This window comes from Kineosporia succinea (assembly GCF_030811555.1).
In the GTDB taxonomy this organism is placed as follows: domain Bacteria; phylum Actinomycetota; class Actinomycetes; order Actinomycetales; family Kineosporiaceae; genus Kineosporia; species Kineosporia succinea.
This window is the reverse complement of record NZ_JAUSQZ010000001.1, coordinates 3,674,154-3,904,839: the sequence shown is the minus strand read 5'-3', so window position 1 is coordinate 3,904,839 and position 230,686 is coordinate 3,674,154. Positions and strand designations below refer to the sequence as shown.

The 230,686-nt window shown below is 70.5% G+C and carries 202 protein-coding genes, 1 tRNA gene and 3 pseudogenes (2 of these 206 only partly in view); 96 read left to right on the top strand and 110 right to left on the bottom strand.

What is annotated here, in order from left to right; all coding sequences use genetic code 11:
• Together J2S57_RS17170 and J2S57_RS17165 are read right to left on the bottom strand one after the other, a co-directional pair.
• Window positions 1–360, bottom strand: the 5' portion of a protein-coding gene (locus J2S57_RS17170; protein WP_307244039.1) for a VOC family protein. 39 nt of this gene lie to the left of the window's left edge; 360 of the gene's 399 nt are visible here — the first part of the coding sequence; its start codon is at window positions 358–360; its stop codon lies beyond the left edge, outside the window.
• 62 nt (window positions 361–422) lie between these two features.
• A complete protein-coding gene (locus tag J2S57_RS17165; protein WP_307244037.1) occupies window positions 423–572 on the bottom strand; it encodes a hypothetical protein in 150 nt (49 codons plus the stop codon).
• Between J2S57_RS17165 and J2S57_RS17160 the strand changes: the two genes are divergently transcribed.
• Entirely contained in the window at window positions 571–1,026 is a 456-nt protein-coding gene (locus J2S57_RS17160) for a globin (protein WP_307244036.1), read from the top strand. The two genes, J2S57_RS17165 and J2S57_RS17160, sit on opposite strands and share 2 nt — an antisense overlap.
• Before the next feature lie 3 nt (window positions 1,027–1,029).
• Here the strand turns inward: J2S57_RS17160 and J2S57_RS17155 are convergent, their stop codons facing one another.
• The 4 genes from J2S57_RS17155 to J2S57_RS17140 form a co-directional block, all read right to left on the bottom strand.
• The gene (locus tag J2S57_RS17155; protein ID WP_307244034.1) at window positions 1,030–1,731 is read right to left on the bottom strand and encodes a DUF8185 domain-containing protein; all 702 of its coding nucleotides are present in this window, start codon (window positions 1,729–1,731) and stop codon (window positions 1,030–1,032) included.
• On the bottom strand, window positions 1,728–2,171 hold the full coding sequence (locus tag J2S57_RS17150) for an acyl-CoA thioesterase (RefSeq protein ID WP_307244031.1): 444 nt from the start codon (window positions 2,169–2,171) through the stop codon (window positions 1,728–1,730). The genes J2S57_RS17155 and J2S57_RS17150 overlap by 4 nt, the downstream gene beginning before the upstream one ends.
• 218 nt (window positions 2,172–2,389) lie before the next feature.
• Window positions 2,390–3,445 carry a zinc-binding dehydrogenase gene (locus tag J2S57_RS17145; RefSeq protein ID WP_307244029.1) on the bottom strand — a complete coding sequence of 352 codons (1,056 nt, stop codon included), beginning with the start codon at window positions 3,443–3,445 and terminating at the stop codon, window positions 2,390–2,392.
• A 150-nt stretch (window positions 3,446–3,595) separates the two neighbouring features.
• Complete coding sequence (locus J2S57_RS17140) at window positions 3,596–4,402, bottom strand: SDR family oxidoreductase (protein WP_307244027.1); 807 nt, start codon at window positions 4,400–4,402, stop codon at window positions 3,596–3,598.
• A 192-nt stretch (window positions 4,403–4,594) separates the two neighbouring features.
• Between J2S57_RS17140 and J2S57_RS17135 the strand changes: the two genes are divergently transcribed.
• From J2S57_RS17135 to J2S57_RS17120, 4 genes are all read left to right on the top strand, one after another.
• Window positions 4,595–5,230: a TetR/AcrR family transcriptional regulator gene (locus J2S57_RS17135; protein WP_307244025.1), complete on the top strand. Its 636-nt coding sequence runs from the start codon at window positions 4,595–4,597 to the stop codon at window positions 5,228–5,230.
• A 79-nt stretch (window positions 5,231–5,309) separates the two neighbouring features.
• Window positions 5,310–6,245 carry an acyl-CoA thioesterase gene (locus J2S57_RS17130; protein WP_307244023.1) on the top strand — a complete coding sequence of 312 codons (936 nt, stop codon included), beginning with the start codon at window positions 5,310–5,312 and terminating at the stop codon, window positions 6,243–6,245.
• A gap of 103 nt (window positions 6,246–6,348) precedes the next feature.
• A complete protein-coding gene (locus tag J2S57_RS17125) occupies window positions 6,349–6,948 on the top strand; it encodes a hypothetical protein (protein ID WP_307244021.1) in 600 nt (199 codons plus the stop codon).
• A gap of 204 nt (window positions 6,949–7,152) precedes the next feature.
• Entirely contained in the window at window positions 7,153–8,172 is a 1,020-nt protein-coding gene (locus J2S57_RS17120; protein ID WP_307244019.1) for a lysylphosphatidylglycerol synthase transmembrane domain-containing protein, read from the top strand.
• Between the two features lie 62 nt (window positions 8,173–8,234).
• Here the strand turns inward: J2S57_RS17120 and ettA are convergent, their stop codons facing one another.
• Window positions 8,235–9,917 carry an energy-dependent translational throttle protein EttA gene (gene ettA, locus J2S57_RS17115; RefSeq protein ID WP_307244017.1) on the bottom strand — a complete coding sequence of 561 codons (1,683 nt, stop codon included), beginning with the start codon at window positions 9,915–9,917 and terminating at the stop codon, window positions 8,235–8,237.
• 144 nt (window positions 9,918–10,061) lie between these two features.
• Here ettA and J2S57_RS17110 point away from each other — a divergent pair, with 144 nt between their 5' ends.
• The 15 genes from J2S57_RS17110 (at window position 10,062) to J2S57_RS17040 (ending at window position 28,611) form a co-directional block, all read left to right on the top strand.
• On the top strand, window positions 10,062–10,574 hold the full coding sequence (locus J2S57_RS17110; protein ID WP_307244014.1) for a DUF2505 family protein: 513 nt from the start codon (window positions 10,062–10,064) through the stop codon (window positions 10,572–10,574).
• A gap of 2,272 nt (window positions 10,575–12,846) precedes the next feature.
• The gene (locus J2S57_RS17105) at window positions 12,847–13,857 is read left to right on the top strand and encodes a LacI family DNA-binding transcriptional regulator (RefSeq protein WP_370882667.1); all 1,011 of its coding nucleotides are present in this window, start codon (window positions 12,847–12,849) and stop codon (window positions 13,855–13,857) included.
• A 293-nt stretch (window positions 13,858–14,150) separates the two neighbouring features.
• Window positions 14,151–15,473, top strand: coding sequence for an alpha-L-fucosidase (locus J2S57_RS17100; RefSeq protein ID WP_307244010.1), 1,323 nt, complete (start codon window positions 14,151–14,153; stop codon window positions 15,471–15,473).
• A complete protein-coding gene (locus J2S57_RS17095; protein WP_307244008.1) occupies window positions 15,470–16,393 on the top strand; it encodes a hypothetical protein in 924 nt (307 codons plus the stop codon). Before J2S57_RS17100 ends, J2S57_RS17095 begins: the two co-directional genes overlap by 4 nt.
• An 8-nt stretch (window positions 16,394–16,401) precedes the next feature.
• A complete protein-coding gene (locus tag J2S57_RS17090; protein WP_307244006.1) occupies window positions 16,402–18,642 on the top strand; it encodes a galactose-binding domain-containing protein in 2,241 nt (746 codons plus the stop codon).
• Window positions 18,643–18,807: 165 nt separating this feature from the next.
• Window positions 18,808–20,091: a precorrin-6y C5,15-methyltransferase (decarboxylating) subunit CbiE gene (gene cbiE, locus J2S57_RS17085; protein WP_307244004.1), complete on the top strand. Its 1,284-nt coding sequence runs from the start codon at window positions 18,808–18,810 to the stop codon at window positions 20,089–20,091.
• On the top strand, window positions 20,088–20,831 hold the full coding sequence (cobM, locus tag J2S57_RS17080) for a precorrin-4 C(11)-methyltransferase (RefSeq protein ID WP_307244002.1): 744 nt from the start codon (window positions 20,088–20,090) through the stop codon (window positions 20,829–20,831). The genes cbiE and cobM overlap by 4 nt, the downstream gene beginning before the upstream one ends.
• Window positions 20,831–21,592 carry a precorrin-6A synthase (deacetylating) gene (gene cobF / locus J2S57_RS17075; RefSeq protein ID WP_307243999.1) on the top strand — a complete coding sequence of 254 codons (762 nt, stop codon included), beginning with the start codon at window positions 20,831–20,833 and terminating at the stop codon, window positions 21,590–21,592. The genes cobM and cobF overlap by 1 nt, the downstream gene beginning before the upstream one ends.
• Entirely contained in the window at window positions 21,592–22,320 is a 729-nt protein-coding gene (locus J2S57_RS17070; RefSeq protein ID WP_307243997.1) for a cobalt-precorrin-6A reductase, read from the top strand. The genes cobF and J2S57_RS17070 overlap by 1 nt, the downstream gene beginning before the upstream one ends.
• Window positions 22,321–22,329: 9 nt before the next feature.
• The gene (locus J2S57_RS17065; RefSeq protein WP_307243995.1) at window positions 22,330–22,824 is read left to right on the top strand and encodes a ribonuclease FAU-1 family protein; all 495 of its coding nucleotides are present in this window, start codon (window positions 22,330–22,332) and stop codon (window positions 22,822–22,824) included.
• Window positions 22,825–23,034: 210 nt separating this feature from the next.
• The gene (locus tag J2S57_RS17060) at window positions 23,035–24,348 is read left to right on the top strand and encodes an ABC transporter substrate-binding protein (protein WP_307243993.1); all 1,314 of its coding nucleotides are present in this window, start codon (window positions 23,035–23,037) and stop codon (window positions 24,346–24,348) included.
• Window positions 24,341–25,291 (top strand): carbohydrate ABC transporter permease, encoded by a 951-nt coding sequence (locus tag J2S57_RS17055; RefSeq protein ID WP_307243991.1) that lies wholly within the window; start codon window positions 24,341–24,343, stop codon window positions 25,289–25,291. The genes J2S57_RS17060 and J2S57_RS17055 overlap by 8 nt, the downstream gene beginning before the upstream one ends.
• Window positions 25,292–25,299: 8 nt before the next feature.
• Window positions 25,300–26,202 carry a carbohydrate ABC transporter permease gene (locus tag J2S57_RS17050; RefSeq protein ID WP_307243988.1) on the top strand — a complete coding sequence of 301 codons (903 nt, stop codon included), beginning with the start codon at window positions 25,300–25,302 and terminating at the stop codon, window positions 26,200–26,202.
• Window positions 26,199–27,587, top strand: a complete 1,389-nt coding sequence (locus tag J2S57_RS17045) for a GH1 family beta-glucosidase (protein ID WP_307243987.1) — start codon at window positions 26,199–26,201, stop codon at window positions 27,585–27,587. Before J2S57_RS17050 ends, J2S57_RS17045 begins: the two co-directional genes overlap by 4 nt.
• 7 nt (window positions 27,588–27,594) lie before the next feature.
• Window positions 27,595–28,611, top strand: a complete 1,017-nt coding sequence (locus J2S57_RS17040) for a LacI family DNA-binding transcriptional regulator (RefSeq protein WP_307243985.1) — start codon at window positions 27,595–27,597, stop codon at window positions 28,609–28,611.
• On the opposite strand, the gene J2S57_RS17035 is transcribed toward J2S57_RS17040, so the two are convergent.
• Window positions 28,599–29,441: an SDR family oxidoreductase gene (locus tag J2S57_RS17035; RefSeq protein ID WP_307243982.1), complete on the bottom strand. Its 843-nt coding sequence runs from the start codon at window positions 29,439–29,441 to the stop codon at window positions 28,599–28,601. The two genes, J2S57_RS17040 and J2S57_RS17035, sit on opposite strands and share 13 nt — an antisense overlap.
• A 97-nt stretch (window positions 29,442–29,538) precedes the next feature.
• Here J2S57_RS17035 and J2S57_RS17030 point away from each other — a divergent pair, with 97 nt between their 5' ends.
• The 5 genes and pseudogenes from J2S57_RS17030 (at window position 29,539) to J2S57_RS17005 (ending at window position 33,578) form a co-directional block, all read left to right on the top strand.
• Window positions 29,539–30,447 (top strand): LysR family transcriptional regulator, encoded by a 909-nt coding sequence (locus tag J2S57_RS17030; RefSeq protein ID WP_307243979.1) that lies wholly within the window; start codon window positions 29,539–29,541, stop codon window positions 30,445–30,447.
• A 45-nt stretch (window positions 30,448–30,492) separates the two neighbouring features.
• Window positions 30,493–31,506: pseudogene (locus J2S57_RS17025) on the top strand (energy-coupling factor ABC transporter permease).
• On the top strand, window positions 31,503–32,261 hold the full coding sequence (cbiQ, locus tag J2S57_RS17015) for a cobalt ECF transporter T component CbiQ (RefSeq protein ID WP_307243972.1): 759 nt from the start codon (window positions 31,503–31,505) through the stop codon (window positions 32,259–32,261). The pseudogene J2S57_RS17025 and the gene cbiQ overlap by 4 nt, the downstream one beginning before the upstream one ends.
• A complete protein-coding gene (locus tag J2S57_RS17010) occupies window positions 32,258–32,992 on the top strand; it encodes an energy-coupling factor ABC transporter ATP-binding protein (protein WP_307243970.1) in 735 nt (244 codons plus the stop codon). The genes cbiQ and J2S57_RS17010 overlap by 4 nt, the downstream gene beginning before the upstream one ends.
• 298 nt (window positions 32,993–33,290) lie before the next feature.
• Complete coding sequence (locus J2S57_RS17005) at window positions 33,291–33,578, top strand: hypothetical protein (RefSeq protein ID WP_307243968.1); 288 nt, start codon at window positions 33,291–33,293, stop codon at window positions 33,576–33,578.
• 51 nt (window positions 33,579–33,629) lie between these two features.
• Here the strand turns inward: J2S57_RS17005 and J2S57_RS17000 are convergent, their stop codons facing one another.
• From J2S57_RS17000 to gmd, 5 genes are all read right to left on the bottom strand, one after another.
• Window positions 33,630–33,827 carry a hypothetical protein gene (locus J2S57_RS17000; protein WP_307243966.1) on the bottom strand — a complete coding sequence of 66 codons (198 nt, stop codon included), beginning with the start codon at window positions 33,825–33,827 and terminating at the stop codon, window positions 33,630–33,632.
• Window positions 33,828–33,902: 75 nt separating this feature from the next.
• On the bottom strand, window positions 33,903–34,193 hold the full coding sequence (locus J2S57_RS16995; RefSeq protein ID WP_307243964.1) for a hypothetical protein: 291 nt from the start codon (window positions 34,191–34,193) through the stop codon (window positions 33,903–33,905).
• A 6-nt stretch (window positions 34,194–34,199) separates the two neighbouring features.
• A complete protein-coding gene (locus J2S57_RS16990) occupies window positions 34,200–34,565 on the bottom strand; it encodes a hypothetical protein (protein ID WP_307243962.1) in 366 nt (121 codons plus the stop codon).
• A 187-nt stretch (window positions 34,566–34,752) separates the two neighbouring features.
• The gene (locus J2S57_RS16985) at window positions 34,753–36,255 is read right to left on the bottom strand and encodes a glycosyltransferase family 9 protein (RefSeq protein ID WP_307243960.1); all 1,503 of its coding nucleotides are present in this window, start codon (window positions 36,253–36,255) and stop codon (window positions 34,753–34,755) included.
• On the bottom strand, window positions 36,252–37,262 hold the full coding sequence (gene gmd, locus J2S57_RS16980; RefSeq protein ID WP_307243957.1) for a GDP-mannose 4,6-dehydratase: 1,011 nt from the start codon (window positions 37,260–37,262) through the stop codon (window positions 36,252–36,254). Before gmd ends, J2S57_RS16985 begins: the two co-directional genes overlap by 4 nt.
• A gap of 276 nt (window positions 37,263–37,538) precedes the next feature.
• On the opposite strand from gmd, the gene J2S57_RS16975 reads away from it, so the two are divergent.
• The 4 genes from J2S57_RS16975 (at window position 37,539) to J2S57_RS16960 (ending at window position 40,623) form a co-directional block, all read left to right on the top strand.
• On the top strand, window positions 37,539–38,579 hold the full coding sequence (locus J2S57_RS16975) for a GDP-L-fucose synthase family protein (RefSeq protein ID WP_307243955.1): 1,041 nt from the start codon (window positions 37,539–37,541) through the stop codon (window positions 38,577–38,579).
• A 66-nt stretch (window positions 38,580–38,645) separates the two neighbouring features.
• Window positions 38,646–39,371, top strand: a complete 726-nt coding sequence (locus J2S57_RS16970) for a maleylpyruvate isomerase family mycothiol-dependent enzyme (RefSeq protein WP_307243952.1) — start codon at window positions 38,646–38,648, stop codon at window positions 39,369–39,371.
• A 177-nt stretch (window positions 39,372–39,548) separates the two neighbouring features.
• Entirely contained in the window at window positions 39,549–40,130 is a 582-nt protein-coding gene (locus J2S57_RS16965; protein WP_307243950.1) for a TetR/AcrR family transcriptional regulator, read from the top strand.
• 130 nt (window positions 40,131–40,260) lie between these two features.
• The gene (locus tag J2S57_RS16960) at window positions 40,261–40,623 is read left to right on the top strand and encodes a response regulator (RefSeq protein WP_307243948.1); all 363 of its coding nucleotides are present in this window, start codon (window positions 40,261–40,263) and stop codon (window positions 40,621–40,623) included.
• 350 nt (window positions 40,624–40,973) lie between these two features.
• Here J2S57_RS16960 and J2S57_RS16955 read toward each other — a convergent pair whose 3' ends face one another.
• The 5 genes from J2S57_RS16955 to J2S57_RS16935 all read right to left on the bottom strand — a co-directional run bounded on the left by J2S57_RS16955 (window position 40,974) and on the right by J2S57_RS16935 (window position 48,138).
• Window positions 40,974–41,339, bottom strand: coding sequence for a response regulator (locus J2S57_RS16955; RefSeq protein WP_307243946.1), 366 nt, complete (start codon window positions 41,337–41,339; stop codon window positions 40,974–40,976).
• A 152-nt stretch (window positions 41,340–41,491) separates the two neighbouring features.
• Entirely contained in the window at window positions 41,492–43,501 is a 2,010-nt protein-coding gene (locus J2S57_RS16950) for an acyltransferase family protein (RefSeq protein WP_307243944.1), read from the bottom strand.
• Window positions 43,502–43,705: 204 nt separating this feature from the next.
• A complete protein-coding gene (locus J2S57_RS16945; protein WP_307243942.1) occupies window positions 43,706–44,551 on the bottom strand; it encodes a sulfurtransferase in 846 nt (281 codons plus the stop codon).
• 113 nt (window positions 44,552–44,664) lie between these two features.
• Entirely contained in the window at window positions 44,665–46,881 is a 2,217-nt protein-coding gene (locus J2S57_RS16940) for a bifunctional diguanylate cyclase/phosphodiesterase (RefSeq protein WP_307243940.1), read from the bottom strand.
• A gap of 345 nt (window positions 46,882–47,226) precedes the next feature.
• On the bottom strand, window positions 47,227–48,138 hold the full coding sequence (locus J2S57_RS16935; RefSeq protein ID WP_307243939.1) for an EamA family transporter: 912 nt from the start codon (window positions 48,136–48,138) through the stop codon (window positions 47,227–47,229).
• A 69-nt stretch (window positions 48,139–48,207) separates the two neighbouring features.
• Here J2S57_RS16935 and J2S57_RS16930 point away from each other — a divergent pair, with 69 nt between their 5' ends.
• Window positions 48,208–49,071 (top strand): LysR family transcriptional regulator, encoded by an 864-nt coding sequence (locus J2S57_RS16930; RefSeq protein WP_307243937.1) that lies wholly within the window; start codon window positions 48,208–48,210, stop codon window positions 49,069–49,071.
• Between the two features lie 190 nt (window positions 49,072–49,261).
• Here the strand turns inward: J2S57_RS16930 and J2S57_RS16925 are convergent, their stop codons facing one another.
• Window positions 49,262–50,119, bottom strand: coding sequence for a phosphatase PAP2 family protein (locus tag J2S57_RS16925; RefSeq protein ID WP_307243935.1), 858 nt, complete (start codon window positions 50,117–50,119; stop codon window positions 49,262–49,264).
• Window positions 50,120–50,262: 143 nt separating this feature from the next.
• On the opposite strand from J2S57_RS16925, the gene J2S57_RS16920 reads away from it, so the two are divergent.
• The 3 genes from J2S57_RS16920 to J2S57_RS16910 all read left to right on the top strand — a co-directional run bounded on the left by J2S57_RS16920 (window position 50,263) and on the right by J2S57_RS16910 (window position 54,002).
• The gene (locus J2S57_RS16920) at window positions 50,263–51,483 is read left to right on the top strand and encodes an MFS transporter (RefSeq protein ID WP_307243932.1); all 1,221 of its coding nucleotides are present in this window, start codon (window positions 50,263–50,265) and stop codon (window positions 51,481–51,483) included.
• 96 nt (window positions 51,484–51,579) lie between these two features.
• A complete protein-coding gene (locus J2S57_RS16915; protein ID WP_307243930.1) occupies window positions 51,580–51,966 on the top strand; it encodes a DUF6394 family protein in 387 nt (128 codons plus the stop codon).
• Window positions 51,966–54,002 (top strand): potassium channel family protein, encoded by a 2,037-nt coding sequence (locus tag J2S57_RS16910; RefSeq protein ID WP_307243927.1) that lies wholly within the window; start codon window positions 51,966–51,968, stop codon window positions 54,000–54,002. The genes J2S57_RS16915 and J2S57_RS16910 overlap by 1 nt, the downstream gene beginning before the upstream one ends.
• A 263-nt stretch (window positions 54,003–54,265) precedes the next feature.
• Here J2S57_RS16910 and J2S57_RS16905 read toward each other — a convergent pair whose 3' ends face one another.
• Window positions 54,266–54,667, bottom strand: coding sequence for an FAD synthase family protein (locus J2S57_RS16905; RefSeq protein WP_307243923.1), 402 nt, complete (start codon window positions 54,665–54,667; stop codon window positions 54,266–54,268).
• A 237-nt stretch (window positions 54,668–54,904) separates the two neighbouring features.
• Here J2S57_RS16905 and J2S57_RS16900 point away from each other — a divergent pair, with 237 nt between their 5' ends.
• From J2S57_RS16900 to J2S57_RS16890, 3 genes are all read left to right on the top strand, one after another.
• On the top strand, window positions 54,905–55,855 hold the full coding sequence (locus tag J2S57_RS16900; protein ID WP_307243921.1) for an NAD(P)H-binding protein: 951 nt from the start codon (window positions 54,905–54,907) through the stop codon (window positions 55,853–55,855).
• A 146-nt stretch (window positions 55,856–56,001) separates the two neighbouring features.
• Complete coding sequence (locus J2S57_RS16895; RefSeq protein ID WP_370882666.1) at window positions 56,002–56,664, top strand: CPBP family glutamic-type intramembrane protease; 663 nt, start codon at window positions 56,002–56,004, stop codon at window positions 56,662–56,664.
• 190 nt (window positions 56,665–56,854) lie between these two features.
• Entirely contained in the window at window positions 56,855–57,406 is a 552-nt protein-coding gene (locus J2S57_RS16890) for a GNAT family N-acetyltransferase (protein WP_307243917.1), read from the top strand.
• On the opposite strand, the gene J2S57_RS16885 is transcribed toward J2S57_RS16890, so the two are convergent.
• Window positions 57,403–59,685, bottom strand: coding sequence for a putative bifunctional diguanylate cyclase/phosphodiesterase (locus tag J2S57_RS16885; protein ID WP_307243916.1), 2,283 nt, complete (start codon window positions 59,683–59,685; stop codon window positions 57,403–57,405). The genes J2S57_RS16890 and J2S57_RS16885 overlap by 4 nt on opposite strands.
• A 207-nt stretch (window positions 59,686–59,892) precedes the next feature.
• On the opposite strand from J2S57_RS16885, the gene J2S57_RS16880 reads away from it, so the two are divergent.
• Window positions 59,893–61,872, top strand: a complete 1,980-nt coding sequence (locus tag J2S57_RS16880) for a pentapeptide repeat-containing protein (protein WP_307243914.1) — start codon at window positions 59,893–59,895, stop codon at window positions 61,870–61,872.
• On the top strand, window positions 61,869–62,903 hold the full coding sequence (locus tag J2S57_RS16875) for a hypothetical protein (RefSeq protein ID WP_307243912.1): 1,035 nt from the start codon (window positions 61,869–61,871) through the stop codon (window positions 62,901–62,903). Before J2S57_RS16880 ends, J2S57_RS16875 begins: the two co-directional genes overlap by 4 nt.
• A gap of 296 nt (window positions 62,904–63,199) precedes the next feature.
• On the opposite strand, the gene J2S57_RS16870 is transcribed toward J2S57_RS16875, so the two are convergent.
• The 3 genes from J2S57_RS16870 to J2S57_RS16860 all read right to left on the bottom strand — a co-directional run bounded on the left by J2S57_RS16870 (window position 63,200) and on the right by J2S57_RS16860 (window position 66,039).
• Window positions 63,200–63,736 carry a GAF domain-containing protein gene (locus tag J2S57_RS16870; protein ID WP_307243910.1) on the bottom strand — a complete coding sequence of 179 codons (537 nt, stop codon included), beginning with the start codon at window positions 63,734–63,736 and terminating at the stop codon, window positions 63,200–63,202.
• A 97-nt stretch (window positions 63,737–63,833) separates the two neighbouring features.
• A complete protein-coding gene (locus tag J2S57_RS16865; protein ID WP_307243908.1) occupies window positions 63,834–64,580 on the bottom strand; it encodes an SDR family NAD(P)-dependent oxidoreductase in 747 nt (248 codons plus the stop codon).
• A 121-nt stretch (window positions 64,581–64,701) separates the two neighbouring features.
• The gene (locus tag J2S57_RS16860) at window positions 64,702–66,039 is read right to left on the bottom strand and encodes an FAD-binding oxidoreductase (protein ID WP_370882484.1); all 1,338 of its coding nucleotides are present in this window, start codon (window positions 66,037–66,039) and stop codon (window positions 64,702–64,704) included.
• Between the two features lie 249 nt (window positions 66,040–66,288).
• Between J2S57_RS16860 and J2S57_RS16855 the strand changes: the two genes are divergently transcribed.
• A complete protein-coding gene (locus J2S57_RS16855; protein WP_307243904.1) occupies window positions 66,289–66,885 on the top strand; it encodes a PH domain-containing protein in 597 nt (198 codons plus the stop codon).
• A gap of 85 nt (window positions 66,886–66,970) precedes the next feature.
• Here the strand turns inward: J2S57_RS16855 and J2S57_RS16850 are convergent, their stop codons facing one another.
• Together J2S57_RS16850 and J2S57_RS16845 are read right to left on the bottom strand one after the other, a co-directional pair.
• A complete protein-coding gene (locus tag J2S57_RS16850; protein WP_307243900.1) occupies window positions 66,971–68,122 on the bottom strand; it encodes a GTPase family protein in 1,152 nt (383 codons plus the stop codon).
• A gap of 970 nt (window positions 68,123–69,092) precedes the next feature.
• Window positions 69,093–70,604, bottom strand: a complete 1,512-nt coding sequence (locus J2S57_RS16845) for an MFS transporter (protein ID WP_307243897.1) — start codon at window positions 70,602–70,604, stop codon at window positions 69,093–69,095.
• Window positions 70,605–70,792: 188 nt separating this feature from the next.
• Here J2S57_RS16845 and J2S57_RS16840 point away from each other — a divergent pair, with 188 nt between their 5' ends.
• On the top strand, window positions 70,793–71,443 hold the full coding sequence (locus tag J2S57_RS16840; protein WP_307243893.1) for a TetR/AcrR family transcriptional regulator: 651 nt from the start codon (window positions 70,793–70,795) through the stop codon (window positions 71,441–71,443).
• Here J2S57_RS16840 and J2S57_RS16835 read toward each other — a convergent pair.
• The 8 genes from J2S57_RS16835 to J2S57_RS16800 all read right to left on the bottom strand — a co-directional run bounded on the left by J2S57_RS16835 (window position 71,414) and on the right by J2S57_RS16800 (window position 87,036).
• A complete protein-coding gene (locus tag J2S57_RS16835) occupies window positions 71,414–71,911 on the bottom strand; it encodes an SPOR domain-containing protein (RefSeq protein WP_307243890.1) in 498 nt (165 codons plus the stop codon). The two genes, J2S57_RS16840 and J2S57_RS16835, sit on opposite strands and share 30 nt — an antisense overlap.
• Window positions 71,912–72,013: 102 nt before the next feature.
• Window positions 72,014–73,807 (bottom strand): hypothetical protein, encoded by a 1,794-nt coding sequence (locus tag J2S57_RS16830; RefSeq protein WP_307243888.1) that lies wholly within the window; start codon window positions 73,805–73,807, stop codon window positions 72,014–72,016.
• Window positions 73,804–77,268: a DUF5682 family protein gene (locus tag J2S57_RS16825; protein ID WP_307243886.1), complete on the bottom strand. Its 3,465-nt coding sequence runs from the start codon at window positions 77,266–77,268 to the stop codon at window positions 73,804–73,806. Before J2S57_RS16825 ends, J2S57_RS16830 begins: the two co-directional genes overlap by 4 nt.
• 7 nt (window positions 77,269–77,275) lie before the next feature.
• Entirely contained in the window at window positions 77,276–78,586 is a 1,311-nt protein-coding gene (locus tag J2S57_RS16820; RefSeq protein ID WP_307243883.1) for an ATP-binding protein, read from the bottom strand.
• Between the two features lie 46 nt (window positions 78,587–78,632).
• Window positions 78,633–83,666: a hypothetical protein gene (locus J2S57_RS16815; RefSeq protein ID WP_307243881.1), complete on the bottom strand. Its 5,034-nt coding sequence runs from the start codon at window positions 83,664–83,666 to the stop codon at window positions 78,633–78,635.
• A complete protein-coding gene (locus J2S57_RS16810; protein ID WP_307243879.1) occupies window positions 83,663–84,514 on the bottom strand; it encodes a DUF4132 domain-containing protein in 852 nt (283 codons plus the stop codon). The genes J2S57_RS16815 and J2S57_RS16810 overlap by 4 nt, the downstream gene beginning before the upstream one ends.
• Window positions 84,515–84,616: 102 nt before the next feature.
• Window positions 84,617–85,660, bottom strand: coding sequence for an aminoglycoside phosphotransferase family protein (locus tag J2S57_RS16805; RefSeq protein ID WP_307243878.1), 1,044 nt, complete (start codon window positions 85,658–85,660; stop codon window positions 84,617–84,619).
• Entirely contained in the window at window positions 85,657–87,036 is a 1,380-nt protein-coding gene (locus tag J2S57_RS16800) for a helix-turn-helix domain-containing protein (RefSeq protein WP_307243876.1), read from the bottom strand. Before J2S57_RS16800 ends, J2S57_RS16805 begins: the two co-directional genes overlap by 4 nt.
• 728 nt (window positions 87,037–87,764) lie before the next feature.
• On the opposite strand from J2S57_RS16800, the gene J2S57_RS16795 reads away from it, so the two are divergent.
• The 6 genes from J2S57_RS16795 to J2S57_RS16770 all read left to right on the top strand — a co-directional run bounded on the left by J2S57_RS16795 (window position 87,765) and on the right by J2S57_RS16770 (window position 91,792).
• Window positions 87,765–88,145, top strand: a complete 381-nt coding sequence (locus J2S57_RS16795) for a hypothetical protein (RefSeq protein ID WP_307243874.1) — start codon at window positions 87,765–87,767, stop codon at window positions 88,143–88,145.
• An 84-nt stretch (window positions 88,146–88,229) separates the two neighbouring features.
• The gene (locus J2S57_RS16790; RefSeq protein ID WP_307243871.1) at window positions 88,230–89,318 is read left to right on the top strand and encodes an acyl-CoA dehydrogenase family protein; all 1,089 of its coding nucleotides are present in this window, start codon (window positions 88,230–88,232) and stop codon (window positions 89,316–89,318) included.
• A complete protein-coding gene (locus J2S57_RS16785) occupies window positions 89,315–90,091 on the top strand; it encodes a PIG-L deacetylase family protein (protein ID WP_307243868.1) in 777 nt (258 codons plus the stop codon). The genes J2S57_RS16790 and J2S57_RS16785 overlap by 4 nt, the downstream gene beginning before the upstream one ends.
• Complete coding sequence (locus J2S57_RS16780; protein WP_307243864.1) at window positions 90,088–90,648, top strand: class I SAM-dependent DNA methyltransferase; 561 nt, start codon at window positions 90,088–90,090, stop codon at window positions 90,646–90,648. The genes J2S57_RS16785 and J2S57_RS16780 overlap by 4 nt, the downstream gene beginning before the upstream one ends.
• Window positions 90,645–91,427: a glycosyltransferase family 2 protein gene (locus tag J2S57_RS16775; protein ID WP_307243862.1), complete on the top strand. Its 783-nt coding sequence runs from the start codon at window positions 90,645–90,647 to the stop codon at window positions 91,425–91,427. Before J2S57_RS16780 ends, J2S57_RS16775 begins: the two co-directional genes overlap by 4 nt.
• The gene (locus J2S57_RS16770) at window positions 91,424–91,792 is read left to right on the top strand and encodes a hypothetical protein (protein WP_307243859.1); all 369 of its coding nucleotides are present in this window, start codon (window positions 91,424–91,426) and stop codon (window positions 91,790–91,792) included. The genes J2S57_RS16775 and J2S57_RS16770 overlap by 4 nt, the downstream gene beginning before the upstream one ends.
• An 11-nt stretch (window positions 91,793–91,803) precedes the next feature.
• Here the strand turns inward: J2S57_RS16770 and J2S57_RS16765 are convergent, their stop codons facing one another.
• Together J2S57_RS16765 and J2S57_RS16760 are read right to left on the bottom strand one after the other, a co-directional pair.
• Window positions 91,804–92,520, bottom strand: coding sequence for a RibD family protein (locus J2S57_RS16765; protein WP_307243857.1), 717 nt, complete (start codon window positions 92,518–92,520; stop codon window positions 91,804–91,806).
• Window positions 92,520–93,731: an NsdA family TPR-like regulatory protein gene (locus J2S57_RS16760; RefSeq protein WP_307243854.1), complete on the bottom strand. Its 1,212-nt coding sequence runs from the start codon at window positions 93,729–93,731 to the stop codon at window positions 92,520–92,522. Before J2S57_RS16760 ends, J2S57_RS16765 begins: the two co-directional genes overlap by 1 nt.
• A 497-nt stretch (window positions 93,732–94,228) precedes the next feature.
• Here J2S57_RS16760 and J2S57_RS16755 point away from each other — a divergent pair, with 497 nt between their 5' ends.
• The 4 genes from J2S57_RS16755 to J2S57_RS16740 all read left to right on the top strand — a co-directional run bounded on the left by J2S57_RS16755 (window position 94,229) and on the right by J2S57_RS16740 (window position 100,660).
• A complete protein-coding gene (locus J2S57_RS16755) occupies window positions 94,229–96,766 on the top strand; it encodes a DUF4118 domain-containing protein (RefSeq protein ID WP_307243852.1) in 2,538 nt (845 codons plus the stop codon).
• Complete coding sequence (locus J2S57_RS16750; RefSeq protein WP_307243850.1) at window positions 96,763–97,434, top strand: response regulator; 672 nt, start codon at window positions 96,763–96,765, stop codon at window positions 97,432–97,434. Before J2S57_RS16755 ends, J2S57_RS16750 begins: the two co-directional genes overlap by 4 nt.
• Window positions 97,435–97,507: 73 nt before the next feature.
• The gene (locus J2S57_RS16745; RefSeq protein WP_307243847.1) at window positions 97,508–98,725 is read left to right on the top strand and encodes a geranylgeranyl reductase family protein; all 1,218 of its coding nucleotides are present in this window, start codon (window positions 97,508–97,510) and stop codon (window positions 98,723–98,725) included.
• A gap of 579 nt (window positions 98,726–99,304) precedes the next feature.
• Window positions 99,305–100,660, top strand: coding sequence for a helix-turn-helix domain-containing protein (locus J2S57_RS16740; protein WP_307243844.1), 1,356 nt, complete (start codon window positions 99,305–99,307; stop codon window positions 100,658–100,660).
• Here J2S57_RS16740 and J2S57_RS16735 read toward each other — a convergent pair.
• Window positions 100,560–101,237 carry an HAD family hydrolase gene (locus tag J2S57_RS16735; RefSeq protein ID WP_307243842.1) on the bottom strand — a complete coding sequence of 226 codons (678 nt, stop codon included), beginning with the start codon at window positions 101,235–101,237 and terminating at the stop codon, window positions 100,560–100,562. The two genes, J2S57_RS16740 and J2S57_RS16735, sit on opposite strands and share 101 nt — an antisense overlap.
• Before the next feature lie 310 nt (window positions 101,238–101,547).
• On the opposite strand from J2S57_RS16735, the gene J2S57_RS16730 reads away from it, so the two are divergent.
• Window positions 101,548–101,907: a hypothetical protein gene (locus J2S57_RS16730; protein ID WP_307243840.1), complete on the top strand. Its 360-nt coding sequence runs from the start codon at window positions 101,548–101,550 to the stop codon at window positions 101,905–101,907.
• Between the two features lie 36 nt (window positions 101,908–101,943).
• Here J2S57_RS16730 and J2S57_RS16725 read toward each other — a convergent pair whose 3' ends face one another.
• Window positions 101,944–103,227 carry a Bcr/CflA family efflux MFS transporter gene (locus J2S57_RS16725; RefSeq protein WP_307243838.1) on the bottom strand — a complete coding sequence of 428 codons (1,284 nt, stop codon included), beginning with the start codon at window positions 103,225–103,227 and terminating at the stop codon, window positions 101,944–101,946.
• A gap of 97 nt (window positions 103,228–103,324) precedes the next feature.
• Here J2S57_RS16725 and J2S57_RS16720 point away from each other — a divergent pair, with 97 nt between their 5' ends.
• The 6 genes from J2S57_RS16720 (at window position 103,325) to J2S57_RS16695 (ending at window position 107,861) form a co-directional block, all read left to right on the top strand.
• Window positions 103,325–103,630, top strand: a complete 306-nt coding sequence (locus J2S57_RS16720) for a hypothetical protein (protein WP_307243836.1) — start codon at window positions 103,325–103,327, stop codon at window positions 103,628–103,630.
• Between the two features lie 106 nt (window positions 103,631–103,736).
• A complete protein-coding gene (locus tag J2S57_RS16715) occupies window positions 103,737–104,147 on the top strand; it encodes a TOBE domain-containing protein (RefSeq protein ID WP_307243834.1) in 411 nt (136 codons plus the stop codon).
• 25 nt (window positions 104,148–104,172) lie between these two features.
• Complete coding sequence (gene modA, locus J2S57_RS16710) at window positions 104,173–104,946, top strand: molybdate ABC transporter substrate-binding protein (protein WP_307243831.1); 774 nt, start codon at window positions 104,173–104,175, stop codon at window positions 104,944–104,946.
• The gene (locus J2S57_RS16705; RefSeq protein ID WP_307243827.1) at window positions 104,946–105,761 is read left to right on the top strand and encodes an ABC transporter permease; all 816 of its coding nucleotides are present in this window, start codon (window positions 104,946–104,948) and stop codon (window positions 105,759–105,761) included. The genes modA and J2S57_RS16705 overlap by 1 nt, the downstream gene beginning before the upstream one ends.
• Window positions 105,758–106,870: an ABC transporter ATP-binding protein gene (locus J2S57_RS16700; protein ID WP_307243823.1), complete on the top strand. Its 1,113-nt coding sequence runs from the start codon at window positions 105,758–105,760 to the stop codon at window positions 106,868–106,870. Before J2S57_RS16705 ends, J2S57_RS16700 begins: the two co-directional genes overlap by 4 nt.
• 301 nt (window positions 106,871–107,171) lie before the next feature.
• Window positions 107,172–107,861: a molybdopterin-dependent oxidoreductase gene (locus J2S57_RS16695; RefSeq protein WP_370882483.1), complete on the top strand. Its 690-nt coding sequence runs from the start codon at window positions 107,172–107,174 to the stop codon at window positions 107,859–107,861.
• Window positions 107,862–107,974: 113 nt separating this feature from the next.
• Here J2S57_RS16695 and J2S57_RS16690 read toward each other — a convergent pair whose 3' ends face one another.
• The 3 genes from J2S57_RS16690 to J2S57_RS16680 all read right to left on the bottom strand — a co-directional run bounded on the left by J2S57_RS16690 (window position 107,975) and on the right by J2S57_RS16680 (window position 111,360).
• Window positions 107,975–108,400 (bottom strand): hypothetical protein, encoded by a 426-nt coding sequence (locus J2S57_RS16690; protein WP_307243818.1) that lies wholly within the window; start codon window positions 108,398–108,400, stop codon window positions 107,975–107,977.
• A 187-nt stretch (window positions 108,401–108,587) separates the two neighbouring features.
• Window positions 108,588–109,565 carry a hypothetical protein gene (locus tag J2S57_RS16685; protein WP_307243816.1) on the bottom strand — a complete coding sequence of 326 codons (978 nt, stop codon included), beginning with the start codon at window positions 109,563–109,565 and terminating at the stop codon, window positions 108,588–108,590.
• A 277-nt stretch (window positions 109,566–109,842) separates the two neighbouring features.
• Entirely contained in the window at window positions 109,843–111,360 is a 1,518-nt protein-coding gene (locus tag J2S57_RS16680) for an NsdA family TPR-like regulatory protein (protein WP_307243814.1), read from the bottom strand.
• Between the two features lie 588 nt (window positions 111,361–111,948).
• Between J2S57_RS16680 and J2S57_RS16675 the strand changes: the two genes are divergently transcribed.
• Window positions 111,949–113,388, top strand: coding sequence for a tyrosine-protein kinase domain-containing protein (locus tag J2S57_RS16675; protein WP_307243813.1), 1,440 nt, complete (start codon window positions 111,949–111,951; stop codon window positions 113,386–113,388).
• 147 nt (window positions 113,389–113,535) lie between these two features.
• Entirely contained in the window at window positions 113,536–113,823 is a 288-nt protein-coding gene (locus tag J2S57_RS16670; RefSeq protein WP_307243810.1) for a hypothetical protein, read from the top strand.
• Window positions 113,824–113,894: 71 nt separating this feature from the next.
• Here J2S57_RS16670 and J2S57_RS16665 read toward each other — a convergent pair whose 3' ends face one another.
• Window positions 113,895–115,703 (bottom strand): hypothetical protein, encoded by a 1,809-nt coding sequence (locus J2S57_RS16665; protein WP_307243808.1) that lies wholly within the window; start codon window positions 115,701–115,703, stop codon window positions 113,895–113,897.
• A gap of 437 nt (window positions 115,704–116,140) precedes the next feature.
• Window positions 116,141–117,235 carry a S1 family peptidase gene (locus J2S57_RS16660; RefSeq protein WP_307243806.1) on the bottom strand — a complete coding sequence of 365 codons (1,095 nt, stop codon included), beginning with the start codon at window positions 117,233–117,235 and terminating at the stop codon, window positions 116,141–116,143.
• 226 nt (window positions 117,236–117,461) lie between these two features.
• On the opposite strand from J2S57_RS16660, the gene lpdA reads away from it, so the two are divergent.
• A complete protein-coding gene (gene lpdA, locus J2S57_RS16655) occupies window positions 117,462–118,862 on the top strand; it encodes a dihydrolipoyl dehydrogenase (protein ID WP_307243804.1) in 1,401 nt (466 codons plus the stop codon).
• Window positions 118,863–119,011: 149 nt separating this feature from the next.
• On the opposite strand, the gene J2S57_RS16650 is transcribed toward lpdA, so the two are convergent.
• The 3 genes from J2S57_RS16650 to J2S57_RS16640 all read right to left on the bottom strand — a co-directional run bounded on the left by J2S57_RS16650 (window position 119,012) and on the right by J2S57_RS16640 (window position 121,609).
• Window positions 119,012–119,176, bottom strand: a complete 165-nt coding sequence (locus J2S57_RS16650; RefSeq protein ID WP_307243802.1) for a hypothetical protein — start codon at window positions 119,174–119,176, stop codon at window positions 119,012–119,014.
• Window positions 119,177–119,461: 285 nt separating this feature from the next.
• Entirely contained in the window at window positions 119,462–120,892 is a 1,431-nt protein-coding gene (locus tag J2S57_RS16645) for a GH1 family beta-glucosidase (protein WP_307243795.1), read from the bottom strand.
• Window positions 120,893–121,273: 381 nt separating this feature from the next.
• Complete coding sequence (locus J2S57_RS16640) at window positions 121,274–121,609, bottom strand: hypothetical protein (RefSeq protein ID WP_307243790.1); 336 nt, start codon at window positions 121,607–121,609, stop codon at window positions 121,274–121,276.
• Between the two features lie 181 nt (window positions 121,610–121,790).
• Here J2S57_RS16640 and J2S57_RS16635 point away from each other — a divergent pair, with 181 nt between their 5' ends.
• Window positions 121,791–123,425, top strand: coding sequence for an alpha-amylase family protein (locus J2S57_RS16635; protein ID WP_307243785.1), 1,635 nt, complete (start codon window positions 121,791–121,793; stop codon window positions 123,423–123,425).
• Between the two features lie 3 nt (window positions 123,426–123,428).
• Here J2S57_RS16635 and J2S57_RS16630 read toward each other — a convergent pair whose 3' ends face one another.
• Complete coding sequence (locus tag J2S57_RS16630) at window positions 123,429–124,301, bottom strand: siderophore-interacting protein (RefSeq protein WP_370882665.1); 873 nt, start codon at window positions 124,299–124,301, stop codon at window positions 123,429–123,431.
• A 63-nt stretch (window positions 124,302–124,364) separates the two neighbouring features.
• The gene (locus J2S57_RS16625) at window positions 124,365–125,258 is read right to left on the bottom strand and encodes an HNH endonuclease family protein (RefSeq protein WP_307243778.1); all 894 of its coding nucleotides are present in this window, start codon (window positions 125,256–125,258) and stop codon (window positions 124,365–124,367) included.
• 154 nt (window positions 125,259–125,412) lie between these two features.
• Here J2S57_RS16625 and J2S57_RS16620 point away from each other — a divergent pair, with 154 nt between their 5' ends.
• The 4 genes from J2S57_RS16620 to J2S57_RS16605 all read left to right on the top strand — a co-directional run bounded on the left by J2S57_RS16620 (window position 125,413) and on the right by J2S57_RS16605 (window position 130,546).
• Window positions 125,413–125,763, top strand: coding sequence for a DUF1232 domain-containing protein (locus J2S57_RS16620; RefSeq protein ID WP_307243775.1), 351 nt, complete (start codon window positions 125,413–125,415; stop codon window positions 125,761–125,763).
• Window positions 125,764–125,885: 122 nt separating this feature from the next.
• On the top strand, window positions 125,886–126,122 hold the full coding sequence (locus J2S57_RS16615; protein ID WP_307243772.1) for a hypothetical protein: 237 nt from the start codon (window positions 125,886–125,888) through the stop codon (window positions 126,120–126,122).
• A 154-nt stretch (window positions 126,123–126,276) separates the two neighbouring features.
• Window positions 126,277–129,948, top strand: a complete 3,672-nt coding sequence (locus J2S57_RS16610) for a polysaccharide biosynthesis tyrosine autokinase (protein WP_307243770.1) — start codon at window positions 126,277–126,279, stop codon at window positions 129,946–129,948.
• A 304-nt stretch (window positions 129,949–130,252) separates the two neighbouring features.
• A complete protein-coding gene (locus J2S57_RS16605; RefSeq protein ID WP_307243766.1) occupies window positions 130,253–130,546 on the top strand; it encodes a hypothetical protein in 294 nt (97 codons plus the stop codon).
• 285 nt (window positions 130,547–130,831) lie between these two features.
• Here J2S57_RS16605 and J2S57_RS16600 read toward each other — a convergent pair whose 3' ends face one another.
• Window positions 130,832–131,446, bottom strand: a complete 615-nt coding sequence (locus J2S57_RS16600; protein WP_307243762.1) for an arsenate reductase/protein-tyrosine-phosphatase family protein — start codon at window positions 131,444–131,446, stop codon at window positions 130,832–130,834.
• Window positions 131,447–131,653: 207 nt separating this feature from the next.
• Between J2S57_RS16600 and glgB the strand changes: the two genes are divergently transcribed.
• On the top strand, window positions 131,654–133,999 hold the full coding sequence (gene glgB / locus J2S57_RS16595; protein ID WP_307243756.1) for a 1,4-alpha-glucan branching protein GlgB: 2,346 nt from the start codon (window positions 131,654–131,656) through the stop codon (window positions 133,997–133,999).
• A gap of 46 nt (window positions 134,000–134,045) precedes the next feature.
• The gene (locus tag J2S57_RS16590) at window positions 134,046–136,016 is read left to right on the top strand and encodes a M13 family metallopeptidase (protein WP_307243753.1); all 1,971 of its coding nucleotides are present in this window, start codon (window positions 134,046–134,048) and stop codon (window positions 136,014–136,016) included.
• 60 nt (window positions 136,017–136,076) lie between these two features.
• On the opposite strand, the gene J2S57_RS16585 is transcribed toward J2S57_RS16590, so the two are convergent.
• From J2S57_RS16585 to J2S57_RS16565, 5 genes are all read right to left on the bottom strand, one after another.
• Window positions 136,077–137,396: a 2-dehydropantoate 2-reductase N-terminal domain-containing protein gene (locus J2S57_RS16585; RefSeq protein WP_307243750.1), complete on the bottom strand. Its 1,320-nt coding sequence runs from the start codon at window positions 137,394–137,396 to the stop codon at window positions 136,077–136,079.
• A 320-nt stretch (window positions 137,397–137,716) separates the two neighbouring features.
• Window positions 137,717–138,685, bottom strand: a complete 969-nt coding sequence (locus J2S57_RS16580) for a tetratricopeptide repeat protein (protein ID WP_307243747.1) — start codon at window positions 138,683–138,685, stop codon at window positions 137,717–137,719.
• A 37-nt stretch (window positions 138,686–138,722) separates the two neighbouring features.
• Entirely contained in the window at window positions 138,723–139,712 is a 990-nt protein-coding gene (locus J2S57_RS16575) for a DUF8094 domain-containing protein (protein WP_307243745.1), read from the bottom strand.
• The gene (locus tag J2S57_RS16570; RefSeq protein WP_307243743.1) at window positions 139,709–141,574 is read right to left on the bottom strand and encodes a hypothetical protein; all 1,866 of its coding nucleotides are present in this window, start codon (window positions 141,572–141,574) and stop codon (window positions 139,709–139,711) included. The genes J2S57_RS16575 and J2S57_RS16570 overlap by 4 nt, the downstream gene beginning before the upstream one ends.
• Before the next feature lie 12 nt (window positions 141,575–141,586).
• The gene (locus J2S57_RS16565; RefSeq protein ID WP_307243740.1) at window positions 141,587–141,940 is read right to left on the bottom strand and encodes a thiamine-binding protein; all 354 of its coding nucleotides are present in this window, start codon (window positions 141,938–141,940) and stop codon (window positions 141,587–141,589) included.
• A 376-nt stretch (window positions 141,941–142,316) separates the two neighbouring features.
• Here J2S57_RS16565 and J2S57_RS16560 point away from each other — a divergent pair, with 376 nt between their 5' ends.
• Window positions 142,317–143,102, top strand: coding sequence for a hypothetical protein (locus tag J2S57_RS16560; RefSeq protein ID WP_307243736.1), 786 nt, complete (start codon window positions 142,317–142,319; stop codon window positions 143,100–143,102).
• Here the strand turns inward: J2S57_RS16560 and meaB (J2S57_RS16555) are convergent.
• Window positions 143,016–144,035, bottom strand: a complete 1,020-nt coding sequence (gene meaB / locus J2S57_RS16555; RefSeq protein WP_307243732.1) for a methylmalonyl Co-A mutase-associated GTPase MeaB — start codon at window positions 144,033–144,035, stop codon at window positions 143,016–143,018. The genes J2S57_RS16560 and meaB (J2S57_RS16555) overlap by 87 nt on opposite strands.
• A gap of 60 nt (window positions 144,036–144,095) precedes the next feature.
• Window positions 144,096–145,289, bottom strand: coding sequence for an acetyl-CoA C-acetyltransferase (locus J2S57_RS16550; protein ID WP_307243729.1), 1,194 nt, complete (start codon window positions 145,287–145,289; stop codon window positions 144,096–144,098).
• A 116-nt stretch (window positions 145,290–145,405) separates the two neighbouring features.
• Here J2S57_RS16550 and J2S57_RS16545 point away from each other — a divergent pair, with 116 nt between their 5' ends.
• The 6 genes from J2S57_RS16545 to J2S57_RS16520 all read left to right on the top strand — a co-directional run bounded on the left by J2S57_RS16545 (window position 145,406) and on the right by J2S57_RS16520 (window position 151,364).
• Window positions 145,406–146,329, top strand: a complete 924-nt coding sequence (locus tag J2S57_RS16545; protein WP_307243724.1) for an Fpg/Nei family DNA glycosylase — start codon at window positions 145,406–145,408, stop codon at window positions 146,327–146,329.
• Between the two features lie 26 nt (window positions 146,330–146,355).
• The gene (mce, locus tag J2S57_RS16540; RefSeq protein ID WP_307243720.1) at window positions 146,356–146,778 is read left to right on the top strand and encodes a methylmalonyl-CoA epimerase; all 423 of its coding nucleotides are present in this window, start codon (window positions 146,356–146,358) and stop codon (window positions 146,776–146,778) included.
• Between the two features lie 143 nt (window positions 146,779–146,921).
• Window positions 146,922–148,259: a crotonyl-CoA carboxylase/reductase gene (gene ccrA / locus J2S57_RS16535; protein ID WP_370882664.1), complete on the top strand. Its 1,338-nt coding sequence runs from the start codon at window positions 146,922–146,924 to the stop codon at window positions 148,257–148,259.
• A gap of 73 nt (window positions 148,260–148,332) precedes the next feature.
• Window positions 148,333–149,595 carry a coiled-coil domain-containing protein gene (locus J2S57_RS16530; protein ID WP_307243713.1) on the top strand — a complete coding sequence of 421 codons (1,263 nt, stop codon included), beginning with the start codon at window positions 148,333–148,335 and terminating at the stop codon, window positions 149,593–149,595.
• A gap of 180 nt (window positions 149,596–149,775) precedes the next feature.
• On the top strand, window positions 149,776–151,005 hold the full coding sequence (locus tag J2S57_RS16525) for an AI-2E family transporter (protein ID WP_307243710.1): 1,230 nt from the start codon (window positions 149,776–149,778) through the stop codon (window positions 151,003–151,005).
• Window positions 151,002–151,364: a DUF952 domain-containing protein gene (locus J2S57_RS16520; protein ID WP_307243707.1), complete on the top strand. Its 363-nt coding sequence runs from the start codon at window positions 151,002–151,004 to the stop codon at window positions 151,362–151,364. The genes J2S57_RS16525 and J2S57_RS16520 overlap by 4 nt, the downstream gene beginning before the upstream one ends.
• Before the next feature lie 4 nt (window positions 151,365–151,368).
• Here the strand turns inward: J2S57_RS16520 and J2S57_RS16515 are convergent, their stop codons facing one another.
• Complete coding sequence (locus tag J2S57_RS16515; protein WP_307243704.1) at window positions 151,369–151,938, bottom strand: SigE family RNA polymerase sigma factor; 570 nt, start codon at window positions 151,936–151,938, stop codon at window positions 151,369–151,371.
• Between the two features lie 140 nt (window positions 151,939–152,078).
• Window positions 152,079–153,860, bottom strand: a complete 1,782-nt coding sequence (locus tag J2S57_RS16510; RefSeq protein ID WP_307243700.1) for a 3-hydroxyacyl-CoA dehydrogenase family protein — start codon at window positions 153,858–153,860, stop codon at window positions 152,079–152,081.
• 270 nt (window positions 153,861–154,130) lie between these two features.
• On the opposite strand from J2S57_RS16510, the gene J2S57_RS16505 reads away from it, so the two are divergent.
• Complete coding sequence (locus J2S57_RS16505) at window positions 154,131–155,801, top strand: S8 family peptidase (protein ID WP_307251063.1); 1,671 nt, start codon at window positions 154,131–154,133, stop codon at window positions 155,799–155,801.
• A gap of 232 nt (window positions 155,802–156,033) precedes the next feature.
• Here J2S57_RS16505 and J2S57_RS16500 read toward each other — a convergent pair whose 3' ends face one another.
• Both J2S57_RS16500 and J2S57_RS16495 read right to left on the bottom strand, forming a co-directional pair.
• Window positions 156,034–157,197 carry an HAAS signaling domain-containing protein gene (locus J2S57_RS16500; RefSeq protein WP_307243696.1) on the bottom strand — a complete coding sequence of 388 codons (1,164 nt, stop codon included), beginning with the start codon at window positions 157,195–157,197 and terminating at the stop codon, window positions 156,034–156,036.
• On the bottom strand, window positions 157,194–157,580 hold the full coding sequence (locus J2S57_RS16495; RefSeq protein ID WP_307243692.1) for a PadR family transcriptional regulator: 387 nt from the start codon (window positions 157,578–157,580) through the stop codon (window positions 157,194–157,196). The genes J2S57_RS16500 and J2S57_RS16495 overlap by 4 nt, the downstream gene beginning before the upstream one ends.
• A 328-nt stretch (window positions 157,581–157,908) precedes the next feature.
• On the opposite strand from J2S57_RS16495, the gene nucS reads away from it, so the two are divergent.
• The 6 genes from nucS to J2S57_RS16465 all read left to right on the top strand — a co-directional run bounded on the left by nucS (window position 157,909) and on the right by J2S57_RS16465 (window position 166,304).
• Window positions 157,909–158,604, top strand: a complete 696-nt coding sequence (nucS, locus tag J2S57_RS16490; RefSeq protein ID WP_307243690.1) for an endonuclease NucS — start codon at window positions 157,909–157,911, stop codon at window positions 158,602–158,604.
• A 2-nt stretch (window positions 158,605–158,606) separates the two neighbouring features.
• Entirely contained in the window at window positions 158,607–159,716 is a 1,110-nt protein-coding gene (locus J2S57_RS16485; RefSeq protein ID WP_370882663.1) for a quinone-dependent dihydroorotate dehydrogenase, read from the top strand.
• Between the two features lie 99 nt (window positions 159,717–159,815).
• Window positions 159,816–160,757, top strand: coding sequence for an FAD-dependent oxidoreductase (locus J2S57_RS16480; RefSeq protein ID WP_307243686.1), 942 nt, complete (start codon window positions 159,816–159,818; stop codon window positions 160,755–160,757).
• Window positions 160,758–161,143: 386 nt separating this feature from the next.
• Window positions 161,144–162,910 (top strand): DUF1800 domain-containing protein, encoded by a 1,767-nt coding sequence (locus J2S57_RS16475; protein ID WP_307243684.1) that lies wholly within the window; start codon window positions 161,144–161,146, stop codon window positions 162,908–162,910.
• A 22-nt stretch (window positions 162,911–162,932) separates the two neighbouring features.
• Window positions 162,933–164,186 (top strand): DUF1501 domain-containing protein, encoded by a 1,254-nt coding sequence (locus J2S57_RS16470; protein ID WP_307243682.1) that lies wholly within the window; start codon window positions 162,933–162,935, stop codon window positions 164,184–164,186.
• 141 nt (window positions 164,187–164,327) lie between these two features.
• Window positions 164,328–166,304 (top strand): ethylmalonyl-CoA mutase, encoded by a 1,977-nt coding sequence (locus tag J2S57_RS16465; RefSeq protein ID WP_307243680.1) that lies wholly within the window; start codon window positions 164,328–164,330, stop codon window positions 166,302–166,304.
• Here the strand turns inward: J2S57_RS16465 and J2S57_RS16460 are convergent.
• Entirely contained in the window at window positions 166,301–166,891 is a 591-nt protein-coding gene (locus J2S57_RS16460; protein ID WP_307243676.1) for a cob(I)yrinic acid a,c-diamide adenosyltransferase, read from the bottom strand. The genes J2S57_RS16465 and J2S57_RS16460 overlap by 4 nt on opposite strands.
• 143 nt (window positions 166,892–167,034) lie before the next feature.
• Here J2S57_RS16460 and murA point away from each other — a divergent pair, with 143 nt between their 5' ends.
• Entirely contained in the window at window positions 167,035–168,321 is a 1,287-nt protein-coding gene (gene murA / locus J2S57_RS16455; RefSeq protein WP_370882482.1) for a UDP-N-acetylglucosamine 1-carboxyvinyltransferase, read from the top strand.
• Between the two features lie 25 nt (window positions 168,322–168,346).
• Here murA and J2S57_RS16450 read toward each other — a convergent pair whose 3' ends face one another.
• Window positions 168,347–168,694 (bottom strand): hypothetical protein, encoded by a 348-nt coding sequence (locus tag J2S57_RS16450; RefSeq protein ID WP_307243671.1) that lies wholly within the window; start codon window positions 168,692–168,694, stop codon window positions 168,347–168,349.
• 222 nt (window positions 168,695–168,916) lie between these two features.
• On the opposite strand from J2S57_RS16450, the gene J2S57_RS16445 reads away from it, so the two are divergent.
• From J2S57_RS16445 to J2S57_RS16435, 3 genes are all read left to right on the top strand, one after another.
• Entirely contained in the window at window positions 168,917–169,312 is a 396-nt protein-coding gene (locus J2S57_RS16445; RefSeq protein ID WP_307243669.1) for an STAS domain-containing protein, read from the top strand.
• Between the two features lie 63 nt (window positions 169,313–169,375).
• On the top strand, window positions 169,376–171,268 hold the full coding sequence (locus tag J2S57_RS16440) for a Na+/H+ antiporter (protein WP_307243667.1): 1,893 nt from the start codon (window positions 169,376–169,378) through the stop codon (window positions 171,266–171,268).
• 132 nt (window positions 171,269–171,400) lie between these two features.
• Window positions 171,401–172,063, top strand: coding sequence for a GntR family transcriptional regulator (locus tag J2S57_RS16435; RefSeq protein ID WP_307251060.1), 663 nt, complete (start codon window positions 171,401–171,403; stop codon window positions 172,061–172,063).
• Window positions 172,064–172,106: 43 nt separating this feature from the next.
• On the opposite strand, the gene J2S57_RS16430 is transcribed toward J2S57_RS16435, so the two are convergent.
• Complete coding sequence (locus tag J2S57_RS16430) at window positions 172,107–174,272, bottom strand: MMPL family transporter (protein ID WP_307243665.1); 2,166 nt, start codon at window positions 174,270–174,272, stop codon at window positions 172,107–172,109.
• Between the two features lie 134 nt (window positions 174,273–174,406).
• On the opposite strand from J2S57_RS16430, the gene J2S57_RS16425 reads away from it, so the two are divergent.
• The 3 genes from J2S57_RS16425 to J2S57_RS16415 are packed head-to-tail and all read left to right on the top strand — an operon-like array spanning window position 174,407 to window position 177,349.
• Window positions 174,407–175,792: a sensor histidine kinase gene (locus tag J2S57_RS16425; protein WP_307243663.1), complete on the top strand. Its 1,386-nt coding sequence runs from the start codon at window positions 174,407–174,409 to the stop codon at window positions 175,790–175,792.
• Window positions 175,789–176,451, top strand: coding sequence for a response regulator (locus tag J2S57_RS16420; protein WP_307243661.1), 663 nt, complete (start codon window positions 175,789–175,791; stop codon window positions 176,449–176,451). The genes J2S57_RS16425 and J2S57_RS16420 overlap by 4 nt, the downstream gene beginning before the upstream one ends.
• A 4-nt stretch (window positions 176,452–176,455) precedes the next feature.
• Window positions 176,456–177,349 (top strand): DUF4097 family beta strand repeat-containing protein, encoded by an 894-nt coding sequence (locus J2S57_RS16415; protein ID WP_307243659.1) that lies wholly within the window; start codon window positions 176,456–176,458, stop codon window positions 177,347–177,349.
• A 469-nt stretch (window positions 177,350–177,818) separates the two neighbouring features.
• Here J2S57_RS16415 and J2S57_RS16410 read toward each other — a convergent pair whose 3' ends face one another.
• The 12 genes from J2S57_RS16410 to J2S57_RS16355 form a co-directional block, all read right to left on the bottom strand.
• The gene (locus J2S57_RS16410) at window positions 177,819–178,262 is read right to left on the bottom strand and encodes a DUF2550 domain-containing protein (protein ID WP_307243656.1); all 444 of its coding nucleotides are present in this window, start codon (window positions 178,260–178,262) and stop codon (window positions 177,819–177,821) included.
• A gap of 18 nt (window positions 178,263–178,280) precedes the next feature.
• Window positions 178,281–178,550 (bottom strand): F0F1 ATP synthase subunit epsilon, encoded by a 270-nt coding sequence (locus J2S57_RS16405; RefSeq protein ID WP_307243654.1) that lies wholly within the window; start codon window positions 178,548–178,550, stop codon window positions 178,281–178,283.
• A gap of 134 nt (window positions 178,551–178,684) precedes the next feature.
• Window positions 178,685–180,148: a F0F1 ATP synthase subunit beta gene (gene atpD, locus J2S57_RS16400; protein WP_307243651.1), complete on the bottom strand. Its 1,464-nt coding sequence runs from the start codon at window positions 180,146–180,148 to the stop codon at window positions 178,685–178,687.
• A 55-nt stretch (window positions 180,149–180,203) separates the two neighbouring features.
• The gene (locus J2S57_RS16395) at window positions 180,204–181,097 is read right to left on the bottom strand and encodes a F0F1 ATP synthase subunit gamma (RefSeq protein ID WP_307243648.1); all 894 of its coding nucleotides are present in this window, start codon (window positions 181,095–181,097) and stop codon (window positions 180,204–180,206) included.
• A 34-nt stretch (window positions 181,098–181,131) separates the two neighbouring features.
• The gene (gene atpA, locus J2S57_RS16390) at window positions 181,132–182,766 is read right to left on the bottom strand and encodes a F0F1 ATP synthase subunit alpha (RefSeq protein WP_307243646.1); all 1,635 of its coding nucleotides are present in this window, start codon (window positions 182,764–182,766) and stop codon (window positions 181,132–181,134) included.
• Between the two features lie 146 nt (window positions 182,767–182,912).
• Window positions 182,913–183,728, bottom strand: a complete 816-nt coding sequence (locus J2S57_RS16385; protein WP_307243644.1) for a F0F1 ATP synthase subunit delta — start codon at window positions 183,726–183,728, stop codon at window positions 182,913–182,915.
• Window positions 183,729–183,745: 17 nt separating this feature from the next.
• Window positions 183,746–184,336, bottom strand: coding sequence for a F0F1 ATP synthase subunit B (locus tag J2S57_RS16380; RefSeq protein ID WP_307243642.1), 591 nt, complete (start codon window positions 184,334–184,336; stop codon window positions 183,746–183,748).
• A gap of 41 nt (window positions 184,337–184,377) precedes the next feature.
• Window positions 184,378–184,587 (bottom strand): ATP synthase F0 subunit C, encoded by a 210-nt coding sequence (atpE, locus tag J2S57_RS16375; protein ID WP_307243639.1) that lies wholly within the window; start codon window positions 184,585–184,587, stop codon window positions 184,378–184,380.
• 84 nt (window positions 184,588–184,671) lie between these two features.
• Window positions 184,672–185,457 (bottom strand): F0F1 ATP synthase subunit A, encoded by a 786-nt coding sequence (gene atpB, locus J2S57_RS16370; protein WP_307243637.1) that lies wholly within the window; start codon window positions 185,455–185,457, stop codon window positions 184,672–184,674.
• Window positions 185,458–185,778: 321 nt separating this feature from the next.
• Window positions 185,779–186,228 carry a hypothetical protein gene (locus J2S57_RS16365; RefSeq protein ID WP_307243635.1) on the bottom strand — a complete coding sequence of 150 codons (450 nt, stop codon included), beginning with the start codon at window positions 186,226–186,228 and terminating at the stop codon, window positions 185,779–185,781.
• Window positions 186,225–187,556 (bottom strand): glycosyltransferase family 4 protein, encoded by a 1,332-nt coding sequence (locus J2S57_RS16360; protein WP_307243633.1) that lies wholly within the window; start codon window positions 187,554–187,556, stop codon window positions 186,225–186,227. Before J2S57_RS16360 ends, J2S57_RS16365 begins: the two co-directional genes overlap by 4 nt.
• A complete protein-coding gene (locus tag J2S57_RS16355) occupies window positions 187,553–188,272 on the bottom strand; it encodes an L-threonylcarbamoyladenylate synthase (RefSeq protein ID WP_307243631.1) in 720 nt (239 codons plus the stop codon). Before J2S57_RS16355 ends, J2S57_RS16360 begins: the two co-directional genes overlap by 4 nt.
• A gap of 350 nt (window positions 188,273–188,622) precedes the next feature.
• Between J2S57_RS16355 and J2S57_RS16350 the strand changes: the two genes are divergently transcribed.
• Window positions 188,623–189,021 carry a hypothetical protein gene (locus tag J2S57_RS16350; protein ID WP_307243629.1) on the top strand — a complete coding sequence of 133 codons (399 nt, stop codon included), beginning with the start codon at window positions 188,623–188,625 and terminating at the stop codon, window positions 189,019–189,021.
• 41 nt (window positions 189,022–189,062) lie between these two features.
• Here the strand turns inward: J2S57_RS16350 and prmC are convergent, their stop codons facing one another.
• From prmC to J2S57_RS16315, 7 genes are all read right to left on the bottom strand, one after another.
• Complete coding sequence (gene prmC / locus J2S57_RS16345; RefSeq protein WP_307243627.1) at window positions 189,063–189,932, bottom strand: peptide chain release factor N(5)-glutamine methyltransferase; 870 nt, start codon at window positions 189,930–189,932, stop codon at window positions 189,063–189,065.
• Between the two features lie 2 nt (window positions 189,933–189,934).
• Entirely contained in the window at window positions 189,935–191,044 is a 1,110-nt protein-coding gene (prfA, locus tag J2S57_RS16340; protein ID WP_307243625.1) for a peptide chain release factor 1, read from the bottom strand.
• Between the two features lie 212 nt (window positions 191,045–191,256).
• A complete protein-coding gene (gene rpmE / locus J2S57_RS16335; protein ID WP_307243623.1) occupies window positions 191,257–191,475 on the bottom strand; it encodes a 50S ribosomal protein L31 in 219 nt (72 codons plus the stop codon).
• A gap of 145 nt (window positions 191,476–191,620) precedes the next feature.
• Complete coding sequence (rho, locus tag J2S57_RS16330) at window positions 191,621–193,519, bottom strand: transcription termination factor Rho (protein WP_370882662.1); 1,899 nt, start codon at window positions 193,517–193,519, stop codon at window positions 191,621–191,623.
• 340 nt (window positions 193,520–193,859) lie between these two features.
• Complete coding sequence (gene thrB, locus J2S57_RS16325; protein ID WP_307243618.1) at window positions 193,860–194,798, bottom strand: homoserine kinase; 939 nt, start codon at window positions 194,796–194,798, stop codon at window positions 193,860–193,862.
• Between the two features lie 5 nt (window positions 194,799–194,803).
• On the bottom strand, window positions 194,804–195,886 hold the full coding sequence (thrC, locus tag J2S57_RS16320) for a threonine synthase (RefSeq protein ID WP_307243615.1): 1,083 nt from the start codon (window positions 195,884–195,886) through the stop codon (window positions 194,804–194,806).
• Window positions 195,886–197,205 carry a homoserine dehydrogenase gene (locus J2S57_RS16315; protein WP_307243613.1) on the bottom strand — a complete coding sequence of 440 codons (1,320 nt, stop codon included), beginning with the start codon at window positions 197,203–197,205 and terminating at the stop codon, window positions 195,886–195,888. Before J2S57_RS16315 ends, thrC begins: the two co-directional genes overlap by 1 nt.
• Before the next feature lie 135 nt (window positions 197,206–197,340).
• On the opposite strand from J2S57_RS16315, the gene J2S57_RS16310 reads away from it, so the two are divergent.
• Window positions 197,341–198,018, top strand: a complete 678-nt coding sequence (locus tag J2S57_RS16310) for a response regulator transcription factor (protein ID WP_307243611.1) — start codon at window positions 197,341–197,343, stop codon at window positions 198,016–198,018.
• Here J2S57_RS16310 and J2S57_RS16305 read toward each other — a convergent pair.
• The 15 genes and pseudogenes from J2S57_RS16305 to J2S57_RS16235 form a co-directional block, all read right to left on the bottom strand.
• The gene (locus J2S57_RS16305; protein ID WP_307243609.1) at window positions 198,015–199,487 is read right to left on the bottom strand and encodes a sensor histidine kinase; all 1,473 of its coding nucleotides are present in this window, start codon (window positions 199,485–199,487) and stop codon (window positions 198,015–198,017) included. The genes J2S57_RS16310 and J2S57_RS16305 overlap by 4 nt on opposite strands.
• Before the next feature lie 204 nt (window positions 199,488–199,691).
• Window positions 199,692–200,666, bottom strand: coding sequence for a methylmalonyl Co-A mutase-associated GTPase MeaB (meaB, locus tag J2S57_RS16300; RefSeq protein ID WP_307243608.1), 975 nt, complete (start codon window positions 200,664–200,666; stop codon window positions 199,692–199,694).
• On the bottom strand, window positions 200,663–200,929 hold the full coding sequence (locus J2S57_RS16295; RefSeq protein WP_307243605.1) for a UBP-type zinc finger domain-containing protein: 267 nt from the start codon (window positions 200,927–200,929) through the stop codon (window positions 200,663–200,665). The genes meaB (J2S57_RS16300) and J2S57_RS16295 overlap by 4 nt, the downstream gene beginning before the upstream one ends.
• A 5-nt stretch (window positions 200,930–200,934) precedes the next feature.
• Window positions 200,935–203,073: a methylmalonyl-CoA mutase gene (gene scpA, locus J2S57_RS16290; protein WP_307243603.1), complete on the bottom strand. Its 2,139-nt coding sequence runs from the start codon at window positions 203,071–203,073 to the stop codon at window positions 200,935–200,937.
• On the bottom strand, window positions 203,073–204,872 hold the full coding sequence (locus tag J2S57_RS16285) for a methylmalonyl-CoA mutase family protein (protein ID WP_307243602.1): 1,800 nt from the start codon (window positions 204,870–204,872) through the stop codon (window positions 203,073–203,075). Before J2S57_RS16285 ends, scpA begins: the two co-directional genes overlap by 1 nt.
• 60 nt (window positions 204,873–204,932) lie before the next feature.
• A complete protein-coding gene (locus tag J2S57_RS16280) occupies window positions 204,933–205,226 on the bottom strand; it encodes a helix-turn-helix domain-containing protein (protein ID WP_307243599.1) in 294 nt (97 codons plus the stop codon).
• A gap of 158 nt (window positions 205,227–205,384) precedes the next feature.
• On the bottom strand, window positions 205,385–205,915 hold the full coding sequence (locus J2S57_RS16275; RefSeq protein ID WP_307243597.1) for a hypothetical protein: 531 nt from the start codon (window positions 205,913–205,915) through the stop codon (window positions 205,385–205,387).
• A gap of 200 nt (window positions 205,916–206,115) precedes the next feature.
• The gene (gene lysA, locus J2S57_RS16270) at window positions 206,116–207,546 is read right to left on the bottom strand and encodes a diaminopimelate decarboxylase (protein ID WP_370882661.1); all 1,431 of its coding nucleotides are present in this window, start codon (window positions 207,544–207,546) and stop codon (window positions 206,116–206,118) included.
• A gap of 31 nt (window positions 207,547–207,577) precedes the next feature.
• Window positions 207,578–209,218 (bottom strand): arginine--tRNA ligase, encoded by a 1,641-nt coding sequence (argS, locus tag J2S57_RS16265; protein WP_307243593.1) that lies wholly within the window; start codon window positions 209,216–209,218, stop codon window positions 207,578–207,580.
• A 42-nt stretch (window positions 209,219–209,260) separates the two neighbouring features.
• The gene (locus J2S57_RS16260; protein WP_307243590.1) at window positions 209,261–210,232 is read right to left on the bottom strand and encodes a hypothetical protein; all 972 of its coding nucleotides are present in this window, start codon (window positions 210,230–210,232) and stop codon (window positions 209,261–209,263) included.
• Window positions 210,229–210,858 (bottom strand): annotated as a pseudogene (locus J2S57_RS16255) (AAA family ATPase); the annotation flags it as partial. The pseudogene J2S57_RS16255 and the gene J2S57_RS16260, both read right to left, overlap by 4 nt.
• Window positions 210,846–211,889 (bottom strand): hypothetical protein, encoded by a 1,044-nt coding sequence (locus J2S57_RS16250; RefSeq protein ID WP_307243586.1) that lies wholly within the window; start codon window positions 211,887–211,889, stop codon window positions 210,846–210,848. The pseudogene J2S57_RS16255 and the gene J2S57_RS16250, both read right to left, overlap by 13 nt.
• A gap of 206 nt (window positions 211,890–212,095) precedes the next feature.
• The gene (locus tag J2S57_RS16245) at window positions 212,096–212,701 is read right to left on the bottom strand and encodes a hypothetical protein (protein ID WP_307243583.1); all 606 of its coding nucleotides are present in this window, start codon (window positions 212,699–212,701) and stop codon (window positions 212,096–212,098) included.
• Between the two features lie 100 nt (window positions 212,702–212,801).
• A complete protein-coding gene (locus tag J2S57_RS16240) occupies window positions 212,802–213,299 on the bottom strand; it encodes a hypothetical protein (protein ID WP_307243581.1) in 498 nt (165 codons plus the stop codon).
• Between the two features lie 236 nt (window positions 213,300–213,535).
• Window positions 213,536–213,727, bottom strand: a complete 192-nt coding sequence (locus tag J2S57_RS16235; protein ID WP_307243579.1) for a hypothetical protein — start codon at window positions 213,725–213,727, stop codon at window positions 213,536–213,538.
• Window positions 213,728–214,444: 717 nt separating this feature from the next.
• Here J2S57_RS16235 and J2S57_RS16230 point away from each other — a divergent pair.
• Window positions 214,445–215,188, top strand: coding sequence for a FadR/GntR family transcriptional regulator (locus J2S57_RS16230; RefSeq protein WP_307243577.1), 744 nt, complete (start codon window positions 214,445–214,447; stop codon window positions 215,186–215,188).
• Window positions 215,189–215,265: 77 nt separating this feature from the next.
• Window positions 215,266–215,340: transfer RNA gene (locus tag J2S57_RS16225), tRNA-Arg, on the top strand.
• 97 nt (window positions 215,341–215,437) lie between these two features.
• Here the strand turns inward: J2S57_RS16225 and J2S57_RS16220 are convergent.
• The 4 genes from J2S57_RS16220 to J2S57_RS16205 form a co-directional block, all read right to left on the bottom strand.
• Entirely contained in the window at window positions 215,438–216,880 is a 1,443-nt protein-coding gene (locus J2S57_RS16220) for a tyrosine-type recombinase/integrase (protein ID WP_307243575.1), read from the bottom strand.
• On the bottom strand, window positions 216,880–217,065 hold the full coding sequence (locus J2S57_RS16215; protein WP_307243573.1) for a helix-turn-helix transcriptional regulator: 186 nt from the start codon (window positions 217,063–217,065) through the stop codon (window positions 216,880–216,882). Before J2S57_RS16215 ends, J2S57_RS16220 begins: the two co-directional genes overlap by 1 nt.
• A 94-nt stretch (window positions 217,066–217,159) precedes the next feature.
• Window positions 217,160–218,263 (bottom strand): AAA family ATPase, encoded by a 1,104-nt coding sequence (locus tag J2S57_RS16210; protein WP_307243571.1) that lies wholly within the window; start codon window positions 218,261–218,263, stop codon window positions 217,160–217,162.
• Window positions 218,260–219,192, bottom strand: a complete 933-nt coding sequence (locus J2S57_RS16205; RefSeq protein ID WP_307251058.1) for a bifunctional DNA primase/polymerase — start codon at window positions 219,190–219,192, stop codon at window positions 218,260–218,262. The genes J2S57_RS16210 and J2S57_RS16205 overlap by 4 nt, the downstream gene beginning before the upstream one ends.
• Before the next feature lie 66 nt (window positions 219,193–219,258).
• Between J2S57_RS16205 and J2S57_RS16200 the strand changes: the two genes are divergently transcribed.
• Window positions 219,259–219,474 (top strand): hypothetical protein, encoded by a 216-nt coding sequence (locus tag J2S57_RS16200; RefSeq protein ID WP_307251165.1) that lies wholly within the window; start codon window positions 219,259–219,261, stop codon window positions 219,472–219,474.
• 61 nt (window positions 219,475–219,535) lie between these two features.
• Here the strand turns inward: J2S57_RS16200 and J2S57_RS16195 are convergent, their stop codons facing one another.
• The 6 genes and pseudogenes from J2S57_RS16195 to J2S57_RS16170 all read right to left on the bottom strand — a co-directional run bounded on the left by J2S57_RS16195 (window position 219,536) and on the right by J2S57_RS16170 (window position 224,351).
• Complete coding sequence (locus tag J2S57_RS16195; RefSeq protein WP_307243569.1) at window positions 219,536–219,832, bottom strand: hypothetical protein; 297 nt, start codon at window positions 219,830–219,832, stop codon at window positions 219,536–219,538.
• 207 nt (window positions 219,833–220,039) lie between these two features.
• Window positions 220,040–222,250 (bottom strand): hypothetical protein, encoded by a 2,211-nt coding sequence (locus J2S57_RS16190; protein ID WP_307243566.1) that lies wholly within the window; start codon window positions 222,248–222,250, stop codon window positions 220,040–220,042.
• Window positions 222,251–222,885: 635 nt separating this feature from the next.
• Window positions 222,886–223,299 (bottom strand): annotated as a pseudogene (locus J2S57_RS35350) (ABC transporter permease); the annotation flags it as partial.
• A 65-nt stretch (window positions 223,300–223,364) separates the two neighbouring features.
• The gene (locus tag J2S57_RS16180) at window positions 223,365–223,748 is read right to left on the bottom strand and encodes a hypothetical protein (RefSeq protein WP_307243560.1); all 384 of its coding nucleotides are present in this window, start codon (window positions 223,746–223,748) and stop codon (window positions 223,365–223,367) included.
• Between the two features lie 76 nt (window positions 223,749–223,824).
• Window positions 223,825–224,094: a hypothetical protein gene (locus tag J2S57_RS16175; protein ID WP_307243558.1), complete on the bottom strand. Its 270-nt coding sequence runs from the start codon at window positions 224,092–224,094 to the stop codon at window positions 223,825–223,827.
• Window positions 224,091–224,351 carry a DUF6284 family protein gene (locus tag J2S57_RS16170; protein ID WP_307243556.1) on the bottom strand — a complete coding sequence of 87 codons (261 nt, stop codon included), beginning with the start codon at window positions 224,349–224,351 and terminating at the stop codon, window positions 224,091–224,093. The genes J2S57_RS16175 and J2S57_RS16170 overlap by 4 nt, the downstream gene beginning before the upstream one ends.
• A gap of 145 nt (window positions 224,352–224,496) precedes the next feature.
• Here J2S57_RS16170 and J2S57_RS16165 point away from each other — a divergent pair, with 145 nt between their 5' ends.
• Together J2S57_RS16165 and J2S57_RS16160 are read left to right on the top strand one after the other, a co-directional pair.
• Window positions 224,497–225,270 (top strand): GntR family transcriptional regulator, encoded by a 774-nt coding sequence (locus J2S57_RS16165; protein WP_307243554.1) that lies wholly within the window; start codon window positions 224,497–224,499, stop codon window positions 225,268–225,270.
• A complete protein-coding gene (locus tag J2S57_RS16160; protein ID WP_307243552.1) occupies window positions 225,270–225,794 on the top strand; it encodes a GNAT family N-acetyltransferase in 525 nt (174 codons plus the stop codon). The genes J2S57_RS16165 and J2S57_RS16160 overlap by 1 nt, the downstream gene beginning before the upstream one ends.
• 348 nt (window positions 225,795–226,142) lie before the next feature.
• On the opposite strand, the gene J2S57_RS16155 is transcribed toward J2S57_RS16160, so the two are convergent.
• The 3 genes from J2S57_RS16155 to J2S57_RS16145 form a co-directional block, all read right to left on the bottom strand.
• Window positions 226,143–227,963, bottom strand: coding sequence for a hypothetical protein (locus J2S57_RS16155; protein ID WP_307243550.1), 1,821 nt, complete (start codon window positions 227,961–227,963; stop codon window positions 226,143–226,145).
• Window positions 227,964–228,074: 111 nt separating this feature from the next.
• On the bottom strand, window positions 228,075–229,022 hold the full coding sequence (locus J2S57_RS16150; protein ID WP_307243548.1) for a hypothetical protein: 948 nt from the start codon (window positions 229,020–229,022) through the stop codon (window positions 228,075–228,077).
• A 521-nt stretch (window positions 229,023–229,543) separates the two neighbouring features.
• Window positions 229,544–229,861 carry a hypothetical protein gene (locus J2S57_RS16145; protein ID WP_307243545.1) on the bottom strand — a complete coding sequence of 106 codons (318 nt, stop codon included), beginning with the start codon at window positions 229,859–229,861 and terminating at the stop codon, window positions 229,544–229,546.
• Window positions 229,862–230,596: 735 nt separating this feature from the next.
• Between J2S57_RS16145 and J2S57_RS16140 the strand changes: the two genes are divergently transcribed.
• Window positions 230,597–230,686: the 5' portion of an alpha/beta fold hydrolase gene (locus J2S57_RS16140; RefSeq protein WP_307243543.1), read on the top strand. The gene runs 786 nt beyond the window's last position; 90 of the gene's 876 nt are visible here — the first part of the coding sequence; it begins with the start codon at window positions 230,597–230,599; its stop codon lies off the right edge, out of view.

Here is a 230,686-nt window from a genome sequence, read left to right as displayed (position 1 = left end):
CGGGTCACGCACCACGGCGTACCGCTGCCCCCACACCGCGTCCCAGGGCGCCAGTTCGCCCTCGTACCCGGCCGCCACGACGGCCGCGTAGGCCTCGTCCACCTCTCCCGGGGACCCGGCGAGCAGCGCCACGGCCGACTGGCCGGCACCGGCCGGGGGCCGGGTCCACTCCGGGTGGAACGACCGGATGGTCTCCTCGGTGTCGAACGCGAGCTGGATCCCCCCGAGATCGGCCTGCACGTGGGGCTCGCCCCCGGCCACCGCCGGATCGGGCAGGTCCAGCCCGAGCAGGCGGTAGAAGGCCAGCGTGGCGGCCATGTCGGAGACGACGAATTCGATGACGGCGAGTCGGAGCTTCATGTCCGTCACGCTAGGACCCGCACCTCCCCCGGTCTTGGATCCTGCGGACAAGGGCCGAGCGCTCACCGCCCCAGCCGCCGGTACGCCCGCACCCCGTGCGCCGCGAACACGGCCACCAGCAGCACCTGGGTGACGATCGCGTGGGGCAGGGCGGCGGCGAAGGCCGGGCTGGCTTCGTTGATCGCCGGGCGATAGGTGAGACTGGGAAGCATGGCGGACGAGAAGACGACCCTGGGCGTGGTGCCGACCGGGGCCAGACCGGCCGCGGCGGCCGGTCAGGCCGACGGCGAGAAGATCACCTTCTACGAGGCGGTCGGCGGGCGGGAGACGTTCGCGAAGCTGGTGCACGTCTTCTATCAGGGCATCGCGGACGACGAGGTTCTGCGCCCGATGTACCCCGAAGAAGACCTGGGCCCGGCGCAGGAGCGTCTGCTGATGTTCCTCGAGCAGTACTGGGGCGGCCCCACCACCTACAGCCAGCAGCGCGGGCACCCGCGTCTGCGTATGCGTCACATGCCGTTCAAGGTCGACAGTGACGCCCGCGACCGCTGGCTCAAGCACATGCGGGCAGGCGTCGACAGCCTCGACCTGCATCCCGAGCTCGAGCGCATGCTCTGGGACTACCTGGAGCGCGCCGCCTTCAGCCTGCAGAACACACCCGGCTGAGACTCAGAACAGACTGGACCCCCGGGCCAGCACGTGCCCTCGGGCCGTGCTCAGCCGCCACCAGGGCCCGGCCGAGTGCAGGCTGGCCGAGTCGTCTTCGGTCTTCCCCAGGAACCCGAAGGCCTCGGCCGCGAACGCCGCCCCGGCGGGCACCCCGACCGAGGCGCCCGTCGACGCGTCTTCCAGCAACGTGCGTCCCCACACCAGCCCCCGCAACCGGGCCACCGCCGACGCCCCCGACCCGGCGGGCACCCCGGCCGCGACCTCGTCGATGCCGGCCCGCGCGGCCTGCCGCAGCAGGGCGAACGGCACCACTCCGTGCACGTCCCAGCCCGACCGCGGCGGTGCCACGCCCGCCCACGACGCGTTGGTCGCCGTGGTCGGCGGCACCGGCATCTCGATCGGCTTGCCCACACTGCGCGGGGTCGGGCGGCTGCCGGCCATCAGCCGGTCGATGCGCGCGAACCGGTCGGCCATCGAGGCCAGCGGCACCGTCGCGTCCACCTCGGCGGGCTCGGCCAGCGCCAGCACCCGCAGCGCGAGCACCGTCGGGCCGCCGGCCCCGTGCAGCGCGCAGGCGTACATCGCGAGCGTGGGCCCGTGACCGACCAGGCGGATCGCGCCGCCCTCGTCGATCTGCCGGGCCCGCCCGACGAACGTGCGCACATCGGTCAGCGAGCTGAGATCGGGCAGCAGGAGGTTCATTTCGGCGCCACCTTGTCGCGGCGACGGCGCCAGCGGATCGGCTCGTCCTGCCACTGCAGCAGGCGCTCGCGCAGCGGGCCCGCGAGCCGCTGCGGGCGTTCGCCCGCCAGGTCGAAGGCGAACAGGGTGGTCTCGGCGACGGCGTGCACCCCGTTCTCGCCCCGCACCTCGTAGCCCAGCTCGAAGTCGGCCGCCCCCACGCGCGTCACCCAGACGTCGACCGGAACCGGCTCCAGCCGGTAGTTCAGCGGGGCCACGTACTCGATCTCCTGCCGCGCCACCAGCAGGCCGACGCCCGCCGCCTTCTGCTCGAGCAGGTTCTCGCCGAGCAGCGCGACCCTCGCCTCCTCGAGCATGCGCACGGTCATGACGTTGTTGACGTGCCCGAAGGCGTCGACGTCACTCCATCGGAGCGGGATCAGCACGGTTTGGCGAGGCACCCGCCCATGGTCCCGTATCCGCGGCGGCCACCGGTGCAGGGGGCCGATGGTGGACGCGGCGGTCGCCCTGGGTGGCGTGGGTCACAGAAAGTCAGGGGTCAAGGGGCGAGCCGGGTGACCGATGCAATGACAGCACCCCGGACCGGGCGTCGGGAAGGAGGAGGGGCCTGGCCGGCGCCGGTCCGTGGGTGCGACTTGTCTTCGGGGGTCCTCGGGTCTCAGGTCTGGAACGAGGGGCGCAGCGAGACCACGAGACGCCCGACGGCATCTCCCGCCGCGAGCCGCGCGATGCCCTGCGCCGCCTGCTCGAACTGCAGCGTCTCGGCCAGCTGGGGCTTCAGCGCCCCGGCGTCCAGCAGGTTGGTCAGATCGGTGTGCGCCCGCTGCACCAGCTCGGGCTCCCGTTCCCGGTAGAGCGCCGAGTTCACGCCCAGCACGGTGAAGTTCGCGGCCCGCACCTGCTCCGGGGCGACCGGCACGGCCTGCTGCGACGCGAACCCGGCCACCACGATCCGGCCCTCGAACCCGACCAGCCGGCACGACAGCTCGAACATCGGCCCGCCCACCGGGTCGAACACGACCTGCGCGCCCTTGCCGCCGGTGAGCTCCCGCACGGCCGCCTCGATGTCGTGCTGCTGCCGGTGCAGCACCACGTTCGCGCCGAGAGCCCTCGCCACCTTGAACTTCTCGTCCGAACCGACGACCGCGACCACCTTGGCCCCGGCGGCCAGCGCCAGCTGCACCGCGGCGCTGCCCAGACCACCGGCGGCGCCGAACACGACCACCCACTCCCCCACCCGCACGGCGGCCCGGCGGTAGAGCCCGAGCCAGGCCGTCAGGTAGGCCAGGTGGAAGACCGCGGCGGGTTCGTCGTCGAGCGCGGTCGGGGCCGGGAACACGTCCTGCGCCCGGGCGATCGCGTAGGGGGCGAGGGCGCCGTGGGGCAACGTGGTCTGGCCGATCACGCGCTCGCCCAGCCGGTACTGCGAGACACCCGGCCCGACGCCCACGATCTCACCGCACAGCTCCAGGCCGGGGGTGAACGGCGGAGGCGGGGCGTGCACCGAAAGACCCTGCGCCAGAGCCACATCGGTGAGACCGAGCCCGGCCGCGGCGACCTGCACCAGCACCTGACCGGCGCCGGGCGAGGGCAACGGCACCGTCTCCGTGCGCAGCACCCGCAGTGGATCACCGGGGCCGGTGACCCGCCAGGCCCGCATCGTGCTGCCGGTGTCGAGTGTCCCCGAAACAGGGGCGGACGCCTCGGTGCTCACTCATACCTCCGGCAGACGGAATCAACCGGGACACACTGAACCGTCCCGTCACCCACCAGGTCAACTGAAGTCAACCGAAGGGAACGGTGGGACGCGTCGGACCTGACCGCGGGAGCCCGGAGGACCGGCCCGCCATCAGGCCCGCGCCCCTCAGCCGAAACCGCCGCGCAGCCCCACCCCGCCGTCGAGGGTCAGCGTCTGCCCGGTGATCCACGAGGCGTCGTCGCTGGCCAGGAACGCGACCGCGGCGGCCACGTCGTCCGGGTGCCCGAGCCGGCCGAGCGGATACCCCTCGGCGACCTCCTGCTCCCGCCCCTCGTAGAGCGCGGTGGCGAACCGGGTCTTCACCACGGCCGGGGCCACCGCGTTCACCCGGATACGCGGGGCCAGCTCGAGCGCGAGCTGCGCGGTCACGTGGATCAGCGCGGCCTTGCTGGCGCCGTACACCCCGATGCCCGGCGCCGGCCGCTGACCGGCGGTGGAGGCCACGTTCACGATCGCGGCCCCGTCCTGGTGGCCCAGGCCGAGCTTGCGCACCTCCTCGGTCCAGGAGAGCGCGGCGATCACGTTCACGTCGAACACCTTGGCCGCGGCCCCGGCGTCGGCCTCGCTCACCGGGCCGTACACCGGGTTGATGCCGGTGTTGTTGACCAGCACGTCGAGCCGGCCGAAGGCCTCCAGCGCGGTGCGCACCGCGTGCCCGCGGTGCTCGGCGTCGTCGGCCCGCCCGGCCACCCCGACAGCCGACGCGGCCCCGCCCAGCTGTGTCACCGCGTCCTCCAGCGGGCCGGGCTTCCTGGCCGTGACGCAGACCCTGGCCCCCTCGGCCACCAGCCGGTGGGCGATCGCCAGCCCGATGCCCCGGCTGGCCCCTGTCACCACGGCGACCCGGCCCTCGAACCGGCGGGCCGGTTCGGCCCGCACGACCTGGATCGCCGTCTCCTCGTCGAGACGCATGTGCCCTCCTCATCCACACCGGATGCGCCGTCGCACCCGGAACGGGGTTCCCGGACCACGCCTGCGGCGCCCGGGATGCACGAATCATCCGGAAGCCTGACACATGATCACGGTCACATCACCCGGCCGTTCGGCCTGGGAACAGCTTCTCCCCGACCTTGACTGAGCGCCCGTCCATGACATGCTCCCGCCATGGTGACCCGGTCGGCGGCGAGCTGGACGGACGAAGACGATCGCGACTCCCGTTCGGGTGACTCCTCGCGGCGTCTCATCGAGGCCGCGATCGAGGCGTTCGCCGAACGTGGCTACCACGCGACCACGACCCGCGACATCGCGACCCGGGTGGGGCTCAGCCCGGCGGCGCTCTACGTGCACTTCCCCTCCAAACAGGCGCTGCTGGCCGAGATCAGCGTGTTCGGGCACGAGGCCGCGCTCGAGCTGGTGACCGCCTCGGCCGCGCTCGAGGGCACCGCCCTGCAGCGGCTGCAGGCCGTCATCCGCGACTTCACCGCCTGGCACGCCGAACGGCACCGGGTCGCGCGGGTCGTGCACCACGAGATCGCCGCCCTGGCCGACGCCGACCGGCAGCACGTGCTCGACGTGCGCCGTCGCATCGAGGGAGTGGTGGAGGCCCAGCTCGGGGCCGGGAACGCGAGTGGTGAGATGGACGTGCCCGACCCCCGGGCGGTGGCGCGGGCCCTGCTCTCCCTGAGCGTCGACGTGGCCCGCTGGTACGACCCCCGGGGCAGCCGCACCGCCGCGGAGATCGGGGAACTGTACGCGGACCTGGCCACCCGCATGGTGTGTGCCCGGCCCGAAACGGCCTGACGGCCTGATTGCCTGACGGCCTGACACGGCTTACCGCCCGGAGGGCCTCATCGGCCCGAAGGGGCTTAGGAGAGAACGAGTGACGAGCAACGACCCGGCGCGCGACGCGCTGGCCGCGATCACGGGGGTGGACGCGGGGACGTCGGCGAACCCGTCGGTGACGGTCCCGATCGACGCGCTGGTGAGCATTCTGGATGTCGAGGAAGCCGGCGACGACCGCTTCCTGGGGCACAACTACCACGCACCGAACGGCCGGATCTTCGGCGGGCAGGTACTGGCCCAGGCGCTCGCCGCGGCCACCAAGACGGTCGGCGACGACCGTCCGCCGCATTCCTTCCACGGATACTTCCTGCGGCCGGGCGACCCGTCGGTGCCGATCGAGCTGGCCGTCGAGCGGCTGCGCGACGGGCGGTCGTTCAGCGCCCGCCGGGTGCAGGCCGTGCAGCACGGCAAGCCGATCCTGTCGATGATCGCGTCGTTCCAGATCCCCTCCGGGGGACTCGACCACCAGGCACCGATGCCCGAGGTCCCGCGTCCGCACGAGCTGCCCACCATCGCCGAGCGCCTGGCCGAGGCCGGTCACCGGCTGGAAGACCTGGGCCCGCTGCTGCGCTCGCAGCCGTTCGAGCTGCGGCACGTGCAGAACCCGCTGTTCCTCACGCCCGGCCCGGAGAAGATCGCCGAGCAGGCGGTCTGGATCCGCCCGACCTCCCCGCTGCCGGCCGGCGACCTGCTGCACGCGATCGTGCTGGCCTACGTCAGCGACTACACCGTGCTCGAGCCCACGCTTCGTGCGCACGGCCTGGCCTGGGCCACGCCCGGCATGAAGACGGCGAGCCTCGACCACGCGATGTGGTTCCACCGGCCGGTCTCGTTCGACGAGTGGCTGCTGTTCGTGGAGGAGAGCCCGTCCGCGTCCGGCGCCCGGGGTCTGGGCCTGGCCCGGATCTACGCGTCCGACGGCACGCTGCTCGCCACCGTGGGCCAGGAGGGCATGTTCCGCGTGCCGGAATGAGGCGCCGGTGTCGTCGCGGCGTACCGGCCCGCCGCGCCGGCCCGGACACCGGGGCGAACGCCCTAAACTCCTCCCAACTCGCCCAGTTCGAGCAGGGAGCCCCATGTCGCGCACCGAGGAAATCAGCTCAGACGTCAAGGCGGTGAGCGCGGCGGTGGCCGAGTCCGCCACCCACGGCGATGAGACCCTGGAATACACCCGCGACCAGATCGAGCTGGCCTACGAGCACGGCTGGGACGGGGTGGCCCAGTCGATCAGCATCGCCGGCGAGGCGCTGGAGAAGATCACCGGCGAGCTGTCCGGGCTGGACGACGCCTTCGAAGGGGCCGTCAGCACGCTCGACGAGATCAACGAGCAGATGAGCCGCAGCGAGGTGGCCTCACACCTCACGCTCAGCCTGACCGCGCTCGACGGCTCGCAAGACCGCCTGGAGAGCACGGTCAGCCTGGTCGACGAGGCGATGCAGGGCGCCCAGCAGGCCGAGCACGAGGCCCTCGCGCACCGGCTCCAGGCGCTGCGCGACGACATCGAGGGCCTCTTCGAGCGCCTGACCCAGGCCCGCGCCGACATCGAGGCCGAGCACGAGGAGGCCCAGCGGCTGGGCCAGCAGGAGGGCGAGGACTCCCAGCGCGGCGACTCGGGCCCCAGCGACGAGAAGGACCGCAGGCGCGACGACGACGAGGACCAGGCGAAAGAAGACTGACGCCGCTGGTGGCGGGAAGAATCTTCTTCCCCGGCGGACGCAGCTGGACGTGTGCTCCTGCGACGTGGGCGCCCGCACCGGCCTTCCCGACGCCGGGGAGGGTCTTCCACGGCCAGATCGACGATCTCGCAGCCCTCCTCACCACCGCCTGACTCCCCGGTCCCCGTTTTCTCCCTGCTCAGCCCGCTGTGCAACGCTGTGAGCGTGTCAGTGCCCTCCGACGTCCCCGCAGCGCAGCCCTCGTCCGGGCCGGACGTCCCGCTTGCCGGAACCGCACCGGAAGAACCGAGACGCCGCTGGGGAACGCTGATCGGGCGCATCGTCCTGGGGCTGGCCTCGCTCGTGGCCGTCTACGTGTTCCTGCAGCAGGTGCACCCGGCTGACCTCTGGGAACGTCTGCGCACCACCGACCCGGCCTGGCTGCTGCTCGCGGTGCTGGCGTCGGTACTGCCCGTGCTCGGCAGCGCCATCAGTTTCCTGGCCTTCGCCCCCGGGCGCGTCCCGCTGGGGCAGATCACGCTGGTCCAGCTCGCCACGTCGTTCGTGAACCTGATCACGCCCGCGAGCGCCGGCGGCCTCGCCCTGAACGTCCGCTACCTCAGTCGCCGCAACATTCCGCTGGCGGTCGCGGTCACCGTCGTGGGGCTGGTGCAGACCATGTCCGTCATGGTCACGGCCGTGCTCGTGGTGGTTCTGCTGGGTGCTTCGGGGCGGTCGTTCAGCGATGCCCCGCACATCCCCTGGGTCACGGTGCTGATCGCGGCCGCGATCGTGCTCGCCGCCGTGGTGCTGCTGCGGTTGTGGCCGTGGGGACGGCAGCTGGCCTGGCGGTACGTGGTCAAGCCGTTCCGCGACGCGGGTCCTCAGCTGCGCACCATCGTCACCGATCCCCGGCGGCTGGCCCTGGCGACGGCCGGGCACCTGACCGTGACCCTGGGCTTCGTCGGGGTGCTGGGGGCGGCGCTGGCGGCGTTCGGCGAGAGCAAGCCGCTGGTGCTGCTCGCGGTCGTGGTGATCGCCGGATCCGCTCTTGCGGGTGCAGCGCCGGTGCCGGGCGGGATCGGGGCGGCCGAGGCGGCCCTCACCGGCGGCCTGGTCGCCATCCAGGTCGACCCGACCGCCGCCCTTTCCGCCGCCGTCCTCTTCCGCGTCATCACGTTCTGGATCCGGGTGCCGATCGGCTGGCTGGCCCTGGTGGTTCTGCGTCGCCAAGGGGCTCTGTAACCAAAACCCCATGGGGGACGCGTCGGTCACCCGACGCGTCCCCCATGGGGTTTGGCTGTTGATCAGTCGCGCGTGAGCTTGCGGTGCGTGACCCGGTGCGGGCGCGCAGCGTCTTCGCCCAGACGCTCGATCTTGTTCTTCTCGTAGCTCTCGAAGTTGCCCTCGAACCAGTACCAGTTCGACGGGTCTTCCTCGGTGCCCTCGTAGGCCAGGATGTGCGTGGTCACCCGGTCGAGGAACCACCGGTCGTGGGAGATGACCACGGCGCAGCCCGGGAACTCCAGCAGGGCGTTCTCGAGCGAACCGAGGGTCTCGACGTCGAGGTCGTTGGTCGGCTCGTCGAGGAGCAGCAGGTTTCCGCCCTGCTTGAGCGTCAGCGCCAGGTTGAGGCGGTTGCGCTCACCGCCGGACAGCACGCCCGTGGCCTTCTGCTGGTCGGGGCCCTTGAAACCGAACGCGGCCACGTAGGCGCGCGAGGGCATCTCGACCTGGCCGACCTTGATGTAGTCGAGGCCGTCGGAGACCGTCTCCCACAGGCTCTTCTTCGGGTCGAGACCGCCGCGGTTCTGGTCGACGTACGAGGTGAGCACCGTGTCGCCGACGCGCACCACGCCCTCGGTCGGCTCCTCGAGCCCGACGATCGTCTTGAACAGGGTGGTCTTACCCACACCGTTCGGGCCGATGACGCCGACGATGCCGTTGCGCGGCAGCGTGAACGAGAGGTTCTTGATCAGGTCGCGCTCGCCGAAGCTCTTGCCGAGCTTCTGCGTCTCGATCACCAGCGAGCCCAGACGCGGGCCCGGCGGGATCTGGATCTCCTCGAAGTCGAGCTTGCGGGTGCGCTCGGCCTCGGCGGCCATCTCCTCGTAGCGGGCCAGACGGGCCTTGCTCTTGGTCTGGCGGCCCTTGGCGTTCTGGCGCACCCAGTCGAGCTCGTCGGACAGGCGCTTGGCCAGCTTGGCGTCTTTCTTGCCCTGGACGGCGAGACGCTGGGCCTTCTTCTCGAGGTAGGTCGAGTAGTTGCCCTCGTAGGGGTAGGCCCGGCCGCGGTCGAGCTCGAGGATCCACTCCGCGACGTTGTCGAGGAAGTACCGGTCGTGGGTGACGGCCAGGACGGCGCCCGGGTAGGAGGCCAGGAACTGCTCCAGCCACTGCACGCTCTCGGCGTCCAGGTGGTTGGTGGGCTCGTCGAGGAGCAGCAGGTCGGGCTTGGACAGGAGGAGCTTGCAGAGGGCGACGCGGCGGCGCTCACCACCGGAGAGCACCGTGACGTCGGCGTCCGGCGGCGGGCAGCGCAGTGCGTCCATCGCCTGCTCGAGCTGCGAGTCGAGGTCCCAGGCGTCGGCAGCGTCGAGCGCCTCCTGCAGTTCGCCCATCTCGGCCAGCAGCTTGTCGTAGTCGGCGTCGGGGCTCGCCATCTCTTCCGAGATCGCGTTGAAGCGGTCGAGCTTGCCCTTGATCTCGCCGACCCCCTCCTCGACGTTGCCGAGGACGGTCTTGCTCTCGTTGAGTTCGGGTTCCTGCATCAGGATGCCCACCGTGGCATCGGGATCCAGCCGGACGTCACCGTTCGACGGCTGGTCGATCCCGGCCATGATCTTGAGCACGCTCGACTTACCCGCGCCGTTCGGCCCGACCACGCCGATCTTGGCGCCGGGCAGGAACGACAGCGTCACATCGTCGAGGATGACTTTGTCGCCGTGCGCCTTACGCGCCTTACGCATGGTGTAGATGTACTCAGCCACGGTGCCAGGCTATCTCAGCGAAGGCCTTCCCCATTTCCGTGACAGCGGGTCCGGACGCGGTAACTGTGCAGGTCCGTACATGCCCTGTTGTCCCACAGGTGGCGATCATGTCCTAGAGTCCGGCGTCAAGGAGGACACTCAGGCATGTCAGCGCAGTTCGAACTCAGCTGGGTCTACGGGATCTCACCACTGGTGACTTTCCGGACGATGACCCGGCTCGAGCATCTCACCGAGAAGGCGAGGCAGCTCGGGTACGAGGACTTCCACGTCCTCGAACTCCGGGAACGGGCCGGCGTCTTCCGGCAGGTCGCCGAGCGTCAGGCGGCGGACATCATGCCCGCCCGCCGGTTCTTCGGCGGCAAGTCCGTGATGACCGAGACCCAGTCGTGGCAGCAGTCCACCTGGAACGGCTCCCGCCAGGGCGAGTACCTGGTCGAGCTGGCCGCGGCACCGCAGGTGGAGATCGTGGGTCAGCTGGCTCTCGAGCCCGCCGGCACCGTGGGCACCCGCTTCACCATCGCCGTGCAGCTCGAGACGCACGGACGGTTCGGCCGCAAGGGCGGGCCCGAGGTCGCGGCGTCACTGAGCCAGCGGCTGGAGGAGGAGCACGCCTTCAGGCTGCAGTGGCTGGAGCGACAGGTCCCCTACGGTATGTAACGTTAAGGGGCGACCGGCGCAGAGCGCCCTTTTCGGGCCCACCGACCCAGGGCGCGACGGAAGCCGGGTGCCGCTCCCCCGGCGGCGCACCGGGGCCTGCCTCGGGATTCCTGCCTCGGGATTGAGGACGCGCCGGGCCGGCTCCCGCAGCATTCGGCATGCTGGACACGGGTGAGGTTGCGGTCCGGCTGCCACCGGGCAGGGTGGTCGTGTCGAGCCTGCCGGTGCAGGGCGGGCTGCTGCCGTCGGACGCGGCGGCGTGGATCCTGACCGACTGACGTCGGACGGAGATCCATCGGCCGAGCTTCGACCGAAAGGGGGACCACGATGACCGTTCCGGACGATGGGATGACCCTGCCCCCGGACGACACCACCCCACCCCGCCCCCAGGGCCAGGCCCGACCAGGCGGTTTCACGCTCCCGGGCGACGGCACGTTGCCGCCCGCCGAGCCGGACCCGCCGCTGGAGCCACCGCGCCCGGGGCCGGTGCCGGCACCCCCCGCTCCCACACCCCCGATCCCGGGGCCGGGAACGGATCCGGTGCCTCCCCCTCCGGGCAGGCCGGAACCCGCGTTCTGACCAGTTAGTGCCTCGCGGGAGCCCAACCGCGGCGTGGAAGTGCCGGTCGACCCGAGCGCCTGTGGCCGCCTGGCGAGCACCGCGATGCACGCAGCACAACGGAAGCACCCGCTCGACGTGAGAGCCCCTGGCGAGAAACCGCAGCCGCCAGGGGCTCTCACCCGTTCAGGCCGAGCCACGCCGCCGGCCCACTGAGCCGCCCCAATGACCCACGAGAACGGCTACCGAGCCACGTCGCCGGCCCACTGACCCACGAGAACGGCTACCGAGCCACGTCGCCGGCCCCCGAGCCAGTCACGCCCCACCGGGCCACATCGCCGGCCCGCCGAGCCACATCACTGCCCCCACCGAGCGGCGTCGCCACATCGCCGGCCCCGCTCAGCCACATCGCCGACCACACTGAGCCGCCCCACTGAGCCGCCCCACTGAGCCGCCCCACTGAGCCACGCCGCCAGCCTTCAACCTGGTCAGCCCCGGTCTTTCCTCCCCTTGCTGAGCACCCCCACATCGTTGGCATCCCAAGCTTTACGCCCAGAACGCCCCCCGAACACCTTGCTCTTGCACCGCCCCTGCCCATGCCACATCTCGCGCCGCCCCATTACGTGGCCTGCAGCAGTAGGCAACGAGTGACGATTCCTTCAGCGCGGGAAAGCGGGACATCGATACTTTCGATTATCGATAATCGAAAGCACAGGTTCTGGCCGCACCGAGCACGTGCGCCCGAACTCGGCGCCGAACGCCGACACAGCGGGAGGCAGGCGGCAGGCAAGCGCCGTATAGGCGGACGGCAGGCAGGCAGGCATGCGCTGGGCCAGGCGGGCGGGCGGCAAGCATGCGCTGGGCCAGGCCGGCGGGCAGGCGGCAGGCAAGCGCTGGGCCAGGCCGGCGGGCAGGCGGCAGGCAAGCGCTGGGCCAGGCCGGCGGGCAGGCGGCAGGCAAGCGCTGGGCCAGGCCGGCGGGCAGGCGGCAGGCAAGCGCCGGGTAGGCGGCCTACAGGCCAGGCGGCCAGGCGGCCAGGCGGCCAGGCGGCCAGGCGGCCAGGCGGCCAGGCGGGCAGGCGGCCAGGCGGCCAGGCGGGCAAGCGGGCAAGCGGGCAAGCGGGCAGACAGACGGGCGGCGGGCGAGCACCGGGGCAGGCGAGGGCAGGCGGCAGGCCAGGCGGACGGCAGGCAAGCGCCGGGCGATGGCGGGCGAGCGGCGAGCGGGGGCCGGGCGAGCGGCGAGCGGGGGGCGGGCGCGTTCTTTGGGACACGCAGCTTGTTATCGATGCCATCATTAACAGGCACGACATGGTTCAGAATGGCGCCCGGCACGCATCGCGTGGAGGGGAACGCAATCAGGGAGCGGCATGGGCGCGAAGCGAGGCAGGGCCGAGGGGGAGACTGCCGGGGTTGAGCAGCACGGACACGCGCAGACGGGGGTTCGGCGGTCCAAGGGTGCGCGGACGGAGATCGAGCGGGCCCGGATCGAGAAGGCCGGGGGTGAGCAGGCCCCGATCGAGAAGACCCAGGGCGAGCAGGCCCCGATCGAGAAGACCCGAGGCCAGCAGGCCCCGACCGAGAAGACCCGAGGCGAGCGGACCGGGGCCGGGCCGTCTGAGAACGGGCGGGCCGGGGTTGACGGAGCCCCGGTTGAACGAGCCTGGGTCGAACGAGCCCGGGGGCAGCGGGGTGGTTCCGTTCGTCAGCCGAGCATGACGGATGTGGCACGGGCCGCGGGGGTTTCGGCGCAGACGGTGTCGCGGGCGCTGCGGGACTCCCCCAACGTCAGTCCGGACACCAGGCGGCGTGTACTGACGGCCGTCGACGAGCTCGGCTACCGCCTCAACAATGCGGCGAAGGCGCTGAGTTCCGGGCGTAGTCACACGATCGGGCTGGTCCTGCTGCAGTCGGGAGGCTATTACTCGCGATCCGCCGTCACCGCCGGGGTCGAGGCCGCTGCCGGGAGAGCGGGTTACGCGGTCAGCATCGCGACCATCGCGGGGCTGGACACCGGGCAGCTCGAGCGGTCACTGACCAAGCTCGCCACTCAGAACGTCGACGGCATTGTCATTGCGGTGCCGCTGATCTCGGTCACCCAGAAGATCGAGGACATCACCCGGGACATCCCCACCGTCACCGTCGACGGTTCCCGCACCGAAGGCGCCCTGGTACTCGGCATCGACCAGCGCGAGGCCGGCCGGATCGCCACCCAGCACCTGCTCGACCTCGGCCACCGCCAGGTCTGGCACGTCGCCGGCCCGGACGAGTGGATCGAGGCCCGTCAGCGCCGCCAGGGCTGGCAGGAGTGCCTGGCCTCGGCCGGCATCGAGCCGCCACCGGTGCTCGAGGGCGACTGGTCACCCGGCTCGGGGCACCACCAGGGCTCCATCCTGGCCCTGATTCCCGAAGTCACAGCCGTGTTCGTGGCCAGCGACGAGATGGCGTTCGGCGTCGTCCGGGCCCTGCGCGAGAAGGGCCGCGACGTGCCCACCCAGGTCTCGATCGTCAGCGTCGACGACATCGCGCTGGCCGCCTACTGCTCGCCCCCGCTCACCACCGTGCGCCAGGACTTCTACGCCTCCGGCGCCGCCGCGGTGGACCTGCTGCTCTCCGCCCCCACCGATGCCGCTGCCGGCGCCTCCCACCAGCCCGCCCCCGCCGAACTCTCGGTGCGCGCCTCCACCGCCCCGCCCCCGTCCACCCGCACCGCCCGCACGACATAACCGAGCCGCCGACGCCCCCTCGAGCAATCCGGCAACGGCCGGGGCTCCCCCAACGATCCAGCCGCGCTCGGCGGTCCGGCCCCGCCGAACCCGGCCCCGCCGAACGATCCATCGCTCTGCGTCGCGCCCACGACCGGCGCCCGTCGCAACGTCCCGGCCTCATCGACCTGGACGCACACCGACCGCGCGGCTCCGAATCGGCCACCGGTGCGGGCCAGACCCTTGCGCCGCTCGTGTTATCGATGCCATGGTAACCACGTTCTCCAGCCCTCAGCTGTTCACCGGAGGTTCCGATGAACGTCCCCGCCCTGACCGCGGTCCGGCCGTCACCCCGGCAACTGGCCTGGCAGCAGCTCGAGTTCTACGGCTTCCTGCACTTCGGCATGAACACCATGACCGACCGCGAATGGGGCCTGGGCCACGAGGATCCCGCGTTGTTCGACCCCGCGGCCCTCGACGCCGACCAGTGGGTCCGCACCCTGAAAAGCGCTGGCCTGCGGGCCGTCATCCTCACCGCCAAACACCACGACGGCTTCTGCCTCTGGCCCAGCGCCGTCACCCGGCACTCCGTCGCCTCCTCCCCCTGGAAGAACGGGCAGGGGGACGTGGTGGCCGAGGTCGCGGCGGCCGCCGACCGGCACGGCCTGAAGTTCGGGATCTACCTGTCGCCGTGGGACCGCACCGAGGCCTCGTACGGGTCCGGCCGCGCCTACGACGACTTCTACGTCGCCCAGCTCACCGAGCTCCTGACCAGCTACGGCCCGGTGTTCTGCGTCTGGCTCGACGGCGCCAACGGCGAGGGTCCCAACGGCAAGGTCCAGACCTACGACTGGGAGCGGTATTACGCCACCGTGCGCCGTCTCCAGCCCAGCGCCGTGATCAGCGTGTGCGGTCCGGACGTGCGCTGGTGCGGCAACGAGGCCGGCGAGACGCGCACCGACGAGTGGAGCGTGGTGCCCCGGGCCCTGCAGGACGTGGAGCGCATCGCCGCGAAGTCGCAGCAGGTCGACGACGGCGAGTTCGCCCGCACCGTCCGCAGCGACGACGCCGACCTCGGCTCCCGCGAAGCCCTGCACGGCATCAGCGACCTCGTCTGGTACCCCTCCGAGGTCAACACCTCGATCCGGCCGGGCTGGTTCCACCACCCGTCCGAGAACGGCGAGGTGCGTTCCGTGGACGAGCTCTTCGACATCTACCGGCACTCGGTCGGCGGCAACGCGACCTTCCTGCTGAACGTTCCCCCCACCCGCGACGGCGTGATCCATCCGCAGGACGTGGCCACCCTCGAGGGGCTGGGCGCCCGCATCGCCGACTTCCGTTCTCGCACCCTCAAGGCCGACCTGCGTGAAGACGACGCACTGACGCTGCTTCTCGACTCACCTCACGCGGTGGAGGCCGTGGTGCTGGGCGAGGACATCGCCCAGGGCCAGCGCATCGAGCACGTTCTGCTCGAGGCCCGGCTCGACGACCGCTGGGAAACCCTGGCGGAGGCGAATACCGTCGGCTACCAGCGCATTCTGACGTTCCCCCCGGTCGTGACGACAGCCGTGAAGATCACCGTGACGCAGAGCCGGGCCACCCCCGTCATCACCCGGGCCGAGGTGATCGGCGCATGAAGCGCGCGCTCCTCACCCTCGGCGCCACCGCCGCCGTCGCCGCCCTCGTGACCACCGGCGTCCACCTCACCCAGAACCACGACCAGGTGGCCACCCTCGACGGCGAGACCATCACCCGCGACGAACTCGTCTTCCAGATGAACCGCCTCTCGCGCAGCGTCGACTGGGACGACAACCTGAACACCCTCAGCGAAAAGGCCTTCGACGACATCCGCCACGACCGGGCCGTTCTCACCCTGGCCCACGAACAGGGCCTCGTGACGTCAACCACCTTCGGCGACTTCATGCAGGAGGTCACGACGGAGAACCAGGCCCGCTCCGACGCCACCGAGCGCGGCGAGACGGTCTACGGCCTCACCGATTTCACCCCCGAAGAATACTATTCACACCGTCTCACCGATCTCACCACCCAGCTGCAGTCGAAACTCGGCCAGGAACCGGGCGATCCGCTCTGGGTGAGCGAGGCCGAGGTGAAACAGGCCTTCGAACAGGACAGGAACGACTGGGCCGCCAACGCCACCACCTACACCTACACCGAGCTGGTGACGGAACCGGACGCACCCCTTCCCGACACCGAGAAGCTCAGGCAGATCACCGAACCCGGCACCAGCGTCCGCCGGGCGACCTTCACCCGGAGCGGCAACAACGCCCACGACCAGGAACTCGCCTCGATCCTGAGCACCCTGGACATCGGCGAGATCTCGCAGCCCGTCGTCGGCACCACCCAGACCACCTATTACCAGCTCGAGAGCAAGACCGTGGATTCCGCCCAGGCCTACCAGACCTACGCGGCACGGATCCGGCAGTCGCTGGTCTCGGAGAAGCTCGACGATCTCCTGGAGCAGCGAGAGGGGGCCAGTGACCTCACCGTCGACCCCTCGGCGGTGAACGCCATCGACGCAGAGGATGTGCAGGGTTGAGAACTCGGATGTCAGGCTTCCTGCTCGTACCGCTACTCGCCACACTGCTGGCCGTTCCGCTGACACTGACGGCGACCACCGCGTCCGCAAGCTCTGAAACCACGAAACAAACCGACTGGAAAGGCAATTCGGCCAACCCCTACGGCGGCACCGACTACTACATCGACGCCACCGGTGGGCGCGACACCGCGAACGGCACCAGCACGCAGACCGCCTGGAAATCCCTGGCCAAGGCCAACGCCACCACCTTCGCCCCCGGCGACCGCATCCTGCTGAAGGCCGGCGAGCAGTGGGACGACGAGCAGCTCTGGCCGAAAGGCTCGGGCCGCGAGGGGAAACCGATCACGATCTCGGCCTACGGCCAGGCCCGGACCCGCCCCTACATCGCGACCAACGGCAACGTGCCCAGCCCGTTCCGGGCCGACGGCACCAAGAACCCCGAAACCGTGGGCCTGACCGGCGCCGTCGTGCTCCGCAACCAGCAGTACTGGGACATCAACCAGATCGAGCTGTCGAACGACGACGACTTCGCCACCGACATCACCACCGGCAGCTACGTGCGCGACGGCGTCATGGTCTCGATCAACGCCGACAAGATCGGCACAGACACGATCATGAACCATTTCCGCATCAACGACATCTACGTGCACGACACCGACGGCCCCAGCTCCTGGCAGAAGATCCACTACGGCGCCGTGAACTTCCAAGTCTTCGGAAGCAAGAACTACCAGGAGTACGGCACCGGCGGCTACTACTTCGACGACGTCCGCATCGAGAACAACACCTTCAAACACGTCGAGCTGCACGCCATCCAGTTCGCCTTCAACTGGTTCGGCGCCGACGGCACGGCCTCCGGCCAGTACGACGAGAGCGGCAAGTTCCACGAGGGCTGGGAACAGCTCTGGGTACGCACCCGCGACCTCTACAGCCGCAACGTCTACATCGGCCACAACTACGCCGAAAGCATCGGCCAGGGCGCGATCCAGCTGGCGAACACCAAGCAGATGCTGGTCGAGTACAACGAGGTGAACGGCTTCCTCGAACGCTACGACGCGGTCTCGTGCGGCCTGTACCTGTGGGCCGGCGCCGACTCGGTGATGCAGTACAACGAGGTCTACGGCGGCCCGGCCAACGAGTACGACGGCACCCCCTGGGATCTCGAGTACACGAACTTCAACGTCACCTACCAGTACAACTATTCGCACGACAACGCCGCGGGCTGGATGGCCTACATGGGCAACAGCTCGAACTCGGTGGCGCGGTACAACCTCAGCGTCAACGACAATGGCGTGCTGGTGAAGAACATGCTCTCGACCAACTACTCACCCACATACTTCGCCAACAACACGTTCGTCTACGACGGCGCCGCCATGGACTACGTGCACGACGAGACGTTCCTGTCACCGGTCTACTTCCTGAACAACATCTTCTACAACAGCTCGAAAACCGATACCACGCCCTGGTACCGGCGCACCGGTGCCCTGAGGCAGGCCGTGTTCTCCAACAACGACTACTACGAGGCCGGCGGCACGCACTCGGCGCAAGAACCCGCCGACCCCCGCGGCCTCCGCGAGGACCCGCAGTTCACGAAGGACCCGTCGACCTACACCCAGGCGACCGGAATCAAGGACACGGCCAAGCGTTTCGCTCTCAAGAGCACCTCCCCCCTGATCGACGCCGGTCGCTACAACGTGCATCTCGGAGCCGAAGACATCCTCGGCACCAAGCTGTACTACGGTGACGCCCCCGACATCGGTATCGCCGAGCGCAAGATCGGCGACCGGGTGAAGAACCCGGTCGACGACGACCCGGTCGAGGAGAACGGCTCGGCCCCGAACCTGGCGCTGGGCAAGCCGGTCACCGCGAGCTCGACGCATCCGGGCGCCGGCGGCACACTCGGCGCGGTGAACCTGACCGACGGCTCGTTCAGCACCCGCTGGGCCGCCGCCGACGACGCCACCTACCCGATCACCCTCGACGTCGACTTCGGCGCCGACACCACGTTCAGCCAGGTCGTGCTCGACGAGTACACCGACTCGGGCACGAACCCCCGGGTGCAGACCTTCGAGCTGCAGCGCTGGACCGGGTCGGCCTGGGTCACCTTCGCCGAGGGGTCCGAGGGCGTCGGCCACGACCTGGCGGTGTCGTTCGACCAGGTCACCACCCCGAAGCTGCGGGTGAGCCTGACCTCGAAGAAGGCGTCCGAGACCTACACCCCCACGCTGACCGAGATCACCGTGCACGCCTGATCCGTCCGGTGTGGGCCCGCCCAGCGGGCCCGCACCGGGCAGCACCAGCGAGGCGGGGGACGCGTCGGCACCGGGACGCACACACCTCACCACCCAGGGTGGCCGGGAGGATCGGGCCGGGCCGTGACGGGGAGGAGCTCAGAGTCACTCAACTAGGGTGTCGGCGTGCCCACCGTTCCACCGCCCGCCGACGCCGCCGATGTCACGCCGCGTGAGCGCCTCGTCGTGGCCGGGATCGGCGCCGACGGGTGGGCCGGTCTCACCACCGCCGCCCGCGCGGCCCTGACCGAGGCCGACGTGGTGTTCGGCGGCGACCGGCAGCTCGCCCTGCTGCCCGCCGAGGTCGCCGCGAACCGGGTGGCCTGGCCGACGCCCCTGGTGAGGGCCCTGGCGCTGCTGCTGGTGAAGACCCCCGGCGCCCGCAAGGTGGTGCTGGCCAGCGGGGATCCCACGTTCTTCGGCATCGCCACCACCATCGCCCGGGTCGCCCCCGGCTTCGACCTGGAGGTGCTGCCGCACCCCTCGAGCGTTTCCCTGGCCTGCGCCCGGATGGGCTGGGCGCAGCAGGACACCGACGTGATCAGCTTGGTCGGGCGTCCCGCCGCCACCCTGCAGCCCGGCATCTCCCCCGGCCGCCGCCTGCTCGTGCTGGTGCCCGGCGAGGACTCCCCCGCCCTGGTCGCCGGCCTGCTGCGTGACCGTGGGTTCGGGCCCAGCGAGCTCACCGCCCTGAGCAACCTGGGCGCCGCCGACGAGACCCGGGTCTGCGCGTCCGCCGACGAGTGGCCGGCCACCGGTTACCCGGCGCACGCCCCGGCCGGCCCGAAGACCCTGACCGTGCTGGCCGTGACGTGCCGCCCGGGGGCCCGACCGCAACGCCTCTCGCGCACCCCCGGCCTGCCCGACGACGCGTTCGAGAACGACGGCCAGCTCACCAAGCGTCACGTCCGGGCCGTCACGCTCTCGGCCCTGGCCCCCGAACCCGGCGAACTGCTGTGGGACGTCGGTGGTGGCGCCGGCAGCATCGGCATCGAGTGGCTGCGCACGCACCCCTCGTGCCGGGCGGTCAGCATCGAGCGCGACCAGCGGCGCAGCGACCGCATCACCCGCAACGCCGACCTGCTGGGCGTGCCCCAGCTGGAGGTGCGCACCGGTGAGGCGCCCGCCGCCCTGCACGGGCTGCCCACCCCCGACGCCGTTTTCGTCGGCGGTGGGCTGACCGCCCCCGGCCTGCTCGACCAGTGCTGGCAGGCCCTGGCCCCGGGCGGGCGGATGGTCGTGAACGTGACCACCCTGGAATCGGAAATGCTTCTGGCTGAGGCATATTCAATGTACGGCGGAACCCTGACGAAGATCGAGATCACCCGGGCCACCGCGATCGGGCGGTTCACCGGGTGGCGCCCCGCCATGCCGGTGACGCAGTGGGTCGCCTGGAAGGAACTGACGTGACCGTATATTTCATCGGTGCCGGCCCGGGAGCGGCCGACCTGCTGACGATCCGGGGGCTGCGCATCCTGCAGAAGGCCCCGGTCTGCCTGTACGCGGGCTCCCTGGTGCCGAAGGAACTGCTCGACGAGTGCTCGCTCGGCACCCGGCTGGTCGACACCGCCAACCTGGATCTCGAGCAGATCATGGCCGAGTTCAAGGCCGCCGACAACCGCGGCGTGGACGTGGCCCGGCTGCACTCCGGTGACCCGTCGGTGTTCAGCGCCGTCGCCGAGCAGATGCGCCGCCTCGACGACCTCCGCGTCCCCTACGAGATCGTGCCCGGCGTGCCCGCCTTCGCCGCCGCCGCGGCCGCTCTCAAGCGTGAGTTCACGGTGCCCGGCGTGGGCCAGACCGTGATCCTGACCCGCATCGCCCGCCAGGCCACCGCGATGCCCGAGGGCCAGGAGCTGGAGAAGCTGGCCGAGAGCCGCTCGACGCTGGTGCTGCACCTGGCCGTCCAGGAGATCGACGACGTGGTCGCGACGCTCGCGCCCTTCTACGGCGCCGACGGCCCGGTCGCGGTGGTGGCCAAGGCCAGCCGCGCCGACGAGCAGATCCTGCGGGGCACGCTGAGCACCATCGCCGGGCAGGTGCACGAGGCCGGGATCCGTCGCACCGCCGTCATTGTCGTGGGGCCGGTGCTCACGGCCCACGAATTCCCGGACAGCCACCTCTACTCCACCGAACGGAGCCGTCACTGATGCGGAAGGTCCTGCTGATCGGGGTCGGCGCGGGTGACCCGGACTACATCACCGTGCAGGCCGTCAAGGCGCTGAACACGGTGGACGTCTTCTTCCTCATCGACAAGGGCAGCGCCAAGGACGACCTGGTGCAGCTGCGCCGCGACGTCTGCGAGCAGCACATCGCCGGTCACGACTACCGTTTCGTGCAGGCCGACGACCCTGAACGCGACCGCACCGCCGAGGCCTACGATGACGCGGTGAAGGACTGGCACCACCGCCGGGCCGAGATCTTCGAGCGGATGATCGCCGACGAGCTCACCGACGACGGCGTGGGCGCGATCCTGGTGTGGGGCGACCCTTCGCTGTACGACGGCACGATCCGGATCGTCGAGGAGCTGCTCGAGCGCGGCAACGTGAAGTTCGACTACGAGGTCATTCCTGGTGTCAGCAGCCTGCATTCACTCACCGCGCGGCACCGGATCCCGCTGAACCGCATCGGCGAGCCCATCCACATCACGCCGGGCCGCCTTCTGGCCGGCGGAATGCCGCCCGGGCTGGACAATGTCGTGGTCATGCTCGACGGGGACTGCGCCTTCCGGCACGTGAAAGACCCGGATGTGGACATCTACTGGGGCGCATACCTGGGAACGAAAGACGAGATCCTGTTCAGCGGGCCGGTACTCGAGGTCGGGCCGGAGATCGAGAAGGCGCGGGCCGCCGCCCGCGAACGCAAGGGCTGGGTCATGGACACCTATCTCCTGCGCCGCCGCCTGAACTGATGGGCCGGGTCCTGATTCTCGGCGGCACCGGCGAGGGCCGCGAGCTCGCGGCGGCTCTCACGGCCTCCGGGGTCTCGGTGGTGTCGTCGCTGGCGGGGCGGGTCTCGTCACCGAGGCTGCCGCCGGGGGACGTGCGGGTCGGTGGGTTCGGCGGTGTCACCGGCCTGCGGGGTTTCCTGGTGGACGAGGGCATCTCGGCCGTGGTCGACGCGACCCACCCGTTCGCGGAGCGGATCACGGCCAACGCGGCCGAGGCCGCGGAAGGCGTCCCGCTGCTGATCCTGAGCCGCCCGGCCTGGGTCGCTCAGCCCGGCGATCGCTGGAACGGCGTCCCCACGCTCGAAGCCGCGGCCGACCGCGTCGCCGGCACCGACGCGTCCTCAAACATCATGCTGACCACCGGACGCCAGGAGACGGCACCGTTCGCCCCACTCCCCCAGCGGTTCTGGCTGCGCGCCGTCGAGACACCCGACGGACCGCTGCCGCGGCGCTGCGAGGTCATCCTCGACCGCGGTCCGTTCACCCTCGACGGCGAGCGAGAACTGCTCGCGGGCAAGGACATTCTCGTCACCAAGAACAGCGGCGGCCCGATGACCGCGGCCAAGCTGACCGCGGCGCGGGAACTCGGCCTCGAGGTGGTGATGGTCGAGCGCCCACCGCTGCCCGAAGGCGTACCGGTGGTGCACGACGTGCGCAGTGCCGTCGACTGGGCGCTGAATGCCCTCTAGGTTCGGCCGGTGAACCTGACGAAGATCAAGCGACCGGCCGGCACCTACCTCTTCGAGCTGGACCTCGAGCGCGAGGACGAGCACGGTTTCTGGGTCTCGGGCCGTCCCGGGCAGGCCTGCGTCTGGCCGGACGGGCACCGTGACCCCCTGCACCACCCGATGATCCTGCTCATCACTCCCGGCCGCCCTTGGGTGGGCTGGTGGCTACTCCGCGACGACGGGCGGCGGCTCTCCCTCGACATCTGCACGCCCCCGCAGCGCACGGCCGACGGCTGGTCGATCGTCGACCTGGAGCTCGACCCGCTTTGGACCGAGCGGGACGGCCAGGTGCAGATCGAGGACGAGGACGAGTACCGGAACGCCGTGCGCGAAGGCTGGATGACCTCGGCGGACGCCAATCTGGCGCGGGCCGCGGCCGACGAGGGCGCCACGATACTCCGGGTAGGCACCGAACCCTGGATCCAGGCCGGCTGGGACCTCCTGATCGAGCGTTTCCCCAGCTGAGACAGAGGTTTTCGAGAGAGTCGCCCCCGCCGGGACCAACCCTCCGACACCGGAACGTGACCAACGTCCCCTCTTTATTACAACTAAGTAACACCATGGGAGCGTTCCCATGCACCCCCTTGACGGCACCCCGGCCCACGGCGCACGTTTGGGAGCGCTCCCACATTGACGTGCACCTCGGGTCGAAGAGGCCCCGAAAGGAGAAATCCCATGAGCCCCTCCCTGCGTGGCGCCCGGCAGTTCGTCGCCGTGGCCGCAGTCGCCGGTCTCGCTCTGACGATGGCCGCCTGCGGATCGGACGAGGGTGATTCCGGCTCGGACGAGCAGATCACCCTGAAGGTCTCGACCTTCGGGACGTTCGGCTACGACGCCCTCTACAAGGAGTACGAGGCGTCGCACCCGAACGTCAAGATCGTCGAGTCCAACGAGGGCGACCTGGGCAAGTACACCAACGCCCTGACCCAGCGCATCGCCGCGGGCAGCGGCGCCGGTGACGTGGTCGCGATCGAGGAAGGCGCGATCATCCAGTTCCTGCAGGCCCCGGACAAGTTCGTGAACTTCCAGGACGAGGGCTTCAACGACATCAAGGACAACTGGCTGGAGTGGAAGAACGTCCAGGCCACCACGGCCGACGGGAAGGCCACGATCGGCCTGGGCACCGATGTCGGCGGTCTGGCGATGTGCTACCGCACCGACCTGTTCAAGGCGGCCGGCCTGCCGACCGACCGCGAAGAGGTCTCCAAGCTGTGGCCGACCTGGGACGACTACATCGCCACCGGCGAGAAGTTCCTGAAGGGCGCCAAGGGCGACACCAAGTTCGTGGACTCGGCCACGAACACCTACAACTCGATCCTCATGCAGTACGCCGGTGAGGCTCCGGGCTACACCTACTTCGACCAGAGCAACAACCTGACGTTCGACAGCAACCCGGCCGTCAAGAACGCCTGGGACACCACGAACAAGGTTCTCGCGGCCGGTCTCTCGGCCAACCTGAAGAGCTTCACCACCGAGTGGAACGCGGCCTTCAAGCAGGACAAGTTCGCCACCATCGCCTGCCCCGCCTGGATGACGGCCAACATCAAGGGCCAGGCCGGCGCCGACGGCGAGGGTAAGTGGGACATCGCCACGATCCCCGGGGGCAGCGGCAGCTGGGGTGGTTCGTTCCTGGCCGTCCCGACCCAGAGCAAGCACCAGGAGGCGGCCGTCGAGCTGGCCAAGTTCCTGAGCAGCCCCGAGGGCCAGATGTCGGCGTTCGACGAGGCGGGCAACCTGCCCTCGTCGCCGAAGAACTTCGAGAACCCGGCGCTGGCGGACTTCAAGAACGAGTACTTCAGTGACGCCCCGGTGGCCGAGATCTTCGTCGAGGGCGCCAAGAACCTGAAGCCGGTCTTCCTCGGCGCCAAGAACCAGGCCGTGCGCGACGCGATCGAGAACGACCTGCGCTCCGTGGAGCAGGGTCAGCGCAGCTCGGACGAGGGCTGGCAGCAGGCGATCAAGAGCGCCAAGGCCGCGGCGGGTGTCTGACACCACGATCCCGGTCACCCCGGCTCGGACGCGCTCCCCCTGGCGGAGCCGTCTGAGCCGGTGGGACCAGAAGGGGTCTCCCTACGCGTTCGTCTCGCCGTTCTTCATCCTCTTCGGCATCTTCGGGGCCTTCCCGCTGCTCTACACCTTCTGGGTGTCGCTGCACGCCTGGCCCCTGCTCGGGGAGCACAGCTTCACCGGCCTCGACAACTACCAGAAGTTGTTGCAGGACCCGCAGTTCTGGAACGCGGCCAAGAACACACTGGGCATCTTCGTGGTCAGCACCGTGCCGCAGTTCACGCTGGCGCTCTGGCTGGCCGTCACCCTGAACCGGAAGATCCGGGCCCGCACACTGTTCCGGATCGGCGTCATCATCCCCAACGTCACCTCGGTGGCGGCCGTCACCCTGATCTTCGGCATGATCTTCGCCAAGGGGTTCGGCCTGGTCAACTGGATGCTGGGCTGGGTCGGGGTGGCCGCGATCGACTGGACCGCCCACACCTGGTCGAGCTGGCTGGCCATCTCGTTCATGGTCGACTGGCGCTGGACCGGCTACAACGCCCTGATCTTCCTGGCCGCCATGCAGGCCATCCCGGGTGACCTGTACGAGGCCGCGGCCATCGACGGCGCGTCCCGCACCCGCCAGTTCTGGTCGGTCACGCTGCCGCTGCTGCGTCCGACCCTGATCTTCACCACGATCACCTCGATCATCGGTGGCGTGCAGCTGTTCACCGAACCGCTGCTCTTCGCCCCGGGCGCCGGCGCGATCCAGGGCGGCACCCTGCGGCAGTTCCAGACCCTGACCATGTACCTCATCGAAAACGGGTTCACCCGGTTCGAATTCGGGTACGCCGGGGCCGTCGCCGCGATGATCTTCCTGCTCGTGCTGATCATCTCGCTCATCAACATCTGGCTGGTCCGCCGGATCAGCGGTGCGGACTGAGGAGAGACATGACCACGATCATTGACGTGCCGGCCGAGACGGAAGCCCGCAAGCCGCTCCGCCGCAAGGTCGCCGAGAGCAACAACCAGCTGTTCCGGGCCAGCCCGCTGAACTACCTGGTGCTGGTGATCACGTTCTTCCTGTCGGTCTTCCCGCTGTACTGGATGCTGGTCATGGCGTCCCGTACCAACGACGAGATCGTCCAGACACCACCGGTTCTCACCCCCGGCGGCAACCTCGGTGAGCACATCACGTCGCTGTTCGACAATCCGGACGTGCTCTTCGCCAAGGCCCTGATCAACTCGTTCATCGTGGCCGGCACCATCACGGTCGGCGTCGTGATCTTCTCCGGCCTGGCCGGGTTCGCCTTCGCCAAGCTGCGGTTCCGCGGCAGCAACGTGCTGCTGGCCGCGGTGGTGCTGACGATGATGGTACCGGTGCAGCTGGGCACCGTGCCGCTCTACATGATGATGGACTGGTTCGGCATCCAGGGCACCCTGCCCACGGTCATCCTGCCCTACCTGGCCAGCGGTTTCGGCGTCTTCCTGATGCGGCAGTACGCGATCCAGGCCATCCCCGACGAGCTGATCGAGGCCGCCCGGGTGGACGGCGCCTCGACCATTCGCATCTTCTGGTCGGTCGTCCTGCCCGGTCTGCGGCCGGCCGCGGCTATCCTCGGCCTGTTCACCTTCATGACCTACTGGAACGACTTCCTCTGGCCCTACGTCGCCCTGAGCCCGGAGAACCCGACCGTGCAGGTCGCCCTCTCCCGGCTGAGCAGCGGCTACTACACCGACCAGTCCCTGGTCATGGCGGGCACCCTGATGGCCACGCTCCCGCTGCTCGTGGTGGTCGTGCTCTTCGGCCGCCAGCTGATCAGCGGCATCATGGATGGAGCAGTGAAATCATGAGTTTCGGCGACGACTTCGTCTTCGGCGGCGCGACCGCGGCCTACCAGATCGAGGGCGCGGCCACCCTCGGCGGCCGCGGGCCGTCGATCTGGGACACCTTCTCGCACACCGAGGGCCGGGTGGTGAACGGCGACACCGGTGACGTCGCGATCGACCACTACCACCGCTACAAGGACGACGTGGCGATCATGGCCTCGCTCGGCCTGGAGGCGTACCGGTTCTCGGTGTCGTGGCCGCGCATCCAGCCCGAGGGGCGGGGCCCGGCGCTCGAGGCCGGCCTGGACTTCTACTCCCGGCTGACCGACGAGCTGCTCGGCGCGGGCATCGACCCGTGGATCACGCTCTACCACTGGGACCTGCCGCAGGCCCTGCAGGACGCGGGCGGCTGGCCGAACCGGGACATCGCCTACCGTTTCGCGGAGTACTCGGCCCTGGTGCACGAGCACCTCGGCGACCGGGTGAAGCACTGGATCACGCTGAACGAGCCGTTCTGCTCCAGCCTGATCGGCTACGCCTCGGGCCGGCACGCCCCCGGCCTGCAAGACCCGTCGGCCGCGCTGTCCTCGGTGCACCACCTGCTGCTCGGGCACGGCCTGGCGGTCGACGCGCTGCGGGCGCAGAACGTGGCCCACGTCGGCATCACGCTCAACCTGTACGCGGTGGAGCCGGCCTCCGACGACGCCGTGGACACCGACGCCGCCCGTCGCGTGGACGGCTTCCACAACCGGCTGTTCCTCGACCCGGTGCTGAAAGGCCGCTACCCGCAGGACATCCTGCACGACACGGCCGAGTTCGGCGGGATGGGCGACGTCCGCGACGGCGACCTGGACATCATCAGCCGCCCGCTCGACCTGCTCGGCGTCAACTACTACACCCGCTACGTCATCACCGGCCGGGAGGACCACCCCGACCTGGTCGACAAGCGCACCGGTCAGCTCGACTCGCCCTACCCGGGTGCGGCACACGCCCGCGAGGTCCGGCACGGCATGCCGCTGACCGACCTGGGCTGGGAGATCGACCCGGACGGGCTGTACGACGTGCTCACCCGCCTGAAGCGGGAGTACCCCGCGGTGCCGATCGTGATCACGGAGAACGGGGCGGCGTTCGCCGACCCGCTGGGTGACGACGGTGTGGTGCACGACGCCGACCGCATCGACTACGTGCGGGGTCATCTGGCGGCCTGCGAGCGGGCGATCGCCGACGGGGTGCCGCTGCAGGGTTACTTCCTCTGGTCGATCTTCGACAACTACGAGTGGGCCGAGGGCTACGCCAAACGGTTCGGCGCCGTGCACGTCGACTACGAGACCCAGGTGCGCACGCCCAAGCACAGTGCCCTCTGGTACTCCGGCGTGATCCGGTCCCGTTCACTGGATGAGCAGTCATAATCGCCCGATGAGCAGGCGAAGCCCGAACCGGCCCCCGACGCTGGAAGAGGTGGCGGAGCGGGCCGGGGTCGGGCGGGGCACGGCGTCCCGGGTGATCAACGGCTCGGTGCAGGTGAGCGAGACCGCCCGGAACGCCGTGCTGCAGGCGGTGCAGGACCTGGGCTACGTGCCCAACCGCGCCGCCCGCTCCCTGGTCACGCAGCTCACCGACGTGGTGGCGCTGGTGGTCTCGGAGTCCGAGGACCGGCTGTTCGGGGAGCCGTTCTTCGCGCAGGTGGTGCGAGGGGTCACCAGCGCGATGGCCGACACTCCCCGGCAGCTCCTCCTCACCATGACGCACCGCGAGGCCGACCGCGGCCGGCTCAACGACTACCTGAGCCGGCAGCACGTCGACGGCGTGCTGCTGCTCTCGCTGCACGACGACGACCCGCTTCCCGCCCAGCTCACCGCCCGGGGAGTTCCGGCGGTGCTCGGCGGGCGGCCGCACTCCGAGGTCACGCTGCCCTTCGTCGACATGGACAACGAGGGCGGTGCGGCCCTCGCGATCGAGCACCTGATCGGCAGTGGCCGCCGCCGGATCGCCTCGATCACCGGCCCGCTGGACCAGAGTGCCGGCCGGCAGCGCATCGAGGGGTACGTGAAGGCCCTGGCCGCACACGGTCTCGAGCCCCTGGTCGAGGCCGGGGACTTCAGCGAGAACAGCGGACGCCGCGCGGCCCGCACGCTGCTCGCCCGGGATCCCGCCCTGGACGCCATCTTCTGCGCCTCCGATCAGATGGCGATCGGCGCCCTGGCCGAGTTGCTCCAGGCCGGGCGGCGGGTGCCGGACGACGTGGCGGTCGTCGGTTTCGACGACTCCCCGATCAGCCGGCACACCACCCCGAGTCTCACCACCGTCCACCAGCCGGTCGAGGACATGGGCGTGCAGATGGTGCAGACGCTGAGCCGTCTGATCGAGAACCCGGGCGAGCGGGCCGGTGACGTCGTGCTCCCGACCCATCTCGTCGTCCGTCAGTCGGCCTGAAGCTCCTCGAGCAGGGTCGGCCCGGTCGGCGCCCAGCCGGTCAGCTCCCGGGTGATCGCGCTCGAGGCCGGGACCTCGAGCACGAACAGCCCTCCGAGCCAGCCGAAGTGGCTCGACTCGCGGGACTCGACCGGCAGACCGGTCACCCGGCCGATCCCCTCGGCGATCTCCCGGCTCGTCACACCCTCCTCCTGGATGCCGTGCAGAACCGTGGCACCCGGCGTCTTCTCGACGGCCAGACGGTAGAGCACGGCGAGATCGGTGACGTGCACGGCGGGCCAGCGGCCGGAACCGTCACCCGGGTAGGCCGAAACCCCTTTCTCCCGGGCGATTCCGGTCAGCAGGGAGACGAACCCCAGGTTGGGACGCGCATGCACGACGGTCGCGGGGCGCACCGAGACGCCGCCGAGAGCGAGGGTCTTCGCCTCCACCAGGGCGCGGCCCTGCGGGTCGGCCGGCCGGAACTCCTCGGTGACGACGGCGCCCGGGGTCAGCATCGTGGTGCCGAAGGTGGTGACGAAGGGCTTGCCCGTCACCTCCGGGCCGAGCACCTCGAACACGGCGAGGTCCTTGACGGCGGCGGCCGGGAGGTCGGCCAGGTTGCTGTGGTCGAAGGCGGTGTGCACCACGCCGTCGGACTCGGCGGCGCCCCGGCGCAGGGTCTCCGGGTCGTCGATGGTGCCTCGGTAGACCTCGACGCCGGCGGCCTCGAGCTTGGCGGCCCCGTCGTCGGAACGGGTGAGGCCTACCACCTGGTGACCGTGGGACAGCAGTTCGCGGGCGACGTGCGAGCCGATGAAGCCGGTCGCCCCGGTGAGGAAGATGCGCATGCCTCGACCCTGCGCGCATCCGGGCGCCGCGTCCAAGGCCGGTTGTTCATCCGGTCATGCGTTTCGGGCATCACTCCTGGTGGTTAGGCTGGTGGCCATGACCGACCTGGACCTGAGACTGGTGCGGTACTTCGTCACCGTGGCCGAGCAGCAGCATTTCGGGCGGGCCGCCCAGCAGCTGCTGATCGGCCAGCCGTCGCTGAGCCGGCAGATCAGACGGCTTGAGGACGCGGTGGGCACCCGGCTGCTCGACCGCACCTCCCGGGGCACGCGGCTCACGCGGGCCGGCGAGGCGTTCCTGCCCCGGGCGAAGGCCCTGCAGCGCCTGGCCGACCAGGCGGTCGGCGAGTCGCGGGCGGCGGCCGACCCGAGCCGTCTGAACGCCGGCTACATCCCCGGCCTGGTGATCACCCCGGTGGTGGCCGAGATGCGCCGACGCTACCCCGACGCCGAGATCGAGGCGCGGCACGTGCAGTGGAACACCGGCCGGGACGCCCTGATCGAGGGGCTTGTCGACCTGGTGGTGGCGCGCCTGCCGTTCCGCACCGAAGGGCTGGACGTCACGGTTCTCTACGACGAGCCCCGGGCCGCGGTGATGCACCGCGGGCACCGCCTGGCCGGGCGGGAGTCGATCACCATGGCCGACATCGCCGACGAACCGGTGCCCCAGGTGCCGAACTGGGAGTTCAACGACTACTGGCGGATGCACCCGCGCCCCGACGGCCGCCCGGCCCCGGGCGGTCCGGTGATCACCAGCCTCGAGGACAAGTTCGAGCACGTGGCCGCCGGTGAGGCCATCGCGATCGTGCCCTGGGCCGTCCACTACGGCCGGCCCGACCTGGTCGGGGTGCCGATCTCGGACGCCGCGCCGGGGCACGTGGTGATGGCCACACGGGCCGGTGACCGGGGCCGCCTCGTGAGCGCCTTCCGTACCTGGGCCCAGAGGCTGCTGCCGGATCCTTCCGTCCCACCCCAGCGGGAACCGCGGTCGCAGCACATTCGTTGAGCCCCTCTTATTGCAAAGCATGCGCAATTGCGTGACGCTGAGCGCATGCATGCTCCCGACGGCTTCATCGACGCGCCGGTCTCGATCGCAGCCGGCGTCGTGGCGGCCGGCGGTATCGCCCTGTGCCTGCGCGGGGCCCGGCGTGAGCTCGACGACCGCACCGCACCGCTGGCCGGGCTGGTCGCGGTGTACGTGTTCGCCGTGCAGATGCTGAACTTCCCGGTGGCCGCGGGCACCAGCGGGCACCTGCTGGGCGGGGCGCTGGCGGCCGTGCTGGTCGGGCCCTGGACCGGGGCGTTGTGCGTGGCCGTCGTTCTTCTCGTGCAAGGGCTGCTCTTCGCGGACGGCGGGCTCACCGCGCTCGGGGTCAACATCACCGACATGTCCCTGGCCACGGTGCTGATCGGATTCCCGTTGGCCCTGCTGCTCTTCCGGGCCCGCGTCCCCCTGGCGCCGGCGGCGGGCATCGCGGCCGGGGTGTCCGTACCGGTGGCCTCGCTGGTGTTCGTCGGGTTCTACGCCCTCGGGGGCACGGCCGACGTCCCGCTCGGCACGGTGGCCGCGGCGATGCTCGGGGTGCACGTGCTGATCGGCATCGGCGAGGGGCTGATCACCGGGCTGACCGTGGCGGCGATCGCCTCGGCCCGGCCGGACCTGGTGTACCTCAATCGTTTCCGGCGCGAGCCGGTGTCCCCCGCGCCGATGGTCCAGGAGCTCTGAATGCGCACCCGCAACCTGCTCGTCGCCCTGCTCGCCATCAGCCTGCTCTTCGCCGGGGTGGTCAGCTACTATGCGAGCAGCTCCCCCGACGGCCTGGAGAAGGTCAGCGAAGACCACGGAATCGCCGGCCAGGCGAAGGATCACGACCTCGACGACTCTCCCCTGGCCGACTACGGCGTCAGCGGTGTCGACAATCCCCGCCTCTCCACCGGTCTGGCCGGGGTGGCCGGGGTCGGGGTGACGTTCCTGGCCGCGTCCGGCCTGGTTCTCCTGGTGCGCCGCCGGAAGGCGGGCAGGGAGACCGAGCCGACCGGAACGTCCACCGCCGAAACCCCATGAGCGCCGGTCATCACACCCTCTACCTCCCCGGAACCTCACCGCTGCACCGGCTTCCGGCCCAGGTGAAGCTCGTGGCGGCGGTGCTGACCGTGCTCGCCGTGGTGGCCGCGCCCCGCGACCGGTTCTGGGCCTTCGGGCTGTTCGCGGTCGTGCTCGTGGCGCTGGCCCTCGTGGCCCGGCTGCCGCTGACCGTGCTCGCCCGGCGGCTCCTGATCGAGGTACCGTTCATCGGTTTCGCCCTGTTGCTGCCGTTCGTCGCACGCGGTGAGCGCACGCACGTGCTCGGGCTGCCCGTCAGCGTCGAAGGGCTCTGGGGCGCCTGGGAGCTGCTGGCCACGGCGACGCTCGGCGTGGCCGTGTCGGTGCTGCTGGCGGCCACCACTCCCCTGCGCGAGGTCCTGACCGGCCTGGAGCAACTGCGCGTGCCGACGCTGATCGTGCAGATCATGAGCTTCATGATCCGCTACGCCGACCTGGTCGCCGACGAGCTGCGCCGGATGCGGATCGCCCGGGAGTCGCGGGGTTTCGAGGCCCGGCGGCTACGTCACTGGCCGGTGCTGGCGACGAGCGCGGGGGCGTTGTTCGTGCGCTGCTTCGAGCGCGGCGAGCGAGTGCACCTGGCCATGCTGTCGCGGGGCTACACCGGCCGGATCCCGGTTGCCGACGGCGGGGCGGCATCGTTCACGACCTGGGCCACGGGCCTCAGCCTGCCGCTGCTGTTCGCGGCCATCACCCTGACGGCGGTACTGACATGACGGTCACGATCACGGATCTGCGGTTCAGCTATCCGGACGGCCACCTGGCCCTGGACGGGGTGACGCTGTCGCTGGAAAAGGGCGAGCGGGTGGCCCTGCTCGGCCCGAACGGCGCGGGCAAGACCACCCTGGCGCTGCACCTGAACGGTATTCACACGGCCACCTCCGGCTCGGTCTCGGTGAGCGGAATGCCGGTGGCCAAGCGCGATCTGGCCGAGATCCGGCGCCGGGTCGGGATCGTCTTCCAGGACCCGGACGACCAGCTCTTCATGCCCACCGTGCGCGACGACGTGGCCTTCGGCCCGCGGAACCTCGGCCTGTCCCGCGACGAGGTCGCCGACCGGGTCGAAAAGGCCCTGGCCACGGTGCGACTGAGCGACGTCGCCGACCGCCCGCCGCACCACCTCTCGTTCGGCCAGCGCCGCCGCGCCGCGGTCGCGACCGTGCTGGCGATGGACCCGGACATCCTGGTGCTCGACGAGCCCTCGAGCAACCTCGACCCCGCCTCCCGCCGCGAGCTCGCCGAGGTGCTGCTCGACCTCGACGTGACGGTGCTGATGATCACCCACGACCTGCCCTACGCGCTGCAGCTGTGCCCGCGGTCGCTGATCCTGGCCGACGGCCGGATCCAGGCCGACGCCCCGACCGCCGAGATGCTGTCGGACGAGGCTCTGCTGGCGAAGTACCGCCTCGAACTGCCCTTCGGTTTCGCGGTGCCCCGCCCGGTTTGAGATCGTTCACCTCGCGTCCGATCAGGTCTTTCACCACCCTCCCGCTCGTCCCGCAGGGCCGTGCGTTCGATGACCGTCCTCGTCTGGAGACCCAGATGAGGAGAACCCATGAGCCTCCGGCGCCGGACCCGACTGGGAGCCCTGGCCGCTCTCGCGCTCACCACCCCCCCTGCTGGCCGGGGCCGGCGGGAAGACCGTCTGCTCCGGCCTCAGCGACTGCCGGATCGTCAAGCGGGCCGACGTGGACGGTGACGGCCGCAGGGACCAGGTCGGAGTTCGGCAGAGCGACGAGAAGTCCGTGCCGGTCAGGGTGCTGACCAAGAAGAAGCTCCTGGTCTCGAGTTCTTACGGGTTCTTCACCGGGATCACCCGCCAGACCAAGGACGGCAAGGTCCTGATGACCCTGCACGCCGGCCAGCGCATCTTCGAGGAAGAACACGGCTGGACCGTCACCCACACCCGCTACGTCTGGGACACGAAACGGTCTGGCTGGCGGCAGATCTCGACCCGGGACGTGCACATCACCTCCGAGCGCCGAGCCAACGAGCTCGTCGGCTGGCACGTCAAGGGCCTCCCGAACTTCTGACCCCTCGCCACCCGGGGCAGGAAGCTGGCGCCGGCCGGGGATCCGGAGGGATCAGCCGGCCGGGCAGAGCCAGCCGCCGACCCGCTCCTCGACCGGCACCGAACACTGGTCGGTGGATTGCTCCAGCTCGACGGCGCCGGTGCGGGCGCGGTGCGACGTCACCAGCATGGTCGACCCGACCACGATGGCGACCGCCGCGATCAGCGCGATCTTCACCCAGCGTCCTTCGGACACCATCAGAGCACCCACGACAAGTCCCTCCAACTCGACGTAAGAGGACACCCTACGCGCAGCTTCGGTTACCGAAGGAAAACACCAGGAAAATTAGGTGCTACCGGCGTCGAGGTCGTAGGCGGCCTGGAAGTTGACCAGGATCTCGGTGACGTCCTCCTCGGTCAGACCCCAGGCGCGGTTCTGCTCGACGACCTTGCGCATGGCGTCGGCCAGGGTGGGACCCCAGACGGTGGGCCGGCCGCTCGGCCCGCTCAGCAGACCTCCGCGCACCTGACCCTCCACGACGACCAGCGCGTTGAAGCCGCCGAGGGTGGCGGTCGTGTACTGGATCCGGCCGTCGACGTGCTCGAGCAGCGGGATCACCACGCACTGCCGGGCCATGCCGGTCTAGCCCCGCTCGGCGTCACAGGTCCGGCAGACGTCGCCGGAGCTCCAGTCGTACTGACGGCGGCAGCCGGGGCAGAAGACGCGGGCGTCCTCCTGGTCGCGGGCGGCCTGCCACCCGATCAGGATCTGCAGGACGTCGTCGCTGCTCAGGCCCCATTCGGCGTTCAGCGCGGCGGCCCGCTCCTGGGCGTCACCCAGACTCGGGCCCCAGATCTCATCGGTGCCGTCGACCACGAGACGCGAATACCGGACCTGTCCCTCGACGATGACCCTCGGGAAGAATCCCCCGTCCGTCGACGACGGCGTCATGATCATCCCGTTGGGACGCTCGATGACCGGGATGACGACGCACTGCCGTGCCCCCATCGTTGTCCTCACCCCTCCCGCAGCCTGCGCACTTTCCGGCAAGCGTCACCCGCGGGCGACCGGCCGGGCGACCGCCGATCGGGTGAATGGTGACGGGCCGTGCTCAAGTTCTTTCGGCGGGGGCCGATGGGGCGGGCTTGCGGACGCGGTGGTCACCGGCCGCCCTCGGCCTGCCTCAGGCGGGGGGTCAGGCGGGGGTCAGGCCCGGGGCCTCGAGCTGCTCGGGCGAGCGGGACGGCGCGGGCACCATGGCGGTCGGCGGGATCGCCGAACCGGTCAGCACCTCGATGACCGCGCGGGCCACGTAACCGTGCCCGATGTTCTTGATGCAGTGCGCGTCGTCGGCGACGCACGCGTCACCGCAGCCCTCGGCCGGGCGCACCGGGCCGACGACCTGAGAACCGGCCGACCACGGGCCGATCCGGTTCGGCGCGTCCGGGCTCACCGGATTGCCGTGAGCGGGCTGGCAAGTCAGGGCCACGCAGGCGGTGGCGACCGACGAGGCCAGGTGCATCGTGTCGCAGACGCCCCCGAGGTAGAGGTCGGCGGCGGCCAGCACGGCCAGCGTCGTGCGCAGCGGCGCCCGGCCGACGGCGCTGACCAGCGGCACCGTGGGGTTCAGGGCGCGCACGAAGTCCTCGGCCAGGGCGTCGTCACCGACGGCGCCGAGCAGCACCACCCGCACCGGAAGATGCCGGCGCACCTGGTTGATCGCCTGCGCGTAGGCGGGCCACACCCCCCGGGCACGTGGGCTGCTGAGCATCACCGCGACCAGCGGGCCGGTCGAGGCCGACAGCGGGGAGAGCAGGATCCGGGCCGCGTCCCGGTCGGAGGGGCTGATCAGCGCCAGGCCGGGAGCGTCGTAGGCGTCCGGGGTGATGGTCAGGCCCATCTCGGCGGCGATGCGCTCACCGTGCTGCACCACGTGGTGCAGCGGCTCCCCGGCGCAGACCAGGTCGGTGATGAGCTCGCGCTCCTGCTCGACCTCGGGGGCGCCGAGCGGGCCCAGCCGGTCGGCGGGGTCGAACGCCACCACGCGCACGGCGGCGGCACCGGCGATGTACCGGGCCCCGAAGTACTCCGCGTCACGACGCGGCAGCACGGCCAGGTCGAAGCGCCCGTGCACCGGGCGGGCGGTGCGAATCAGCTTGCGGGCGAACCGGAAACAGCGCGCCTGCCCGGCCAGCGAGTCGGTCCACGACTCGACGTCCCAGGTGACCACGTCGTCCACCAGTGACGCGCCCCGCAGCAACTCGCCCCACGGACCCCGGGTGACCAGCGTGACGCGGGCCTGCGGCCAGGCCGCGCGCATCGCCATCAGCAGCGGCAGCGTCATCATCAGGTCGCCGACCTCGTCGGTGCGGATCACCAGCACCGAACGCGGCGGCGCCCCGACCGCACCGGGCCTCAGCAGTTTCGGCGCCTCGAGCTCCTCGCCCTCACCGCGGGCCCACCGGGCCAGTGGCGAGTTACGGGGGTCGGCCGGTTCCACCACGGGCGAGAACCAGCCCGCCACCCGCCGGAACATCCCGGGCGAGAGCCGGGTCCGGGAACGACGCAGTGCCGGCCCGGGCGCGTCGTCCACCCGGACCGGCCACAGGGATTCGATCCCCCGCCGGAACTGCGCCTGACTCTCCACGGTCGACTCGTCGGCCGTCAGCAGCGTTCCCTGAACGGCCGACTCGCTCACAGTTGCGCGGGGAGCTTCGTGCGCAGGTCGATGGTGTTCATGTCGGCGTCCACCATCAGCCGGGCCAGCTCGGGCGTGAGCACCTTCGGCGTCCACCCCAGCACGTCCCGCGCCTTCGAGGCGTCACCGATCAGCGAGTCCACCTCGGTCGGGCGCAGGTAGCGCTCGTCGAACCGCACGTACTTCTCCCAGTCGAGATTCACGTGCTCGAACGAGAACTGCAGGAAGTCCCGCACCGTGTACGCCGTGCCGGTCGCCACCACGTAGTCGTCGGGCTGATCGGCCTGCAGCATCAGCCACATCGCCTCGACGTAGTCCTTGGCGTAACCCCAGTCCCGCACCGCGTCGAGGTTGCCCATGTAGAGGTAGTCCTGCTTGCCCGCGACGATGTTCGAGACCGCCATCGAGATCTTGCGGGTCACGAACGTCTCACCACGACGCGGGCTCTCGTGGTTGAACAGGATGCCGTTGGTCGCGAACATCCCGTAGGCCTCACGGTAGTTGCGCGTCATCCAGTACGCGTACACCTTCGCCGCACCGTAGGGACTGCGCGGCCAGAACGGCGTGCTCTCGTTCTGCGGCGGCGGCGTCGCACCGAACATCTCCGAGCTCGAGGCCTGGTAGTACCGGCACTCCAGCCCGATCATCCGGATCGCCTCGAGCAGACGCGTGGAGCCCACGCCCGTCGACAGACCGGTGAACTCCGGCTCGTCGAACGACACCCGCACGTGCGACTGCGCCGCCAGGTTGTACACCTCGGCCGGCTGCACCTTGTCCAGCAGCGTCACCAGACGCGAGCCGTCGGTCAGGTCGCCGTAGTGCAGGAAGAGCCGGGCCCGCGGATCGTGCGAGTCCACGTACAGGTGATCGATCCGGCCGGTGTTGAACTGCGAGGAACGACGCACGATGCCGTGCACCTCGTACCCCTTCTCCAGCAGCAGCTCAGCCAGGTACGAGCCGTCCTGCCCGGTGATCCCGGTGATGAGCGCCTTCTTCGGAGTCTCCAACGTGCCGCCCCCAGATCGTCGTGTGCGGTGCTGCCCCGCGAGACACCCCACCACCGGCGTCACTGCCGGCAGCGAATCGGACTCGCACAGTAGTCACTTCTGGCCGTACCGTAGCGTGACGGGACGATCACGGAGAGGAATTACCGTCGGGTTCTGCCAACCTCCGGCGTTTGCCCGATGCGCCATGGCGCCCCTTAGGACGACGCGCATCGGCAATGCACCGATAGTCACCGATCCGGCACTCAGAGCTTCGGTCCTGCAGTAGCGTTCGGCGTCATGACCACGATTCCGTCTTCCCCCTCCGCGGCGGACCTCTCGGTCGAGCGGTCGCCCTCCCCGGCCCGGCTCACCCCCGACCAGAGCGTGTACGTGGCCGGCCACCGCGGCCTGGCCGGTTCCGCCGTCTGGAGAGCGCTGGCCGGGCGGGGTTTCGACCATCTCGTCGGGGCCACCTCCTCGGAGGTCGACCTGCGTGACCGCGAGGCGACGATGGACTTCGTCTCGGCGAAACGTCCCGACGTGATGGTGGTCGCGGCGGCGCGGGTCGGCGGCATCCTGGCCAACGACACCTACCCGGCCGAGTTCCTCTCCGACAACCTGCGGATCCAGGTCAACCTGATGGACGCGGCCCGCGAGTTCGGGGTCTCCCGGCTGCTGTTCCTGGGTTCCTCGTGCATCTACCCGAAGTTCGCCGAGCAGCCGATCAAGGAGTCGTCGCTGCTCACCGGGGCCCTGGAGCCCACCAACGACGCGTACGCCATCGCCAAGATCGCCGGCATCATGCAGGTGCAGTCGATCCGCAAGCAGTACGGCCTGCCCTACATCAGCGCGATGCCGACCAACCTGTACGGCCCGGGCGACAACTTCGACGCCACCAACTCGCACGTGATGCCGGCCCTGATCCGCCGCTTCCACGAGGCGAAGCAGGCCGGGGTGGACGAGGTGACGATCTGGGGCTCGGGCACCCCCCGCCGCGAGTTCCTGCACGTCGACGACCTGGCCTCGGCGCTGGTCTTCCTGCTCGAGAACTACGACTCGCCGGAGACCATCAACGTCGGCACCGGTATCGACGTCACCATCCGCGAGCTGGCCGAGACCATCGCCGATGTCGTGGGCTGGTCAGGACGTCTGCGGTTCGACACCTCCAAGCCCGACGGCACGCCGCGCAAGCTGCTCGACGTCTCGCGTCTGCGGGGCATGGGCTGGGCACCGTCGGTGTCGCTGCGCGACGGGGTGGAGAGCACGTACCGCTGGTTCACCGGCAACCTGAACACCATCCGCGTCGAAGACGGTCTCGTCGGGCTGCCCACGCACTGAGCCCTACTGCGGGAATGGCCTTAACCAGTGGCTGCCGCACCGCCCGCCCTGTCAGGATCGGGACCCATGGAGACTTCGGCGCTACGGCGTCACCTGGATCTCGAGTACACCCGCCTGCGGGCGGTGCTTCCGGCGCACGACGACCTGACCTCGATCAGCGTTCCGTCGTGCCCCGGCTGGTCCCTCGCCGACCTGGTGCAGCACGTCGGCGAGGTCTACCTGCACAAGGTCGACTGCATCCGTCTCAACACCCGTCCGCTGCAGGAGCCCGACCTGTCCGGGCTCGACCCCGTTCAGGTTCTCGAACGCGGGTTCGCCCTGCTGGACGACTGCTTCGACAAGCACCCTCCGCACGACCCGGCCTGGACCTGGTTCCCGCCCGAGCAGAACGTGGCCTTCTGGATCCGGCGGATGGCTCACGAGACCGCCGTGCACCGTTTCGACGCTGAACTCGCGGTGCACACCCCGACCGAGATCGAGGCCGGGCTGGCCGAGGACGGCATCGACGAGGTGCTGACGGCCATGCTCGTCACGGACATCGAGCCGCACGAGTACACGGCGGGCCGCGCCCCGATCGAGGTGCGGGTGCCCGGCCGCTCGTGGTTCGTCAACTTCGAGCCCGAGTCGCTGCGGATCTCCACCGAGGGCCGGGCCGCCACCACGATCCACGGCCCGGCGTCCGACCTGGAGCTGTGGCTCTACAACCGCACGCGCGGCGAGAAGCTCAAGTTCACGGGCGATCTCATGGGTGTGGGGGTTCTCCGCGACCTGATGACCGAGGCAACCAAGTAGCGTTCGCCGGCCCGACGCGTCCCCCGTCCGGATCGGGCCCAGCCATTCGGCCAGACCAGCCCTGCCCCAGCAGTGTGCGGGCGGTCACAAATCGTGTGGGGACGCGTGGGGCGTCCGGTTCGTTTCCCCCAGAGGTGCGCACACGCGTCCACCATTGGGCACCGAGACGGAGGAACAGTGACGGGCGAGGGACTGCGCGAGCGCAAGCGAGCGGCTTCTCGCGCGCAGACTGTGCAAGCGGCGCTGCGGTTGTTCTCGGAGCACGGCTACGAGAGCGTGACGGTGGCCGACATCTGCGGGGCCGCCGAGATCGCCCCGCGCACGTTCTTCCGCTACTTCGCCACGAAAGAAGATCTGCTGGCCGAGCCCGCGCGGGCGATGGCCACCCGGATGCGCGAGATCTTCGCGGTCGCGCCGCTGGAGCTCGACGAGGCGTCGGTGTTCGCCCTCGCGCTGCGCGACCTGGCCGAGTACGTGCTCGAGCACCGGCCGGCCCTCGCCGCCTTCCACCACGCCGCCGCCCAGGCCGACCGGGTCAGCCCGCACCTGCGGCTTGCCGACCGTGAGCGTCAGCTGGCGTCCGACCTGGTCAACCGCGCGGTGCCGCCGGGTGGTCCGCTGCGCCCGGCCGACTGGCGCACCCGGCTGATGGTCGCGCAGGGTCTGGCCGGTTTCCGGGTCTGGATGCTCGACGTGCTCGACACCCAGACCCGCGTCGACGATCCCCTCGACCATCTGGGCGAAATCCTCAGCGCCTGACGCCGATCCGGCCGTTCCCGGTCGTTGTGCCCGTTACCCAGGGGTTTTCACAGGTCGCCCGGCTCAAGCAGAAGGACGGACGGCTCGATCCACAGCAGGTACGACTCCTCACCGTGGAGGTCGGATCAGCGTGTCGAAGGTATTGGTCGTCGAGGACGAGAAAGACATCCGCAGGTTGCTCGAGATCCGGCTGGCCCAGATGGGGCACACCGTGATCAGCGTGGCGTCGGCCGACGATGCCCAGGAGGCCGTGCGTCGGCACGGGGTGCCGGACGTGGTCGTGCTGGACATCGTGATGCGCGACGTCTCGGGCATCGAGCTGCTCCGGCGGTTCCGCGAGCAGCCCCGGTCGAAGGATCTGCCGGTCATCCTGCTCACTGCGCGGGACCTGCAGGAAGATCGCCGGGTGGCACGTGAGCTGCACGCCCACCTGATGCAGAAACCGATCGAGGTGGCCAGCCTGACCCGGATGATGAAACAGGTGCTGGCCTAGCTAGCCACCGGTCCCGACGTAGCCGCGGGTGCCGGTCCCGACGTGACCGCGGGTGCCGGTCCCGACGTAGCCGCGGGTCCCGCCTCTGCGAAAGGCGGGAACCCGCGGCCGGCCGGGAGGACGGGAACGACTCGGGACAGGTCCAGATGCGCCGGGTCGTTCCCGCGGATGCCGTCGCCCCGGGAGCCTTCGGGGTGACGGCAGGTCTGAGGAGGGACGCAGGTCCGAGAAGGGCTCGGGCCTGAGGGGTCAGGCCTGAGCAGGGGTCGGGCCTGATCAGGGGTCGGGCCTGATCAGGGGTCGGGCCCGAGCAGGGGTCGGGCCCGAGCAGGGGTCGGGCCTGAGCAGGGTCAGGCCGCGAGGGCCGCGTCGACCGCGCGGGTCAGGTCCGCCGCCACGATCGGCTTGAGCATGAACGCGGCGTTGAGGTCGGCCGCGACCTGCTCGTCGCCCAGCATCTGCCGGGCCGTCAGCATGATCGCCGGCATCGACACGCTGGTCGGAAGGCGGCGCAGGATCATCAGCAGATCCAGCCCGTCGATGCCTTCCATGACGATGTCGAGCACCGCCAGGTCGGGCACCCCGTGCAGCCCGATCAGGGCCAGTGCCTCGCCCGCGCAGGTCGCGCTGAGCACGTCGTGTCCCATGCGCTGGAGCCTCAGCTCCAGCAGCAGCCGGTTGTCCGGATCGTCCTCGACAACGAGCACCTTGGCCATCCCTGGCCCTCCGCTCTTCCGCCGTTCACCGCTCTCGCCGGCTGATTGCCGACAGTGAGTGCTATCGCCAGCGGACGCGCCCGGTTGAGTGAAACGACGTTCGGGACCACCGTTCGGAGCAACGCCGGGCGTGCCCTCCCCGGGGCCGCGTGCTACTGACGGCTGAGGATCTGCCCGGCGGCGTCCTGCAGGTCGGACGTCAGGGCCTCGGAGCCGATGCGGTTCAGGTGGTTGAAGTCCCAGTAGGCCAGCTTGCCGTCGACCAGGGGGCTGCACGTGCCGTCGGTGCAGAAGCGGTCCCAGGGGTCGTACACGCTGACTCCCGGCAGGCTGCTGACCACGTCGAACTCGGCCTGACGGGACTCGGCCTGGTAGTCGAGGATGGCCTGCTCGCTCTTGTCGCAGGCGAAGTTCAGGAAGCCCCCGCTGCACGCGGTCTGGCGGTTCATGTCCTGCGTGGCGTAGTTGGGCACGTCCATCACGTAGAGCACCGGGATGCCCGCGTCGGTCAGCTCGGTGATCGCGGGCTCGAGCTGCTGGGGCCAGGTGCCGTCGGTGTCGTTGCGGGGCAGCGCCCACTCGGCGATCACCACCAGCGAGGGCGGGTCGTCACCGCTGGTCGCCCGGTCGAGCAGGGTGGAAGCCAGCGGTCCGCAGTTCGAGACCTCGCGGCTGGCTCCCGCGTCACGCATGAACGGGCAGCTCGCGCCGGTCACGGCCATCGTGCTGTAGCCGAGCTGCTTGTCGGCCTCGATCAGGCCGGTGGACAGGGCCTCGGCGTGCGAGTCACCGGCCAGCATCACCCAGCCCTTGGCGTCGGGCACGGTGGTGGTGCACTTGGCCAGGTCGGACTCGTCGAAGGCACGGTTACGCACCAGGCAGCCGTTCTCGCGGCCGTAGGTCAGCTCACCGCGCTGCCCCGCGTAGGCCGCCGCGTTCGGGATCGCCCAGGGCCCGGCCACCTGCAGGGTCACGGCCGCGACGACGACCAGACCGGCCGCCACCGCCCCGCCGAGGTAGACCCGGGGCAGGCGCATCGTGCCGTGGCGCAGCGGCTGCTCCACGAACCGGTAGCTCAGCCAGGCCGGGAGCAGCGAGACCAGCGCCGCGGCCACCGGGGTCCAGGGTGAGGGCCACATTAGCGTCGCCATCACGATCAGCGGCCAGTGCCAGAGGTAGATGCTGTACGACAGATCACCCGTGACCACGAAGGCTCTCGACGAGAGCACCCGCTGAACCGGCCCGGTGCCCAGGGTTCCGGCGAGGATCAGCAGGGTGGTCGCCGCCACCGGCAGCAGCGCGGCGGTGCCGGGCCAGATGGTCTTGTCGGTCACGGTCAGATTGAGGACGACGAGGAGCGTCAGTCCCGCGACGCTCAGTACGGTGGGAATCCAGTGCGGGAGCGGCTTTTCGCGGCGGGCGCGGGACGCGACCCACAGCGCCAGCAGTGCGCCGGCGCCGAACTCCCAGGCCCGGGTCGGCGAGGAGTAGAACGCGACGTCGGCCGAGGGGTAGCTGTGCACCCGGAACAGGCCGTACGAGAACCACACCGACACCGCGAAACTCACCGCGGTGAGCAGCCCGAGCGCGATCGCCTGGGGCCGGACGCCGCGTCGGCCGAACACCCAGGTGGCCGCCAGCAGCAGCGGGAACACCAGGTAGAACTGCTCTTCCACGCTCAGCGACCAGACGTGCAGCAGCGGGTTCATCACCGCGCCGGCCGCGAAGTAGTCGCCGGAGGTGCTGAGGATGTCGAAGTTGCCGAACAGCAGCACCGCCGCCAGGGCCGTGCCTGCCGTGCTCGACTGCGCCCCGATCGGCGACTGCAGCAGGAACGAGAGCAACAGCACGACCAGCAGCATCACGACCATCGCGGGCAGCAGGCGGCGGATGCGGCGCGCGTAGAACGAGCCGAACGAGAAGGTGCCGGCCTCGCGCAGCCGCCCGATCTGGCCGGTGATGACGAATCCGGAGATCACGAAGAACACGTCGACCCCCGCGAAACCCGCTGGCAGAGGCAGGTTCGCGTGGTAGATCACGACGAGCACCACGGCGATCGCGCGCAGCCCCTGGATGTCCGCGCGCTTGCCGGGCGACCGCGCGGGCGCCCGGCCGGAGGTGGGGGCGTCGGCGTGGGTGGTCCACCCGGCAGTGCTCGTCATGATCCCTCATCGTGCCCAAAGACGCTGTGAGCCGCCTCCTGAGGCGCACCGCACTGCGCGTCACGTTGACCACACTCGGTGAGACTTGCCTGGTCAGGACCGGCGAAACCGTTGCGGCAGGCGGAATCCGGGCTTCCTTTCCAGCCGGTGAACTCTGCCCCGCAGGCCCTTGGGTTCCGAGGCCGGGTCGGATAAGCGCGCGGCTCAGCCCGGTTCGTGTCCGGTGACCACCGGCGTCGAGGGCAGGGACGCCCACTGCGAGTACGACCCGGGGTACAGCGCCACCCGATCCGGATCGATGCCGGCCACCGCCAGGGCCACCAGGTCGTGTGCGGCCGTGACCCCCGACCCGCAGTAGACGCCGACCTCGCGGTCACCGCCCACCCCCAGCCCGGCGAACCGCGCGGCGAGCGCCCGCGGGTCGGCGAAGCGCCCGTCCTCGGCCAGGTTGGCCACGGCCGGGGCGCTCACGGCGCCGGGGATGTGCCCCGGGCGCGGGTCGACCGAGGCCACCTCGCCGGTGTACCGCTGCGCCGGGCGCGCGTCGAGCAGCAGGCCACCGGCGCTCACGAAGCCCTCGACGTCGTCCACCCCGAGGGTCGGCACCTGCCCCTCGCCCAGCGTCACGTCGCCCTCGGCGGGCCGGGGCGCGTCACCGGTCTCCAGCGGCTGACCGGCCTCGGTCCAGGCCCGCAGCCCGCCGTCGAGCAGGCGCACCTCGCCGTCGAAACCGGCCCAGCGCAGCAGCCACCACAGCCGGGCGGCCGACAGCAGCCCGGCGTCGTCGTAGGCCACCACCGTGTCGCCGTCGTTCAGGCCCCAGCCGCGCGCGGCCCGGCGGAGGTCCCCGGCCCCGGGCAGTGGGTGCCGGCCCCCGGGTCCGGCGGGCGCGGCGAGTTCCTCGTCCAGGTCGACGTAGACGGCGCCCGGCAGGTGACCGGCCCGGAACTCGTCGGCGCCGGGCGGGCCGCCGAGCTTCCAGCGCACGTCGAGGATCCGCGGACCCTCGAGGGCGAGCAGGCCGTCAACGGTGATGAGGGGGTTGCTCATCGGTCCAACCTAGACCGGGCGGGCCGGGCCCGACCGCCCCTTCCGGTGTCGGGTCGCGTCCGGTGTCGGATCGCGTCCGCTGTTGGGTCGCGTCCGGTGTCAGGTCGAGCGGGTCAGGCGGGTTCCGGCACGACCTCGTCGTCCTTGCGCATCTCGTCGGCCAGCGGGCCGGGCAGACTCAGGTGGTAGCCCTGGCCGAACTCGACCTTCAGCCCGCGCAGCACGCTGAGCTCGGCGGCGGTCTCGATGCCCTCGGCGATCACGCTGCTGCCGATCTTCTGGGCGAAGGCCGCGAGCGCGCCGGCCAGGGCCCGCTTGGCCGGGTCGGTGTCGATGCCGCGCACCAGCGAGATGTCGAGCTTGATGAAGTCGGGGACCAGGGTGAGCACGTGCCGCATGCTGGCGAACCCGGCCCCGGCGTCGTCCACCGCGATCCGCATGCCGCGTTCGCGCCAGGGACGCAGGACGTCGTTGAGGGCGTCGTAGTCGTCGACGGCCTCGTGCTCGGTGACCTCGATGACGATGCTCTTCAGGGGCAGCTTGGTGACCAGGCGGCCGAAGGCGGGCGAGACCAGCGTGCGGGGCGAGACGTTGATGCCCAGAAAGCCGCGCAGGGCGGGCAGGATCGTGAGGGCGTTGCGCACGGCGGCGAGTTCCAGCTCGAGGCCGACGCCGGCCCGGGTGGCGGAGGTGAACCACTCGTCGGGGCGGCCGCTGCCGACGGGGAAGCGGCTGAGGGCCTCGACGCCGACCGTGTCCAGGCCCTCGAGCGCGTGCACGGCCTGGAACACCACGCCGGGCCCGCCGTTGGCCATCAGCCGGTCCATCCGGTCGAGCATCTTGTGCCGGTCGCGCTCGGTGCGGTCCTCCATGTCGACGAGGTCCATGACCACGTTGCCGATGGCGCGCAGCACGTCGGCGTCACGTTCGCGCAGGGCCTCGTCGGGGCCGGTCGACCAGGTGCAGAGCGTGCCGTAGAGGCGCCCGTCGCGGCGGTGCAGCGGAACGCCCACGTGCGAGCCGATGTTCAGGTCGCGGGTGACCGCCATGGCCCGGGCGAGCGGGTCCTTGGCGGTGTCGGGGATGACGACCTGCATGCGGCCGTCGGTGATGGCCTTGCAGTAGGTGTCGTCGACCGGCTGGAGCTGGCCGACCACGAGCGGCACCGCGACCGAGGCGATCAGGTTGCGCACGCGCTGCTGGCCGGTGGTGCCCTCGAACGTGCCGAGGAAGGCGACCTCCATGCCGAGCTGGTCCTTGGCCAGCTGGAGCAGGGCGTCGACGCTGGTCAGGCGGCGGCCGAGGACGGCCGCGACGGCGACGACGGCCTCCTGGCCCTCCTTCTCGATCTGCTCGCCGGGGTCGATGCTGTTGCTGCCGGCCAGGGCGGCGGCGGCCGCCTCGATCTCCTCGGCGGCCGTGATCTCCTCGGCGCTGCGCCGCCGGTCCTTGCGCCGCTCGGGGCCGGTGTACGGCTCCTTGTCCTTCTGGTCGGCGGGGGCCGGGCGTTCCTCGCCCTCCACCGGCACCGCGGTCTGGCGGGGGATGCGGCGGCCGGCCGCCTGGAGCTTGTCGGCGTACATCTCGACGTCGGCGGCGCGCCAGGCGGCGGGCAGGCCGGTGTTGCTGCGGCGCTGGCCGATGCCGAACGAGGCCGAGATACCGGCCGAGGTCAGCATCTTGCGCAGGTCGCCCATCACCGTGCCGGCCTCCTCGGCGGTGGTCTCGGGCATCAGCACGCCGAACTCGTCACCGCCGATCCGGGCGACGAAGTCGACGGAGCGCATCCGGCCGGAGAGCACGGCGGCGGTGGTGATGAGCAGGTCGTCGCCGCTGGTGTGGCCGGCGCCGGCGTTGACGCGGCGCAGGCCGTCGATGTCGAGCACGAGCACGGCGGCGGAGCTGGCGTAGCGGGCGGCCCGGGCGTCCTCGGCGCGCAGCGCGTCGTCCCAGGCGCGGCGGTTGGCGAGGCCGGTGAGGAGGTCGGTGAACTCGGCGTCGGGGTTCTGCTCGCGGCGGGACTCCTGCTGGGCGGAGAGCTCGTGGCGCAGCAGGGCGCCGAGAAGGGCCGCCTGGCGCCGGATCGCGGGCAGGTGGCGCTCCACGTCGGGCACCGGGGTGCTGTGTGCGCCCATCAGCGCGCCGAGCATCTTGCCGTCGGGCGAGCGCAGCGCGACCATCACGACCGCGCGCACCGTCGACAGCTGGGTGGAGGGGCTGCGGGCCAGCAGGAAGGAGTCGGAGCTGTCGGGAACCGCTTCCGGGCGCCCCCAGTCGACCACCTGGCAGCAGTACGAATCCGCCCAGGGCAGCGTCAATCCGTCATGCATGCCGAAAGTGTCGTCGTTCGTGAGCATCACGACGAGTTCGGCGTCGTCCCTGCGCAGAATTGCCCACGACTCCAGACCGATCCAGCTCCGCAGGTCCGAAAGTACGCCTCGGGCGGCGCTAACGAAGTCCACTCCGCCGTCGCGCCCCGGATCCACCACCTGAATTGCCCTTCGCTCACGTGCCCCGCCCACCACCGCTTTCCAGGCCTGCCGCTCGTGAGCGCACCTGGAACTGCCAGAGTGATCCATCGGCCGGAACCGGGGCGATCCTGAGTGATCCGGCGGTTCGACCCACCGAAGTTTCACCCCTGAGGGGCCGGTGACCACCTCGTCTTCCACCGGGTGTCAGCGTGATCTCGGCAACTTCTCCCGCCGCCCCGGCGCCGTCGTGGTGACGACGTTGGCCGCGATCACCATGACCACGCCGAGCCATTCCCGGGCGCTGAGCAGCTCGCCGAGCAGCACGATGCCCACCAGCGAGGCCAGTACCGGGTTGACGCTCATGAAAACCCCGAAGAACTGGGCCGGTACGCGCCGCAGCACCATCAGGTCGCAGGCGTAGGGCACCACCGACGAGCCGACGCCCGCGCCGATCGCGGCGAGAACCGCCGGGGCGGTGAACTTTCCGTTCAGGGCCAGCATGATCATCACCGGCAGGCAGAGCAGGGTGGCGATGGTGGACGCGGCGGCCGTCGCCTGGAGTCCGGGGAGACGGGCGCCCACCTCGGCGTTGAGCAGGATGTAGGCGGCCCAGCAGGCCGCGCCGAGCAGCCCGGCCGCGATGCCGAGCCAGTCGCTGCTCGGGCCGGGCGCCACCAGCACCACCACGCCCGCCCCGGCGAAGACGGCGCAGGCCGCGTCGAGCCGGGTGCGGGAACGGGCCAGCGCGACGCCGAGCGGCCCGAGGAACTCCAGGGTCACGGCCAGGCCCAGGCCGACCCGGTCGATCGCGGTGTAGAGGCCGAGGTTCATGAGCGAGAACACCAGGCCGAGCAGCAGCGTGGGCCACCACTGCCGCCAGGTGAAGCGGTGCATCGGCGGGCGGGCGACGGGCAGCAGCACGCAGGCGGCCACCAGCTGCCGCACCGCGACCACGCCGGGCGGGCCGATCGCGCTGAACGCGTGCGCGCCGACCGCCGCGCCGATCTGGGTGCTGGTGCCGCTGAAGAGCATGGTCGCGATCGACACCGGCTTGCCCCCGGTGCCGGTGAAGGCGGGGGCCGGCCGGCCCGGTGCGTCCACGGCCGTCGTCGTCATGGACCCAATGTGCGGCCCGGCCGGGTGGTCCGGGAAATGCACGGCCCCGGTCATTCATACGATGTGGTTATGAGTGTCGAGCTGCGTCATCTGCGGGCCCTGGTGGCCGTGGCCGACTGTGGCACGTTCACCGACGCGGCGATCGAGCTGGGCGTCTCGCAGGCCGCCGTGTCCCGGTCGGTCGCGGCGCTGGAGTCGTCGCTGGGCGTCACCCTGCTGCGCCGCACCACCCGCCAGGTCGACCCGTCCCCCGCCGGGGCCACCGTGATCGCCCGGGCCCGGCGGATCCTGGCCGAGGTCGAGGACCTGCGCCGGGCCGCCGACGAGACCCGCTCGGAACTGCGACTGGGCTACGCCTGGTCGGCGCTGGGCCGGCACACCACGGCGCTGCAGCGCACCTGGGCGCGGCGCCACCCGTCGACCCGGCTCCTGCTGATCCACTCCAACACCCCGAGCGCCGGGCTGGCCGAGGGGCTGGCGGACCTGGCCGTGGTGCGGCGGCCGCTCAACGACGCCCGGTTCAGCCTCGAGCCGGTCGCCACCGAGGCTCGCTACGTCGCCATGGCCGCGGACGACGCCTGGGCCCGCCGCCGGTCGGTGCGGCTCGGCGACTTCACCGGCCGCACCGTGCTGGTCGACGCCCGCACCGGCACCACCACGCCGCACCTGTGGCCGCAGGACGAGGGACCGGCCGAGTTCGTGGACTCGCACTCCATGGACACCTGGCTGAACGTCATCGCCGCCGGTGAGGCCGTCGGGATGACCGCCGAGGCGACCGTTCAGCAGTACCCGCGGCCGGGCATCGTCTACCGACCGGTGCGCGACGCCCCGCCACTGCCGGTGTGGCTGGCCTGGTGGAAAGGCGAGGCTCCCCCACTCACGCCGGCCCTGATCACCCTGATCCGCGAGCTGTACGAGGGACCGCGTCCATAGCCGGGAGAAGAGACACCCGCTATACCTTTCGGGTATAGCGGGTGTGTGTCCTCCCGCCGGCGTCGCGGCCCGAGCGACCTCACCAGCCCGGCCCGGCTCCGCCAGCCCGACCAGCCCGACCAGCCCGACACGAGCGGCAGGGGTGGCAGGGGTGGCAGGGGTGGCACGAACGGCTCAGCTGCGACCGGGCTCAGGAAGCCGATGCCTCCGGGACCGCCGCCGGACCACTCACGGTGACCGGCACGTCCACCATCGGCCGCCTCGAGGACCACCACCGCGAGATCAGCCGCTGCCCCTCGATGACCGCGAGCATGATCGCCACGGCCACGATGCCGTCGAGCCACCAGTGGTTGGCGGTCGCGGCCACCACGAGCACGGTGAGCACCAGGTGCACCGGGCCGATCGCCCGCAACGGCCCGCGACCGAGCCGGGTGACGTACCAGCCCACGATCGCCGCCCAGGCCACGTGCACCGACGGCATGGCGGTGAGCTGCGAGGCCACGCCGGTCGCGTACTCGCCGTAGACCGACTGCCCGTAGAGCAGGGCGGTGTCGACGTAACCGGAGTTCGGCAGCAGCCGGGGCGGGGCCACCGGAATGCTCTGCACCAGAAGGCAGATCAGCGTGGTGCCGACCGTGGTGTTGCGCACCGCACGGAACGAGTCGCGGCGGCGCCACCACACCCAGACCAGGAACAGCGCCATGCCGTTGAGGTGCGCGTAGGCGTAGTAGGTGTTCATCGACCGCACCAGCCACTCGTGCGGCAGGACCAGGTGCTGCAGCTCGAGCTCGTCGGGCAGGTGCAGCCACCGCTGCACGTCCTGCACCCACAGGGCGTGCGAGTAAGCGCCTTCGACGTGGGTGCGCACGAACCGGCCGACGTACTGCCACAGCCCCAGCAGCGTCATCACCACCGCGAACTCACGGGCGAACGAGCGCAGCACCTCGGTCACCCGGTTGCGGTTGAACACCGTGAGCAGGCCCCAGGCCACGGCCAGGACGACGGCCGACACCGCGGAGAGCTGCCAGCTGGGGTGCAGATAGGTCATCGCTGCCCGCCTCGGGACCAGGGGTCTCGGGACCGGGAGCCTCGTGACCTCGAGCCTCGTGACATGCACGAAGACTACGACCCGGACCTCCCGGGTCTCGCTCCCGCCAATTCATCCCATGAATTGGCCTAGACTCGTGGCCTGTGACAACCACCGCCCCCGACCGAGCAGCCTCCTCACGTGCCCGAAGCGCCGCCCTGCCGCTGCTGCTCCTGTCCGGGCTGGTCCTCGTCTGGCTGGTGATGCGCGGGCCGATCATCGCGGTCGCCCCGACCATCGCCGACATCCAGAACTCCCTCGGCATCGACAGCGCCACCGCCGGCCTGCTCACCACGATCCCGGTGATCTGCTTCGGCCTCGCCACCCCGCTGGCCCTGATGGTGACCCGGCGCGCGGGTCTGAACAACGCCGTCCACGTGAGCCTGCTGTTCATCTTCGCCGGCGTGGTCGTGCGCTCGCTCGGCGGTCTGCCGGTGGTGCTGCTCGGCACGCTGATGCTGGGGTTCGGCATCACGATCGCGAACATCGTGGTGCCGGTGATCATCGGCCGCGACTTCCCCGGCCGCACCACGCAGGTCACCGGCTACTACACGGCGTCGATCAACGTCGGGGCCCTGGCCGCCACCACCTCGGGGGCGCCGCTCGCCGATTGGCTGGGCTGGCGTCCGGCCCTCGCGCTCTGGGCGGTGCTGGTGGTCGTGGCGGCGCTGGTGTGGCGGATGGCGACGCCGTACACGCAGCCCGAGGTGGCCTTGCCCGCTGCCGCCCGGGGCCCCTCGGTCTGGCGCCGCAAGCTCGTCATCGGCATGGTTCTCTGCTTCGCCGGCCAGTCGTTCAGCTACTACGGCGTGACCGCCTGGCTGCCCACCCTGCTGGCCGACGAGCGCGGTCTGACCGCCGCCCAGGCCGGCGGCAGCTCGGCGTTCTTCCAGGCCCTGGCCCTGGTCGCGGCGTTCGGCGTGCCGTTCCTGATCCACCACGGCATGCCCGCCCGCACCGCGCTGCTGCTGGTCTGCAGCTGCTGGATCAGCCTGCCGCTGGGCCTGGCGTTCGCCCCGTCGCTGTGGGTCCTGTGGTCGTGCCTCGGTGGTTTCGCCCAGGGCGGCGGCTTCACCGTGATCTTCAGCGTGGTGGTGTCCCGGGCCGCGAACCACGACGAGGCGAAGCGGATGTCGGCCGCGGTTCAGGGTGTCGGCTACATCCTGGGCGCCCTCGGGCCGATGATCGTCGGGGCGGTGCACTCGGCCACGGGAACCTGGAACGTGCCGATGCTCGTGATCGCGGGGATGATCGTGGTGATGGCCGTCGGGGGCTCGGTCGCCATCGGCAGGCCGGCCGGGGCGGTTCACGCCGCCGACCGGTAAGGGTGCAGGATGCTGGGGTCCTGACCGCACGACGCTCCACCTCACCACGTACGGCACGTCCTGTCCCGACAGCCCGTGCCACCGACCGGAGGGTCGATGAACCTCGAGAAAGTGATCTTCGGCTTTTTCGTCCTGCTCGCAGCCACGCTCAACTTCGGCTTCTTCATCGGCGACATCGGTTCCGCCGAGCAGCACAGCCAGTACGAGCTGTACGCGGCGGTGGTGGTCAGCCTGATCACCACGGTGCTCAAGTTCGGTGACCGCACCCAGATCGGCGCCGTGCACCTGGCCACCAGCCTGGTCGCCGACCTCCAGCTGATCGCCGCGACCATCGTCTGGGTCTACTCCGAGCACGTGTCCGCGTCCGGCCTCGACGAGCACGCCATGTCGAGCATCGTGTCGCTGTCCGGAGGAGCGCTGCTGGCCAACCTGGTCTCGGTCGTGCTGCTGGTGATCGAGACCGTGTCGTTCCACCGCCGCTGATGCATCCCCCCGAGAGACCCCGCTCCGACCAGGAGCGCTGGCACGACCGGCACCCGGGCCGCAGACACGGGGTGAGCCGCCCGGCCGAGCCCGCGCGCAAGGCCGGGCCGCCTCTCAAGCACGACCCCGCCACCACCAACGCGCTGATCACCGGCGAACACCGGTGGGCCGCGGTCTCCCGGTTCCGCCAGGCCGGCGACCTGCCCGGCCCGGACGGCGGGCCGCTCAGCTCCCGGGGCACCGACACCGGGTCGGCCCCGGTCTTCCTGCTCCTGCGCCGCATGCGCACCCCGCTGATCGTGCTGATCATCATCTTCACGATCACCACGCTCGGCCTGGCCGTGGCCCCCGGCGAGACCCCCGAGGGCGAGCCGCACCGGATCGGCCTGTTCAACGCCTTCTACGTGATGAGCTACACCGCCAGCACCATCGGCTTCGGCGAGATCCCGTTCCCGTTCACCACCGAACAGCGCATGTGGATGACGGCCAGCATCTACCTGACCGTGATCGGCTGGGCGTACGCGCTCGGTACGTTGCTCTCCCTGCTGCAGGACCGCGGTTTCCGCACCGCCCTGGACATGCGCCGCTTCACCCGCCGGGTCGAGCGCATGCGCGAGCCGTTCCTGCTCATCGCCGGTTACGGTCACACCGGTCAGCGCCTGGGCCGGGCCTGGGACCACCTGGGCCGCAACTTCGTGGCCGTCGACTCCGAGCCCACCAAGATCGAGTCACTCGACGTCGACCAGTACTTCGCCGACCCGCCGGGCCTGACCGCCGACGCCTCGAACCCGTTCAACCTCAAGCTCGCCGGGCTCAAGAACCCGCACTGCGAGGCCGTGCTCGCGCTCACCGACGACGACGACGTGAACCTGGCCATCACCATGACCGCGGCCCTGCTGCGGCCCGACCTGCCGGTGTTCGCGCGCACCATCTCGGCGCCGGTGCAGGACCGGATGCTGGCCTGGGGCACACCCACGGTCATCAACCCGTTCGACCGGTTCGGCGACCACCTGCGCATGGCCCTGCGCGCACCCGCATCGTTCCGGCTCTACTCCTGGCTCGAGGCCGGCCCCGGTTCCGAGCAGCCCCCGCCCAGCACTCCCCCGGCCGACGGGCTGTGGATCGTCTGCGGCTACGGCCGGTTCGGGCAGGAGATCGTGCGTGACCTGCTCGCCGAGGGCCTCGACGTCATCGTCATCGACCCGGACCCGCCCTCCGACGACTTCCTCGCCGCCGAGCTGGAGATCCCGATCGAGCAGCTGCCCCGGCTGATCCAGGGCGACGCGTCGGAACCCGAGGTGATGGACGAGGCCGACGTGCAGAGCGCCGTCGGCTTCGTGGCCGGCACCGACGACGACACCACCAACCTCTCGCTCATCGCCGCCGCCCGCCGCCGCAACCCCGACCTGTACGTGGCCGGCCGCCAGAACCTGCCCACCAACCAGTCGCTGTTCACCGCGATGCACCTGGACATGCTGCTGGTGCCGGCCGACATCGTGGCCCGCGAGGCCTACGCCCGGTTGTCCACCCCGCTGCTGTGGCGCTTCCTCGAGGAGATGCCCCAGCGCGGTGAGGACGAGGCGATCGACCTGATCCACCGGATCAAGGACCGCTGCGGCCAGTTCATGAAAGACGTCTGGAACGTCGAGCTCTCCGCCTGGGAGGCCCCCGCGCTCGCCGGTTACCTGGACCCCACCGCGGTTCCGCCCCGGCAGCGCCGGATCCGGCACGCCGGTCAGGTCGGGCGGGTGCCGCTGACGATCCACGACCTGTTCCGCGACCCGGACGACCGCGACGACCGTCTGCCCGTGGTGCCGCTGATGCTGCTGCGCGACGGTCAGGCCACGATCGCCCCGTCCGACGACACCGAACTGCACCTCGACGACGAGCTTCTCGTCGCCGGCACCCGCGTGGCCCAGCGCGAACTGCACACCACGCTGCTCAGCGAGGGCACGGCGCAGTACGTGATCACCGGCGCCCGCATGCCCGAGAGCTGGATCTGGCGCAACCTCGTGGGTCGCCGCCTGCCCTCCTAGAACATCAATGGCGGACGTGGTGGTGAGGTTCCGCCGGCCCGTCGGGGTAGGGCGGTGCTCCGGCCTGTGGACGCGGTGGCGGCACCGCCTGCCGGGGAGACAGACTCGGGCGGTGCTCCGGCCTGTGGACGCGGTGGCGGCACCGCCTGCCGGGAGACAGACTCGGGCGGTGCTCCGGGAGGGGGCGGAGCACCGCCCGAGGGCCTGTGCATTTCTGGCTCTACGCCAGCATAAGCACGTAAACGCCCACGAAGTGGCCTTCTTCAGGCAGAGGGCAGTTTCGAGATCTTCTCGATGACCGCGGTGGTCGAGATCGACGGGGTGCGGGGCAGGTAGACGACCTCGCAGTACTCCTTGATCCAGTCGAAGCGACCGGCCCAGTCGTCGCCCATGACCAGCACGTCGGCGCCGTACTGGCGCACGTAGTCGGCCTTGAGCTCGAGCGACTCCTCGATGAAGACCTCGTCGACGACCTCGAGCGCCTGGATCAGCGCGGTGCGCTCGGTCTCGCTGAAGATCGGGTTGCGGCCCTTCTTGCTCATGTTCAGTGCGTCCGACGACACCCCGACGACCAGCCGGTCGCCGTGCGCCTTCGCCCGCTCGAGGATGCGCAGGTGACCGATGTGCAGGACATCGAAGGTGCCGAAGGTGATCACTGTCGTCATTGAACCGGGCTCTCCATCAACGGGACTGCGGAAGCAACAGGCCGGTCAGACCTCGCCGCCCCCGTGCTGTCGACACGCTGTCGGCATGCTGTCGGCACGGTGAACTCGGTATGTCCGGTGAGCGAACTATTGTGCCTCACCGCTCGCACCGGACTCACCATCCGATGCCGATCCCGGACGATCCCGGCGCCGGAACACCCGGCTGGCGGCTCCGGCCAGGACCGCGAGACTGGGCACATGTCGAGAACCGTCCTGGTCACAGGCGCATCCGGATTCGTCGGGTCCCACCTGGCCGAACGTCTGGTGGGCGAAGGTCACACGGTCCGGGCGATGACCCGTCACCCGGAGACGTACGACGGCGCTGGTGAGGCCGTGTTCGGCGACGTCGACGACGCCGACAGCCTGGCCGTCGCGATGGAGGGCTGCGACGCCGCCTACTACCTGGTGCACTCGCTGGAGTCCGACGACTTCGAGCGCAAGGACGCCGACGCCGCCCTGAACTTCGGCGAGGCCGCGAAGCGGGCCGGGCTGGAGCGGATCATCTATCTGGGCGGTCTCGGCGTCGACGACGAGAACCTCTCGCCGCACCTGCGCTCACGCCGCCAGGTCGAGGAGCTGCTGCCCCTGGCCGGGGTGCCGGTCACGGTGCTGCGCGCGGCCGTGGTGGTCGGGCACGGCGGCATCAGCTGGGAGATCACCCGGCAGCTGGTCGACCACCTGCCGGCCATGGTCACCCCGCACTGGGTGAACACGAAGACGCAGCCCATCGCCCTGCCCGACGTGATCCGCTACCTGGCCGGCGTGCTGGAGCCGGAGGCCGCGCGGGGCCGGGTGTTCGAGATCGGCGGGCCCGAGGTGCTGCGCTACAAGGACATGCTGGGCCGGGCCGCGGCGATCATGCACAAACGGCTGCCCAACGTCACGGTCCCCCTGCTCACGCCGAGCCTGTCGTCGCACTGGCTGGCGCTGGTCACCGACGTCGACACGGCCACCGCCCGCAACCTGGTCGACTCGATGATCAACGAGGTGGTGGTGCGCGACCACTCGATCGAGGAGATCGTGCCCGGCCCGACGATCGGCTACGACGAGTCGGTGCGCCTGGCCCTGGCCGACCGGGCGAAGGCCGATCGGGAGAAAGCCGACCAGGAGAAGACCGACCGGGAGAAGGCCGAGGAGGCAGGTCGTTGAGCCACGGGCCCACCGAACCGCTGGACCACCCCACCCGATCCACCCTGGAGGCGCGCGCCAGCCGTCGACTGGAACACTTCGCCGCGTTCACCCTCCGCCGCACCGCCGCCGGACGCGTCCTCGAGACCTGGCTCCGCGCGTCCCTCATCGAACGGGTGCCGCGCGACCACAGCGAGCCGGACTCGCGGTTCCGCCGCCGGCGGATCATCACCGCCGTGACCCTGGTGACGGGTGCGGTGCTGCTCGGCGTCTCGCTCTCGATCGAGCCCGGCGACCCGGTCTTCTACCCGCTCACCCTGCTGGTCGCGGTGGTCTGGACGGTGGGCGGGCTGGCGTCGGGTCCCCTGCACCTGGGCTGGACCTCGTACCGGGGGGCCGTGCGGCGTCCTCTGCTCAACGGGGTCGCGCTGGGTCTGGCGGCCGGCGCGGTCTTCGTGGTGGGCGCACTGATCGTGCGCGAGATCCCGCCCCTGCGTGACTTCGTGACGCACGTCCTGGCCCACGAACGCGAGGGCTCGTTCGCCCTGATCGCCACCGTGACCCTGCTGAACGGGCTGGCCGAGGAGGTCTTCTTCCGCGGCGCCCTGTTCGCCGCGATCGGGCGACGGCACCCGGTGCTGATCTCGACCGTGGTCTACGCCCTGGCCACGATCGCCACCCGCAACCCGATGCTGGTGTTCGCGGCCTTCCTGCTCGGCGCCGTGCTCGGGCTGGAACGCCGGGCCAGCGGCGGGATCCTGGCCCCGATGGCCACCCACGTCACCTGGTCGGTGGTCATGCTGCTGGCGCTGCCCCCGCTCTTCGCCTGACCCTTCCCCGGTTCGACGGACCGGGCGGCATCTGATCCTTCCTGACCCTGCGTCACCAAGATCGTCCCAGTGGGCGGAAACTGCCCGCCCCGTCACCTGTCTGGCCTTCCCGCTCGTGGACCGCACCGGCACCTCGGTCATTCACTGCACAGTGTCGTGATTTTCGCGGACCAGGTTCGGAGGACATTCGGTGGAGCACTACGTGACCGGCACACTCGACGACGCCGACGGCGACCTGTGGGCGCTGTACGAGAACGCCTTCCAGGACCTGCGCAGTCAGGCCGTGCAGCGGCACCTGATGACGCAGGCGGAGTTCAAGGAGCTGTGCCTCGACCACCGCGTGGACAAGTACGTGGTGCGCGACGAGGAGAACGACCGGCTCGCGGCCCTGGCGACCCTGACCAACGACCTCGACGCGGTGCACCTGATCTCACCGGAGTACTTCGAGCGCAAGTGGCCGGAGCTCTACGCCGCGAAGCGCATCTGGTACGTGGGTTTCGTGGCCGTGGAGCCGGAGTACCAGGGCAGCGTGGCGATGAGCCGGCTGATCGAGCAGCTCTGCGAGGCCGTCAACGCCCACGACGGGGTGTTCGTGCTCGACATCTGCTCGCACCGCTCACGCCGTCTGCTGGCCGCGGGCATCGAGCGGATGGCGGCCCGGCACCTGCCCGGGCTGAAGCGGGCCCAGCTCGACGCCCAGGTCTACTGGGGCTACGAGTTCCCGGACACCGCAACCGCTTAGGCCTGGGACAGACTGTCCTTCGTCTGCGGCACCGGCGGTTTCCAGGTCGGGCTCTCCAGCAGGGTGCGCAGGTGCTTCTCGGCGAACTCGTCGTGCGGCACCGCCTTGCCCCACAGCCAGCCCTGACCGCGCGCCACGTCGAGCCCGATCAGGGCATCGCGCTGCTGCTCGGTCTCGACACCCTCGGCGATGACGCCCAGGTGCAGTGCCGTGGACATGGCGACGATGGCCCGCACGATCGCCTCGTCACCGGGATCGACACCGAGGCCGGTGACGAACGCCCGGTCCACCTTCACCGTGGTGACGGGGAACCGGCTGAGATAGCTCAGCGACGAGTAGCCGGTGCCGAAGTCGTCGACCGACAGGCCGATGCCCAGACCTCGCAGACTGCCGAGAACCTCGAGCACCTGCCGGTTGTCGCCGATCAGGATGGACTCGGTGATCTCCAGGCTGAGGCGGTCACCGCCCAGCCGGTACACCCGCAGTCCGTCGGCGATCTTGCGGCGCAGGCTGTGGTCGCGCAACTGCCGGGCCGAGGCGTTCACCGACATGTAGAAGGTCTCGGGCAGCAGGCCCTCGTCGCGCCAGAGGGCCATCTGCCGCAGCGACTCCTCGAGCACGAAGGTGCCGATCTGGTCGATCAGGCCGGTCTCCTCGGCGACCGGGATGAACTCGACCGGTGAGATCGGGCCGCGCACCGGGTGGGTCCAGCGCACCAGCGCCTCGGCGCCGACGGGGCGGCCGGTGCGGGTCTCGACGATCGGCTGGTACGAGACCCAGAGCTGACCGCGCTGCACGGCCTGGCGCAGGGCGAGCTCGATCTCGACCCGGTCGCGCACGCTCTGGCGCATGGCCGCGTCGAAAACCCGCACCCGGCCGCGGCCCTCCGCCTTGGCCCGGTTCACGGCCAGGTCGGCGTCGCGCAGCAGGGACTCGGCGCTGCGCTGGTCGGTCAGCGGGGCGATGCCGATCGAGGCGACCGCCACCAGCTCGATGCCGGGCAGCTCGACCGGCTGCGCCATCGCGGTCTGGATCTTCTCGGCGAGCGCGTCGGCGTGCACGGTCTGCCCGAAGGAGGCCACCACGAACTCGTCACCGGCGATGCGGGCGAGCATGGAGGTGCCCTCGGTCAGGTCGCGCAGCCGCTTCGACACCTCGACCAGCAGCAGGTCGCCGACCTCGTGCCCCCAGTGATCGTTGACCAGCTTGAAGCCGTCGAGGTCGAGGTAGAGCAGCCACACCCCCTCGGTGCGGCGGGAGGCCAGCATCTCCCCCACGTTCTGGGTGAGCGCGTCCCGGTTGGGCAGGCCGGTGAGGGGGTCGTGGGTGGCGCGGAAGACCAGGCCGCGCTGGATCTCGGCGTTGCTGCGCACGGCCGAGACCGCGCGGAACACCAGGGCAGCGATCAGGCCGCCGGTGGCCAGGGCGAGCGCGAGGTTGTCGTAGCTGCCGCCGTTGAGCACCAGCACGGCGACCACCGGGCTGGCGAGCGCGGGCAGGATCAGGCTGAGCCGGGCCATCGACCAGGCCTGCACCGGACGCGGCCGGATGGCACTCAGCTCGGCCATCGACGGGTGCAGGGCGCAGGCCGCGAGCATGGTGAAGCCGAGGAGGAACGGCAGGTCGAGCAGGGGTGAGCCGGTCAGGTGGCCGCGGGCGCCGATGATCGCGTAGCCGGTGTCACCGACGAACAGGCCGGCGATGGCCAGCACCAGGAAGCGGAAGCTGGCCAGGCCCGAGGCGGTGGAGAAGCCGAGATTCAGCACCAGCAGCAGGATCACGATGTCGAGCAGCGGGTACAGACCGGCCAGCACCGAGACCAGGTCGGGGCGGTTGCCGACCCGGGCGGCGGGCAGGGCGAGGAACTCGGTGGCGATCAGACCGGCGCCGAGCGCCACGATCACCCCGTCGACCACGGCGTGCCGCTGCACGCCGACGCGGCGGCGCAGCATGGTGATCAGGGCGAGGCTGGCCAGCAGATAGCCGGAGACCGCGAAGATGTCGGCGGCGAACTGGAGCACGCCGGTCTGCCCGACCGCCCAGGCGCGCACCGTCATGCCACCGCAGAAGCTGACGGTGGCCAGGATCAGCAGCACCCAGGGCAGCTTGTCGACCGGACGGTGCAGACGCAGACCGACGACCTGCGCGAGCACGGTGCCCACGCCGACGATCGCGCTGGCCGCGCTGTTCGAGGCGGGACTCAGGTTCATCGCGTAGACGATCGCGAGAACCACGCCGATCACGACGACGACGAAAGAGGCACGGCGGCCCACCAGCACCGGTGTCCTCCCAGAAGCGGTCAGTACTTGTTCTGGATCTTCGACGCGCTCCCTCCGGACCTGTAGCCCGCCCGGCCACCGGAATCTCTTCGGCGGTGACGGCATTGGCCCGTTAAGTGCCGGTACCGGGTTCTCGTGGCCAAGTAGTGCCGAGGTGTCGTGAACACATAACGCCATGAATGAAATACCCAGAGCTATAGTCGCCGCGTGTCGGAGTTCCACACCCCTTTCAGCGGCCCCGAGCCCTCCCCCCGCCGCCGCGGTCGGCGAGCGCTGCGGAATGCCGGTGAGCCGGCCGGATTCGAGGGGACTCATCCCGCCGGTGAGGAGCTCCCGTCCGACGCCGCGGCCGGCTGGCCGGCGGGCCCGGAATCAGCCGCGGCACCGTTCGGCGCGGGTTATGCGGGTTACGCGGATTCGTCTTCTGATCAGTTCTCCGGCGCTCCGGGGGGCGCCGAGGGCTCCGGGTTTGAGGGCTCCGGGTTTGAGGACGCGGGGTACGAGGCTGCGGGGTACGGGGCCACCGGGCATCCGGGTTTCGGGGCGGACGCCCGTGGGGCCGGGGGTTTCCCGGACGCGCGGTTCCCGGACGCACGGTTCCCGGACGCACGATTCGGGGACGCGCAGTTCGGGGACGCACAGTTCGGGGACGCACAGTTCGGGGACGCACAGTTCGGGGACGCACAGTTCGGGGACGCACGGTTCGCGGACGCTGGTCACCAGGGTTCGGGGTACGGCGACGACTTCGGGGATGCGGGTCTCGCGGGACGGAATGACGCGGATCCGTACGCGGTGCTCCGGAACGCCCACGGCCATCCTGGGTACAGCGATGGCGGGCACGACGGAGGACCGGACGGAGATCACGCGGCCCCGGGGTACGGAGACGACGGGTACCAGGACGAGGGCTACGACGGGTACACCGCACAACCGGTCTACGACGAACTCGAGGACGACGAGGACTACTACGCCGACCCGTCCGGCGACGCCCTGCCCGCCGACGCCCTGCCCGCCGACGAACGCGCCGCCTACCACGCCGACTTCCGTCGCACCCTGACCCGCGACCAGCACCTGGACGACGACTACACCGACTCCGCGAACTACCCCGGCCACCCCGAGTACACCGACCATCCCGGGTACACCGACGACCAGTACCCGGACACCAGGTACGCGGACCAGCCGTACACAGACCAGCCGTACTCCGACCAGCCGTTCGCGGACCAGCCGTTCGCGGACCAGCCGTTCGCGGACCAGCCGTACTCCGACCGACCTCGACCGCACACCCCCTCACCGCAGGCCGGCCGACGCAGCATCGCCCAGCAGACCTACGCGCAGCAGGGCATGAGCAGCGACGTCACGTCGTACCCGGCCGCGCGCGCGGCAGCCTCCGGCACCGACATCGGCAGCAGCACGGGCGACTACCTCGGCGACACCCCGGGCCACCCGGCCGGCGCCCCGGCGCCGGACGGCCTCGCCGCGTCCGCCGGCCGGAACGGTTCGGGGGCCTCGGGTTCCGGAGGGTCCGGCGACCCGGAGGCCGAGGAACTCGCCGCACAACTCCTGGCCGCCCTCAACGGCGGTGGTCGGGCCGGGATGCCCACGTCCACCGACGCGTCCACCCGCACCCGGGAGACGGCCGCCGGAAGCGTCGCGGACGCGTCCACCGGCCCGACCGACCGCACCGACCCCACTGACCGCGCCGACCGCGCCGACCGCGCCGACCGCGCCGACCGCGCCGACCGGGGTGAGCCGACCACCCAGCCCCGTCGCGCCCGCACCTGGACGCCCCCGGTCTGGACCCCGCCCCCGGCCGGACGCCAGACCTTCTCGGCGTCGCCGTCCGCGTTCACCGGGCCGATCCCGGCGCAGCGGCGACAGCAACGTCCGTCATCGGCGCCCCCCGCCCGACCGGCCACGCCCATCGTGCCGCCCCGCCGCGACCCGCAGCGTCGGCCCGCAGCCGCCGCGCGCGGATTCGTGCCGAGCCAGGACCGCATCGGCACCGCCCGCGAGGTGATGACCTATCTGGCGCGGCGTCCGTGGCTGCAGCTCGACGTCGTGGACATCATCCTGGGCACCCAGTTCGACCGCGACGACGTGGCCCACGCGCTGATCGTGCTGCAGCAGACCGGCCGGATCCGGAGCCACCTGCGCGGTGACCGGGTCTGCTACTCGTACGCGGTGACATGAGCGACGACCAGATGATCGGCCTGTACGTCGTGCTCGGTGCGACCGTCGTGGCCTTCGGGCTGTGTGCCTTCTGCCTGGGCCGGCTGCGGCGGGCGCAGGCGGCGGACGCCGTCGACCGCGCCATCCATCCCTACCGTCTGGCCGACCTCGATGCCGGGGCCACTCTCGCCGCCGGGCTGATCACCGAGCGCTTCGGGCGCCGGGGCCGTCGGGGGTACGCCGCCGCCGTGCTCGACCTGCTCGCCTGGATCGCCGCCGGGGCCGTGGCCACCAGCGCAGTGTTCTGGTGGCAGGACCTGGGAATCGACCGCTACGCGCCGGTGGGCTGGATGCCCTACGCCCCGGCGGCCGCCGTCGTCACCGGGTTCGCCCTGATGCTGGCCCAGCTCGTGCGCGCCCCCGAACGCCGGGCCCGCACGATGCTCGGACGCCTGGCCCGCGGGCTGCTGCCCCTGTCGTCGCGTGGATTCCTCGACCCGGACTGCGCCACCGAGTTCGACATCCTGGGCAAGGCGATCCTGGTGCGCTCGCGGGCCACCCAGCAGTCCGCGCGCGACCAGGTGGCCGAACTCGCCCACGCGCTGCTGCCGCAGATCCGGCAGATGGACGACGATCAACTGCGCCGGACCATCGGCAGCGCCGTCGCGTTCGTGCCCCGGCAGAGCGGCCAGGGCCTGGACACCGACCGGTTCGCCGAGCTGCTGGCCCTTTTCGACGCGCTGTTCGGCCGCCTGCGCGACGACACCGGGCACCAGGACATCTGGCGCATCGCGATCCTGCGTCAGCTCATCCGTTACACCGGGCCGAACGTACTGCCGGAGATCTTCGGCGACTTCCGGGTGCGGCCGGGCAGCGTGTCGGTGGAGGGGCTGAGCGTGTCGCGGGCGGCGGACGGATCGGTGCTGGACACCGCGTTCGGCCGGGGCGGCTCCGGTGCCTCCGGGACCGGCGGCCTCGGCCTGATCGTCGACCTGACGCAGGGCCAGCCCGAAAGAGCTTCCAACCCGGACGAATGGCCGAGCGGACGATAGGCGCACGAACGTCGGTGGGCGCGCGAACGGTGAGGCCGACGAGGGCCGGGAACCACGAGACGGTCAGGGTCGACGCGCGGTTCCCGGCCCTCGCCGGCGCTCGAACCTGCAGCGAAACCGGGCGGGACCAGCGGTTTTCCGAGGCTGCGGAAGTCACTGACCGACCGCTTACCAGCGGGCTCGCGACCATGTAATACCGCCGCACCGCGCCGGTCACTTCATGTGGAGACTTTATATATGCCGCCTGACAGGCTCTTAACACTCACCGGCCAGGCGGCCCGGAAACCAGCCCCGGATCAGACCTGCACGACCTTGCGTTGCTTCATCGCGGTGAGCGCGACCAGCCGCACCTCCATCAGCTGAGCCACGGTCGCGGCGAGGTCGACGAGCAGACTGATCTGCGTCGGGTCGAGCTGCGGCCGGCTCTTCTGGTCGATCACGTTGACGGTGCCGAGCGCGTGGCCCTCCACCTCGATCGGCGCCGCGGCGTAGAAGCGCAGCCCCAGGTCGCCGGTCACCAGCGGATGGTCGGCGGTGCGCGGGTCGTTCTCGGCGTCCTGCACCACGTAGGGCCCGTCGTGGTGCACGACCGACGCACACAGACCGGGCTCGGTGCCGACCTGCTTCACGCCGTCGAGCCCCTGGGTGGCAGCGAACCAGACCCGGTCTTCGTCGACGATGCTCACCGTGGCGATGGGGGTGCCGAAGATCTTGGCGGCCATCTGCGCGATGCGGTCGAACGAGCCGTCTTCCGGGGCACCGAGCTCGTCGGTGAACCGGTGCACCGCCTGGAGCCGTGCTTCGGCGTCGATCTTCGGTATGTCGGTGCTCATGGCGCTCTCCCCGAGTAGGCACGTGTCCGAATGCTGCTGCTCACCCCGTTACGCGGCGATCCTAGACCACCACGGGTGATCAGCAGGGTGCGGACAGTCAGTTCTCCTCGGGGTCGGGGCCTCTGGCCGCCCGGCCGCCGTCCACCGGCAGGACGGCCCCGGTCACGAACGACGACGCGTCGGACAGCAGGTAGGCCACGGCGTCGGCGACCTCCTCGGCCAGCCCGGCCCGGCCGAGAGGGTGCAGCTCGGCCATGACCTCCTCGGCCCCGGCCAGGAAACCCCGGTTGCGCTCGGTCTCGATCGAGCCCAGGGCCACCGCGTTGACCCGGATCCCGGCCGGGCCGTGGTCGACGGCCGCGGCCCGGGTCAGACCCTCGATCGCGGCCTTGGCCGTGGCGTAGGGCAGGGCCCCGCGCACCGGGCGCTGGGCCTGATGGCTGCTCACGTTGACGATCGAGCCCCCGCTGCCCGCGGCCAGGTAGTGCTTGACCGCCACCGCGCAGCCGGTGACCGCAGGAGCCAGGTTGCTGGTGATCAGGTCGAGAACGGTTGTCGCGTCGGCCGAGTCGAGCGACGCGTCGCGGAACAGCGCGGCGTTGTTGACCCAGCCGGTCAGCGGCGCCACCGCGGCGGCCATTTTCGCGGCCTGCTCGGCCACGTCCTCCAGCGAGGCGTCGCCCCGCACCGCCATCACCCGCTGCGCCGCCGGGTGCGTCGGCACCCAGGCCAGCGCCCGGGCGTCCAGCTCCACCGCCACCACCGCGTCGCCGTTCGCGAGCAGCCGCTCCACGATCGCCCGCCCGACCCCGCGTCCACCGCCCGTGACCACGAAACTCCGCATGGCGTCCAGTCTCGGACGGTCTGCGGCATTCCGGAAGGGAGCTCGGTCCGTGGCCCGGCCGGGCACGGCACCCCTAGGAGCCCCGGACGCCCGGGCGACCGACGCGTCCTCAATGCCCCGTCTAAATAGCCTTACCGGGGTTGAACAGCCCCAGCGGGTCGAGGGTCTGCTTCAGCGCCACCTGCATCGCCAGCACCGGCGGCGGCAGCTCGCGGTGCAGCCCCTCACGTTTCAGCAGGCCGATGCCGTGTTCACCGCTGACCGTGCCCCCGACCGCGATCGCCCGGGCCAGGATCTCCTCGAACGCCGCCTGCGCGGCCACCCGGGCGGCGTCGTCGTTCGGCGGGGTGAGGATGAGCGGGTGCAGGTTGCCGTCACCGGCGTGCGCGATGGTGGCGATGGAAACCCCGTGCCGCTCGGCGATCTCGACCACCGCCGCGAGCATGGCGGGAACCTGCGAGCGCGGCACGCAGACGTCTTCGGTGAGCACCGGGCTGAGCCGTTCCAGCGCCGGGTAGGCCAGGCGGCGGGCGGCGAAGAGGGCCTCGGCCTCCTGCTCGTCGGTGGAGACGGCGGCCCACAGGGCTCCGGCCCCCTCGAACGCCTCCGCGGTGGCGGTCGCCTCGGCCTGCCCGGACTCGCCGGGGGTGTCGATCTGGGCGAGCAGCAGGGCCTCGGCGTCGGCCTCGAGACCGAGGTGCTTCCAGTCCTCGACGGCCTGGAGGCAGGCGCGGTCGAGAAGCTCGAGGGCGGTGGGCAGGAGGCCATCTCTCGTGACGGCCGCGACCGCGTCACCGGCCTTGACCAGGCTCGGAAAGGCGCCGACGACGGTGCGTGGGGCCTCACGACGGGCGGGGCGCAGGCGCAGGGTGATCTCGGTGACGATGCCGAGGGTGCCTTCCGAACCGACGAAGAGCCCGGTCAGGTCGTAGCCGGCCACGCCCTTGGTGGTGCGGTGGCCGATGTGGGTGACGGTGCCGTACTCCCCCGCCGGACCGCCGACGACGACCTCGAGGCCGAGCACGTAGTCGCGGGTGACGCCGTACTTGAGGCAGCACAGGCCGCCCGCGTTGGTGCTGACGTTGCCGCCGATGGTCGACCAGGGCGCGCTGGCCGGGTCGGGCGGGTACCAGAGGCCGTGCCGGGCGACGGCGGCCTTGAGGTCGTCGTTCACCACCCCGGGCTGGACCACGCAGATCATGTTCTCGACGTCGATCTCGAGGATCTGGTTCATCGGCGACAGGTCGATCACCAGGCAGCCGTCGACCGCGTTGGCCCCGCCGGACAATCCGGTGCCGGCCCCGCGGGCGACGACGGGGATGCCGAGCTCGGCCGCAACCCGCACCGCGGCGCTGACCTCCTGGGTGGAGGTGGCGCGCAGGGCGGCCAGGGCCTTGCCCACCGGCGCCCATTCCGCGTCGTCGTGACTGATGCTCGCCAGCACGTCGGGGTCCACCACGAGTTTCGCGCCGGGGAGCGCCCTCTGGAGTGCGGTGAGCTGGTCGATGCTGATGGCTGCCTCCTGTGGTTCCTGGTTCGGGCGCCAGCATAGGTCGCGCTCTCAACCACATCGGGTGGGTGATGGCGGACGTGATGGTCGCGGTGCGCTGTCACGGCAGTGCTAGGAGTAATTCAGTGGGAATAAAGTGCCTTGCTTTTCCCGGGTCGATGACAGCCAATTCATCGCTGCTCGCCTAGAGTGGTCCGCATGGTGGGGCATTCAGAACGATTCGGCCCAGGAGTTCCGAAGGAACTGGACCGCTACCTCATCCCGAGCGAGCAGATCGTCTTCATGCTGCGCCGGCACTGGGTGGTGCTCGCCGAGCCGACGGCCACGGCCGTGTTCGGCCTTCTGATCCTGGCCTGGGTGAGCAACGCGGCCAGCGGGCTGTTCGTCCAGATCCTGACCGTGGTGTGGCTGCTGCTGCTCAGCCGGCTGATCCTCAAGGCCTGGGAGTGGTACGAGGAGCTGTTCCTGGCCACCGACCGCCGGCTCATGCTGGTGCACGGCATCATCACCCGGCAGGTCGACATCATGCCGATGTCCAAGGTCACCGACATGCGGTACGACCGCACCGTCACCGGCCAGATCCTCGGTTACGGCAAGTTCGTGATGGAGTCCGCCGGTCAGGACCAGGCGCTCAGCACCATCAACTACATTCCCGACTCCGATCTGCACTACCAGCAGATCTCGCAGATCATCTTCGCGCCGTCGGAGCGCAAGGTGACCACGAAGGCCACCGCGCCCGGGTCACGGGTGCCGATCACCGAGCCCGAGCAGGCCTGGTGGCGGCGTAAGGCCTGAGCTCTCTCGCCTGGCTTTCTCGCCTGGCTTTTCTGACGTGGCTTTCTCACGTGAGGACGCTGGTGGGCGTCCTCACGTGAGGGCTCTACTTGCGGTCGACGGACTTGAAGCCGCCCGGCAGCTTCTTGCGCATGTTGCCGCGGAACTCGTCGAGGAAGAGCTCGCGGATCGCGTCGCTGTCGAGCGCGCCCGAGACTCCCTGCAGCTTGCCCTGCGACAGGCGCGAGCAGACGGTGGTCCAGGCCTGGCCGACGGCCCAGGTGACGGCCGAGGCCACGGCCGCCGCGATGCCGCCGCCGATCAGCGTGCCCGCTCCCGGAACGGTCTTGATCAGGCCCGTCACCAGCGAGCGCCCGCCTGCGGTGGCCGCCGCCGTGGCGGCCAGGGCCCCCGCGGTGGAACGGTCGACGCCGACGTCGTAGATGTGCGAGATCGTCGCCATCATCGTCAGCTGGATCGGCACGAGCACCGCCGCGTCGGAGAACGGGATTGGCGTGGCCCCGGCCGCCGCGGCCGCACCGACCGCGGCCCGGATGGCCTTCTCGGCCGAGGCGCGCTTGCGGCTCAGGTCGATCTTCTGCGCAGCCACGAGCGCTTCCTGTACTCCCGCCGGGGCGACGAGAAACGTGGCATCCAGAAGCTCCTGAAGGCCGTGCGCCTCGAGCCCGGCGAAGTCGTCGGCCTTGGCGTTGGTGAGGAAGATCTGCCCGTTCACCGGCAGGTCGCGCTCGGCGATGGCGTCACGCAGGGCGATCGCGTCGGGGTGGTACTCCCCGTCGCGCATCGGCACCTGGGTGAGCACGATGAGCACCGGAAGCCCGAGCCGGTCGAGGCCGCGGATGAAGGCCTCCTCGGTGTCCTCGAAGCGCCGGTCGCCGGCCCGCACGCAGTACCAGGCCACGTGCACCTGGTCGGCCTGCGGCTGACGACGCATGTCCTTGATGTAGGTCTCGAGCTCGTCGAGGATCGTGGCGTCGTCGGTGCCGATCTCCAGGCCGCGGGTGTCGAGCACGCCGAAGTGCCCGTCGGCATGCAGGTAGAGATGACTGCCCTGGGTCACCGGCTGACCGATGCCCGTCTCCGCCACGTCCTCGCCGAAGATGGCGTTGACCAGCGTGCTCTTGCCCACGCCGGTCTTGCCGAAGATGGCCAGGTTGAACCGGCCGATCTCGCGGGCCTTGTCGTCGAAGGTCTCGCCGAACTGTTTGCTGAACCAGTCCCGGGGTGCGGGTGCCATGCCGTGATCCTCCCACCCGTGCCGCTTGCCGCCTTTTGACGGGCGCACACGTTCCAGACGCCTCAACCGGCCGTTACGTTCCGGGCCTGATGGGAGGCCGGTCCCCGGCGCGCGTCTCTTCCGCGACCCGGGGCCCGAATCACCGCTGGCTCAACGCCCGCCGCTGAGTCGAAGCCCGGTACGGGGCACGCCTGTTCACCGACCGGGCCGGGAGGGCAGGGGGTTTTGTTTCTGATTTGCCCGGTCGTCACATAAGGAAAGTGGACCTGAACCTTGTCGATCGTCCGGAAGTTTTGGCGACCGTATTCCCCACCCCATGTGAGCGGCAGCGGCAGCGGCCAGCCGGAGCGAGAATGCATCAACGACGTGGTTGCCGCAGCATTCGCCGCCACATCGCCACGGCCGCAGCCCGCCACGCCAGGCCGCCCGTCCGCCGTCAGCCCCACACGGCCGCACCCCGCCACGCCGGGCCGCCCTCATCCGCCGTCAGCCCCACACGGCTGCACCCCGCCACGCCGGGCCGCCTTCGTCCGCCGTCAGCCCCACACGGCCGTACGCGCCCCATGCAGCTGGCCGACGACCCCCAAACCCAGGACGTCCCTGGCCGCGATACGCGACCAGGGACGTCCGCCCGGACCACCACGCCTGAGGCGACCAGGTCCGTACCGTTCTGCGCTCTCTGGCTCTCCGGCCCTCTGGCTCTCCGGCCCTCTGGCTCTCTGGCTCTCCGGCTCTCCGGCCCTCAGGCCCTCAGGCCCTCCGGCCCTCAGGCCCTCCGGCCCTCAGGCCCTCTGCCCTCAGGCCCTCAGGCCCTCTGCCCTCAGGCCCTCAGGCCCTCAGGCGCTCAGGCGCTCAGGCGCTCAGGGCCTCAGGTGTCCCCGCCGGGCCACGGTGTCGTAGCCGAGAGCAACGGGGCCGCGGGCCGGCCACGGTGTCGCGACCAGGCAAGCGTGTCGCCGGAGCGCTTACCTCAGTGCATGATCACCGGCTCCGCGTCTGACGCCCCGGCGCCGGGCCCGGTCGTCGCCGTCACCTGCACGGTCTCGGTGCGCGAGCGGTAGAGCAGCGCCGCGAGCACCGCACCGGCCACGAAGAACCCGCCGACCCAGGCGTACGCCGTGCTGTAGCTCTGGATCTGGGCCTGGGCCAGCACCTCCTGGGTGGCCGGCTGGTGCGACGCCAGGTAGGAGGTGGCGGCCGACGCGGCCAGCGTGTTGATCAACGCCGTGCCCAGCGAACCGCCCACCTGCTGGCCGGTGTTCACCAGCGCCGAGGCCACACCGGCGAAGCGCGGGTCGACGTTGAGCGTGGCGGTCTGGATGGCCGCGGGCATCATCTGGCCGAAGCCCATGCCCATCAGCACCAGTGGGAACAGGATGCCCGGGAAGTAGGCACTGTTCAGGTCGAGCGCGGTGAGCCAGAACGCACCGACGGCGGCGAAGACCATGCCCGACGGCACCATGACGCGCGGGCCGAACCGCGGCAGCAGGAAGTTGCTCGAGATCTGCGCCGTGAACACCAGCGCCACGATCATCGGCAGGAACGACAGGCCCGTCTTGATCGGCGAGTACCCCAGCGTGATCTGCAGGTAGTAGGTGAGGAACAGGAAGATGCCGAACATGCCGATGCCGGCCAGCAGCACCGAGAGGTAGGAGGCGGAGCGGTTGCGGTCGAGCACGATCGACAGCGGCATCAGCGGGTGCTCGGCGCGGGTCTGCCACCACACGAACGCGGTGCCCAGCACGACCGAGCCGATCAGCATCCCGATGGTCAGGCCGTTGCCCCAGCCGTCGGTCTCGGCGTGCGAGAAGCCGTAGACCAGGCCGAAGAGCGCGGCGGAGACCAGCACGGTGCCGGGTACATCGAGCTTCGGGCGTGGGCCAGAGCGCTGCACGTGGGGCAGGAAGAAGAGCGCGCCGACCACCGCGATGACGGCGATGAAGCAGTTGACGTACAGATTCCAGCGCCAGTCGAGGTTCTCGGTGAGCACGCCGCCGAGGAGCAGGCCGATGGCGCCGCCCATACCGGCGATGGCACCGAAGATGCCGAAGGCCCGGCGCCGCTCGACCGGGTCGACGAAGGTGGTGGCCAGCACGGCCAGGGCGGTGGGCGCGAGCAGCGCCCCGAAGACACCCTGCAGCGCCCGCGCAGCGACCAGAAGACCGAACGACGGCGCGGCACCCCCCAGGGCCGAGGCCACGGCGAAGCCGATCAGCGCGGTGATGAAGGTGCGGCGGCGCCCGATCAGGTCGGACAGCCGGCCGCCGAGCAGCAGCAGGCTGCCGAAGGCGAGGGAGTAGGCGGTGACGATCCACTGACGGTCGCCGTCGGAGAACCCGAGGTCGGCCTGCGCGGAGGGCAGCGCGATGTTCACGACGGTCGTGTCCAGCACGACCATCAGCTGGGCCAGCGCGACTGTCGTCAGCGTCAGCCAGCGGGCTGAGGATGCCGTCGTCGAGGCGGCCGAAGTGGACTGGGACATAGCCGGAACCATATACGAGACTCAGCAGTTCCGAAACCATCGAGTTCCGGGAATCCGCCGTTCCGGTACGTGTGAGTTCCGCAACCTGGGCGTTCCGGAACACCGCGGGTACGATTTGGAACCGGGCGTCGTTGTCCTGAGCGGGGCGGCGACCGCCCGACCGACGACGAGACAGAGGTGCCACAGCCATGACCACCGAGACCGCGAAGACAGCCGAACCGGCGCGGCTCGGGCGCAAGCGAGACCACTCCCGCGACCCGGAGATTCTCGACGCCGCACTCGACGTGCTGGCCGAGGTGGGTTACGAGTCGATGACCGTCGACATGGTCGCCACCCGGGCCAAGGCCGGCAAGGCCACGCTCTACCGCCGCTGGTCGTCCAAGGCCGACCTGGTGGTCGACGCGATCGCCTGCCTGAAACGCCCGGTCACGCCCGACGGCGGCCCCTACGTGCCGCCCGACACCGGCACGCTGCGCGGCGACCTGGTGGCCATGGTCAAGCCCAAGGTGGTCAGCGACAGCAACCGCCACCTGAAGATCATGCTCGGCGTCACGTCGATGCTGTCCAGCGAGCCGCAGCTGCTCGAGACGCTCACCGAGATCATGATCAAGCCGCGCATCGAGTCGTACCGCGTAGTCATGCAGCGGGCGATCGACCGCTGCGAGGTGCGCCCCGACATCGACATCGAGCTGCTGTCGTCCCTCGGCCCGGCGATGGCGATGTACCGCTCGCTCTACGAGCGCCAGGCCCCCTCACGCGAGTCGATCATCAACCTCATCGACACGGTGATCCTGCCCGCCGTGGGGCTCTCAGCGCCGCCGCAGGGTGCGCACGAGTGAGCCCTCGATCTGCCGGGTGACGGCCTCGGCCTGGGCCTTGCCGGCGGTGCTGTTCTCGAACGGGCCGACGAACACCACGTACCAGCCCTTGTTCATCGGCTCGTAGAAGTCCGACCGCAGCACCCCGGCGTTGAACTTCGCCATGATCAGTTTCTGTGCCTCGGCCTGGGCCTGCGCCTGGGTCGGGCGGCTGGACACCTGCACCACCACGAACGGCGCGTCCATCGCCGGGCTGGGCGAGGCGGCCCAGTCGGTGCGCGGGTCACCCACCCCCACCGCGGCCATCGACGAGTGGGCGACCGAGGCCACCACGATCACGACCGTCGTGAGCACGACCGCGAGGATCGGCCAGAAGATGTCGATACCCGGGGTCTGCAACGACCAGCGCGACAGCAGACCGGTTTCCGGCTCCTCGGAGATCTCCTCCGGCGCGGGTTCCTCCGCCAGGTCGCTGCTCAGCTCGGTCACGATGCCCGCAGTCTAGGGGCAACACCGGCCATCAGCGCCGGATCTCGCCGGTTCACCGACCCATCACCCGCACAGGCCACACCTTTCACGGGCGGTCAGTATTCAGACCGGTGCCGTGAGCAGCTCTCGCTGATAGGTGCCCGCCGACAGCCAGGCCCGGGCCAGATCGCCCCCGCCGTCGCCGGTGAGCCGGCCGAACACGTCCCGCCCGGCCGGCTGGGCGGCGTCGAGCAGCCGCTCCAGCAGCACCGCCGCGGTGCCCAGCTGGTCACGGCGCAGCGCGGCCGCCTCGGTACGGACCTCCTGGGGCACCCCCGGCACCGACAGCGTGCGCCGGCCGCCCGAGACCACCCGTTCCAGCCGCCGCCGGTAGGCCAGGAGCGGATCGATCACATCACCGGCCGGCGGGAAGGGTGGCGGCGGCCCGGACGGACGCAGGAAACGCACCGACAGCCGGTCGAACCCGAGATCGGCGTGCCCGCCCATCGCCGCGGGAAGGCGCAGGTCACCACCACCGATCGCGAGCAGCTCGAGCGTGCCCGGCACCCCCAGGAAACGCGCGGCCCCGTTCTCGTCGGGCAGCGGACGGGCGATCGCCAGCACCCGCAGCCCGGGTTTCTCAGCCAGCAGACGCAGGTTGTCGCGATGAATCTGCCGATGGTCGCCCGGCGGCACCACCAGTCTCACGCCCTCCCCCTCGTCGTCGACGGCCAGCACCGCGTCGCGTTCGGCCCCGCACACGGTGAGCGTCAGCAGTTTCGGGTGGCGCCCCACCACATCGCGCTGAGGCCTGCCGAGCGGGCCGAAGCGGCTCAGGAGCTGCGGTTCCGTCCACCCCACACCGGCGGCACGCACCGCCTGCACCCCCTTACCCGCGCCCAGTCGCCCCTCCGGATTGGCCGTGGCCGCCGACATGATCATGCCCGCCCGGGCCAGGTCACGATGCGACAGACCGGTCTCCCCGACCGCCACCGGCCCTCCCGCCGACGACGGAACCCGTTCCGGACCACCGGGTTTGACATCCGACACCGACCACAACCGCCCCTCGGCGTCGGTCAGCCAGACCACCACCCCGGCGTAACCCGCCGCACTGATCACCGGTTCCAGACAGAGCCCCGCCAGCCGTAGCCCGCCGACGTCGCTGTAGACCGTGCGCGCCGTGCCCCTCCAGCGCGCCGGATCGCCCGTGCCGCTGACGATCGCGTGCGCCACCGACAGCACCTCCAGCACGTCGGACACCAGCGCCGGCAGCGAGAACGAGACGTCGTCACCTCGCGCCGCGCGCACGGCGGTCACCACCCGGGTGGTCGCGGCCGCGAGCCGGTGCAGTGCACGCAACCGGGCCTGGTGCACGCCCGCCAGCAGCTGCCCCTGCAAGGCCGCGCCCGCACCCGCCAGGCCGGCTTCGAGCAGCTGGCCCACGGCGTTCCAGATCATCCGGGCAGCCGCGCGTTCAGCGGGTTTCCAGGTCTCGGCCGTGCTTTCGACGGTGGACGCGGCGGCACCCGCCGCCTCCGTCTCGCCTTCGGGGGGTGTCGGCTCTGCGGACCCCGTGCGGGTCACCTCAGGTGACCCGGACTCCTCCGGGAGATCCTCCGGTTCGGTGACCGGCGCGTCCGCCATCGGCCCCTCGGCAACCGGCGCGACACTGAGAACCGCGGCGCGATGCAGACAGGCCGGTGCGAGAAGGCAGTCGCAGAGCACGTTCTCAGCCTGGAGCAGCACACCGGCGTCGGGCCGCAACGTCACCCGGGCGGCGCCGATGACCACCGTGCCGTCGGTGAACGTCCAGTCTGCGGCACCGGAAACCGCCGCGTCGAGCCGCTTCTGGAGCCGCGCGGGCAACGCCGCGATCGTCTCGGCGACCAGCCGGGGATCAGCCGGAGGAAGACTCATCGCACCTGCTCCCCCACCCAGCGCGCCAGCTCCAGCGGACTCAGCGCGGCGACCGGCATCCCGGCGCCGACCAGCTGCCCCGCCACGGACACGCTGTAGCGCGCGGCGCCGGACTCGTCGAGACCCGCGCACCCGAGAACGCGCACCCCCGCGTCCACCAGCATGCGCACCTGAGCCAGCAGCGGGCCGATCGAACCGCCCTCCTCGAAGTCGCTCACCACCACGACCATCGTGCGGCTCGGCACGGTGACCAGCTCGCGGGCCGCGGCCAGACCGGTCGCGATCGAGGTGCCCCCACCGACCGAGACCTCCAGCAGCAGCGACAGCGGATCGCTGACCACGCCGGTGAAATCGATGACCTCGGTGGAGAAGGCGAGCAGATGGGTGGTCAGCGCGGGCACGCCGGAGAGCACGGCCGCGGTGATGGCCGACCAGACCGTGGACGCCTCCATCGACCCGGACACGTCGACCAGCAGGATGATGCGCCAGTCGGTGGTGCGTTTGCTGCGGGTCTTGAACACGGGGTGCTCGGGGATGACGGTGGCGGTGCCGTCGGGGCGGTAGCGGGCGGTCTTGAGGTTGGCCCGGATGGTGCGGTGCAGGTCGATCGGGCCGCCCGCCCGGCGCGTCGGGCGGGACGAGGTCAGGCCGGTGAGCGCGGGGGTCAGCGTGCGCGAGAGTTCTTGCGTCAGATCGGAGACCACCTTGGCCACCAGCGGGCGCAACCGCGCCACCGTGCGCTCGGGCAGCGCGCCCGCCAGCGACAGCACACTGGTGAGCAGTTCCACCGACGGACGCGCGGACGCCGGGTCGATCGCGAGGGCGGCGTCGACACGCCCACCGGCGGCCGCCGCGGCCAGCACCTCCTCGCGAACGGTGGCGCCGAAGAGCTGGGTGAGGTCTTCGGACCACTCACGCACGCCCGGGTACCCCGGGCCGTCACCGGCACCACTGCCCTGCAAGTCGCTGCCTGCCCCCTCGCCCCGGCCCTGCCCGTAGAGCTCGTCGAGCGCCTGACCGTAACGCTTCGCCTGGCCCCGCAACTCACCCTTCTGCCCGAGCACGAGACGCCAGCGGTCGGCCGGGGCGAGCGCCACCGCCGAGGCCAGACCGCGTTCGCGCAGCGCCTCGAGGGCGTGCGCGTCGGCCTGCGCCCAGCGCCCGAGCAGCACCGGATCGGTGGTCATGACCAGGTCGAGCCGGTCGTCGAGCCGGGACTCCACCGCCGCCAGCAGACGGGCCCGCGCGGCCGGGGTGAGCACGTCGAAACCTCCCCGCACGGCGGGCAGCCGGCGCAGGAACAGGTCATCGGGCATCACCTCGAGCCGGGCCAGCAGCGGGTCGAGCACATCACCCCCGGCCTCCAGCAGCGGACCGGCCACGATCAGCAGACCGGAGAGCCGGGCCGTGAGCTCGAGCGGCGCGTCCAGGTCGAGCCAGGCCGCGGCCCGGTCGCCGAGGTCGGCGGCGTCGTCGAGCCCGAGCAGCACCCGCACCGCCGCCCCGGCGCCCCGCATCAGCGGACTGCCCTCGTGCGTCAGGCGTTTCAGCGCGGCGTCGAGCCGCAGGCCGGTGCCGAGCCGGTCGTGCCGCACCACCAGGGCCAGCAGCGCGCGGGCGTCGGCCGGGTCGGTGGAACCGGCCAGCCCGTCGACCTGCCGGATCGCGGCCGAGTGCACCTCGTCGATCACCAGGCCGAGATCGGGCAGCGGATGGCCCACCAGGCCGGGCACGGTGTCCTGCTCGAGGCGGCTCAGCAGGTCGAGGCCGATCAGCAGCTCGGGCAGCGTGGCGGTGGCGGGCAGCACCCGCACCGTGTCGTCGAGACGCTCGGCGGTCAGCCCGGGCAGGCCGCACTCGGCCGCGGACAGCAGCCCCTCGAGCACCTGGGACGCCGTGCTGCCGCCCTCGGCGCGTTCGCGCTCCCGCTGCCGGCGCAGGGTGCCGTCGGACGCCTGCTCGAGCGTCACGCCCAGCAGACCGGCGATCTCGGTGAGCGCGGCCGTGGACGGCGTCCACTCGGCGAGCCACAGCGTGGTGAGGGCGGCCGCCGCCCCCACGCCCTGCACCTCGCCGGGCAGCGCGAAGTAGATGCCGCAGGCCTGGGTGCGCTGCAGGGTGATCTCGCGGCGCCGGTCGAGCGGGCTGCGCAACGGGTCGAGCCGGAGCTCTTTCCGTTGCGGTGCCTCGGGATTCGGGAGCTTCAGTTCTTTCAGCAGGGCCTCGAGCGAAGGCCCCAGCCCGGACCGCGGAGTGCCCGGGGCCAGGCGACCGCGCCGCTCACCGACCAGCACCCGCTCCATCGCCCGGGCCACCACCCGGCCGCGCCCCAGCGTCTCGCCCTGGGTCAGGACCGTGCTCAGCGCCTCGACGATCTCGCTGCGCCCGGGCGCCGGGAGCCCGCGCAGCCGGGCCAGGTCCTCGGTCAGGCGCACCACCTCGCGGGCCTCCCCGGGCCCGGCCGGGTGCCCGCCCTCGCGGATCTGGGCGCAGACCTCCACGGCCACCCGTGACGCCGCCGCGGACACCTTCGCCGGATCTCCGCCCGCCCTCACCGTCTCGGCCTGCCAGCGGGGGTCGCGGATGCCCGCGGGGTAGCCGGAACGACTGTCCAGCAACGGGTCTGCGTACGGGATCAGGCTCGTGGTCACCTCGGCGACCGGACGCGGGGCCTCGAGTTCGGCGGTCTGGCTGGCCGGGTCGACGTTCTCGGCGCTCACGAGGGCGGGGGCGTGAAAGGCCCCGACCAGGAGGGCGACGCGGTGATCGGGGTGCCGCCGCCGGTGGTCGGCGACGACGGCCCGCATCTGGGCCTCGCGCCGCAGGTCGACGGAGGCCACACGACCGTCGACCGCCTCGTCGGCGCGCAGGGCCCAGCCGACGGCCAGGGCCGCGCGGCGAACCTGCTCGGGCGTGGCGCCGGGGGCCGGGGCCTCGACGACGCGGTCCCACAGGTCGTCGCCGTCGCGGCCGGTCTGGGAACGACGCAGGGCCTGGGCGAACGGCTCTCGCGCCCCGGAGCCGGTTTCCGAGTGGTCACCGGACGGCGCCTCGTGCACCGCGCTCTTCTTGCCGCGCCCCTTCGCCCGGCTACGCCCGCCCCAGCCCTCGTCACCCAGCGGCAGGTCGCACGCCACCACCGGCACCCCGCGCGCCACCGCCCACCGGATCGCCACCAGCTCGGGCGAGAAATCGGCGAACGGGTAGAACGGCAGCGGTTCTCCCGACCCGGCCAGCGCGACCGGGGCCATCGTGTCCGGGTGCCCCAGCCACGTCGTCCATCGTTCGAACTGGGGTGGCATCTCGATCAGCACCGACTGCGGCCGCAGTTCGTCGAGCAGCGCCGGGATCACCGCGGACAGCGCCGGCGAATGGTGCCGCACCCCGATGAGATACGGCTGTGCCGCCACCATTTCGCCGACCGCGGCCTGCGGGTCGGGCAGCTTCTTCCGGGCCGCCATCAGGAGGTCACGTCTCGAGCCGGTCGCGCAGTTCCCACACCTGACGCCAGAGGCGGCCACCGCGCTCGGCCCGGCGGCGCACCGCGCCGTCCCAGTAGCCCAGCAGCCGCGCGGCGTCGGCCGGGTCGTCTTTGCGCACCACGCCGAGCAGATGCCCGGGCAGCAGCGACAGCGGGTCCCGCCCGGTCGGGAAGTACGCCGAGGCCAGCCCCAGCGCCGCCGCCACCGAGACCGCCTCGGCCGTGCTCATCACCGTGGACGGGCGCTCCACCTCCCAGCCCTCGACGGTGCTGCCGTTGCGCAGGTCGCGGAAGGCCGTGACCAGTACCTCGAGCACCGAGTCGTCGACCGCGAAGGGTGCCTGCACCCGCTCGAGCACGGCCGTGGCCTGCCGCCGCACCAGGGCGGTCTCCAGCTCGATGTCGGCGATCGGGTGCACCTGCTCGAAGTTGAACCGCCGCTTCAGCGCGGCCGACATCTCCGAGACCCCGCGGTCACGCAGGTTCGCCGTCGCGATCAGGCAGAAGCCCGGCGCGGCGTGCACGGCCGAGTCGGCGCCCGGGAGCTCGGGCACCGCGATGCGACGGTCGGACAGGATGCTGACCAGCGAGTCCTGTACCTCGGGCAGGCAGCGCGTGACCTCTTCGACCCGGGCCACGGCCCCCGCCGACATGGCGGTCATCACCGGCGAGGGCACCAGCGCGGACCGGCTCGGCCCCTGTGCCAGCAGCGCCGCGTAGTTCCAGCCGTAGCGGAGCTGGTCTTCGGTGGTGCCGGCCGTGCCCTGCACGACCAGGCCGCTCGTGCCGCACACGGCGGCCGAGAGCAGCTCCGACAGCATCGATTTGGCGGTTCCGGGCTCACCGACCAGCAGCAGCCCGCGCTCACCGGCCAGGGTGACCACGCACCGTTCGACCAGGGCCCGCTCACCGACGAACTTCTCCGAGATCGTCATCCGCCGCGGCACGCCCTCGCGCTCACGGCCGGCGGGCAGCGACAGCGGCCGCTCACTACCGACCACGAACGTCACCACCGCCCGCGGTGTCAGATGCCAGCCGGGTGGGCGGGCGCCGTCGTCGAAGGCGGCGAGGAACTCCAGCTCGGCGGCGTAGCGATCTTCCGGCGGGTCGACCTGCCGAGAGCCCGGGGCCGGTGCCGATCCGTCCGGCCCCGAGCTGCCCGGCCCCGAGCTGCCCGGCCCCGAGTTGCCCGGCCCCGAGTTGCCCGGCCCCGAGTTGCCCGGCCCAGAGCTGCCCGGCCCGGCGGCCCCCGAACCCGAGGAGGGCCCCGAACCGCCCGGCGTCACCGTCGCGCTCACTGTCCTGCTCCCGTCACGCTCGTCAGTCTCCCCGACCCCACGGCCCTCATCGCGCCCGCCCCGCCGCGCGTCCGGTGCGCAGGGCCTCCAGGCGCGGCCCGTCGTCACCCTCGACCCGCTCCCAGGCCAGCCGGAAGAGCTCCCGCACCGACGTCACCGGCACCGCCAGGTCGAGCGGCGACGCCCCACCCGGTGACAGCCCGAGCAACGGCACCTTCCACGCCTCCAACGGCAGCCCCGGCGCCTTCACGTTGAGCCAGGCCGACGGCAGAAACACCGACCGCCCGGCCCGCGCCCGCCTGCCCTCGACCACCAGCCCGGCCTCGGTCAGGGCGGACGTGGCGGCCTTGAGCCGACGGGGCGTCCAGCCGTTCCAGAGCCGCACGTTCTTGTCGGTCGGATCGGGCAACGCCAGCAACTGCAGGTAGTAGCGGGCCGCCGCGGCGTCGAGCCCGGTGCGGGCGCTCACCCGCTCGACCAGATCGGGCACACTCACCGCCGGATCCTGCAGCCACCCCTCGGTCACCTCCGGCGCCCGCAGCTCGGCCACCAGCCGCGCCAGCGCCTCACCGCGGGCGACGAGCAACGGGTAGCTCCACTGGTCGGGCACGGCCTCGCCCAGGGCCAGCAGCGGTTGCCCGGCCCCGTCGAGAGCGGCCGGCCGCACGTACAGCTCGGACCTCCAGGGGCGGCTGACCAGATACCCCGCACCCCCCAGGTCCAGCAGCTCCTCGGGGGCGTTCGGCCCCTCCGGCGCGGGCGGCAGACCGTAGACCTGCCGCAATCCGTCGAGCGTGCGCCCCTCGGCCTGCCGGAAGAGCATCAGCAGACCGGGGTGGGCGAGCCGTTGGCGCAGGGCGTCGTAAACCTCGGGCAGCGTGCGCCGGAGCGGATCGTGCAGGGGCAGGTGGTAGGCCAGCCACAGCAACCCGATCACGGTGTCGGACAGGTGCCTCGGCAAGAATCCGGAATCGCCGTCGTAGGTGAGCCGCTTGTCTTCGAAACGCGCTGTCAGGTCGACGTTCAGCCATCCGGTCGCGGCGGGTGCGGCCATCGCCTGCAGCACGGCTGCCGCGTCCTGCGCCCCGGTGTACGCGCCCTTGCGGGAGGCGGCGAACGCGGCGACCAGCTCGTCGGCCACCGGCACCCGGCGCCCGAACAGTGCCACCCACTCCCGGGCCAGACGCTCGACATCGGGCCCCTTCTCCCAGAGGTCGGCGGGCTCGTCGGGCATGGCCGCGGACAGCAACCGCAGCCGGGCCCCGACGTCGAGCCGCCCGACCAGAGCGTCTCGAGCCGTCTTGGCCTCGGCCACCTTCAGGCCGAGCAGCTCGCGGACCTCCTTGGGCAGGAAGTTGTTCTCGTACGAGTCGATCTGCAGCAGACCGGCCAGCAACAGCGCCGCCTCGGCGCGGGTCAGGCCGGTGCGGTTCACCAGCTCGTCGACCGCCTCCGGCCGCCACGACGCCGGCCCGTGCTGCGCCAGCAGGTCGAGCAGCGCGAGGATCGCCTCCGGGCTGCCCCAGCTGCCACCCTCCCGTTCGAGGGAGATGCGGTAGCCGTCAACCGGGCCGAAATCACCGGGTTCGGTGACGTGTTCGAGGGCCGTGAGCACACCCCGGTAGGAACCGTCGTGGTACTCGGTGTCCCAGAAGAAGGCGAAAGCCTGACCACCCCGGGTGGGCAGCATCGTGCCGTGCTCGACCTCCTGGTCGCGGATCGCCTGGGGCGTGGACGATTTCACGGAGACCAGCTTGAGTCGGCGCCAGTGCCCGGCCGCCGGGATCAGCACCGGGTGCCGGGCCACCTCGGCCAGCAGCACCATCAGGGCCGACCGGACTTCGGGCGGGGTGGTCGCCAGGGACGCGCGCAGGGCCAGGGCGCCCAGCCCCCCGGTCACCGGGGTGGACCAGTCGACGGACGTGGTGGGCACGTCGGCCGACGACGGCTTCTTCGCGCCCAGGCCGAGTTTGGACAGCAGCCCCTTCTTCGGCGGGTTGCCGGTCAGCACCGCGACGACCCCGCGCAGGTTGGGCAGCGTCTCGTAACTGCTGCGGCTTCCCGAGTAGTGGCCGTAGTAGGTGGCCCTCTCGGTGAGCCCGGCCACCGCGCGGCCCAGATCCTGGTCGGAGGCCGTGGCCGGCACCGCGACACCTGCCCCCGCGGGAGGCTCCGCCTCCGGAAGCTCCTCGGCCTCCGGTGTGTTGACGATCTCGACCGGCCGCGTGCTCACCGGCTCGGGCAGCGACCGCACCCGTTCCGCCTGCGCGACCGCGACCTCCAGCACGCCCGCCACCCCGAGAACCAGCTTCTCGTGGGTGATCTGCGGCAGCACCTGCCGCACCGCCTTCTCGGCCCGGCCCCGCCGGGCGGCCTCGACCAGCGCGGCGGCCTGCTCACGGGTGATGCCCCGCAGCGCCGCCGACCCCTGCTCGTCACGCGCCCGCAGCGCGTGCCAGTAGACCACCGGCGGCACGAGTGGCGTGCCCTTGGCGTAGTCGCACGACCGGCCGGTGTGCACGTCGCTACCGCCCACCTCGCCGTCGGAGAACGTGACGGACGTGCCCCGGCCCGCGATCAGCAACGCCACCGCAGGACCCCCGCCGGGCATCCGGATCGGGCCGACGACCCCGGGCTGCCAGTGGATTCCGGACGACTTCATCAGCTCCGGCCTGAGCCGGGCCACGTCACCGGTGACCGAGACCGCTTCGCCCGACCCGTCGGCCGACCGCACCGAGCGCCAGCCCAGCAGCCCGCCGGCCGTGCCGAACGGCGTGCCCTCCAACCCGGGCGGCACCGGGGCCAGGGCACACCAGTCGTCGGCCGGCACCGACCCGTCGGCCTCCAGCCCGGCCTCGAAGAACGCCGGACGTGAGAGCCGCCCCGGATCGCCGGTGGCCGGGTCGAACTCGCGCCAGCCCCGGCCGTTGACCATCTCCCCGTCGAGACGCCACCAGCCCGAGCCGTCGCTCACCACGGCGTGGGCCTTGCCCACGGTGCGGTCGCCGGGCAGCAGCGGGCGCCCGCCGAAGGTGCGCCCGCCACCGGGCAGCGGCGCGGACGTGCCGAAGCGGCTGAAGTGGTGCTGCGGCATCGCCCCGGCGACCCGGAAGACCTCGTCGGCCCGGTCGTCCCAGTAGCCGTGCACCCCGCTCTCGCTGTCCCACAGCACCAGCAGCCGCCCGTCGACGAAGACCACCGAGCGCGAGTAGTAGCTCGGCACGTCTTTCGGGATACGGAACGTGTGACGCAGCAGGATCTCCCGTGGGCCCACCACCACGGCCATGAGCTTGTTGTGGAGCACGAGCGCGGGCCAGGAGTCGGCGACGGTGAACGGCTCTTCGGTGTAGCCGTTGGGATGTGGCTTGGGCACCGGGAACTCGGCCACCGCCTCTTCGAGCGCGGGCCAGCCGAACTCGTCGAACAGCCCGATCCGCAGCGTGCGGGCCAGTGCCCCGGCGACGTCGGCGCCGCTCAGCCGGGGATACGCGTCGGGCCGCACCCCGAGCACCTCGCCGTGGGCCACCAGCCGCAGCCGGTCGAGCGTGTCGGTCAGCGCCGGCAGCGCCCCACCGGTCACGGCCGTGGCCGTCTCGTCGAGCCAGTCGCCGAGAGCCTCGCGGGGGCCCCGGGTCTCGTAGAACGGACGCAGGTCGTCGAGCGGTTTGCGGCCCGCCGCATCGGGCCGGAACCCGTAGCGGTCGCGCATGGCCTCGTCGATGCCCAGCCGCATCGGCTCCCGCGCCCAGTCGGTTGCCGCCAGGCTCACCAGGTCACGACGACCCGGTGACTGGTCTTCGCGCCAGCGCTTGAGGCCGAACTTGGCCACCGGGCGCCCTTCGGGCAACTGCACGCGCAGGCCGTGGGCGAGCACCAGGTCGAGCAGGTCGAGGTCGACGCCCTTGTCGAGCAGCCGCAACGGCACGTTCTCGGCCTGCAGCCGGGGCACCATCGCCTGGGCCAGGGAGAGCAGCCGCGGCGAGCGCCGGGTGGTGCGCCAGCCCCGGGCCCGCCAGAGCACGGCCCGGGCGAGCCAGCCGGCCGAGCCGTCTTCGGGCCGGGCCGCTTCGGGCACCCCGTCGAGCTCGGTGAGCCCGGCCAGCGAACCGGTGTCGTGCAGCAGGGTGAACCAGAAGTCTTCGGTGCCGGTCTGGTCGCCCTGGGGGAAGAGGGAGAGCAGACTTCGGCGCACCGCCGGCTCTTTCGCCGACAGGCGCTGCAGCGCGGCGGCGTAGGACTTCCAGAACGGCAGCGGGGCGTGCGGCAGCGCGGGTGAGTCGAGCAGCTCGCGGACGACCTTCTCCTCCTCGGCGGCCTGCCCCAGCTCGGCCGCCTTGACCAGGCGGCGCAGGTCGTCGGCCATGCCGGCGTAGGGCGGCAGGCCACCGGCGACGCGCTCGGCGCAGACCTGCCGGAACAGCTCGTAGGCGGCGACCGGATCGGTGCGCTGCGCCAGGTCTTTCGCGTACTGGGTGAGTGACTTGCCGCTCAGGGCGCCGTTGAACGCGAACTCCAGGAAGACGTCGCGCTGCCGGGCCTCGTCGATCGGCAGGGCGTGCACCCGCTCGGCCTCGCGGGCCTTGCCGAACATCGTGGCCGCGCTCTGTTTGTTGTCGACCGCCAGGAACGCGCGGCCGGCCTGCTCGTAGAACGTGGGCAGGAAGTGCGGCACCGAGGCACCGAGCCGGGCGGCCAGCTCGTCGAAGCCGTCTTTCGCGGCGCCCGGGCGGCCCTTGGCCTGCCGGGCCAGCCGCTCGAGGTCTTTCACCAGCGCCAGCGCGTGGTGACCGTTGGCCGGGTCGTTGACCAGGGCCCAGGCCGGGAAGCCGAGGGCCTGACGCCGGCCCGTGCCGACCGCGACCGGGGGCCGGGCGGGCTCGAACCCGAGGAACTCGACGGCGAGATCCTCGGCACCGCCCAGGGTCTCGGGCACCAGCCGGACCACCGCCCGATCGCCCAGGGCCGGATGCCGGTAGGCCCGGGCCGTCATCGTGTCGGTGCCGTCGAGCGACGACTCCGGGGCCGGGCCGGCCACCACCGCGCCGGCTTCGATCAGCTTCTCCCGCGTCTGCCTGCTCATGCCGCCTCGTCTTCGGTGGTGCGGCCCGCGAAGATGCGGGCCGCCATGCGAGCGCCCTCGGACCAGGCCACCGGCCCGACCTCGGTGAGCGGGACCGGGCGCGACGCCTCGTCGACCCAGCCGAGCTCACCGGTCCAGGCCGGGCCCTCGGGGGCGTCGGACCCGAGCCAGTAACGGGCGTCGAGCGGGCGCCCGCCCTCCCAGACGCGCAGCGAGGCGTAGCCACCGCGCACCGCGTATCCCAGTGAGTTGGCCCGGCCGGTGAGGAACCTCAGCTCGCCGAACGCGCCGCCGGAGAAGTCGCTCAGCGAGGTGTCACGCGGGCGCAGGCCGGACGGGCGCGGCGTGATCTCGCGGAACAGCTGCGAGACGGTCTGCTCGACACCCAGGTCGGTGACGAACTCGCGCAGCTCGTCGAGGTCGGCCAGCAGCACCGGGTGCGGGATCTCCACCTCGGGGGCGGGCACGAACACCGTGTCACCCTCGAGAGTGACCAGCCCGATGCCCTTCTCGGCGTCGACCGCGCGCAGCAGGCCGAGCTCACCGCCCGCCGACGACCGCACCACGAGGTCGCGCAGGGCCCGCTGCCAGGACTCGTCGGGCCAGACCTCGGTGAGCAGGCCGAGCGGCACCGGCAGCGAACGGACCATCCAGGTCTCGACCTGGGCGAGGCAACTGGCCTCGTGCCGGGTGAGCCATTCGGCGACCTGGCGCAGCTGCACCACCACCGGGTCGTCTTTCAGTGACGCGGGAACGCTCTTCAGCAGGCGGCCCGAGCTGTTGCGGCACCGCAGAACGCCCTCGTCCAGAGCGACTTCGTGCCCACTCGCGGTCTTCGTCCAACTCACGTCGCGGACGCTACCAACGCCCACCGACAATCTTGAGAGCCAGACCGGTGAAACCCGGGCGAACCCACCCCCCGTGGGTGGGCTCGCCCGGTCGGGAACGAGTCAGACCGAGACCTGACCGTAGGTACTCCACCGCGCCGACGCGTCTCCTCGACGGAGGCTGTCGACCCGGAAGCGCCACTGCGGCCGCAACCCCGGATTGGCCGCCAGCACCGGCAGCACGCTGGTGACCAGCTGCAGCTCACGCAGCCGGCGCAGCACCGGGAACCCGGGCCAGTTCTGCACGTCGTGCCCGTAGGCGAGGACGAACCGGGAGGCCGGGTCGCCGCCGTAGTCGAAGCGCAGGGCCCCGACCGCGATCGGCGTCAGGTCCCACTCGCGCGGCCCCCAGCAGGTGGAGTCGAAATCGCACAGCACCGGCCCGTTCTCGCCCACGATGACGTTGCCGAGGAACGAGTCGCCGTGGATCAGGCCGGGCGGCAGCAGCGGCTCCAGCTCCTTGAGCGCCGCGAGCTGCTCGGCCACCGCGTCGGTCTCGGCCTGCAGGAAGGCCAGGTCTTCGAGGGCCAGCGGCCCGGCCGAGGCGATGCGCCGGCGGATCCCGGCGACCGGTTCCCAGCGCACCAGGGAGGCCGCGGGCGAGGGTGACTGCACCGGGATGGGCCCGGTGTTCTGCCCGGGCACCGAGGGACGCCGGCGGCTGCGACCGCGACGGGCCGGCACCACCGGGGCGGCCGGGGTCGCGAGGGGCACCGCGTGCACCGCCTTCAGCAGCACCGCGAGGTCGGCGGGCTCGGCGTCGCGCACCGGGCGGACGTCGTGCCAGAGCGTGACCTCGTGCCCGCGGACCATCATCGGCTGGTCGTCGGGCTGGGCCAGGCGCACGGCGGGCACCCCGTGCCGCTCGAGCAGCCGGGCGACGTGCACCACCCGCCGGGCCCGCTCGCCCACGGCCGCGGACCCGGCGATCCGGATCACCACGCCGGCCCGGGGCAGGCGCAGCACCGCGTTGTTGGTGAACTTGAGAACGGTGTGGTCGCGGGGGTCGAGGCCCAGAATCCGGCAGGCAGCATTCACCGTGGTGGTGATCTCTGCCGGATCCAGTGCGGGACGGTCGAGCCCGGGACTGGTCTCGGCCGGGTTCACGAGACGAGAACCTGCTCGATCCGCCGCCCCAGGTCGCGCACGGCGTCGCCCGCGGGACCGCGGTCGGCGAGGCCGAGCGACAGGTCGCGCAGCGGGGCCAGCCGGTCGGTGACCCGGCGCGAACGCAGCCGGTGCGCCTGCCCCAGGGCGAGCTCCCCGAACTCCAGGGCGGCCTGGCTGTCGTGCGTGAGCAGGCAGGCCGTGGCCAGTGCGCCCTGCTCGAAGGCGAGGCTGCGGGCCATCACGTCGGTGCGCTCGGCCACGCTGCGCTCGAGCGCCAGCCGCGCGGGCCCGGCGTGGGCCTCGTTGGTGCGGGCCATCGCCAGCTTGGTCATGCCGTCGAGCGCCATCACGTCGAGCTCCGCGAAGAACTGCACCCAGGGCTCGCTGTCGGTGTCCTCCGCCCGGGAGAACTCGTCGGAGGCCCGGTTCAGGTGGATGATGGCCTGGGCCTCGTCTCCCATCTCGGCGTAGGTCCAGGCGATGTTGGCGCAGAGCATGGCCACGGTGCGGCGGGAGCCGGAGTCCTGCGCGGCGAGCTGGCCCAGCTGGAAGAAGCGCAGGGCCTCGCTCACCCGCTTGCGGTGCAGGTAGACCCGCCCGGCGCGGTAGAGCACGTTGGCCGTGAGCGAGGGCAGGCCGGCCTGCCGGGCGAAGTCGAGCGCGAGGGCCAGGTGCCGCCCGGCCACGGTGTAGAGACCGACGTCGAATGCCGTCCACCCGGCCAGGTTGTGCACGTCGGCGGCCGCGATCCACAGGCGGGTCTGGGTGGCCGGCCGGGACGGCAGCTCGCACAGCTTGTCGACCCAGCGGGCGTGCGCCGACACCGCGTCGCGACAGGCTCCGCCCCCGAACCGGTAGTCGAGGTGACGCAGTTGCGCCGTGACCGCCTCAGCCTGTTCCACGTCCTCGGGCCCGACCTGGCCGGGCAGCGGGGTGGCGGCGGCCGGCACCGACGCCCACTCCGGCGACAGCTCACCGGCCGTGCCGACCGTGACCTCGGCGGCGTAGGCCAGGAGGGCGTGGCCCCGCGCGTCGTCTTCATGGTCGGTGCGGGTCTGGGCCGGCACCAGGTTGGCGTCGAGCCAGGTCGCCGTGTCAGTGTCGTAGGCCAGCCCGAGGTATCCGCGCGGGACGCCGAAGCCGTCGGCGACCCGGCAGAGCACCTCGTAGGCCATCACCCGGCGACCCCGCAGCACCTCGTACACCTCGGACGACGACATCCCGGTGAGGGCCGCGATGGTTCGCTGAGAAGTACCGTGCTTCTGGAGCAGCCGGAAGACCGTGCCCAGATCGCGGGCCGCGAGAGCGCGGCGCATGTCCAGGCGCTCCCAGACCTCGTCGGCGGGCAGTGGACTTCGTGGTTCCACGTTCATCGCTCGACTCCTGTTTCCCCGTTTTCCCCGTCTTGACCGACGGTAGGGGATCCGTCACGGAATGGCTAACAACTCCGCCCAGAATGCAGCCAAGCCGACTAGCCCGACTAGGCACCCGACGGGTACATCCCGTTTGTCCTGTATGGGCAGCCTGTTCCGGTTGCCTTGCCACGCCGCCTAGCCGGACGAGTCACCCGCGACCGGCGCCACCGGCCAGCCGAGCCGCTCCCCCCGGCGGCTGTACCCGGAACGGCGTCAGGAGCAATGCTCTTGGAACAGCGCCGGGGCGGGTGACAGTCACCCGCCGACACCCTCCACCCGTCCCGGCGCCGGCTCGTCCTCCCGGTCCTCACCTCCCCAGCCAGGGGGTCGGCCCGGAGGGCCACAGCCGTGAGTACCGCCACTCAGGCGATATTCAGGAATGCCGCATTGCCATTCATCAGTGCAATCGGACGCGGGAATCTGCCTGCCGGTGCGTTCCGGCCGCAGGTTCGACACCGCACCGATACCGCGACGGGGGAATCAGCCGGTGACTTTCAGGCATCTCCCCGGAACGCTGTGTCGAATTCTCATACCCCCGGGCCAATCCCGGGACATCCGTTCGGGCGAATCGTCCACGGGCCGTAACGGGAGACGGCCTTACACCGATAGCGCCCAAGTGGCACTTCGACAGGAGTGACGAGAGCAGTGCACAGCACCACCGGTATACAGGTCATGGAGGTTCGGTCATGAGCGAGGTCAGCAGGAGCATGAGCACCATCGGGGGTGTCTCGACCAGCTACAGCCCGATCCGTGAGAGCGCGGTGACGATCAATCTCGAGGCCTGGACGGGCCGGCTCAGCTTCGACGCCAAGAACGGGCGCGGCTGGCGCGTGGGCACCGTGGTCGTCGACGTCGCCCTGTCCGAGATGACGATCACCTACGGCACCCGCAAGCGCGCGGTCATCGACCGCGGCGACTTCCGCGACTGGCTGCTGCGCCCGGGCACCCCTCTGCCCGTGGACGACGTGGTCTGGCAGAGCGAGGCCGACGGGATCTACATCGTCATCGGGGGTCTCACCTACGCGGTGCCCGACTTCGTCGTGCAGCGGCTCGACAACGTCATCTAGCTCGTCCCGGATGGCCCTCGCCCCGGCCGGGCCGGGGGCCATCTGGACGGGCCGGATCGCCCCACCGGCGTCAGGATGCATCGCGTGGGAGTGCTGAGCGATCCGACCGTTGCCGCCCTCCCGGACCCGGTTGCCTCGAGCCTTCTCTCGCGGTCCGGCTCCGGGAACCGAAGCCTGCTGCCCGGCGCCGTCCCGGCGCCCGTCGACCGTTCCGCCCCGGACGCCGCCGACCGGGTGGCCGAGGTCGTCCGCGACCTGACCACCACCCTGGCCGGCTCGCCGATCACCACCGGCCCGCTGCTGCCGTTGTGGCAGACGCTGGCCGCCCTGGGCCACGCCGACCTGGCCGTGGCCCGGCTGGCCGAGGGCCACATCGACGCTCTGCGCATCCTGCACGAGGCCGACCGCACCCCGGTGCCCGGTGCGGTCTACGGCGTCTGGGCGTCCGCCTCGGGCGGCACCGGCCTGACCGCCCGCCGCGACGGTGAGGGCTGGGTCGTCGAGGGCACGATGCGGTTCTGCTCCGGCGCCTGGTTCCTCGACCGCGCGCTCACCGTGATCTCCACCGACCAGGGCAAGATCATGGTGGACGTTCCGGTGCAGACGTCCGCTCTGGTCCGCCAGGACGGCACCTGGCCGTCACTGGGGATGGACGCCAGTCGCAGTGTCGACATCCAGGTGCACGACCTGCGCGTGAGCGAGGCCGACGCCGTCGGCGGCCCCGGTTTCTACCTCGAGCGGCCAGGTTTCGCGATCGGTGGGGTCGGCGTCGCCGCGGTGTGGCTGGGAGGCGCTCACGGCGTCCTGCGTTCCCTGCTCGACACCGTCCGGCCCGAACGGGCCTCCCCGCACCAGCTCGCCCACCTCGGTGCGATGTCGGTCGCGATCACGGCGGCCGACGCTCTCCTGACCGAGATTGCCCGCCAGGAGCGGGAAATCGACCTGGCCGGGATGACCGCGGCCCGCAGCGCCGTCGAACTGGCCGTGCTCGAGGTGCTCACCCGGGCGCCCCGGGTGAGCGGGCCGAACGGGCTCTGCCGTGACGGTGGATTCGCCCACCGGCTGGCCGATCTCGAGGTCTACGCGCGCCAGCACCACGGCGAGGCCGACTACGAGCAGGTCGGCGCGCACCTGCTCGGCACCGGCACGCTGCTGGGAAGGACGTTCCGGTGACCGATCAGCTGCCCGCCCCGGTCGAGGTCACCGCCCCGGGGCTGCCTCCCGGTCTGTGGCGCCCCAAACTCGAGGCCGCCCCGTCACCCCGCCTGCTGCCGGTCGTGGCCGGGCAGCCGGTGACCATGATCGCCCCGCACCCCGACGACGAGTCGCTGGGTGCGGGTGGCCTGCTGCACCGCCTCAGCGCCGCGGGCTGCTCGCTCACCGTCGCGATCGTGACCGACGGCGCCGCCGGCTACCCCTCGGCCAACCCGGCCCAGCGCCAGGAGCTCGTGCGCACCCGGCGCCGCGAGACCTGGGCCGCGATCCGCGAACTCGGCCGCCACGGCGCCCAGCCGGTGTTTCTCGACATCCCCGACGGCGAGGCCACCGAGCACGAGCAGGAGATCACGCAGCGCCTGGCCGACCTGCTGCCCGACGGCGGGCTGGTGCTCGCCCCCTGGCCCGACGACCCGCACCCCGACCACCAGGCGGTGGGCCGCGCCGCCCGGATCGCCGCGGCCCGGGCCGGTCTCGAGCTGTGGCAGTACCCGATCTGGATGCGCCACTCGATGCGCCCCGACGACGCCCGCGTCGACGACAGCACGCTCAGCGTGGTCTGCCTGTCCACCGCCGAGCGCCAGGCCAAGCGCCGCGCGATCCAGGCGCACGTCAGCCAGATCCGTTCCCCCTTCACCGGTTACGGCCCGGTGCTGCCCGACCACGTGCTCGAGCTGTTCGCCGACGGCCTGGAACCGTTCTTCATCCCGAGGAATCCGCAACTTCCGTGAGAGAAACCGATTTCGAGCAGCGCTACCGGGACGACATCGATCCCTGGGGATACCGCGATTCCTGGTACGAGCAGCGCAAGTACCGGATCACCCTGGCCTGCCTCCCCCGCGAGCGCTACCGCCTGGCCTGGGAACCTGCCTGTTCCATCGGCGTCCTCAGCCGGATGCTGGCCACCCGGGCCGATCAGGTGCACGCCTCCGACCTCAGCCCCACCGCGGTCGCCGGGGCCCGCTCGGGCGACGTCCCCGAGAACGTGGCCTGGAGCGTCCACCAACTGCCCGCGCAACCGGACCTGCCCGGCTCTCCCGACCTCGTCGTCCTCTCCGAGATCCTCTACTACCTCGACGATTCCGACCGCGAGAACACCCTGCGGCTGGCCTGGGACATGCTGGAGCCGGGGGGCGACCTGATCGTCGTGCACTGGCGTTCCTCGTCGCACGACACCCACCTCAGCGGCGACGACACCCACGTCCAGCTCCGGGCCCGGCCGGGATGGCGTCACCTGATCACCCACCACGACGAGGAATTCGTGCTCGACGTGTTCAGGAAGCCATGACCCCGGAGGCCTTCGCGGTCGTCGTCCCGGCCCAGGACGAGGCCGAACTGGTCGGCGACTGCCTCGACTCCGTCGTCACCGCGGTTCGCGGAGCGGGCGTTCCGGTGGCCGTCGTCCTGGTCGCCCACCGTTGTTCCGACGACACCGAAGCGGTTGCCCGGCGGCAGTTGTCACGTCTGTCCGGTCGTTCCGAGGGCCGGGTGCTGAGGCTCGGGCACGGCACCGTCGCCACCGCCCGGTCGGCCGGCAACATGGCCGCGCTGCACCTGCTCGCCGCCTACGGCGTGCCGTTCGACCGCACCTGGCTGCTGTCGACCGACGCCGACAGCCGGGTGCCCGCCGACTGGCTGCGGCAGTACGGCCGGTGGGCCGCCACCGGGGCGCACGCGGTGGCCGGGCACGTGCGGGTCTCGGGCTGGGAGGACGGCGAGAGCGCGGTGTCCCGCACTGCCCGGGAGGCCTACAACCACCTGCTGCGCACCACCGGCCCGCACGTCTACGCGGCCAACCTGGGAGTGCGGGCGGACGCGTACCTGGAGGCGGGCGGCTGGCCCGACCAGGTGCCGGGCGAGGAGCACGCGCTGCTCGCGGCCCTGCGGGAACGGGGACGGCACAGCGTCTCCGCCCCGGAGATCGTGGTCGGCACCAGTGGCCGGCAGGCCGCCCGGGCCGCCGGTGGCCTGGGTGAACTCCTGGGGCGGCTGGCATCGGCCCAGTCCACCCCGGCCGGCACTTTCGCCCGGGCCGTCCCCCGTCAGGCACTACGCTCGCAGCCATGAGGTCTTCGGGATTCCTGATCGGCCTGCTGGTGCTGTCGATCGCCGGGTGCACCTCATCGTCCGGCGCTCAGCACGGCAGCATCCCGAGCCCGGTGGCCACCCCCGAGTCCTGCCCCGACGGCACCGAGCTGGCCGAGACCATGAGCGACCCGCGGGTGCGGTCGATCGAGGTGCGCACCGACTGCTCCGGCGTCTCGATCAGCACCGCTTTGTCCGGCGACCAGGCCGACCTGGCCCTGCTGGTCTGCGACTCCGCCACCGGCCTGGCCTACGCGCACCGCAGCATCGAGCAGGTCACCGTGAACGACGAAGACGGTGAACGACTGGTGCGCGGCACGCGCGGCCAGGCCTGCATGAAGCTCTGAAACCCGAAAACCTAGGCGGGCCGCGCCACCAGCCGCAGGTCCGGCCCGGAGCGGGCCACGTCGAGCAGCTCCAGCCGCAGGATGTCGGCCATGGTGCCGATCCCGGCGTCGAGAAGCCCGCTCTTGCCCGAGCCGAGCAGCGCCGGGGCCACGTAGTTGATCACCCGGTCGACCAGCCGGGCCGCGATGAACGACCCGGCCAGCGTGGGCCCGCCCTCGAGGAACACGCCGCGAATACCCCGCGCGTACAGGGCCTCCAGCAGCGCCGGCACCGAGAGTCCCGGCGCTGCACGCGGAATCCGCACCACCTCGGCCCCCGCCAGATGGTCGGCCCGGGCGTCCGGCGCCACCGCCACGATGGTCGGCGCCGAGTCGTCGAGAACCCTGGCCCCGAAAGGAGTCCGGGCATTGGTGTCGACCACGACCCGGTACGGCTGCCCCTTCGCCACCACGGCCGACAGGTCGAGCCGGGGATCGTCGTTGCCCCGCACGGCCAGGTTCGGGTCGTCGGCCCGCTGGGTGCCCGAGCCGACCACCGTCGCGTCACAGCCGGCCCGCAGCAGGTGCACCTCGGCCCGGCTGGCCGCACCGGTGATCCACTGACTGGTGCCGTCGGCCGCGGCGATGCGGCCGTCGAGCGTGGCGGCGAACTTGTACACCACGAACGGACGGCCCCGGGCGTTCACCGCCGCCCACTCACTGCGGCCGACCAGGTCGTCCAGGGACATCAGCTCCCCACCTGCACGGCCCCCACGAGCGACTCACCGAACTCGATCACCCGGCGGTCGGCGATGTCCTGGTCGGCGGCCACGTCGGTCATCGCCTGCAGCTCGTCGAGCGTGCGCCGCGACCCGGTGTCCACCGCGATCTCCAGCGCCTGGTTGCCCGCGTCCACCGCCTCGTCGATACGGCGCAGCATGGCCAGCGCCTTGGACTTGCGGGCCATGTGCAGGCCTCGCTCGCGCCGGTACTCCTGCGGCCACTCGGTGAGCGCGCGGTCGTAGGAGTCCACCGCCTCCTGCGCCTGGCCCAGCGTGATCAGCACGTTCGCGCGCTGCGCGGCCACGTAGTCGGCGGTGCACCACTCGGCCAGCGACCAGGGGTCGCCGGGCTCGGGGCCCGGGTCGTCCTGCACCAGCTCGAGCGCGTCGTCCATCGCCTTGAGAGCTCCCGTGGAGTCGCCCTCGATCGCCAGCCCGGCCGCCCGCTGCTGGGCCGCCGCGGCCCGGATGCGGGGAACCGAACCGGCCTTCCGCTCCGCCGCCTCACCCAGCCCGACGGCCAGCGACGACTCCTGCGAGGCGGCCGCCTGCTGGGCGCGGCGCATCAGCGTGTAGGCCGCCAGGTCGGTGTTCTCACTGGCCTGGGCCCACTCCACCGAGCGCCCCGTCCACACCGCGCTGCGGGCCGACTGACCGGCGTCCTCGAACAGCCATCCCTGGAACTCGGCGTAGAGGGTGGCCAGGTCGAACACGCGGTGCCTGAGGTCCCCCCGTGCGGAACCCAGCATGTCCTGCACGTTCGACACCTGTTCCCCCACCGTCGCGATCAGACGGCCCGGGCCCAGCATGGAGTCGGAACGGACCAGTGAGGCCCGCAGCGTGGTGAGCTCGTCGATGATCTGCGCGCTGACCGGCAGGGAGGGCCGCACCGCACCGCGGCGACCCTCGGCCGGCGGCAGCGGGTCGAACTCGGCCGGTTCCCCGGTGCCCAGGAAGGCCTGGAACCGGTGCACCGACTCGCGGCTGGCCCGGCTCAGCGCCGTGTCGAGTGCCGCCTGCATCTCCGGCAGCGGCTCGATGTCGGCACCCCGGGCCTCCCAGTTGCTCACCGTCCGCACGGCGACGCCGAGGTGATCGGCGAAACCGATCACCGTCATCCTCAGCGCCCGGCGCAGTGCCCGGGTCTCCCGTCCTGTCCAGCGCTCGACCGCGATCATGCGACCACCCACCCTTTCCCGCTCGGAACGCCATCGACCTTGTGAGCCTGGAGCGGTCCCCGAAATCCCGAATCAGGTTAAGTCGGGTTTGACGGTTTCCCCAGAGGCATTGCATTGCCGTTGCCATATCCGTCACGACTCGTGACTGACGGCTACCGAGAGGGACGTTTGAGGGCACCGATGACGACCGGTCACGAGCCGCTGTGCTTTGGATCACCCCAGGTCAAACGCTTGACACTCATCTCCGGGGCCAGGTGTCAAGAAGCCGTCGGGATCGCTGCAAGTCCTGTCAAGAAACTGTCAACGCACCTGCCCTTCCTCTTCGTGCTGAGATGTGCTGGTGCAGGCTCGAACCGGGTCTGCCGATCCGCGACCCAGCCGTCCCGGCGGTGACGGTCCCGACCTGAGGCGACCGGCACGTCCACCATTGGCAGGTGCACCACCGGAGGCCAGCTCGGGACGGGTGCGCTCGGGATCGAAGTGACAGTGGACGAGGGATGACAGTGGCCGGTCAGCTGCGGGTGCACCTGGGGGCGGCTCCTGGTGTGGGTAAGACGTACAAGATGCTCGAGGAGGGCCACCGGCGCCGGGAGCGGGGTACGGACGTGGTGGTCGGGTACGTCGAGACTCATGGCCGGGAGCAGACCGAGGCGATGGTCGCCGGTCTGGAGGTGCTTCCGCGGCGGACGGTCTCGTACCGGGGTGCGACGTTCACCGAGATGGATGTGGGGGCGGTGCTGCAGCGGGGGGCGGAGGTGGTGCTGGTCGATGAGCTGGCGCACACGAATGTGCCGGGCTCGCGCAACGCCAAGCGCTGGCAGGACATCGAAGAGCTGCTGGATGCCGGGATGACGGTGCTGACGACGGTGAATGTGCAGCATCTGGAGTCGATCAACGATGTGGTGCGGCAGATCACCGGGGTGCCGCAGCGTGAGACGGTGCCGGACGAGGTGGTGCGCCGGGCCGAGGCGATCGAGTTGGTGGACATGGCGCCGGAGGCGATCCGGCGGCGGATGGCGCACGGCAACATCTACCGGCCGGAGAAGATCGACGCGGCGCTGGGGAATTATTTCCGGGTGGGGAACCTGACGGCGCTGCGGGAGCTGGCGTTGTTGTGGCTGGCCGACAAGGTCGACGACGAGTTGTCCAGTTATCGTGCCGCGCAGGGGATCTCGGAGACCTGGGAGGCGCGGGAGCGGGTCGTGGTGGCGCTGACGGGTGGGCCGGAGGGGGAGACGCTGATCCGGCGGGCGGCCCGGCTGGCCAGCCGCTCTCGGGGGGCTGATCTGCTGGCGGTGCACGTGGCCCGCAATGACGGGCTGAGCAGCAGTGGGGGTTCGCACGCGCATCTGGTGGCGCAGCGCACGCTCGTCGAAGACCTCGGCGGCACCTACCACCAGGTGGTCGGCAACGACGTGCCGAAGGCCCTGCTCGACTTCGCCCGGGGCGTCAACGCCACCGAGCTGGTGCTGGGAGTGTCGCGGCGCAGCCGGTTCTCGGCCCTGCTGTCGCCCGGGGTGGGCACCACCACCGCGAACGGTTCCGGCCCCATCGACGTGCACCTGGTCACCCACGGGGAGGTGGCCCGGGGGCGCGCGACGGCGAAGGGTGAGAACGCGCTGAGCCGCGACCGCCGGCTCGCCGGCCTGTTCGTCGCGACCGTCGGGACGGCCGCGCTGACCGCGCTGCTGATCCGGTTGCGCGACCGCGTCTCGCTGGACAGCGACGTCCTGCTCTACCTGGCCGCGGTGGTGATCGTGGCCCTGGTCGGAGGGCTGTGGCCGGCCCTGGTCGCCGTGGTCCTGGGAACGTTCCTGCTCAACTTCTTCTTCGCCCCGCCGCTGCACGGGGTGACCATCGCCTCCGGCGAGAACGTGCTCGCGCTGGTGGTCTTCCTGGTGGTCGCGATGGCGGTGAGCGCGACGGTCGACCGGGCCGCACGGCGCACCCGGGAGGCGGCGGCCGCGCGGGCCGAGGCCGAGACGCTGTCCACGCTGGCCGGGAGCGTGCTGCGAGGTGCCGAGCCGCTGCCCGCGCTGCTCACCCAGCTGCGCGAGACCTTCCAGTTCGGCGGCGCCACGCTGCTGCAGCTCCGGCCGGACGCGGCGCCCAGCCCCGACCGTCAGCACGATCCGGACGCCTGGCGGGTGGTGGCGTCGGTGGGCCGGCCGCTGGGCGCTCCCGGCGAGGGGGACGCCGAGGTCCGGGTCGGCGAGGAGGTGTCGCTGGTGCTGTGCGGGCACCCGCTGGCGGCCGAGGACCGGCGCGTGGTACAGGCTTTCGCCCACCAGGCGGTGGTCGCGATGCGGCAGCAGCAGCTCAGTGAGGAGGCTGCCGCGGCCGGCCCGCTGGCCGAGGTGGACCGCATGCGCACGGCCCTGCTGTCGGCGGTCAGTCACGATCTGAGGACGCCTCTCGCGTCGGCGAAGGCGGCGGTCGGGGGCCTGCGCGCCCCGGGCGTGACCTTCAGCGCCGGTGACCGGGAGGAGCTGCTGGCCAGCGTCGAGGAGTCGCTCGACCGGCTCACCCGGCTGGTCGACAACCTGCTCGACATGAGCCGGCTGCAGGCCGGGGCGCTGGGCGTGCACCCGCAGCCGACGAGCATCGCCGAGACCGTGTCGATGGCGCTCGACGAGCTCGGGCCCGACGGCCGGGACGTCGAGGTACACCTCCCGGAGGAGTTCCTGGAGGTGACCGGGGACCCGGTGCTGATCGAGCGGGTGCTCGTGAACCTGCTGCGCAACGCGGTGCGGCACAGCCCGCCCGGCAGTCCCCCGATGATCGTGGTCGGCGCGCACGCCGGTGAGGTCGAGACCCGGGTGATCGACCGCGGGCCGGGCATTCCCGCGCAGATGTGGGACGACGTCTTCCTCCCCTTCCAGCGGCTCGGCGACCGGGACAACGGCACCGGCGTCGGGCTCGGCCTGGCCCTGTCCCGTGGCCTGGCCGAGGCGATGGGTGGGAGCCTGACCCCCGACACCACTCCCGGCGGAGGCCTGACCATGATCTTGACCCTCGTGCAGGTGCCGTCATGACCCGGATCCTGGTGGTGGACGACGAGCCCCAGATGATCCGGGTGCTGCGGATCAACCTGCTGGCCCGGCAGTACGAGGTGGTCACGGCCGGCACCGGGCAGGGTGCGCTGGACTCCGCCCGCGAGGACCGGCCCGACATCGTGGTGCTCGACCTGGGCCTGCCCGACCTGGACGGCGTGGAGGTGATCCGGCGGCTGCGGTCGTGGACGCGGGTGCCGGTGATCGTGCTGTCCGGCCGGGCCGACAGCCACGACAAGGTGCACGCGCTCGACGCGGGGGCCGACGACTACGTGACCAAGCCGTTCAGCGTGGACGAGCTGCTGGCCCGGATCCGGGTGGTGACGCGGCGGCAGGGCGACGCCGGGGACGCGCCGGGCGAGGTGCGGATCGGCGACCACACGGTCGATCTGGCGACGCACACGATCGAGCCGGAGGACGTGCATCTGACCCGCACCGAGTGGCAGCTGCTGGCGGCGGTGGTGACCGAACCGGGCAAGCTGCTGAGCCAGCGGTACCTGCTGGAGAAGGTCTGGGGGCCGACCTACCGGGCCGAGACGCAGAACGTGCGGCAATACATGGCGCAGCTGCGGCGCAAGCTGGAGAAGGACCCGACCCGGCCGGTGCACCTGCTGACCGAGCCGGGGATGGGATACCGGTTCCAGCCCTGAGACCATCACCGGTCCCAGGAAGTTAGGTGCCACTTACCATCGGGCGTTCAGACGATCTGGCTAGAGTGCGGCAATGGGCGGCAACGGTAACCAGCAGGACGACAGAACCGGGTACGACGTCGTCGTGGTCGGGGCCGGCCCGGCCGGCAGCAGTGCCGCGGCCGCGGCGGCCCGGATGGGTGCCCGCACCCTGATCGTCGACCGGGCCTCGTTCCCCCGGTACAAGACCTGCGGCGGCGGCCTGATCGGCGTCAGCCTGGCCGAGCTCGAGGGCCTCGACCTGCCGCGAGTACCGGTACGGCAGGAGATCGCCCGGGCCTCGTTCACCGCCCTCGGCCAGCGCCCGGCGAACCGCAGTTCGCGCCGCCGCCTGCTGAGCCTGGTCGACCGCAGCGAGTTCGACGCCGCCCTGCTCGACCACGCCGCCTCCCTGGGGGCACAGGTGCGCTCGGGCGTCACCGTGACCGCCGTGACCCAGGACGTCGACGGCGCCCTGCTCTCCACCTCGGTCGGGCCGATCCGCGCCCGCTACGTGGTCGGCGCCGACGGCAGCGCCAGCCGCATCGCCCGGCACGTGGGCGTCACGCTCGGGCAGGTCGACCTCGGCCTGGAGTACGAGCTGCGGGCCACCGAGCAGCACCGGCGCACCTGGGCCGGGCGCATCCACATGGACTGGGGCCCGATCCCCGGCTCCTACGGCTGGGTGTTCCCGAAGGGCGACACGATCACCGTCGGGGTCATCGCCCGGCGCGGCACCTCCGACGAAGCCCGTTCGTACCTCCGGAATTTCACCGAGCAGCAGGGTCTGGCCGACGCCGAGGTGCTGCACGAGTCCGGCCACCTGACCCGCTGCCGCACCACCGACTCCCCGCTCGGGCAGGGCCCGGTACTGGTCGCCGGCGACGCCGCCGGACTACTGGAACCCTGGACCCGCGAGGGCATCTCGTTCGCCCTGCGCTCCGGGAGGATCGCCGGCGAGTGCGCCGGAAAGGCCGCCGGCCCGACCGGGATGCCGCCCAGCACGGGCGATTTCAGCCGCCTGGTGCGCGATTACACGATGCGCGTCAACCAGGAGCTGGAACCGGAGATGGAGGCGGGCCGGGTGTTTCTGCAGGCTTTCGAGCGACACCCGTCGGTCATGCACGCCCTGCTGACCCGTACCCCGCTGGGATGGCGCGAGTTCCAGCGCCTCACCCGCGGCCAGACCAACGTGGCCCGGGTGCTGCGTTACGCCCCGGCCCGGTGGCTGCTGCGCGGCCTGAGCGGAATGCCGGTGACCCGCCCGGCCTGACCGAACCGCCCCGGCCTCACCGAACCGCCCCGGCCTCACCGAACCGCCCCGGCCTCACCCAACCACCCCGCCCGGCAGAACCGGGCGGCCGGACCGCACGACCCGGACCGCACGACCCGGCCCGCTCACTGCCCCGGCCGGCCGGACTGCGGTTCCCCACCGCCACGAGCGGACAGCCCGACTGTCCCCTTCGTGTACCTGTCAACGATGTCTCGTAACGCATTGCCACTGGCAGTATCTCCGCGTCGGCAGGCCACCCCCGACTCTGCCCCGTCTACCGGCGGGGCCGCAGTGACGGACAGCTTCGAGCCCCACCGCGGCCCCGCCCTCCAGCTGCCCCTGCGTAGCCGCGACACGCCTGGCCACACAATGCCTTGGCAGACTACCGATGGGGAACCCGGTAGGAAGTTCCTTGGACGGGCGGTCAGAGAAGACCCGGGAGACCGGGCGGTCTCGCGAAAAGGGGCGATTTCGGACTTACCCTTTTGTACAGGGTTGCATATTGTGATGACAGCAGCGTGCGCACGCTGACACAGCGCGGGGCATGGCTGCGACTGGACCTTTGATGGGAGGCCAGCCATGCCACAGCCGTTGCGCGATCTCGACCCCGACGCCTCCAGGCTCGCCCGATTCGGCGCCCGCCTGCGCACCTACCGCACCCAGGCCGGTATGGCCCAGTCCCAGCTGGGCCGCGCCGTGCACGTCAGCGGCACGCTCATCGCCAAGATGGAGCGTGCCGAACGCCGTCCCCAGCCCGACGTCGCCCGGCGCCTCGACGACGTCCTGGGGGCCGAGGGCGAGCTGGTGCGCCTGGCCACCGCCGCGCTCGAGTTCGACCTGGCCGAGCGCCGTCTCGAGTCCCGGCCCCGGCGGCTGGACTCCGGGCTCGGCCTGGTCACCGCCGACGGGCCGGGCATCAGCGCGCTGCACCGGCTCGCCGACCTGTACGACCTGCCCGACGACGGGCCGGTCCGCAGCCTCGTCGAACTGCGTTCCGCCACCAGCGTTCTCGTCGACGAGCGGCTCAACTCGGAGTACCGGCAGCTGCTCACCACGCTGCCCGACCTGATCCCCGAGCTGACCCGCGCCCTGATCGAGCGCAGCACCGAGACCGAGCAGCAGGAGCTGGCCCGGATGCTGGTGCAGGCCTGGCGGGCGGCCGACGCGGTCGCGGCCAAGCTCGGTCTGCACGACCTGTCCGGCCGGCTGATCCACATCATGGGCTGGGCCGCGCAGCAGACCGGCGACCCGTACAGCGTGGCCGCCACCTCGTACGTGCGGGCCGAGTCGTTCTTCCTGGGCCGCGAGCCGCGGGCCGGGCGGATCATGCTCGAGCGCGCCGCCGAGGCGGTGCGGGCGCGCGAGCCCGGCGGGCCGCCGGAGATGCTCGCGCAGTACGGCTCACTGCACATGCGGGCCGCCATCGCCGCCGCCCGGGCCGGGCTGCCGGAGAAGGCCTGGGACCACCTCGACGAGGCCAAGACCACCGCCGCCCAGGTCACCGAGGGCATCTGGGCCGGCACCGCGTTCGGCCCGGAGTCGGTGCGCATCCACGAGGTGTCCACCGCCGTCGAGCTGAACGCGCCCCAGGTCGCGCTCGACACGGCCCGCGGCTGGGCCCCTCCGCCCACCCTGCCGGCCGAGCGCCGCTCGCACTTCTACGTCGACCTGGCCCGCGCCCAGTTCGCGATCGGGCAGCACGACGACGTTCTGGAGACGCTCCGCTCGGCCCAGCGGATCGCCCCCCAGAACGTGCGCGTGGATCCCGACGTGCACAGCACCCTCACCGCCCTGGCCGGCACCAGCTCGGTGCGGGCCGCGGCGGTGGAGGGCTTCACCCGTGAGGTACTGGCTCCGGCCCGGCCGGTTCCCGCGGTCCGAGCAGGGCGGGCAGTTCCCGCAGGGAGCCCACCACCCAGTCCGCCGTCCGCTTGACCTCCTCGTCGTCCGCCCAGAGGTGACCCCAGGGCCCACGCCGCACCAGGGCGGCGTGGAAGCCCTGGGCCACGGCGGGAACCACGTCGAAGTCCCGGTGGTCGCCGACGTAGAGAATCTCGTCGCGCTCCCCCGGCGCCCACCCGGCGAGCCAGTCGAAGTACGCCCTCGACGGCTTGATCAGGCCGATGTCACCTGACACGGCCACCGCGTCCACCGGCAGGTCGAGCTCGCGCAGCAGCTCCCCCGCCCGCCCGGACTGATTGCCCGAGACGCCCACCCAGTACCCGGCCTCGCGCAGTGAGTGCAGCGCCGGGCGCACGTCCGGGTAGAGGTCGGTCTCGGCGATGCACTCACCCACCCCGGCCTCCTCGCGCAGCTGACGTTCCCGCGGGATGTCGAATCCCGGCCGGAAGTACTGGAACGTCTCACCGTTGTCGCGTCCGGCCGTCACCACGGCCCCCATCACGGCGGAGAAGGTGTGCCGGGGCACACCGATCCAGTCCGCCCACCGGCCCCACTCCGAGGTGTCGTCCAGGAGTGTCTCGCCAACGTCGAACACGACCGAACGGATCATCCTGCTCGTGCCTCCCTGCTGAAAAGTGAGTCTGCTGATTCTTCGGTCAACAGATGAGACAGCATCACCCACCGCCAAAGGGGCAATGGGGACATTCGCACTGTCCTCATCGAACGGATGACTCCCCACCTCCGCCGTACGACCCTGGTGGTGTGGCCGAGCAAACGGGGGTCGGCCACCTAGATCGGCGGGGCCAGCGGTTGGGGACCATCACCCATCGCTGGTCTCGCCCTCCCAGGGGTCTCTCGCGCCGGGGCCCCTGGCTCCTGCCTTTTGCGGGCTGCTCGTCTTGAGGGGGCTGATCACGAGCATGAACGAACCTCGCGCGGACGGCGGGGCCGAGATGGAGATGCGGGCCGAGCTGCTGAGCCGCGAGCTGCGCAGCCGGGGCCTGGCCCTGCTGGACATCAGCGAAGACGTCATCGAACCCGACGTTCTGGTGGTCTACCTGCACGCGCACGCGGGTCAGTGGCAAGACGGCACGGCCAGCCGGATGATCCGGGCGCTGCCCGACATCGTCTCGGTGACGCCGAGCGAGCAGTCGCCGGCGATCCTGCGGGTGCGGGTGTCGCCGCACCGCCGCTCGCGGGGCGGTCTGCACCGGTCCGACCGGTGGGTCGACTGGGTCGATCACGGCCACCCCCAGCGCAAGGGCCGGCGCCGTCACTGAGACCGGCGGCACGGCAGCGGTTCGCGGACCCCCCGGTCACCCCGGAACGTCTTTCGCCCCGGCCACCTTCATCGTGCCTCGAGTGGCCCCCGGCGCAACAGCCGGAACCGGATCCGGGCGCCGCATCCGGGCCAGCAGGACGGCCGAGAGCACGAAGAACCCGCTCATCAGACCAGCCATCGGCAGCAGGGTGTCGTAGCCGATCACCCCGGTCAGCGGCGTCACCGCGGCGCCCGCGAAGAACGCCAGGCCACCGGCGAGCGCGGCCGCGGTGCCGCGTGAGCGGTCACCCGCCTGCTGGGCCAGGGCGGTCGCGGCCGGGATGGTCAGGCCCATGCCGGCGACCAGCACCGTGAGGAGCACCCAGACCAGGGGCAGGGGCGGCGGGCCCGGCGTGAGTCGTTCGGCCACCGCACAGCCCAGCAGCCCGAGCGCGGCCGCGGTCGAGGCGCTCATGCCGGTCAGCCGCAGCGCGGCCGGTCCGACCCGCGCCACCAGGAACCGGAAAGCGGTACTGGCACAGGCCATCGCGGCGGCGTTCACGGCGAACACCAGGGCGTAGGTGCTCTCCGAGATCCCGTAGACCTCCTGCAGCACGAACGACGAGCCGCCGATGTAGGTGAAGAACCCGGCGACGACCACGCACTGCAGCAGCACGTGCTGCATGAAGTTCCGGTCGCGTCCGAGGTCGAGCATCCGGGCCCCGTTCGCCCGCAGGCCCCCGCCGCGCCGCTGCTCCGGCGGCAGCGTCTCGGGCAGCCCGGTCAGCGTGGCGAGCACCATCAGCACCCCGAAGGCGGTGAGCACGCCGAAGAGGGTGCGCCAGTCGCCCACCGCCAGCACGGCGCCGCCCGCGGCCGGGGCGAGCACCGGGCCGAGGAAGGTGATGGACGCGAGCGTGCCGTAGCGCTGGGCGGCCTCGGCGGGCGGGTAGGCGTCGCCGACCACGGCCCGGCCCACCGCGATGCCCGCCCCCGCCGCGAGGCCCTGCAGCAACCGCATCGCGACCAGCACGGGCCCGGTCGGTGCGAGGGCACAGAGCAGCGAGGCCAGCGTGAACACCGCCGCCCCGCCGAGCAGCAGACGCCGGCGGCCCAGGCCGTCACTGACGGGGCCGAAGGCGATCTGCCCGGCCGCGATGCCGACGATGAAGGCCGTCAGGGTGAGCTGGGCCGTGGCGGCCGAGGTGCGCAGCGACTCCTGGAGGGCCGGGAGCGCGGCGACGTAGGAGTCGGTGGCGATCGGACCGACCCCGGTGACGATCACGAGAGCGGCGGTGGACGGGGTGGCGGCGCGAAAGATCCGGCTGACGGGTGGCACTCGGCGAACCTAACCGATGGGCCGGGAGGGCACGATGCATCAGGGGTTCACCGGTGGAACATCGCTGTCCGCCGCGACCCCGGCCGATTCTGGTGACATGGCACATTCCCTCGCCGTCGGCCTGTTCCGGGTGCGTCCCGGCGCGACCGAGGCGCACCGGCGGCGGGCCCGCATCGAGATCGCCCTGTGTGCCGGGTCCGAGGGCTACGCCCTGCTCGACACCTTCGACCTCGACGACACGCTGCGCGCCGAGTCCGAGACGCTCGAGGTGGTGCGGGCCCTGGGCGAGAAGCACCGGCTGCACGCGCTGATCGTGGCCGGCCCCCTCGAGCGCGCCGGTATCGACGAACTGGCCGACGACCTCCGGCTGATCACCGTGCGGGTACCGGCCACCCGCCTGTGAGCTGAGCCGGCCCCGGGCCGTACTCCAGGTCACTTCCCGGCCACGAATCCGCAACTACGGTCACTCGGCGAGCTCCTGGTCCGTACCTGCGGTTATGCTCGCGGATGTGACCAGGTTCCGTATCCGGCAGGCCGCACAGCTCCTCGGCGTCAGCGACGACACCATCCGCCGCTGGGCCGACTCCGGCCGCCTGCCCACCACCACCGACGAGGCCGGGCGCCGCGCCGTGGAGGGTGCCGACCTGGCCCGGTTCGCCGAGCAACTCGCCTCCGAGAGCCCCGCCCCCGACCAGGACGGGCTGGGCCTCTCCTCGGCCCGCAACCGCTTCACCGGCCTCGTCACCCGCGTGGTGCGGGACACCGTGATGGCCCAGGTCGAGATCCAGGCCGGGCCCTTCCGGGTGGTTTCGCTGATGAGCCGCGAGGCCGCCGACGAACTGGGCCTGGAACCGGGCGCTCTCGCCGTCGCCTCGATCAAGTCCACGAACGTCGTGGTCGAGGTCCCCGATCCTTCCTGATCCGAAAACCCTTGAGGAGTACACGGTGCGTAGAGTCATGTCCGGAGCGGTGGCCGTGCTGGCCGTCGCGAGTCTTGCCGCCTGCGGCAGTTCCTCCGACGGCGAGACCAGTGCCGCCCCGGGCCTGAGCGGTGAGATCACGGTGTTCGCCGCCGCCTCGCTGACCGAGTCGTTCACCGCCCTGGGCCAGGCCTTCGAGTCCGAGAACCCGGGCACCAAGGTCACGTTCAGCTTCGGCCCGAGCTCCGGCCTGGCCGAGCAGATCGACTCCGGCGCCCCGGCCGACGTGTTCGCCTCGGCCGCCACCAAGAACATGGACCAGGTCGTCGAGGCCGGGAACGCCTCCGACCCGGTCACGTTCGCGAACAACACGATGGAGATCGCGGTCCCGGCCGACAACCCGGCGAAGGTCGACTCCCTCGACGACCTGGCGAACAAGGACGTGAAGGTCGTGCTCTGCGCCGAGGAGGTGCCCTGCGGCGTCAGCGCCCGCAAGGTGTTCGAGAACGCCGGCCTCAGTGTGACCCCGGTCAGCAACGAGGAAGACGTGAAGTCGACCCTCTCGAAGATCACGCTCGGCGAGGCGGATGCCGGCCTGGTCTACGTGACCGACGTCAAGGCCGCCGGCGACGACGTGGTCGGCGTGGAGATCCCGGCCGAGGACAACGCCAGCACCGCCTACCCGATCGCCACCCTCAAGGACACCGAGAACGCGGCACTGGCCAAGGCTTTCGTCGACTACGTGCTGTCCGACCAGGGTTCGGCCGAGCTCGGGACGGCCGGATTCAGCAAGCCCTGATGAGAGCGCGGGACCGCGATCCGCAGCCGGGCAGCCGTACTCCCTGGCCGATGCTGCTGCCCGCGCTGATCGCGGTGCTGTTCCTCCTGCTCCCCCTGGCCGGACTGCTGCTGCGGGCTCCCTGGGCCGATCTGCCGCAGTTGCTGTCCGAACCGGAAGTGCTTCAGGCGCTCCGGCTCTCACTGTTCGCGGCGACCGCGGCCACCGGCCTGTCGCTGGTGCTGGGCGTGCCGCTGGCCTTCGTGCTGGCCCGCAGCCGGCGGCCCGGCATCAGCGTGCTGCGGGCCCTGGTCACGCTGCCGCTGGTGCTGCCGCCGGTGGTCGGCGGTGTCGCCCTGCTGCTGGCCCTGGGCCGCCGCGGCATCGTCGGGCAGCACCTCGAGGCCTGGTTCGGCTACACCCTGCCGTTCACCACCACGGCCGTCGTCATCGCCGAGACCTTCGTGGCCATGCCATTTCTCGTGGTCGCGGTGGAGGGCGCGCTGCGCACCGCCGACCGCGGGCTGGAAGAGGCCGCGGCCACGCTCGGCTCGAAACCGTTCGCCACCTTCCGCCGGGTCACGCTGCCGCTGATCGCGCCCAGCCTGATCGCGGGCAGCGTGCTCACCTGGGCCCGGGCCCTGGGCGAGTTCGGCGCCACGATCACCTTCGCCGGAAACTTCCCGGGCACCACCCAGACCATGCCGCTGAAGGTCTACCTGCTGATCCAGAACGACCCGGACGCGGGCATCGCCCTGAGCCTGGTGATGCTGCTCGTCTCGGTGGCCGCGCTGGCCCTGCTGCGCAACCGCTGGATCAACGGAGGCGCCCTGTGAGCGCGAGGGCGACCACCACGGGGGGCACCACCGGTGAACTGAACGCCGACGTGGTGGTGGGCCGGGGCACCTTCGAGCTGCGCGCCCGGCTGCGTGTGGGGCCGGGTGAGGTGCTGGCCGTGATCGGGCCCAACGGCGCCGGGAAGACCACCCTGCTCCGGTCTCTCGCCGGGCTGCTGGCCCTGCGCGAGGGGCACATCGAGGTCGGCGGAACTCGCTGGGACGACCCGGCCGCAGGCCTTTTCGTGCCCACCACCGACCGGCGGGTGGGCCTGGTGTTCCAGGACTACCGGCTGTTCCCGCACCTGTCCGTGCTCGACAACGTGGCCTTCGCGGCCCGTTCCCGGGGTGCCCGCCGCACCGTGGCGCGGGCCGCGGCCGCCGAGGTGCTCGCGGTGGTGGGACTTCAGGCCCTGGCCTCCCGGAGGCCCTCGCAGCTGTCCGGCGGGCAGGCCCAGCGGGTAGCCCTGGCCCGGGCGCTGGCCTCCGGGCCGGCCATGATGCTGCTCGACGAGCCGCTGGCCGCCCTCGACGCCCGCACCCGGCTGGAGATCCGTGCCGAGCTGCGGCGCCGGCTGGCCGAGTTCGCCGGCCCGAGCATCGTGGTCACCCACGATCCGCTCGAGGCGCTGGTGCTGGCCGACCGCATCCTGGTGCTCGAGGACGGGCGCATCGCCCAGACCGGCACCCCCTCCGAGGTGGCCCGGCGGCCGGTGACCGAGTACGTGGCCCGGCTGATGGGCCTCAACCTCTACAGCGGGCGGCTGATCGCCCCGGCTCAGGGCCGGATCGCGCTGGACGGGGGTGGAGAGCTGTTCGCATCCCCCACCGACCTGCCGGTGGACGCGCGGGTGCTGGCGGTGCTGGCGCCCACCTCGATCTCGCTGCACCTGGGAGAGCTGCCGGCCGGATCGCCGCGCAACGTCTGGAGCGGCACCGTGAGCGGCGTGGAACTGCTGACCGACCGGGTGCGGGTGGCAGTGAGCGGGGCGCCGGACGCCCTCGTCGACGTCACCGCGGCGGCCGTGGCGGAGCTGCGCCTGTCGCCCGGGCAGCCGGTGCGGTTGTCGGCCAAGGCGACCGAAGTGACGGCGTACCCGGCTCCCTGAGCCGCGCCCTCGCGTCCGCCGTCGGCGACCAGATCCGATCCGGACCCGGTTCCCGGCAGGATCTGCCTGGGTCAACTGCGGACATGACCGGACGCATCCGGCCCGTCACGGACGACGCCCGCCACAGAAACGGGCCGGGTTACCGTCTTTGACTGACTGGTCAGTAGAGTCCGAGACCCCGCCCACCTGCCGATTGGGCGAATGGGCCGTCAGCGTCGAACATGGTGGACGCCGGTCGGTATTTGAACGTCGTACGGACCCCGGCCGGGGACGAGACCTGATGGGCGGGATGAGGGGCGGGATGCAGGAGGGACCGGACGACCATCATGCTCACGGTGAGCCGCCGGACGACCGTCCTCTGCCACCCGGCCAGACCGGGCGCGTGGACCGTCCCGTGCGCCACTACGGCCCCGTGCCCCGGGTCCGTGACCGCGAGACCTGGTCGATGAGTTTCGGCGGGGCGACGAAGAGCGACGAGAGCTTCGTGGTCACGCTGGGCGAGCTGGAGCAGCTGCCGAAGGCGGCACTCACGGCCGACATGCACTGCGCGGGCAAGTTCACCACCCTCGACAACCTGTGGGAGGGCGTCTTCGCCCGTGACGTGGTGGAGGCCTACCCGCCGCTGCCCGGCATCAGCGACGTGATCGTCTACGGGCAGTACGGCTACAGCGCGAACGTGCGGGTGGACGACCTGCTCGCCGACAACGCGATCCTCGCCTTCCGGCAGGACGGCGAGGACCTGACGCCCGAGCACGGTTACCCCGTACGGCTGATCATTCCGCACCTGTACTCGTGGAAGGGGCCCAAGTGGTTCCGGGGCTGGGAGTACCTGCTCCAGCCCCGCCGGGGCTTCTGGGAGGAACGGGGCTACCACCTGCGGGGACAGGTGTGGGCCGAGGAACGGTGGTCGTACCAGGAGACGCATCCGGGCCGGCTGCCGTCGCAGTCGCCGGGTACGGACGGGCCTTCCGGGCAGGGCATCGAGGGCTGAGGTCTCCTTCGGGAGACTTCGGGGCTACCAGGGCTTCGAAGTTCCGCAGGCCTTCGAGGTCCTCGGGGCTTCGAGGTCCTCGAGGCTTCAGGGGCTTCAGGGGCTTCGAGACTTCAGGACGAGGAGACGGAGACGGTGCGGGTCTCCTGGTAGACCTCGCGGGGTCCCCGGCGCCGCCACACCGCCTGCCCGATCAGCCACAGCAGCACCGAGATCGAGACCACGACCGGCACCAGCAGGTCGGCCTCGGTGAGCCCGTGCTCTCGGGAGAACTCGTACAGGATCACGCCCTCACGAACATGACTCACCTGCAGCCACACGTAACTGGTGACGGCGAGCGCGAGCACGGCGACCAGTGTGTGACTCCAGCGCCGCACCAGGGCCAGGGCGACGCCCGAGGCGATCAGGGCGACGCACGACCAGCGCATGGCCGGCTCCTGGCTCAGCACGGTCATCGCGTGGCTGAGCTTGTCGTGCAGCTCGGCGGGGTTACGCGGCACCACGCCGAGCACCCGGCTCGCGATCAGGTGTAGCTCCACGATCTGCCTCCGCTGCGGACGATTGCCTGCGGTGTCGGTGCGGATCGGCGGTGACCCTGAGTGCCTGTCTTGTCATCATCGGTGAGGAACCCGGGGTCGCGCCAGATGACCGCCGGGGAAAGCACCGGGGACCAGAAGGTGATCGGCGGTCCGGGACGGTCGCTGTAGGGGCCGTCCCCCGCCTGGATCAGAATCCGAATCCGTCGTCGAAGCCGCCGAATCCACCCGGTCCGCCACCGGGACCACCCTGCCCACCTCCGAAGAAGTCGCCGCCGTCGTGCGGGCCGTGGTGCCCGCCCGGTCCGCCGACTCCGCCGAAGCTGCCGAAGCCGCCGAGCCCTCCGTGGCCGTGGTTGCCGAAGAGGGCGTCCAGCACCAGCATCGAGCCGATACCGGCGGCCCCGGCGACCATGGCCGTCTTCCACCAGGGCTTGCTGTACCAGCCGGCCGGGACGTTGCGGCCCTGCACCTGCCCGCCCGGGTAGTAGTACGGCGTGGAGTCGCCGGGCCGGTTCGAGGCGACGTACTCCTCGTTGTCCACGGTGACCCGCCGCGTGCCCTCGACGGTGGTGACGGCGCTCTCCTGCGGCACCTGGGGGCCCGGGTCGAGGCCGAGGGCGGTTCGGGCCGAGCGGAGGTAGTGCAGGCCCTCGATCGCGGTGCGCCCGGCCAGCTGGACCTGCTTGGCCGAGACCGCCTCGGCCAGCTGACGGCGGGCGGACGCGTGCCGTTCGGCGGCCTCGGACACCGACTGCCGGGCCGCGACATCGGACCCGTCGGCGTTCAGGCCCTCGAGCGCGGTGACGCCGCCGCCGAGACGGTCGACCCAGTGCGAGGCCTCGGCGCGGGCGTCGGCGAGGTCGGGACCGGCGGCCTGGCCGTAACTGGGCTGCCCGTAGCTTGCCTGCCCGTAGCTGGACCGCCCGTCGGCCGGGCCCGGGACGTACGTGGAATCCCGCGTGTAGGTAGGGCTCTGGCCGTACGTGGGGGCCTGGCCGTACGTGGGGCTCTGGCCGTACGTGGGGCTCTGGCCGTAGCCGGGCGGGGTGCCGTAGACCGGGCGGTGATCGACCGGGTGGGACTGGACCGGGACCGGTGCCCGGCGACTGGTGAACCAGCCCACCGCACCGGCGATGAGCAACGCGGTGAAGATGAACATCAGCATGCTTGATGTTCGCCCGGGCAACTTCGGGGATGCCCCGAGCCGCCTGGGAGACGGCTGGGAGGTCGGGAGCCAGCCACGAGCGCAACCCGATGGTGGACGCGTCGGTGCACCGACGCGTCCACCATTCGGCTCTGCGCGTTTCAGGTTCTGTGCGGTTCAGGCTCTGCGCGTTTCAGGTTCTGTGCGCCGAGGTTCTCGTCCGGAGGGGACCCGGCCGGCGCGTGGCCGGGTCCCGAACCGGAGCCGTGTTCAGTTGTGGATCGGCGGATCAGCGCGCTCAGCCGGCCAGGTAGTGCTCCACCCGGGCCGCCAGTTCTTCCGACCCGGCGACCCGCACCGGCTTGCTGGCCGTCATCACCCGGATGCGACGGGCGATGGCGCGGGTGCGGGCCGAGCGCACGCCCGACATCGCGTCGAGCGCCTGCGACCAGGTGGTGACCGCCCGGTCGTGATGCCCCAGCCGGGCCTGCACGTCGCCCAGGTCGCCCAGGGTGATGGCGTGCGCCCGCGGGAACTTCGAGCGCGGCCGGATCTGCACCGAGCGCTCGAAGGCCTCGAGCGCACCGCGCAGGTCTCCGAAGTCACGCAGCACACACCCGGACTGGTGAGCCAGCGAGGCCTCACTCACGAAGAACACCCGGTCGGGCTCGGAGCCGGACAGCCCGGCCGCGGCGAGTTCCGCCTCGGCCTGCTTCACCGCCACCGTGGCCGCCTGCCGGTCGCCCGCCATCGCGAGAGCCCGGGCCTGGCCCAGAGACAGCAGCGCCCGCTCACGGGGCACCGCCCGCCGGTAGCGGTCGCCGCTGACCGACGCGGCGGCCAGGTCGAGCGCCCGCTCCGGCTGACCGAGGTCGAGCACCTGCCGGGACATCGCCCTCAGGGCGAACCCGGCGAGTGGATCGTCACCGGCCTCGGTGGCCAGCTTGACCGCGATCGCATAGGCCCACTGGGCGGTCTGGTGCTCCGCGTCGTCGTACGACATCCAGCCCACCAGAGCGGCCAGCTCCCCGGCCGCGGCGAACATCTGCCGCCGGACCGAGTCGTCGGTGAACCGCCCATGCAGGAACGCCGACACGTCGGAGGTGAGGTACTGCAGCACCGCGGTGCGGGCATGACCACCACCCCGGCGCTGGTCGACGCGACTGAAGAAGGAGACGGTCTCGTGCACCGCCTCGACATCGCTGCGCCCGACCGCCAGCAGACCTCCCGGCGGTTCGGACAGACCCTGGCCCCGGTGCTCCTGCCAGCTCGCCCCCCAGCCCTCGGGCGGGGAACAGGCGAACGACGGCGCGACCGTGGGCGCACCGCCCTCCGGCACGGAGTCGGACGCCCGCAGCTGGACCAGAGGGTCGGTCAGCCAGTCGTGCGTCACCGGGGCGATACCCGGAACACCCGTCACGCCGGAACCCGGTGTGCCGGGACCCGGCACCGGAGCCACCGGTGACAGGTCGCCGGGAGCACCCGGACGACGGCGCGCCGGCCGGAGCCGGCCGGGCATGTTCGTGCGGTCGCGCACCGAGGTCCGGGCGATGCCCACACCCCGGCCTGCGGTGTCGGCCAGGTTCTGGCCGACCCGGGTGGCCCGGACCGAACGCCCGGGACCCGCCGACCTCGCCACCGGGGACACCGGAGCCACCGGTGCCGGTGAGGAGGGCGACTTCTCCGCAGTGCTGCGCCGCCGGCCCGCGGCGGCTCGCGCCGCCGTGCCGGCCTGGATCAGCAGCCGGAACCGCTCGGCACTGGCCCGGTCGGCCCGGGCCAGGGCGGTGTCCAGCACCGCCTGCAGCTCTGGCATCGGTTCGATGTCAGCGCCGCGTGCCTCCCACTTGCTCACCGTGCGGGTGCCGACACCGAGATATTCGGCGAATCCCACCACGGTCATTCTCAGAGCCCGACGCAAAGCCCACGCCTCGTGCCCTGTCCAGCGTTCCACCGTCATCACGATGACCCCCGTCAATCGCGCAAATATGGTCCGCCGACACCTACTGCGCTTGCAGCAATTGTCAGCATAGGCACGAATTCACCGCTTTCTCCACAAGCTGACGTGTTGAGTTTCGTGGTGCATCAGCAGTGCAGTGCCCATGCGCACCTCCACGCACACCCGCCGCACACTTGCACTGCAGCGTGCAATTCGAGGGCAATATCCATGCGCACTTTTCCGAGACAATTCCGCCGCCATCGCTTGCACGGGCAGAACCGGACCGGAAGCGGTCAGCATTCCATACTCCGGGTATTCCGATGACCGAAATACCTATGCGGCCATGGCCCGAACGGATTGTCACAACGCCGGTCAGCGCCTTTGTGCGTCGATAGCATGAAGGCCGTTCAGCGCCGGCCTTCAGCCCTGGACAGATGTCCGGACACTGCCCTTGGGGGGTCCCGCGTGACCATCGTTCAGTACCTGCACGTGCTGCGACGGCAGTGGCTGGTCGTCCTGCTGCTCGCCGCTCTCGGCCTGGGCGCGGCCTGGGCCTACACGAGCCGCCAGGTACGCACCTACTCGGCCACCACGCAGATGTTCGTCGGCATCACCGGCGACGGGCAGGACAGCGTGTCCCAGATGAGCCAGGGCAGCACCTTCGTCCAGCAGCGCATCAAGTCGTACGCCGACGTGGTCACCAGCCCCAAGGTGCTCGAAGAGGTCCGCTCGACCTACGGCGTGCCGGTCTCGGCGAGCCAGATCAGCGTCACCGCGCCGACCGACACGGTGCTGCTCGAGATCACCGTGACCGACACCGTGCCCGACCGCGCCAAGGTCATCGCCGACGGCATCGCCGCCCGCTTCCCCAACTACGTGGCCATGCTGGAACGCCTTCCCGGGCAGTCCGGTTCGCCGGTGCGCCTGTCCGTCGTCGAAGACGCCCAGGTGCCCACCTCACCGGTCTCCCCGCGGGTGCCGCTGAACCTGGCGCTCGGCCTGCTCGTCGGGCTCGGCCTGGGCATCGGCGCGGCCGTGCTGCGTGACGCCCTGAACACCTCGGTGAGCGGCGTCTCGGACATCGAGAAGCTCACCGGCGCGGTGCCTCTCGGCGTGGTGCCGTTCGATGCCGGCACCAGCCGCCAGCCCCTGGTCGACGCGGACGAGCAGGGGGCCCGGGCCGAGGCGTTCCGTACGCTGCGCACCAACCTGCAGTTCGCCGACGTCGACTCCCCGCCCCGCGTCATCGTGGTCACCTCACCGCTGCCGAACGAGGGAAAGAGCACCTCCGCCTGCAATCTCGCGCTCACCCTGGCCCTCGGCGGAGCCCGGGTGGTGCTGGTGGACGGCGACCTGCGCAAGCCCAGCGTGGGCCAGTACCTGGGCATCAGCAGCGGGGCCGGCCTGACCACGGTGCTCGCCGGGCGTCACGACCTGCGCGACGTGGTCACGGTCTACGGCCGCGACACCCTGGCCGTGCTGCCCTCCGGCCCCACTCCCCCGAACCCCTCGGAACTGCTGGGTTCTCAGCAGATGGCCGACCTGCTGGCCACCCTGGCCGACCACTACGACGTGGTCGTGGTCGACGCGCCGCCCCTGCTGCCGGTCACCGACGCGGCGGTGCTCGCGGCCGCCGCCGACGGCGCGGTGCTGGTGCTGCGGCACGGCAAGACCCGCAAGGAAGACGCCAACCGGGCGCTGCAGGCCCTCGACGCGGTGAACGCGAAACTGCTGGGCTCGGTGCTGAACTTCGCCCCCCAGCGCAAGCGGCGCGGCGGCTATGACGGGTACGGCTACGGATACGGGTACGGCGAGACCACGACCACCAAGGCCTCGGCCCCGGCCGTGCGTCCCTCCAGCGTGACCCTGCCCGCCCCGGAAAACTCCCCGGCCTCCACGGCCTGAGCCGCCGCCTGCCAGCCGCCACCACCTGCCAGCCGCCCGGGCGAAAACGGGCTCGGCGCCGCGACGCGTACCACTCCCTCGGGGATGCACGTCGCGTGCCATCTCCCGACCTCGCCCGGGGCTACCGGCTTGAATCACCCTGAAGGCATGGCAGGCCTGGCGATCGACCTGCGCGACGCCGGCGGCGGCGCGGTCACGCTCGAGCTGCGCATCTTCCGGGCGTACGTCGAGTGCTGGATCGACGACGTCTGCTATGCCGTGTTCGACCGCGACGCCCTGCGCCGCTGGCTGGCCCGTCCCACCTCGGTCCTGGACTACGACGGGGTGACCTGGCTGCGTACCTACCGCGGGGCCGTGGCGGTCACGGTCGACGGGGTGGTGCCCCGCTGGCCGCTCGCCGACCACGTGCTCGAGGGGCTGCGGTCACGGATCTGAGGAACGGACGCGCCGGACGCAGAAGTGGCACGGCCCGGGGAACGGGCCGTGCCACTTCTGAACACGAAGACCTACTTGACGCCGTTCACCTTCAGGTCGGAGATCTCGACGATGTAGGTGCCGTCGCCCTTCGGAGCCATGTTCGTGACCCAGATCATCCAGTACTGGTGCACGCCCCCCTGCGAGGCGTCGAGCGACACCTTGCCGGAGACCTCCTTCTGCTTCACCACGCTGGTGTAGGCGGTGAGGTCGGAGTTGGACAGCGTGTCGGCCGACCGCAGCCCGGCCACGGTGGCGCCGTTGACGGTGAAGTCGACCGAGGAGACCTGCTTGGCCGCACCCAGGTCGAGCACCAGGCCGACGCCCTCTTTCAGGCCGCCGATGTTGGGCTTGGTGTACCAGCTCGACTTGTAGACACCGCCAGCCTCGTCGATGCCGCCCTGGCCGTCGGGAGCGAACGACGAGGCGGTGAAGTCGAGACTCACCGCCTTGACCGGCGCCGCACCGCTCGAGGCCGAGGGGGCGGACGAGGTGGTGGGGCCCGCGTTGGCCGCGGCGTCGTCGGCGTTGTCGCGGTTGCTGAAGATGACTCCGGCGATGATCGCGCCGATCACCACCACGACCCCGGCGAACATGGCCAGGCGGGAACCGCCCGAGGGCTGCCGCGGCGGGCGCATGGCCGGCATCTGCGGCTGCGGCGGAGCGGTGGGCACGCCCACCGACCCCATCGCGTTGAGCGGCATCGAGCCCGTGGGCGCGGCCTGCTGATAGCCCAGCGGCTGCTGGTAGGTCTGCTGCTGGTACCCCGGGGGCGCGTACCCCTGCGGCGCGTAGCCCTGGGGATAGCCCGGCTGCGGGTAGCCCTGCGGGTAGCCCGGCTGCGGGTAACCCTGCTGGGGATAGCCCTGGTGGTTGTAGCCGATCGGCATCGAGCCGGTGCCCGGCGCCGTCGGCATCGAACCGGTGGGCGGCTGGGTGGGCTGCGAACCCGTGCCCGGCCCGACCAACGGGATGCCGGCGGTGTGGGCGCCGTGCTTGCGGCCCTTGCGCTTGCGGCCGGCCCGCGGACCGGCCTGCTGGCGCGCGGCGGCCGCGGCAGCCGCGGCCGGATCGGTGGGCTGGTGGCCGGGCTGCGGAACCGAACCGCTGGGCGGGGCCTGCATCTGCTGCTGGGCCGCGCTCATCATCGACGGCGGCAGCGGCGGGGCCATCACGATCGCGCGGGTCATCGCTTCGGCGGCCCGGCGCCGGGCGACCATCTCGCGCGGCACGAAGCCACCGGTCTCGGGAGAGCGGCGTGCGCGCGGGTCACCCCGGTCGGGGTCCGGACCGGGGGCGCCGAAGGCCGCGCGGGCCGGTTCGGGCTGCACCGTGTAGGGCTCGGTCGAGGGCCCCAGCTCGGGCTCGGAACCCGTGGGCAACGAGCCGGACGCCGGGGACGCCGATGAGACGGACGGCACATTGAGAGGCGCGCCGGTCGCCGCCAGCGCCGCCCCGACCGAGGCGGCCGACATCGACAGACCGCCGCTGTCGGGACCGCCGCCGGTCACCGCGGGCAGGTTCGAGGTGGAGAACAACTCCTCCCTGGACCCGCCGGAGTCCGGGGCGAGCGATCCCGCGCCTGCCTCCGCCATCTGCATCGCCTCGGAGGTCTCGTCTCCGCCGATCAGTCGCACTGGCCCAGAACCACCCGATGAGCTGGAAGAAGACGTGTCAGTAGAAAGATCGGCCACCGAGGTGGCCGTGAGGCTGCCGAGATCCTGTGCAGTCTCGGCCGATGCCGAGGCGTACTCAAGTGTCCCGGTCGGCGACTCCGCCGCGTTCACACCCTCGATGAGCTGGTTGCCCGATTCCTGCGACAGGCGCGCCGGGTCCGACAAGGCAACGCTCCTTCCCTCTACCGGGTACTACGGTACGCGACAGCAGCGATCCACCTGAACCGGATCGCCCCGAACGCGTGGCTTTTGTCCGATCAATTCATTACGGCCCGCGAGTCGTCACCCGGCGAACCCGGAGTCTGACGCACGAGACCCCTGTGCCGGTTGCGTCGCCAGTGACTTAGTTTTCCAGTCCCCCGTCGCGGGGACGAGCCGACGCGGACCACCCTTCTCCGCGGCCAGGCTATGCCCGGCCGGGATCCGGGTCGCGTCAGAGCCCGATCATGCCCGATCCGCCCCCTTCACGGCATCCCGCCAGGAGGGGGAGGGTTACCGCCCCGGGCCGGGGCCACCGACGGGACCACAAAAGAGTGAGGACGCCGGCGGTCAGGGCTCACCGGCGTCCTCACGTATGCCCCCTTCTCGAGAGCCTCAGCGCATCAGTAGATGCTCACCCCGTAGGCGCTGAGGGCCTCCGGAACCGGCTGGAAGTACGTGATCCCGCCGGAGGTGCAGTTACCGCTGCCGCCCGAGGTCAGCCCGTAGGCCACGGTGCCCGAGTAGAGCGAGCCACCGCTGTCGCCACCCTCGGCGCAGACCGTGGTGCGGATGGCCTGCGAGACCGACGTGCCGTCGCTGTAGTTGACGGTGGTGTTGAGCCCGGTCACCCGGCCGCTGTGCACGCCGGTGGTGCTACCGCTGCGGTAGACGGTCTGGCCGACCGTCGGCGTGCCCGCGCTGGAGATCTCCTGCGAGCCGTTGTAGGTGTAGACCGTTCCCGGGTGGGCGGTCGTCGAGCTGCTGTACCGCACCAGGGCGTAGTCGTTGCCCGGGAACGAGTAGCTCACCGTCGGCCCGAGCACCGTGGTCTGCGCGGAGTTCGAGTACCAGGTGCTCGCCACCTCACCACAGTGCCCGGCGGTCAGGAAGTAGTAGGTCGAGCCGCTCACCACGTTGAAGCCCAGTGAACAGCGGTACCCACCGCCGTAGATGGCCTGGCCACCCGCGATCTTCTTGGTGAAGGTGCCGGAGACCTGCTCCAGCGTGGCCTTCGAGCCCAGGTCCGCCACCGCGGCCTTCACCTTGGCCAGTTTCGCCCCGGTCACCGTGCTGTCCACCGTGACCAGCACCTTGTTCGTCGCCGGGTCGATGCCGTACGACGTGCCCGGCAGCTTGACCGACTCGTCGAGCGTGGCCACCGCCGAGGTCAGCTGCGCCGTCGAGTTCTTCACCACGGTCGCGGTGGCCCCGGCCGCCTCGGCCTTCTTCAGCGCGGCCTTCGTGGTCACCGAGGCCTTGAGGGTCGAGCCCTCGTAGTAGACGCCCGCACTCTCCTTCCCGAGCGTCTTGACCAGGGCGTCGGCCGCCTGGTCCTGCTTCACGGACTCCTTCTGCGCGGCCGACACGGCCACCAGTTCATCAGTGGGGACGTTGCCGATGCCGATCGAGGCACCCGCGGACGTTGCGGGTGCGGCGAGCGCAATGGCGACGAGACTGGAAGTGGCCAGGCCAACAAGCAGACGGCGTGGTTTCACGGTGGATCCTCTCGGGAGACGTGAATGTCAGGGAACACGTCCGGATTGCCCGGAAGAGCCCTTATGTTCCGATTTGTCCGCCAAGATCACAAGACCCAGATGCCCCAAAGTAACCCACCAGTCACAAAGCGCAGAGATTTTGCGCGCCGAGTGGTCCCGATCACGCCCCGGCAACACGCTGGACCTGCGCGCGGGTCGCGTTCGGCGACGACTAACGTGTATGGACATGCCTGGTCATTACGACGTCATCGTTCTGGGAGCCGGCCCCGGCGGCTATGTCGCCGCCATCCGTGCGGCACAACTCGGCAAGCGGGTGGCCATCGTCGAGAGCAAGTACTGGGGCGGCGTCTGCCTCAACGTGGGGTGCATCCCCTCGAAGGCGCTGCTCCGCAACGCCGATCTGGCGCACACCGTGCAGCACGAGGCCAAGACCTTCGGCATCCAGATCGACGGTTCGGTGACCTTCGACTTCAAGGCCGCGTTCCAGCGCAGCCGCTCGGTGGCCGACGGCCGCGTCAAGGGCGTTCACTTCCTGATGAAGAAGAACGGCATCGACGAGCTGAACGGCTGGGGCTCGTTCGTCGACGCCCACACCCTCACGGTCAAGCTCAACGACGGTGGCGAGGACACGGTCACCTTCGACAACGCCATCATCGCCGCGGGTGCCACCACCCGCCTGCTCCCCGGCACGACCCTGTCCGAGCGGGTCGTGACCTACGAAGAGCAGATCATGACGTCCGAGCTGCCGAAGAGCATCATCATCGCGGGCGCCGGTGCCATCGGCATCGAGTTCGCCTACGTGCTCAGCAACTACGGCGTCGACGTCACGATCGTCGAGTTCCTCGACCGCATCCTCCCCCTCGAGGACGCGGACGTCTCCGCCGAGCTCACCAAGCGGTACAAGAAGGCCGGGATCAAGATCCTCACCGGCACCCGCGTGGACTCGATCGAAGACGGCTCCGGCCCGGTCCGCGTCACCGTCACCAAAGACGGCACGCAGCAGGTGCTCGAGACCGACAAGGTCATGCAGGCCATCGGTTTCGTCGCCCGCACCAAGGGTTACGGCCTGGAGAACACCGGGGTCGCCCTCACCGAGCGCGGTGCCATCGAGGTCGACGACCACCTGCGCACCAACGTCCCGGGCATCTACGCCATCGGTGACGTGACCTCGAAGCTGATGCTCGCCCACGTCGCCGAGTCGCAGGGCATCATCGCGGCCGAGACCATCGCCGGCGCCGAGACCATGACGCTCGACTACGCGATGATCCCGCGCGCCACGTTCTGCAACCCGCAGGTCGCCAGCTTCGGCTACACCGAGGCCCAGGCCCGCGAAAAGGGTTACGACGTCAAGGTGTCCAAGTTCCCGTTCACGGCCAACGGCAAGGCCCACGGCCTGGCCGAGCCGGTCGGCTTCGTGAAGCTGATCGCCGACGCCAAGTACGGCGAGCTCATCGGCGGCCACCTGATCGGCCCCGAGGTCACCGAGCTGCTGCCCGAGCTGACCCTGGCCCAGCAGTGGGACCTCACGGTGCACGAGATCTCCCGCAACGTGCACGCCCACCCGACGCTGAGCGAGGCCGTGAAGGAAGCGGTGCACGGCCTGGCCGGGCACATGATCAACTTCTGATCTCTCGCGCACCGAGGCGGCCGGGTCCCGAAAGGGTCTCGGCCGCTGGTCTTTCACCGTCCGGTGGGCAAAACAACAACGGCGACACGTCTTCGTGTCGCCGCATTATCAGGGGCGCTGCGTCATCGGCGCGCCGCCAAGGGGTTGTGTTACAGGTGCACGGCCCGGGCCGCGGCCTGCTGGTTGAGAACCGTCTCCAGCTCGGCGATCTCGGCCTCGGTGTGCCGGCTCAGGATCGCGTCGAGCTCCTGGCGCTCGGCCGGGGTGCTGTAGCTGGCGAGCTCCTCGGCCAGCCGGCGCGAGCGCTGCCGCACGATACGTCGCTCATTGAGGTGATTGCGCAGATTCGTGATCACGGTTGCCTTTCGGTCGGTTCCACCGCGAGTGACGCGGGGCGGCGGTCGCGCCGCCACCTCCATTAACGGTCACTTCGACGATAGTGTTACCCCTTCCGGGATGTGACCTCCCCCTCACCCTGTGTTGTCCGGACAGCTGGACACGTCAAATGACGGACGCGGCGGCACCTTTCGTTTTTTACTCGCCTCCGGAGCAAAAACAGGGGGCGAGGACCGGCCCGTCCTCGCCCCTCTGCACCCGGTTCAGCCCGCTACAGCCGCACGCCAGTTCCGGATCTGCCCGCGCAACCAGAGCGCGCTGTCCTTGAGCGTGCGCTCCTGCGTCGTGTAGTCGACGCGCACGATGCCGAAGCGCTTGTCATAGCCGTACGACCACTCGAAGTTGTCGAGCAGCGACCAGACGAAGTAGCCCCGCACGTCCGCCCCCTGCGCCACCGCCTCGGCCACCGCGCTGATGTGCGACTGCAGGTAGGCCGTGCGCTCCGGGTCGGGCACCGAGCCGTCGTCGGCCACCACGTCCGGGAAGGCCGCGCCGTTCTCGGTGATGAAGAGCGGCGTGCCCGGATAGTCCTTCGCCAGGCGCACGAGCAGCTCGGTGAAGCACTCCGGCACGATCTCCCAGCCCATCGCGGTGACCGGGCGGCCACGGCCGACGTCCCGGGCCACCAGGGCGCCGTCGGAGTCCACGGCAGAGCCGTCCTCGCCGAGATGACTGATCAGCCAGCCGGTGTAGTAGTTGACACCGAGCACGTCGATCGGCGTGCTGATCACCTCGAGGTCGCCGTCCTCGACCGGCAGCACGGCGTGGCGCAGGGCCAGGTCGTCGACGACGTCCGTGGGGTAGGTGCCCTTCAGCAGCGGGTCGAGGTAGAGCCGCGAGTTCAGGCCGTCGGCCCGGCGGGCGGCGTCCCGGTCCTGAGGGGTGTCGGTGGCCGGGTGCGCGGTGCCCAGGTTGAGCGTGATGCCGAAGCGGGTCTCCGCCTCGATGCCGGCCGCGGCCTCCCGCAGGCGCTGCGTGGCCAGGCCGTGGCCGAGCAGCAGGTGGTGCACGGCCCGGATGCCCGCCGGGAAGTTCTCGTACCCGGGGGCCTGCCGGCCGTAGGCGTAGCCCAGCATCGCCGAGCACCAGGGCTCGTTCAGCGTGGTCCAGTTGCGCACCCGGTCGCCCAGCTCGTCGAACATCAGCGCCGCGTAGTCCGCGAACCGGTGGGCCGTGTCCCGCTCCGGCCAGCCCCCCGCGTCCTCCAGCTCCTGGGGCAGGTCCCAGTGGTACAGCGTGACCCACGGGTCGATGCCCGAGGTGAGCAGCTCGTCCACCAGCCTGCTGTAGAAGTCGACACCCTTGCGGTTCAGCGCCCCGCTCCCGCCGGGCTGCACCCGCGACCAGGAGATCGAGAAGCGGTAGGTGTCCACCCCCAGGTCGCGGATCAGCGCCACGTCCTGCGGCATCCGGTGATAGTGGTCGCAGGCCACGTCCCCGTTGTCGTCACCGTCCACCCGGCCGGGGGTGTGGGAGTAGGTGTCCCAGATCGAGGGCGTGCGCCCGTCCTCGGCTGCCGCCCCCTCGATCTGGTAGGCCGCCGTGGCGACGCCCCAGCGGAATCCGGCGGGCAGATTCAGGGCGATCGGGGCGGCGGGGACGGGCTGGGCCGGCGTGGTCAAGGGGGCGTCCATGTCTCTCCATCGGGTCGAGGACTCGTGCCGAGCTCGCACCCCGGCACCGGGGCGCCGAGGTACGTGCTCAGCATGCAAGCTCACCCCGCGCGACGGAACCACTTCCCCGGTCACCCTGCCCTCGCGGACGTCCACCATTGTTCTGCTGAACCGCACACGCACCGTGCGCGGGAATGCACACGAACGGATCACGGACCCTCTACATTGCGTGACCCAATACCGAACGAAATGCTGTCCGGACAGATAGTCAGCTATTCAGCACGGGCACACCCGCATCCGGCACGAATGGAGAAGAAAAGTTTTCGACAAAGAAAGCTGTCCGGACACATATGTGTCCGGACAGCTTTTCTTGAAATGAACGACGCGACCGGCCGGAACCGGTCAGGACACCTGCCCCGGCGCCTGCGCGGGCGGCGCGAGCACCGTGCCCGACGCCGCGCAGACCTGCGAGAGCGTACGCAGGAACTGTGGGTGCAGACGCGCGGCATGATCCATGCTCAGCTTGAGATCGGCTGTCGCCCGGGCATTCTCAGGATCTACGACGAGGCGGTCGATGGCCACCTTGGCCCAGCCGTCAAGCTTCGCGAGGTGCTGGAAAGCGGCCACGAGTTCACGGGCGGCCGGCTCCTCGACCACGGCAGCGTCACCGGAGTTCGCTGCGAGCTGCATGACGGTGAAACGGCGCAGTGCCTCGTCCACCAGGTGTTTCGGGTCCATCGCGGGTTGACCCCCATCTCCTTCTCCAACGGCACGGTCGGGCCGAGAGCACGGATGGCAAATCATCAGTCACCGCGTATCTCCATTGACCGCACGGCCAACAGTACGCCCGGCGAATGAGTTCTGCTGGACGTGTGCCTGTGAAAGCGCGGATGTTGCCCAGAAGTGATAAATCGCAATCATGCGGATCACGGACACGGCGGACATGTGGTGGAAAACAGCGGTGATGTACTGCCTCGACGTCGAGACATTTCTGGACTGGAACGACGACGGCACCGGTGACCTGGCCGGTCTGGCGCAGCGCATCGACTACCTGGCCGAGCTGGGCGTGACCTGCCTGTGGCTGATGCCCTTCTACCCCACCCCGGATCGCGACGACGGCTACGACATCACCGACTTCTACGGCGTCGATCCCCGGCTGGGCACGCACGGCGACCTGGTCGAGGCGATCCGGACGGCGCACGACCGCGGGATCCGGGTGATCGTCGACCTGGTCGTCAACCACACCTCCGACCAGCACCCCTGGTTCGTCGCGGCCCGGGAGAGCAAGGACTCGCCCTACCGGGACTGGTACGTGTGGGTCGACGAGCCGCCGGCCGGAAAGCAGCCCGAGCCGGTGTTCCCCGACCAGGAGACCTCGGTCTGGACCCTCGACGAGAAGACTGGGCAGTACTACCTGCACCACTTCTACAGGCACCAGCCCGACCTCAACGTCACCAATCCGGCGGTGCGGGACGAGATCGCGCGCATCGTGGGGTTCTGGCTGGCCCTCGGGGTGAGCGGGTTCCGGGTCGACGCGGTGCCGTTCTTCATCGACCCGCTCGGCGAGTCACCCGGCGCCCTGCCCGATCCGCACGAGGTGGTGCGGCACCTTCGGGCGTTCCTGAACCGGCGCTCCGGTGACGCGATCCTGCTCGGCGAGGTGAACGTGCCGTTCGAGCAGCAGCTGGAGTTCTTCGGCGGCGCCGAGGGCGGCGAGCTCACGCTGCAGTTCGACTTCATCACCATGCAGAACCTCTACCTGGCGCTGGCCCGGCAGGACGCGGCGCCGCTGGCCAAGGCCCTGACCGACCGGCCGCCCCTGCCCGACGGCTGCCAGTGGGGCACGTTCGTGCGCAACCACGACGAGCTGACGCTCGACAAGCTGAGCGAGGACGAGCGGCAGGAGGTGTTCGACGCGTTCGGCCCGGAGGAACGCATGCAGGTGTTCGGCCGCGGGCTGATCCGGCGGCTGCCCCCGATGCTCGACGGCGACGCCGATCGCCTCCGGATGGTCTACAGCCTGCTCTTCACGCTGCCGGGCACGCCGGTGCTGTTCTACGGCGAGGAGATCGGCATGGGCGAGAACCTGGACGCCGGTGACCGCAGTGCGGTGCGCACCCAGATGCAGTGGACGGCCTCGGGCGGCTTCTCACGCAAGGACGACGGGTGCGCGGCTCCGGTGGTCACCGGCCGGTTCGGTCCGGAGGCCGTGAACGTGGAGGACCAGCGCTCCGACCCGGACTCGCTGCTGAACTTCGTGCGGCTGCTGATCTCGCGCTACCGCAGCAGCCCGGAGCTGGGCTGGGGCGAGCTGGAGATCCTCGAACAGCCTCACCCGCAGGTGTTCGCGCACAAGGTGACCTGGGAGGACACGGCGCTCATCGGCGTCCACAACCTGGGCCCCGAACCGGTGAGCGTGCCGCTGGAACTCGACCACCCCGTGATCGATCTGCTGGGCAACGGCACCGGGCCGGTCGCGACCCCGGTCGAGCTGGGGCGCTACGGCTACCGCTGGCTGCGGCTGGACTCACCGTCCAGCCGCCGCCTGCGGTAGGCCTCAGCCCTCTTCGTCGGCGGTGCGGTTGAAGTCGCCCTTCACCGCACGCCACTCCTCGTCGTTGGCGCCGACCCGCCAATAACCGGAGACCGACATCTGCGTGTTCTTCACGCCGCGCTCGCGCTTGAGGAACCGGCGCAGGTCACGGACGGCCGCGGCCTCACCGTGCACGAAGGCGTGCACGGTCCCCTCGGGGAACTCGAGGGCGGTGACCGCCTCGATCAGCACGGTGCCGGGAGCCCGGCCGGCGTCGGTGTCGAGCAGCCAGCGGATCTCGACACCGGCCGGGGCGGTGAGCTCGAACTGCGAGGTGGCGTCGTGGATCTCGATCAGCGCGATGCCCTTCGCCTCGGCGGGCAGCACCTCGAGGGCGGCCGCGACCGCCGGGAGCGCGCTCTCGTCGGCGACGAACAGGTGCCAGTCGGCGGACGGGTCGGGACGGTAACCGCCGCCCGGGCCGGCCACCCAGATCTGGTCGCCGGGCTTCGCGTCACGCGCCCAGGGACCGGCCAGGCCCTCGTCGCCGTGCACCACGAAGTCGACGGTGAGCTCGTGGGACTCGGCGTCCCAGGCGCGCACCGTGTACGTGCGGTTCTGCGGCCACTGTTCGGGCGCCATCTGGTTGCGGATGGCGCGCATGTCGAGCGGCTGCGGGTACTCCACCCCCGGACGCGGGTAGATCAGTTTGACGTAGGCGTCGGTGGAGTCGTTCATCTCGAACTTCGCCAGGTCGTCGCCGGTGAAGACGACGCGGACCATGGTCGGGCTGAGCTGCTCGGTGCGGGCCACCGTGGCGGCCAGGGACGCACCGCCGCGGCCCTCACCACGGCCACCGACCCGGTTGCGAACGCCGTCGGCCACGCGGGAAGCCATGGACATGGGGGTACCACCTTCCAAAGTGAGGTATGCCTAACCTACTCGCGAAGGCTGTGCGCGTCAGTTCGCCGAACGCCAGCGGGCGCGGTCGTCGTCGCCCTTCACGCTGCAGGTCAGGGTGTCACCGTCGGAGTCCTCGGCCTTCGCGCCCTCGTCCGAGCAGAAGGCACCGGGGGTCTCGACGTCTCCCCCATTGTCGCTCCCCGCGTCGCCACTGCTGCTGTCGGCCCCCGCACTGCTCTCGGCGTCCTTGGCGGTCGGCACCTTCTGGTCGGGGCAACCCTCGAGCACTCCACTCATGGCCGACTTCTCACCCTTGGTGACCCAGTTGCCGTACTTCGCCTTGACCGCGATCTGCCGGGCCACGTAGTCGCAGCGGAACGCCTTGTTCGGCGGCAGCCAGGTGGCGGCGTCGCCCGCACCCTTCGAGGAGTTGCTCGAGCCGTCGGCCGCCATCAGGTTCAGCGGGTCGTTGGCCAGCTCGGTGCGCTTCTCCTCGGTCCACTGCGAGGCGCCCGTGACCCAGGCGTTCTGCAGCGCGACCAGGTGGTCGATCTGCACCAGCGAGGCCTTCTCCTTGGTGAACTTGATGGTCTCGCCGGTGTACCGGTCCTCCAGGGTGCCGCTGACGACCACGCACTCCTTGGTGCCGTCGCGGAACTTCTCGCCGGTCAGGTCGCGCTTGAGGATGTCGTTGCGGGTGTCGCAGCCGTTGTGGTCGACGTCCTTCCAGGCCGTGCCGAACTGGTCGCGGTCGTACCCGGTGTTCGCGGAGCGGCCCTTCACCGAGAGGGTGTCGAGGACCTTGGTGGCGGACTGGCCGCTGTAGGCCTTGGCCTTCGAGTCGGAGCCGGAGACGGTGGACCCGCCGACGTCGTTGGTGACCTCGCACCCGGCGAGGCCGAGGGAGAGGGTCAGGGCAAGGAGGGCTGAGCCGGCACGACCAAGATTCACCTCAGCACCGTATCCCCGACCCGTTTGCCCCACTCGCCTCTATCCGGCCCGGATCGTGCATCACTCTCGTAACGCTCGAGCCCTCCGGGAACGTCGATCTGCCCAGGGGCCGGTTCTGCCACACAATGAGGATCAACGAGGGAAGGGGCACGAGATGGGTGACAACACCGCTCTGTGGGTCGTCGGGGGGTTCGTCGCGGCCCTGGTGCTGATCGCGCTCGGGCTGCTGGTCGCAGGCCTCTGGGTGATCTACAAGTACCGGCTGCCGTTGCGCGGGATCGCGGCGATGGCGACGTCGTTCGTCTACCTGATCAGCCCGGTCGACGTGGCGCCGGAGGCGGTGCTCGGGCCACTGGGGCTGCTGGACGACGCGGGCGTCCTCACGATCGTCGGCTTCTACGTCTACCACCTGATCAAGGCCCGGCGACTGAACATGCCGATGGGCAAGGCGGCGGGCATCGCGTTCCGCGATACCGCCCGCAGCATGCCCCCACGCAAGCGCTAAACCCGGGCCAACTGCCCGCACACTGCACCGAAATCGCTCCTGACCAGGCGGAACGTGAGCAACCACCAGCGATCCGGCCAACCGGCGGACGCGTCGTGATCGAACGAGTACGCTCTGTGGTCATGGAGGAGCTGATCCTGACCGGGTTCGTCGCCCTGCTCGCTGCCGGTCACCTTGCCGCCGGGCGGCTGAGCCGGGCCGCCCGCCGCCGCCGTGACGCCCGAGCGCTCCGCAGCCACGTCCTGCGTGAGATCGAGGCCGGCCGCCGCTCCCGTGACGACGAGGTCGTCACCAACGTGCTCAGCTGGTGCGACGAAGTGGCCCAGACCGGGCGCGACCTCCCGCTGACCGTTCAGTAGGTCTGCATCCGGCTGTGCACGGGCCCGGTGAACTGATTGACTGCTCCCGACTCACGTGACCCAGCGCAATCGTTCAACCTCATTCTGTAGCCAGATGTGGGTACGGTAAGCGCTCCGGCCGGTGGAGGAGTGCAATGACAAGGCGGCACATTCGGTGACACTGACCCAGTACCTGCGAGTGCTCCGGCAGCATTGGCTGATCGTCCTGCTCCTCGCCCTGCTCGGCGTCGCCGCGGCTGCCGCCTACACCAGCAGGCAGACGCCGATCTATCAGGCCGACACCCAGGTGTTCGTCTCGGCGCGCAGCCCCAGCAGCGGTGACTCGCTCTCCGCCCTGTCCGAGGGCAGCACCTTCAGCCAGCAGCGGGTGAAGTCGTACGCCACCATGGCGACCAGCAGCAAGGTCACCGGGCCGATCGTGACCAGGCTGCGGCTGCCCTACAGCGCGGGCGAACTGGCCGGCAAGATCGACGCCGCCCCCCAGCTCGACACCGTGCTGATCGACATCAAGGTGTCCGACCCCGATCCGAAGCTCGCGCAGACGATCGCGGCCCAGGTCACCGACCAGCTGCAGGCCGTCGTCACCGATCTGGAGAAGCCCGCCGACGGCGAGGCGACGGTCAAGCTCACCGTCACCCGGCCGCCGGTCGAGCCCACCGCGCCGGTGTCGCCGCGGGTGCCGCTGAACCTCGCGCTCGGTCTGCTGCTCGGCCTCGGCCTGGGGGTCGGCGCGGCGGTGCTGCGCGACCAGCTCAACACCACGCTGCGCGGCGCGGCCGACCTGGAGCAGCTCACCGGCTCGGTGCCGCTGGGGGTGGTGCCGTTCGACGCGTCCGCCCCGAAGCAGCCCCTGGTCACGGCCGACGCGTTCGGCGGGCGGGCCGAGGCGTTCCGCACGCTGCGCACCAACCTGCAGTTCGCCGACGTCGACAACCCGCCGCGGGTCATCGCCGTCACCTCGGCCCTGCCCGACGAGGGCAAGACCACCACGGCCTGCAACATCGCGCTGATCCTGGCGCAGAGCGGGGCCCGGGTGGTGCTCGTCGAGGGCGACCTGCGCAAGCCCGCGGTGAGCAGGTATCTGGGCATCAGCAACGGGGCCGGGCTCACCAACGTGCTCGCCGGTCAGCACGACCTGCGCGACGTGGTGGTCGGTTACGAGCGCGACCTGCTGGCCGTGCTGCCCTCCGGCCCCACTCCCCCGAACCCGTCCGAGCTGCTCGGCTCGCAGCAGATGCGTCACCTGCTCGACACCCTGGCCGAGCACTACGACGTGGTCATCATCGACGCACCGCCCCTGCTCCCCGTCACCGACGCCGCGCTGATCGCGACCGCGGCCGACGGCGCGATCCTGGTGGTGCGGCACGGGCGCAGCCGGCGCGAGGAGGCCGAGCGGGCGCTGAAGTCGCTGGAGGCCGTGAGCGCCAAGATGCTCGGCACGGTGCTGAACTTCGCGCCACGCAAGAAGGGCGCCGGTGGGTACGACGGTTACGGGTACGGCTACGGTCAGCCGCCGGCCGCGGAGACGACCACGAGCCTCCTCGACCACTCCGAGCCCTCGGCCGTTCCCGAGCAGGAGAACCGGCGCGGGCGGCGGGGTCGCAAGAAGGCCTCCCTCCCGCCGGAAACGGTTGCGGCCCGCTCGGCTTCGGAGCCGCTCGACCTGAGCCGGGCCGAGGCCGCGGATCAGGTCCGGGAGACCTGGCGCGGCGACGGGCCGAACGGATCCGGGGGGTCCGGCCCGAACGGGACGGGTGGGGCGGGTTCCGGTTTCGGTGACCTGGTCTCGGGGCGGCCGGGGTCCGGCGCTCCGGTCACCGGGGCGCTGCCTCAATTGAAGACGCCTCCCAGCACGCCTCCCACGGGCCCCTCCCCCTCGGTCGGTGGTTCACCGGCGGGCAACGGCCCGTCCCGGCGCAGTGGTTCGGCTCACGCGACGGACGTGGCTCCCGGCGGTCCGTCGATGTCCTCCCCGGGCGGCGGGGTGCCCCCCGTGGCGGGTCCGGTGGGTGGCTACGACCACCACGACGACTGGGTGGCCGCCGACATGGGCTGGGCGCCGAGCCCGTCCGACGGCTGGGCCCCGATCGCCGGTTCGACCGGTCCGCGACGGCCGGAAGCCCCGGGCACGGGCGGTATCTCGGTGTTCGGCGGGCTCTCGTCGACGGGTCCGGTGCCGATCGTCACCGCCCCGGCGACCGACGGGCTCGCGGTGATCTCCCACGTCGACGGCGTCGAGGTGTCACGCACCGTGCACGACGTGCCGGGAGCCACCACCGAGGGCCTGCGGGTCGACCGGCTCGAGGTTGTCGAGCAGCCCGGCGAGGTACCGAAAGAACTTCGCCTGCAGGGACTTCCGCACGACCAGCGCACGCGGGAGCCCGCTCCCCGGGCCGTTCGCTGGTCGTCGCCGGACACCGCCCCCTCGGGCCTGCCGCTGGGCGCCCCGACGGCCGGTACTCCCCTCAGCGGTATCCCGGCGCAGGCCACGTCCCGGCAGCGGCGGACGGTGGACCTCCGCCGGAGCGAGCCGCCGGTGGCGGGCAGTTCGGCCCCGGCCGAGCCGCGCCCGGCCGAGCAGAGGTGGACCGAGGCGCATCGGGCCGAGTCGGATCGGGCCGAGCGGGGCCAGGGCGAACCGTTCCCGGCCGAGGCGCGTCCGGCCGAACGAGACTGGGCCGAGGCGCGACCGGCCGAACCGAACCGGTCCGGGTCGGGCTGGTCGGAGCGGCGCCAGGCCGAGCAGCGCTGGGCCGAACACCGCCGGGCGGAGAACCTTCTCGCCGAACAGCAGCAGCCGGAGAACCCTTCGGCGGAGATCTGGTCGGCCGAGGCCTGGGAGTCGGCCACGCCGGTCCGAGAGACGGCGACGCGGGAATCTGCCGTACCGGTCCGGGAGACGGCGACGCAGGAATCCGCCGCGCCGGTCCGGGATACCGCGATGCGGGAATCCGCCGCGCCGACGCGGGAATCCGTGGGGCAGGCTCGCGGGTCCGCGCCGACGGGCCGGGAGTCCTCGGTTCCCGCTCAGGAAGCCGCAGAGCCGGTCCGGGGAGCGACGCCGACCCGGGTGACACCGGGAATGCCCTCTCCCGCCGTCGATCCCTGGGCTCCACCCGCGGAGAGCGGCACAGAGGTCGGCGCCGAGGTCGACGCAGGGGTTGACGCAGGGGTTGGGCTTCGCCGGTCCGGCGACGGCCCCGGTGAGCCGGAACCCGTCGTACGCCTCCCCCGGTCCAAGGCTCCGTGGCGTCAGGCGGCGTGGTTCGACAACCATTCCGGCGAGCGGCCTTCCGACGGCGCCCGTTCCCGTGCCGAGACCTACGGCGCAGCTCCTCACGGCGCAGCTCCCCATGGCGCAGCCCGTCAGGGCGACACCCGGTCCGGCGCGAACCCGTACGGCGCCGCCTCCTCCGAGGCGAACCCGGCCGGCCCCGATCCGGCAGGCCCCGATCCGGCAGGCGCGAACCACCCGCCCGACGCGGCCCCGTACGGCACGGCGGGCCACTCCGCCCCGGAGGCGGACGAGGCCGATGCAGGTACCTGGTTCCGCAACACCCCCGAGGCCGGTTCCGCGGGCGACGAGTACGGCTACCTGCACGCCGGCGGCTATGTGCAGGACAGCCAGGACGACGCGTCCACCGACGGCCAGAACCCTTCACCGGAGGCCGAATTCGCCGAGATCCCCCCGCTCACGGTGGATCTCTCGGCGCCCGACCTCGACCTGCTGGAAGACGAGCGCGAGCTGCTCATCCCCCCGCAGGCGGTGATGCCGCACGTGCCCACGGGCGTCCCCCGGCACCACCGGTCGAGGCGATCGCTGTAGGCGGGTAGCTCGGACCTCCGGCCGGCGAACTGAACGAAGAATCGCGGTGTGGCACTCGGTGCCGCGCCGCGATTTTTCATGTCCCCCGAAACCGCCGCACCGCGTTGATCCTCTGAGGAAGTGCTGAGAAGCGTTGCGTGACAATCCTGAAACGCCCTTCCCCGGCAGGTTTGCCACCCCTAGGATGACTCGTCATAGGCGGAGCTTTACGTTCTGGCTGTATCCGGCTCGTCGACGAGCGCGCTGGTTCACGGCCGGGCGCGGGGTGACCGTACAAGGTGACCGAACTCTCGGGAGGAGCGTCGTGAACGCCGTATTCGGAGCCCTGCTGACGATCGGTTCCTCCGGTCTGTACGCCGAGATCCTTCTCCGGGGCGACTACCCCATGCTCTGGCTGCCCACCCTGCTGCTGGCCGCGGGCCTGGCCCTGCTGCTGCGCAACCGCCGCGACGACGAGTTCGACCGGGCCACCCTGGAGAGCTGCGTGACCTGCAACGGCGCCGGCACCGTCTACACCGACGAGTGGAACGACTGGCGCCGCTCCGGCCCGATCACCGCCATCCGCGAGCTGTGCCCGACCTGTGAGGGCACGACCTGAACACCTGATCACCGAACCTGCGAGGAGCCCGGCCCGAGGCCGGGCTCTTCCCCGTTTGCCGAGGAGTTCTGAGCGGTCGGCCAAAGCGCTGGGCGGGGCCGCCGGCCGAGACGCTCGCCGGGAAAGGCCGAAAACCCGGAGGAGACCAAGGCACACCGTGCCACCCGGGGCGACCACCGCGTCCACCATCACCGTGACCCGCGCGAACGTCACCCTGACCCTGCGCGACCGCCCCGGCCCGCACCGACGTGATCCAGGCAACTGGCACCCGGTGCCGGAACTGATTCAGCGAGCAGCCCGCTGACGCAGCCGAGCCCGGTCGCGGCGCAGCACCGGCCCCCGGAAGAGCAGGGGCGCGCACAGGTCGTCGACGGCCGCCTGCAACCGCGCGAACACCTGCGGATGACGCCCTCCGCGATGCGGGTCGGGCAGTTCGTCGTCGTCCTCGTCGTCGCGCCGGGGCGCCGCGCCCCGGTTCGCGTCGAGCTCCTCGACCATCCACAGCAAGCGGTCGGCCAGGTCCGCGTTCTTCGGCGGGGCGTGACCCGAGGCCGCCAGCCAGGCCGCCGTGCGACCCGCGTGCAGCAGGGTGAAGGTGCGCACCTGGGCGGAGGGCCGCATCTCGATGACCCGGCCCCTTTGTGCCTGTGTCGCAGTGAGAATCACGGTGGACGCACGGATGTCGTCGACGTCGAGGGGCCGGGAGTCGTGGCCGACGTCGACCCCGGAGTGCCCCCGCACCCACTCCGCCGAGTAGTCGCAGATACCCGCCCCGGCGACCGCCCGCGTGCCCCGGCTGAAGAAGTCGACGTCGGGCCCCAGCCGCCCGGCCAGCAGACGTTCGGCGCCGGGCGATCGACAGATGTTGGCGGTACACACCAGCAACACCCGCGGGCCCATGGATCCCACCTTTCCCACCGCTGCGCCGTGGCTTCCGGCCGAATCGTTACCTGGCCATCGCATCTGGCCCTGACCACGGCATTGAGGCGCAGGGTGAGCAAGAGATTACTCCAAGTAGGGTAATCGCGGGTCGAGATCCACCTCCCGGCGCCGGAGCGGTGTCGCCGCACCATGCTCACCCGTCCGATGCATGCCAGACTTCCCGACATGGCACAGTCTCCGACTTCGCAGAGCCCCCTCGAAGCGAGCACCGCCGCGCTTTCCAGCAGCGACATCGTCGTGACGTCAACGGTGAAACCCGTCGACTCCGACGTGCTCGCGAAGGTCGCGGCCGGCGCCTACTACAACCCGCACTCGGTGCTGGGCGCGCATCCGTACCTGGGCCGCGTCACGGTCCGTACGCTGCGCCCGCTGGCCACCGAGGTCGCGGTGGTGACGGAAGACGGTGAACGGCATCCGCTCACGCACGAGCAGGACGGCATCTGGGTCGCCGTGCTGGATCGCGCGACGGTCGGCGACTACCGCATCGCCGTGCACTACGAGGGCACCGGCGAGCAGGTTCTCGACGACCCCTACCGCTTCCTGCCCAGCCTGGGCGAGATCGACCTGCACCTGATCGCCGAGGGCCGGCACGAGGAGCTGTGGCGTGCGCTCGGCGCCCACCCCCGCCGCTTCCCCGGGCTGATCGGCGACGTCGAGGGCACGTCGTTCGCGGTCTGGGCGCCGAACGCCCAGGCGGTTCGGGTGGTCTCGGACGCCAACAGCTGGGACGGGCGCACCCACGCCATGCGCAGCCTCGGGGGCTCCGGCATCTGGGAACTGTTCGTGCCGGGCATCGGCGCGGGCACCCGGTACAAGTACGAGATCCTGGCCAAGGACGGGCACTGGCGGCAGAAGGCCGACCCGATGGCCTTCGCCACCGAGATCCCGCCGCAGACCGCGTCCGTCATCACCGAGTCCTCCTACGAGTGGAACGACGGCGCCTGGCTGGCCGAGCGCGACGGGTTCCAGGCCCTGACCCGCCCGATGAGCATCTACGAGGTGCACCTCGGCTCCTGGCGCCAGGGTCTGAGCTACCTCGAGATGGCCGACCAGCTCGTCGGTTACGTGAAGGACCTGGGCTTCACCCACGTCGAGTTCCTGCCGGTGGCCGAGCACCCGTTCGGCGGCTCCTGGGGCTACCAGGTCACCGGGTACTACGCGCCGACCTCACGCTTCGGCAGCCCGGACGAGTTCCGGCACCTGGTGGACAAGCTCCACGAGGCCGGCATCGGCGTGATCATGGACTGGGTGCCCGCGCACTTCCCCAAGGACGAGTTCGCGCTGGCCCGCTTCGACGGCGAGCCGCTGTACGAGCACGGCGACCCGCACCGCGGCGAGCACCCCGAGTGGGGCACGCTGATCTTCGACTTCGGCCGCACCGAGGTGCGCAACTTCCTGGTCGCGAACGCGCTCTACTGGCTCGAGGAGTTCCACGTCGACGGCCTGCGGGTCGACGCCGTGGCCTCGATGCTCTACCTCGACTACTCGCGCGAGTCCGGGGAGTGGACGCCGAACAAGTACGGCGGCCGCGAGAACCTGGAGGCCGTGGCCTTCCTGCAGGAGGTCAACGCCACCGCCTACAAGCGTCACCCCGGCGTGATGATGATCGCCGAGGAGAGCACCGCCTGGCCGGGCGTCACTCGTCCCACGCACCTGGGCGGCCTCGGCTTCGGCCACAAGTGGAACATGGGCTGGATGCACGACTCCCTGGGCTACGTGTCCAAGGACCCGGTGTACCGCCAGTACCACCACCACCAGATGACGTTCTCGCTGATGTACGCGTACAGCGAGCACTTCGTGCTGCCGATCAGCCACGACGAGGTCGTGCACGGCAAGGGCTCGCTGCTGGGCAAGATGCCGGGCGACCGCTGGCAGCAGCTCGCCAACGTGCGTGCCTACCTCGCCTTCATGTGGTCGCACCCGGGCAAGCAGCTGCTGTTCATGGGCCAGGAACTGGGCATGGACCGCGAGTGGTCGGAGGAGCGCAGCCTCGACTGGTGGCTGGAGGACACCCCCTGGCACGCCGGTCTGCAGCAGCTGGTGCGTGACCTGAACCGGATCTACACCGACCGGCCCGAGCTCTGGGAGGCCGACAGCGACCCGTCCGGGTTCCAGTGGGTCGACGCGAACGACAGCCAGCAGAACACCTTCTCGTTCATCCGCCGCGACGCCTCGGGCAACCCGCTGGTGGCCGTGGTCAACTTCTCCACCGAGCCGCACGAGGGCTACCACCTCGGTGTGCCGAACGAGGGCCGCTGGCTGGAGCTGCTCAACACCGATGCCGAGGGCTACGGCGGTTCCGGTGTGGGCAACCTGGGCGCCGTCGAGGCGGTGCCGGTGCCGTGGCACGGGCAGCCGTCGTCGGTCACGCTGCGGGTGCCGCCCCTGGGCATGGTGTGGCTGGTGCCGGAGTCGACCCCGGAGGCCGGATGGGCCCCGAGTGGCCCGGCGCACGAGGTGCACCACGAGTCCGGCCCGGGTTTCCAGCCGGTGGATTCGGCGGAGGGCTGAACGTCTGATCCTGTCCTGATCGAGGGGTAGCTGGTTAACTCGGGCCATGAGGTCCGGTATCGACATCGAGCAGCTCAGCCCCTCGATCAGGCCGCAGGACGACCTGTTCCGGCACGTGAACGGGACCTGGCTGGACACAGCCGAGATCCCGCCCGACAAGTCGGTGTACGGCACCTTCCACCGGCTGCGCGACGAGGCCGAGGCCCAGTTACGGGTCCTCGTGGAAGAAGCCGCGAAGTCGTCCGGTGAGGCAGCGCCGGGCAGTGAGGCGCAGAAGGTCGGAGACCTCTACGCCAGCTTCCTCGACGAGGAGCGCATCGAGGCCCTCGGCATCGCCCCGATCGCCACCGACCTGGCCCTGGTCGAAGAGGTCACCGACCTGGCCGGGCTGATCCAGGCGTTCGGCGTGCTGGAGCGCTCCGGCAGCGGCAGCCCCTTCGGCTACTTCGTCAACAACGACGCGATGGCCTCCGACCGCTACGTCATGTACCTGACGCAGGGCGGGCTCAGCCTGCCCGACGAGTCGTACTACCGCGACGAGAAGTTCGCCGAGGTCCGCGCCGAGTTCCTCGGGCACGTCGAGCGGATGTTCGTGAAGGCCGGCGTCACCGACGAGGCCGGCGCGAAAGACGCGGCGCAGCGCATCCTGGCGCTGGAGTCGAAGCTGGCGCAGTCCCACTGGGACCGGGTGACCAACCGCGACGCCACCAAGACGTACAACAAGAAGAACCGGGCCGAGCTCGAGGAGCTGATCCCGGCGTTCGACTGGACCGCCTGGATCGACGCGCTCAAGGTGCCGCAGAGCGCGTTCGGTGAGGTCGTCGTCCGTCAGCCCTCGTTCTTCACCGCCCTCGGTGAGGCGCTCACGCAGCAGCCGCTGGCCGACTGGAAGACCTGGCTCACCTGGCGCACGCTGCACGGCTCGGCCACGCTGCTGAACGCCGAGCTGGTCGAGGAGAACTTCTCCTTCTACGGCAAGACCCTGACCGGTGCCACGCAGCTGCGCGAGCGCTGGAAGCGCGGCGTCTCGATGGTCGAGTCGGCGCTCGGCGAGGCCGTGGGCAAGCTCTACGTGGAGGAGCACTTCTCCCCCGCCGCCAAGGCCCGCATGGTCGAGCTGGTGGCCAACCTGGTCGAGGCCTACCGGCAGAGCATCACCACGCTCGACTGGATGAGCGAGGACACCCGGCTCCGCGCCCTGGAGAAGCTCGGCTCGTTCACCCCGAAGATCGGCTACCCCGACACCTGGCGCGACTACTCCTCGCTGGAGATCGTGGCGGGCGACCTGGTGGGCAACGTCCGCCGTGCCGGTGACTACGAGATCGCCCGGGAGATCGACAAACTCGGCAAGCCGGTCGACCGCGACGAGTGGTTCATGACCCCTCAGACGGTCAACGCGTACTACAACCCGCTGATGAACGAGATCGTCTTCCCGGCCGCGATCCTGCAGCCGCCGTTCTTCGACGCGGAGGCCGACGACGCCGTCAACTACGGCGCGATCGGCGCGGTCATCGGGCACGAGATCGGCCACGGTTTCGACGACCAGGGCTCGAAGTACGACGGTTCGGGCAACCTGAACGACTGGTGGACCGACGCCGACCGCACCGAGTTCGAGAAGCGCACCAAGGCCCTGATCGAGCAGTACGACGCCCTCGAGCCCCGGCAGACTCCCGGGCACCACGTGAACGGCGCGCTCACGGTCGGCGAGAACATCGGTGACCTGGGCGGTCTTTCGATCGCCTACACGGCCTACCGGATCGCGCTCGAGGGGTCCGAGCCGCCGGAGCTCGACGGTCTCACCGGCTGGCAGCGCTTCTTCATCTCGTGGGCGCAGGGCTGGCGGGGCAAGGGCCGCGACACCGAGGTGATCCGCCGCCTCGCGCTCGACCCGCACTCCCCCGAGGAGTTCCGCTGCAACGCGGTGGTCTCGAACATCGACGAGTTCCACGCGGCGTTCGGGGTGAAGGAGGGCGACGGGCTCTGGCTCGCCGAGGACAAGCGCGTGCGCATCTGGTGATCTCGTGACACGAAAGGGGCCCTGGTCGTCGTTGACCAGGGCCCCTTTCGCATTCGCGGGCTAGCGTCCTAGCTGCCGCGGGATCCACGAGCGACGCTGCGCGCGGCGAGAGGGGTGGTTGGCGCCCGGGTCGAGTTGCACCTCGCCACCGGCGAGTTCGCCCGCCTCGGCGCTCGCCTCCGGCGTCGGGGCCTCTTCGACGGGGGACGTGGTGGTCGCGGGCGTCTCGAACCGCACCGGCTCGGTGGCCGGGAACTCCACGGCCGGGTACGACTCGGCCGCGGGGAACTGCTCGAGGGGTGGGTACTGCTCCACCGGCGGGGCGAACTCGGCCGCGGGACGCGGGGTCTCGGGCTGGTAGTGCTGCTCGAGGTGGTAGGGGGCCTGGGTCTCGTAGGGCTCGTACGGCTCCGCGGAGCGCGGCGGCCGGCCGTACTCGGGCGCGTAGTAGTAGGGCCCACTGGCCAGCATGCTGAGCGCCTCCATCTCGGCGTCCAGGCGCTGCTCGAAGCCCGAGTTCACGCCGACCACGGCGGACAGCAGCGGCATGGGCAGGCCGATCTCCTCGGCGAACCCGAGGAAGCCCTGGGTGTCACCGGGCAGCTGAGCGCCGCCGTAGGGCGCGCCACCCCAGATGCCGTACTCCGGGTTGAGCGAGCCCTCGACCGAGGTGGCCACCGTGCTCGCGACGTCGTCGGGGTCGAGGCCGAGCCGGTCACAGACCCGCCAGATCTCGTTCCAGAAGCTGATCTTCGTGGCGTTGAACAGGCTGTGCGCGCACTTGATCATCTCCGCCTCGGCCGGGTCGTCGAGCAACCGCAGCTGCCCGCCCGGGGACATGAGGGGCGAGAGCAGGTCGCGAACGTTGGCGTTGACCCGCTCGTTCTCGGCGCCGATCACGGTCAGCTGCGGGCGCACGGTCTCCATCGCGTGGCGGCCGGAACGCGAGGCGCCGCTGCGGGTGTCGAAGTGCGGGCTGGCGACGATGTGGAACCCGGTGCCGTCACGGCGGCCGGAGTGCAGCTCGACCAGCGGGCGCACCAGGTCGCGGGTGGTGCCGGGCGGCACGGTCGAGCGCACGATCACGGTGTGCACGGCGTCGGCGTGGGCCAGGGCGCGGCCCACCGCCTCGGAGCCGGCCGCCACGTCGGCCAGGTGGTGCCGGCCGGCGACGATCCGGGTGGGGGTGCAGATGAAGACGAAAGACTCCGGCTCACCGGCCAGGTCGAGATCGCGGCGGGCGTCGAGGCCCTCGTTCACCAGCACCGCGACGCGACGCGGGTCGATGTCCACGAAGGTCACCCGATGCCCGGCATGCCCCAGCGCCCGGCCGGTGGCAGCGCCCACCGATCCGGACCCCACGATGAAGACGCGCGACATGGTTCCCCTCCAGGCCGGGCCACGAAGACCCGCGAGCAAGACAACGATAACGACTGACAGTTATCGGCCGTTGACAAGGAGTCACGGCATGACGTCATCTAACCCCGCCGCACAGCTCCCGGTCAGGCGCCCAGGCCCGACATGAGTCAGAATCCGGCAAACGGAGGGGCGCTCGGTAGCCCGCTCGCTAGACACTCCCCGGTGTCAGCCTGATCTTTTGCCCCGGACGGCGAAAGGCGTCGGCACCCACCCGGGTGCCGACGCCGTCCGTCATTGGTCCTTCTTGAGAGCCGCCGCGAGCGCTCAGATCCGAGAACGCCTCAGAAGAGCGCGTTGGCCAGCGCGATCCGTGCCTTCGGAACCCGCGGGTCTTCCTTACCGACCACGTCGAAGAGCTCGACCAGGTGCGAACGCACCTTGTCGCGGTCCTCGCCGCTGGTGACCCGCACCGTGTCGATCAGCCGCGCGAACGCGTCTTCGATGTGCCCACCCAGCACGTCCAGGTCGGCCACCACGATCTGCGCGTCGGCGTCGGCCGGGTTCTGGGCCGCCGTCTGCCGGGCCTGGTTCGGGTCGACGCCGTTGGTGCGCTTCATCAGCTGCACCTGGGCCAGGCCGACCTTGGCCAGGTCGTCGGCCGGGCTCTCGCGCAGTGCCTGCTCGTACGCGGTGATCGCCGCGTCCAGGTCGTCCCGCTCGATCGCGTCGTACGCCTCCTGGTGCAGCGGAGGCAACGGCTCCTCCTCCGGCTCGGCGTCGTCGTCGGCCTCACCGGCCGGCTCGGCCGCGAGCACACCGGTGACACCGTTCGCCTCGGCCACGCGCAGGAGCTCGTCCAACACCGCGCGCACCTGGGCGTCCGGTTGGGCGCCCTGGAACAGCGGGATCGGCTGGCCCTTGACCACCGCGAAGACGCTCGGGATCGACTGCACCTGGAAAGCCTGCGCCAGCTGCGGATTCGCGTCCACGTCGACCTTGGCCAGCAGAATCCGGCCGTTCAGCTCGGCGGCCAGCGACTCCAGCAGCGGTGACAGCTGCTTGCAGGGCCCGCACCACTCGGCCCAGAAGTCCAGCACCACCGGAACGGTCTGGGACTGCTGGATGACCTCGGTCGCGAACGACGCGTCGGTCGTGTCGATGACGAAGGCGCCCGGCGTTCCCGCCGGACCACCAGTGGCGCTCTTCGCACCCGTGGGAGCGGCCGGCCGCGCGGCCAGTCCTCCCAGATCCACCGCACCGCGCAGGTTGAGCGAGGGCCTACCTGCTCGCATCCCCGGCTGGTTCGTCATCGAGGGTTCCCTTCTCCTTGCCCCGATATGTACGTCACTACTTCACCACGGCCTCGACGTCACCCTTGTCGGCGGCGACGACCCGGATTCGTTCCTTCGAATCCGTGGCCGGGACGTGCAGCACCACGACCTCCACCGCGGTGCGGGTGAAGGACTTGCTGAAGCTCAGTTCGTCCTTGCTGCCGGCGAGCGCGGCCAGGTCGGCGTCCTTGACCCTGACCTTGCCCGAGCCGGACTTCACCTTCACCGTGTAGGTCTGGCGGAGCTGGCCCACGACCAGGGCCCCGCCGTCGTCCGTGCGCAGGGCCAGGGGGGCCTCGTCGACGGCGACGTGCTTGCTCGACACCGTCGCCACCTCCTTCAGGCCCTCCTCGTCGGCCGCCAGACGCTGCAGCAGCTGATCGCTGTACTCGCTGCGGCGGAAGTTGGCGGCGCCCTTCCCCTTGCCCTTGCCGTTGAGGTAACCCGCGAAGCCCTCGATCGCTTCCGCCGGGCTCAGGAGCAGCCCCTCGGCGTCGGCGGCGAGCACCGAGGCGTCGGTCGTGGCCTGCGGCAGGCTCGCGCCCGGCAGCATCATCGTCTCGGCCCAGAGCCCGTAGGGGGCGCGGGCCTCGTCGGACCGCAGCACGCGCACCAGGTAGGTGGACGAGTTCTGGCTCTGCCCCACCGCCAGGAAGAACCGGGGCCACGCGGTGGTGCGCGGAACCACCAGGGCCTGGCGGGTGAACGCGGCCGGCTCGGCGACCTTCTTCTTGCGCCGGGCCGCGATCTTCGCCTCGGCCAGCCGGATCTGCAGGTACGGGCCGGTCAGCCGGGCGTCGGCGGTCTCGGTGGTGTCCTTGGAGCTGACGCCGTCGGACACGGCCGCGTCGACCGCGTCGAGGATCGAGCGGGCCTGGCCGGACTCCACGACCGGGTAGGCCCGGGTGTCGGCGCGGGGGGCCGTGATCGTCACCTCGCCCTGGCCGCAGCTCGCCACCACGAGGGGGGTGAGCAGCAGGCCGAGGGCGGTTCTGCGGCGGATCATGCCTTGCTCTCCTCACGGGCCCGGGCACGCAGCATCATCGAGGCGATGACGCCCGCCACCAGCAGCACGATGCCGACGGCGATCCAGGCCGGGGCGGGGTTCGAGGTCGGGGCGCCCGACCAGGTCAGCGTCACGTCCTGCGGGGCCGGCTGGGAGCCGTCGGTCGCGATCACCAGGCGCCACTGCCCGGAGGCCGGGTCGGTCCAGGTGAGGTCGGCCGAGCCCTGACCGAGCGAGCTGACCGCCCAGACGTCGACGCCCGCCGGGTCCGGGGCCTCCGCGGTGTCGCTGCCCACGCGCCGGGTGACCAGCGTGGACTCGTCGTGGTCGATGCCGGTGATGCGGTCGTTGGCGGCGTCGGCGAGGTACGCGTCGACGTCCGCGGCCCGGCCCACGCCGACGAACACCGGAGCGCTGCCCGAGCCCGAGGCCTTCACCTCGAGCCGGGTGCCCTCCAGCGCGAGGGCGCCGACCTCGGTGGTCACGAACTTGTCCGAGTGCGCGCCGAGTGTGGCGGTGACAGTGCTGGAGGGAGCCCAGACCGTGGCCTTGAGGCCGCCCACGGCGAGCACGACCAGGCCGGCCACCGCCAGCAGGGCCGCGAGCGAGCGCAGCACGATGCCGCCGAGGCGCTTCTGCTTCGTGGGGCCGATGGTGGACGCGTCGGTCGCCTCCCCCACCCGCCTCCCCTCGGTCTCGGGCCGGGTCTGCGGCGCTTGTTGCCGTGGCTGCTGCGCTTGCTGTTGCGGCTGTGTGCGGGCCGGGGTGGACGTGATCGAGCCGGTGGGCATGCTGATGGCCCCGGTCTCGTAGAGCTTGCGCTCGCGGCGGGACGTGAACTGCCCGGTCGGCAGCTGCCCGGTCGGCAACTGCCCCGTGGGCTGCTGTCCGGTGGGCGGCTGTCCCGTCGGCGGCTGTCCCGTCGGCGGCTGTCCCGTCGGCGGCTGTCCCGTCGGCGGCTGTCCGGTGGGCCGAACCAGCTCGCCGGTGGACGGGTGGAGTGTCGGCTCGAGCGCTGTGCCGGTGCTCTCAAGGGTCGGGATCTCCGGCCGCTGGCCTGCGGGTGAGGCGGTCTGCGGGTACCGGTCAGCAGAAGTGCCCGTCTCGGGGAGACCGGGGCGGGCGGTAGATCGGAAAGCCCCACTCCCCGGACGCGGCCCCGCGGCAACCTCGCCGGAACGCGCTGTCTCCCCGGATCCCGCCGCCTCACCGGAGCGCGTGGTGCCGCTCTCGGGCGCGGTGTCGGCCCGCGGCGCAGACTCGGCCCGAGACGCAGACTCGGCCCGAGACGCAGACTCGGCCCGCGGCGCGGTGTCTCGGGAGCGGGCGGCGTCCGTGTCCGGAAGAGCGATGGACCCAGGCGTCGGCAGGACAGTGGGCTTCGGGGCCGTGCCGGGCGAACTCTGCTGGTTCTGGCTGCCGACGACCGACGAGTCGCTGGGAGCGGTGCGCGCGTCTTCCGGGGGGAGGCTCGCGCCCTGGCCCGACTTCGCCGCGTCGGTGTCAGGCAGCGCGATGGACCCGGAACCCTGCCCGCCGTGACGCTGGTTCAGCGACATACGCCAGATGGCGCCGGTGGTGGGGCCGAGGGCTCGGGGGATTCCGGGCAGCGGCGGGCGGTCGGTGGTCGTGCCGGTGCCGTCCTGCGGACCGGTGCCCGAATCGCCGGTGACCGCGTCGTCTTCCGCAGCGGGGCGGGCGGCGACGTTCTGCTGCGTGCTTTCGGGCGCCGGGGCTTCGTCACCGGAGTCGGCGCCGGGCCGGCGCACGATCGAGAGGTCGGCGCCCTCGTGAGCGGTCTCGGTGATGCCGCCGCGGCCGGACCGGGGCAGGCCGGAAGGATTGGTGTGGCTGTCTGACATGCGCGCTCCGGGTCAGTCGGTCGCCACCGGCGGGTCGCCGGCGGCCGGGCCGTCCTGGCCGTGAGAGGTGTCGTGAGACTTCAGGGCCGCCTCGAGCCGCTCGACCTTGGCGGTCATCTCGCCGCTGTACCCAGACCGGATGTCGGCCTTGAGCACCAGGGAGACGCGATTGCCGTGCTTACCCACGGCCTCGCAGGCGCGCTTGATCACGTCCATGCACTCGTCCCACTCACCCTCGATGGTGGTGAACATGGAGTCGGTGCGATTGGGCAGGCCGGAGGCACGGACGATGGCGACCGCGTCTGCCACCGCCTCGGAGACCGACTCACCACTGCCGTTGGGGGCAACCGAGAACGCGAACAACACGCTGTCCACCCTAGCCGCAGTTGCCCGGAAAAGATTTCACATCCATAACAACTGCATCGTGAGCTGCGGTGATGCCAGACATAACCCCGAGGCCAGACCCCTCCCACCCGGGAAGACGGACCGGTCGGCGCCAAATGTGAGGTCCGTACCCCGAGGGTGCTGTGAGGGTGCAGTCCGCGGTGGACGGCGGGCGCTCGCAACCGTCGACGAGGCACGGGAAGCACCTGCGCCGACAGAGCGAGGAGGCGGCGAGCAGGACGAATTGCGGACGCCGTTCACGATCGGCAGGATCCTGCGCTGCGTCCCGGGGCGGGCTCACACCGGACGAGGGAGAAGGCAGGAGACTGTCCACAGACTGTGAGGGGCAGGCATCACCATGGCACTTCGCTTCAACCCCGCTCCCGGCTGGCCCACGCCTCCCGAGGGTTTCGACCCTCCGCCGGACTGGATCCCCGATCCCGGCTGGCCCGCGGCCCCTGAGGGCTGGACCTTCTGGGTGGACGACGAGGCCGACGCGGCCCCAGCTGCCCCCGTCATCTACTGGAGCAACGACGCACCCCCGATCGCGCCGGAGAACCCCGGGCCCTCGTCCCCGTCCGCCGAGGCCTCCCGGCCGGCGGGTCAGGTGTTCTGGAGCCAGCCGGCACCCGCTCCTCCCAGCGACATCAACGGCACGCCACCGAGCAGCAGCACGGCCGACCGGCGTCAGGCGCCCAGCCCCACCGGCCCCCTTCGCCGCTCGCAGGCCATCGCCCTCGCCGGCACCCTCGCCGTCATGCTGGGTTCCGTCGTTCCCTTCGCCGATTACGACACCGTCTTCCTCTACGGCCTCGATCTCGAGATGCGGGTCACTCCCCTGGCCACGCCGTCGGCCCTGGCCGTCTCCTTCGTCTACGGGCTGGCCCTGACCGCCCTGGTCGTCGCCTCCCGCCGCGCGCACCTGCGCAGTCCCGCCTGCATCGGCCTGCTCGTCACCGCTCTGCTCGGCTTCGGCGGCTACCTCCTCTACACCATGATCGGCCTGACCAGCGGCTACGAACCAGGCGGTCTCTACGGCACCCAGATCGTGCACTGGTCACCCGGCCCGGGCGTCGCCCTGTGCATCCTCGGCACGGCCGTCGCCGCGTTCCAGTCCGTCATCATTCTGCGCGAGCCGTCGTAACACCAGGTCCGCCACCTCGTAAGGGTTTTCGCTCCCTCGAGGCAGGTCCCGAAGCCCTGCACGCACCCTCGCCAGCACCAGCGCCGACACCTCCGCCGCGAACCGCACGCGGCGCCGGGCCTCCAGCTCACCCGACCCGCGCAACCAGGTGAGATGAGCTTCGGCCGCGACCACCACGTCTTCAATACCCTGCCCCCGACGGGCGACCAGCTCGAGAACCGGCGGCTTCCAGGCCTTCGAAGACTGACCGAGCACCGCCCGCAGCTCCCGCGCCGTGGCCGACGCACCCGGGCGATCGGCCTTGTTCACCACGAAGACGTCACCCACCTCGAGGATCCCGGCCTTGGCGGCCTGCACCCCGTCACCCGCGCCGGGCGCCAGCAGCACCACCGTCGTGTCTGCCAGGGATGCCACCTCGACCTCGCTCTGCCCCACCCCGACGGTCTCGATCAGCACCACGTCGAACCCGGCCGCGTCCAGCACCCGCACCGCCTGCGGCGTCACCACCGAAAGACCGCCCAGATGACCTCGGTTCGCCATCGACCGGATGAACACCCCCGGATCGGTGGCGTGCTCGAGCATCCGCACGCGATCGCCGAGCAGCGCACCGCCCGAGAACGGCGACGACGGGTCGACCGCCAGCACCCCGACCCGTCGCCCCTGCTTCCGGTACCAGCTCACCAGTGCGGACGTGGTGGTCGACTTCCCCACTCCGGGCGGCCCGGTCAGCCCGATCACCACCGCCCGTGCCTCGACAGCCGCCAGCGACTCCATGAGGGAGGGCAGGAGCGGGCTTTCGTGCTCGATCAGCGAGAGCAGCCGCGCCACCGCCCTCGGCTCGCGGCGGCGGGCACCGGCGATCAGCTGCGCGACCCGCCCCCTCGAAAAGGCGGGCGCGCCAACGCGATCGCCCGTCACCGCGTCCTCAAGCACCGCAAGAACTCAAGCACCGTCAGAACTCAATCACCGTCAGAACTCAGGCACCGCAAGAACTCAAGCAGGCACATGCAGGATCAGCGCATCCCCCTGCCCGCCACCCCCGCAGAGCGCCGCCGCACCGATTCCGCCACCGCGCCGCCGCAGTTCGTGAGCCAGGTGCAGCACCAGCCGCGCCCCCGACATCCCGATCGGGTGCCCGGTCGCGATCGCCCCACCGTTCACGTTCACCTTCGCCGGGTCGATGCCCAGCTCTCGCGTGGAGGCCAGGCCGACCGCCGCGAACGCCTCGTTGATCTCGACCAGGTCGAGGTCGCCGACCGTCAGGCCCGCACGCCGCAGCGCCGCCTTGATCGCGTTGGCCGGCTGCGACTGCAACGTCGAGTCGGGCCCGGCCACCTGCCCGTGCGCCCCGATCTCCGCGATCCAGGAGAGCCCCAGCTCGAGCGCCTTCGAACGCGACATCACCACCACCGCCGCCGCCCCGTCCGAGATCGGGGAGGCCGAACCGGCCGTGATCGTGCCGTCCTTGCGGAACGCCGGGCGCAGCCGCGAGAGCACCTCGACCGTCGTGTCGCCCCGCACCCCCTCGTCCGCGGCGAACGACAGCGGCTCGCCCTTTCGCTGCGGAATCGACACCGGCACGATCTCGTCGTCGAACAGGCCGTTCTTCTGCGCCGCGGCCGCCTTCTGGTGCGAGGCCGCCGCGAACGCGTCCTGCTCGGCCCGGCTGAACGAACGATCGTCCACGTTGGCGGCCTCGGTCAGCGCGCCCATGGCCTGATCGGTCCAGGAGTCGTGCAGCCCGTCGAGGTCCAGGTGGTCTTTCAGCGACACGTCGCCGTACTTGAAACCACCCCGGCTGCCCGGCAGCAGGTGCGGGGCCTGGGTCATCGACTCCATGCCCCCGGCCACGACGATGTCGAACTCACCCGCGCGGATCAGCGCCGAGGCGGTCGCGATCGCGTTGAGGCCGGACAGGCAGATCTTGTTGATCGTGATCGCGGGCACGCTCAGCGGAATCCCCGCCCGGGCCGCCGCGATCCGGGCCGGCCCCTGACCGACCCCGGCCTGCAGCACCTCGCCCATGATCACGTACTCGACCAGCGACGGGTCCACGCGGGCCTTCTCGAGCGCGCCCCTGATCGCGACGGCCCCCAGCTCGGGGGCCGAGAACCCCTTCAGCGAGCCGAGCAACCGGCCCACCGGCGTACGGGCCCCGGCGACGATGACGGTGGTCTGATCGGTCACGGCTTCCTCGCAGTTCGACAGAAGTTCGACAGCAGTACGGCAGAGGGCACGAAGTCTCGTCTCCAACGTAACAACGCCCCCGGGGCTCCGCCGGGTGTCAGGGGCCACATCTTCCGATGGCCGCGCCCGGCGGAATCTGCTGTACTCGCGGGCACTCGAGAGAACCTCAAAGACGTCCGCAACTGCACTCACGCTGCACCCGAACACCGGAGACCACGCTGCCCGAGGGCCACACGATCCACCGGCTCGCCAAGAACCTGGACGAGCTCTTCACCGGCACCGTCGTACGCGCCAGCGCGGTGCAGGACAAGTTCGCCGCCGGGGTCGCCCAGCTCGACGGCGCCACGGTCACCGGCACCGACGCCTGGGGCAAGCACCTGTTCGTGCACGCCTCCCCGGCCGGCGGCCGTCCTCCGCTCTGGCTCCACGTGCACCTAGGCCTCTACGGCAAGTTCCTGCACGGCAAGGGTTCCCCGGCCGCTCCCTGGGGGCAGCTGCGGCTGCGTCTCGAGAGCGAGCGCGGGTGGGCCGACCTGCGAGGGGCAACGGCCAGCGAGCTTCTGGACGCGTCGGAACGTCAGCGCGTCATCGACCGGCTGGGTGCCGATCCCCTGCGCAAGAACGCGGACGGCGACGAGCCGTTCGAGCGGATCAGCCGGTCGAGGACGGCGATCGGGGCGCTGCTGATGGACCAGAAGGTCATCGCCGGGATCGGCAACGTGTACCGGGCCGAGATCCTGTTCCGGCACGGCATCGATCCGCACCGTCCGGGCCGGGGCGTGACCTCCGACGAGTGGAGCCTGCTCTGGGCCGACCTGCAGGTTCTCATGCGGGCCGGGGTACGCAGCGGCAAGATCGTCACCACCCGGCCGGACGACCGGCCCCGCGGCCGGCGCACGGCCGCGACCGTGCGCCGCGAGGACTCGCACTACGTCTACCGGCGCGCGGGTGAGGCCTGCCGGCGGTGCGGCACGCCGGTGGCGACCGAGGCGATGGTGGCGCGCAATCTCTACTGGTGCCCGAAGGATCAGGCGTACTAAGGGGTTTCGGCCGTATGGTCGTCGGCATGAATGATCTCTTCACCACCATCGACCACGTCGGCGTCGCCGTGCCCGATCTGGACGCCGCCATCGCCTACTACCGCGACGTGCTGGGCATGAGCCTGGCCCACCGCGAGGTCAACGAGGAGCAGGGGGTGGAGGAGGCGATGATGGCGGTCGGTGATTCCGGCTCTCACGTGCAGCTTCTCGCCCCGCTGAACGAGAGCTCGACGATCGCGAAGTTCCTCGACCGCTCCGGCCCGGGCCTGCAGCAGATCGCCTACCGGGTCGAGGACATCGATGCCGTCTGCGCCACCCTGCGTGAGCGCGGCGCCCGTCTGCTCTACGACTCACCCCGGCGCGGCACCGCGGGCAGCCGGGTCAACTTCATCCATCCCCGGAGCGCCGGTGGCGTACTCGTGGAACTGGTGGAACCCGCTCCCCGGTGAGGTGCGTCACCGCACGCCCCCTACTGCCGGGCCGGCCGGCTGCCTAACGTCATAAGTGTCGGCTCCACAGCCACTTTCGATCGGCGCCCCATCCTCTCGCGCCGGCTCTCATGACGTTCATCGGTTTCACGCCGGAGGCAGCCGTGCAGAAGATTCTCGACGCCATTTTGTCCCAGCAGGCCACCCGCGACGACTACCTCGCACTGGAGGTCCCGGAGTCGTACCTCGGGGTGACGGTGCGTGCCGACGAGGTGGGCCTGTTCGAGGGCCTGCCCACGAAGGACAAGGACCCGCGCCGCTCGCTGCACCTCGACGAGGTGCCGGTGCCGGAGCTCGGCCCGGGCGAGGCGCTGGTCGCGGTGATGGCGAGCGCCGTCAACTACAACACGGTCTGGACGTCGATCTTCGAGCCGGTGCCGACGTTCACGTTCCTGAAGAAGTACGGCCGTACCGGACCGCTCGGCGCACGGCACGACCTGCCGTACCACGTGGTGGGTTCCGATCTGGCCGGGGTGGTGCTGCGTACCGGGGCCGGGGTGCAGGCCTGGGGGCCGGGTGACGAGGTGGTCGCGCACTGCCTGTCGGTCGAGTTGGAGGCACCGCAGGGGCACGACGACACGATGCTCGACCCTCAACAGCGTATTTGGGGCTTCGAGACGAACTTCGGCGGCCTGGCGCAGCTCGCCCTGGTGAAGACGAACCAGCTGATGCCCAAGCCGGCGCACCTCACCTGGGAGGAGGCCGCCTGTCCCGGGCTGGTGAACTCGACCGCCTACCGACAACTCGTCTCCCGCAACGGGGCCGCGATGCGGCTCGGCGACACCGTTCTCATCTGGGGTGCGTCGGGCGGCCTGGGCTCCTACGCCACCCAGTTCGCGCTGGCCTCGGGGGCCACGCCGATCTGCGTCGTGTCGTCGCCGGCCAAGGCCGAGCTGTGCCACCGGATGGGCGCCGAGCTGGTCATCGACCGGGTCGCCGAGGGGTTCCGGTTCTGGAGTGACGAGCGCACCCAGGACCAGCGGGAGTGGCGGCGCCTCGGCTCCCGCATCCGTGAGCTGACCGGTGGGCGGGACGTGGACATCGTGTTCGAGCACCCAGGCCGCGAGACGTTCGGGGCCAGTGTCTACGCAGCGAAAAAAGGGGGAACGGTGGTCACGTGTGCATCAACATCTGGTTACATGCACGAATATGACAATCGCTATCTGTGGATGAACCTGAAACGCATCGTAGGATCGCACTTCGCGAACTACGCCGAGGCGTGGGCTGCGAACGACCTCGTGTCGCGCGGGCTCATCCATCCGACGCTGTCTCGTACTTATCCGCTCGACCAGGCTGGACAAGCTGCATTTGACGTTCACGGCAACCGTCATCAAGGCAAGGTGGGAGTACTCTGCCTCGCACCGGGTGAAGGTCTCGGCGTGCGCGATGAAGCCCAGCGCGAGCGGCATCATCAAGCAATCACCAGGTTCAGGAACGTCTAGGCCCGGGCGGCGGGCCGTCAGGGAGGACTGAGTAGTGGCCGGCGAACAGAGCCCCCATGGATTCCAGATCGTCATGCGTGGTTTCGATCGCGCCCAGGTGGAGGAAAGAATTGCCTCCCTGGAGTCCTCCCTGCGAGACGCCAGAGGTCGCGTCGAGGAACTCGACACCCGCGCCCTGAAACTTTCCGGCGAGGTGGCGGAGGCCCACCGGCAGCTGCGCGAGGTTGAGCGCCCCTCGTACAGCGGCCTGGGCTCCCGCATCGAGCAGTTGCTGCGCCTGGCCGAGGAGCAGGCCAGCGACGTGATCGCGGCCGCCACCAAGGAGGCCGAGGAGGCAGTCGCCCAGGCCCGGGTGGAGGCGGCGCAGCACCGCGCCGCCGCGCAGAACGAGGCGGCCGAGGCCACGGCCCTGGCCCAGCGCGAGACCGCCGAGCTCCGCAACACCGCGAACGCCGAGGCCGAGGACATCGTCGGCACGGCGACCCGCAAGGCCGAGGAGATGCTGGCCGTCGCCGAGCGCGAGGCCTCCAAGCTGAAATCGGTCACCGAGCACGAGACCTCGGAGAAGCGCAGCACGGTCGACCGTGAGCTGGCGCGCCTGCGGGCCACCGCCGAGCGCGAGGTCACCGAGCTCCGGGCGGCCACCAAGCGGGAGACCGACGAGGCCCGGGGTGCGGCCAAGCGTGACGCCGAGGAGATGCGTTCCACGGCCAAGCGCGAGTCCGAGGAGATGCGCTCGTCCGCGGCCGCGGCCCTCGAAGAGGCCCGGGCCCGCGCCGAGCAGATGAGCACCGACCTCGAGGTCAAGCTCGCCGCCCGTCGCGAGGAGGCCGAGCGTCTCGACGCCGAGCGTCACGAGCAGGCCGTGGGGCAGGCCACCCAGCTGGTGGCCGAGGCCGAGCAGCGCGCCAACGCCGCCGAGAGCCGCGCCGGAAAGGCCGTCAACCAGGCCGAGGCCGTGCGCCGCGACGCCGACGAGCACGCCAAGACGCTCGTGGGCAACGCCCGCCGCAACGCCGACCAGGTCATGGCCGAGGCCCGGGCGCACGCCGACAAGGTGCTGTCCGAGGCCAAGGGCGAGGCCGACCGCAACCGCCGCGCCGCACAGCGTCAGGTGGACGAGCTGATCCGTCAGCGCGACAGCATCACCGGTCACCTCGACCAGCTGCGCGCCCTGCTCGGTGGCGGGATGCCGATGAACGCGGGTTCGCTCGACAAGGTCGCGCAGGCCGCGTCGCACAACCCGCAGGACGAGCCCCAGGGTGAGGCCGGGCAGGACGGCGAGCAGCGCACGATCGTGCTGCCCGACGCCGCGCCGGCCGGGTCCAAGCGCTAGACCGGATCCAAGCGCTAGACCGGGTCTAAGCACCAGGACGGATCCAAGCGCCAGGACGGGTCTGGAGATTCACCTCACCGCAACGCCGTCCGGTATCTCACCGGGCGGCGTTGCTGTGTATGGGGCCAGAATGCGATCTTGCACGGAAGCGATCTTCGACCCTGAAACGGAGCCCCCGCGGTGTCGCAGCAGTCGGACCCCGACCACCAGTCCGCCCTGGGCGCGGAACCCCCCACCGCCGAGCCCGGGCGGGTGAAGGAGTCGACTCCCGAGCACCCGGCGGGTGAACCCGAGGAATCGACCCTGCCGACGCCGCCGCCGCTGGGCGAGCCGGTGAAGGGCGACCCCAAGTTCGGCCGCCCCGGCCCGCCGATCAACACCAACAACCCGTTCTACTTCGGCTTCATCGCCACCATCGGCGCGCTGCTGGCGTTCCAGCTGATGAAGATCGTGGCCGACCTGTCGCAGACCATCACGCTGGTCGTCATCGCCGCGTTCCTGGCCGTCGGCCTCGACCCGGTGGTGCGCTACCTGCAGCGCCAGGGCCTGCGGCGCGGCGCCTCGGTGGCCATCGTGTTCGTCGTGGTGATCGGCATTTTCGGCGGCTTCGCGGCCATCATCATCCCGGACATGGTCGACCAGGCCACCGAGCTGGTGAACTCGGCGCCCGACCAGATCGACAACCTGACGAAGACGCCCTGGATCAACGACCTGAACGCGCAGTACGGCGTGATCGACAACCTCAGCAAGCAGATCCGCGACCGGGCCAGCAACGGCGAGACCGTGATGCAGGTGTTCGGCGGGGTGCTCGGCGCCGGCAAGGCGGTGCTGTCCGGCCTGGCCAGCACCTTCACCGTGCTGATCCTGACCCTGTACTTCCTGGCCTCGCTGAACAACATCGCCGAGGCCGGTTACCGCCTCGTGCCGCGCAGCCGCCGCACCCGGGTGCGGGCGCTGGGCGACGAGATCATCAAGCGCATCGGTGGTTACGTGGCCGGGCAGGTCGCCGTCGCCACGATCAACGGCGTCTGCAGCTTCGTGATGATGACGATCCTCGGCATCCCCTACGCCGCCGTGCTGGCCTTCGTGGTCGGCGTGCTCGGGCTGATCCCGCTCGTCGGTGCCACCATCGGCGCGGTGCTCGTGGTGCTGGTCGGGCTGTTCCAGTCGGTGCAGATCGCGGTCGTCGCGGCCATCTACTACGTGATCTACCAGCAGGTCGAGAACTACCTCATCGCCCCGCGCATCATGTCCCGCACGGTGGCCGTGCCCGGGGCGGTGGCGCTGATCGCGGCCTTCGGCGGCGGTGCGCTGCTCGGTGTGCTGGGCGCGCTCATCGCCATCCCGATCGCCGCCGCCATCCTCCTGATCATCCAGGAGGTCCTCATCCCCCGTCAGGAGCGCGCGTGACCCGCGTACTGCACATCGCCCTGAGCACCGACTGGGCGGCCGCCGTGTCGTCGGGGTCGTACGAGATCTCCACGCGGGGACTCACGCTGGCCGAGCAGGGGTTCATCCACTGCTCGGCGGCCGGCCAGGTCGAGGGCGTCCATGCCGGGTTCTACGCCGACCTGGAGCCGTCGCAGCTGGTGCTGCTGGTGGTCGACGCCGAGCGGTGCCCGTCGCCCCTGCGGTGGGACGAGGTGCCCGGCTCCGAGCGTCCTTTCCCGCATTTCTACGGGCCCATAACGGTGGACGCGGTGGTCGCGGCGATCCCGTTCGTCACCGCTGCGGTGCCCGGGTTCGACGGCTACGACGTCACGCCCTGAGGGCTCAGGCCGGGACCGACGTCATCATGTCGCGCATCTTGGCCAGGCCGCGGTGGGCATTGCTGCGCACCGTCACCTCACTGCACTTGAGCAGCACCGCGATCTCGCTGTCGGGCAGGCCCTCGTAGTGCCGCAGCACCAGCACCGCGCGCTGCTTGGCCGGCAGGCGGCGCAGCATGGCGATCAGCTGGTCGCGCTCGGCGCGGTTCTCCGAGCCGTCGCCCGAGGGCATGTCGAGCACCAGCACCGAGTCGGTCACCCGCTCGCGGCGGGCGGCCCGGCGGAACCACGACGTGCAGGCGTTCACGACCATCCGGCGCACGTAGGCGTCGACGTCGTGGGCCGCGCTCACCCGGGCCCACTGCAGCAGGGCACGGCCCAGCACGTCCTGCACCACGTCTTCGGCCAGGTACGGGTCGCGCAGCAGACCGCGCGCCAGCCGCACCAGAGCCGGGCCGCGACTGGCCACGAACTCCTCGAACACCAGCGGGCCCGGTACGTCCCGGCCGATCACCTGGTCGGAGACAGACCGGTGCGCATCGTCTGCCGACGCGTCGGCAGGCTGCCGCACCACCACGTTCCCCTCACAGATCTCGCCCGGTCTTGCCAGTTCACCGACAGTCTCGTGTCGCGCCCCCGTGAACGGCTCGCAGTGCCGTATCCGCGCAATCGGGCGCCAGCCTAACCGCAGCTTGCGACTGGCTGTGCATCGAGCTAGCCGTACGTACGGAATCCGCGCCCAGATTTACGCCCCAGATAACCCGCTGTGACGAGGTGCTGCAACATCGGTGACGGGGCGAAGCCTGGTTCACGGAACTCCAGATAGAGAACCTTCTCGATGGCCAGTGATACATCCAGGCCCACCACGTCCAGAAGCTCGAACGGGCCCATCGGATATCCGCAGCCCAGCCGCATGGCCCGGTCGATGTCACCCGCATCGGCATAGTGGGCGGAGAGCATCTTGACGGCATTGTTGAGATACGGGAACAGCAGGGCGTTGACGATGAACCCGGCCCGGTCGCTACAGGTAACAGGATGCTTACGAATTCGGCGGCACAGTTTCAGAGCGGTCAGAGTCACACGCTGCGAGGTCGAAACCGTGCTGACCACCTCGACGAGTTTCATCGCCGGGGCCGGGTTGAAGAAATGAATGCCGACCACGTCCTGTGGCCGCCTCGTCACGGCCGCGCATTCGATGACCCCGAGTGAGGACGTGGTGGTCGCCAGCACGGCCCCCTCCCGGCAGATCCGGTCGAGTTCGCGGAACAGGGCCTGCTTGACGCCGAGATCCTCGACGACGGCCTCGATCACCAGGTCGACGTCGCGCAGGTCGTCCAGCGCGGTCGTGCCCCGCACCCGGGCCAGGGCCTCGTCGCGCTGTTCCGGCGTCAGCCGTCCCTTGGCCACCGACCGCTCCAGGTTGCGTCTCAGCCGGGCCCGCACCGCCTCCACCTTCTCCATGCCGCGCCCGGCGAACAGCACGTCCAGGCCCCCGACCGCGAGCACCTCCACGATCCCGGTCGCCATCGTCCCCGTGCCGACCACGCCGACCCGGCGGACGTCCGCCCCCTCCTCACCCCCGGAGGTGACCTCGGGCGCCGACGGGACCGACGCGTCCACCATCACCGAAGACCCGGGCGCCGCATAGGTGTAGAAGCCCCGCCCACTCTTGCGCCCGGTGCGCCCCGCACTGACCATCTGCCGGATCAGCGGCGCCGGCGCGTGCAGACGGTCGAGCGTGCGCCGGTGCAGCGAGTCGAGGATCTCGTAGGCGGTGTCCAGCCCGATCAGGTCCATCAGGGCGAGCGGGCCCATCGGCAACCCGCACCCCAGGCGCATGGCCGCGTCGATGTCCTCGCGAGCCGCGTACCTCGCCTCGAACATCGTCACCGCGTGGTTGAGATAGCCGAACAGCAGCGCGTTCGCGATGAACCCGGCCTGGTCGCCGACCACCACCGGCTCCTTGCCGAGCGCCCGCACCAGGGCCGCCGCGTCGTCCACCACGTCCTCGTCGCTCACCACCGTGCGCACCACCTCGACGAGCCCCTGCACCGGCGCCGGGTTGAAGAAGTGCAGACCCACCACCCGGCGCGGATTGCCTGTGGCGACAGCGATCTCGGTGACCGGAAGGCTGGAGGTGTTGGTGGCCAGCACCGTGTCCGGCCGCACCACCGCATCGGCCTGCGCGAGCACCCGCTGCTTCAGCGCGAGCGTCTCCGGCACCGCCTCGATCACCAGATCGGCGTCGGCCAGGTGCACCACGTCGGTCGCGAGACGGATGCGGCGCAACAGCGCCGTGCGGTCGTCGGCGGTCAGCTTGCCCCGCTCCACCGCCCGGTGCGTCGACGCTTCCAGGCGCCCGCGCGCCCGGTCCACCGCCGCGTCATCCATCTCCACCCCGACCACGTCGTGACCGTGACGGGCGAGGACCTCCGCGATGCCCGCCCCCATGGTGCCCAGCCCGATCACCCCGACGGTCTGTATCTGCCGCGCCATCGTCAGCCTCCTTCAGCTACCCGGTCTCCCATGGTCGTCCGGAGCGAAAGGTCTTGACGGGACCGGATTTGTCGTGCACGCCACCTTCGGAAGGGGGTCTTGACGAACCTGTCGCCGTATCCTTCGCCACCTTCCGGCAGAAAATTCTTCACTATCCATTCAAACCGGACGGAAGAACCGATATAAGTCATCCGGTATGCGCACTGAAGTTCCACCGCGAAGCTCCGCGACGAAGGGACAGATTCGATGCGACAACTCGGCGTCTGCATGGTGACAGCGTTGACCGCCGTCACCGGCGCCCTGCTCGTGGCCACCACCCCGGCCTCGGCAGCACCCGTCACCACGGCCGCGAGCACCACCGCGACCGAGTACATCGTTCTGCAGGACGCGAATTCAGGCTCCCTGGCGGCGAAGGCGGCCGTCGAGAGGGCCGGCGGCACCGTGGTCGCAGACAATTCCGCACTCGGCTACGTGGTGGCCCGCAGCAGCCGGGCCGACTTCGGGGCGAAGGTCAACGCCGACTCGACCGTTCTCGGGGCGGCGGCCAACGAGATCATCGGCCGCGCACCGGAACTCAAGCAGGCCGACCAGTTCCAGATCGAGCAGCTGCGGGCCGACGCCCCGAAGACCTCGGGCCGGGGCGCGCACCACGGATCGGGCGCGGGCAGTGAGCCGTTCGCCGATCTGCAGTGGGACATGAAGCAGATCGACGCCACGGCCAAGGGCTCGTACGCCAAGCAGAGCGGCGACAAGAAGACGCTGGTCGGCGTGATCGACACCGGTGTCGACGGGTCGCACCCGGACATCGCGCCGAACTTCAGCAAGAAGCTCTCGCGCAACTTCGTCACCGACATCCCGGCGATCGACGGCGAGTGCGAGGTCGCGAGCTGCAAGGACCCGGCCGATGTCGACGACGGCGGGCACGGCACCCACGTGGCCAGCACCATCGCCTCGCCGGTGAACGGCATCGGCATCGCCGGCGTGGCGCCCGACGTGACGCTGGTGAACATCCGGGCGGGCCAGGACTCGGGCTACTTCTTCCTGCAGGCCACACTCGACGCCCTGACCTACGCCGGCGACATCGGCGTGGACGTGGTGAACATGAGCTACTACGTCGACCCGTGGCTGTTCAACTGCACGAACAACCCGGCCGACTCCGCCGAGGAACAGCGTCAGCAGCAGGTCACCCGCACCGCGGTGCAGCGGGCCCTGAACTACGCCCGGAACAAGGGCGTTCTGCCGGTCTCGGCCGAGGGCAACGAGGCGACCGACCTGAACAACCCCACCACCGACACGGTTTCGCCCAACTACCCGGAAGGTGCCGCGAAGACCCGCACGATCGACAACTCGTGCATCAACGTGCCGGCCGAGAGCAAGGGCGTGCTGACGGTCAGCTCGACCGGGCCGAGCAAGCGCAAGGCCTACTACTCGAACTACGGCACGCAGGAGACCGACGTCGCCGCCCCGGGTGGTGACACCTACGACACCGCCGACGGCACCCGGAACATCGCCAACGCGGTGCTCGGGGCCTACCCGAAGCACCTGGCGATCGAGAACGGTGACATCGACGAGAACGGTGAGCCGACCAACACCGCCGTGCTGAAGTCCTGCAAGGGCTCGGTCTGCGGCTACTACCAGTACCTGCAGGGCACCTCGATGGCCTCGCCGCACGCCGCGGGTGTGGCCGCCCTGGTGGTCAGCGAGTACGGCAAGAAGGACAAGAGCGGGCTGGGTCTCGACCCGGACAAGACCGAGGCCAAGGTGCTGAAGTCGGCCACCGAGACGGCCTGCCCGAACCCGCGCACGTTCCACTACCACCGGATCCTGACGACCGGTGCGGTCGTGGACTCGTACGCCACGTGTGAGGGCCCGAAGTCGGACAACGGCTTCTACGGTCACGGCATCGTCAACGCGAAGGCGGCGGTGACGGGCAAGCTGTAGTCCCGTAACGGACGCAGGCGGCGGGCTCCCCTCCGGAGCCCGCCGCCCGCGCCGTGTTTCGGGTGCTTTCCCGACTCAGACAGACCAGGACCGCTCCCCCGCTACGGCCATCACCACCTGAGGCCTCGCCCGGGTCGGCCTCGAGGCCGCCGGTCGGCTCGTTCACCATGTCGGAGCCGGGACCGGCCGGCTGAGACGTGTTCCGTCACGGTGCTTTCGGAGATCGTCGCGGTCATTGCCCGTCGCCCGAAGTCGAGGCCGGGCCGGTCAGGGTGACATCCGGGCTCGGGGTGACATCCGGGCTCGGGGTGGCGGCCGGGCCGGACGTCGCGCCCGGGCTGGAGGTAGCGCCCGGGCTGGAGGTCACGGCGGGACCGGGGGTCTCACCACCGGCCGCCTGCTTCACCGGGTACTGCATCCGGTCCGGGGCCTGGGCGTCGCGCACCTCGGTCGTGCTGTCGCCACCGTCGAAGCCGTAGCGGGTGACGCTCTCCCGCAGCGGGTAGACGTTGTAGCGCTCCGAGCCGTCATCACGGGTGGCCGGCGCGCTCTCGACCTCGGCGTACCCACCGTCGTAGTCGTCCTCGCTCCAGACCTTCTCGGCCGGGACGAGCACCTGCCCCTGGTCGTCGAAGAGCTGCACGTCGGTCAGCGGGTTGCCGTCGGCGTCGTACGGGAAGATGTTGCGCACCAGGTGCCCGTTGTTCACGACTCCCTCGGTGCTCGACTGGTCGACGTAGGTGACATCGGCGTACTGCGTGGAGTTCACCGGCATCAGGCCCACCTGCGTGCCACTGAGTGCTCCGCAGAAGGCGAGGAACAGCATGAGCCCGCCGAGCCCGTTCGCACCGACGACCGCGTAGCCCTGGTAGCGACCGCGCGAGCGCCAGTCGTGGCGCCCCGCCTCGATACTCAGCACGACCAGCAGCACGAGCAGGAACCACTGCCCGAACGACTGCGGAACCCACTGCGCCGGGCCGGATCCGAGCTGGACCAGCAGCTGGTAGAGCACGTAGGCCCGGAACGCCCACCACAGCGGACGGCAGGTGACGCCGAACGCGCGCACCTCCGGACTCCACGGCTGCTCGTCGAACCAGGCCAGCGCCGGCGACACGTAACGGTCCACCTGGCCCCGCATTTTGGCGGTGAGCGAGGCCCGGCGCCGTTGCGAGGGCCGGGGCGGAAGACCGGCGGCCGCACGCAGTTCGTCGGCGTACGCGGCGGGCGGGCCGAACAGCTCCTCGGGCGTCTGGTCACCGGCGGCGAGCGCGTCGGCCAGGTCGGCCTCGAGTCCCCCGGTCAGCTCGTCGATCTCGTCGGGGCCGAGATCCCTCAGCTCCGTGCGTACCGCGGCCAGGTATCCGGCCGCCCCCGGGGCCTGCGTCGTCATGCTCATCGCGTTCCCTCCGAGCCGGTCATGGTCCTGACGAGCGTCACCGTGCTGTCTTTGCTGTTCGTGTCCGGCTCGGCCAGCAGGGCCGTCATGGTGTCGGCGAAGCCGGCCCAGGTCTGCCGCTGGGCGTCGAGCTCGTCCCGGCCCATCGGGGTGATGCCGTAGTACTTGCGGTGCGGCCCCTCGTCGGAGGGCACCACGTACGAGGTGAGCGAGCCCCCGGCGTACAGACGCCGCAACGTGCCGTAGACCGACGCGTCACCGACGTCTTCCAAGCCGGCCGCCCGCAGGCGCCGCACCACGTCGTAGCCGTACCCGTCTTCCTGTGCCACCACCGCGAGCACCGCGACGTCGAGCACGCCCTTCAGCAACTGCGTCGTGTCCATCCCTCTCCCCTGTCGTCCCCTGACCGATCCACTGCCGCGTGACAGAAGGTACCGCGCATTGCGCAGTAGCGTCCATGACGCGCCAGTGGCGTGTCTCGTGGTCCGGCGAACAGGGGACGACGTGGTCGCCACGGGCGGCCCCGTCGCGGCCCGGATCAGCTCTCTCCCGACTCCGCCGACCGAGGGTGGGCGGAGGCTCGGCCGCACCGCGCGTCGCTCAGCCACCAGTTCGTGATCAGGCAAAACGTCACCCGCCGAGCGGGGCGGCACCGCACCGGGTGGCCCACCTGACCGCGAGCACCCTCGGTTCGGGCTAGGCTCGTCAACCGTGCGTCTGGTTATCGCTCGTTGTTCCGTTGACTACGCCGGGCGTCTGACCGCCCACCTGCCGCTGGCCAACCGCCTGCTCATGGTCAAGGCAGACGGCAGTGTGCTGGTGCATTCCGACGGTGGCTCGTACAAGCCGCTGAACTGGATGAGCCCGCCGGCCAAGCTGACCGTCGGCAAGCCCGACGAGACCGCGGCCGAGGCCGGGGTGATCGAGGTCTGGACGGTGCAGAGCGCCAAGACCGACGACCGGCTGATCGTGAACATCCACGAGGTGATGCAAGACGCCACCCACGAGCTGGGCGTCGACCCGGGTCTGCAGAAAGACGGCGTCGAGGCGCACCTGCAGAAGCTGCTGGCCGAGCAGGTGAACCGGCTCGGCGACGGCTGGCAGCTGGTGAGGCGCGAGTACATGACCGCCATCGGCCCGGTCGACCTGCTGGTCAAGGACGCCGACGGCGGCTCGGTGGCGGTCGAGATCAAGCGACGCGGCGAGATCGACGGCGTCGAGCAGCTCACCCGCTACCTGGAACTGATGAACCGCGACCCGCTGCTGTCTCCCGTCGCCGGCATCTACGCCGCGCAGGAGATCAAGCCGCAGGCACGCGTGCTGGCCGAGGACCGCGGCATCCGCTGCGTGATCCTGGACTACGACGAGATGCGGGGCCTGGACGACGTGGAGCACCGTCTCTTCTGATGCTGTACGAACTCGTTTTCAAGCACCTCCTGGTGCGGGTGCCGGCCGAGACCGCGCACCACGGAGCCTTCGCGGCGATCCGCCTGATCGAGAAGATCCCGGTGCTGCGGGCCCAGCTGGCGCGCCTGCTGGCCCCGAGCGACCCGGTGCTGCGCACCCGCGCCCTGGGCCTCGACCTGCCCGGCCCGCTCGGGCTGGCCGCGGGCTTCGACAAGGACGCCCTGGCCCCGGACACCCTGGCCGCCATCGGTTTCGGGTACGTCGAGATCGGCACCGTGACCGGCCGCCCACAGCCCGGCAACCCCAAGCCCCGGCTGTTCCGGCTGCCCGCCGACCAGGCGCTGGTGAACCGGATGGGCTTCAACAACCACGGTTCCACCGCGGCCTCGATCCGGCTGAGGGCCCGCACCGGCTCGGCCGTGGTCGGGTCGAACATCGGCAAGACCAAGCTGGTCGGCCCGGCCGACGCGATCGAGGACTACGTCGCGAGCGCGGCCCGGCTCGGCCCGGTCTCCGACTACCTCGTGGTGAACGTCAGCTCGCCGAATACCCCCGGACTGCGTGATCTGCAGGCGGTGTCGTCGCTGCGCCCCTTGCTGAGCGCGGTTCGCCGCACTCTTGATGCATCCGGCCCGACCGGACGCGGGAGCGGCACCCGGCGGGTGCCGCTGCTGGTGAAGATCGCGCCCGACCTGTCGGACGAGGACGTGGACGCCGTGGCCGACCTGGCCGTGGAGCTGGGCCTCGACGGGATCATCGCGACCAACACCACGATCGCCCGCACCGGCCTGAAGACGCCGGTGAGCGAGGTCTCGGCGATCGGCGCGGGTGGCCTGTCGGGAGCGCCGGTGGCGGCCCGTTCGCTGGAGGTGCTGCGGCGCCTGCGAGCCCGGGTCGGCGACGAGATGGTGCTGATCGCGGCCGGCGGGATCATGGACGGCGACGACGCCTACGAGCGGATCCGGGCCGGGGCCACGCTCGTTCAGGCCTACACCGGGTTCATCTACGGCGGCCTGTTCTGGCCCCGCAAGGTGCAGCGGCGCATCGCGGAACGGCTCCGGGCCGACGGCTTCACGTCGGTGCACCAGGCGGTCGGCCGCGGCGCGGAATGAGTCGGAGGACACCCTCAACCCTGAACCGGGGGTGTGAACAGACCCGAATGGTGGACGTCGGGTAGCACGTTGACACGATGTCACGGCACCATCGCTCATATGGCTGCACGGATCACCGTCATCGGCGCGGGTGTCATCGGGTTGTCTTGTGCGGTGCGGCTGGCCGAGGCCGGGCACGCGGTGGACGTCATGGCGCGGGAAATGCCCCTAGAGACCACCTCGGCGGTGGCCGGCGGGCTCTGGATGCCCTTCCTGGCCGAGCCGGTGGAGCAGGTGCGGCGCTGGTCTCACGCGACCCACGCGGCGTTCACCGAGCTGGCCGAGGACAACGATGCCCGCCGCACCGGTGTGGTGCCGCGGCCGGGCTACCTGGTCGGCCTGCGGGAACGCCCCACCTTCGCGGACGGCCTGGACGGCGTCGCCGTGACCCCCGTGAGCCACCCGCACCCCGACCACCGCAGCGGCTGGCACCTGACCGTGCCGGTCGTCGACATGACCGTGTATCTGCCCTATCTCGTGCGCCGGCTGGAGGCCGCGGGCGGCACCCTGACCCGCCTGCCGCTGGCCGCGCTGCCGACCCGGGGCGTGGTGGTCAACTGCACCGGCCTGGCCAGCCGGGCCCTGGCCGCCGACCCGGCGGTGCACCCGGTGCGCGGGCAGGTGCTGCGGATGTCGAACCCGGGCATCACCGAGTGGTGGGCCGACGAGTCGGACCCCGAGGTGCTCACCTACGTGCTGCCGCAGACCCGGCAGGTCGTGGTGGGGGGCACCGCGCAGGTGAACGACTTCGACACCACCCCCGACGAGAACGTCGCAGCCCAGATCCTGGAGCGGGCGAAGCGTCTGGTGCCCGGGCTGGCCCGGGCCACCGTGCTCTCGCACAGGGTGGGACTGCGGCCCGCGCGCCCCTCGGTGCGGCTCGAGACCGTGCCCGGCCCGGACGGCACCACGGTGCACTGCTACGGGCACGGCGGCAGCGGGGTCACGCTCTCGTGGGGATGTGCGGACGACGTGCTCGCCGAGGTCTCCCGCCTCACCTGACGCGGAACGGCCGCACATCGGCGGAACCGCTACCAGGAGTGAGCGGAACCGCACGCAAGCGCGGAATCCGATGATCGTCAGCAGCATCCCGCAAATTATTTTTGCCACGTCCCTCACCCCCGAGAACCCGGGAAATCCCCGCGTTCATGAAGACCCCTTAAGACTCCCGAAGGTTCCGCTGAACCTTGGAGTCGTCTGTTGAGCGTCTCTTGACGCTCGTTTCACCCACCCCCGGATCCGGCTCTCACCAGCACGTTTCGCGCCCTCACCCGACTACACGCGCGAACCCTCCGAATGGTTGCCCGCCCCCTCGGAAAACTTGTAAGTTCCCTGCGACTTCACCGGATGCCTCGCCTCGGGGGCGTGGTCGCAGGAGGAATGCACGGATGGCAGACGGATTTCCGCCGCCCCGGAAGAGTTCCGGCCCCTCACCGGAGGCCACCACCGGCACCCGGCGCAGCCGGCGGGAGAACCGCCCGATCGCCACCGGCCTGTCCCGCCGCAGCCTGGTCGTCAGCGGCGCGTCCGCCGTCGCGGCCGCCGGGGGCACCGGATACCTGTTGCTGCGCGGGGGAAGCGCCGAGGTCGGCGCCGCGACCCTGACCACCCAGAAGGCCGCCGAAAGCGGGACCGCCGCCTCCGCGGGGGCGGCGGCCACCACGTCCTCGAGCGGTGCCGCGACCACCACCGGCGCGAGCCCCGCAGCCCGGGCGACCACCGCGGGAGCCGGCACCACCACCGCTGCCGCGAAGAAGATCAAGGTCGACCCGGACCTGCTGATCGGCCGCGCCACCTACGGCCGCACCGCCGCCAGCGACCGGTCGATCGACCGCCTGGGAGCCTCGGCGTGGCTCGAACGCCAGCTGCGGCCGGCCAGGATCAAGGATCCGAAGGGCCTGGCGGTCGACGCGCAGTTCCCGGACATGAAGTGGAGCATCGCCCAGACCCGCGCGAACCTGAAGGTCGGCGCCTGGGACGTCATGCAGGACACCTGCGCGAATCACCTGGGCCGGGCGCTGTTCTCGAGCCGTGAGCTGTACGAGGTGATGGTCGACTTCTGGTCGAACCACCTGAACATCGCCTGCCCGGGCGGTGACGTCTGGGACACCCGGCACCGCTACCAGCGCGACGTGATCCGCAAGCACGCGATGACCTCGTTCGAGAACCTGCTGCTGGCCAGCGCTTTCCACCCGTCGATGCTGGTGTTCCTGAACGGCGCGCAGTCCACCGGGCAGGCCCCGAACGAGAACTACGCCCGCGAGGTGCTCGAGCTGCACACGGTCGGCGTGAACGGCGGCTACACCGAGAAGGACATCCAGCGCTCGGCCCTGCTGCTCACCGGCTGGACGTTCGACGAGGGCAGGCGGGCGTACGACAAGAGCCGTCACTACACCGGCCGGATCAAGGCTTTCGGCTTCGCCAACGCCAACAGCGACGCCTCCAAGGGCCCCGCCGTTCAGCAGAAGTACCTGAAATACCTGGCGAACCACCCGAAGACGGCCCGCAACATCGCCACCAAGCTGGCCCGGCACTTCGTCTCCGACACCCCGCCCGCGTCGCTGGTGACGAAGCTGGCCAGGGTCTACACCCGCAACGACACCGCGATCGTGCCGGTGCTGCGGGCCCTGTTCACCTCGCCGGAGTTCGCGGCCTCGAGCGGCGACAAGATCCGCCGGCCGATGGAGCAGGTCGTGGCCAGCGCCCGGGTGCTCGGGGTCAGGAACGGTTCCAGCGCCAAGGCTCTCATGGACATGTACTACATCGTGAAGGACGCCGGTCACGGCCCGCTGGGCTGGACGATGCCGAACGGCTACGCCGACACGGCCGATTCGTGGCAGTCCCCCGCCGGTGCGCTGCAGGTGTTCAACTCGACCACCGCGATGGTGCACGGCTGGTGGCCGAGCAAGATGGTGCTGCCCGGGCCCGAGAAACTCCTCAGCACCAAACCCACCACCCGGGCCGGGGTCATCACCGCCGTCGGCAAGAAGGTCTTCGGCCGCACCCCGGGCCGGCGCGAGCGCTCGGCCGCCAATCAGCTGCTGGCGGGCACGAAACTGCCCACCTCGTTCACGACCGGTTCCTGGGAGCAGCACGAGACGATCGCGCTGACCACCACCCTCTTCCTCGCCGCCCCGGCCCACCTCTCCGTCTAGATCGGCCATCCTCATGACCTCCATGACCGCAGACGACATGTGCGGCTGTCCCGAGAACCGCGGGGTCTCCCGGCGCACCCTGTTCCGGATGGCCGCCGTCGGTGGCCTGACCACGGCCACCACTCTGTCCGGGGCCACGCTGGCCTTCGGCGCCCCGGCCGGCACCGGCACGCTCGTGGTGCTCTCGCTGCGCGGCGGTTTCGACGGGCTGTCGGCCGTGATCCCGCTCGGCGACGCCGGTTACGCCAAGGCCCGGCCGAACATCCAGGTCACGGCGTCGCAGGCGCACAAGGTCGACTCGATGTTCGGGCTGCACCCGGCCATGGAGCCGGTGTTCAAGCTGTTCGAGAACGGCACCATGTCGGCGGTGCACGCGGTCGGGCAGGCCGACCCCACGCGGTCGCACTTCGAGGCGATGGAGGAGATGGAGCGGGCCGCCCCCGACTCCAACCTGCGCACCGGCTGGATCGACCGCACCCTCGGAAGCATCGGCGATCCGGGTGGTTTCGCGGGTACCCAGGTCGGGTCCGGCTCGATGCCCGACTCGATGATCGGGCCGAACGCGAAGTTCGCGATGAACTCGATCGCCGGGGTGAAGCTCTCGGTCGGTGAGGACCTGGTGCCCCTGGCGCGCTGGCGCTCGGCGATGAAGACCCTGCACACCGGGGCCTCTCCCGACCTGAAGGCCCCGCTGACCAACGCGCTGGGCGCGGTCGGCAAGATGGCGCCGCTGGCCAAGGCCGAGGCGAAGGCGGCCAAGGACGTCGGCTACCCGGACACCGCGCTGGGCAACGCTCTTCACGACGTGGCCCGGCTGATCAAGGCCGACCTCGGGCTGCGGGTCGCCACCGTCGACTACGGCAACTGGGACATGCACGTGAACCTGGGCCGGGCCGATGCGGGCTGGATGTTCAACCAGCTCAAGGAGATGAGCCAGGCCCTGGCCGCGTTCGCCGCCGAGCTGGGCACCGACGGGCTGGCCCGCACGAACCTGATCACGCTCAGCGAGTTCGGCCGCCGGCTCGAGGAGAACGGCTCGGGCGGGCTCGACCACGGGCACGGCAACGTGGTGCTGGCACTGGGCGGCGGGCTGAAGAAGGGCATCCACGGACGCTGGCCGGGCCTGGGTGCGTCGGCTCTCGTCGACGGTGACCTGGCCGGCACGACCGACTACCGGTCGATCGTGTCCGAGGTGCTGAAAAAGCGTGTCGGCGTGGACTCCACGACCGACATCTTCCCGGGTTACAAGGCCAGGGCGGTTGGCCTGGTCTCGTAGCCACGGGTCGGGGAGAGGACGGTGCCGGGCTGTGAGGGGCTCGGCACCGTCCTCATTTCGCGCACGGAAGCCGCTCGCGCGTGGCACCGGTCACGTCGGCGGGCCTGCTGCGTCATCGACGCGCTGATTACCGTCGATGAGATGAGCGAACGCGACCGGCCGTGGGTGATGCGGACCTACGCGGGGCACTCCAGCCCGGCGGAGTCCAACGCGCTGTACCGGCGCAACCTGGAGAAGGGCCAGACCGGGCTGTCGGTGGCGTTCGACCTGCCGACCCAGACCGGCTACGACTCCGACCACGAGCTGGCCCGCGGGGAGGTCGGAAAGGTCGGGGTGCCGATCCAGCATCTCGGGGACCTGGCGGCGCTCTTCGACGGGATCCCGCTGGACCGGATGAACACCTCGATGACCATCAACGCCCCGGCCCTGTGGATGCTCGCGCTCTACCAGGAGGTGGCGCTGGCCCAGAACCCCGACGCCCTGGCCTCTTTGAGCGGAACCACGCAGAACGACATCGTCAAGGAGTACCTCAGCCGGGGCACCTACATCTTCCCGCCCGGGCCGAGCCTGCGGCTGACCACCGACACGATCGCCTACACGGTCTCGGCGATGCCGCGCTGGAACCCGGTCAACATCTGCAGTTATCACCTGCAGGAGGCCGGGGCCACGCCGGTGCAGGAGGTGGCGTTCGCGCTGAGCACGGCGATCGCGGTGCTCGACGCGGTGCGTGACAGCGGCCAGGTGGCTCCGGAGCGGTTCGGTGACGTGGTGCAGCGCATCTCGTTCTTCGTCAACGCGGGTGTGCGTTTCGTCGAGGAGATGTGCAAGATGCGGGCTTTCGTGGAGCTGTGGGATTCCCTCACCCTCGAGCGCTACGGGATCGAGGACGCGCGTCAGCGGCGTTTTCGTTACGGCGTACAGGTCAATTCGCTCGGGCTGACCGAGGCCCAGCCCGAGAACAACGTGCAGCGAATCGTTCTCGAGATGCTGGCGGTCACCCTGTCGAAGAACGCGCGGGCCCGGGCGGTGCAGTTGCCGGCCTGGAACGAGGCGCTCGGCCTGCCCCGGCCGTGGGACCAGCAGTGGTCGCTGCGGTTGCAGCAGGTACTGGCCTACGAGTCCGACCTCCTCGAGTACGACGACCTTTTCGAGGGCTCGCCGGTGATCGCGGCCAAGGTCTCCTCGCTGGCCGAGGGGGCGCGGGCGGAGATGGCCCGGGTCGAGGAGATGGGCGGCGTGATCGCGGCGGTCGAGTCCGGCTACCTGAAGTCGGCCCTGGTCTCGTCGCACGCGGGGCGGCGGGCCCGCGTCGAATCGGGTGAGGACGTGGTGGTCGGGGTCAACCGGTTCACGTCCACCGAGCCGAATCCGCTCACCACCGATCTGGGCGCGGCCGTGCAGACGGTGGATCCTTCCGTTGCGTCGCGGGCGGTTTCGGCGGTCCAGGCCTGGCGGGACTGCCGGGACGCGTCGGCGGTGGCGTCGGCCCTGGAGCGCCTGAAGACGGATGCGGCCGGCCCCACGAACCTGATGGAGGCCAGTCGGGAGTGCGCCCGGGCGGGGGTCACCACCGGCGAGTGGGCGGCGGCCCTGCGCTCGGTCTTCGGTGAATACCGGGCTCCGACGGGTGTCTCGGCGGCCGTCGCACCTCCGGGCGCCTCCCTGAGCTCGGTCCGCGAGCGCGTGCGGCGCACCGGCGACGAGATCGGCGCCCACCTGCGCCTGCTCATCGGCAAGCCCGGGCTGGACGGGCACTCGAACGGCGCCGAGCAGGTGGCGGTGCGGGCGCGCGACGCCGGGTTCGAGGTGGTCTACCAGGGCATCCGCCTGACCCCGGCCCAGATCGTGGCCGCGGCGGTGGCCGAGGACGTGCACGCGGTGGGTCTCTCGGTGCTGTCCGGGTCTCACCTGGAGGTGGTGCCGGCGGTGGTGCGCGGCCTGCGGGAGGCCGGGATGCACGACGTGCCGGTGGTGGTGGGTGGCATCATCCCGCCCGGCGATGCCCGGAAGCTGCTCGCGGAGGGCGTTTCCGCGGTCTTCACCCCCAAGGACATCGACCTGACGGACATGATGGACCACATCGTCACGCTGATCCGGACGGCCCAGGGCGTCCGTTAGCCCCGTTCACCGCCCGGCACCCACAGCACGTCCCCGCCCGCGTCCACGTTCGCCACGCGGCACAGGATGAAGAGCAGGTCGCTCAGCCGGTTCAGGTACTTCGCGGTCAGCGGGTTCACACCGCCCTCCGCCGACGAGCCGTGTTCCTCCAGCGCCGCCCACACCGACCGCTCCGCCCGCCGCGTCACCGTGCGCGCCACGTGCAGGTACGCCGAGGCCGGGGAACCGCCGGGCAGGATGAACGAGCGCAGCGCGGGCAGGTTCTCGTTCCACTCGTCGCAGGCCGCCTCGAGCCGGTCGACGTAGTCCGCGGTGACCCGCAACGGCTCGTGCTTCGGCGCGACCGCCAGCGGGACGCACAGGTCGGAGCCCACGTCGAACAGGTCGTTCTGCACCCTCCGGAGCAGTGTCACCAGCTCGGGGGACGGCGAGCCGACCGCCAGCACCACGCCCAGCGCGCTGTTCGCCTCGTCGCAGTCCGCGTACGCGATCAGCCGGGGGTCGTTCTTCGAGGTGCGGCTGAAGTCGCCCAGCGCGGTCGTGCCGTCGTCGCCGGTCCGGGTGTAGATCCGGGTCAGGTTCACCATCGGGCCAGACTACGAGGAGATACCTGCTGTAACGCTTGCCGCACGCACGGCGATAGCCGAGTGGCGCGTACGGGCGACGCTCCGGCGGTGAGTCATGCCCGGATGTGAGTCGTCGGCCAGGAATCGGCAATACGATGCGCCTCGTGGAGGCTTTCCGGATCGTGGGTGGTGCGCCGCTGAAGGGCGGCGTGCGGGTGGCAGGCGCGAAGAACAGCGTGCTCAAGCTGATGTCGGCCGCGTTGCTGACCGAGGGCACGACGACCTTGTCGGACGTGCCCGACATTCTCGACGTCCGGATCATGGTCAAGCTGCTGACCCGGCTGGGCTGCGGGGTGGACTACGTCGACGGCAGCGGCATGCTCTCGATCACCACCCCCGCGACGCCGGGGCACAAGGCCGACTACGACCTGGTGCGGGCCATGCGGGCGTCGATCAGCGTGCTCGGCCCGCTGCTGGCGCGGTGCGGGGCGGCCCAGGTGGCGCTGCCCGGCGGTGACGCGATCGGTTCGCGGGGCCTGGACATGCACGTCTCCGGCCTGGAGACGCTCGGTGCCCGGATCGAGGTGGAGCACGGCTTCCTGGTGGCGCACGCCCCGTCGGGCCTGCGCGGCGCCGAGATCCGGCTCGACTTCCCGAGCGTCGGCGCGACCGAGAACCTGCTGATGGCCGCCGTGCTCGCCGACGGCCGCACGGTGCTCGACAACGTGGCCCGCGAGCCCGAGGTCGTCGACCTGTGCCGGATGCTGCGCCGGATGGGCGCGAAGATCGACGGGGTGGCCAGTTCCACTCTCGAGATCATCGGCACCGAGAGCCTCAACCCGGTCGAGCACCGCGTCGTGCCCGACCGCATCGTGGCCGGCACCTGGGCGTTCGCCGCCGCGATCACCGGTGGCGACGTGATCGTGCACAACGGCGAGCCCGGTCACCTCGAGCTGGTCATCGACAAGCTGGTGGACGCGGGGGCCGAGGTGATCACGCTGGCCGACGGTTTCCGGGTGAAGGGGCCCGAGCGCCCGAAGGCGGTGGACGTCGCCACCCTGCCGTACCCGGGTTTCCCCACCGACCTGCAGCCGTTCATGGTCACCCTGTGTGCCGTCTCCGACGGCGCCGCGATGATCACCGAGAACCTGTTCGAGGCCCGTTTCCGGTTCGTGCAGGAGATCGCCCGGCTGGGCGCCCACGTGCGCATGGACGGTCACCACGCCTTCGTGCGGGGTGTGCCGCGGCTGTCCGGCGCCCCGGTCGAGGCCAGTGACATCCGGGCCGGCGCCGCGCTGGTGCTGGCCGGGCTGGTCGCCGACGGCGAGACGATCGTCTACGAGGCCGGGCACGTCGACCGGGGGTACGACCGGTTCGACCACGCCCTGCGCACCCTCGGGGCGGACGTGCGCCGGTTCGAGGTCTCCGAGAGCGGCGCCGCGGCCGGTTAGGGCCCGGGCCGGCCCCGGGCCCGTCTCAGCGCAGGACGTCGGGCGGGGGCGGCGGCGCGGCCAGGATCGTGCGGGCGATCTTCTCGTCCTTCTCGAAAACCATGACCCGGGGCCCGTCCGTGGTCTGCACGAGCTTGGCGCGCACCTGGCCGGCCTCGAGCTGAAGGCGCTGCTGCTCGCCCTCGATCATCGTCGCCGGGGAGGCCACGGGCACGAAGAGCCCGTACTCGTTCTCACCGCCGGTGCGGGGCCGCCGGGCGACGACCGACTTGCCCGAGCTGAACGTCCAGCGCAGGAACATCACCATCACGCCGAAGCCGAGCAGCACGATCAGGATCGACAGCAGGTAGGAAGTGCCGTCCCCGTACAACATGTGACCAGTGTCCCCGCCCCACGCCGGAACTTTCCAGTGGGCGGTGCGGTTGCGCGGGAAACGGCCCATGGTAGAAGCCGCGGCGGGTCGGTACTGGGCGTGTCCCGGATTCCGTGACACAGTTGTTCAACGCTGCGTGACGAACGCGTCGGGTGGGTGGTCGGTGTACGACCGCCCCGGCGCATCCGGGTCGAGCCGGCGGGGCAACTCTTGGGGGGAACGATGACGGGATCACCCGATCCGCGCACGCCGGCGACACCGGCTGCCCCGGCGACCACCGCGTCCACCATCTCCACCGCGAGACTGGACATCGACGTGGTGAGGCCCGGGGCCCTGCTGCGCCTGAACGGCCGCCTCGACGCGCGTTCCGCCCCCACCACTCGCACCACGCTGCACGACGCGGTCGACACCGGCGACGGTGAGCTCGTGATCGAGATGAACCGGGCCGAGATCTGGGACGGCACCGGCCTGGGCGTCATCGTCGGCACCGGCCGCCGCGCCCGGCAGGCCGGCCGGCAACTCGTGCTCACCGGGGTGCAGGCCCGTGAGCTGCGGCTCCTGCGCGTCGCCCGGGTCACCTGGACGTCGTCGGTGCGGCCCGCCGCGATGGTCTGCTGAGGCCCGGCCGACGTCGGTACCACTCAGGACGGCGCTTTCACCATCTCGTGACATGATCTGCCGGTGCCCCTGGCGATCGAACTCGTCATCATCCTGGCGATCGCCGCCGCAACCGCTGGCCTCGCCAACCGGTTCGCGCTGAGCGCCCCCCTTCTCCTGACCGCCTTCGGGCTCGTGCTCTCGTTCGTGCCCGGTATGCCCACGCTGCCGCTCGAACCCGACGTCGTGCTCGAGGGTCTGCTGCCACCCCTGCTCTACGCCACCGCCGTCCGCACCCCGTGGGTCGACCTGCGCCGCAACAAGCGCTCGATCGGCCTGCTCTCGGTCGGGCTGGTCCTCGTCACCGCGTTCGCCGTCGCGATCGTCGTGCAGATGGTGCTGCCCGAGGTGCCGTTCGCGATCGCCCTGGCCCTGGGCGCGGTGGTGGCCCCGCCGGACGCGGTGGCCGCCAGCGCCGTGGCTCGCCGGGTGTCGATGCCGCGGCGGGTGGTCACCCTGCTCGAGGGCGAGAGCCTGCTCAACGACGCGACCGCCCTGGTCACGCTGCGCACGGCGATCGCCGCGATCTCCGGCTCGGTGGGCGTGCTCTCGACCGGCGCCGACTTCGTCTGGGCGGTCGCCGGGGGTGTGCTGACCGGCTGGCTGCTGGCCCAGCTGGTCACGTTCGCGCGGCACAAGGTCGAGGACCCGGTACTGGACACCAGCATCTCGCTGCTCGTCCCGTTCATCGCCTATCTGGCGGCCGAGGAGATCCACGGCTCCGGCGTGATCGCGGTGGTGGTGGCCGGGCTGATGCTCGGCCACCGCTCGATCGACAGCCAGTCGGCGATGTCCCGGGTGACCGAGCGGGTGATCTGGCGCACCGTGCAGTTCCTGCTCGAGAGCGCGGTCTTCCTGCTCATCGGCCTGCAGCTGCAGGACCTGGTCAGCGACGCGATCGAGGACGAGTCGACCCCGAACCTCGACGTGCTGCTGCTCAGCGGCGCGGTGCTGCTGACGGTCATCGTGGTGCGCGGGCTCTGGGTCTTCCCGTCGGCCTACCTGCCCCGTCTGCTGGTGCCCGCGATCCGGCGGCACGAACCCCGTCAGCCCGCGGCCGGGGTGGCGCTGGTCGGCTGGGCCGGCATGCGCGGTGTGGTCACGCTGGCCGCCGCGCTCACCATCCCCGAGGACGTCCCCGGCCGTCCCGCCCTGGTCGTCGCGGCGTTCTCCGTGGTCGCCGGGACCCTGCTGATCCAGGGCACCACGCTGCCCTGGCTGGTGCGGCGGCTGCGGGTGGTCGGCCCGGACCCGGCCCAGGACGCGTTGCAGGAAGCCCTGCTCCAGCAGCAGGCGGCGCAGGCCGGGCTCGACCGGCTGGGCTCGGCGAAGCGGGAGAACGACGCGGCCGACGTGGTGGCGACCCTGGAGTCGTGGGGCGAGCGCGTGGCCAACGCGGCCTGGGAACGGCTGGGCTCCACCGACGCCCAGCGCGAGACCCCGGCCTCGACCTTCCACCGGCTGCGGGTCGAGATGCTCGAGGCCGAGCGCGAGATCGTCGCCACCGTGCGCAGCGACGGCTCGGTGCCGCACGACCTGGTCGAGCGGGTGCTGGAACGCATCGACCAGGAGGAGGCCATGCTCGACGGCTTCTCCACCGGCTCCGGCCCGTCCGCCGCCGAGCGCTCGTCCAACCTGACCACGCCCCGCCCGGGTGCCTGCGAGCACCTGCAGGACCGCCCCCTCACCCGTGCCCCCGCGTCCCGCCCCGACGCCTGCCCGGAGTGCCTGAAGCTGGGTGAGCACAGCTGGGTGCACCTGCGGATGTGCCTCGACTGCGGCCACGTGGGCTGCTGCGACTCCTCGCCGAACCGGCACGCCGACGCGCACTGGCGCGAGAGCGGGCACCCGGTGATGCGCAGCATCGAGCTGGGCGAGTCGTGGCGCTGGTGTTTCGAGGACGCCGAACTGGGCTGACGATCCCCCGGCCAAACCTTGTCAATTAGCCCAAACTCCTTCAAAAGAGCCGTAGGTGAATCACATTCGGCCGTAGGACATGATGAGTCGCACCACCGGCACCGGGCCGGCACGAGCCTGGGAAGGGTGCGGATGAAGCGGGTCTGGGTGCGCGACGAGCTGCGCCGGCTGATCGACACCAGTCCCCCGGGCGCCCTCATCCCGTCCGAACGCGAGCTCAGCGACCAGCTCGGGGTCTCCCGCCCCACCCTGCGCGCGGCCATCGAAGACCTGGCGGGCGCCGGGCTGCTGGTGCGTCACCAGGGCCGGGGAACGTTCACCCGGGTGCGGCCCACCTCGTCGCGGGTGCCGGACCCCGGCTGGCCGAGCCGGGTCGAGGAGTTCCGCGTCGAGGCGGCCGGCGCGAGACTCGGCGCCCGGCTGGAGATCTCCCCCGCGACACCGGCCCTCACCGTGCGCCGGGTCCGGATCAGCGACGACCACCCGATCGCCATCGAGCGGATCAGCCTGCCCGCCGCCCTGGTACCGGGTCTCGAGCCGGCCGTCTTCGAGACCGGGCCGTTCCACGAGGTGCTGCGCGAGCGGTACGACGTCAGCGTCACCACGGCGGTGCAGACCACCGAGGCCACGGTCACCGACGACGGCGAGTCCGGGCTGCTGGCGGTGCCGGTGCACGCGCCCGCGCTGCTCATCGAGCGGACCTCGAAGGACGCCGGTGGGCGGGTGGTCGAGTACACCCGGTCGATCTACCGCGGTGACCGGTACCGGGTCACGGCGCAGCTCACGTTTCCCTGATGACACGCCGGCCCGGCGTCCGGGGAGCCGGGCCGGCCGTCGATCAGTCGTGCAGCGCCGGCACCCACCGCGGCCGGGTGTGCGCCCGCTCCCCCAGCAGAGCCAGCACCGCCGGGAGCAGCACACCCCGCACCACCGTGGCGTCGATGAGCACCGCCGTCGCCAGGCCCACGCCGAGCTGCTTCATCTCCAGCACCGACATGGTCGCGAAGATGGCGAACACCGCCACCATCACCGCCGCCGCGCTGGTCACGGTTCCGGCACTGCGGGCCACGCCGAGCCGCACCGCGTCGCGCGGTGACGAACCGGCCCGCCACGCCTCCCGCACCCGGGAGACGACGAACACGTGGTAGTCCATCGACAGACCGAAGAGGATCACGAACATCAGCAACGGCAGCCAGGACGCGATCGAGCCGATCGAGGTGAAGTCGAGAAGGTCCTCGGCCCAGGTGTTCTGGAAGATCGACGTCATCACCCCGTAGCCCGCGCCGACCGAGAGCAGGTTGAGCAGCACGGTGGCCAGGGCCAGCCAGACCGAGCCGAACGACAGCACCATCACCACGAAGGTCAGCACCAGCACGAACCCGACCACCGGCAGCAGGCGCGAATCCATCCAGGCCGACAGTTCCGTGCCCTCGGCCACGCCGCCCAGATGCACCTCGGCGTCCGGCAGGGAACGCGACACCGCGGGAACCAGGGTTTCGCGCACCTTCTCGACCACGTCACCGGCCCGCTCGTCCGAACTGTCGTACGGAATCGGCAGATCCAGCACCGAGACCCGGCCGTCCAGCGACGTCCGCACCGAGGGCTCTCCCGACATCACGACACCGGTGCCCGCGGCCAGCGGCCAGGCCCGTTCCAGAGCGGAGGCAGCATCCCCCGAGACCACCAGCTGAATCGTCGAACCCTCCTGCGGGAAGGCCTGGATCATCGTCGTCGTGGCCTTCACCGAGGGCAGGTCCTGCGGCAGCGACTCCACCCCGGGCAGCGAGGTGCGCATGTTCGCCGCCGGCACCGCGAGTGCCACCAGCAGCCCGGTGGCGGCGAGCGTCCAGATCAGCGGACGCCGTGAGACCGCACCGGCGAGCCGCCCCCAGGGCCCGTCGACCGGGGCCTCGCGGCCGACCCGGCGCCCGATGAACGGCAGCCGCAGCCAGGTGATCCGGTCACCGAGCACCGACAGGATCGCGGGAAGCACGGTGGCGGAGGCGATCACGGCGATCAGCACGACGATCATGGCGCCGATCGCGAGCGAGGTGTAGAGGCCCCCGGCGACCAGCATGCCGGCCATCGAGACCACCACGGTGACGCCGGAGATGATCACGGCCCGGCCCGCCGTCATCCCCACCACCCGGATCGTCTCGCGCACCTCGAGACCGTGGGCCCGTTCCTGCCGCGAGCGCCGGATCACGAAGAGCGCGTAGTCCACGCCGACCGCGAGACCGATGAGCAGCACCAGGCTCTGGGTGTTCTGGTCGACCTCGTACCAGCGCGAGATGAACGCCGTGACCCCGAGCGCGGTGACGACGGCGCCGATGCCCAGCAGCACCGGCACGAAGGCCGCGACCACGGACCCGAAGGCGACCAGCAGGATCGCGAGAGTGACCGGCAGGCTGAAGAGTTCGGCCCGCTGGAAGTCGCGCTCGATCTGCTCGCCGACCCCCGCGTTCAGCGAGCCCTCACCGGTCTGGCCGATCTCGAGGTCCGGGTGCCCGGCCGCGAGGGTGCCCGTGACGGTCAGCATCCGCTCGGCGGTCGCCTCGACCGCGTCGTCGTCATCGTTGGCCGCGGTCAGCTCGACCGGGACGAGCATCGTGCGCCGGTCTTCCGAGACGATCGGCTCCCCCACGGAACCGACCCCCTCGACCGGGCCGAACGCGTCCACCATCTGCTGCCCGACCGTGCCGATCCGCGCCTCGCTCAGCGTTCCCCTCCGCGCGCTGACCACGAGGTGCTCGACCGGACGGTCACCGAAGTCGGCTCCTTGCAACAGTTCCGATGCCTTGCGGGAGTCGCCGACGAGCTGCTCGGCCCCACTGGCGGTGTGCAGCCCGCCCCCGAGCAGCACCACCCCCGTGGCCATCACGATCAGCGCGGCGAGCAGGGTGCTCCAGCGGTGGTGGGCGCACCAGGAGGCCAGGCCGCGAGGTCGCGGTGGCGGTGGGCCGGCAGGGGCCGCACGACGTTCCGAGTCGGTCGTTGTGGTCATGGTGGTCAAGCTTGGGGACGCGCGGCACCATGATCACTGGTGCGTCCCCCTCAAGTGGGGGTGGGGTTAACCCCACCCCTTCCCGGGTGGCTCCGGGATGCTGTCCGGGCCCGGCCGAGCCCTACCGTTGCAGGGTGACCGAGACCCCGCGGCGGAGGACGCCGTTCCTGACCGGAGCGCAGACCATGGACGGCCTGCGCACGGGACTGCCGCACGGCTGGCCGGAGACGGCATTCGTGCTGTGGCTGCGCGGTTTTCCCGCCGTCGCCCACCTCTCGCTGAACCTGGTCCTGACGGTCCCCTACCTGCTGCTGGCCGCCTTCATGCTGGTCGCGGTGGTCCTGGTCCCGATCTTCGGGATGGGCATCCCGATCGTGTGGGCGCTGCTGCTGGCCGCGATGTTCTGCGCACGGCTCGACCTGCTGCGGCTGGAGGGCATGACCGGGATCCCCCTGCCGTGGATGGGATCGGCTCCCGAGGCGCGCGAACGCGGCTGGCTGCGGCGGCACCTGCTGGGCGGCCGGCAGTGGCGGTCGCTGGCCTGGGTCGCGTGGCAGTCGGTGTGGGGGCTGATCAGCAGCTGTCTCGTGCTGGCCTTCGCCTCGGTCACGCTCGGCCTGGTCGCCGCGCCGCTCTACGTGTGGGCCCTGCCGTCGCACGAGATGTACTGGCCCTGGGGCGGAACCACCTCCGGGCCGTGGTGGCTGCTGCTGGTCTTCGTCGTCGGGGTCGTCGGCATGGTGGTCACGCCCCTGATGGCCACCGGGCTGATCGCCCTCGACGTGCTGATGGCGAAACTGCTGCTCACCCGCTCGTCGAACGCGGAGAAGGTGAAGACGCTGAACCGCCGGGTGGAGACGCTGACGGCCACCCGCGCGGCCGCCGTCGACTCGGTCGAGGCCGAGCGGCAGCGCATCGAGCGCGACCTGCACGACGGCCCGCAGCAGCGCCTGGTCGCGATCGCGATGGACCTGGGCCTGGCCCGCGAGAAGATGTCCCGGGACCCGGAGGGAGCACGCGACCTGATGAACAAGGCGCACTCCGCGGCGAAGGAGGCCGTGGTCGAGATGCGCCAGGTGGCACGGGGAATCCACCCGCCGATCCTGACCGACCGGGGTCTCGACGCCGCGCTGTCGGCCCTCGCCGCCAGCAGCCCCGTGCCGGTGAGCGTGCAGACCGACCTGCCCACGCGTCCCTCGCCCACCGTCGAGGCCATCGCCTACTTCTGTGTCAGCGAGGGCCTGACCAACGTGGCCAAGCACGCCCACGCCTCCCGCGCCCGGGTGCTGGTCAGCGGCGTCGGCGAGTGGCTGCGGATCGAGATTGAGGACGACGGGGTCGGCGGGGCGCAACCCGGCGGTTCCGATCCGGACGGCAGAGCGGTCGGGGGCACCGGTCTTCGCGGTCTGGCCGACCGGGTCGCCGCGATCGACGGGGCCGTCCACCTCTCCTCCCCCGCCGGCGGGCCCACCGTGCTCACCATCCACCTTCCGCTCAACCCCTCCGGGAGCCCCCAGTGACCGCCGCCGTCCGTGTCGTCCTCGCCGAGGACTCGGTCCTGCTCCGCGAAGGCCTGCTGCGCCTGCTCGCCGAGACCGGGTTCGAGGTGGCCGAGGCCTGCCCCGACGCCGAGAGCTTTCTCCGGGCGGTCGAGGCGCACCGGCCCGACCTGGTCATCGTCGACGTGCGGATGCCCCCGACCTTCACCGACGAGGGGGTGCGCGCGGCGCTGGTCGTGCGCCACCAGTACCCGCAGATCGCCGTGGTGGTGCTCAGCCAGTACGTCGAGGAGAACTACGCCACCGAGCTTTTCGCCGCCCGCTCCCACGGCATCGGCTACCTGCTGAAAGACCGGGTGGCCGACGTCGGTGACTTCGCCGAGTCGCTGCGCCGGGTCACCGACGGCGGCACCGCGCTCGACCCCGAGGTGGTGGCCCAGCTGTTCTCCCGGGCCACCCGGAAAGACCCGCTCAGCCGGCTCACCCCGCGCGAGCGGGAGGTGCTCGGCCTGATGGCCGAGGGGCGCTCCAACACCGCCATCGCCGCGCAGCTGGTGATCGGCGAGGGAGCCGTGGAGAAACACGTCTCCAGCATCTTCGGAAAGCTCGACCTCCCCCCGGACGCGCAGGACCACCGCAGGGTCCTCGCCGTCCTCCGCTGGCTCGGCCAGGAGGGCTGATCCCATGTCGACGACGACCACCCACGAACCCGGCGGCCCCACCACCACGCCACCCCGGCGTCCCAGCCCGTTGCTCGGCCCGGTGCGCATCGCCGGCGTCGTGCTCGGCCTCGGGGTGCTCGGACTCGGCGTGATGACGGTCGTGACCCAGTTCGCGACCCGCGTGCACGAGGAGACGTTCACCGTCTCCGACCCGGTCACGACCCTCTCGGTCGATGTCGGCTCCGGTGACGTGCGGGTGCGCGCCGTGGCCGAGGGCACTCCGGTGCGGGTCGAGGTCAAGGCCCGGTCGGCGATCCGCGACGCGGTCTGGAACCACACGGTCGACGACGGCAGGCTCGCCGTGACCGCCGACTGCCGGGGCGGCTGGCCGATCGACAGCTGCTCGGTCAGCCTGACGATCACCGTGCCCGAGAACGTCCCCGTGGACCTGCACACCGGCTCCGGCGACCAGGAGGTGCGCGGCCTGACCGCGGACGTGAAGGCCCGGGCCGGGTCCGGCGACATCGATCTCACCGGGCTGACGGGCGACATCCTGGCCACCAGCGGCAGTGGCGACGTTCGCGCGTCCTCGATGCGGTCGGTGGTCAACGAGATGCGCACCGGTTCGGGCGACGTGAGAGCCGACTTCATCGGTGACGCCGTGCGCCTCGTGACCCGCACCGGCAGCGGTGACGTACGTGTCGGCTTCTCCACCGCGCCCACCTCGGTGAGCGCGAAGACCGGGGCGGGCAACGTGCAGCTGACCGTGCCGAACGACGGCACCCGCTACGACGTGAGCGGCACGACCGGCAGTGGCGACCGTCGCATCGACGTTCCCACCGTGGGCGCGAAGGGCTCCGGCAACCCGATCGAGGCCGACACCGGATCGGGTGACGTGGTCGTCTCATATCGCTGAGCGGTCCCTCGCCTGCGCTTTTCCGCCCGGGTCGCGGATCCGCCGAATGCTTGAGGGTGAAACCACCGTGATCGCCGGAAGAAATGGGGCGGAACGGGTTTCAACACTCGTGGGCTGGGTATCACTAAGAGCGAGGCAAGGGCGACGCCTTCGAAGCCGCGACGGCGAAGCCCGCACCTCGAGCCAGACGCACAGAGCGGCCGGCCGCCGCGAGGGAACACCTGGGTCCCCGTCCGGGTGAGGCGGCTGTTCGATTCCTGCGCGTCAGAACAGATGGTGGCCGGGCCGTCCACGCCGGATCAGGTGGGTCACGTGCGTGGGCGGCCAGGCTCGCAGGCTTGGCCGAAACACGTCAGGCCTTGCTGAAACAAGAAGGCCGCGCAACCCGAAGGGGCTGCACGGCTGAAGCGAGCTCTTCGGCTCGAAAAGGCTTACGACGAGGGCGAAGCACGAACAGTCGGTGTGAAGATCAGGCGCTGAACGGCTGCATGCCGGGAGGCGTCGCTTCCAGCCAGGTGGCGAATCCGATGTAGTCCGACCTTGTCATGGCCATCTCGAGAATCTCGTCGCCATAACTGCATCGCACGATCACCGCGCCCGGCAGGATCGAGTGGATCTCCTGCTCGCTCGGCTGAATCCATTCCAGGAGCAGCATCTGGGAGCGAACGAAGACCTGGCTGGGTCGCGGGCTCAGAGTGAAGATCCGAAACCATTCGAGCCGGTCTTCGCTGTACCGCGCGACGCCCAGGATCCAGGCGCTCGCGCGGCGGGGGTGCTCGCGTTTCAGCGAGCAGTCGAACGTGGCGCCGTTACGGGCCAGCAGGTAACGGCGCAGGATGAACAGTGCCAGGACCAGGCCGAAGAGGACGAGGAGCCCGCCGAGGATCTCGAGCGGAGCTACCAGTTCACCCAACTCCGGCCGGGCCCGGACTCAGGCCGAGCCGACGAGGGCCGCGGTGTCGGCCACCACGGTCACCCGGTCGTGGTCGATGGAGAGGAACCCACCGTCCTCGACCTGAGCCTCGACCGTGGAACCGTCTTCGCCGCGGATCGTGATCTTGCCCGGGGCGAGCAGTGCGAGCGTCGGCTCGTGCCCACTGAGCACACCGATCTCACCCTCGATCGTCCTGGCGATCACCATGCGGGCAGTGCCCGTCCAGACCTTCGCCTCGGCACTCACCAGTTCTACCTGGAGCGACATGCCGGTTCCTCCGTGTTCTCGATCTCGTCACCGATGGGACGCGGCCGACGAGTTGTCGACACAGTATCGGCTCGCGGGGAGCCGTGGTGCGGGGACCGGTCGGTGAAGACCGGCCCCCGGCAGTACGCGGAGGATCAGGCGCCGGTCTTCTTCTGGATCTCGGCCCACTTGCGCTCGACGTCGTCGAGGCCACCGCACATGAAGAACGCCTGCTCGGCGACGTGGTCGAACTCGCCGTCGCAGATCCGGGTGAAGGCGTCGACCGTCTCGTCGATCGGGACCGTCGAACCCTCGATGCCGGTGAACTGCTTGGCCACGTAGGTGTTCTGCGACAGGAACCGCTGGATCCGGCGGGCCCGGTTCACGACGATCTTGTCTTCTTCGGACAGCTCGTCGATACCCAGGATCGCGATGATGTCCTGCAGCTCCTTGTTGCGCTGGAGGATCTGCTTGACGCGCACCGCGGTGTTGTAGTGGGCCTCACCGATGTACCGCGGGTCGAGGATGCGCGACGTCGAGGTCAGCGGGTCCACGGCGGGGTAGATACCCATCGACGCGATCTCGCGGGAGAGCTCGGTGGTCGCGTCCAGGTGCGCGAACGTGGTGGCCGGGGCCGGGTCGGTGTAGTCGTCGGCCGGCACGTAGATCGCCTGCATCGAGGTGATCGAGTGACCACGCGTCGAGGTGATGCGCTCCTGGAGGAGGCCCATCTCGTCGGCCAGGTTCGGCTGGTAACCCACGGCGGACGGCATACGGCCGAGCAGCGTGGAGACCTCGGAACCGGCCTGCGTGAACCGGAAGATGTTGTCGATGAAGAGCAGCACGTCCTGGCTCTGCACGTCGCGGAAGTACTCCGCCATCGTGAGGGCCGAGAGGGCCACGCGAAGACGCGTGCCCGGCGGCTCGTCCATCTGACCGAAGACGAGCGCGGTGTTCGGGAGAACGCCCGCCTCTTCCATCTCGACGATGAGGTCGTTGCCCTCACGGGTGCGCTCGCCGACACCGGCGAACACGGAGACACCACCGTGGTCGCGGGCGACCCGGGCGATCATCTCCTGGATCAGCACGGTCTTGCCGACACCGGCACCACCGAACAGGCCGATCTTTCCACCCTGCACGTACGGGGTGAGCAGGTCGATGACCTTGATGCCGGTCTGGAACATCTCGGTCTTGGACTCGAGCTGGTCGAAGGCCGGGGCCTTGCGGTGGATCGGCCAGCGCTCGGTGACCTCAAACGTCTCGCCCTCGGCGAGGTTGAGCACGTCGCCGATCGCGTTGAACACGCGACCCTTGGTGACGTCACCGACCGGGACGCTGATCGGGTTGCCGCTGTCGGAGACCGACATGCCACGGACCAGGCCGTCGGTCGGCTTCAGCGCGATGGCGCGGACCAGGTTGTCGCCGATGAACTGGGCGACCTCCAGCCAGAGCCGGATGTCCTCCCCGTTCAGCGTGTAGTCGATGTACAGAGCGTTGTACATGCCGGGCAGCTGGCCCTGCGGGAACTCGATGTCGACGACGGGGCCGATGACCCGGGCCACCCGGCCGACGCCGGCCTGGCCGCTGGTCGCACCCGTTTCGGTGACGGTGGCGGTCATTTCGCTCTTCTCTCTGTCATGTCTCGTGGCTCGGGCTCGGGGATCAGCAGCTGGGTCAGCCGGCAAGTGCGTCGGCGCCGCCGACGATCTCGCTGATCTCCTGGGTGATCTCGGCCTGGCGCGCCTGGTTGGCCAGTCGCGTGTAGGTCCGGATCAGTTCCTTGGCGTTGTCCGAGGCGGACTTCATCGCACGCTGACGGGAGGCCAGCTCGGAGGCCGACGCCTGCAGCAGTGCGTTGTAGATCCGGCTGTTCACGTACTTCGGCAGCAGCGCGTCGAGCACCTCCGCCGGGTTCGGCTCGAACGCGTAGAGCGGCAGCAGCTCGTCGGGGGCCGGGGGCTCGGTGCCCTCGACGACCTCGAGCGGCAGCAGCCGGACGATCTCCGGCTGCTGCGTCACCATGCTGACGAACCGGGTGTAGACGATGTGGATCTCGTCGACCCCGCCGTCCTCGTAGTCCGCGAGGAACGCCTCGACCAGCGTGTCGCCGATCGTGCGGGCGTCCTCGTACTTCGGGGAGTCCGAGAAACCGGTCCACTCCGCGGCGATGTCGCGCTTGCGGAAGCGGAGGAAGCCGACGCCCTTACGTCCGGTGACGTAGGTGGCGACCTGCTTGCCCTCCCCCTCCAGCCGCTCGCGAAGCTGCTCGCTCGCCTTCAGCGCGTTCGAGGAGTAGGCCCCCGCCATGCCGCGGTCGGCCGTGACGACCAGAACCGCTGCCCGGCGGACGCTTTCCTTCTCCGTCGTGAGGATGTGATCCACGTCGGAGTAGGTCGCGACCGCCGAGACCGCCCGGCTGATGGCGCGGGCGTACGGCGTCGACGAAGCCACGGCCTGCCGCGCCTTGGAGATCCGCGACGAGGCGATGAGTTCCATCGCCCGGAAGATCTTCTCCAGGGACGCGGTAGACCGGATGCGGGCCCGGTAGACCCTCTGCTGGCCTGCCATATCGCTTAGCTCTCCTTAGATCCGCGCCGCTGCGTCAGCGCTGCTGCCGGACGATCTGCTCCTGCGAGATGTCCTCGGCGTCAGTCGCCTCGTACTCCTCGGAGCCCGCCACGATGCCCTCGTCGGAGCCGGCCTGGAAGAACTGCTTGAAGGACTCGACCTCCTTCTCCAGGCTGGCGTTCGTGTCGTCGTTGAACTGCAGCGTCTCGCCGATCGTGGTGAGCACGTCGGTGTTCCGGCGCAGGTGGTCGATGAACTCCTGCTCGAAGCGGCGCACGTCGCCGACCTCGACCGAGTCGAGGGCACCGGTGGTGCCGAGCCAGATCGAGACGACCTGCTCCTCGGTCGCGTAGGGCGAGTACTGCGGCTGCTTGAACAGCTCCATCAGACGCTGACCACGGGCCAGCTGCTGCTTGGAGGCGGCGTCCAGGTCGGAGGCGAAGAGCGCGAAGGCCTCGAGGGCGCGGTACTGCGCCAGCTCGACCTTCAGCGAACCCGTGACCTTCTTCATCGCCTTCGTCATGGCGGAGCCACCGACGCGGGAGACGGAGATACCGACGTCGACGGCCGGACGCTGGTTGGCGTTGAACAGGTCCGACTGCAGGAACAGCTGGCCGTCGGTGATCGAGATGACGTTGGTCGGGATGTAGGCCGACACGTCGTTGGCCTTCGTCTCGACGATCGGCAGACCGGTCATCGAGCCGTGGCCCAGCTCGTCGGACAGCTTCGCGCAACGCTCCAGCAGGCGGGAGTGCAGGTAGAAGACGTCACCCGGGTAGGCCTCGCGGCCCGGCGGGCGGCGCAGCAGCAGCGACACGGCGCGGTAGGCCTCGGCCTGCTTGCTCAGGTCGTCGAAGACGATGAGCACGTGCTTGCCGGCGTACATCCAGTGCTGGCCGATGGCCGAACCGGTGTAGGGCGCGAGGTACTTGAAGCCGGCCGGGTCGGACGCCGGGGCGGCGACGATGGTCGTGTACTCCAGCGCGCCGGCCTCTTCGAGCGAGCCGCGGATCGACGCGATGGTCGAACCCTTCTGGCCGATCGCGACGTAGATGCAGCGAACCTGCTTGTCCGGGTCGCCGGACTCCCAGTTGCGCTTCTGATTGATGATCGTGTCGATCGCGATCGTGGTCTTGCCGGTCTTGCGGTCGCCGATGATCAGCTGGCGCTGGCCGCGGCCGATCGGGGTCAGCGAGTCGATCGCCTTGATCCCGGTCTGCATCGGCTCGTGCACCGACTTGCGCTGCATGACGCCCGGAGCCTGGAGCTCCAGGGCGCGGCGGCTCTCGGCCACGATCTCGCCGAGACCGTCGATCGGCGCACCCAGCGGGTCCACCACGCGGCCGAGGAAGGCGTCACCGACGGGCACGGAGAGCACCTCGCCGGTCCGCTTGACTTCCTGGCCCTCTTCGAGGCCACTGAACTCACCGAGAACGACGACGCCGATCTCGTTGACGTCCAGGTTCTGCGCGAGGCCGAGCGTGCCGTCCTCGAACTTCAGCAGCTCGTTGGCCATCACGCTGGGCAGGCCCTCGACCCGGGCGATGCCGTCGGCCGCCTCGGAGATGATGCCTACTTCTTCCCGCGTGGCCGTGCTCGGGTCGTAAGACTGCACGAAGGCGTCCAGCGCGTCCCGGATCTCGTCCGGACGGATCGTCAGCTCCGCCATCTGGATCCCCTGCTCTCTCGTCGTTGTCCGGCGTGAGCCGGGCCGTGGGTCGTCATCCTTGTTGCTTACTTGCTTAATTCTTCTTGGCGTCCATCATCGCGCGCCGCGGCGGCCGCACCGTCCGGAGGAGGCGCGGCCGGCCGCGGTCAGCCTGCGATGGTGCGCTTCGCCGTGTTCAGCCGGCTCAGGACCGTGCTGTCGATCAGCTCGCCGGCCACGATGATCCGCAGCCCGCCGAGCACCTCGGGGTCGATGTCCACGTTGAGGCGGATGTCGCGACCGTAGAGCCGGCTCAGCGTGGTGCCGAGCCGGGACCGCTGCCCCTCGGTGAGCGGTGAGGCAGCCACGATCTCGGCCACCAGCTGGCGGCGTCGGGCGGCGGCGGCCTCGAGGAACTTCTCCAGGACCTGCTCGACGCGGCGTCCCCGGGGGGCAGTCGCGGCCTGCGAGGCCAGGCTCAGCGTCTCGGGCGCCACCTTGCCGGAGAGCAGGGTGGCGACCAGCTGGCGCTTGCGCTCCACGCCCGGGGTACGGACGGCGAACGCGTCGCGCAGCGTCACGTCACCGGCCACCGTGCGGCTGAAGCGGAAGAGCTCGTCCTCCACCCGGTCGAGACGCCCGGCCTTCTCGGCCCCGGAGAGCTCGGCGGAGACCGCCAGACCCTCCAGTGCCTCGGTGAGGTCCGAGGAGTCCGACCACTGCGCCCGGACCAGTCCGGAGACCAGGTCCAGCGCCGAGGCGGAGACCTTGCCCTCGAGCAGCCGCGCCACCAGGGCGGCGCGGGTCTCGGCGGGCCGGGACGACTCGGTCAGGGCCCGGCGCAGGGCGGCGTTGGAGGCCACCAGGTTCGTGACCCCGAACAGGTCCTGCGCCAGCCGGGCCGCGTCGGTGCCGGCGGAGCTCACGAGCAGCTCCAGCCGGTCCTGACCGGCGGCGAGCGCCACCCGGCTCGGGCCTTGCATCCGCACCTGCGCCGCCATCAGGAGACCCGGCCCGTGCTGGGCGCGGCGTCGGCCGCTTCCAGCTCGTCGAGGAAGCGGTCGATGACGCGGGACTGACGGGCGGAGTCCTGGAGGGACTCGCCGACGATCCGGGACGCCAGGTCGGTCGCCAGGGCGCCGACGTCCGACCGCAGCTGCACGACCGCCTGCTGCCGCTCGGCAGCAACCTGCTGCTGGGCGGACGAGACGATCCGGGCCGCTTCGGCCTGGGCCTGCTCGCGCAGTTCCGCGACGATCTCGGCGCCCTGGGCGCGAGCCTCCTCGCGGATCCGGCCGGCCTCGGCGCGAGCCTCGGCCAGCTGGGCCTGGTACTCGTCCAGGGCGGCAGCGGCCTCGGCCTGAGCCTTGGCCGCCTTCTCGATCCCGCCCTCGATCTCGGCGGTGCGCTCGGCGTAGACCGCCTCGAGACGCGGAACCACGTACTTCTTCATCACCCAGAGGACGATGAGGAAGAAGACAAGACTGACGACAACTTCCGACGGGTGCGGAACCAGCGGCAGCTTGGTACCCCAACCGGTCGCCTGGTCGTGCGTCTCGGTCTCAGCAGCAATGAGAACAAGCGAATTCATGGTCACCCTCCTTCCCGGTCAGACCTGAGTAAGGGGGTGGATCACTTGAAGAGGAACGCGAAGACCAGACCCAGGATGGCGAGCGCCTCGGTGAGGGCGAAGCCGGTGAAGGCGATGGTCTGGAGGACGCTGCGCGACTCCGGCTGGCGAGCCACACCGTTGATGTACGCGGCGAAGATCAGGCCGATACCGATACCCGGGCCGATCGCGGCGATGCCGTAGCCGAGGAATGCGATGTTGCCTTCGACCATTGCAGTTTCCTGCCTTTCGGGGTTGTGCCTGAGGGAGGCTCAGGCAGTTGTCAGTGCGCGTCGACGACGGGCACCGGCGGAAGATCAGTGCTCGTCGGCGACGGCACCGGCGATGTAAACGCAGGTCAGGAGCACGAAGACGTACGCCTGGAGGAACTGGACGACAACCTCGAAGGCGTACATGACGAGGGTGAAGGCGTAGGCCAGGGCGCCGGCGGCGGGCAGGAAGCCGGAACCGTGGAAGAGGAGGTACTCGCCGCCGAAGGTGAAGATCAGCAGCATGAAGTGACCGGCGAACATGTTGCCGAAGAGTCGCAGCGCGAGCGTCAGCGGCCGGGTGATCACGTAGGTCATGAACTCGAGGAGCCACATGAACGGCACGATCCAGGCCGGAAGGCCGCTCGGCACGAAGCTCTTCAGCCAGCCGACGACACCCATCTTCTTGATCCACACACCGTGGTAGGTGACGTAGACGACGGCCGTCAGCACGATCGCGTAACCGATACGGCTGAAGGTCGGGAAGGTGATGAGCGGGAAGACACCCAGCAGGTTGTTCACCAGGACCACGGTGAACAGCGCGAAGAGCAGCGGCAGGAACGGCTTGAACTTCTCCGCGCCGATGATGTCGCGGGCCAGGCCGTTGCGCACCATCCCGTAGGTGCCCTCGACGAGGAACTGCGCCTTGCCCGGCACCACCCTGAGGTTCGACGTGATGCGCAGCAGCACGACCGAGATCATCACGGCGACAACGGCGAAGACCACCATCGAGCGGGTGAGGGCAAAGGCGCCGTCCCCGATCAGCGGCTGCCAGAACTCGTAGGTGCCTGGAGCCTCGTAGGTCTCGCCGCCGCCTGCGGCCAGTTGAATCACGGTCGCTCCTCCAAGACTCAGTGCTTCGTTGCGGGGTGCAGCCAACTGGCTCACGCGGAGGGCGCTGGCGGCAGGGTCACAGTCAGGGGTGGTACTCGTTGTGGAACAAGTTCAGGGGGAGGACGGGCTCGGGCGTTACAGCTCGTAGCCGGCGAGGCCCTCGATCGGGCACACCGCAGTTATGGCGGGTGCCCTCAGCAGGGTCGACTCGTCATCCATCTGGCTTGACACTATCAGTCATGTAGGGCGGTTCTGTCGGCACCCCCCTACAAGGGTCGCTTGACCCTCTGGTGGGGGTAATCCGGCACACACCCGATCGGGTTAATCGCTTGTGCGTTTCTCGTCGTACAGCGGCTCGCGAAGCTTGAGCGCTCCGCGCATAAGACCTCCGGCCCAGCCCAGCGTTCCGGCCAGCAGACCGAAGGCGACACCCGGGCCGCTCACCCAGGCCACATCGTCCAGAGCCAGGTAAATGCCCCACATCAGGCCGATGACCAGGCCATATGTAGTCAGCGCGAAGAACGTGCCCAGGGTCGGGTCGGTCATCCGGATCTGGAAGTGCAGCATCGACGTGAGCGTCAGGGCCACCAGGGCGAGCCCCAGACCGAGCAGGGCCGAAAGCCCTTGGTCACGGCCGACCACGAAGGCGACACCAGAGGTCAGACCCCCCAGCACAAGGGAGGGAAGAAGTGCTGCAAGCCACAGGGCGGTGACCGGCTCGGCCTGCCGGGCGACCTTCTTGTCGCCGGGGCGCAGGTCGGACATGTTCACGATCCGTTCATTCCGGAGTTCACGCCGGCCCCGCTACGGTGCGTGCCTCGCTCGTCGGGGGCCTGGTCCTGGCCCTCATCCTGGCCATTCTCTGTTGAACGAACTTGGCGTGCGCTTGGTTTCGTGATTCCGGCCGGAGATGTACTGAGATCCGGATCGGCCGCGGCGCGGGGCAGCGACGGGTCGGCCGGGATCACCACGGTGGCGCTGCGGGGACCGGCACCGGGCACGGCACTGGCCGCCATCTGCCCCCAGTTCCTGCGCCCGACGGTCAGGATCAGGGCCAGCAGCACGGCCGCTCCCCCGATCAGGATCGCCCGGCGGGGTGAGACGAAGGCGAACAGGATGACGCCGAAACCGACCGTGGCCGTCCAGAAGTAGAGGATCAGGACAGCCCCGGCGTGGCTGTGGCCCAGGCTCAGCATGCGGTGGTGCAGGTGCAGCTTGTCGGGCTGCCAGGGCATCTTGCCGGCCCGGGTGCGGCGCAGGATGGCCAGCGTCAGGTCGAGGATCGGCAGGGCGAGCACGGCCAGCGGCAGCACCAGCGGCATGAACGCGGGCAGGATGCCGATCTCGGCCAGGGTCGAGGGCTCGACCGTGCCGGTGATCGCGACCGTGGACGTGGCCATCAGCAGCCCGAGCAGCATGGAACCGCTGTCGCCCATGAAGATCCGGGCCGGGTTGAAGTTGTGCGGCAGGAACCCGACGCAGGCGCCGACCAGGGCCGCCGTGAGCACCGAGGCCAGCGACGCGTAGTCGTTGGGCGAGGAGTCCCGGGCCAGCAGGTAGGAGTAGACGAAGAAGGCGGCCCCCGCGATCGCCGTCATCCCGGCGGCCAGGCCGTCGAGCCCGTCCACGAAGTTCACCGCGTTGATCGTCACCAGGATCGCGACCACGGTGACCGCGATCAGCAGCATCCGGGACGGGATGAAGGTGCCGAAGATCGGCAGGAACAGCAGCTGGATGCCCTGCCAGGCCATGATCCCGGCGGCGAGCATCTGCCCGGCCGCCTTGGTGAGGGCGTCCAGCTCCCAGAGGTCGTCGAAGACCCCGAGCAGACAGACCGCACCGGCCGACAGCAGCACCACGTAGGCGGTGCGGCCGGTGAACACCCCTTCGAAGAACGGCACCCGGGACGCGGTCAGCATGGCGATCGCGATGCCCGCGTAGATGGCCGCGCCACCCAGCCGCGGGATCGGCACCGTGTGCACGTCTCGCTCACGCAGAGCGGTGACGGCCCCGATCCGCCGGGCGATCCGCCGCACCGCCGGGGTGGTCAGGTAGGTGACCGTCGCGGCGATGAGGAAGACGAAGAGGTAACCCCTCACCCGGCGCTCTCCGATGCTTCCGACGCGCCCGGCACAGCCCGCTGCTCGCCGGGTTCCCGACCGGGTTCCTCGCCGAGGCCGAGCAGGGAGGGCACCACCGAGCGCAGGTCTTCGAGCGTGACCGCCCCCTGGCGCACCACCCGCGGCGGGGTGGAGGTGCAGTCGACGATGGTGGAGGCGACGCCCAGCTCGGCGTCGCCGCCGTCGAGGTAGACGGCCACCGAGTCACCGAGCATCTCCTGCGCCTGCGCACAGGTCAGCGCCGCGGCGTGCCCGGTGAGATTGGCGCTGGAGACGGCCATCGGCCCGGTGCGCTCGAGCAGCTCCAGCGCCACCGGGTGCAGCGGCATCCGCAGCGCCACGGTGCCGTTGGTCTCGCCGAGGTCCCAGCGCAGGGTGGGCTGGGCCCGGGTGATGATCGTCAGCGCACCGGGCCAGAACGCCTCGGCCAGCGCGCGGATGTCGGGGGTGATGCCCGCCGCGATGCCGTCGAGGGTGCGCACGTGCGGCACCAGCACGGGCGGGGGCATGGCGCGGCCCCGGCCCTTGGCGGCGAGCAGCGCGGACACCGCCTCCGCATCGAAGGCGTCGCAGCCGATTCCGTAGACGGTGTCGGTCGGCAGAACGACGAGATCACCTTCGGCCACCACGTCGGCGGCCTTGGTGATGCCGCGCGAACGCTGGACCTCCTGGGCGCAGTCGAAACGCACACTCACACCCCGAGTGTGGCACTACCCGGGCCCGGACCGTGCATTCCGGGTGGCCTTCCCGACGCCGGGCAGGTGTATCGAACCCGGTTCGGCACGCTCCGCACGCACGCGCTCGCGCTATGACACGCCCGTGCTTGGCGTCCAGTGCACCCCCGGCGGTTCGCGTGCTCAGCGTGATTGGTTAACTACCTCACGTTGATCCGATTTGTGACCCATGCGTTACTTGATGCGCGGCGAGGGGGAAATCGAAAAGCCGCCTCGGGTGTGCTTTTCGGTCCACACCGCACACGGGGAGCACCGCCGGCGGGGGACGCCGGTGAGGGCTCCGAAGGCATCTCACATCCCTGGAGAGACGCATGAAGAAGATCATCGCCGCTGTCGCCCTGGCCGCCTCGGCCGTGCTCGTCGCCCCGGTCTCGGCGCACGCCGCCGAGGTCCGGCCCGCGGCCATGAAGAAGCACACCTGGAAGAGCCAGGGCCTGTCGGGCGTCCAGGCCAGCGGCAAGTGGTGGGTCGCCGGCGGCAAGCTCCACGTCAGCGGGACGCTCTACGACACCAAGGCCGACAAGCACCAGGCCCAGCTGCGGATCCGCTTCTCGGACAAGGCCGCGGCCAAGGTCGTGAAGGCGACCGGGGGCAAGGGCTCCCACACGGATTTCAGCTTCACCTCGGGGTCCAAGGCCCACGCCGACGTGCGGGAGATCCTGAAGAACAACCTCTCGTACCGCGAGAGCAAGTGGTACAAGATCCGCTGAGATCCGGCTGTGCCCCGGCTCCGGCCGGGGCACAGCGCTGCTCAGCCCGCGCGCCGCGCCACCAGGGCCCGGTCCCGCCCGGCCAGGTCGCGGTGCGTGCCCACGTCCACCCAGTCCGGCGCGGTGGCCAGCAGACGGCCACCCTCACCCTGCACGTCGGCGTGCTCCATCACCAGCAGCCCACCCGGCTTGAGCAGCCGGGCCGCGGTCGCGACCACGCCCCGCGGGATCGCCAGACCGTCGTCCCCTCCCCCGTACAACGCCAGCACTGGGTCGTGGTCACGCACCTCGGGCTCGGTCGGCTCGGCGTCCGGCGGGATGTAGGGCGGGTTGGCGACCACCACGTCCACCATCCCCACCAGGTCGGCGAGCAGGTGCTCGTCGGCGCGCACCGCGTCACCGGGCCGCAGGTCCACCCGGGAGCCCAGCGCCTCGACATTGCGCCGGGCCCACTCCACCGCCGGCGGATCGAGCTCGACCGCCACCACGCGAGCCTCGGGCACCTCGTCGGCCACCGCCAGGGCGATGGCGCCCGACCCGGTGCACAGGTCGACCACCAACGGCTGCGAAAGCCGTGCGGCCTCCTCGACGGCCAGCCCCGCCACCCACTCCGTCTCGACCCGGGGCACGAAGACGCCCGGCCCGACCAGGATCTCGAGCCGCCGGAACCCGGTGCGCCCGGTCAGGTGCTGCAACGGAACCCGTTCCGCGCGGCGCTCGAGAAGGGTTGCCACCCGGGAGGTCTCGTCGTCGGTAAGGCGGTAGCCGAGGATCACCCGGCGGGACAGCTCACGCCGCTCGACCCCGAGCACGTGCGCCAGCAGGATGTTCGCGTCGGCCGAGGGCGAGGGCACCCCGGCATCGGCGAGGATCCGGACCGCCCCGGCCATCACGTCTTTCAGCTCGGGCACGATCAGCGCACCGACTGCAGCGCGGCGAGCTGGGCACTCTCGTCGGCGTCCAGGCAGGACTGGATCACCGGGCCGAGGTCGCCGTCGAGCACCTGATCGAGGTTGTAGGCCTTGAAACCGGTGCGGTGGTCGGCGATCCGGTTCTCCGGGAAGTTGTAGGTGCGGATCCGCTCGGAGCGGTCGACGGTGCGCACCTGCGAGCGCCGGGCCTGCGAGGCCTCGGCGGCGGCGGCCTCGACCTGGATCGCGTGCAGCCGGGCGCGCAGGATGCGCAGGGCCGATTCCTTGTTCTGCAGCTGCGACTTCTCGTTCTGGCAGGACGCGACCACGCCGGTGGGCACATGGGTGATGCGCACGGCCGAGTCGGTGGTGTTGACGCTCTGGCCACCGGGACCGGACGAGCGGTAGACGTCGATGCGCAGGTCGTTCGGGTCGATCTCGATCTCGACGGCCTCGTCGGGCTCGGGGAGCGCCAGCACGCCGGCGGCCGAGGTGTGGATGCGCCCCTGCGACTCGGTCACGGGCACGCGCTGCACGCGGTGAACCCCGCCCTCGTACTTGAGTTTCGCGAACACGCCCTCGCCCGGGCCCGGGTTGCCCCGGTACTTCACGGCGACCGAGATGTCCTTGTAGCCACCGAGATCGCTCTCGGTGGAGTCGATGACCTCGGTGCGCCAGCCGTTGCGCTCGGCGTAGCGCAGGTACATGCGCAGCAGGTCGCCGGCGAACAGGGCCGACTCCTCGCCGCCCTCACCGGCCTTGATCTCCAGGATCACGTCGCGCGCGTCGTCCGGGTCGCGCGGGATCAGCAGACGGTGCAGCTTCTCCCGGGCCTCGGTCAGCGCGGCCTCGAGTGCGGGCAGCTCCTCGGCGAAGGACGAGTCCTCGGCGGCCAGCTCGCGGGCGGCCTCCAGGTCGTCGAGCGCGGCGCGCCATTCCTCGTGACCGGCGTGCACGGCGCCCAGCTCGGCGTAGCGGCGGCCGAGTTTGCGGGCCAGACCCGCGTCGGCGTGGATCGAGGGGTCGGCGAGCTGCCGTTCCAGCTCCTCGTACTCGCCGAGCAGCGGCTCGACGGCGGCCTGCGCGGACTCGTCGGGGGTGAGCTGGGTCATCGTCGCCTTCTTCTGGAGTTCAAAACCCGATGGGGGACGCCCCGGGGCACCGGGGCGGATGAGGCAGGTCGGTCTCGCGAGGGTTCACGACCAGACGGTGACCGTCGCCCGTCCGGCGGCCGACGCGTCCACCCTTGATGCCTGATGCCCTGCCGACAAACGACGACACCGGCCGCCGCCCTCGGTGAGGGCCACGACCGGCGTCGGGGTTGCTACTTGCTTTCGGTCTTCTTGCCGTAGCGGGCCTGGAAGCGCGCCACCCGGCCACCGGTGTCCAGGATGCGCTGCTTGCCCGTGTAGAACGGGTGGCAGGCGGAGCACGTCTCGGTGGAGATGGCGCCGCTCGTGGCGGTGCTGCGGGTCTCGAAAGTCTCGCCGCAGGCGCACTTGACCGTGGTGGTCACGTACTGCGGGTGAATGCCGGCCTTCATGATTCTCCTCAGTTGTCGCGCCGGGTCGTGCGGCACGGGTGCACCGCTCGTGAACCGGAGCTTGAGTCAGTCTGCCAGATCGGCGGACGCGAGCCATAACCACGTTCGCCCCGGGGGCATTCCCCGGGGCGAACGGGTGAGGCAACTATTCGCCGCTGGGCGAGGTCTTCTGCACCTGCATGAGGAACTCCGCGTTGCTGGAGCTCTTCTTGGTGCGGTCGAGCAGGAGCTCGATGGCCTGCTGGGGCTCGAGAGCACCGAGCACGCGGCGCAACCGGTAGATCACACCGAGCTCGTCCTTGCCCATCAGGATCTCTTCACGACGCGTGCTGGAGGCGTTGACGTCGACCGCCGGGAAGATCCGCTTGTCGGCCAGCTGGCGCGACAGCTTCACCTCCATGTTGCCGGTGCCCTTGAACTCCTCGAAGATCACTTCGTCCATCTTTGAGCCGGTCTCGACCAGCGCGGTGGCGAGGATCGTGAGCGAGCCACCGTGCTCGATGTTGCGCGCCGCGCCGAAGAACCGCTTCGGCGGGTAGAGCGCGCTGGAGTCGACACCACCGGAGAGGATGCGCCCGCTGGCCGGTGCGGCCAGGTTGTAGGCGCGGCCCAGACGGGTGATCGAGTCGAGCAGCACGACCACGTCGTGCCCCAGCTCGACCAAACGCTTGGCGCGCTCGATCGACAGCTCGGCGACGGCCGTGTGGTCGTCGGCCGGACGGTCGAAGGTGGAGGCGATGACCTCACCCTTGACCGTGCGCTGCATGTCGGTGACCTCTTCGGGCCGCTCGTCGACCAGCACGACCATGAGGTGGCACTCGGGGTTGTTGCGGGTGATCGCGTTGGCGATCGCCTGCAGCACCAGGGTCTTTCCGGCCTTCGGCGGGGAGACGATCAGGCCGCGCTGGCCCTTACCGATCGGCGCCACCAGGTCGATGATGCGGGTGGAGATGATGTTCGACTCGGTCTCCAGCCGCAGGCGCTCCTGCGGGTAGAGCGGCGTGAGCTTGCCGAACTCCGGCCGGTTGCGCGCCTCTTCGGGGGCGCTGCCGTTGACGGTGTCGAGACGCACCAGCGCGTTGAACTTCTGGCGCTGGTTGGCCTGCTCACCCTCGCGCGGCTGACGCACGGCGCCGGTGACGGCGTCGCCCTTGCGCAGACCGTACTTCTTGACCTGGCCGAGCGAGACGTAGACGTCGTTCGGGCCGGGCAGGTAGCCGGAGGTGCGCAGGAACGCGTACGAGTCGAGCACGTCGAGGATGCCGGCCACCGGGACGACCACGTCGTCTTCGTTGACCTCGACCTCGTCGATGCCACCGGGCTCGCCCTCGCGACCCCGACCGCGCTTGCGGTCACGGAAGCGACGGCCCCGGCGACGGCCCCGGCCGTCGAGGTCGTCATCGTCGTCGTCGGCGGGCGGGTTGTTCACCGGGGCGGCGGCGTTGCGACGCTGGGAGTTGTTGCGGCCCTGACTGTCCCGCTGACCGTCACGCTCGGGACGGCTGCCCTCGCGCTCGGTGCGGCCCCCTTCGGCCCGGCCCCCCTCGGCCCGGTTGTCCGAACGGGTTTCGGAACGCTCGGCGCGGTTGCTGTTGCGGCCACGACCCCGGGTGGGGCGCTCTGCCGCCGGCTCGGCGTCGGCGGCCACCGGCTCGGCGGGCACCTCGACCGGGGCCGGCTCGGCCTCGACCGGGGCGGCGACCGCGGCGGCGGCCCGGCCACGGCGGCCGGTGGTTCCGTTCTTGCCGGCCGGGGCCTCGATCAGCGCTTCCTGCGCGGGCGCGGCGGCCTCGGTCTCCTCGGCCGCGGCGACGCTGCGGGCGGAGGTACGACGCGTGCGGGCCGGGGCGCCGGCGGGAGCGGACGCCGCGCGACGGGAGCGGGTGGCGGCCGGGGCCGCCACGGCGCCGGAGCCCTGATGGCTGCGGATCGCCTCGAGCAGCTCCGCCTTACGCATCCGGGCCGTGCCGTTGATGCCCAGTTGCGAGGCCACCGCCTGGAGCTGCGGCAGGCGGAGCGTGGAGAGGTCGACGGCGGCCGACATCTCGGTGGTATCTGTCACGAAAGGTCTTCCCCCTCCTCGGCCGCGACTTGAGTCACGACCAGCGGGTGTTACACCCGGAGAGTCCGGGTGGTGGTACGCCGCGACGACCACGGACGACCACGCAGGAGCGCGGAAACCTGGAATGAGCGGCGGAGTACAGCACGTGTGCCTGACGGAACGGCATCCATCGGCTGCACACGTACTGTAACACCGGTGCGGCCTAGAACGAAGAACTCGAATCAGGCCAAGCAACCGATCTCACGCCGGAGCGATGTTCGATCGGTCACTCACCGGCCCGCACATCATTGCACCGGAGCTTCCCGCTGCATACTCGGACGGCTCATTCACCTTCTGTAGCCAGAAGCGAGCCCACCGTGTCGATTCCCGGGGTCATGACCGTCCAGCGGTTCGCGGCGGTGCCGGCCAGAGCGGCGTTCACCGCGTCGATCGCCCCGGTGCGCGAACCGAGCACGAGCACGGTCGGCCCGGCCCCCGAGACCACCGCGGCCGCGCCCAACTCCCGCACCCGGCGCACCAGCTCGGCGGTGTCCGGCATCGCGGGCGCCCGCTGGGCCTGGTGCAGGCGGTCTTCCGTGGCCTCGAGCAGCAGGTCGGGGCGGCGGGTGAGGGCGTGCACCAGGAGTGCGGCACGCCCGGCGTTGAACGAGGCGTCCGGGTGGGGCACCAGCGCCGGCAGCATGGCCCGCGCCGTGCTGGTGGACAGTTCGCCGGACGGCACGCAGACCACCGCGCCGAGGTCGGACCGCACGTCGACCCGCTCCGCGCGCGGCACCCCGGCCGCCGTCAGCCAGGAGATCGTGCAGCCGCCCAGAAGCGTTGCGGCAGCGTTGTCGGGGTGCCCCTCGAGCGAGGTGGCGAGCGCCAGCACGGTGGGGTCGTCGAGCGCCTCCGGCTCGGCCAGCACGCCGCGCGCGGCGATCAGGCCGGCCACCACCGCGGCCGAGGACGAGCCCAGGCCGCGGCCGTGCGGGATCGAGTTGGCGCAGTGCAGGCGGATACCCGGCTGCGCCACCCCGACGTGGTCGAACCCGGCGCGGATCGCGCGGACGACCAGGTGGTCCTCGGTGAGCGGGACCCCGCCGGCCCCCTGCCCCTCGACCGTGACCTCGAGCCCGGACGGCGCCAGGCCGAGGGACACCACGTCGTGGACGTCGAGCGCCAGGCCCAGGCTGTCGAAGCCCGGGCCCAGGTTGGCGCTGGTGGCGGGCACCCGCACGGTGGCGCGGCGTGTCGTCACCAGCCCCACGGCGGCGGTCACGGACATCAGGCCAGACCGATCGCGTTCGCGATGCTGACCGTGTCGACCTGGATGCGGGTCGGCTGCACGTCGCCGCCGTCGGCGGTCTTCAGCGCCCACTGCGGGTCTTTCAGCCCGTGGCCGGTGACCGTGCAGACCACGCGCTGGCCCGGCTCGAGCTCACCGGCGGCGTGGGTCTGGAGCAGGCCGGCGACCGACGCGGCCGAACCGGGCTCCACGAAGACGCCCTCCTTCGAGGAGAGCCAGCGGTGTGCGGCGAGGATGGCCGGGTCGTCGACGGCGTCGATGCGCCCGCCCGAGGAGTCGCGGGCCTCGATCGCCTGCTGCCAGGAGGCCGGGTTGCCGATGCGGATCGCGGTGGCGACCGTCTCGGGGTGGTCGACCGGGTGGCCGAGCACGATCGGCGCGGCGCCGGCGGCCTGGAAGCCCCACATCTTCGGGGTTTTCGACGCCTTGGCCGGCAGGCGGCCGTCGGTCGCGTACTCCTGATAGCCGCGCCAGTACGCGGTGATGTTGCCCGCGTTGCCGACCGGCAGGCAGTGGATGTCGGGCGCGTCGCCGAGCACGTCGACGATCTCGAACGCGGCCGTCTTCTGGCCCTCGATGCGGGCCGGGTTGACCGAGTTCACCAGCTCGACCGGGTAGGCGTCGGCGAGCTTGCGGGCCACCGTGAGGCAGTCGTCGAAGTTGCCGTCGACCTGCAGCAGCTGCGCGCCGTGGGCGATCGCCTGGGCCAGCTTGCCCATCGCGATCTTGCCGTCCGGAACCAGCACCGCACAGGTCATCCCGGCGGCCGTGGCGTAGGCCGCCGCGCTCGCCGAGGTGTTGCCGGTGGAGGCGCAGATGACGACCTTGGCGCCGCTCGCGGCGGCGGCCGTCATCGCGGCCGTCATCCCGCGGTCCTTGAACGAGCCGGTCGGGTTGACGCCCTCGCACTTCAGCCAGACCTCGCAGCCGGTGTGCTCGGAGAGCTTGTGCGCCCGCACCAGCGGTGTGCCGCCCTCGCCCAGCGTCACCGCCGGGGCGTCACCCAGAATCGGGAGCCGGTCCCGGTACTCGTCGACGACTCCGCGCCACAGATGTGCCATCAGTCCTCACCCTCGACCCGCATGACGCCCACGACGGCCGTCACGCTCTCCAGCCCGGCCAGCGCCGAGACGGTTGCTTCCAGTGCCGCGTCGGTCGCGGAGTGGGTGACCACCACCAGCGACGCGCGGTCGTCGTCCGTGGCGTCGGGAGCCGCCGCCGGGGACTGCTGCTGCCGCACCGTCTCGATCGAGACGCCGTGCTCGGCAATGACTTTGGCGACCGTGGCGAGAACGCCGGGACGGTCGGCCACCTCGAGGCTGATGTGGTAGCGGGTGACCACCTCGCCCATCGGCCGCAGGGGCAGCTGCGCGTAGGTCGACTCCCCCGGGCCCCGGCTGCCGCCGACCCGGTTGCGGGCGGCCGAGACCAGGTCTCCCAGAACGGCGCTCGCGGTGGGCAGGCCCCCGGCGCCCTGGCCGTAGAACATCAGCTCCCCCGCGGCCTCGGCCTCGACGAAGACGGCGTTGAACGCCCCCCGCACGTTGGCCAGCGGGTGCGCGACCGGGACCATCGCCGGGTGCACGCGCACCGAGACGCCCTCGGAACCGTCGGCGGCCACCGTGCGCTCGCAGATCGCGAGCAGCTTGACCACGGCGCCGATCGCCTTGGCCGAGGCCACGTCGCCGGCCGTCACCGTGGTGATGCCCTCGCGGTGCACGTCGTCGGCGTGCACCCGGGTGTGGAACGCCAGCGAGGCCAGGATCGCGGCCTTGGCGGCGGCGTCGAAGCCCTCGACGTCAGCGGTCGGGTCGGCCTCGGCGTAACCCAGCTCCTGGGCCTGCGACACCGCCTCGGCGAGGTCGAGGCCGGCCGTGTCCATCTTGTCGAGCACGAAGTTCGTGGTGCCGTTGACGATGCCCAGCACGCGGCGCACCCGGTCACCGGCCAGCGACTCGCGGATCGGGCGCAGCAGCGGGATCGCCCCGGCCACCGCGGCCTCGTAGTAGAGCTCGACGCCACCCCGGTCGGCGGCTTCGTAGAGCTCCGGGCCGTGCTCGGCCAGCAGCGCCTTGTTGCCCGTGACCACCGAGGCACCGGCGGCCAGCGCGTCCAGGATGAGCGTGCGCGCGGGCTCGATCCCGCCGATCAGCTCGACCACCAGATCGGCCCGCTTGACCAGCTCGGACGCGTCGGTCGTGAGCAGCGCCGGGTCGATGCCCGGGCCCCGGTCGACGTCCAGACGCCGCACGGCGATCCCGACCAGCTCCAGGGGCGCGCCGACCCGCTGGGCCAGCTCCTGCGCATGCGTCGTCAGGAGGCGGGCCACCTGTGTTCCCACCGACCCGCTACCCAGCAGCGCAACCTTCAGCGGCTCCACCGTGACTCCCTGACTCGTGTGATTTGTCTCGACATGTGAGAATGACGGGCCACCATGTGGCCTGAGAACCTGCTGAGTTCACCCGGCCGAGCGCCGTCCTGGCAAGTATCTTGGCAGGTCTGACCGAGGAGGACCGTGCGGGTACTGATCGTCGACGACGAGCGTCCACTGGCTGAGACGATCCGTCGGGGGCTCACCGACGAGGGTTTCGTCGTCGAGATGGCCCACAACGGCCAGGACGCCCTCTGGGCCGCCACCGAAAAGCGTTTCGACGCCATCGTTCTGGACATCATGCTGCCGCGGGGCAACGGGTATCAGGTGCTCACCGAGCTGCGCCGGCGGGAGATCTGGACGCCGGTGCTGATGCTCACCGCAAAGGATGGCGATTACGACCAGACCGACGCATTCGACCTGGGCGCCGACGACTACCTCACAAAACCTTTCAGTTTCATCGTGCTGGTGGCGCGGCTGCGGGCCCTGATCCGCCGCGGCGCCCCGGAGCGCCCCGTGGTGCTGGCCTGCGGCGATCTCACCCTCGACCCGGTGCGGCGTCGCGTCGAGCGGGCCGGCCAGGAGATCAGCCTGACCCCACGCGAGTACGGCCTGCTCGAGTTCCTCATGCGGCACAAGGGTGACGTCGTGACGAAGAGCGAGATCCTGGAGGGCGTCTGGGACCCGGCCTTCGACGGTGACCCGAACGTGGTCGAGGTCTACGTGCGCTACCTGCGCCGCAAGATCGACGCCCCGTTCGACCGCAAGGCCATCGAGACCGTGCGCGGCATGGGCTACCGGCTCTCGACGACGGGCGGCTAGGGCGCCTCGATCGGCTGGACCGGGATCTCCCCGGTGTCGCCGGGCAGCGGCCCCAGCTCGATCGTGATCGGCAGCTGCACCTGGAAACGTGCGCCCCCGTAGGGCGAAGCGCCCAGCGCCACCTCCCCGCCGTGCCCGCGCACCACCTCCCGCACGATCGGCAGCCCCAGGCCCGCACCCCCGCTGGCCCGGTCGCGGCTCTCGTCCAGCCGCACGAAACGCTCGAAGACCCGGTCGCGGTCGTTCGGGGCGATACCCGGCCCGTCGTCGTCCACCATCACCAGGGCCGTCGAACCGGACACCGCCATCGACAGCGCGACCGTGCCCTGCGCGTAGCGGGCGGCGTTGTCGACGAGGTTCCGCAGCACCTGGCCGAGCTTGTACGGGTCGCCCAGGATGCGCACCGGCACCACCGACAGCGGCACGTCCAGCGACGACGACGTGCGCAGCCGCCGGGCCTCCTCCATCACCAGGTCGTCGAGGTCCACCTCGACCGACACGATCTTCAGGCCCTGGTCGTCGGCGCGGGCGAGCAGCAGCAGGTTCTGCACCAGCACGCCCATCCGCTCGGTCTCGGTGCGCAGCACGGGACGCAGCTCGGCCCAGGCCCGGCCGGTGACGTCGGAGTCGACCACGTCGAGCGTGGCCGAGAGCGTGGCCAGCGGGCTGCGCAGCTCGTGGCTGGCGTCCGAGACGAACTGGCGCTGGGCCTGCTGGGCCGTCTGCAACCGGTCGAGCATCTCGTTCATGGTGACCGCGAGCGCCGCCACCTCGTCGCGGGTCGGCGGGATCGGCACCCGTTCGGCCAGTTCGCGCTCGTCGATGGCGGCGACCCGGGAGCGGATCTGCTCGACCGGGCGCAGGGCGCGGCCCATCATCACCCAGACCAGCCCGCCCAGCCCCGCCAGGAGCAGCGGGAACGAGACCCCGAGCACCCCGAGCATCTTCATCACGGTGTCACGCTGGCCGGACAGGAACGTGGCCACGATGATCGTGTCGGTCTCGCCGTTGTACTCGATGCCCCGGGTGACCACGAGGAACGGCCGGTTGGTGTCGAGAATCTTGAGCGGCCCGGCCTCTTCGCGCACGGTCTCGCCGTCGGCCGGGCGGATGCCGGTGATCGGGCCCTGCCGGGTGTCGTAGGTCGAGCTGGAGACCACCGCGTCGCCCTTGAGCACCTGCACCCACTGGCCGTCGCGCTGGCTCTGCCGCTTCTTCAGGTAGTCGTCGAGCTCGCCCTCGCCGAGCAGCTCGAGCTGCCCCGCGACCTCGTTGACGCGCACGTCGGCGGCCCGGTTGAGGCCCCCGATCAGGCTGCGCTGCAGCACGTAGAAGATCAGGCCGCCGGCCAGGGTCAGCGCGAGCGCCAGCACCACGACCGCCGACACCGTGGACCGGGCCCGCACGGACGGCAGCAGCCGGTGCGGGGCCGCGGCGGCGTCGAACCGCCAGCCGTGCTCGGAACTCATACCCGCATTCTCACAGGTACCGGCTGTGACCAGCTTGAGAGCAACCCTCTGCTGGTGGACGTGGTGGTCGCCGGGGCACGGGGAAGTCCCGGTGGGTCGCGGCCGGCCGATCGGTGAACTCTCGCCCGCCGTACCTGACGCATCGGGCGCCCGACCCGGAACACGATCCCGGTGACCCGAGCGCCCGAGCCGACCGGAGCGTCCTCAAGCCCCTCGAAGCGCTCCCAGAATCTGCTCGGCCGCCGCCCCCGGCGTGAGCTCACCGGACAGCACCCGCGCCTCGAGCGACGGCGTGACCGCCCGCACGGCCGGCGACTCGCGCAGTTCGTCGAGCAGCGTGTCGCGCACCATCGCCCAGGTCCACCCGATCAGCTGCCGCCGCCGCCGGTCCACCAGGTCGGACGCCGAACGGTGCCGCACCACCTGGGCCCACACCTCGTCCAGCCCGGAACCCTCCAGGGCCGAGCAGGTCAGCACCGGCACGTCGTCGGCGGAGCCCAGCAGCCGCAGCGCACCGCCGAGTTCCCGCGCCGTCCGCCAGGCCTCGGCCGCGTGCGAGCCGTCGGCCTTGTTCACCGCGATCACGTCGGCGAGCTCGAGCACGCCCTTCTTGATGCCCTGCAGCTGATCTCCCGCGCGGGCCAGCGTGAGCAGCAGGAAGGTGTCCACCATGTCGGCCACGGCGACCTCGGACTGCCCCACCCCCACGGTCTCCACGATCACTACGTCGTACCCCGCGGCCTCCAGCACCACCATGGCCTCACGGGTCGCGCGGGCCACGCCGCCCAGCGTCCCCGCACTCGGTGACGGCCGCACGAACGCCTTCGGGTCGGCGGCCAGACGCGTCATCCGGGTCTTGTCGCCGAGGATGCTGCCGCCCGTGCGCGACGACGACGGGTCGACCGCCAGCACCGCCACCGCGTGCCCCTCGTCGATCAGCCGCCCGCCGAGCGCGTCGATGAACGTGGACTTGCCCGCCCCCGGCACCCCGCTGATGCCCACCCGCGTGGTCAGGGGCAGCCCCGAGGAGCCGGAGGCCAGGTCGGCCAGCAGCGACTGGGCCGCCCGGCGGTGGTCGGGGCGGCTCGACTCGACCAGGGTGATGGCCCGGGCGATCCAGGCCCTCTCCCCCGCGCGGATCCGCCCGGCCGCCTCCCCCAGGTCGAACGGTGGCTTCATCCGAGCTCGAAGGCCACCTGGTCGGGGAAGCACCACAGCCAGTCCTCACCGGGCTCGGCGGACTGCACGATCGGGTGCTCGGTCGCGTGGAAGTGCGCCGTGGCGTGCTTGGACGGCGAGGAGTCGCAACAGCCCATGTGCCCGCACTCGCGGCACAGGCGCAGGTGCACCCAGGTACCACCGGTCTTGAGGCAGTCCTCGCAGCCCTCCGCGCTGGGGGTCACGTCGTGGATCGTGTCGAGATGGGTACAGACGTCAGCCATGTCGGTCAGCCTAAGCTCCGGAGCAGCTCGAGGGCAGCGTCGGCGATCACCGTTCCCGGGCCGAAGATCGCGCTGGCCCCGGCTGCCCTCAGCGCGTCGTGGTCGCCGGGCGGGATCACCCCGCCGCAGACGATGAGGATGTCGTCGCGCCCGTGCTCACTCAGTTCCTGCCGGAGCGCCGGCACCAGCGTCAGGTGCCCCGCCGCCAGCGACGACACCCCCACGATGTGCACGTCGGCCTCGATCGCCTGCCGCGCCACTTCTTCCGGCGTCTGGAACAGCGGGCCCACGTCGACGTCGAAGCCCAGGTCGGCGAACGCCGAGGCGATCACCTTCTGACCCCGGTCGTGGCCGTCCTGACCCATTTTCGCCACCAGGATGCGTGGGCGGCGGCCCTCGGCCAGCTCGAAGGCCGCCGTCGCCTCACGCACGGCCTCGATGTTTCCGGCGCCCCGACTCGATCTGGCCGCTTCGTCGCGGTACACCCCCGAGATCGTACGGATCTGGCCGGTGTGCCGCCCGTAGACCTTCTCCAGCGCGTCGGAGATCTCGCCGACGGTGGCCTTCGCCCGGGCCGCCCTCACGGCCAGATCGAGAAGGTTTCCGCGGGACGCGTCGGCGGCGCCCTTCGTGAGCGCCTCCAGGGCCGCGGTGGTCGCCGCGGGATCGCGTTCTTCCCGCAGCCGGCGCAGCTTCTCGATCTGTTCCGCCCGCACCTGCGCGTTGTCGACCCGGAGCACCTCGACGGGCTCGTCAGCGGCCGGGCGGAAGGTGTTGACCCCGATCACCGGCTGCCGTCCGGAGTCGATGCGCGCCTGGGTGCGGGCGGCAGCCTCTTCGATGCGCAGCTTGGGGATGCCCTCGTCGATGGCCCGGGCCATGCCCCCGGCCTTCTCGACCTCCTCGATGTGCGCCCACGCCCTGCGGGCCAGGTCGTAGGTCAGGCGCTCGACGTAGGCACTGCCGCCCCAGGGGTCCGCCACCCGCGTGGTGCCCGACTCCTGCTGCAGCACCAGCTGGGTGTTGCGGGCGATGCGGGCCGAGAAGTCGGTGGGCAGGGCCAGGGCCTCGTCGAGCGCGTTCGTGTGCAGCGACTGGGTGTGCCCCTGGGTCGCGGCCATCGCCTCGACGCAGGTACGGATCACGTTGTTGTACACGTCCTGGGCCGTCAGCGACCAGCCGCTGGTCTGCGAATGGGTGCGCAGGCTCAGGCTCTTGGGGTTCTTCGCACCGGACTCGCGCACCAGCCGGGCCCACAGCAGGCGGGCGGCCCGTAACTTGGCGACCTCCATGAAGAAGTTCATGCCGATGGCCCAGAAGAATGACAGGCGGGGCGCGAACGCGTCGATGTCCAGCCCGGCCGCCGTGCCCGCCCGCAGGTACTCCACCCCGTCGGCCAGCGTGTAGGCCAGCTCCAGGTCGGCCGTGGCCCCGGCCTCCTGGATGTGGTAGCCGGAGATCGAGATCGAGTTGAACCGGGGCATGTTCGCCGAGGTGTAGCTGAAGATGTCGCTGATGATCCGCATCGAGGGGGCCGGTGGGTAGATGTAGGTGTTGCGCACCATGAACTCTTTGAGGATGTCGTTCTGGATGGTGCCCGACAGCTGCTCCGGCCTCACCCCCTGCTCCTGCGCCGCCACCACGTAGAGCGCCAGCACCGGCAGCACGGCGCCGTTCATCGTCATCGACACCGACATCTTGTCCAGCGGGATGCCGTCGAACAGCTGGCGCATGTCGAGGATCGAGTCGATCGCCACACCGGCCATGCCGACATCGCCCGGCACGCGCGGGTTGTCGGAGTCGTAGCCGCGGTGGGTGGGCAGGTCGAAGGCGACGCTCAGGCCCTTCTGCCCGGCCGCGAGGTTGCGCCGGTAGAAGGCGTTCGACGCGGCGGCGGTGGAGAAGCCCGCGTACTGCCGGATCGTCCAGGGCTGGGTCACGTACATCGCCGGGTAGGGGCCGCGCAGGTACGGGGCGATGCCCGGGTAGGTGTTCAGGAAGTCGATGCCCCGCAGATCCCCTGCGGTGTAGAGGTTCTTGACGCCGATGCCCTCGGGCGTCAGCCAGGGATCCCCCTCGCCCCCCGGCTCGACCGGCGCCCGCGGCACCCCGAGCGGAACGTTGCTGAAGTCCGGTACGCCCATCACACGACCCCGATCCGTCGGTGCAGATCCCGCAGCACGGCGAGCGCGTCCACCCCGGTGAACACGTAACCGTCGACCCCCGCGTAGTCCCCCGGCCGCCCGGCGAGCAGGACGTGCCGGGCCCCGGCCTCTTTCAGCTCCCTGGCCACGGCCTCGGCCTGCTCGGCGTAGACCTTGTCGCTGGAGGCCAGGCAGGCGACGGTGGCGCCGCTGTCCTCGAAGCTCACCCCGTCGGCGGCCGAGGGAGTGGCGAGCCCTCCGGCCTGGAAGAGGCCGGCGGCGAACGAGGCCCGGGCGGTGTGCACCGCGACCGGGCCGATCGTGGCCAGGAACACCCGCGGCCGCTCCGGGCAGGCGTCGGCGGCGTCACGCAGGGCCTCGTACTCCTCCGCGTAGCGATGCACCGGCAGAGCCCCCTCGGCTCGTGGCGGCCGCTCGGGCCAGGGCTCCCGCACCACGGAAATCTCGTCCAGGAGCGGGAACTCGCTCACGCCGGTGAGCGGGTCGTGACGCGTGGCCAGGTTCCGGGCCCGCTGCTGCCACACCTCGTCGATCTCGGCGGCGAACCGCCCGCTCTCCAGCGTCGCGAGCATGCCCCCCTGCCCCTCGATCGCGGTGAACTGGTCCCAGGCCGCGTTCGCCAGATCGTCGGTGAGCCGCTCGACGTACCAGGAGCCACCGGCCGGATCGGTGACCCGGGCGAGGTGGGACTCCATGACCAGCAGCGACGAGGTGTTGCGGGCGATGCGGCGGGAGAACGCGTCGGGCCGCCCGATCGCGGCGTCGAAGGGCTGCACGGTGATGCTGTCGGCGCCGCCCGCCCCGGCGCCGAACACGGCCAGGGTGGTGCGCAGCAGGTTCACCCAGGGATCGCGGCGGGTCATCATGGCCGAGGAGGTCACGACGTGCTGCCGCTGCCCGCCCTCGGCGCCGGAGACCCCGCAGACCTCGGCCACCCGGGCCCAGAGTCGCCGGGCGGCGCGGAGTTTGGCGATGACGAGGAACTGGTCGGCGTTCGCGGCGTAGCGGAATTCCAGCTGGCCGAACGCCGCGCCGATGTCCAGCCCGGCATCGGTCAGTGCCCGCAGGTAGGCCAGGCCGGTCGCGATCGAGGCCCCGAGCTCCTGGGCGTCGCTGCCACCGGCGTCGTGGTATCCGGTGGCGTCGACGGTGACGGCGCGCAACGGTGAGCGCCGGGCGAGCCGCCCCAGGACGCCCAGATCGGCCGGTGCACCGAGTCGCGCCCTCAGCCCGATCGGGTCGGCCCCGAGGTTCCCCCGCGCATCCGGCGCGTCACCCAGGACGGTGAGCAGCTCGTCGGCCAGGGCCTCGGTGTGCCGTCCGGCGTCGAGCGCCACCGGCGCCACGTCGAACAGCACCCCGTCGAGCACCCGGGCCAGGCTGCCCGGCGCCGGGTCGCTCAGCCAGAGCGAGGTGACGCCGTTCTCCAGGTCGGCCATCACGGCTTCGTGGGTGACCGCGGGATCGGGATGGTGGGGGTGCTGCTGGCGCACGTCCCAGCCCGACGGGGTGCGGCGCGACGTGCCCCGCACGAACGGTGAGACACCCGGGATGCCGACCGACGCGTCCGTCGTCGCATCGTCGGCGGTGTAGAGCGGACGAACGGTGATGCCGTCGTAGGTGGTGCTGCTGAGCAGTTCCAGTGCCCGCGCGGGATCGTCGTCAGGATCCAGGCGCCGGGCCTTGACCAGTGCGGATGCCACGAGTTGCGGCCATTGACCCGCCACCGCCGGCTCGAACAGGGCGGCGAGCGCGAGGTCGTCCGGCGGCTGCGGCATGCCTTCAGCTTAGGAAGCGGGTGACCCCGGGCACACCCGTATCACCGGAGAAAGGTCACGTCATTTCTTGTTGCCGTTCGACGTACGTGGGGGTGCGGGCGTGCTGCGAGCCAGCACGTTGCGCGGGGTGAGGGCCGTGGCCAGCACCTCGCCGACCCCCAGGGCCGCGGCCACCCGGAGCACGTGTTCGAGGGGTGCCCCACGACCGGCCTCGAGGCGCGTGATGGTGGCGACGCCGACGCCGGAACGCTGCGAGAGCTCCTCGACCGTGAGCCGCCGGATGCGCCGCCAGGTAGCCAGGTCGGTGCCCAGCCTGCGCATCGCCCGGGGCACCCCGGCGGGTGGTCGGCTCATCGGATCAGTATCGGGGCAAATGGTGGACGCGTCGGTCAACGATGCATGGCGAGGTGCGGTTGGTTGCCTGGTCACCCTCGGCGACCTGGTCGTTCTGGCGACCTGACCGCCCCGGGGGCCGGCGCGTCCCTCATTTGCCTCGGTCCGCGTCTACGGCTTCAGGCGTAGGAGAACGACAACGAGACCGGGACAGGGCCGCCGAGCGCCAGGTAGGCCAGCGGGAACGCGGCCATCGTGAGACCCCAGGTGACCATTTCCTCGGTGGGGCCGCCGGTATCGAGTTTGAAGCCTATGCGTTTGCGGTTGCCGGCCAGGGTGGCGAGCGCGAACGGGATTCCGCCCCAGAAGAAGTCGACGAAGAGGTGCGACCCCCAGGCCGCGGCGGCGGCCAGCACGAACCAGTCGAGATCGTCACCCGCGACCATGGTGAGCAGGAACAGCACACCGGCGACCAACTCCGGCATGTGGGTGGGACCGCGGTGACCGCCGGGGATGATCTTCGCCATCACCCCGCCCTGGTCGGCGTCGGGAGACCAGTCGTCGGCACACATGCTCGAGGCCACGATGGCGCCGGCCAGCACGTGCTGCCAGCTCATCATGAGCGTCTCGCCGTTGTCGTAGAAGCGGTCGAAGGTGCAGTAGCCAAGCCAGGTTGCCTGGGCGGCGGCTTGGTGGCCGAGCCTGTTCATGTGGTGCGGGATCTCCGTTCCTGGCGATCCCCGCCGAGAGCCGGGCGAGGACCGCCAGTGCACCATATGAGCCATTTACGACTCCGGGCGAAACACCGGTGGCCCGGGCGACGCTCGTCACACCACGGAGCGCTCGGAACGAAGATCACCGGGTGACATCCGTGCGCCGTGTCCGCACGGACGTCACCCGGTGGGAGTCGTCAGCCGACGTCGAGAGCCAGCAGATCCTCTTCGGTCTCGCGGCGCACGATGACCCGGGCCACGCCGTCGCGCACAGCCACCACCGGCGGACGCGGCACGTGGTTGTACTGGCTCGCCATGCTGCGGCAGTACGCACCGGTGCCGGGGACCGCGAGCAGGTCGCCCGGGGCCAGGTCACCCGGCAGGAACTCGTCGCGCACCACGATGTCGCCGCTCTCGCAGTGCTTTCCGACCACCCGGCAGAGCGCGGCCGGGGCGTCGGACGCCCGGGAGGCCAGGGTGCACGAGTAGTCGGCGTCGTAGAGGGCGGTGCGGATGTTGTCGCTCATGCCGCCGTCGACCGAGACGTAGCGGCGCACGCCTCCGTGGTCGATGGTGACGTCCTTGAGCGTGCCGACCCGGTAGAGCGTGAACGTGCTCGGGCCGGCGATGGCCCGGCCGGGCTCGATCGAGACCCGCGGCACCGCGATGCCCAGGCCCCGGCACTCGCGCACGACGAGCTCGGCGAGCTGGTCGGCCAGGGTCTTCGGCTCGAGCGGGTCGTGCTGGCTGGTGTACGCGATGCCGAAGCCACCGCCCAGGTCGATCTCGGGCAGCACCACGCCGTGGTCTTTCTCGACGCTGGCGTGCAGGCCGAGCAGGCGGCGCGCGGCCACCTCGAAACCCTGGGTGTCGAAGATCTGCGAGCCGATGTGGCTGTGCAGGCCCAGCAGCCGCAGCGACGGGTTGGCCAGGACCTTCGCGATCGCCTGGGCCGCGACGCCTCCGGCCAGGGAGAGACCGAACTTCTGGTCTTCGTGGGCGGTGGAGACGTATTCGTGGGTGTGCGCCTCGACGCCGACCGTGACCCGGATGAACACCGGCTGCACCACGCCGTGACGGGTGGCCGCCTCGGCGACGCGGTCGATCTCGATCAGCGAGTCGAGCACGATGCGCCCGACACCGGCCTCGACCGCGCGGTCGATCTCGCTCTCCAGCTTGTTGTTGCCGTGCAGGGCGATGTTCTTCGGCTCGACGCCCGCACGCAGCGCCACCGCCAGCTCACCACCGGAGCAGGTGTCGAGCATCAGGCCGTCTTCGGCGATCCAGCGGGCGACCGCCGTGCAGAGGAAGGCCTTGCCGGCGTAGTACACGTCGGCGCCGCCCACCTCGGCGAAGGCCGAGGCGAACGCGTCCTTGAAGGCCACGGCCCGGGCCCGGAAGTCGGCCTCGTCGAGAATGTAGGCCGGGGTGCCGAACTCGGCGGCCAGCGCGGCCACCGAGACACCCCCGATCTGCAGCGAGCCGTCGTCGTGCGACCGGTGCACGGTCTGCGACCACAGCCCCGGCAGCAGGTCGTTGATGTTGTCCGGCGGTCGCAGCCACGACGGAACCGTCGCCACGCCACCGTATCCCGGGCTGTGGAGCTCGCCCGCCTCGTGCGCACCCATGATGTTTCCGCTCTTTCTCACGCTGGGGAGGTCACATTCGCTCGGGCGCGCTCACGCCCAGCAGGGTCAGGCCGTTGGCCAGCACCACGCGGCTGGCCTCGGCCAGCCAGAGCCGGGTGCGGTGCACGTCTTCGATCGGGTCTTCTCCCCGCGGCGTGACCCGGCAGCTGTCGTACCACTTGTGGAACGCCCCGGCCACGACCTCGAGATGCCGCGCCACCCGGTGCGGTTCACGCAGCTCGGCGGCCTGGGCCACCACGGCCGGGAACTGTGCCAGCACGGCGATCAGGTCGTTCTCGGTGGCGTGGTCGAGCAGACCCGGCTCGAACACCGAACGGTCGACACCGTGTTCACGGGCCTGGTTGGCCAGCGAGCAGAGCCGGGCGTGGGCGTACTGCACGTAGAAGACCGGGTTGTCGTTCGTCTTCTTCTGCAGCACCTCACCGTCGAGCGTGAGCGGCGAGTCGGCGGGGTAGCGGGCCAGGCTGTAGCGCACGGCGTCGGCCCCGAGCCAGTCGACCAGGTCTTTCAGCTCGATGATGTTGCCGGCCCGCTTGCTCAGCCGGGCGCCGCCCACGCTGACGAGCTGGCCGATCAGCACCTCGAGCGAGGTGTCCGGATCGTCACCCGCGCAGGCCGCGATCGCCTTGAGCCGCTGCACGTAGCCGTGGTGGTCGGCGCCGAGCATGTAGATCTTCTTCGGGAAACCCCGGTCGCGCACCGACAGCCAGTACGCGGCGTCGGCGGCGAAGTAGGTCTTCTCGCCGTCGGCCTTGACCAGCACCCGGTCTTTGTCGTCGCCGAAGTCGGTCGTGCGCAGCCAGATCGCGCCGTCGCGGTCGTCGACGTGGCCCTGCTCGCGCAGCCGCTCCACCGCGGCGTCGACCGCACCGGCGTCGTGCAGGGTGCGCTCGGAGAACCAGACGTCGAACTCGACCCCGAAATCGCTCAGGGTCTGCCGGTTCTCGGCCAGCTGGATGGCGTAGCCGACCTCACGGGCCACGACCAGGGCCTCGTCGAGCGGCAGGTCGTCGATGTCGGGACGCTGCTCGCGCACCTTCGCGGCCAGCTCGGCCACGTACTCGCCGTGGTAGCCGCCCTCGGGGATCTCGGTGCCCTTGAGCCGGGCCAGGATCGAGCCGCCGAAGCGGTCCATCTGGGCGCCGGCGTCGTTGATGTAGTACTCGCGGGTGACCTGGGCGCCACTGGCCGTGAGCACGCGGGCCAGGGCATCGCCCAGCGCGGCCCAGCGGGTGTGGCCGATGTGCAGCGGGCCGGTCGGGTTGGCGGAGACGAACTCGAGGTTGAGCACGGTGCCGGTGAGCTGCTGGTTCTCACCGTAGGCGGAACCCGCGTCGACGATCGTGCGCACCAGCTCGGCCGCCGAGGCCGTGTCGAGCACGATGTTGAGGAAGCCCGGGCCGGCGATGTCGGCGCTCTTGACCCCGGGAAGCTCGACCAGACGGGCCGCCAGCAGCTCCGCGACCGCGCGCGGCGGCTTGCCCGCCGGCTTCGCGAGCTGCAGGGCGATGTTGGTGGACCAGTCTCCGTGGTCGCGCTGCTTCGGTCGCTCCACCCGGATCTCGGCGGGGACGCTGACGGTCAGGTCACCGGCGGCGACGGCGGCCTCCAGGCTCGCCCGGATCGCGGAGGAGAGTTCGTCGGGAGTCACACGGGCAAGGGTATCCGCTGGTGGAGGTGGAGCTCGCAGGCATTAACCGAGGAGCGCCACCTCGCCCGGTGATTCCTCCAGCCGCATGATCCGGGCCCGGCCGTCGGCGAACACGGCCACGGTCCCGTCGGGCAGACCGGCCAGGTCGTCCGGGGTCAGTTCGCCGGTCAGCCGGGTGGCGCAGAGGTGGGACGCGTCGGCCGGGTCGAGCCGTCCGGTCACCAGAAGACCTCCCAGACGAAAAGCGGTCAGCACCTCCGGCCCGACACCGGGCGTCAGCACCGCGTCGCAGCGCCAGCCCTCCTGCGACTCCTCCTCGTAGGGCGTCTGCGCGTCGTCGTCGGCCGAGTGCAGCACGAACAGGGGCTCGGCGCCCGACCCGCCCATGAAGAACGGGGCCTCGGCCGGCAGCACGGTGGTGCCGGTCCCGGTGCGGGCGAGCCGGACGGCGAAGTCGTCCCAGGCCAGGGGGACGTCGGCGAGGACGACCGGGCGGGCTCCGGCCGCCGCGGCCCGCAGCAGCATCAGCCGGCCGAGCCGGTGGGTCCCGATCACGACCAGGCGAGTCGGCGACGGGCGGAACAGCGCGGCGCGCACCGGGATGCCGTCGACGCCCCGGCCGATCTGGACGCCGGTGGAGGCGATCCGGCCGGAGAGGGCGCCGAGTGCGGACGGCCCCGCTTCGTGCCAGTCCACCCGCAGGCGATGGATGCGGGAGCCCGGGCCCCCGCGCCGCCGGGCGTCGTTCGAGCGGCTCCGGGCCTGTGCCTCGTCGGCGGCCTCGTCGGCGGCCGGGGGCAGGTCGGGCACGGTCGTGGGCGCTCCCCGGCGCCCGGCCGCGATCAGCTGCTCCGCGACCGCCCGGCTGACCCGCTGGGCCGAGGCCCGGCTCTCCTCATCGGTCGCGCCGCGGGCCACCACCGTAGGCTCGGCGGCCCGCCCGGTGACCTCGACCTCGGTCCCGGCCGGGCGGGGCCGGCGCAGCGCGCGACCGTCGCCCTCCGCGCCGCTCATCGGGCGCCCGCCCCGTCGACGGCGCCGATCACGTCGAGCAGGTCCTGCTCGGTGAGGGTGCGCAGGTCGTCGAGCGTGGGACGCCCGGAGATCCGGCGCAGGCGCTGGGCCTGGGCCTTGCGCATGCCCTCGAAGAGTTTTCGGGCCTCCCGGGCATTGCCGAAGTTCGGGTCGTGGGACAGCCGGGCGAAGTAGCGGTGCAGCAACGGCAGGGTGCCGGGGGCGAGCAGGTAGTCGCCGCCGACGGCGATCCGGTCCATGATCATCAGGAGGTCGTCGGGGGCGTAGTTCGTGAACTCCACCGCCTTCGAGAACCGCGACGCCAGACCCGGGTTGGCATCGAGGAAGTCGGACATCTCCCGGGTGTAACCGGCCACGATCACGGCGATCTCGTGGCGGTGGTCTTCCATCAGCTTGACCAGGGTGTCGATCGACTCCTGGCCGAAGTCGTTGCTGCCGGCCGACCGGGACAGGGTGTACGCCTCGTCGATGAAGAGCACGCCACCCATCGCCGCGTCGACCACCGAGGCGGTCTTCTCGGCGGTGTGCCCCAGGTACTGACCCACCAGGTCACGGCGGCTGACCTCGCGGAAACCGCCACTGGGCAGCACCTTCAGGGCGCCGAGCCCGCCGGGTTGCCGGAGCCGGCGGGGGTGCTGGTGACGGGGGTCGGACGGCCGGCGATCGGGGTGCCGGCCATGACGCCGGTGCCGGTTCCCGTTCCGGTGCCGTTGCTCGAGCCGTTGCCGGTTGACGCTCCGGTCCCGTTGCCGGTCCCCGTCCCACCTCCCGTCGGTGCCCCGTTCCCGGTGCCGGTAGGACTCCCCGAGGAGCCAGTGGAACTGCCGGTGCCCCCGGTCCCGTCGCTGCCCGACGGATCGTTCGTCGGCGTATCCGTACCGTCACCGGTCGACGAGCGCGGCCGCTTGGCGGGAGTGGACCTCGGATTTCCGTAATCACCGGTCGAACGCCGGGTTCCGGTACCGGTGTTGTTGCCGTCGCCCCCGCCGTTGCTGCGATTCGACCCGCCACCGTTGCCACTGCCACGAGATCCATCGCTGGACGAACGATTGTTCGACGAACCAGACGACGCCCCGGGCGCATCCTTGGCGGTCACCGGCCCCTGGTACTTGCTGCCCTCACGCATGGAACTGCCGTTGGAGATGTAAGCCGCGGCGAGAGTGGTCATCACGGCCGCCATCTGAGGCTGGTAGCGCGCGGCGACTTCTTCCAGTTTCGAGTCCAGGTCACTCTGCCGTGACTCGGCAGCATCCCCGGTCCGGGTCAGAGGGGCATCTCCTTCAAGAGATGTCCGCGCGAACTCGGCAACCGCGGCCTGGTAATCCACCTTGTAGTTGGCATAGATGGTCTTGACCTGCCGCTTCGCCTCAATCACGTTCTCAGCCATGGCTTCCAGCGCCGTCTGATTCGTTCTGGCATGAGACAGCCACTCATCCACCGACCAGGCACCCGCCCCGACATGCGTGAAGAAGTTCGCCGCCGCATCGGTTACCGACGGGTCCCATCCATCTTGCATGGCGCTACCGGCGTCTTGCAGGCCGGACCCAATGCCCTCAAGTATGGAGACGACTCGCCCCCAGGTCGCCGCCGCGGCAGTCAGCGGAGCTGAATCCTGCTGCTCGGAGACGTTGTACATATGAAAGATGTTCGTGGAAGACCAATCAGAGCGCATGCCGTCCAGTTCGGCCTGGGACGTCTCACCGCTGTAGAACTGACCGCGCGCGTCACCACTCGAAGCCGGCTGCCGAAAGCCCCAGAATTCCCCTTGCCCAGGCATTCGCCCTCTACCTCACCCGGGTTGGCTCGTCGCACCACGAGCGCAGTCGGTCGACATCGACGTTGTCAGGAATCTTCACTGGTCCGCATCTCCGAAGGCCAGACAGGCCGACTCAAGAACGGCCGCCAGTCCGACACCGAATCCAAGTCGTCCACCGTGAGTGACTGAATCTCACCGAGTGAGGAAAGATCCGCAGCCCCATTGTCTTCCGTCACAAAGATCTTCCGAAAGTCCGTAGGCGCCCGTGAAGTCGCGAGCAGATAGGCCCTCTTACCCTGCCAATCCGTGAACGGAAGCATCACGAAGTAGGTAATGCCGTCCAGCTCCTCGTCCGTGAACCACTTCATCCGCTTGGTGAAGACACTCGACTTCGTGACCGGGGCATACTTCACCGGCCCCTGAATGTGGTAGGCCTCGATTTCGAAGGCAATGGTCGCAAGCACATCACCGGGCGCATTCCGGATCGCCTCGCTGGCCCCGGCCAGAACCTGATCCGCGGAATCACTCGTGCGAGCGAAGACGCTCACGGTCGGCGACGCAGCCTCCCCGGGCGAGGAAGCCGATGGAGTCCCCGTCGGCACGGCTGCCCCCGTCGGCAGTGACGACGAGACGATCGGATTGCTGGCGTCGCCCCCGGACGTGCCGCCGCACGCCGAAAGCGCCAGCGCCATCAGGGCGCTCGCGCACACCGCCCTCTTGGACGCTCGTTTCCTCACTGTCCCCACACTTTCGCGTTCCGGCATCGTGTCGACCTGCCCCTGAATGCCTAACTCAACCGCCCTGACCCGCCACATCCGGAGGCGTCACCTGCATACGGGCATTGTTGATCGCCTCTTTACGGGCCAGCACCTCCTCGGGGCTGTTGCCCGGTGGGACGTACTCGTTCTTCTGCGTGGAACCGAACGCCTCATCCACCGGCGAGTCCGGAACGGTCTCCGCGTCACCCGACTGACGACGCTGAGCCTCGGCGTTGCGCTCGTCGCTCGCGGCGTAATTCGCCGCGCAGTAACGGGCTCCGCTGCCCAGACTCTCCAGGCCGGCGATCGTGTCCGTCAGCATCGACCCCGCCGAGTACGCCAGGCGGCTGTGATACAGCGCGAAAGCCTTGGCCTCGTAGAACGCGTCACCCGCGGCGTACATCTCTCCCGTGCGCGCGAGCAGATCCTGAGAATGCTTGTCCGCGTTGCTGCTGTGGCCGGATGCCAGTCCGTCCACCGACGTGGCGAACGTGCCCAGCGAGGCCAGATCGACCTCAACCCTTTCACCCATGGTCATTCCCTCCTTGGAAATACGAACGTCGTGCATTGGTGAGCCGTAGCCGCACTCCGTCCATCAGTGACGAGCAGCCGGCAATGCAGGCGCCTCACCACGCCTGCCCTCACATCGCCCCCTTCAACGTTACCGAAATCGACTGTGGCTTCCGATAGGTGCTTCATCACTCCGCTCGCCGGAGCACCCGCACGCCGGTCCCTCTCACGGTTGACGAAACCACCTGTCCGACCTCGTCACTCCGGGGGCGGGAGCCAGGCCAGTTGCACCAGCTCCGTTCCTCTTTCGCGGGAAACCAGCCAGCCCCGGCCGGGTGGCTGGGCGGGAGGCCGGACATTGCCGAGCAGGGCGCCCTCGTCACGCTGGCCGTTCAAGATCACGCCGGCTGAGCCGATCTCGCGCATGGCCGTCGTCACCGATTCGTACATCGCCCGGCCCGTGCCACCAGCTGCGGTTGCGCAGTTCGTCGGCTGTGAGTTCGGGGCCGGGCAGACGGCCCCGCAGCACCTGGGCGATCTCGGCGAGGATCTCCTCACTGCGCTGGGCCCCGGTGCCGTAGCCGATCCGGTGGCTGTCGGGGATCGCGCCCCGCCGGCTGCGGCGATGCCAACCACACCGTACGAGGTCAGTGATCAGCCGAATGACGGGTCAATAACGTTCCGGCGGCGAAGAACACCTCTTCCGAGCCGGGCCTTCACCGTGAGTCCTCAGTCGTGACAGCGAGATCCGGCCAACTGCACCCGTACGGCAGCGGCGATGTGACAGGGCGTGTCGGAGGCGCCCGAATCGGTTATCACCCCGCTCCCGAAACGACCCTCGGGCAACGATTTCCGGTTCGGCGACCACCGACGAAACCCCACTCGGCCGCGCCGGTGAGTCCGCGCGTCCACCAGCGCCCGCGTTTTCGATCAAAGAGCCCTGATGGTTGACGACATGGTCACCGGAGTCGTTGAGTCAACCAGTCACCCGACCGGTCACCAAACGGGCCGTGAACGTGGCAGGCTGGCCACAGTGGCAGCCGTCACGTCAAGAACCAGAAGCAAGATCCCGGCCTGCCCGGCGGCCGACCGCGGTCGGTGCCCGCCGGATCAGCGCAGCGCGACGACAGCTCTATCCGTTTTATCGGCGATTGGTAGGATGACGCGATGTCAGCCCCCGTGAGTGAGGCTCCCAGCTCGCTGCGTTCGACCCGGCGCTCTGGCCTGATCGACCAGGTCATCGAGCAGCTCCGCACGCAGATCACGTCGGGTTCCTGGGCCGTGGGCGAGCGCATCCCCACCGAGACCGAGCTGTCCCAGCTCACCGCCACGAGCCGCAACACGGTGCGCGAGGCCGTGCAGTCGCTGGTGCACGCCGGCCTGCTCGAGCGCCGTCAGGGCTCGGGCACCTACGTCCTGGCGGCCAGCGAGCTGGCCGGGGCCGTGAGCCGCCGGGTCGCGGGCGCCCAGCGCCGCGACGTGCTCGAGGTCCGCCGCACGCTCGAGGTCGGAGCGGCCCGTCTGGCCGCCTGCCGCCGCACCCCGGCCGACATCGCCGTGCTGCGCGAGCTCCTGGCCGGCCGCCAAAGTGCGCGCCTGCTGGGTGACGTCGACGAACTGGTGGCCCGCGACGTGCGCCTGCACCGCGCCATCGTGCAGGCGTCGCACAACCCGGTGCTGATCGACCTCTACGAGAACCTGCTCGGCGCCCTGCAGGAGAACGTCCGCTTCAACGTCGCCGTGATCGCCCCGGGCGACGACGACCACCACGACCTGGTGGAGGCGATCATCGCGGGCGACGCCGAGGCCGCGGCCGGCGAGACCACGACCTTCCTCGACGCGCTGATCGCGGGCAGCGACAAGGAAGACGTCCTGGTCGACCTGGACCTCGAAGTGAGCCTCGGCGACTGACCCGGGTCGGACGCGCGGGGCGAGGGCAACGCATTGGCGGTCGGGGCCGCCGGACTGCTAGTCTCGGGAACACCCGAGCCCCCGTAGCTCAGGGGATAGAGCGTCGCCCTCCGGAGGCGAAAGCGCAGGTTCGAATCCTGCCGGGGGCACCACCGCAGGACCAGCCAAAACAAGCCGCTGACCAGGCAGTATCCCGGTCAGCGGCTTCTGTTTTGAGTCCGGCCGTGTCCGGCCCTCAACGGCTCCTAACTAGCGTTCACGGGGAATGCGCGGGGAAGTCTGCGGGGAATACGCGGGGAAGTTTTTGGCCGGCCGGGTGCCCCTGGCGGCCGGCCCCAGCCCTAGCGCCGACTCCATCCGCCGCTGCATCTCCCCGGCTCCCCCGTCGAGACACTTCGCGTAGATCTTCAGCAGCACCTCCACCGAGTGGCCGGCCCACTCCGCGACCTGGGTCGGCGGCACCCCACCGTTGAGCCACGTGGACACCGCCGCGTGCCGCAGGTCGTACGGCACCGCCGCCAGCGGCGAGGCGGCCACCTCGGCCGTGAACGCGTCCTTCCGTGCCCAGCTCCACACCCGGTGCACGGTGCCCACCGGAAGCTCGTCCCGGTTGCGCTCACCCCAGAAGATCCGACCACCGGACTTCGGGCGGTAGAGCGCCAGGTGCTCGTTCAGCAGCAGCGTCAGCGGAGGCGAGATCGGGATGGTGCGCGTCTCGCCTCGGTCGCGCTGCTTGAGCTGTCGCCGATCGCGGTTCTCACCGGTGTTCGTCCACTCCTTGCCCGCGTAGGGCTCTGCGGACTCGATCGTCATCGAACCCCAGCCCTCCGCAGGTAGGACCAGGTTGGATCGTCGTAACGCCACGGCCTCTTCGGGACGCAGAGCCGCGTAGTACAGGCACCCGTAGAAGGCGACCATGTGCCGGCCCCAGCGACCTTGACGACGCACGCTGTCCAGCAGCGTCGCGGCCTGCCTCGGGTTGGCCACCCGCCGGCGGTCGACCGATCCGGACGACTTGGGCGCCGTCCACTTGAGCTTCGGTATCGGGTTGCTGGTGAGCAACTTTCGCTCCACCGCGTACTCAAGGGAGGTTCCGAAGATCTTCCGCCGGCGCGTCAGAACGCTACTGGCCATCGGTTCCCCGTCGAGCTTGAGCGTGAGCCCGTTCAGCACGGCCCGCAGCGTCTCCGGGGCCGACAGGGCCGCCACCGGTCGGCTGTTGCGCTTCACCCACGCCAGGGCAGCTTTCTGTTCTTCAGGCATCTTCGGGTCGGCCCGCTTGACGGTGTTGAAACCCCACACCCGCAGCACCGTACGGATCAGCTTCGGGTCGGGCGCCTCGGTCTTCAGCATCAGCATGGTCACCGCGGTCATGGCCTCGGCGTGCGTGCGGCGGGTGGTGGCCGCGACGTGCGGCCACTTCAGATCAACGAACTTGCACGCGTGGTCGTACCACTTCTCATCAACGCTCACCCGATCCATCGACAGCGGCCGGCCGGTGAGGACGTTGAACGCCTCCCCCTTGCGTGTGGCCGAGGTCAGCCCGGACCGGAAGCTCTCGGCCAGGGCCGAGGTCCGGAACGGCTCTCGCCATTCCTGGCCGGCCACCTTCCACCGCACCGTGTAGCTGGTGAGCCGCTTTCCCCGGTACACCTCGGTCTTCCAGATCTTCACATCGTAGGTGGTTTCCATCAGGCGGCCTCTTCCAGCGATTCGAGCCATTCAGCGAAATCAACCTTGCGGATGCGCAATTCACCGTTCGGGAGCTTGATACAGCGAGGGCCGCGACGCTTCGCGCGCCATTCGTAGAAGGTCGAGCGTCCGATACCCAGCTCTTGGCAGAGCTCGAACACGGTGAGGGTGGGTCGTCCTGCCACGGGTGGCTCCTTTGATCACCGATGCGGGATGGTGCCGTGCCAGACGGGGACAGTTCCGAGGGGGTGTCCCCGCTTTCAAGGACGTTCGTGCTGGTCAGAGCGATTCAGGGACACCGGGGACAGGAGGGACACCCCTGGTCGGGGTGTCCCCGTCGATGCCCGGGAAGGGGGCCGATCCCGGCATGGGAGCGGTGTACTTGCCTCCGGTGGCCGGCCAGATCTGGCCGGCGTCGCTCATGCGCTGCATGGTCTTCTTCACCGTCTCGACCTTGGCCCCGGTGATGTCGGCGACTGCCGTGGGACCGAGCGGTTTCGCGCTCTCCCGCAAGGTTTTCAGGATGGATGCGCGGGTGTCGCCGAGGCTGACTTCATCGGCCGGCCGGTCGTTCTTCAGCCAATGCCCGGTGTTCTGATCGTGCGTGAGGGCGATCTCGGCCTCTTCGACGTCTCGGCCGGTGATCGAGAGTGTTCCGTCAGCCTGCCCTCGGGGACGCTTGAGGATCAGGGTTGCGTCGGCGGCGCCGGCAATGCCGTTGGTGCCGCTGACTTCTTGGAGGAAGTCATCACTTCCGGCCTTGCGGACGTGGTGGATCAGCACGATCGCGATGCCGTAGTGATCGGCGATCTTCTTGATCCGTCCCACCGCCGCGTAGTCAGCGTCGTAAGCCGACAGGGACGGTGAGGCCGGGCCTCGGACCTTGGCGAACACGTCGATACCGATCATCCGGGCGTCGGGGTGCTGGTCGAGCCATTCAGCGATCGCGACGTCTCCGCCGGCGGGCATGGTCGGCCACTCGGTCGCCAGGTGCAGACCGGGTGGGGCCGGCCGATCGCCGAGCAGTTGGCCCATGCGGGACTTCAGTCGGCGCGGGGTGTCTTCCAGAGCCAGATAGAGCACCGGGCCCTGACGAACCGGGATCGAGCCCAGCGCCTTTCCGCCCGAGGCCACCGCGAGGCACGTCGACAGCAGCAGCCAGGACTTCGCCACCTTGGGCGGGCCGGCCAGCAGGGACACGCCCTCACAGATCAGCCCGGGAACGGCCCACTTCGGGGGCGGGAACTCGGTATCCATCACCTCGTCAGCCGTCCACAGCCGAGGCCGGAACACGCTCGGACTGTTGGGGCTCACGGCTTGCAGACGCCGGCCGCTCTGCGGAGGCTGGCCCTGGTCGTCCGGCACCGGACCGTTGGCGTTCATGCGGCAACTCCGGTGCTCGAGAGTGTGCGGGGACGACGGGCGCCGGCCCGAAGCCCTGAGGCGATCGTGCGGGTGGCCTCGGCCTCCGGTTGCCCGATCGCCAGCGCGGCCGGCAACAGAACGGCCGCTACGGTCTCGGCCGTCAGCGCGCCACCTGCTACGAGTTGCCCCAACTGCACCGCCGCCAGGTACAGGGCCCGGTTGTGCTGGCCCTCCCCTGAGGTCCGAACGGCCTCCACCGCGCCGTTCAGGGCCGCGTCGAGGTAAGCGCTGGCCCGGTCGGTGCCGCTGCGCCGAAGGCGGATCGGTGCGGGAGCGAGGATCGGCCTCGGCGTCAGGGCATCGGCCAGCCATTGCGGCAGAGGCAGCACCGGCGCCTCTTCGGCCAGGTACTCGCGGCCGGCAACGATCGTGGGCGGGGCGACGACGTAGCCGCCGTGGGCGCGGGTGTCGATCAGCCACCCGAGGTGGCCGGCCGTGCACCTGAGCTCCGCCTCGGGTGGGGAGGTGAAGTACAGGTGCAGGCCGCCGGAGCCTGTACGCACGGTGTGGGTGTGCCAGGGGCAGGGCTGGCCGGCGCGCTGGCACAGCAACGCGAACACGTCGGCGCCGTCGCTGACCCCCGGTTCGTTCCACTCGGCCGGCGGCCGGCCCTCCTTGGGCTGATCCAGGTCGATGACGACCAAGCCCGAGGGGCCGGTGGCGATCCCGATCCCGTACGGGGCCCGGGTCCAGGCCGCGGTGATCCGGGCCGGGTCCGTGGTGGCGCGTTCCTCCCACGGCACGTGCCGACCCGCGCGCCGGCACCTCGGGTCGCGGCCGTTGCATTGAGCCTCGGCGTGGTCGGGGAATGCCGGCCGCTTGTCGTTCGGTCGCAGGGGAAAGACGTGCCAACCTCGGGCGGCGTAGGTTAGGGCCGCAGCGACCAGGACGTCACGCTGCCCCCGACGACCCGCCAGGGTGCGCCCCGTGTCTCGGCCGGTACGGTCCGAATCATGAGCAACAACCGATCCGACGGACGTCTGAGCCCCCGATGGTGGTGGTTCCTGCTGGCCAGCGTGGTTCTGGCTGAGGTCGGGGTTGCCCTCGTCGCTCTGGACAACTTCCTCAGCGGTGACACCCAAGGCGGAAGTCTGCGCGTGGTGGTCGTGATTGTCTTGGGCGCGGTGTTCCTGTCCGTGCTGCGCCGGACCAAGCCCGGTGACTCGTGAGGTGTTCACGCTGACTCCTGTTGCGGTGAAAGCTGATGGGGACGCGGGTTGTTGGGTTGGGTCACCACCGGCGGCGTCGGCGCGGTGTGAGGGGACGCGGGTCGCCGGGGATGTTGGACCACCGGTTGCTCGGGTCGGTGTTCAGGTGCTCGAGCACCTTTCGTCCCGGGCGCACGGCGCGGCCTGTGCCGGCGCATTTGGTGCACTGACGGAACCCGCCGCCGGTGAGGCGGTTGTGCCGCACGCCGCGGCCTGCGCAGCGTTTGCAGGGCCGGAACGGGAAGATCATCACGACGAGCGCGTACAACAGTGCGTAACCGATAGCGGCGAGGATGAGGAACGCGGTAACGGTGCTCACGACAGCCTCCGACCCCCACGGATGGGGTTGGTTTCGGGTTTTGGGCGTGGTTAGCCGCACCGGTGGCGAGTTAGGTTTCTAACCCGCCACCCGTGAGCGGCGAAGGTGGGGTTGAGCTGCGAAGAGTTCGGAGTTAACTCGGTTAGATCGAGCCTGGTCAGCGGCCGAGCCAGCTGTTTCAGCCGGTGTTACGGCACTGGTGCGGGCCTAACTGGCCAGCAGGGCCGGCCCGTCGCCGTCGTCCTCGTCCGGGGCGGTTTCGGGATCGGGGCGGCGGTCCAGGGCGTCACGGACGGTGGCCGGGTCGAGGGGGTAGCGGTTGCCGGTCGAGGGGACCTTGATCCCGTGATCGGTGGCCAGGATCGCCCGCAGGTCCTTGCCGGTCAGGTCCCGGTAGGCACGCCACGCGGGGAACGCCCGAGCCAGCAGCGCCGGCACATCAGCCACCCGCACCGGGTCGGCGCCGAGCACCTGGTCCAGGTCGGCCAGCAGATCCCGCGTGGCCGGCCGATTCTCGACTGTTCGGGTGCGGCCGGTGCCGGGAACGGGCCGGCCTCGGTCGGCGATGAGCTTGAGGGAGCGGGTGATGATCGGGGTGATCTGGTCGTTAGCCTTGTCGATCTCGATGAAGTACACCTGAACGATCTCGGAGCGCTGACCCGAGAATCCCTTGACCACAGCGGTTCCCCGGTCCGTGCCCGGGATCAGCTCGGTCGCCCGGTGCCCGCCCCGGTAGGCGCCCTGGCCGAGGAGTGCGTCATTGGCCACGTGGTCGCCGACGGCGAAAGCGATCCCGTTGGAACAGTTCCGGGTCACGTCACGGGGAATCGAGTCCTTCGTCGGTGCCTGGGTCGAGACGAACAGGTGAATGCCCCGCTTGCGGCCGAGACGAACGATGTCGATCGCGAGCTTCTGCGCCTCCTTGCCGAGCTCCGGGTGCTGGAAGAGCACGTGCGCCTCTTCCAGCAGGCACAGCAGCGGATGCAGCCCGACATCCTTGCTGGCCAGCTCCCGCGTGACGGCCGGGATCTGGTACTTGATCAGCAGCTCGCCACGCGACTGAACCTCGGCGTGAAGGTCCCGCAGGTCCTGAACGATCTCCTCTAGCCGTTCATCCTCGGCGCCCATCACGTACCGGGAACACCTCGGCGCGAACGCCTCGAAGTCGAAGTTCGCATCCGGCACCCAGATCCGAAGCTCCGCCGTGATGTCCAGGGCAGCGCCGGCGAACGCCACCCGGGCCGAGGTCGACTTCCCCTGACCGGGCATCCCTCCCCCGATCGTGTTGCGTTCCATCACCGGCATCACTACCGGAATGCCTCGCAGGGTCTTGCCGAACGGGACGCCCTTGAACACGTCGCACTTGCCCTCGGCCAGCAGCGGGTACTCCCCCGCGCCCTCAGCCAGTGCGCCTTTGTCAGCCACCCACAGATCGAGGATGCCGGCCTCGCTGCCGGTGGTCGGCCACACCTCCTTGGCCTGCCGGTAGAGCCCGCCGGCCAACGGAGCCCGGCGCGTGGCGATCTGCTCCGCGGTGACGCCGGCGGGCAGTCGCACCACGGCGTGCGTGCCGCGACCGTCGCGCCGGGCGGGAGTGATGAACTGCAAGGGAGCGACTTTCAGCGCGTCCTTGATCTGCGGGATCCGCAGGGCCAGGAGCGCCTGAGCGATCGTGTGCTCATCGATCGCGACGTCCAGGTCCGCCTCAGACGCGGTGGCCAGCCACGACGGCAGCGGAGCCCGCCGGCGTCCCTCATTCCACAACGCGACCAGCAGCACCCACGGCGCCGCCATGACCACCGGCGTCCACGCCACCGTGACCGCAACGGCCACGAAGTTCACCAGCGCCAGGAACCCGTTCACGGGGCCCAGCAACATCCCGACATCCTTACGGGCACACGCCAGCAGCACACCGAGACCGAGAAGGAAGAAGAACAGCGCGAACGTCCCCACGACCAAGCCCTTGGCCAGCACGAACGGTGCGGCGATCCAGTCCATCGTTCGCCGGTGGCGGGCGTTGCGGAACGCCTCGGCCCGCGTCTCCCACTCCGACAGCAACTCAGCATTGCCCGCCATCTCGGCCTGCCGCATCATTCGCTGATGACGAGACGTCGTGCCCGCCTCCCACAACCGCCGAGTGACGCTGAGAGCGCCACCGGGGATGTAGAGGGCATGACGCGCAACCAGTTTCGACGCAGCAACGCTGCGATCACTCGTGATGACCGTCCGGACCACCTTGATCCCGGACACAGCACCGGACGCTGCCACCTCACGGACCGGGGACAACACCACGCCTTCCAGGACCTCCCCGCCGGTCGCAGCAGTGGAGCCGACGGCACTCGAATTGTCCGGGTGCATGTCCGCCTCGGTGTCCGGGTTGTTGTCCGGTTCCGTCGTCAGCCGGCGCACCAAAGCCATTGCGGGCAAGGTGGGGTCAGGGGTGCCGTAGGCCGGTCCCGCAACCCGACCGGGGTCCCGGGCGGGATCGTTCGCTTCACCAGTGGTGTCCATCGTGCATCCCCTTCCGTGGGCAGTGGTCAGGCCGCGAGATCCGGCGTCTGGTCCGCCTCGACCGGCGCGATTGCGGTCGGGGCGATTGCGGTCGGGGCGTTGAGGTGCCGTCGCACCGTCCGGTCGGTGACGCCGGCCTTGGCCGCGATCTTCTCGACCGTCCAGTCCGGGTGCTTCGCCCGCAGGTCCCGGATCTTGGTGCCGGCATCGACGCGCCGAGGCTTCCGGGTGCTCGCACCGGGGCGTCCCTCAGTACGGGCTTCGGGGACGGGCAGGTTCCACTCCGGGTGACGAGCGTTCATCACGTTCACGAGATCGATCAGCCGGGACAGCGAATCCTCTTCACGGGAAAGCTCCCCCACCGCGACAGCGGCGTCGTCAGTCTCCGGTTCCTCACCATGTCCGGGCTCAGCCAGCACATCGGCCGTCTCCGCCGCGGTCTCTGCGATCGGGTCCGGGTGACGCTCTCGCACCGCGTTCGCGATCACCGAACGCTCGGTCCATGCCTCGGCGGCATCCAGCGCCGGGACGTCCTCGGCCTGGTGCTCGTTCACGAGGTGGTACAGCGCCGCGCCCATCCCCAGCACAGCAACCGGCAGACACGCGACCACCGCCGTGATCTGCCACGGAGCCGACACCATGCCCGCCGCAGACATCAGGTGATAGGCCACCTGGCCGGCCGCACCGAGGGCCAGCGATCCCAGCGCCGAGGCGCGAGCGAACCGCGTCGCCCGGGTCGAGGTGCCGCCGGCCAGCCACACGTTCAGCGCGTAAGCGGCGTAGGTCTCGACACCGACCGGCAGCGTGATCGCCGTATCGATCGTGAGGGCGTCCCAGATCCCGGGCAGCGGCTGCACTTCACCGAAGCCGGTCAGTCGGCCCAGCTCCACCCAGCCCGACCAGATCGCCACGAACGCCGGCAGAGCCAGCAACAGCACGGGCCACGCGCGGCGTCGCCCCTCAACCACCGGCGCGATCCGCCCGTCATTGGTTGGCGCCATCTCATTGCTGTCCAGCGTCATTATTTGGTCTCCCGCTCCGTGGTGATCCCGGTCAGATGCGAAGTCACTCGGCGCATCTCGTTCAGCCGGGCCGTCAGCACCTGTACTTGCTCGATCGCCTCGACGGCCGTCGTCCTCAGCACCGCCAACTCGCCGGCCACATCGGCGCTCTCGTCGTGCCCCACCGCCCCGGCCTGCGCCGCCCGAGCCAGCCACCCGTACCCCTGCCGGATTGCTTGCTCCGAGCCGGCAACCATCGCGGTCAGATTGGCGATCACGGCATCCACATCGGCCGGCCATACGTACCCGCCGGCCGTTCGCAGCGTCGCGTGATTGAGCGACCGCACCGCCTCGGCCGCTTCGTCGGCGTACTGGTCGGGCGTCTTGTTCATCCCCGTGTTCATGCCGCCTCCCGGAATCGCTCGTCGTCGAAGCCAGCCATGCGAGCCACCGCCTCACCAGCGATCTGTTCGGCCGGCATCAGCACGCCCGCCCGGTGTCCTTGGCCAGCAGCAACCCGTCAGACCGGCCGCTGTCGATCCCGTACTGAAGCCGCTCGTTCAGGCACCGGACCTCAACCACCCGCGACGCTGGCGGCTTGCTGTCCCAGTGACCGCTCACCAGCAGCGCCCCGAGTGTGATCGCCGGTGCGCAGCAGAGCGTCGCCAGGTAGCCAAGCAACGCCCGACGCAGGGCCAGTGAGGCGTGCCGCGGCGCTGAACTGCGGATATGCGCGGTGATCGCGCTCACGCCGCAGCCCCGCCAAGTGGTCCACCGCTGAACCAGTCGGCGTCGGTCGCGACCAGGCGGCGTGCCATCTCAGTTGCGCCAGTCAGAGCCTGGTCCAGCCGCCGACGCCCCAGCTCGGATGCCACTTCATCACCCGTGATCGCCAATGCGATCTCGGCATCCACCACCGCCAACTCGGCCAAGATCAACGGCCATTCGGCCTCGATCTCACGCAGCTCGCGTCGACTCGGCCCGTTCAGTGCCCGCCAGGAATGCATTGGGTTCCCCTTCCGTTGCCTAACTGGCTTAAGCCAGTAACTGGCTTGAGCCAGTTATAGACGTCCAGGCGGGGGAGAGTCAACAAGTGGCTTGAGCCAGATCGCCTAGACTCCTGATCACAGGACCGAACGGAGAGCCCAGCCCATGACCACGCAGCGCGAGTTGCCCCCGAGTCGCCGCATCGCCGAGACGCTGCGCCGGGCAATCGCGGACGGCACCTACCAGGAGGGAGACAAGCTCCCCTCGGAACGGGTGCTGGCCTCGACCTATGGCGCAGCGCGCAACACCGCCCGTGAGGCGGTGAACATCCTCGCCACCGAGGGTTTGGTGGACGTCCGACACGGATCGGGCGCCTACGTTCGCAAGCAAGTTCGGATGATTCGCCTTGGCGCAGAGCGGTACTCAGAGCGAACGCGCCGCGAGACCGGCCTGTCGCCGTTCCGAGCCGAAGCACTCAAGCAAGACAAGACCGTGCGGGTCGACGTGCCCGACATCAGCCGCGTGGTCCCGCCGGCCGTCGTCGCCGAACGCCTCGCGGTTGATCCGGAGTCGAAATCCGTTGTCCAGCGCGTCAATCATTACTACGCCGACGAGGTTCCGGTGCAGATCGGGATCACGTACATTCCGTGGGAGATCGCCGAGGGGTCAGTGCTTGCCACCCACGCCAAGACCGGCACCGGAAGCATCTACGCCCGGTTCGCCGAACTCGGCCACAAGATCACCAACGTCCGTGAAGAGATCTCCGCACGGATGCCCCGCCCCGATGAGGCCGCGATCCTGCGCACTCCCCCGGGCGTCCCTGTCCTCGATGTCGTGCACACCGGCATCGATCAGGACGGAAAGCCTTTCGAGGTAACCAACTTCATCATGCGTTCCGACTTGACCGGGCTCGATTACTCGATGGCTGTAGAGGACTGATGGCAGACACCACCACATCCCGAATCCGCCCCCGCACCGCCGACGACCTTCCCGGCCTCGGCGACCTCCTGGTCCGCGTGCACGAGCTGGACGGCTACCCCGTCGAGGGCGTGGCCGACCCAATTGCGTGGCTCACGTCGGACAACGAGTTGGCCGCACTCACCGCTGAGAAGGACGGCCAGGTCGTCGGGCACGTCATGCTCAGCTACCCGACCGAGGGCGACGCGGCTGCGACCGAGTGGGCACGCCGCGAGGATCAGCCGCTGGACGCGATCGCCGTTCTCGGTCGGCTCTTCATCGCTCCCGAAGCACGCGGGGAAGCCCTCGGCGCACGGCTGACTGACTCAGCCACCGAGATCGCCCGCCGACTCGGCCGGCGCGCGGTGCTGGACGTGATGGCGAAGGATAAGGCCGCGATCCGCACCTACGAAAAGCTCGGATGGGAGCGCATCGCCGAGGTAGAGCACACCTTCGGCGACGGCCAGAGCGTGCCGGCCTATGCCTATGTCTCCCCCTTGGAGTAACCCACAGACTCCCCTGTTCGCCGGCCTCTGACGGGGAAGGGCCGGCGAGGCGCGCGGGGGAAACGTCGCCGTCCGGGGCCTGCGCGAATCAGGCTCCGGACGGCGACCAGCAAGCAGGGCAGCCCGTACCGGCTCGCAACCAACCGGACTGCCCGACCAACCGCCCCCACCGTGCCGGTGAACACGGGGTCCTGGCACCGTGGGGGCAACCATCGTGGCGCGCTGACACTCCCTCCGTCGAGTCGCGTCACGGCAACAGGCTCCGGCCGCGTCCCCACGCTGTTGGCTTACCAGCGCCGGACGCGGCCGGAGTCGTATGGCGACTCGCTGATAGTTTTCACTCCTGACTCAGCCTTGCTTATCGCCTTCCCTGTGCGGCAGGCCCCGCCAAGTAATACCGAATCGTTTTAGGGGACGCCGAAACCGTGGTTTCTTAATTTTCTTGAACGCAAATCTGAAAAGTGATCCGAGAAATCCCATCAGAAGCACCGCCAATAGCGTCTGATAAACGCGTAGTGCAAGCGCGTGGGCATCTCCCTCGTAACCGCCCAGAATGTTTATACCGGATCTCGGCAGAGAGACTAGAAGAGCGATGGATTGATCGATCGGAGGAAGCGCAAAGAATACGGCAGCAACAGATCCTAGCCCGGTAAGGATGGTGTCGCGCCGAACGTTTCTCAATGCCCTACGTGCCTCAATCAAAGAGCTCAATGACGAGATCCGATCTAGCACATGCTGATATGAACGGTCCAGATCTTGCGAGTCCGACAAGTATTTAACCATGTCGCTTGCCGACCCAAATCCGATTTCCGAACTCCTAAATTCATGCAGCCCAAGAGCAATGCGCAACTGCGCTTGATTCAAAGACCGAACATTCAAGTTCGCATCGAAGAATCTTTTCAATTGCTCTAGCTGGGAGAACCGGAGCAGGAAACTGTCGATAACGGCAAGAGTCCACAAGTCTTCGGATACTTCCCGACCATGGTCGATCCAATTCCAGTGCAAGCGAAGCATGTTTCCCGGGTTAAGGTATACCGAATCGCTTTCCGTTAAAGACCAATCCTTAGCGAGGAGGTTGGCGACGGTACCCGAAGTGGCATTACCGTACCGCTCAAAACGACCGACCAAGCCCGCCAATTCTGCCTTGTGTCGCGAAAGCCACCGCTTCCTATTCGCACAGCAACCAAGTGCATCAACGCACAGCGAGTGATAGCACATAAAATAACCTGGTGAAGACGGCGACCGCAACGAGTGCCGTATAGCGTACGCGTAGAAGTTAAAAATATCTTCAACGGTAAGCCCCCCTTCAATAGCCAGAGACTTCCAGGTAGTTCCTCTCGTCGTCTCTGGGAGCCACGTTCCCGGAACATCTTCAGCCGTGCGTTTGAAAGGGCGCGAACTAAATTCGAGAACTTCCCTACTGAGGATTGCTGTTTTAAACCGCATCCTTGCGCCATTATTGACTTCGAACATCTCTGAGGTATTCAGACTTGCAGGCATCGGTATTGCGACCGTAAGTAGAGCAACCCCCGATCGATGAATTAACAACGTCATGAGGCTTTCACCTTCAAAAGACTGATTGCCATCATTCAAGCCGGCGAGGGGTAGGGAAAAATCAAACTGTCGCAAGGTCAAGCGCACAAAAGGTGTCGAATCCAGATACGCAGGTGAATAGAAGCTGCGATCCCGATCCGCCATAGTACGAAGGGTCTCCTGCATCGAGTCCATCGAGCTGTCAATCATGTCGATGACCTCACCCATGGATTCGCTGATGGATTTCTCCTCCACCGCCTGCGATTCCGTTTCGTCTCTGCGCCGGAACGCGCTGAAAGAAACCTTGCCGAGAATCCTCAGCGCAAAGAGAGGATTCTTGAGAGACCAACTTGCCAAAGCCGTGAGGCTTCCGCTCCTCGCTGCCTCAGATAGTCTCGCGAGCGAACGGGCTTGCCTTCTTGCATCTTGTACATTTGCAAAGAAGTCGGCTACGCGAACTTCATCCGTAGCAGGAGCTATAGCTGTCTCGGCTAGACCGCTCTGCAATAGGGCTTTGGCAATGGAATCTACATCAACGCCATCAGAGTTCAAGGTAAAGGAATAGGTGAAGTAGGTAACTGCACTGCTATACACGGCTTCATGCCGCTTTTGCAGCCCTAGAATGGCCTGCATCATCCTGGCTATCCTTCCATGTTCCGATAGTAGTTGCGCGCGCCTTCCAAAGCTCGGAACATACGCCCTATTTAGAGACACTCGACATACAGGAGACGCTTGCGTCTGAGACAGTCATATCATTTCGGTTAACGAGGGATCCGAACTTTCAAAACTTTTGAGCGTCATTTTGCGTAAGGCCTCACCCTGCTGAGAGTCCCAATCTCCTCCAGCAGAGGAGACGTCCCAGTCGTATGGAACTTGCGGTAGCTCTCGCTGCAACTCGCTCACGATTCCACGAAGACCGTCGACTATGATGTTAACCCCCGAGTGATACCGCCGTAGAGACCCCTCGTCGGGTTGAGTATCAGCTCGAATGTTCTCTAAATCATTTCTGACATCCGCAGCGGACTTTGCAACCTGGTCGACACGAATATCTATCAAATCTGCTGGCATATGGCGACCTAGTGACCGAGAGAGATGCTTCAAGCTGTTCGGCGTTTGGAGATAGCACAAAGGGTTCCATCTGGCCATTAGCAGCCTCGAATCCGAATCTTCAATGATTTGCAATACAAGGCTCACCTGTGCCCAGTCGCTGGCTAGCATCTCCAAAGCTTCGTGCCACGAGGCAGGCCTCCCCGTCGTCGTCTCTGCCATGACATGCTTACGAAGGGGCAAACTCCCGTCTGGGACGATAGTACGAAGAGATGCCATCGCTTCTAGCAAATTCAACCGCAGAAGAAAAATCAAATTTAAAATATAACGATCGACCGCCCGAACCAGTTCTTCATCGTCTCGCCTTAGACGCCAATTTCTCACGAAAATGTTGGTCACCAGGAGACCTGGACCGAGGACTATAAGGCTGGCCAGAACGTTGACACTCGCGTCATAGCCGCGGAAGTCGGCGCCATCGATGTACCAAGCCAGCCAGGCGGATAAACCACTGACTAGCAACGCTAAGGCCACTAATTCACGGGGGAGAGCGTCCCCTGCCCGCTCACTCAAAAACCGAGAGATAATCATTTTGGCAGCAGAAGATACTTGAAAAAGCATTCTCCGCGCTTGAACGTAAAGACTCTTCATTAAAGGCTCACATTAGGCTGTACGTCACATTTACGATCTGTGCCTGTTCGCATTCCCAATGGCCACCTCACATCGTTGTTATGATTCGCGCAGTATATTCACACGCTACCGACCGGGGGAGGTTTTGCCGCAAGTTGGGTGTTAGCGCAATACGGTTGCTGCCTTCGAAGCGCCAGTGAGTTCTCCGGTAGCAGCAGGGCATAGCTTGGCTCAGCGACCAGTCGGCCATGGTTTAGCGAGCCCTTCGGCCTCTCTGAAAACACCGAGGCGGGGCATCAGGTCAGGGAAACACGACCTCATCCATCGACGCCGACCCGCACATTGTCTGTCAGAGACTGACCGCCCTATGAACTCCTACGGGCCGAGACGAAAGGGGGCCGACACACGAGGTCACTACGTTTGCCCAGTGGGGACAGTCGTAGCTGAGTGTCCCCACTGTCCCCACTGTCCCCGAATCGCTCTGACCAGCGCGAATGCAAGGGATCAGGGGACACCCCTCTAGCTTGGGTGTCCCCTGATATTCAGTGGGAGGGATCAGGCGGAGTGATCCGAGCAACCATCGCTGTCAGGGTTTCGACCTGAACGACCAGGCCCCCAACCGCCTGAGCGATCCCTTCGATGGCGCGCCCGTGAGCGGCCTGGATCTGCCCTTGCTCCAGCTGCGTCTCCCGCAACGCGTTCAGCGTCCCTACGTGAGCCCGCAGCGCCCCACGGAACTCGCTCACGTCCCGGTCGGCCATGCTCGCGACCGTACGCGTCACTGCGGCTTCCTCACGCAGGCGCGACAGCTCGGTCTCGACCTCGGACACTCGGCCCCGCAGCTCGTCCAGTTCGCTCACGGGACCAAGTTTCCCACGCAGGCCCGCCGGCCGTCAGCCCGTCGCGGACGCCTGTGGATAAACCGGCTGAAACAGTCGGGGCCAGTGTTCCAGCCGTCCCCACGGGGAATGCGCGTGGAAGTTGGCGATCCTCCCCCAACTCAACCAGCATCACCGCAGGCCAGGGGCATACAGGGCCTTACGGTCACCTTGCCCTCCGGAGGCGAAAGCGCAGGTTCGAATCCTGCCGGGGGCACTTCCTTCAGAAGTGCACGAATGGCCCGCTGACCAGGCAAAACCTGGACCGCGGGCCATTGTCGTGTATCCGGCCCTCAACGACGTCCAGCTGGCGTTCACGGGGAAGTTCTGACCGGCCGAGCGACCTGGGGCCACGACCCACCCAAGGTCAGCTTCGCCGCCCGCCCTCGGCTTCAAACACATCGATCTTCTGCCCGGCCCGCGCGCCAACAGTGCCTTCGACGTCAACACCGTCCGCACGGCCCAGCAGAGACCACCTCGGCCTGGCCCCCGAAACCCGCCACCCGGCTCGGTTTCGCCCTCATGATCCTTCAGACCATGACCTCACGAGCCCTCCGCCCGCCCCAACGACAGACTGATTCGCGACCACGAGCAGGACATGCCCGCCACCGGGGCCGGCGATCCCGGGACTGATGCGCGCTTCGTCGGCCATCAGCTTGTTAGGGTAACCTAACTCGAACGGGAATCCGGGCATCACCGGCGAGGAGCAGAGGCCACATGCACGTCCAGGGCTCCTCCCACGGCGCACGCCTCCCCGACGATCGCTACCTCTTCTACGTGCGACACGAGGGCCGGCAAAACCCCGGC

Bases quoted from the DNA above. Each gene is read 5' to 3' on its own strand.
- J2S57_RS17125 (WP_307244021.1), top strand. From the start codon at position 6,349: ATGTCGCGCACCGAGGAAATCAGCTCAGACGTCAAGGCGGTGAGCGCG.
- rpmE (WP_307243623.1), bottom strand. From the start codon at position 191,475: ATGAAGGCCGGCATTCACCCGCAGTACGTGACCACCACGGTCAAGTGC.
- J2S57_RS16795 (WP_307243874.1), top strand. From the start codon at position 87,765: ATGAGCGAGGTCAGCAGGAGCATGAGCACCATCGGGGGTGTCTCGACC.
- J2S57_RS16530 (WP_307243713.1), top strand. From the start codon at position 148,333: ATGCGTGGTTTCGATCGCGCCCAGGTGGAGGAAAGAATTGCCTCCCTG.
- J2S57_RS16405 (WP_307243654.1), bottom strand. From the start codon at position 178,550: ATGTCGCTCCAGGTAGAACTGGTGAGTGCCGAGGCGAAGGTCTGGACG.
- J2S57_RS16220 (WP_307243575.1), bottom strand. From the start codon at position 216,880: ATGGAAACCACCTACGATGTGAAGATCTGGAAGACCGAGGTGTACCGG.
- J2S57_RS16275 (WP_307243597.1), bottom strand. From the start codon at position 205,915: ATGAACAGGCTCGGCCACCAAGCCGCCGCCCAGGCAACCTGGCTTGGC.
- J2S57_RS16500 (WP_307243696.1), bottom strand. From the start codon at position 157,197: ATGAGCATGACGACGCAGGCCCCGGGGGCGGCCGGATACCTGGCCGCG.
- J2S57_RS16775 (WP_307243862.1), top strand. From the start codon at position 90,645: ATGACCCCGGAGGCCTTCGCGGTCGTCGTCCCGGCCCAGGACGAGGCC.
- lysA (WP_370882661.1), bottom strand. From the start codon at position 207,546: ATGGGTGCGCACGAGGCGGGCGAGCTCCACAGCCCGGGATACGGTGGC.
- J2S57_RS17045 (WP_307243987.1), top strand. From the start codon at position 26,199: ATGAGTTTCGGCGACGACTTCGTCTTCGGCGGCGCGACCGCGGCCTAC.
- J2S57_RS16875 (WP_307243912.1), top strand. From the start codon at position 61,869: ATGAGCGACGACCAGATGATCGGCCTGTACGTCGTGCTCGGTGCGACC.
- J2S57_RS16680 (WP_307243814.1), bottom strand. From the start codon at position 111,360: ATGCCAGAGCTGCAGGCGGTGCTGGACACCGCCCTGGCCCGGGCCGAC.
- J2S57_RS16900 (WP_307243921.1), top strand. From the start codon at position 54,905: ATGTCGAGAACCGTCCTGGTCACAGGCGCATCCGGATTCGTCGGGTCC.
- J2S57_RS16870 (WP_307243910.1), bottom strand. From the start codon at position 63,736: ATGAGCACCGACATACCGAAGATCGACGCCGAAGCACGGCTCCAGGCG.
- J2S57_RS16415 (WP_307243659.1), top strand. From the start codon at position 176,456: ATGTCGACGACGACCACCCACGAACCCGGCGGCCCCACCACCACGCCA.
- prfA (WP_307243625.1), bottom strand. From the start codon at position 191,044: ATGACCCAGCTCACCCCCGACGAGTCCGCGCAGGCCGCCGTCGAGCCG.
- J2S57_RS16200 (WP_307251165.1), top strand. From the start codon at position 219,259: ATGAGCAACAACCGATCCGACGGACGTCTGAGCCCCCGATGGTGGTGG.
- J2S57_RS16495 (WP_307243692.1), bottom strand. From the start codon at position 157,580: ATGGACACGACGCAGTTGCTGAAGGGCGTGCTCGACGTCGCGGTGCTC.
- J2S57_RS16165 (WP_307243554.1), top strand. From the start codon at position 224,497: ATGACCACGCAGCGCGAGTTGCCCCCGAGTCGCCGCATCGCCGAGACG.
- lpdA (WP_307243804.1), top strand. From the start codon at position 117,462: ATGCCTGGTCATTACGACGTCATCGTTCTGGGAGCCGGCCCCGGCGGC.
- J2S57_RS16575 (WP_307243745.1), bottom strand. From the start codon at position 139,712: ATGATCCGCCGCAGAACCGCCCTCGGCCTGCTGCTCACCCCCCTCGTG.
- J2S57_RS16740 (WP_307243844.1), top strand. From the start codon at position 99,305: ATGCCACAGCCGTTGCGCGATCTCGACCCCGACGCCTCCAGGCTCGCC.
- meaB (WP_307243608.1), bottom strand. From the start codon at position 200,666: ATGAAGCCACCGTTCGACCTGGGGGAGGCGGCCGGGCGGATCCGCGCG.
- J2S57_RS16955 (WP_307243946.1), bottom strand. From the start codon at position 41,339: ATGGCCAAGGTGCTCGTTGTCGAGGACGATCCGGACAACCGGCTGCTG.
- J2S57_RS16645 (WP_307243795.1), bottom strand. From the start codon at position 120,892: ATGGACGCCCCCTTGACCACGCCGGCCCAGCCCGTCCCCGCCGCCCCG.
- J2S57_RS16570 (WP_307243743.1), bottom strand. From the start codon at position 141,574: ATGTCAGACAGCCACACCAATCCTTCCGGCCTGCCCCGGTCCGGCCGC.
- J2S57_RS16280 (WP_307243599.1), bottom strand. From the start codon at position 205,226: ATGAGCCGACCACCCGCCGGGGTGCCCCGGGCGATGCGCAGGCTGGGC.
- J2S57_RS16545 (WP_307243724.1), top strand. From the start codon at position 145,406: ATGGCCGCGCCCGGCGGAATCTGCTGTACTCGCGGGCACTCGAGAGAA.
- J2S57_RS16640 (WP_307243790.1), bottom strand. From the start codon at position 121,609: ATGGACCCGAAACACCTGGTGGACGAGGCACTGCGCCGTTTCACCGTC.
- J2S57_RS17050 (WP_307243988.1), top strand. From the start codon at position 25,300: ATGACCACGATCATTGACGTGCCGGCCGAGACGGAAGCCCGCAAGCCG.
- J2S57_RS16845 (WP_307243897.1), bottom strand. From the start codon at position 70,604: ATGTCCCAGTCCACTTCGGCCGCCTCGACGACGGCATCCTCAGCCCGC.
- J2S57_RS17165 (WP_307244037.1), bottom strand. From the start codon at position 572: ATGCTTCCCAGTCTCACCTATCGCCCGGCGATCAACGAAGCCAGCCCG.
- J2S57_RS16250 (WP_307243586.1), bottom strand. From the start codon at position 211,889: ATGTACAACGTCTCCGAGCAGCAGGATTCAGCTCCGCTGACTGCCGCG.
- atpE (WP_307243639.1), bottom strand. From the start codon at position 184,587: ATGGTCGAAGGCAACATCGCATTCCTCGGCTACGGCATCGCCGCGATC.
- cbiQ (WP_307243972.1), top strand. From the start codon at position 31,503: ATGAGCGCCGGTCATCACACCCTCTACCTCCCCGGAACCTCACCGCTG.
- J2S57_RS17095 (WP_307244008.1), top strand. From the start codon at position 15,470: ATGAAGCGCGCGCTCCTCACCCTCGGCGCCACCGCCGCCGTCGCCGCC.
- J2S57_RS16590 (WP_307243753.1), top strand. From the start codon at position 134,046: ATGAGGTCCGGTATCGACATCGAGCAGCTCAGCCCCTCGATCAGGCCG.
- J2S57_RS16585 (WP_307243750.1), bottom strand. From the start codon at position 137,396: ATGTCGCGCGTCTTCATCGTGGGGTCCGGATCGGTGGGCGCTGCCACC.
- J2S57_RS16395 (WP_307243648.1), bottom strand. From the start codon at position 181,097: ATGGCAGGCCAGCAGAGGGTCTACCGGGCCCGCATCCGGTCTACCGCG.
- J2S57_RS16760 (WP_307243854.1), bottom strand. From the start codon at position 93,731: ATGATCGCGGTCGAGCGCTGGACAGGACGGGAGACCCGGGCACTGCGC.
- J2S57_RS16975 (WP_307243955.1), top strand. From the start codon at position 37,539: ATGACCACGATTCCGTCTTCCCCCTCCGCGGCGGACCTCTCGGTCGAG.
- J2S57_RS16470 (WP_307243682.1), top strand. From the start codon at position 162,933: ATGACCGCAGACGACATGTGCGGCTGTCCCGAGAACCGCGGGGTCTCC.
- J2S57_RS16475 (WP_307243684.1), top strand. From the start codon at position 161,144: ATGGCAGACGGATTTCCGCCGCCCCGGAAGAGTTCCGGCCCCTCACCG.
- thrC (WP_307243615.1), bottom strand. From the start codon at position 195,886: ATGGCACATCTGTGGCGCGGAGTCGTCGACGAGTACCGGGACCGGCTC.
- J2S57_RS16295 (WP_307243605.1), bottom strand. From the start codon at position 200,929: ATGGCTGACGTCTGTACCCATCTCGACACGATCCACGACGTGACCCCC.
- J2S57_RS16480 (WP_307243686.1), top strand. From the start codon at position 159,816: ATGGCTGCACGGATCACCGTCATCGGCGCGGGTGTCATCGGGTTGTCT.
- J2S57_RS16735 (WP_307243842.1), bottom strand. From the start codon at position 101,237: ATGATCCGTTCGGTCGTGTTCGACGTTGGCGAGACACTCCTGGACGAC.
- J2S57_RS16915 (WP_307243930.1), top strand. From the start codon at position 51,580: ATGAACCTCGAGAAAGTGATCTTCGGCTTTTTCGTCCTGCTCGCAGCC.
- J2S57_RS16560 (WP_307243736.1), top strand. From the start codon at position 142,317: ATGGCACTTCGCTTCAACCCCGCTCCCGGCTGGCCCACGCCTCCCGAG.
- J2S57_RS16770 (WP_307243859.1), top strand. From the start codon at position 91,424: ATGAGGTCTTCGGGATTCCTGATCGGCCTGCTGGTGCTGTCGATCGCC.
- J2S57_RS17070 (WP_307243997.1), top strand. From the start codon at position 21,592: ATGGGCCGGGTCCTGATTCTCGGCGGCACCGGCGAGGGCCGCGAGCTC.
- J2S57_RS16305 (WP_307243609.1), bottom strand. From the start codon at position 199,487: ATGAGTTCCGAGCACGGCTGGCGGTTCGACGCCGCCGCGGCCCCGCAC.
- J2S57_RS17100 (WP_307244010.1), top strand. From the start codon at position 14,151: ATGAACGTCCCCGCCCTGACCGCGGTCCGGCCGTCACCCCGGCAACTG.
- J2S57_RS16160 (WP_307243552.1), top strand. From the start codon at position 225,270: ATGGCAGACACCACCACATCCCGAATCCGCCCCCGCACCGCCGACGAC.
- J2S57_RS16620 (WP_307243775.1), top strand. From the start codon at position 125,413: ATGGGTGACAACACCGCTCTGTGGGTCGTCGGGGGGTTCGTCGCGGCC.
- J2S57_RS17135 (WP_307244025.1), top strand. From the start codon at position 4,595: ATGGTGACCCGGTCGGCGGCGAGCTGGACGGACGAAGACGATCGCGAC.
- J2S57_RS16755 (WP_307243852.1), top strand. From the start codon at position 94,229: ATGACAGTGGCCGGTCAGCTGCGGGTGCACCTGGGGGCGGCTCCTGGT.
- J2S57_RS16905 (WP_307243923.1), bottom strand. From the start codon at position 54,667: ATGACGACAGTGATCACCTTCGGCACCTTCGATGTCCTGCACATCGGT.
- rho (WP_370882662.1), bottom strand. From the start codon at position 193,519: ATGTCGGCCGCCGTCGACCTCTCCACGCTCCGCCTGCCGCAGCTCCAG.
- J2S57_RS16350 (WP_307243629.1), top strand. From the start codon at position 188,623: ATGAAGAAGATCATCGCCGCTGTCGCCCTGGCCGCCTCGGCCGTGCTC.
- J2S57_RS16170 (WP_307243556.1), bottom strand. From the start codon at position 224,351: ATGCATTCCTGGCGGGCACTGAACGGGCCGAGTCGACGCGAGCTGCGT.
- J2S57_RS16815 (WP_307243881.1), bottom strand. From the start codon at position 83,666: ATGAGCAGGCAGACGCGGGAGAAGCTGATCGAAGCCGGCGCGGTGGTG.
- J2S57_RS16245 (WP_307243583.1), bottom strand. From the start codon at position 212,701: ATGGCGCTGGCGCTTTCGGCGTGCGGCGGCACGTCCGGGGGCGACGCC.
- mce (WP_307243720.1), top strand. From the start codon at position 146,356: ATGAATGATCTCTTCACCACCATCGACCACGTCGGCGTCGCCGTGCCC.
- J2S57_RS16950 (WP_307243944.1), bottom strand. From the start codon at position 43,501: ATGACGAGCACTGCCGGGTGGACCACCCACGCCGACGCCCCCACCTCC.
- J2S57_RS16720 (WP_307243836.1), top strand. From the start codon at position 103,325: ATGGCACATTCCCTCGCCGTCGGCCTGTTCCGGGTGCGTCCCGGCGCG.
- J2S57_RS16945 (WP_307243942.1), bottom strand. From the start codon at position 44,551: ATGAGCAACCCCCTCATCACCGTTGACGGCCTGCTCGCCCTCGAGGGT.
- J2S57_RS17030 (WP_307243979.1), top strand. From the start codon at position 29,539: ATGACCGACCTGGACCTGAGACTGGTGCGGTACTTCGTCACCGTGGCC.
- J2S57_RS17090 (WP_307244006.1), top strand. From the start codon at position 16,402: ATGTCAGGCTTCCTGCTCGTACCGCTACTCGCCACACTGCTGGCCGTT.
- atpD (WP_307243651.1), bottom strand. From the start codon at position 180,148: ATGACCGCCACCGTCACCGAAACGGGTGCGACCAGCGGCCAGGCCGGC.
- J2S57_RS16695 (WP_370882483.1), top strand. From the start codon at position 107,172: ATGCAGGAGGGACCGGACGACCATCATGCTCACGGTGAGCCGCCGGAC.
- J2S57_RS16970 (WP_307243952.1), top strand. From the start codon at position 38,646: ATGGAGACTTCGGCGCTACGGCGTCACCTGGATCTCGAGTACACCCGC.
- J2S57_RS16180 (WP_307243560.1), bottom strand. From the start codon at position 223,748: ATGAACACGGGGATGAACAAGACGCCCGACCAGTACGCCGACGAAGCG.
- atpA (WP_307243646.1), bottom strand. From the start codon at position 182,766: ATGGCGGAGCTGACGATCCGTCCGGACGAGATCCGGGACGCGCTGGAC.
- J2S57_RS16155 (WP_307243550.1), bottom strand. From the start codon at position 227,963: ATGATGCAGGCCATTCTAGGGCTGCAAAAGCGGCATGAAGCCGTGTAT.
- glgB (WP_307243756.1), top strand. From the start codon at position 131,654: ATGGCACAGTCTCCGACTTCGCAGAGCCCCCTCGAAGCGAGCACCGCC.
- J2S57_RS17010 (WP_307243970.1), top strand. From the start codon at position 32,258: ATGACGGTCACGATCACGGATCTGCGGTTCAGCTATCCGGACGGCCAC.
- J2S57_RS16925 (WP_307243935.1), bottom strand. From the start codon at position 50,119: ATGACCTATCTGCACCCCAGCTGGCAGCTCTCCGCGGTGTCGGCCGTC.
- J2S57_RS16385 (WP_307243644.1), bottom strand. From the start codon at position 183,728: ATGCAAGGCCCGAGCCGGGTGGCGCTCGCCGCCGGTCAGGACCGGCTG.
- J2S57_RS16670 (WP_307243810.1), top strand. From the start codon at position 113,536: ATGGCAGGCCTGGCGATCGACCTGCGCGACGCCGGCGGCGGCGCGGTC.
- J2S57_RS16630 (WP_370882665.1), bottom strand. From the start codon at position 124,301: ATGGCTTCCCGCGTGGCCGACGGCGTTCGCAACCGGGTCGGTGGCCGT.
- J2S57_RS16750 (WP_307243850.1), top strand. From the start codon at position 96,763: ATGACCCGGATCCTGGTGGTGGACGACGAGCCCCAGATGATCCGGGTG.
- J2S57_RS16615 (WP_307243772.1), top strand. From the start codon at position 125,886: ATGGAGGAGCTGATCCTGACCGGGTTCGTCGCCCTGCTCGCTGCCGGT.
- J2S57_RS16260 (WP_307243590.1), bottom strand. From the start codon at position 210,232: ATGAGCGGCGCGGAGGGCGACGGTCGCGCGCTGCGCCGGCCCCGCCCG.
- J2S57_RS16445 (WP_307243669.1), top strand. From the start codon at position 168,917: ATGACGGGATCACCCGATCCGCGCACGCCGGCGACACCGGCTGCCCCG.
- J2S57_RS16935 (WP_307243939.1), bottom strand. From the start codon at position 48,138: ATGACGACGACGGCCGTGGACGCACCGGGCCGGCCGGCCCCCGCCTTC.
- J2S57_RS16830 (WP_307243888.1), bottom strand. From the start codon at position 73,807: ATGAGTCTTCCTCCGGCTGATCCCCGGCTGGTCGCCGAGACGATCGCG.
- J2S57_RS16910 (WP_307243927.1), top strand. From the start codon at position 51,966: ATGCATCCCCCCGAGAGACCCCGCTCCGACCAGGAGCGCTGGCACGAC.
- J2S57_RS16450 (WP_307243671.1), bottom strand. From the start codon at position 168,694: ATGTTGTACGGGGACGGCACTTCCTACCTGCTGTCGATCCTGATCGTG.
- J2S57_RS17060 (WP_307243993.1), top strand. From the start codon at position 23,035: ATGAGCCCCTCCCTGCGTGGCGCCCGGCAGTTCGTCGCCGTGGCCGCA.
- J2S57_RS16235 (WP_307243579.1), bottom strand. From the start codon at position 213,727: ATGTACGAATCGGTGACGACGGCCATGCGCGAGATCGGCTCAGCCGGC.
- J2S57_RS16210 (WP_307243571.1), bottom strand. From the start codon at position 218,263: ATGAACGCCAACGGTCCGGTGCCGGACGACCAGGGCCAGCCTCCGCAG.
- J2S57_RS16510 (WP_307243700.1), bottom strand. From the start codon at position 153,860: ATGGCGCGGCAGATACAGACCGTCGGGGTGATCGGGCTGGGCACCATG.
- J2S57_RS16230 (WP_307243577.1), top strand. From the start codon at position 214,445: ATGTCAGCCCCCGTGAGTGAGGCTCCCAGCTCGCTGCGTTCGACCCGG.
- J2S57_RS17105 (WP_370882667.1), top strand. From the start codon at position 12,847: ATGACGGATGTGGCACGGGCCGCGGGGGTTTCGGCGCAGACGGTGTCG.
- J2S57_RS16990 (WP_307243962.1), bottom strand. From the start codon at position 34,565: ATGGGGGCACGGCAGTGCGTCGTCATCCCGGTCATCGAGCGTCCCAAC.
- J2S57_RS16600 (WP_307243762.1), bottom strand. From the start codon at position 131,446: ATGGGCCCGCGGGTGTTGCTGGTGTGTACCGCCAACATCTGTCGATCG.
- J2S57_RS16635 (WP_307243785.1), top strand. From the start codon at position 121,791: ATGCGGATCACGGACACGGCGGACATGTGGTGGAAAACAGCGGTGATG.
- J2S57_RS16840 (WP_307243893.1), top strand. From the start codon at position 70,793: ATGACCACCGAGACCGCGAAGACAGCCGAACCGGCGCGGCTCGGGCGC.
- J2S57_RS16430 (WP_307243665.1), bottom strand. From the start codon at position 174,272: ATGACCACAACGACCGACTCGGAACGTCGTGCGGCCCCTGCCGGCCCA.
- J2S57_RS17110 (WP_307244014.1), top strand. From the start codon at position 10,062: ATGTCAGCGCAGTTCGAACTCAGCTGGGTCTACGGGATCTCACCACTG.
- J2S57_RS16825 (WP_307243886.1), bottom strand. From the start codon at position 77,268: ATGGCGGCCCGGAAGAAGCTGCCCGACCCGCAGGCCGCGGTCGGCGAA.
- J2S57_RS16855 (WP_307243904.1), top strand. From the start codon at position 66,289: ATGGTGGGGCATTCAGAACGATTCGGCCCAGGAGTTCCGAAGGAACTG.
- J2S57_RS17040 (WP_307243985.1), top strand. From the start codon at position 27,595: ATGAGCAGGCGAAGCCCGAACCGGCCCCCGACGCTGGAAGAGGTGGCG.
- J2S57_RS16685 (WP_307243816.1), bottom strand. From the start codon at position 109,565: ATGCTGATGTTCATCTTCACCGCGTTGCTCATCGCCGGTGCGGTGGGC.
- J2S57_RS16995 (WP_307243964.1), bottom strand. From the start codon at position 34,193: ATGGCCCGGCAGTGCGTGGTGATCCCGCTGCTCGAGCACGTCGACGGC.
- J2S57_RS17140 (WP_307244027.1), bottom strand. From the start codon at position 4,402: ATGCGTCTCGACGAGGAGACGGCGATCCAGGTCGTGCGGGCCGAACCG.
- J2S57_RS16240 (WP_307243581.1), bottom strand. From the start codon at position 213,299: ATGGGTGAAAGGGTTGAGGTCGATCTGGCCTCGCTGGGCACGTTCGCC.
- J2S57_RS16930 (WP_307243937.1), top strand. From the start codon at position 48,208: ATGAGTGTCGAGCTGCGTCATCTGCGGGCCCTGGTGGCCGTGGCCGAC.
- J2S57_RS16285 (WP_307243602.1), bottom strand. From the start codon at position 204,872: ATGCCGCAGCCGCCGGACGACCTCGCGCTCGCCGCCCTGTTCGAGCCG.
- J2S57_RS16940 (WP_307243940.1), bottom strand. From the start codon at position 46,881: ATGCATGACGGATTGACGCTGCCCTGGGCGGATTCGTACTGCTGCCAG.
- J2S57_RS16705 (WP_307243827.1), top strand. From the start codon at position 104,946: ATGAGAGCGCGGGACCGCGATCCGCAGCCGGGCAGCCGTACTCCCTGG.
- J2S57_RS16190 (WP_307243566.1), bottom strand. From the start codon at position 222,250: ATGGCTTTGGTGCGCCGGCTGACGACGGAACCGGACAACAACCCGGAC.
- J2S57_RS16465 (WP_307243680.1), top strand. From the start codon at position 164,328: ATGAGCGAACGCGACCGGCCGTGGGTGATGCGGACCTACGCGGGGCAC.
- J2S57_RS16865 (WP_307243908.1), bottom strand. From the start codon at position 64,580: ATGCGGAGTTTCGTGGTCACGGGCGGTGGACGCGGGGTCGGGCGGGCG.
- J2S57_RS16730 (WP_307243840.1), top strand. From the start codon at position 101,548: ATGAACGAACCTCGCGCGGACGGCGGGGCCGAGATGGAGATGCGGGCC.
- J2S57_RS16435 (WP_307251060.1), top strand. From the start codon at position 171,401: ATGAAGCGGGTCTGGGTGCGCGACGAGCTGCGCCGGCTGATCGACACC.
- J2S57_RS16580 (WP_307243747.1), bottom strand. From the start codon at position 138,685: ATGACGAACCAGCCGGGGATGCGAGCAGGTAGGCCCTCGCTCAACCTG.
- J2S57_RS16800 (WP_307243876.1), bottom strand. From the start codon at position 87,036: ATGAACGTGGAACCACGAAGTCCACTGCCCGCCGACGAGGTCTGGGAG.
- scpA (WP_307243603.1), bottom strand. From the start codon at position 203,073: ATGGGCGTACCGGACTTCAGCAACGTTCCGCTCGGGGTGCCGCGGGCG.
- J2S57_RS16765 (WP_307243857.1), bottom strand. From the start codon at position 92,520: ATGTCCCTGGACGACCTGGTCGGCCGCAGTGAGTGGGCGGCGGTGAAC.
- cobF (WP_307243999.1), top strand. From the start codon at position 20,831: ATGCGGAAGGTCCTGCTGATCGGGGTCGGCGCGGGTGACCCGGACTAC.
- J2S57_RS16150 (WP_307243548.1), bottom strand. From the start codon at position 229,022: ATGAAGAGTCTTTACGTTCAAGCGCGGAGAATGCTTTTTCAAGTATCT.
- J2S57_RS16380 (WP_307243642.1), bottom strand. From the start codon at position 184,336: ATGAATTCGCTTGTTCTCATTGCTGCTGAGACCGAGACGCACGACCAG.
- J2S57_RS16850 (WP_307243900.1), bottom strand. From the start codon at position 68,122: ATGGCACCCGCACCCCGGGACTGGTTCAGCAAACAGTTCGGCGAGACC.
- J2S57_RS17035 (WP_307243982.1), bottom strand. From the start codon at position 29,441: ATGCGCATCTTCCTCACCGGGGCGACCGGCTTCATCGGCTCGCACGTC.
- J2S57_RS17155 (WP_307244034.1), bottom strand. From the start codon at position 1,731: ATGAACCTCCTGCTGCCCGATCTCAGCTCGCTGACCGATGTGCGCACG.
- J2S57_RS17160 (WP_307244036.1), top strand. From the start codon at position 571: ATGGCGGACGAGAAGACGACCCTGGGCGTGGTGCCGACCGGGGCCAGA.
- J2S57_RS16745 (WP_307243847.1), top strand. From the start codon at position 97,508: ATGGGCGGCAACGGTAACCAGCAGGACGACAGAACCGGGTACGACGTC.
- J2S57_RS16460 (WP_307243676.1), bottom strand. From the start codon at position 166,891: ATGGTGAACCTGACCCGGATCTACACCCGGACCGGCGACGACGGCACG.